195 protein-coding genes, 3 tRNA genes and 1 other RNA gene are annotated in these 230,686 nt (G+C 41.5%); 88 read left to right on the forward strand and 111 right to left on the reverse strand.

Annotated elements, in window-relative coordinates:
* The 4 genes from RIB15_RS10220 to rpsL all read right to left on the reverse strand — a co-directional run.
* A partial coding sequence (locus RIB15_RS10220; RefSeq protein ID WP_350201445.1) for a GTP-binding protein occupies window positions 1-136 on the reverse strand: 136 nt, incomplete at its 3' end.
* A gap of 34 nt (window positions 137-170) precedes the next feature.
* Window positions 171-2,312 carry an elongation factor G gene (gene fusA, locus RIB15_RS10225; protein WP_350202058.1) on the reverse strand — a complete coding sequence of 714 codons (2,142 nt, stop codon included), beginning with the start codon at window positions 2,310-2,312 and terminating at the stop codon, window positions 171-173.
* A gap of 25 nt (window positions 2,313-2,337) precedes the next feature.
* A complete protein-coding gene (gene rpsG / locus RIB15_RS10230) occupies window positions 2,338-2,805 on the reverse strand; it encodes a 30S ribosomal protein S7 (RefSeq protein ID WP_349353743.1) in 468 nt (155 codons plus the stop codon).
* 26 nt (window positions 2,806-2,831) lie between these two features.
* Window positions 2,832-3,206 carry a 30S ribosomal protein S12 gene (gene rpsL / locus RIB15_RS10235; RefSeq protein ID WP_020404630.1) on the reverse strand — a complete coding sequence of 125 codons (375 nt, stop codon included), beginning with the start codon at window positions 3,204-3,206 and terminating at the stop codon, window positions 2,832-2,834.
* A 191-nt stretch (window positions 3,207-3,397) separates the two neighbouring features.
* Here rpsL and recG point away from each other — a divergent pair, with 191 nt between their 5' ends.
* Window positions 3,398-5,467 (forward strand): ATP-dependent DNA helicase RecG, encoded by a 2,070-nt coding sequence (gene recG, locus RIB15_RS10240; RefSeq protein WP_350202059.1) that lies wholly within the window; start codon window positions 3,398-3,400, stop codon window positions 5,465-5,467.
* On the opposite strand, the gene typA is transcribed toward recG, so the two are convergent.
* Window positions 5,468-7,294, reverse strand: a complete 1,827-nt coding sequence (gene typA, locus RIB15_RS10245; RefSeq protein ID WP_350202060.1) for a translational GTPase TypA — start codon at window positions 7,292-7,294, stop codon at window positions 5,468-5,470.
* A gap of 164 nt (window positions 7,295-7,458) precedes the next feature.
* Between typA and RIB15_RS10250 the strand changes: the two genes are divergently transcribed.
* Window positions 7,459-8,415, forward strand: coding sequence for a calcium/sodium antiporter (locus RIB15_RS10250; protein ID WP_350202061.1), 957 nt, complete (start codon window positions 7,459-7,461; stop codon window positions 8,413-8,415).
* Between the two features lie 44 nt (window positions 8,416-8,459).
* Here RIB15_RS10250 and RIB15_RS10255 read toward each other — a convergent pair whose 3' ends face one another.
* Window positions 8,460-9,200: a carbonic anhydrase family protein gene (locus RIB15_RS10255; protein ID WP_350202062.1), complete on the reverse strand. Its 741-nt coding sequence runs from the start codon at window positions 9,198-9,200 to the stop codon at window positions 8,460-8,462.
* A 177-nt stretch (window positions 9,201-9,377) separates the two neighbouring features.
* The gene (locus RIB15_RS10260) at window positions 9,378-9,677 is read right to left on the reverse strand and encodes a hypothetical protein (protein WP_350202063.1); all 300 of its coding nucleotides are present in this window, start codon (window positions 9,675-9,677) and stop codon (window positions 9,378-9,380) included.
* A 191-nt stretch (window positions 9,678-9,868) separates the two neighbouring features.
* On the opposite strand from RIB15_RS10260, the gene RIB15_RS10265 reads away from it, so the two are divergent.
* The 3 genes from RIB15_RS10265 to RIB15_RS10275 all read left to right on the forward strand — a co-directional run bounded on the left by RIB15_RS10265 (window position 9,869) and on the right by RIB15_RS10275 (window position 14,172).
* Entirely contained in the window at window positions 9,869-12,235 is a 2,367-nt protein-coding gene (locus RIB15_RS10265) for a TonB-dependent receptor (RefSeq protein ID WP_350202064.1), read from the forward strand.
* A 96-nt stretch (window positions 12,236-12,331) separates the two neighbouring features.
* The gene (gene rsgA / locus RIB15_RS10270; RefSeq protein ID WP_350202065.1) at window positions 12,332-13,393 is read left to right on the forward strand and encodes a ribosome small subunit-dependent GTPase A; all 1,062 of its coding nucleotides are present in this window, start codon (window positions 12,332-12,334) and stop codon (window positions 13,391-13,393) included.
* A gap of 2 nt (window positions 13,394-13,395) precedes the next feature.
* Window positions 13,396-14,172, forward strand: a complete 777-nt coding sequence (locus RIB15_RS10275; RefSeq protein WP_350202066.1) for an SDR family oxidoreductase — start codon at window positions 13,396-13,398, stop codon at window positions 14,170-14,172.
* A 9-nt stretch (window positions 14,173-14,181) separates the two neighbouring features.
* Here RIB15_RS10275 and RIB15_RS10280 read toward each other — a convergent pair whose 3' ends face one another.
* The 5 genes from RIB15_RS10280 to eno form a co-directional block, all read right to left on the reverse strand.
* A complete protein-coding gene (locus RIB15_RS10280) occupies window positions 14,182-15,192 on the reverse strand; it encodes a CdaR family protein (protein ID WP_350202067.1) in 1,011 nt (336 codons plus the stop codon).
* A gap of 34 nt (window positions 15,193-15,226) precedes the next feature.
* Window positions 15,227-15,520: a DciA family protein gene (locus tag RIB15_RS10285; protein WP_350202068.1), complete on the reverse strand. Its 294-nt coding sequence runs from the start codon at window positions 15,518-15,520 to the stop codon at window positions 15,227-15,229.
* Window positions 15,521-16,654, reverse strand: a complete 1,134-nt coding sequence (gene recF, locus RIB15_RS10290; RefSeq protein ID WP_350202069.1) for a DNA replication/repair protein RecF — start codon at window positions 16,652-16,654, stop codon at window positions 15,521-15,523.
* Between the two features lie 136 nt (window positions 16,655-16,790).
* Window positions 16,791-17,786 carry a DUF3592 domain-containing protein gene (locus RIB15_RS10295; RefSeq protein WP_350202070.1) on the reverse strand — a complete coding sequence of 332 codons (996 nt, stop codon included), beginning with the start codon at window positions 17,784-17,786 and terminating at the stop codon, window positions 16,791-16,793.
* 77 nt (window positions 17,787-17,863) lie between these two features.
* Entirely contained in the window at window positions 17,864-19,150 is a 1,287-nt protein-coding gene (gene eno, locus RIB15_RS10300; protein ID WP_350202071.1) for a phosphopyruvate hydratase, read from the reverse strand.
* Window positions 19,151-19,285: 135 nt separating this feature from the next.
* On the opposite strand from eno, the gene RIB15_RS10305 reads away from it, so the two are divergent.
* Entirely contained in the window at window positions 19,286-19,978 is a 693-nt protein-coding gene (locus RIB15_RS10305; protein WP_350202072.1) for an HAD family hydrolase, read from the forward strand.
* A 1-nt stretch (window position 19,979) separates the two neighbouring features.
* Here RIB15_RS10305 and RIB15_RS10310 read toward each other — a convergent pair whose 3' ends face one another.
* On the reverse strand, window positions 19,980-20,840 hold the full coding sequence (locus RIB15_RS10310) for a hypothetical protein (protein ID WP_350202073.1): 861 nt from the start codon (window positions 20,838-20,840) through the stop codon (window positions 19,980-19,982).
* Window positions 20,841-20,998: 158 nt separating this feature from the next.
* On the opposite strand from RIB15_RS10310, the gene RIB15_RS10315 reads away from it, so the two are divergent.
* On the forward strand, window positions 20,999-21,385 hold the full coding sequence (locus RIB15_RS10315) for a hypothetical protein (RefSeq protein ID WP_255133443.1): 387 nt from the start codon (window positions 20,999-21,001) through the stop codon (window positions 21,383-21,385).
* 3 nt (window positions 21,386-21,388) lie between these two features.
* On the forward strand, window positions 21,389-22,249 hold the full coding sequence (prmC, locus tag RIB15_RS10320) for a peptide chain release factor N(5)-glutamine methyltransferase (RefSeq protein ID WP_350202074.1): 861 nt from the start codon (window positions 21,389-21,391) through the stop codon (window positions 22,247-22,249).
* Between the two features lie 131 nt (window positions 22,250-22,380).
* Here prmC and RIB15_RS10325 read toward each other — a convergent pair whose 3' ends face one another.
* Complete coding sequence (locus RIB15_RS10325) at window positions 22,381-22,599, reverse strand: hypothetical protein (protein WP_350202075.1); 219 nt, start codon at window positions 22,597-22,599, stop codon at window positions 22,381-22,383.
* A 31-nt stretch (window positions 22,600-22,630) separates the two neighbouring features.
* Here RIB15_RS10325 and dnaA point away from each other — a divergent pair, with 31 nt between their 5' ends.
* From dnaA to RIB15_RS10370, 9 genes are all read left to right on the forward strand, one after another.
* Window positions 22,631-24,076 carry a chromosomal replication initiator protein DnaA gene (gene dnaA / locus RIB15_RS10330; protein ID WP_350202076.1) on the forward strand — a complete coding sequence of 482 codons (1,446 nt, stop codon included), beginning with the start codon at window positions 22,631-22,633 and terminating at the stop codon, window positions 24,074-24,076.
* A gap of 3 nt (window positions 24,077-24,079) precedes the next feature.
* Window positions 24,080-24,439, forward strand: a complete 360-nt coding sequence (gene folB, locus RIB15_RS10335) for a dihydroneopterin aldolase (protein WP_350202077.1) — start codon at window positions 24,080-24,082, stop codon at window positions 24,437-24,439.
* Window positions 24,427-24,915, forward strand: coding sequence for a 2-amino-4-hydroxy-6-hydroxymethyldihydropteridine diphosphokinase (gene folK / locus RIB15_RS10340; protein ID WP_350202078.1), 489 nt, complete (start codon window positions 24,427-24,429; stop codon window positions 24,913-24,915). The genes folB and folK overlap by 13 nt, the downstream gene beginning before the upstream one ends.
* A 3-nt stretch (window positions 24,916-24,918) precedes the next feature.
* Window positions 24,919-25,560, forward strand: coding sequence for a deoxynucleoside kinase (locus RIB15_RS10345; RefSeq protein ID WP_350202079.1), 642 nt, complete (start codon window positions 24,919-24,921; stop codon window positions 25,558-25,560).
* A gap of 206 nt (window positions 25,561-25,766) precedes the next feature.
* Window positions 25,767-26,312, forward strand: a complete 546-nt coding sequence (locus tag RIB15_RS10350) for a tetratricopeptide repeat protein (RefSeq protein ID WP_350202080.1) — start codon at window positions 25,767-25,769, stop codon at window positions 26,310-26,312.
* Between the two features lie 253 nt (window positions 26,313-26,565).
* Window positions 26,566-26,652, forward strand: a tRNA-Leu gene (locus RIB15_RS10355).
* A 255-nt stretch (window positions 26,653-26,907) separates the two neighbouring features.
* On the forward strand, window positions 26,908-27,552 hold the full coding sequence (msrA, locus tag RIB15_RS10360) for a peptide-methionine (S)-S-oxide reductase MsrA (RefSeq protein WP_350202081.1): 645 nt from the start codon (window positions 26,908-26,910) through the stop codon (window positions 27,550-27,552).
* Window positions 27,553-27,664: 112 nt separating this feature from the next.
* A complete protein-coding gene (locus RIB15_RS10365; RefSeq protein WP_350202082.1) occupies window positions 27,665-28,765 on the forward strand; it encodes an amidohydrolase family protein in 1,101 nt (366 codons plus the stop codon).
* 23 nt (window positions 28,766-28,788) lie between these two features.
* Window positions 28,789-29,349: a DUF2911 domain-containing protein gene (locus RIB15_RS10370; RefSeq protein ID WP_350202083.1), complete on the forward strand. Its 561-nt coding sequence runs from the start codon at window positions 28,789-28,791 to the stop codon at window positions 29,347-29,349.
* Between the two features lie 80 nt (window positions 29,350-29,429).
* Here RIB15_RS10370 and ffs read toward each other — a convergent pair.
* Window positions 29,430-29,530: signal recognition particle sRNA small type (gene ffs, locus RIB15_RS10375), an RNA gene on the reverse strand.
* Between the two features lie 155 nt (window positions 29,531-29,685).
* Here ffs and RIB15_RS10380 point away from each other — a divergent pair.
* The gene (locus RIB15_RS10380) at window positions 29,686-30,378 is read left to right on the forward strand and encodes a mechanosensitive ion channel family protein (protein WP_350202084.1); all 693 of its coding nucleotides are present in this window, start codon (window positions 29,686-29,688) and stop codon (window positions 30,376-30,378) included.
* 71 nt (window positions 30,379-30,449) lie between these two features.
* A complete protein-coding gene (locus RIB15_RS10385; protein ID WP_350202085.1) occupies window positions 30,450-31,025 on the forward strand; it encodes a DUF2179 domain-containing protein in 576 nt (191 codons plus the stop codon).
* Window positions 31,026-31,098: 73 nt separating this feature from the next.
* Here RIB15_RS10385 and RIB15_RS10390 read toward each other — a convergent pair whose 3' ends face one another.
* From RIB15_RS10390 to RIB15_RS10435, 10 genes are all read right to left on the reverse strand, one after another.
* A complete protein-coding gene (locus RIB15_RS10390) occupies window positions 31,099-31,827 on the reverse strand; it encodes a hypothetical protein (RefSeq protein ID WP_350202086.1) in 729 nt (242 codons plus the stop codon).
* 157 nt (window positions 31,828-31,984) lie between these two features.
* The gene (locus RIB15_RS10395) at window positions 31,985-32,404 is read right to left on the reverse strand and encodes a secondary thiamine-phosphate synthase enzyme YjbQ (RefSeq protein WP_350202087.1); all 420 of its coding nucleotides are present in this window, start codon (window positions 32,402-32,404) and stop codon (window positions 31,985-31,987) included.
* Window positions 32,405-32,486: 82 nt separating this feature from the next.
* On the reverse strand, window positions 32,487-33,707 hold the full coding sequence (ispH, locus tag RIB15_RS10400; protein ID WP_350202274.1) for a 4-hydroxy-3-methylbut-2-enyl diphosphate reductase: 1,221 nt from the start codon (window positions 33,705-33,707) through the stop codon (window positions 32,487-32,489).
* Window positions 33,708-33,781: 74 nt separating this feature from the next.
* On the reverse strand, window positions 33,782-35,119 hold the full coding sequence (locus RIB15_RS10405) for an aminopeptidase P family protein (protein ID WP_350202088.1): 1,338 nt from the start codon (window positions 35,117-35,119) through the stop codon (window positions 33,782-33,784).
* A gap of 72 nt (window positions 35,120-35,191) precedes the next feature.
* On the reverse strand, window positions 35,192-36,106 hold the full coding sequence (locus RIB15_RS10410) for a type I restriction enzyme HsdR N-terminal domain-containing protein (RefSeq protein WP_350202089.1): 915 nt from the start codon (window positions 36,104-36,106) through the stop codon (window positions 35,192-35,194).
* Window positions 36,107-36,274: 168 nt separating this feature from the next.
* Window positions 36,275-38,077 carry a membrane protein insertase YidC gene (yidC, locus tag RIB15_RS10415; protein ID WP_350202090.1) on the reverse strand — a complete coding sequence of 601 codons (1,803 nt, stop codon included), beginning with the start codon at window positions 38,075-38,077 and terminating at the stop codon, window positions 36,275-36,277.
* 12 nt (window positions 38,078-38,089) lie between these two features.
* A complete protein-coding gene (locus RIB15_RS10420) occupies window positions 38,090-38,521 on the reverse strand; it encodes a ribonuclease P protein component (RefSeq protein ID WP_350202091.1) in 432 nt (143 codons plus the stop codon).
* Window positions 38,499-38,657 (reverse strand): 50S ribosomal protein L34, encoded by a 159-nt coding sequence (gene rpmH, locus RIB15_RS10425; RefSeq protein WP_255133485.1) that lies wholly within the window; start codon window positions 38,655-38,657, stop codon window positions 38,499-38,501. The genes RIB15_RS10420 and rpmH overlap by 23 nt, the downstream gene beginning before the upstream one ends.
* A gap of 168 nt (window positions 38,658-38,825) precedes the next feature.
* Window positions 38,826-41,054, reverse strand: a complete 2,229-nt coding sequence (locus RIB15_RS10430; RefSeq protein WP_350202092.1) for a TonB-dependent receptor — start codon at window positions 41,052-41,054, stop codon at window positions 38,826-38,828.
* A gap of 65 nt (window positions 41,055-41,119) precedes the next feature.
* On the reverse strand, window positions 41,120-41,929 hold the full coding sequence (locus tag RIB15_RS10435) for a hypothetical protein (RefSeq protein WP_350202093.1): 810 nt from the start codon (window positions 41,927-41,929) through the stop codon (window positions 41,120-41,122).
* Between the two features lie 176 nt (window positions 41,930-42,105).
* On the opposite strand from RIB15_RS10435, the gene RIB15_RS10440 reads away from it, so the two are divergent.
* Both RIB15_RS10440 and RIB15_RS10445 read left to right on the forward strand, forming a co-directional pair.
* Window positions 42,106-42,888 (forward strand): tetratricopeptide repeat protein, encoded by a 783-nt coding sequence (locus RIB15_RS10440; protein WP_350202094.1) that lies wholly within the window; start codon window positions 42,106-42,108, stop codon window positions 42,886-42,888.
* A gap of 123 nt (window positions 42,889-43,011) precedes the next feature.
* Entirely contained in the window at window positions 43,012-46,005 is a 2,994-nt protein-coding gene (locus tag RIB15_RS10445; protein ID WP_350202095.1) for a CotH family protein, read from the forward strand.
* 227 nt (window positions 46,006-46,232) lie between these two features.
* Here the strand turns inward: RIB15_RS10445 and RIB15_RS10450 are convergent, their stop codons facing one another.
* Window positions 46,233-47,924 (reverse strand): glycine--tRNA ligase, encoded by a 1,692-nt coding sequence (locus RIB15_RS10450; RefSeq protein ID WP_350202096.1) that lies wholly within the window; start codon window positions 47,922-47,924, stop codon window positions 46,233-46,235.
* A gap of 493 nt (window positions 47,925-48,417) precedes the next feature.
* Here RIB15_RS10450 and nth point away from each other — a divergent pair, with 493 nt between their 5' ends.
* Together nth and amrB are read left to right on the forward strand one after the other, a co-directional pair.
* Window positions 48,418-49,128, forward strand: a complete 711-nt coding sequence (nth, locus tag RIB15_RS10455) for an endonuclease III (protein WP_350202097.1) — start codon at window positions 48,418-48,420, stop codon at window positions 49,126-49,128.
* 42 nt (window positions 49,129-49,170) lie between these two features.
* Window positions 49,171-50,463 (forward strand): AmmeMemoRadiSam system protein B, encoded by a 1,293-nt coding sequence (amrB, locus tag RIB15_RS10460; RefSeq protein ID WP_350202098.1) that lies wholly within the window; start codon window positions 49,171-49,173, stop codon window positions 50,461-50,463.
* A gap of 56 nt (window positions 50,464-50,519) precedes the next feature.
* Here the strand turns inward: amrB and gldC are convergent, their stop codons facing one another.
* Window positions 50,520-50,849 carry a gliding motility protein GldC gene (gldC, locus tag RIB15_RS10465; protein WP_350202099.1) on the reverse strand — a complete coding sequence of 110 codons (330 nt, stop codon included), beginning with the start codon at window positions 50,847-50,849 and terminating at the stop codon, window positions 50,520-50,522.
* 384 nt (window positions 50,850-51,233) lie between these two features.
* Here gldC and RIB15_RS10470 point away from each other — a divergent pair, with 384 nt between their 5' ends.
* Together RIB15_RS10470 and RIB15_RS10475 are read left to right on the forward strand one after the other, a co-directional pair.
* Window positions 51,234-53,201: an ABC-F family ATP-binding cassette domain-containing protein gene (locus RIB15_RS10470; protein WP_350202100.1), complete on the forward strand. Its 1,968-nt coding sequence runs from the start codon at window positions 51,234-51,236 to the stop codon at window positions 53,199-53,201.
* A 4-nt stretch (window positions 53,202-53,205) separates the two neighbouring features.
* Window positions 53,206-53,733 carry a hypothetical protein gene (locus RIB15_RS10475; RefSeq protein WP_350202101.1) on the forward strand — a complete coding sequence of 176 codons (528 nt, stop codon included), beginning with the start codon at window positions 53,206-53,208 and terminating at the stop codon, window positions 53,731-53,733.
* 152 nt (window positions 53,734-53,885) lie between these two features.
* Here RIB15_RS10475 and RIB15_RS10480 read toward each other — a convergent pair whose 3' ends face one another.
* Window positions 53,886-54,311, reverse strand: coding sequence for a VOC family protein (locus tag RIB15_RS10480; RefSeq protein ID WP_350202102.1), 426 nt, complete (start codon window positions 54,309-54,311; stop codon window positions 53,886-53,888).
* A 44-nt stretch (window positions 54,312-54,355) separates the two neighbouring features.
* Between RIB15_RS10480 and RIB15_RS10485 the strand changes: the two genes are divergently transcribed.
* From RIB15_RS10485 to RIB15_RS10500, 4 genes are read left to right on the forward strand one after another with little or no spacing between them, the layout of a single operon-like run.
* The gene (locus tag RIB15_RS10485) at window positions 54,356-55,111 is read left to right on the forward strand and encodes an alpha/beta hydrolase family protein (protein ID WP_350202103.1); all 756 of its coding nucleotides are present in this window, start codon (window positions 54,356-54,358) and stop codon (window positions 55,109-55,111) included.
* Window positions 55,112-55,126: 15 nt separating this feature from the next.
* A complete protein-coding gene (locus RIB15_RS10490; protein WP_350202104.1) occupies window positions 55,127-56,053 on the forward strand; it encodes a bile acid:sodium symporter family protein in 927 nt (308 codons plus the stop codon).
* A complete protein-coding gene (locus RIB15_RS10495) occupies window positions 56,046-57,314 on the forward strand; it encodes a lysophospholipid acyltransferase family protein (RefSeq protein ID WP_350202105.1) in 1,269 nt (422 codons plus the stop codon). Before RIB15_RS10490 ends, RIB15_RS10495 begins: the two co-directional genes overlap by 8 nt.
* A 56-nt stretch (window positions 57,315-57,370) precedes the next feature.
* Window positions 57,371-57,910 carry a superoxide dismutase family protein gene (locus RIB15_RS10500; protein ID WP_350202106.1) on the forward strand — a complete coding sequence of 180 codons (540 nt, stop codon included), beginning with the start codon at window positions 57,371-57,373 and terminating at the stop codon, window positions 57,908-57,910.
* Between the two features lie 2 nt (window positions 57,911-57,912).
* On the opposite strand, the gene ptsP is transcribed toward RIB15_RS10500, so the two are convergent.
* Together ptsP and RIB15_RS10510 are read right to left on the reverse strand one after the other, a co-directional pair.
* Window positions 57,913-59,622 carry a phosphoenolpyruvate--protein phosphotransferase gene (ptsP, locus tag RIB15_RS10505; protein WP_350202107.1) on the reverse strand — a complete coding sequence of 570 codons (1,710 nt, stop codon included), beginning with the start codon at window positions 59,620-59,622 and terminating at the stop codon, window positions 57,913-57,915.
* Window positions 59,623-59,639: 17 nt separating this feature from the next.
* The gene (locus RIB15_RS10510; RefSeq protein ID WP_350202108.1) at window positions 59,640-59,912 is read right to left on the reverse strand and encodes an HPr family phosphocarrier protein; all 273 of its coding nucleotides are present in this window, start codon (window positions 59,910-59,912) and stop codon (window positions 59,640-59,642) included.
* A 173-nt stretch (window positions 59,913-60,085) separates the two neighbouring features.
* On the opposite strand from RIB15_RS10510, the gene gatC reads away from it, so the two are divergent.
* Genes gatC through wecB form a run of 4 tightly spaced genes read left to right on the forward strand, consistent with a single transcriptional unit; the run spans window position 60,086 to window position 65,213 of the window.
* Entirely contained in the window at window positions 60,086-60,373 is a 288-nt protein-coding gene (gene gatC, locus RIB15_RS10515; RefSeq protein WP_350202109.1) for an Asp-tRNA(Asn)/Glu-tRNA(Gln) amidotransferase subunit GatC, read from the forward strand.
* A 10-nt stretch (window positions 60,374-60,383) separates the two neighbouring features.
* Window positions 60,384-62,858 carry a YfhO family protein gene (locus RIB15_RS10520; RefSeq protein ID WP_350202110.1) on the forward strand — a complete coding sequence of 825 codons (2,475 nt, stop codon included), beginning with the start codon at window positions 60,384-60,386 and terminating at the stop codon, window positions 62,856-62,858.
* Window positions 62,845-64,152, forward strand: a complete 1,308-nt coding sequence (locus RIB15_RS10525; protein ID WP_350202111.1) for a glycosyltransferase family 4 protein — start codon at window positions 62,845-62,847, stop codon at window positions 64,150-64,152. Before RIB15_RS10520 ends, RIB15_RS10525 begins: the two co-directional genes overlap by 14 nt.
* Complete coding sequence (gene wecB, locus RIB15_RS10530; protein ID WP_350202112.1) at window positions 64,149-65,213, forward strand: non-hydrolyzing UDP-N-acetylglucosamine 2-epimerase; 1,065 nt, start codon at window positions 64,149-64,151, stop codon at window positions 65,211-65,213. The genes RIB15_RS10525 and wecB overlap by 4 nt, the downstream gene beginning before the upstream one ends.
* On the opposite strand, the gene RIB15_RS10535 is transcribed toward wecB, so the two are convergent.
* From RIB15_RS10535 to RIB15_RS10575, 9 genes are read right to left on the reverse strand one after another with little or no spacing between them, the layout of a single operon-like run.
* Window positions 65,210-65,983: a class I SAM-dependent methyltransferase gene (locus RIB15_RS10535; protein WP_350202113.1), complete on the reverse strand. Its 774-nt coding sequence runs from the start codon at window positions 65,981-65,983 to the stop codon at window positions 65,210-65,212. The two genes, wecB and RIB15_RS10535, sit on opposite strands and share 4 nt — an antisense overlap.
* Before the next feature lie 51 nt (window positions 65,984-66,034).
* A complete protein-coding gene (locus RIB15_RS10540; protein ID WP_350202114.1) occupies window positions 66,035-66,805 on the reverse strand; it encodes a hypothetical protein in 771 nt (256 codons plus the stop codon).
* Window positions 66,802-67,482: a class I SAM-dependent methyltransferase gene (locus RIB15_RS10545; RefSeq protein ID WP_350202115.1), complete on the reverse strand. Its 681-nt coding sequence runs from the start codon at window positions 67,480-67,482 to the stop codon at window positions 66,802-66,804. Before RIB15_RS10545 ends, RIB15_RS10540 begins: the two co-directional genes overlap by 4 nt.
* Before the next feature lie 14 nt (window positions 67,483-67,496).
* On the reverse strand, window positions 67,497-68,690 hold the full coding sequence (locus RIB15_RS10550) for a glycosyltransferase family 4 protein (protein ID WP_350202116.1): 1,194 nt from the start codon (window positions 68,688-68,690) through the stop codon (window positions 67,497-67,499).
* Window positions 68,691-68,696: 6 nt separating this feature from the next.
* Window positions 68,697-70,052 (reverse strand): polysaccharide deacetylase family protein, encoded by a 1,356-nt coding sequence (locus RIB15_RS10555; protein ID WP_350202117.1) that lies wholly within the window; start codon window positions 70,050-70,052, stop codon window positions 68,697-68,699.
* 23 nt (window positions 70,053-70,075) lie between these two features.
* Complete coding sequence (locus RIB15_RS10560; protein WP_350202118.1) at window positions 70,076-71,005, reverse strand: GNAT family N-acetyltransferase; 930 nt, start codon at window positions 71,003-71,005, stop codon at window positions 70,076-70,078.
* Between the two features lie 4 nt (window positions 71,006-71,009).
* A complete protein-coding gene (locus RIB15_RS10565) occupies window positions 71,010-71,915 on the reverse strand; it encodes a sulfotransferase (protein ID WP_350202119.1) in 906 nt (301 codons plus the stop codon).
* Window positions 71,902-72,522, reverse strand: coding sequence for a class I SAM-dependent methyltransferase (locus RIB15_RS10570; protein ID WP_350202120.1), 621 nt, complete (start codon window positions 72,520-72,522; stop codon window positions 71,902-71,904). Before RIB15_RS10570 ends, RIB15_RS10565 begins: the two co-directional genes overlap by 14 nt.
* Window positions 72,519-73,982, reverse strand: coding sequence for a lipopolysaccharide biosynthesis protein (locus RIB15_RS10575; RefSeq protein ID WP_350202121.1), 1,464 nt, complete (start codon window positions 73,980-73,982; stop codon window positions 72,519-72,521). Before RIB15_RS10575 ends, RIB15_RS10570 begins: the two co-directional genes overlap by 4 nt.
* 184 nt (window positions 73,983-74,166) lie before the next feature.
* On the opposite strand from RIB15_RS10575, the gene hisS reads away from it, so the two are divergent.
* On the forward strand, window positions 74,167-75,435 hold the full coding sequence (gene hisS / locus RIB15_RS10580) for a histidine--tRNA ligase (RefSeq protein WP_350202122.1): 1,269 nt from the start codon (window positions 74,167-74,169) through the stop codon (window positions 75,433-75,435).
* A gap of 8 nt (window positions 75,436-75,443) precedes the next feature.
* Here the strand turns inward: hisS and RIB15_RS10585 are convergent, their stop codons facing one another.
* Together RIB15_RS10585 and RIB15_RS10590 are read right to left on the reverse strand one after the other, a co-directional pair.
* A complete protein-coding gene (locus tag RIB15_RS10585) occupies window positions 75,444-77,546 on the reverse strand; it encodes an amino acid permease (protein ID WP_350202123.1) in 2,103 nt (700 codons plus the stop codon).
* Window positions 77,547-77,631: 85 nt separating this feature from the next.
* On the reverse strand, window positions 77,632-77,874 hold the full coding sequence (locus tag RIB15_RS10590) for a hypothetical protein (RefSeq protein WP_350202124.1): 243 nt from the start codon (window positions 77,872-77,874) through the stop codon (window positions 77,632-77,634).
* A gap of 216 nt (window positions 77,875-78,090) precedes the next feature.
* Here RIB15_RS10590 and RIB15_RS10595 point away from each other — a divergent pair, with 216 nt between their 5' ends.
* Window positions 78,091-79,941, forward strand: coding sequence for a cation:proton antiporter (locus RIB15_RS10595; RefSeq protein ID WP_350202125.1), 1,851 nt, complete (start codon window positions 78,091-78,093; stop codon window positions 79,939-79,941).
* 8 nt (window positions 79,942-79,949) lie between these two features.
* The gene (lysA, locus tag RIB15_RS10600; protein WP_350202126.1) at window positions 79,950-81,116 is read left to right on the forward strand and encodes a diaminopimelate decarboxylase; all 1,167 of its coding nucleotides are present in this window, start codon (window positions 79,950-79,952) and stop codon (window positions 81,114-81,116) included.
* 9 nt (window positions 81,117-81,125) lie between these two features.
* On the opposite strand, the gene RIB15_RS10605 is transcribed toward lysA, so the two are convergent.
* Window positions 81,126-82,349 (reverse strand): BaiN/RdsA family NAD(P)/FAD-dependent oxidoreductase, encoded by a 1,224-nt coding sequence (locus RIB15_RS10605; protein WP_350202127.1) that lies wholly within the window; start codon window positions 82,347-82,349, stop codon window positions 81,126-81,128.
* 100 nt (window positions 82,350-82,449) lie between these two features.
* Here RIB15_RS10605 and RIB15_RS10610 point away from each other — a divergent pair, with 100 nt between their 5' ends.
* A complete protein-coding gene (locus RIB15_RS10610) occupies window positions 82,450-83,811 on the forward strand; it encodes an aspartate kinase (protein WP_350202128.1) in 1,362 nt (453 codons plus the stop codon).
* Here RIB15_RS10610 and RIB15_RS10615 read toward each other — a convergent pair.
* Window positions 83,808-84,884, reverse strand: coding sequence for a CNNM domain-containing protein (locus tag RIB15_RS10615; RefSeq protein ID WP_350202129.1), 1,077 nt, complete (start codon window positions 84,882-84,884; stop codon window positions 83,808-83,810). The two genes, RIB15_RS10610 and RIB15_RS10615, sit on opposite strands and share 4 nt — an antisense overlap.
* Before the next feature lie 49 nt (window positions 84,885-84,933).
* Window positions 84,934-85,950 (reverse strand): RluA family pseudouridine synthase, encoded by a 1,017-nt coding sequence (locus tag RIB15_RS10620; RefSeq protein ID WP_350202130.1) that lies wholly within the window; start codon window positions 85,948-85,950, stop codon window positions 84,934-84,936.
* 117 nt (window positions 85,951-86,067) lie between these two features.
* On the opposite strand from RIB15_RS10620, the gene RIB15_RS10625 reads away from it, so the two are divergent.
* Both RIB15_RS10625 and recN read left to right on the forward strand, forming a co-directional pair.
* Entirely contained in the window at window positions 86,068-86,427 is a 360-nt protein-coding gene (locus RIB15_RS10625) for a four helix bundle protein (RefSeq protein ID WP_350202131.1), read from the forward strand.
* Window positions 86,428-86,461: 34 nt separating this feature from the next.
* Window positions 86,462-88,168 carry a DNA repair protein RecN gene (recN, locus tag RIB15_RS10630; RefSeq protein WP_350202132.1) on the forward strand — a complete coding sequence of 569 codons (1,707 nt, stop codon included), beginning with the start codon at window positions 86,462-86,464 and terminating at the stop codon, window positions 88,166-88,168.
* Window positions 88,169-88,223: 55 nt separating this feature from the next.
* Here recN and RIB15_RS10635 read toward each other — a convergent pair whose 3' ends face one another.
* The 8 genes from RIB15_RS10635 to RIB15_RS10670 form a co-directional block, all read right to left on the reverse strand.
* Window positions 88,224-88,886, reverse strand: coding sequence for a T9SS type A sorting domain-containing protein (locus RIB15_RS10635; RefSeq protein WP_350202133.1), 663 nt, complete (start codon window positions 88,884-88,886; stop codon window positions 88,224-88,226).
* A gap of 120 nt (window positions 88,887-89,006) precedes the next feature.
* On the reverse strand, window positions 89,007-91,853 hold the full coding sequence (locus tag RIB15_RS10640; RefSeq protein ID WP_350202134.1) for an FAD-binding and (Fe-S)-binding domain-containing protein: 2,847 nt from the start codon (window positions 91,851-91,853) through the stop codon (window positions 89,007-89,009).
* 77 nt (window positions 91,854-91,930) lie between these two features.
* A complete protein-coding gene (locus RIB15_RS10645; RefSeq protein ID WP_350202135.1) occupies window positions 91,931-93,328 on the reverse strand; it encodes an alpha/beta hydrolase family protein in 1,398 nt (465 codons plus the stop codon).
* Complete coding sequence (locus tag RIB15_RS10650; protein ID WP_350202136.1) at window positions 93,325-93,993, reverse strand: SdpI family protein; 669 nt, start codon at window positions 93,991-93,993, stop codon at window positions 93,325-93,327. Before RIB15_RS10650 ends, RIB15_RS10645 begins: the two co-directional genes overlap by 4 nt.
* 8 nt (window positions 93,994-94,001) lie before the next feature.
* Complete coding sequence (locus tag RIB15_RS10655; protein ID WP_350202137.1) at window positions 94,002-94,262, reverse strand: autorepressor SdpR family transcription factor; 261 nt, start codon at window positions 94,260-94,262, stop codon at window positions 94,002-94,004.
* Window positions 94,263-94,327: 65 nt separating this feature from the next.
* Window positions 94,328-95,539 carry an L-2-hydroxyglutarate dehydrogenase gene (lhgD, locus tag RIB15_RS10660; protein WP_350202275.1) on the reverse strand — a complete coding sequence of 404 codons (1,212 nt, stop codon included), beginning with the start codon at window positions 95,537-95,539 and terminating at the stop codon, window positions 94,328-94,330.
* Window positions 95,540-95,620: 81 nt separating this feature from the next.
* The gene (locus tag RIB15_RS10665) at window positions 95,621-97,033 is read right to left on the reverse strand and encodes a RagB/SusD family nutrient uptake outer membrane protein (RefSeq protein WP_350202138.1); all 1,413 of its coding nucleotides are present in this window, start codon (window positions 97,031-97,033) and stop codon (window positions 95,621-95,623) included.
* An 18-nt stretch (window positions 97,034-97,051) separates the two neighbouring features.
* Complete coding sequence (locus tag RIB15_RS10670; protein ID WP_350202139.1) at window positions 97,052-100,072, reverse strand: SusC/RagA family TonB-linked outer membrane protein; 3,021 nt, start codon at window positions 100,070-100,072, stop codon at window positions 97,052-97,054.
* A gap of 250 nt (window positions 100,073-100,322) precedes the next feature.
* Here RIB15_RS10670 and RIB15_RS10675 point away from each other — a divergent pair, with 250 nt between their 5' ends.
* Window positions 100,323-100,853 carry a TlpA family protein disulfide reductase gene (locus RIB15_RS10675; protein WP_350202140.1) on the forward strand — a complete coding sequence of 177 codons (531 nt, stop codon included), beginning with the start codon at window positions 100,323-100,325 and terminating at the stop codon, window positions 100,851-100,853.
* 5 nt (window positions 100,854-100,858) lie between these two features.
* Window positions 100,859-102,175 (forward strand): adenosylhomocysteinase, encoded by a 1,317-nt coding sequence (gene ahcY, locus RIB15_RS10680; RefSeq protein WP_350202141.1) that lies wholly within the window; start codon window positions 100,859-100,861, stop codon window positions 102,173-102,175.
* A 64-nt stretch (window positions 102,176-102,239) separates the two neighbouring features.
* On the opposite strand, the gene RIB15_RS10685 is transcribed toward ahcY, so the two are convergent.
* Entirely contained in the window at window positions 102,240-102,602 is a 363-nt protein-coding gene (locus RIB15_RS10685; protein ID WP_350202142.1) for an STAS domain-containing protein, read from the reverse strand.
* Window positions 102,603-102,819: 217 nt separating this feature from the next.
* On the opposite strand from RIB15_RS10685, the gene RIB15_RS10690 reads away from it, so the two are divergent.
* From RIB15_RS10690 to RIB15_RS10720, 7 genes are all read left to right on the forward strand, one after another.
* Window positions 102,820-102,893 (forward strand) — tRNA-Arg (locus RIB15_RS10690).
* Between the two features lie 391 nt (window positions 102,894-103,284).
* Window positions 103,285-106,041, forward strand: coding sequence for a PAS domain-containing sensor histidine kinase (locus RIB15_RS10695; RefSeq protein WP_350202143.1), 2,757 nt, complete (start codon window positions 103,285-103,287; stop codon window positions 106,039-106,041).
* Window positions 106,042-106,707, forward strand: a complete 666-nt coding sequence (locus RIB15_RS10700) for a response regulator transcription factor (protein WP_350202144.1) — start codon at window positions 106,042-106,044, stop codon at window positions 106,705-106,707.
* 170 nt (window positions 106,708-106,877) lie between these two features.
* Window positions 106,878-107,276: a response regulator gene (locus tag RIB15_RS10705; RefSeq protein ID WP_350202145.1), complete on the forward strand. Its 399-nt coding sequence runs from the start codon at window positions 106,878-106,880 to the stop codon at window positions 107,274-107,276.
* Between the two features lie 178 nt (window positions 107,277-107,454).
* Entirely contained in the window at window positions 107,455-111,225 is a 3,771-nt protein-coding gene (locus RIB15_RS10710; protein ID WP_350202146.1) for a PAS domain S-box protein, read from the forward strand.
* 15 nt (window positions 111,226-111,240) lie between these two features.
* Window positions 111,241-112,470, forward strand: a complete 1,230-nt coding sequence (locus RIB15_RS10715) for a GAF domain-containing sensor histidine kinase (protein WP_350202147.1) — start codon at window positions 111,241-111,243, stop codon at window positions 112,468-112,470.
* Between the two features lie 140 nt (window positions 112,471-112,610).
* Window positions 112,611-112,802, forward strand: coding sequence for a hypothetical protein (locus RIB15_RS10720; protein WP_350202148.1), 192 nt, complete (start codon window positions 112,611-112,613; stop codon window positions 112,800-112,802).
* A 63-nt stretch (window positions 112,803-112,865) separates the two neighbouring features.
* Here RIB15_RS10720 and RIB15_RS10725 read toward each other — a convergent pair whose 3' ends face one another.
* On the reverse strand, window positions 112,866-114,119 hold the full coding sequence (locus RIB15_RS10725) for an RNA polymerase sigma factor (RefSeq protein WP_350202149.1): 1,254 nt from the start codon (window positions 114,117-114,119) through the stop codon (window positions 112,866-112,868).
* Between the two features lie 34 nt (window positions 114,120-114,153).
* Window positions 114,154-114,489: a YciI family protein gene (locus RIB15_RS10730; RefSeq protein WP_350202150.1), complete on the reverse strand. Its 336-nt coding sequence runs from the start codon at window positions 114,487-114,489 to the stop codon at window positions 114,154-114,156.
* Between the two features lie 88 nt (window positions 114,490-114,577).
* Between RIB15_RS10730 and RIB15_RS10735 the strand changes: the two genes are divergently transcribed.
* Entirely contained in the window at window positions 114,578-115,189 is a 612-nt protein-coding gene (locus RIB15_RS10735; protein ID WP_350202151.1) for an FMN-binding negative transcriptional regulator, read from the forward strand.
* An 8-nt stretch (window positions 115,190-115,197) separates the two neighbouring features.
* Here RIB15_RS10735 and RIB15_RS10740 read toward each other — a convergent pair whose 3' ends face one another.
* The 3 genes from RIB15_RS10740 to RIB15_RS10750 all read right to left on the reverse strand — a co-directional run bounded on the left by RIB15_RS10740 (window position 115,198) and on the right by RIB15_RS10750 (window position 118,875).
* Window positions 115,198-117,030: an ATP-binding protein gene (locus tag RIB15_RS10740; RefSeq protein WP_350202152.1), complete on the reverse strand. Its 1,833-nt coding sequence runs from the start codon at window positions 117,028-117,030 to the stop codon at window positions 115,198-115,200.
* Between the two features lie 63 nt (window positions 117,031-117,093).
* The gene (locus RIB15_RS10745; RefSeq protein WP_350202276.1) at window positions 117,094-117,522 is read right to left on the reverse strand and encodes a SufE family protein; all 429 of its coding nucleotides are present in this window, start codon (window positions 117,520-117,522) and stop codon (window positions 117,094-117,096) included.
* An 87-nt stretch (window positions 117,523-117,609) separates the two neighbouring features.
* Window positions 117,610-118,875 carry a PAS domain-containing protein gene (locus RIB15_RS10750; protein WP_350202153.1) on the reverse strand — a complete coding sequence of 422 codons (1,266 nt, stop codon included), beginning with the start codon at window positions 118,873-118,875 and terminating at the stop codon, window positions 117,610-117,612.
* A gap of 125 nt (window positions 118,876-119,000) precedes the next feature.
* Between RIB15_RS10750 and RIB15_RS10755 the strand changes: the two genes are divergently transcribed.
* Complete coding sequence (locus RIB15_RS10755; protein ID WP_350202154.1) at window positions 119,001-119,810, forward strand: formylglycine-generating enzyme family protein; 810 nt, start codon at window positions 119,001-119,003, stop codon at window positions 119,808-119,810.
* A 37-nt stretch (window positions 119,811-119,847) separates the two neighbouring features.
* Here RIB15_RS10755 and RIB15_RS10760 read toward each other — a convergent pair whose 3' ends face one another.
* Complete coding sequence (locus tag RIB15_RS10760) at window positions 119,848-121,011, reverse strand: acyl-CoA dehydrogenase (RefSeq protein WP_350202155.1); 1,164 nt, start codon at window positions 121,009-121,011, stop codon at window positions 119,848-119,850.
* Window positions 121,012-121,177: 166 nt separating this feature from the next.
* On the opposite strand from RIB15_RS10760, the gene RIB15_RS10765 reads away from it, so the two are divergent.
* The 3 genes from RIB15_RS10765 to meaB are packed head-to-tail and all read left to right on the forward strand — an operon-like array spanning window position 121,178 to window position 125,717.
* Window positions 121,178-122,584 (forward strand): methylmalonyl-CoA mutase subunit beta, encoded by a 1,407-nt coding sequence (locus tag RIB15_RS10765; RefSeq protein WP_350202156.1) that lies wholly within the window; start codon window positions 121,178-121,180, stop codon window positions 122,582-122,584.
* Complete coding sequence (gene scpA, locus RIB15_RS10770) at window positions 122,584-124,728, forward strand: methylmalonyl-CoA mutase (protein WP_350202157.1); 2,145 nt, start codon at window positions 122,584-122,586, stop codon at window positions 124,726-124,728. Before RIB15_RS10765 ends, scpA begins: the two co-directional genes overlap by 1 nt.
* Window positions 124,725-125,717, forward strand: a complete 993-nt coding sequence (meaB, locus tag RIB15_RS10775) for a methylmalonyl Co-A mutase-associated GTPase MeaB (RefSeq protein ID WP_350202158.1) — start codon at window positions 124,725-124,727, stop codon at window positions 125,715-125,717. The genes scpA and meaB overlap by 4 nt, the downstream gene beginning before the upstream one ends.
* A gap of 55 nt (window positions 125,718-125,772) precedes the next feature.
* Here the strand turns inward: meaB and cdaA are convergent, their stop codons facing one another.
* From cdaA to RIB15_RS10845, 14 genes are all read right to left on the reverse strand, one after another.
* Window positions 125,773-126,588, reverse strand: a complete 816-nt coding sequence (gene cdaA / locus RIB15_RS10780; protein ID WP_350202159.1) for a diadenylate cyclase CdaA — start codon at window positions 126,586-126,588, stop codon at window positions 125,773-125,775.
* A gap of 15 nt (window positions 126,589-126,603) precedes the next feature.
* Window positions 126,604-127,434, reverse strand: coding sequence for a dihydropteroate synthase (gene folP, locus RIB15_RS10785; protein ID WP_350202160.1), 831 nt, complete (start codon window positions 127,432-127,434; stop codon window positions 126,604-126,606).
* 60 nt (window positions 127,435-127,494) lie between these two features.
* Window positions 127,495-127,830 carry a ferredoxin FdxA gene (gene fdxA / locus RIB15_RS10790; RefSeq protein ID WP_350202161.1) on the reverse strand — a complete coding sequence of 112 codons (336 nt, stop codon included), beginning with the start codon at window positions 127,828-127,830 and terminating at the stop codon, window positions 127,495-127,497.
* Between the two features lie 127 nt (window positions 127,831-127,957).
* A complete protein-coding gene (locus RIB15_RS10795; protein ID WP_350202162.1) occupies window positions 127,958-129,181 on the reverse strand; it encodes an alkaline phosphatase family protein in 1,224 nt (407 codons plus the stop codon).
* Window positions 129,182-129,194: 13 nt separating this feature from the next.
* Window positions 129,195-130,511, reverse strand: a complete 1,317-nt coding sequence (locus RIB15_RS10800; RefSeq protein WP_350202163.1) for an NHL repeat-containing protein — start codon at window positions 130,509-130,511, stop codon at window positions 129,195-129,197.
* Window positions 130,508-131,512, reverse strand: a complete 1,005-nt coding sequence (locus RIB15_RS10805) for a PorV/PorQ family protein (RefSeq protein WP_350202164.1) — start codon at window positions 131,510-131,512, stop codon at window positions 130,508-130,510. Before RIB15_RS10805 ends, RIB15_RS10800 begins: the two co-directional genes overlap by 4 nt.
* Window positions 131,513-131,514: 2 nt before the next feature.
* Entirely contained in the window at window positions 131,515-134,469 is a 2,955-nt protein-coding gene (locus RIB15_RS10810; protein WP_350202165.1) for a TonB-dependent receptor, read from the reverse strand.
* Between the two features lie 7 nt (window positions 134,470-134,476).
* The gene (locus tag RIB15_RS10815) at window positions 134,477-136,012 is read right to left on the reverse strand and encodes a hypothetical protein (RefSeq protein WP_350202166.1); all 1,536 of its coding nucleotides are present in this window, start codon (window positions 136,010-136,012) and stop codon (window positions 134,477-134,479) included.
* A gap of 69 nt (window positions 136,013-136,081) precedes the next feature.
* Window positions 136,082-139,303 (reverse strand): lamin tail domain-containing protein, encoded by a 3,222-nt coding sequence (locus tag RIB15_RS10820; RefSeq protein WP_350202167.1) that lies wholly within the window; start codon window positions 139,301-139,303, stop codon window positions 136,082-136,084.
* A gap of 21 nt (window positions 139,304-139,324) precedes the next feature.
* A complete protein-coding gene (locus RIB15_RS10825; protein WP_350202168.1) occupies window positions 139,325-141,460 on the reverse strand; it encodes a hypothetical protein in 2,136 nt (711 codons plus the stop codon).
* A 90-nt stretch (window positions 141,461-141,550) separates the two neighbouring features.
* On the reverse strand, window positions 141,551-142,246 hold the full coding sequence (locus RIB15_RS10830) for a TIGR04283 family arsenosugar biosynthesis glycosyltransferase (RefSeq protein WP_350202169.1): 696 nt from the start codon (window positions 142,244-142,246) through the stop codon (window positions 141,551-141,553).
* A 34-nt stretch (window positions 142,247-142,280) separates the two neighbouring features.
* Window positions 142,281-142,916 (reverse strand): TIGR04282 family arsenosugar biosynthesis glycosyltransferase, encoded by a 636-nt coding sequence (locus RIB15_RS10835; RefSeq protein WP_350202170.1) that lies wholly within the window; start codon window positions 142,914-142,916, stop codon window positions 142,281-142,283.
* Window positions 142,913-143,959, reverse strand: coding sequence for an arsenosugar biosynthesis radical SAM (seleno)protein ArsS (gene arsS, locus RIB15_RS10840; RefSeq protein WP_350202171.1), 1,047 nt, complete (start codon window positions 143,957-143,959; stop codon window positions 142,913-142,915). The genes RIB15_RS10835 and arsS overlap by 4 nt, the downstream gene beginning before the upstream one ends.
* An 81-nt stretch (window positions 143,960-144,040) precedes the next feature.
* Entirely contained in the window at window positions 144,041-144,376 is a 336-nt protein-coding gene (locus RIB15_RS10845; protein ID WP_350202172.1) for an arsenosugar biosynthesis-associated peroxidase-like protein, read from the reverse strand.
* 184 nt (window positions 144,377-144,560) lie between these two features.
* Here RIB15_RS10845 and RIB15_RS10850 point away from each other — a divergent pair, with 184 nt between their 5' ends.
* Window positions 144,561-145,037 (forward strand): hypothetical protein, encoded by a 477-nt coding sequence (locus RIB15_RS10850; protein WP_350202173.1) that lies wholly within the window; start codon window positions 144,561-144,563, stop codon window positions 145,035-145,037.
* 21 nt (window positions 145,038-145,058) lie between these two features.
* Here RIB15_RS10850 and RIB15_RS10855 read toward each other — a convergent pair whose 3' ends face one another.
* The 10 genes from RIB15_RS10855 to RIB15_RS10900 form a co-directional block, all read right to left on the reverse strand.
* Entirely contained in the window at window positions 145,059-145,856 is a 798-nt protein-coding gene (locus tag RIB15_RS10855) for an MBL fold metallo-hydrolase (protein ID WP_350202174.1), read from the reverse strand.
* A gap of 249 nt (window positions 145,857-146,105) precedes the next feature.
* The gene (locus tag RIB15_RS10860) at window positions 146,106-148,115 is read right to left on the reverse strand and encodes a DUF349 domain-containing protein (protein ID WP_350202175.1); all 2,010 of its coding nucleotides are present in this window, start codon (window positions 148,113-148,115) and stop codon (window positions 146,106-146,108) included.
* A 197-nt stretch (window positions 148,116-148,312) separates the two neighbouring features.
* A complete protein-coding gene (locus RIB15_RS10865; RefSeq protein WP_350202176.1) occupies window positions 148,313-149,134 on the reverse strand; it encodes a mechanosensitive ion channel family protein in 822 nt (273 codons plus the stop codon).
* Between the two features lie 128 nt (window positions 149,135-149,262).
* Window positions 149,263-149,448, reverse strand: coding sequence for a CsbD family protein (locus RIB15_RS10870; RefSeq protein ID WP_350202177.1), 186 nt, complete (start codon window positions 149,446-149,448; stop codon window positions 149,263-149,265).
* Between the two features lie 44 nt (window positions 149,449-149,492).
* Window positions 149,493-149,996 (reverse strand): Dps family protein, encoded by a 504-nt coding sequence (locus RIB15_RS10875; protein ID WP_350202178.1) that lies wholly within the window; start codon window positions 149,994-149,996, stop codon window positions 149,493-149,495.
* A 186-nt stretch (window positions 149,997-150,182) separates the two neighbouring features.
* Complete coding sequence (locus RIB15_RS10880; protein WP_350202179.1) at window positions 150,183-150,533, reverse strand: hypothetical protein; 351 nt, start codon at window positions 150,531-150,533, stop codon at window positions 150,183-150,185.
* A gap of 141 nt (window positions 150,534-150,674) precedes the next feature.
* On the reverse strand, window positions 150,675-151,190 hold the full coding sequence (locus RIB15_RS10885; RefSeq protein WP_350202180.1) for a SixA phosphatase family protein: 516 nt from the start codon (window positions 151,188-151,190) through the stop codon (window positions 150,675-150,677).
* Between the two features lie 28 nt (window positions 151,191-151,218).
* On the reverse strand, window positions 151,219-151,488 hold the full coding sequence (locus RIB15_RS10890) for a hypothetical protein (RefSeq protein ID WP_350202181.1): 270 nt from the start codon (window positions 151,486-151,488) through the stop codon (window positions 151,219-151,221).
* Between the two features lie 48 nt (window positions 151,489-151,536).
* Entirely contained in the window at window positions 151,537-152,424 is an 888-nt protein-coding gene (locus tag RIB15_RS10895; RefSeq protein ID WP_350202182.1) for a YihY/virulence factor BrkB family protein, read from the reverse strand.
* Window positions 152,425-152,444: 20 nt separating this feature from the next.
* Window positions 152,445-153,743, reverse strand: a complete 1,299-nt coding sequence (locus tag RIB15_RS10900; protein WP_350202183.1) for an MATE family efflux transporter — start codon at window positions 153,741-153,743, stop codon at window positions 152,445-152,447.
* A 175-nt stretch (window positions 153,744-153,918) separates the two neighbouring features.
* Here RIB15_RS10900 and RIB15_RS10905 point away from each other — a divergent pair, with 175 nt between their 5' ends.
* From RIB15_RS10905 to RIB15_RS10935, 7 genes are all read left to right on the forward strand, one after another.
* On the forward strand, window positions 153,919-154,392 hold the full coding sequence (locus RIB15_RS10905; protein WP_350202184.1) for a hypothetical protein: 474 nt from the start codon (window positions 153,919-153,921) through the stop codon (window positions 154,390-154,392).
* Window positions 154,392-155,252 (forward strand): hypothetical protein, encoded by an 861-nt coding sequence (locus RIB15_RS10910; protein ID WP_350202185.1) that lies wholly within the window; start codon window positions 154,392-154,394, stop codon window positions 155,250-155,252. The genes RIB15_RS10905 and RIB15_RS10910 overlap by 1 nt, the downstream gene beginning before the upstream one ends.
* A gap of 88 nt (window positions 155,253-155,340) precedes the next feature.
* Window positions 155,341-155,895 carry a 16S rRNA (guanine(966)-N(2))-methyltransferase RsmD gene (gene rsmD / locus RIB15_RS10915; protein WP_350202186.1) on the forward strand — a complete coding sequence of 185 codons (555 nt, stop codon included), beginning with the start codon at window positions 155,341-155,343 and terminating at the stop codon, window positions 155,893-155,895.
* A gap of 9 nt (window positions 155,896-155,904) precedes the next feature.
* Entirely contained in the window at window positions 155,905-156,402 is a 498-nt protein-coding gene (gene coaD, locus RIB15_RS10920; RefSeq protein ID WP_350202187.1) for a pantetheine-phosphate adenylyltransferase, read from the forward strand.
* Between the two features lie 81 nt (window positions 156,403-156,483).
* Window positions 156,484-157,677: a pyridoxal phosphate-dependent aminotransferase gene (locus RIB15_RS10925; protein ID WP_350202188.1), complete on the forward strand. Its 1,194-nt coding sequence runs from the start codon at window positions 156,484-156,486 to the stop codon at window positions 157,675-157,677.
* 70 nt (window positions 157,678-157,747) lie between these two features.
* Entirely contained in the window at window positions 157,748-157,981 is a 234-nt protein-coding gene (locus RIB15_RS10930; RefSeq protein WP_350202189.1) for a hypothetical protein, read from the forward strand.
* The gene (locus RIB15_RS10935; protein ID WP_350202190.1) at window positions 157,971-158,273 is read left to right on the forward strand and encodes a type II toxin-antitoxin system RelE/ParE family toxin; all 303 of its coding nucleotides are present in this window, start codon (window positions 157,971-157,973) and stop codon (window positions 158,271-158,273) included. Before RIB15_RS10930 ends, RIB15_RS10935 begins: the two co-directional genes overlap by 11 nt.
* A gap of 205 nt (window positions 158,274-158,478) precedes the next feature.
* Here RIB15_RS10935 and RIB15_RS10940 read toward each other — a convergent pair whose 3' ends face one another.
* A complete protein-coding gene (locus tag RIB15_RS10940; protein ID WP_350202191.1) occupies window positions 158,479-160,008 on the reverse strand; it encodes a SulP family inorganic anion transporter in 1,530 nt (509 codons plus the stop codon).
* A 451-nt stretch (window positions 160,009-160,459) separates the two neighbouring features.
* Here RIB15_RS10940 and RIB15_RS10945 point away from each other — a divergent pair, with 451 nt between their 5' ends.
* From RIB15_RS10945 to RIB15_RS10965, 5 genes are all read left to right on the forward strand, one after another.
* Window positions 160,460-160,750: an FmdB family zinc ribbon protein gene (locus RIB15_RS10945; protein WP_350202192.1), complete on the forward strand. Its 291-nt coding sequence runs from the start codon at window positions 160,460-160,462 to the stop codon at window positions 160,748-160,750.
* Between the two features lie 65 nt (window positions 160,751-160,815).
* Window positions 160,816-161,394, forward strand: coding sequence for a GbsR/MarR family transcriptional regulator (locus RIB15_RS10950; RefSeq protein WP_350202193.1), 579 nt, complete (start codon window positions 160,816-160,818; stop codon window positions 161,392-161,394).
* Entirely contained in the window at window positions 161,387-161,752 is a 366-nt protein-coding gene (locus RIB15_RS10955) for a YraN family protein (protein ID WP_350202194.1), read from the forward strand. The genes RIB15_RS10950 and RIB15_RS10955 overlap by 8 nt, the downstream gene beginning before the upstream one ends.
* Window positions 161,753-161,851: 99 nt before the next feature.
* The gene (polX, locus tag RIB15_RS10960) at window positions 161,852-163,612 is read left to right on the forward strand and encodes a DNA polymerase/3'-5' exonuclease PolX (protein ID WP_350202195.1); all 1,761 of its coding nucleotides are present in this window, start codon (window positions 161,852-161,854) and stop codon (window positions 163,610-163,612) included.
* Window positions 163,613-163,676: 64 nt separating this feature from the next.
* Complete coding sequence (locus RIB15_RS10965) at window positions 163,677-164,276, forward strand: flavin reductase family protein (protein ID WP_350202196.1); 600 nt, start codon at window positions 163,677-163,679, stop codon at window positions 164,274-164,276.
* On the opposite strand, the gene RIB15_RS10970 is transcribed toward RIB15_RS10965, so the two are convergent.
* Both RIB15_RS10970 and RIB15_RS10975 read right to left on the reverse strand, forming a co-directional pair.
* The gene (locus RIB15_RS10970) at window positions 164,273-165,040 is read right to left on the reverse strand and encodes a toxin-antitoxin system YwqK family antitoxin (RefSeq protein WP_350202197.1); all 768 of its coding nucleotides are present in this window, start codon (window positions 165,038-165,040) and stop codon (window positions 164,273-164,275) included. The two genes, RIB15_RS10965 and RIB15_RS10970, sit on opposite strands and share 4 nt — an antisense overlap.
* Before the next feature lie 3 nt (window positions 165,041-165,043).
* On the reverse strand, window positions 165,044-166,129 hold the full coding sequence (locus RIB15_RS10975; RefSeq protein WP_350202198.1) for an AI-2E family transporter: 1,086 nt from the start codon (window positions 166,127-166,129) through the stop codon (window positions 165,044-165,046).
* Window positions 166,130-166,321: 192 nt separating this feature from the next.
* Between RIB15_RS10975 and RIB15_RS10980 the strand changes: the two genes are divergently transcribed.
* The 7 genes from RIB15_RS10980 (at window position 166,322) to RIB15_RS11010 (ending at window position 173,281) form a co-directional block, all read left to right on the forward strand.
* Entirely contained in the window at window positions 166,322-168,493 is a 2,172-nt protein-coding gene (locus RIB15_RS10980) for a CHASE2 domain-containing protein (protein ID WP_350202199.1), read from the forward strand.
* Window positions 168,493-169,794, forward strand: coding sequence for a M48 family metalloprotease (locus tag RIB15_RS10985; RefSeq protein ID WP_350202200.1), 1,302 nt, complete (start codon window positions 168,493-168,495; stop codon window positions 169,792-169,794). Before RIB15_RS10980 ends, RIB15_RS10985 begins: the two co-directional genes overlap by 1 nt.
* A gap of 109 nt (window positions 169,795-169,903) precedes the next feature.
* The gene (mce, locus tag RIB15_RS10990; RefSeq protein ID WP_350202201.1) at window positions 169,904-170,302 is read left to right on the forward strand and encodes a methylmalonyl-CoA epimerase; all 399 of its coding nucleotides are present in this window, start codon (window positions 169,904-169,906) and stop codon (window positions 170,300-170,302) included.
* Between the two features lie 44 nt (window positions 170,303-170,346).
* Window positions 170,347-170,420 (forward strand) — tRNA-Pro (locus tag RIB15_RS10995).
* A gap of 283 nt (window positions 170,421-170,703) precedes the next feature.
* Window positions 170,704-171,981, forward strand: a complete 1,278-nt coding sequence (locus tag RIB15_RS11000; RefSeq protein WP_350202202.1) for a GAF domain-containing SpoIIE family protein phosphatase — start codon at window positions 170,704-170,706, stop codon at window positions 171,979-171,981.
* 150 nt (window positions 171,982-172,131) lie between these two features.
* Entirely contained in the window at window positions 172,132-172,629 is a 498-nt protein-coding gene (locus RIB15_RS11005; RefSeq protein WP_350202203.1) for a hypothetical protein, read from the forward strand.
* 232 nt (window positions 172,630-172,861) lie between these two features.
* Entirely contained in the window at window positions 172,862-173,281 is a 420-nt protein-coding gene (locus tag RIB15_RS11010; RefSeq protein WP_350202204.1) for a hypothetical protein, read from the forward strand.
* 216 nt (window positions 173,282-173,497) lie between these two features.
* Here RIB15_RS11010 and RIB15_RS11015 read toward each other — a convergent pair whose 3' ends face one another.
* A complete protein-coding gene (locus RIB15_RS11015) occupies window positions 173,498-174,124 on the reverse strand; it encodes a class I SAM-dependent methyltransferase (RefSeq protein ID WP_350202205.1) in 627 nt (208 codons plus the stop codon).
* A 212-nt stretch (window positions 174,125-174,336) separates the two neighbouring features.
* On the opposite strand from RIB15_RS11015, the gene RIB15_RS11020 reads away from it, so the two are divergent.
* On the forward strand, window positions 174,337-175,851 hold the full coding sequence (locus RIB15_RS11020; protein ID WP_350202206.1) for a DUF7282 domain-containing protein: 1,515 nt from the start codon (window positions 174,337-174,339) through the stop codon (window positions 175,849-175,851).
* Window positions 175,852-175,913: 62 nt separating this feature from the next.
* Here the strand turns inward: RIB15_RS11020 and RIB15_RS11025 are convergent, their stop codons facing one another.
* From RIB15_RS11025 to RIB15_RS11045, 5 genes are all read right to left on the reverse strand, one after another.
* The gene (locus RIB15_RS11025) at window positions 175,914-176,285 is read right to left on the reverse strand and encodes a copper chaperone PCu(A)C (RefSeq protein WP_350202207.1); all 372 of its coding nucleotides are present in this window, start codon (window positions 176,283-176,285) and stop codon (window positions 175,914-175,916) included.
* Window positions 176,286-176,362: 77 nt separating this feature from the next.
* The gene (locus RIB15_RS11030; RefSeq protein WP_350202208.1) at window positions 176,363-176,938 is read right to left on the reverse strand and encodes an SCO family protein; all 576 of its coding nucleotides are present in this window, start codon (window positions 176,936-176,938) and stop codon (window positions 176,363-176,365) included.
* 23 nt (window positions 176,939-176,961) lie between these two features.
* A complete protein-coding gene (locus RIB15_RS11035) occupies window positions 176,962-177,885 on the reverse strand; it encodes a cation diffusion facilitator family transporter (RefSeq protein WP_350202209.1) in 924 nt (307 codons plus the stop codon).
* 149 nt (window positions 177,886-178,034) lie between these two features.
* Window positions 178,035-178,496, reverse strand: coding sequence for a hypothetical protein (locus tag RIB15_RS11040; protein WP_350202210.1), 462 nt, complete (start codon window positions 178,494-178,496; stop codon window positions 178,035-178,037).
* Window positions 178,497-178,538: 42 nt separating this feature from the next.
* Window positions 178,539-179,816: a M14 family metallopeptidase gene (locus tag RIB15_RS11045; protein ID WP_350202211.1), complete on the reverse strand. Its 1,278-nt coding sequence runs from the start codon at window positions 179,814-179,816 to the stop codon at window positions 178,539-178,541.
* A 122-nt stretch (window positions 179,817-179,938) separates the two neighbouring features.
* Here RIB15_RS11045 and RIB15_RS11050 point away from each other — a divergent pair, with 122 nt between their 5' ends.
* Both RIB15_RS11050 and RIB15_RS11055 read left to right on the forward strand, forming a co-directional pair.
* On the forward strand, window positions 179,939-181,894 hold the full coding sequence (locus RIB15_RS11050; RefSeq protein WP_350202212.1) for a BamA/TamA family outer membrane protein: 1,956 nt from the start codon (window positions 179,939-179,941) through the stop codon (window positions 181,892-181,894).
* A 3-nt stretch (window positions 181,895-181,897) separates the two neighbouring features.
* Window positions 181,898-186,442, forward strand: a complete 4,545-nt coding sequence (locus RIB15_RS11055; protein WP_350202213.1) for a translocation/assembly module TamB domain-containing protein — start codon at window positions 181,898-181,900, stop codon at window positions 186,440-186,442.
* Between the two features lie 169 nt (window positions 186,443-186,611).
* Here the strand turns inward: RIB15_RS11055 and RIB15_RS11060 are convergent, their stop codons facing one another.
* The 3 genes from RIB15_RS11060 to RIB15_RS11070 all read right to left on the reverse strand — a co-directional run bounded on the left by RIB15_RS11060 (window position 186,612) and on the right by RIB15_RS11070 (window position 188,911).
* Entirely contained in the window at window positions 186,612-187,526 is a 915-nt protein-coding gene (locus RIB15_RS11060; RefSeq protein WP_350202214.1) for an MBL fold metallo-hydrolase, read from the reverse strand.
* A 350-nt stretch (window positions 187,527-187,876) separates the two neighbouring features.
* Window positions 187,877-188,539, reverse strand: a complete 663-nt coding sequence (locus tag RIB15_RS11065) for a YitT family protein (protein ID WP_350202215.1) — start codon at window positions 188,537-188,539, stop codon at window positions 187,877-187,879.
* Complete coding sequence (locus RIB15_RS11070; protein ID WP_350202216.1) at window positions 188,540-188,911, reverse strand: co-chaperone GroES; 372 nt, start codon at window positions 188,909-188,911, stop codon at window positions 188,540-188,542.
* A gap of 144 nt (window positions 188,912-189,055) precedes the next feature.
* Here RIB15_RS11070 and RIB15_RS11075 point away from each other — a divergent pair, with 144 nt between their 5' ends.
* Entirely contained in the window at window positions 189,056-189,892 is an 837-nt protein-coding gene (locus RIB15_RS11075) for an SDR family oxidoreductase (protein WP_350202217.1), read from the forward strand.
* 61 nt (window positions 189,893-189,953) lie between these two features.
* On the opposite strand, the gene RIB15_RS11080 is transcribed toward RIB15_RS11075, so the two are convergent.
* Entirely contained in the window at window positions 189,954-190,157 is a 204-nt protein-coding gene (locus RIB15_RS11080; RefSeq protein ID WP_350202218.1) for a hypothetical protein, read from the reverse strand.
* Window positions 190,158-190,333: 176 nt separating this feature from the next.
* Window positions 190,334-190,813: a DUF411 domain-containing protein gene (locus RIB15_RS11085; RefSeq protein WP_350202219.1), complete on the reverse strand. Its 480-nt coding sequence runs from the start codon at window positions 190,811-190,813 to the stop codon at window positions 190,334-190,336.
* 275 nt (window positions 190,814-191,088) lie between these two features.
* Here RIB15_RS11085 and RIB15_RS11090 point away from each other — a divergent pair, with 275 nt between their 5' ends.
* From RIB15_RS11090 to RIB15_RS11100, 3 genes are read left to right on the forward strand one after another with little or no spacing between them, the layout of a single operon-like run.
* Window positions 191,089-191,430, forward strand: coding sequence for a hypothetical protein (locus RIB15_RS11090; protein WP_350202220.1), 342 nt, complete (start codon window positions 191,089-191,091; stop codon window positions 191,428-191,430).
* A 9-nt stretch (window positions 191,431-191,439) separates the two neighbouring features.
* Window positions 191,440-192,519 (forward strand): hypothetical protein, encoded by a 1,080-nt coding sequence (locus tag RIB15_RS11095; RefSeq protein WP_350202221.1) that lies wholly within the window; start codon window positions 191,440-191,442, stop codon window positions 192,517-192,519.
* Window positions 192,520-192,521: 2 nt separating this feature from the next.
* Window positions 192,522-192,986 (forward strand): hypothetical protein, encoded by a 465-nt coding sequence (locus tag RIB15_RS11100; RefSeq protein WP_350202222.1) that lies wholly within the window; start codon window positions 192,522-192,524, stop codon window positions 192,984-192,986.
* Window positions 192,987-193,099: 113 nt separating this feature from the next.
* Here the strand turns inward: RIB15_RS11100 and RIB15_RS11105 are convergent, their stop codons facing one another.
* Window positions 193,100-195,361, reverse strand: a complete 2,262-nt coding sequence (locus RIB15_RS11105) for a heavy metal translocating P-type ATPase (RefSeq protein ID WP_350202223.1) — start codon at window positions 195,359-195,361, stop codon at window positions 193,100-193,102.
* 2 nt (window positions 195,362-195,363) lie between these two features.
* Window positions 195,364-195,582 (reverse strand): heavy-metal-associated domain-containing protein, encoded by a 219-nt coding sequence (locus tag RIB15_RS11110; protein WP_350202224.1) that lies wholly within the window; start codon window positions 195,580-195,582, stop codon window positions 195,364-195,366.
* Window positions 195,583-195,763: 181 nt separating this feature from the next.
* Between RIB15_RS11110 and RIB15_RS11115 the strand changes: the two genes are divergently transcribed.
* Together RIB15_RS11115 and RIB15_RS11120 are read left to right on the forward strand one after the other, a co-directional pair.
* Window positions 195,764-197,836 carry a S9 family peptidase gene (locus RIB15_RS11115; RefSeq protein WP_350202225.1) on the forward strand — a complete coding sequence of 691 codons (2,073 nt, stop codon included), beginning with the start codon at window positions 195,764-195,766 and terminating at the stop codon, window positions 197,834-197,836.
* A 57-nt stretch (window positions 197,837-197,893) separates the two neighbouring features.
* Entirely contained in the window at window positions 197,894-198,958 is a 1,065-nt protein-coding gene (locus RIB15_RS11120) for an MBL fold metallo-hydrolase (protein ID WP_350202226.1), read from the forward strand.
* A 17-nt stretch (window positions 198,959-198,975) separates the two neighbouring features.
* Here the strand turns inward: RIB15_RS11120 and RIB15_RS11125 are convergent, their stop codons facing one another.
* The 8 genes from RIB15_RS11125 to RIB15_RS11160 all read right to left on the reverse strand — a co-directional run bounded on the left by RIB15_RS11125 (window position 198,976) and on the right by RIB15_RS11160 (window position 217,973).
* Window positions 198,976-199,698: a YebC/PmpR family DNA-binding transcriptional regulator gene (locus tag RIB15_RS11125; protein WP_350202227.1), complete on the reverse strand. Its 723-nt coding sequence runs from the start codon at window positions 199,696-199,698 to the stop codon at window positions 198,976-198,978.
* Window positions 199,699-199,964: 266 nt separating this feature from the next.
* Window positions 199,965-200,162, reverse strand: a complete 198-nt coding sequence (locus RIB15_RS11130) for a PID-CTERM protein-sorting domain-containing protein (RefSeq protein WP_502881351.1) — start codon at window positions 200,160-200,162, stop codon at window positions 199,965-199,967.
* Window positions 200,163-200,253: 91 nt separating this feature from the next.
* Window positions 200,254-205,902 carry an FG-GAP-like repeat-containing protein gene (locus RIB15_RS11135; protein ID WP_350202228.1) on the reverse strand — a complete coding sequence of 1,883 codons (5,649 nt, stop codon included), beginning with the start codon at window positions 205,900-205,902 and terminating at the stop codon, window positions 200,254-200,256.
* Between the two features lie 12 nt (window positions 205,903-205,914).
* Window positions 205,915-206,271: a response regulator transcription factor gene (locus tag RIB15_RS11140; protein ID WP_350202229.1), complete on the reverse strand. Its 357-nt coding sequence runs from the start codon at window positions 206,269-206,271 to the stop codon at window positions 205,915-205,917.
* 331 nt (window positions 206,272-206,602) lie between these two features.
* Entirely contained in the window at window positions 206,603-213,787 is a 7,185-nt protein-coding gene (locus RIB15_RS11145) for a BspA family leucine-rich repeat surface protein (protein ID WP_350202230.1), read from the reverse strand.
* The gene (locus tag RIB15_RS11150) at window positions 213,784-214,176 is read right to left on the reverse strand and encodes a response regulator (protein WP_350202231.1); all 393 of its coding nucleotides are present in this window, start codon (window positions 214,174-214,176) and stop codon (window positions 213,784-213,786) included. The genes RIB15_RS11145 and RIB15_RS11150 overlap by 4 nt, the downstream gene beginning before the upstream one ends.
* A gap of 153 nt (window positions 214,177-214,329) precedes the next feature.
* Window positions 214,330-214,980 (reverse strand): response regulator, encoded by a 651-nt coding sequence (locus RIB15_RS11155; RefSeq protein ID WP_350202232.1) that lies wholly within the window; start codon window positions 214,978-214,980, stop codon window positions 214,330-214,332.
* Window positions 214,965-217,973, reverse strand: a complete 3,009-nt coding sequence (locus RIB15_RS11160) for a sensor histidine kinase (protein ID WP_350202233.1) — start codon at window positions 217,971-217,973, stop codon at window positions 214,965-214,967. The genes RIB15_RS11155 and RIB15_RS11160 overlap by 16 nt, the downstream gene beginning before the upstream one ends.
* Before the next feature lie 284 nt (window positions 217,974-218,257).
* On the opposite strand from RIB15_RS11160, the gene dnaX reads away from it, so the two are divergent.
* The 6 genes from dnaX to RIB15_RS11190 all read left to right on the forward strand — a co-directional run bounded on the left by dnaX (window position 218,258) and on the right by RIB15_RS11190 (window position 226,810).
* On the forward strand, window positions 218,258-220,114 hold the full coding sequence (dnaX, locus tag RIB15_RS11165; protein WP_350202234.1) for a DNA polymerase III subunit gamma/tau: 1,857 nt from the start codon (window positions 218,258-218,260) through the stop codon (window positions 220,112-220,114).
* A gap of 121 nt (window positions 220,115-220,235) precedes the next feature.
* Window positions 220,236-220,583 carry a YbaB/EbfC family nucleoid-associated protein gene (locus tag RIB15_RS11170; protein ID WP_349353896.1) on the forward strand — a complete coding sequence of 116 codons (348 nt, stop codon included), beginning with the start codon at window positions 220,236-220,238 and terminating at the stop codon, window positions 220,581-220,583.
* An 88-nt stretch (window positions 220,584-220,671) separates the two neighbouring features.
* Window positions 220,672-221,274, forward strand: coding sequence for a recombination mediator RecR (gene recR, locus RIB15_RS11175; RefSeq protein ID WP_350202235.1), 603 nt, complete (start codon window positions 220,672-220,674; stop codon window positions 221,272-221,274).
* A gap of 93 nt (window positions 221,275-221,367) precedes the next feature.
* On the forward strand, window positions 221,368-223,251 hold the full coding sequence (locus tag RIB15_RS11180) for a M1 family metallopeptidase (RefSeq protein WP_350202236.1): 1,884 nt from the start codon (window positions 221,368-221,370) through the stop codon (window positions 223,249-223,251).
* Between the two features lie 84 nt (window positions 223,252-223,335).
* Window positions 223,336-224,490, forward strand: coding sequence for an NAD(P)-dependent malic enzyme (locus RIB15_RS11185; RefSeq protein WP_350202237.1), 1,155 nt, complete (start codon window positions 223,336-223,338; stop codon window positions 224,488-224,490).
* A gap of 103 nt (window positions 224,491-224,593) precedes the next feature.
* A complete protein-coding gene (locus tag RIB15_RS11190) occupies window positions 224,594-226,810 on the forward strand; it encodes a carbohydrate binding family 9 domain-containing protein (RefSeq protein WP_350202238.1) in 2,217 nt (738 codons plus the stop codon).
* A gap of 145 nt (window positions 226,811-226,955) precedes the next feature.
* On the opposite strand, the gene RIB15_RS11195 is transcribed toward RIB15_RS11190, so the two are convergent.
* The 4 genes from RIB15_RS11195 to RIB15_RS11210 all read right to left on the reverse strand — a co-directional run bounded on the left by RIB15_RS11195 (window position 226,956) and on the right by RIB15_RS11210 (window position 230,651).
* A complete protein-coding gene (locus tag RIB15_RS11195) occupies window positions 226,956-227,750 on the reverse strand; it encodes an ice-binding family protein (RefSeq protein WP_350202239.1) in 795 nt (264 codons plus the stop codon).
* A gap of 199 nt (window positions 227,751-227,949) precedes the next feature.
* Window positions 227,950-229,341 carry an ice-binding family protein gene (locus tag RIB15_RS11200; protein WP_350202240.1) on the reverse strand — a complete coding sequence of 464 codons (1,392 nt, stop codon included), beginning with the start codon at window positions 229,339-229,341 and terminating at the stop codon, window positions 227,950-227,952.
* A gap of 59 nt (window positions 229,342-229,400) precedes the next feature.
* A complete protein-coding gene (locus RIB15_RS11205) occupies window positions 229,401-229,877 on the reverse strand; it encodes a hypothetical protein (protein ID WP_350202241.1) in 477 nt (158 codons plus the stop codon).
* A 141-nt stretch (window positions 229,878-230,018) separates the two neighbouring features.
* On the reverse strand, window positions 230,019-230,651 hold the full coding sequence (locus tag RIB15_RS11210) for a response regulator (RefSeq protein ID WP_350202242.1): 633 nt from the start codon (window positions 230,649-230,651) through the stop codon (window positions 230,019-230,021).
* Between the last annotated feature and the right edge of the window lie 35 nt (window positions 230,652-230,686).

The raw sequence follows: 230,686 nt of genomic DNA on the forward strand, positions 1-230,686 counted from the left end.
GTTTAGCTACCCCACCGTAGGTCTTCGCCATTACCGTGGTGATCGCCGCCGTCAAAGTCGTCTTGCCGTGGTCTACGTGTCCTATCGTTCCCACGTTCACATGGGGCTTGTTCCGTTGAAAGGTCTCTTTTGCCATGATTACTTAATTTTATCTTAGTGTTTAATTTCTTTTATGATTGACTTTCAATGATTTCCTGAGCAATTGCCTCAGGTACTTCAGTGTAGTCGAAGAATTCCATTGAGTATACCGCACGACCCTGTGTCGCAGATCTTAAGTCGGTTGAATAACCAAACATTTCAGAAAGCGGTACATGAGCTTTAACGACTGAACCTTCATTATTCGAGTCCATGCTCTGCATAATTCCACGACGACTATTCAAGTCACCGATTACATCACCCATGTATTCTTCAGGAGTAATGATTTCTACCTTCATTACCGGCTCCAGAATTTTTGGCTTAGCTTTACGAGCTGAGTTTCTGAATCCAAGTTTCGCACATAATTCGAAACTCAATTGATCAGAGTCAACATCGTGGTAAGAACCATCATACAGGCGTACTCCAATATTTTCTACAGAGTAGTTAGCCTGAATACCAGCGCTCAGCGCCTGCTGGAAACCTTTCATTACAGATGGAATAAATTCACGCGGAATATTACCACCTACAATTTCATTGATGAAAATAAATCCTTCTTCACGGGTAATTCGATCTTCATTGCCATCGTAATCTTCAAAGTCAGCCATTGGGCCAATTTCGAATGAGATATCAGCAAATTTACCACGACCACCAGTTTGCTTCTTGTAGATTTCGCGGTGATCCACTTTTTGAGAGATGGTTTCTCGGTAAGAAACCTGAGGAGCACCTACATTAGCTTCTACTTTAAATTCACGCTTCAGACGATCAACAATAATCTCGAGGTGAAGCTCACCCATCCCGGCAATCGTAGTCTGACCTGTTTCATGATCAGTCTTAACCTGGAATGTTGGATCCTCTTCAGCCAGCTTCTGCAATCCGGTAGAAAGCTTCTCACTATCTGCTTTCGTTTTTGGCTCAACTGCCAATTTGATTACCGGCTCAGGGAAGGTGATTTGCTCAAGAATAACCGGGTGATCTTCATCACAAAGAGTATCACCAGTATGCACATCTTTAATCCCAATAATAGCTGCAATGTCACCAGCCTGAATGTAATCTAAATCTTTTTTGTCATTCGCGTGCATCTCAAGCAAGCGACCAACACGCTCTCTGTTTCCGGTAGAAGAATTCAGGATATATGAACCTTTTTCTAAACGACCAGAATAAACTCGAGCAAAAGTCAACCTACCCACATAAGGGTCAGTCATAATTTTAAAAGCTAGTGCCGAGAAAGGCGCGTTAACATCCGGAGCCTTCTTCACTTCTTCTTCAGTTTCAGGGTCAATACCTTTTACCGGAGGAATGTCAAGCGGGTTAGGCATGAAATCCAATACGCGATCAAGCAGCACCTGAACACCTTTATTCTTCAGCGCTGTACCAAGCATTACCGGAGTAACCTTCTTGGCAATAGTTGCCTCTCGAAGGGCTTCAATAATTTCTTCTGCGCTAATCTCTTCTTCCATCAGGTATTTCTCCATCAAGGTATCACTCTGATCAGCAACCGCCTCGAGCATAATACCTCGATACTCTTCAGCCTTGGCTTTGAGATCTTCTGGAATCTCTACTACTTCATATTTTGCCCCAAGAGATTCATCATCCCAGATGATGGCATTCATATTAATTAGGTCAACTACACCCTGAAAATCTGCCTCAGATCCGATTGGAATCTGAATTGGGATAGGATTCGCATTCAGCTTCTCATCAAGCTCATCAATAACATTGTAGAAGTCAGCTCCTACTTTGTCCATCTTATTAACGAAGGCCATACAAGGAACTTCGTATTTATTAGCCTGACGCCAAACAGTCTCGGACTGTGGCTGAACAGCTCCAACAGAGTCAAGCACGAAAACTGCTCCATCCAATACACGCAATGAACGCTCTACCTCAACGGTAAAGTCAACGTGACCAGGAGTATCAATAATATTAATTCGGTGATCTTTCCAGATACAGTGGGTAGCAGCAGAAGTAATAGTAATACCTCGCTCCTGCTCTTGCTCCATCCAATCCATAGTAGCGGCGCCATCATGCACCTCACCCAAACGGTGGCTACGACCAGTATAAAATAGGATACGCTCGGTTACGGTTGTCTTACCAGCATCAATGTGAGCCATGATACCGATATTCCGCGTCCGGCGGATCTTATCTAAAATTTTTGGATCTGTTTTTTGCTTCGTTTCAGACATAATACTTATTAATCAATAATCTCTTTTAGAATCTAAAGTGAGCAAATGCTTTGTTAGCGTCTGCCATACGGTGCGTCTCATCTTTCTTACGAACAGCTCCGCCTTCATTATTTGATGCATCAATCAACTCTCTTGAAAGACGAATTGACATCGACTTATCATTTCTGGAACGCGCTGCCTTAATGAGCCACCTCATCCCAAGCGCAGTTCCTCTTTCCTGACGAACTTCTATAGGCACCTGGTAGGTAGCACCACCAACACGGCGTGACTTAACCTCAACTACAGGTGTTGAGTTCTGCAGAGCGTTGCGGAATACGTCGATTCCGGTTTCGCCTGTTTTCTCTTCAATAACTTCAAAAGCCTGATATACAATTTTGCGAGCAACATTCTTCTTACCGTCCCGCATCAGGTTGTTAACGAAACGAGTTACGAGCTTATCCTCAAAAATTGGATCCGCTTGCACATCTCGTTTTTCTGCTGTTTTTCTACGCATGCTCGATTAATCTTAATTTCTTAATGTTACCCTTTCGGCTTCTTGGTGCCATACAAACTACGGCTCTGAGTTCTACCCTCAACACCCGCAGTATCTAATGTTCCACGAATAATATGGTATCGAACACCCGGCAAATCTTTTACACGACCGCCGCGAATCAATACAATACTGTGTTCCTGTAAGTTGTGACCTTCACCAGGAATGTAAGCCGAAACTTCAATCCCGTTAGTCAAACGTACACGAGCTACTTTACGCAATGCCGAGTTCGGCTTTTTAGGCGTAGTTGTATAAACGCGAGTACAAACACCACGCTTCTGCGGACAATTCTGCAACGCAGGAGCAGTTGTTTTACTTACCTTGCTTTTTCTACCTTTTCGTATGAGTTGTTGTATTGTAGGCACTGTTCAATTATTTGGTTATTGCCATCGAATCGAGAGCTTGCAAATATAGGGAACGTTACCACATGAATGCAAAATATTTATCTGAATTATTTCCTCTTTTTTCTAAAATCGGGTATCACACCCGTTACCTGTGAAAATTAACCTTAATTTTTGATCTATAATATATAGGTCGATATATAACTTTATATCAGTTGAAGCTTTCCGCATTATCTAATTTAAGCACCAAAAGGCTCGACGCATTAAGCGCAGAAGGAATCCATTCTATCAAGGATTTACTCAACTTTTTTCCCCGTCGTTATCTGGATCGCAGTAATACCCAAAAAATTAAGCACCTTGCAGGGTCAGGAGAAGAGATTACCGTTGCCGGCAAGGTTACAGATATTAATATGGCTGGATATGGTAAGAAGAAAAGGTTAGAGGTTATTATAAACGATGGATCTGGAGACGTAAAGGGAGTTTGGTTCAGAGGTGTCGGCTATTTCAAAAAGTATTTCAACGAAGGTGATTTTGTTGCTTTCTATGGAGCTGCTAAACGCTATGGACGAACTATCTCCATTGCACATCCTGAAGTTGATAAGATCTCTTCCGACGATGACCTTGACTCTTTTTCCCGCATCTTTCCAATTTATCCCGGAAGCAAAGCTTTAAGTAAAGCTCGTATCACAAGCAAATTGGTTCAAGGCTGGATGGAGCAGATTCTCAATAATGTGACACCCAGTGAATTTTTACCGGAATCCCTTATCTCGGAAATGAAGTTCCCGCAACGGCCGGAAGCTTATCGTATGATTCATTTTCCGGAAACACATAATGAGCACAAAAAGGCGCTCAACCGTTTTAAGTTTGAAGAACTTTTTTTGTTTGAGCTGAGTATGGAAAAGATCAACTATACGATAAAGGAAAAAGCCAACGGGCATGTGTTTAGTGAAACGGGAAACTACACTTCTAGATATTTCAATGAATTGCTTCCATTTGAACTAACCGATGGACAAAAATCTTCTCTGGCTGAAATAAAAAATGATGTTCGCTCCGGTAAGCAAATGAACCGTCTCATTCAGGGTGATGTGGGCGCCGGGAAAACCATCGTTGCCATTGGCGCAATGCTGATGGCTTTAGATAATGGATTTCAGGCTGCTTTTTTGGCTCCTACTGAAATCCTTGCTGAACAACATTACCGAACACTGAGTGAACACCTTAAAGAACTAGACATTAACATCCGTTTGCTAATCGGTTCACAGAAAAAAGCTTTACGAACGGATATTCTTACCGACATTGAAGGTGGGAACTGTAATATTGTTGTGGGAACGCATGCCATCATCCAGGAAACAGTAAGATTTCACAATCTGGGATTAGCCGTAATTGACGAGCAGCACCGTTTTGGAGTAAAGCAAAGATCGGACCTCCTTAATAAGGGAAGTCATCCACACATGTTGGTGATGAGCGCTACCCCTATTCCCCGTTCACTCGCCATGACGGTTTATGCTGATCTGGATGTATCCGTTATTAAGGATTTACCCGCCGGACGAAAACCGATCAAAACTGCCATTCGCTCTAACAAAAAAAGAGATGATGTATATAATTTCGTCCAGCAGGAAGTTGCTGATGGCGGACAGGTGTATGTCGTTTACCCTCTGGTAGAAGAGTCCGAAGCACTTGATCTTAAAGACGCTACCGCAGGTTTTAAAAAACTCAAAAAACAATTTCCCGATTTTAATATTGGACTGATTCACGGGCGAATGAAAACCGAAGAGAAAGATGAAACCATGAAGGCTTTCATAAAAAACGAAATACAGATCTTGGTTTCTACAACGGTAATTGAAGTTGGTGTAGATGTCCCGAATGCTTCCATTATGATTATCGAACATGCAGAACGATTTGGGCTTTCTCAGCTTCACCAGTTGCGCGGACGTATTGGCCGGGGGGAACGACAAAGCTATTGCATCCTGATGCCGGATGTAAAAGTGAGCAAGTCCGGAGCTTTTCGCTTAAAAACTATGGAAGAAACCAATGATGGGTTCCGGATTGCTGAGGCTGACCTTAAGCTTCGTGGACCGGGTGATTTCCTGGGAACCAAGCAAAGCGGTCTTCCTGATTTCAAATTTGCTGATATTGTAGAAGACCAGTTCCTGCTTGCCCAGGCCAAGGAAAAAGCCAAAGAGTTACTTACCGAAGACCCTCAGCTTCAGTTTCCTGAAAACCAAACCCTTGAAAAAGTCTTCACCCCCTACTTTAAAGAGAAGGTGAAGTTTTACGGAATGGGGTAATTAATTCTGCGCGCCTGCCTTCTGCTTCTCAGCTCTCTTCCGATCGTTGTGATCGAGATAGGTTTTGCGAATGCGCAAGGCTTTTGGAGTCACTTCAAGTAATTCGTCATTATCAATGAATTCTATACATTGCTCCAGACTCAATTTCTTTGCTTGATTAAGCTTCACAGAATCGGCTGTTTGAGTGGCACGGTGGTTCGTCAGGTTTTTCTTCTTAACCACATTTACTACCATGTCGTCGCTTCGCTTATTCACGCCAACAACCTGTCCCATATAAACCGGATCTCCGGGTGCCACAAAAAACTCGCCCCGGTCCTGAACACCTTCCAGAGCATAACCTGTCACATCTCCTTGCTCAAGAGCAATGAGTGCACCACGATTTCGTCCAGGGATTTCACCGGCGTAAGGCTCATAGCCATCAAATTGCTGGTGCATGATTCCTGTTCCGCGGGTTTCGGTCAACATCTCTCCACGGAAGCCAATCAATCCACGGGAAGGTACACGGAATTGAATCCGGTTGTTTTCCCCTTCCTGACTCATCGAGGTCATAATACCTTTACGTTTTTGAAGGTTATCAATAACGCGGTTACTATAATCTGTTTGCACATCTACAACCACTTCCTCAACAGGTTCATGAGTAACGCCATCCACTTCTTTAAATAAAACTTCCGGACGGGATACTGAAAACTCAAATCCTTCACGGCGCATGGTTTCAATCAAAATAGCCATCTGTAATTCTCCCCGTCCAGATACCTTATAGATATCCGGACTGTCAGTCGGCTCAACCCGCATAGCTACATTGGTTCGGGTTTCCCGGTAAAGACGGTCCTTTAACTGATTTGAAGTCACATAGTCTCCCTCTTTTCCTGCAAACGGAGAGTTGTTTACCCTAAAATACATCGCGATAGTTGGCTGATCCAGATCTACGTATTCCAGTGGTTTCATATCAGAAGTGTCGGTCAGTGTATCTCCGATATTCACTTCTTCATAACCAGCCAGCGCAATGATGTCTCCAGCCTGGGCTTTTTCTACGGGTTCGCGTTGCAGTCCGTTAAAAGTAAATAGTTTTGTTGCACGGGCTTTCTCTTTTACATCGCCCTTGCCGTTCATTAAAGCCACTTCCTGGTTTATTTTGATGGTGCCTTGCTCAATACGTCCTACAGCAATTCGCCCCACATAGTCATTCCAGTCTATGCTGCTTACGAGCATCTTGAATTTTGATTCCGTGTCTTGTTCTGGTGCCGGAACATGCGCTACAATTTTATCCATCAACGGAGACAGATCTGTTCCTTCTTCTTCCAATTCTTCTTTGGCGATTCCTTCTTTGGCAATGGCGTAGAGAACCGGGAAATCAAGCTGTTCATTAGTAGCATCAAGCATCACAAACAGATCAAAAATCTCATCCAGAACCGCGTTAGGCCGGGCATCTTTCCGGTCAATTTTATTGATTACAACGATTGGTCGATATCCCAGACTCAGAGATTTTCTGAGAACAAACTTTGTTTGAGGAAGTGGACCTTCAGCAGCATCCACCAGTAGAATTACCCCATTTACCATCTTCAGGATACGCTCAACTTCACCGCCAAAATCAGCGTGACCCGGAGTATCCACAATATTAATTTTTGTGTCTTTCCACTTTACCGCCGTGTTTTTAGAGCTGATTGTAATTCCACGCTCTTTTTCTAAATCGCCGGAATCCATTACCCGGTCTTCAACCTGTTGGTTCTCTCTGAATGTTCCGCTTTGCTTTAAAATCTGATCGACTAGCGTAGTTTTGCCATGATCTACGTGAGCGATGATGGCGATATTTCTTAAATCTTGTGACATTGAAGTATTGTTTTTAATGAAATTCTCTTCTTGATTAACCCTGTTTATCTTCAGTGGCTTGTTACCAGAAAAGTTGCAAGCCTTAAAGATACGGGTATTTTGGTCAAATCCTTATTATTAAATTGAGAATTGTTTTCATAACGGACATCTAAACTTTAAACTTTATGTTTATCCCCCTCTTATGGCTTACTCTTGGTCTCGTGCTACTCATCAAAGGAGCCGACTGGCTGGTTGACGGAGCTTCTGCACTTGCCAAAAAATTCAACGTGTCTGACCTTGCCATTGGTTTAACCATTGTGGCTTTTGGCACTTCAGCTCCTGAATTGGTGGTTAATGTGATGGGCAGTATTGAAGGACATCATGAGATCGTATTCGCTAACATTATTGGCAGTAATAATTTTAATCTCCTCGTTATACTCGGCATTTCTGGCTTGATAACCCCTCTTTTGGTTCAGTCAAGTACGGTCTGGAAAGAAATCCCGCTTTCTTTGTTGGCCGCCGTGCTGCTGTTCTTTCTCGCTAATGACTTTTGGACGCCTGATTCTTACAGCGTTTCCCGTGTTGATGGATTCATCTTTCTGGCTTTGTTTGGAGCTTTTCTCTATTACGTTTACAAGCAGCTTTCTTCTGATTCTGCTGAAGTTCCTAGTGAAGAAAAAACTTATTCTCAACTTAAGATCTGGGGATTCATAGTTGTTGGGCTAGCTGGTTTAGTTCTTGGTGGGCGCCTGGTTGTAAATAATGCTATCGAAATTGCAACGGTTTTGGGAATTAGTGAGAAAATTATCGGCCTGACTATCATTGCTGCTGGGACTTCTCTCCCTGAACTCGCCACCTCAATAGTAGCCGCTATGCGAAAAAATGTCGACATAGCCGTAGGGAATATTATCGGCTCTAATATCTTCAATATCTTTTTAATTCTGGGCATAAGCTCCCTGGTCAATCCCATTCAATACAACCCTTCGTTTAATTCAGAACTATATCTATTGGCCGCCGGGACATTATTCCTATTTATAGGGATGTTTACCGGAGAAAAAAGGAAGCTAGACAGATGGGAGGCTGGAGTTTTACTTGCTTTATTTCTTGCCTACACTATTTTTCTTGTCTCTAAAGAACTATAAAAAAAGGGGCTCAACGTGCCCCTTTTTATGTTTATGATTCCTGATTAATTCAAGAATGTTACTTTCCCTGTATCCAGGTCATAGAAAGCGCCGGCAATTACCACCTCGCCATTTCTTTCAAGCTCAGCTATAATCGGGCTGTTTTTACGCATCTCTTCAATAGTATTCAGGACATTGTTATTCACAACTTCGGTAACATAGTCGTTATTACTGCTGTTGCGGTCACCTGAATAGTTTGCAGTCATTTCAACAGCCGGCTCAATTTTATCAAGCATAGCTGTGATGTTACCCATTTCCACTCCGTCAATAGCTGCTTTAACAGCTCCACAGCTTTCATGCCCCATCACAACTACCACTTTGGAGCCTGCTACTGCTGTAGCAAATTCTGCGCTTCCGAGAATATCTTCATTTACGAAGTTACCGGCTACGCGTGCTACAAAAATGTCACCTACACCTTTGTCGAAAACATTTTCAACGGGAACCCGGCTATCAACACAGGAAAGTATAATAGCCTCAGGGTATTGCCCGCCTGAGGTAGCTTTTACCTGTGCCTGGTAATTTCTTGGGGTCAGGTTATTGTTCACGTAACGCTCGTTTCCTTCCCTAAGATCGGCCAGGATTTGCTCCGGAGTCAGGTTCTCCTGAGCTTCGCTGGTCAATACTTCACTTTTAAGCTGACTATTTGTGTTTTCGCTTTGTGGGTTATTTTTTGTTGTACAAGCGGTAAATACAAATAAAGATGCGATTAAAATCGACAGGGTATTATTTAACATTGTTTTTTTCATGGTCTTATCGAATAATTTATTTCAGGTAGAATAACGCCATCAGAAGATCGTATACCCTTATCTTCAGTCTGTTCGATTTACGAAAGGCACTACATCTCACGCCAACCCAATAATGATGGACATAGTTATCCATTGGGAGGTTTTTTTAAAGAGATGGATGGCAAAATTTGCGGGTATTCAGACCATGTCAGGCGGAGGGAGAGGCACTGGCGGTATGTACAAGTTTTCTCTATTCAGAGAAGTTCTGAAATATTTATTGTCACCATCAGAAATGATAGTATATCCATCTTCATGTTCAATCTCATCTTCACTTCCCGGTTCCTCTATAATATCAGGCATGGGAATAGATGATGTTGCTACAGGAGAAGCAGCCGGACTGGCTGGAATCAGCCAGTCAAACTCATGCATCATCGAAAATGTAAAAAACAACATTGTCGACAGCACTACTTGTAAGATGTATGTTTTATTCTGCTTCATGATTTAGCAATTTGCCCTCAGAACTCAGACTTTAGATCCTCCGTTCCCAAAGTATGCCTTAATTTTTTCTGCTTACTGAAAAAAATAATATAAATCTGCTTTTTTTAAACCATTGCCCCGGAACGGATTCAAAAAACCATACTGTTCTACATCCTAAATCGATTAATCCAAACAATCCCACTATTCTATTGATGAGAGCTACCATTCTATTGATCATCATATTCTCAATTCCTGCAGAATCTCTTTTAGCACAATCTACCGGAACAATTACTGGAACTGTGACCGATGCCAAAACAGGTGAACCGCTGATTGGTGCAACTGTTATTCTTGAAGGTACCAGCCTCGGTGATGCTACAAATTCTGATGGTCGCTACATCATCAATAACATCCCTACTATGACCTACAATGTGAAAGCCTCATATGTTGGTTTTGTATCTCAAACCAAGTTTAATGTGGTTGTACGCTCAGAGGGTAATATCGATCTGAACTTTACCCTTCAGGAACAGGTAAGTGAGCTTGATGAAGTAACCGTAACTCCCAACCCTTTCGAAAAAGAGGATGTCACTCCCTTATCTATTCAGAAGTTAAGCCAGGAAGAAATTGCAGCCTACCCAGGCGGTAATAATGACATTGCCAAGGTAGTACAATCATTACCGGGCGTTTCCGGTTCGGTAGGCGGATTCCGTAATGATGTAATCATACGGGGAGGTGCACCCAATGAGAATGTATACTACCTTGACGGGGTACCTATTCCCAATATTAATCACTTCTCCACCCAGGGAAGCGCCGGAGGTCCGGTTGGGTTACTGAATGTCTCTTTTTTCGAAGGAGTAACTTTAACCGCCAGTTCGTTTGGCGCTGAATACGATAATGTGCTTTCGGGTATCCTTCAGTTCAACCAAAGAAATGGAAATGCAAGAGAGTTTACTGGAAACCTCAGGGTGAGTTCAAGCGAGGCTGCTCTGACTATGGAAGGCCCTCTCCTAAAAGGTAAAGATACTGAAGCCAGCACCACTTACATAGCATCCGTCAGGCGCTCTTACCTTCAACTTCTTTTTGATGTAATCGGACTGCCTTTTCTACCCGACTACTGGGATTATCAATATAAAGTGAACCACAAGTTTGACCGCTACAACACGCTCTATATTACCGGAGTTGGTTCTGTTGACGATCTTGCCATCAATGATCTGGAAAAGTTTGATCCTGAGCAGGAGGCTATTCAAAACCAGATTCCTGTAATCCGTCAAAACAGTAATACCGTCGGCATTGGCTGGAAAAGGCAATTCAGGGATAATTCAGGATTTATGGAAACCGTGATAAGCAATAACACCCTTGGTAATACTTTTTATCGGTACACCGACAACATAAACGAAACGGGTTTATATCTTAAAAATGAATCCAGAGAAACCGAAACTCATTTGCGATACAGGGCTACAAAGTTTCTGGGTAACTGGACCAGCTCAGCAGGGTTTCTAGTCATTAATGCTGATTACTCCAATAGCACCGAGGACCTCATCAACAATCGTCAATTTGAAACTGATTTAAACCTTTTCAGATATGGACTATTTGCTGAAACATCATCCTCTGCGTTTAATAACAGGCTTTCATTTTCATTTGGGATAAGAGCCGACGGCAATACCTTTTCAACGTCAGGCAATGAACTCTATAATACCTTAAGTCCCAGAGCGTCCCTGTCTTATTCACTCACCAAAAACCAAAACTGGACTTTGAATGCCTCCGCCGGCCGATATTATAAAATATTGCCATACACTACCATAGGTTTTCAAAATAATGCCGGATCTTTTATAAATAAGGATGCCTCCTATATCCAAAGCAATCATGCCGTATTAGGAATCGAGTATTTGGTGAATAAATCAGCCCGCATTTCGGTAGAAGGATTCTTTAAAAAATACGACGACTATCCAATCTCCACCACCGATAGTGTATCTCTTGCCAACAAAGGCGGTGGTTTTGAAGTACTGGGAAGTGAACCTATTCTCAGTGAAGGTAAAGGAAGAACATATGGAATAGAGCTTCTTTTCCAGCAAAAATTTACCGGAAGTTTTTACGCCGTCACAGCATTCACCTTCTATAAGAGTGAATTCACTAATCTTTTAAGTGATGAGTATGACCCTGCGGTGTGGGATAATGGAGTGCTTATCTCCTTGTTGGGTGGCTATAAGTTCGGCAACAACTGGGAAATTAGCGGACGTTATCGTTTCCTCGGCAAAGCACCTTATGCACCTGTTAATCAGGAAGCTACACTTAATAATTACCCAGCTGTGATCTTGGATTATAACCGTTTGGGTTCAGTTCGCCTGGACCCTTTAAGTCAGCTTGACCTTCGTATCGACAAAAAGTGGAATTTTGAAAATATCAGCCTTGATATATTTCTTGAGGTTCAAAATGTACTTGCTCAAGCAAGTCCTTCTGAGCCGCGCTATGGTTTAAATCGGGATGAAAGCGGTGAGATTACTATGCCCAGAGAACTTGTTAGGGTTGACCTGAATGAGGAAGCCAGCGTACTGCCGTCCCTGGGTTTGGTTTTGAATTTCTAATCAAGCACACCCTTTGCCCCATTGTTCCCGATCACGGACTTGGAAAACATTGGGCCTATCATTTATCATTACCTATATTTGAAAAAAACCTGTGTAATGACATTTGAAGAACTTGGATATAATAAAGCTGTAAACGCTTTAATCAACTTCAATGAGCCTGATTATGAGCTTGGCCGGGTGATTATTGAACACAGAGACCGATACAGTGTTCAAACCCCAAACAATACATTTCAAGCCGAAATTACGGGCGGCTTGCGTTATACGGCCGAATCAAAGTCTGATCTGCCTGCCGTTGGTGACTGGGTTAAACTTTCCGTATTTGATGACAAATCCGCAGTTATTCATGAAATATTTCCCCGTTTCTCAATTCTTGAGCGCCAGGCGGTGGGAAAGTTTGGCGAAAAACAGATTATCGCCACAAACGTAGATGTTGCTTTTATCATGCAGGCTGTTGGTCATGATTTTAACCTAAACCGGCTGGAAAGATATTTAACTGTTTGTACTGCTTCGTCCATCAAGCCCATCATTGTTTTAAGTAAAATTGATCTGATTGGCCGTGAAGAAATAAATCAACTTACCAAGTCTATAAAAGCAAGGATTAAAGACATCCTTGTTTATCCTATTAGTAATCAAACATTATCCGGGTACGAAAAACTAAAAAAGACCATTATTTCAGGGAACACCTATTGTATTCTTGGATCATCAGGTGTTGGGAAATCATCTTTGACCAACAATCTTCTTCAAAAACAAAAAATGGATGTAAATTCCGTTAGTGAAAGTACGAGTAAAGGAAAGCATACCACCAGCCACCGTGAATTGATTGTGCTTCCTGAGGGTGGTGTTCTTGTAGACACTCCAGGTATGCGCGAGCTTGGTATAACCGGAGGTTCAGAAGGGATTGAACATACTTTTGGTAAGATTTCAATTCTTGCAAAAAACTGCAGTTTTAATGACTGCAAGCATATGGAGGAACCGGGTTGTGCGGTGTTAGAAGCTCTGGAATCGGGTGAACTTGATCAGGCATCTTATGAAAACTATCATAAACTAAAACGTGAACAAGCCCATTTCTCAAGCACTATTGCTGAGCGCCGCGCAAAAGATAAAAAGCAGGGAAAACTGTACAAACGAATTCAGGAAGAAAAAAGAAAAAGAAGGTAATCATGGATTTAGAAATTAGTAATCAACGATTTCTTATTTGCGGAGCATCCAGTGGTTTCGGGCGGGCCGTAGCAGAACAATTATTAAATGAAGAGGCAAATATCATAGCCGTTGCCCGAGGGAAAGAAAAGCTTCAGGAATTGGAGGGCGAATTTCCAAGTCAGGTACAAACTGTTATCGGAGATCTTACCGATGAAAAAACACGGGATGAGATCGAATCGATTTTAACCGATCAACAACTTCATGGGGCATTAATTAATGCCGGAGGACCACCAGCCTTGTCAGCCATGGAAACTTCTCTTGAGCAATGGGATGATGCTTATCAAACTGTTCTTCGCTGGAAAGTAGACCTTACCAAGCGGTTGGTTCCACATTTTAAAAGATATGAGTATGGACGGATTTTGTTCGTTGAAAGCCAGTCTATCAAGCAACCTATTCCATCACTTGTTCTGAGCAATTCCTTTCGTGCTGCTGTAGCCGGTTTTGCCAAAACACTTTCCCTTGAAATTGCACAAGAAGGCATCACTGTAAATCTTCTTGCACCCGGATCGCATGAAACTCCGGCTATCGATCGGGTAATTCAAAAAAGAGCGGAAGAGTCAGGAAAATCATTTGATGAAGTAAAAGCGGACATGGAGAAAAGTATACCCGTAGGCAGAATGGGAACCGGAGAAGAATTTGCGACACTGGCAACCTGGCTTTTGTCACCTCATTCCGGATATGTAACCGGACAAACTATTAGTCATGATGGTGGGAACATTAAAGGCTTGTTTGGTTGAAAACCAGAATTAGTTCAACACTGTAAAGTAAGCCACGGCTTTAGGCTGAAAACTTCGGAGCCTGAGCTCAAACTGCTCGGCAGTCTGCTCAATATCCGGGGTAACGAAACCGGTTGAGTCTTCCAGAATTTTAGAATAAGGCACATACACTTCATAAGGCCTTATTTTTTCTACTTCAGCATACTGCTCTATAGGTACATCAAACCTAATGGTTACTGAAGAGGGGTTGTAGTTCACATTTTGTCCACGAGGCAAGCCTCTTGTACGAATATAAACCGTAGTCTCCCCTTCGGTAAATTCAGACACATCTGCATTAAAGGTAATCTCATTTTCAGAAAGCTCAACAATACCATTCGCGTCTTCCAGGGGTAGTGTTGCTGAAATATCATCACGAATGTCTCCCAGCCTCAATGTATCCTGAACTTCCCACTCAATAATATCAACAATGCGAGACTCTGCCCCTGTAACCGTTATGCTGTCGGGACTGTACGTAGGGCTGCCAACCAGTCCAAACCGGCTTTGAAAATTAAGATCAGTGTTAATCTTAACCGGCACTTTCTTAGATATTTTAGGTTCCATGTTTACCGATAGCAGCAAAGGCTGAACCTTGGCAACATCAATTTCCTGTAAATAACTGAGTCGCTGGCGAACCTGATCAAACAGATTAATCTCACTCTCTTCAATATTAATAACCACTGTTGGCGGATCGTTATAAAGATTTAGCAATTGCCAGCCATCTCCCGAAACGCTTACCTGCACAAACTCAGGAAGGTCTTCCGTCAAAGCCATATTCTCGGGTACATTTCCTGGTTCAACAGGAATATTTATTGTGATGTTAAAGCTTCCACTCAAATTCACAATAAACCACAGTGAAATGGCCATTATATATGCCCCTACAAAAACAATCACCTTTTCCCGCCTGATGAAACGCATTTCCGTTTCTTCTGTACCGGGCTTTGTGCCGGGCTTCAGAAAAGCCTTAAGCCTATTTATAAATTCATTATCCGTGATGTCAGCCATAGCCGAATATAGATGCAGGATTAAGGTTAATCAACTAACTACGCACGATGATGTCGCCAATGACATCTCCTTTTACTTTAGCATTTAATTTTTTGGCAATGCTAAACCGATTTCCATGAATTTCATGTCTCCACGAAGGATGCTTCACTCTCATTACCAGTTTATTTCCTTCAAAATGAAGGTCTTCTACTTCCGAAGCCATTCGTTTGCCGACCACTTCTTCAAAAGCTGAAAGAATCATCCCCTGCTTGAGTTTCTTTTTCTGAGGAAATTTTTCCAGAAACTCTTCAAGAACGGATGCTAACGATTTTGGCGTATCAAATCTCATTTATTTAACAACCTCACTTATCTTACCAGCTTCTACTTTATACAACCGGTTGTTTGTTCCATCAAAGGTAACATAATCCTGGAAAGGAACCGGATTAGCAGAAGTTATAAATATTTGACCTTTATGTTGTTGAAGCGCGTCTAATAAAATTTCTGTTTTCTTCGGATCTAAATCCCCAAACGCATCATCGAGCATCAATATGGGTAAATCATCAAGCTCATCAGAGTAATAATGAAGTTGAGCCAGCTTCAGTGACAGCGCAAAAAGCCGATGCTGTCCCTGTGATCCAAACCGGCGAAGCTCAAAATCATCCAGGTAAAAAACAATCTCATCTCTGTGTGGACCAATGGTCGTAATCTCGCGTTCTATTTCCTTGGGTTGAGCCGACTCCAACTGATCATAATATTCCTTCTCAATAGCTTCCACATCAGCTGAAGGAGTACAAAATGTTTGATACTCCAGATTGGTAGTTAAGTCCATACCTGAAATCATTGCATAATCTTTTTCAAGATATGCTTTCAGGTTCTCAAGCACTTCATGTCGTTTGGCTACAATCCTCGCTCCGGCCTCAACAAGCTGGACGTTCCAGGGTTCAAGGTATGCTTCCAGTACTGAAACGGGTCCACGATATTCCTGAAGCAAAGAATTCCGCTGTCTCCGCACTCTGCGATATTCAATTAAATCGCGAAGGTATGCTGGAGAAATCTGGCTTATAAATGCATCGATAAAACTACGCCGTTCGGTCGGACCTTCCAACGTTAGCTTTTTGTCATCAGGAGTTAATGTTACAACCGGAACCATGCCAATTAAATCAGATAGGCGTTCGAGTGGCGAATCGTTCACAAAGATTTTTTTCCCATCTCCGCGCGAGTAAGAACAAGACACATCAAATTCAGACCGTATCTGGCCTTCAAAATGACCTTTAATCATGAAATAGCTTTCATCCTGATTCACTACATACATATCGGTATTGGAAACGAAACTTCGTGACATGCAAAGATAATGAATCGCGTCAATCAGGCTGGTTTTGCCAGATCCATTCGGGCCGATAATGACATTCAGATGAGGTGCCCAATCAATCTTGGTTTCCAGATGATTCCGAAAATTAAGTAGTTCTGTGTGGGTATTTCGCATACATTACATGGTACGCATTCTAATGGTTTTAAGCAGATTCATTTCACACAAAAAGAGCCGCCTTTGGTGAAAAGGACGGCTCAGAAAAAGCTACTATGTATTCAGTAAGAGCGATCCCAGGACAACTCCTTACAAATTAATTTAATTTCTTTCTTCTGCGGAAAGCTGAAACCGATGCCGCCACCCCGGCAGATCCAAATAAAATTCCAAAAAGACCCACAAAAATTGAAATCGCCCAGTTAAAAATACCCTTATCAATAATGGCGTTATTTGGATTATCAGGAGCATGGAGCACCTCAACAGTCTCACCTTGGCTGTAAGAAGGCGGGTTACTCCCGGTATCATGCCGAAAAGTAATAGCTTCAAATGAACCACTCGGGGAATATTCTACAATGGGGTAATACGTATAACCATCGTCGCTTCTGCTTTCATGAAAATCAATGACGGTACCAGTAGCTGGAATGGCATCCTGCAAAAAATGATAGCGCTCTACTCCCAGATATATTCCCAAACCGATTATACCCAGTCCAACTATAGTGAATACCGGCCCTATAATCTTTGTCACATTAGATTGATCAGCAGAAACCTGCTGTATTTTAACCGGTTCTCTGATTACATTTTCAGAGGTATCCTGATTGTCTTTGTCAATACTTTTTACAACTTCCTTCAATTCATCCAGAGAATCAATTCCTTTAGACTTCAACACTTTGCGCATAGAAATAGCAATGAGAAAAAAGATGCCCAAAGAGTATATAACATTCCATTTGGAGAAGTTGAATACCGAAAAGAAGACGAGGCAGAAAACACCACCAAACACCATTAAGAAAAGCCCGGCAAAATACGGCATATTCGATTTCAAGCGGGGAGTTTTGCCTGCTATGTACAAAACATTTACCTCTTCCCCTATCTGGTAAGAAGGACTGCTGCTTCCATATCTGGAGGTGAAATCACCAAAGTAACTTTGCACTACCGGATTGTACATTGTATTCCCTTTAGAGCCAGTAGAAGTTTTGAAGCCGGTTATTTTACCTTTGGTTTCTGCCGCAAGCCTTACATAACTGATGTGGTCGTAAATCAGATAAACCCCAAGGCCAAATACAAAACTGCCGATTATAAAGAATAGTATTTCCATGCCCCACATTTAACAAAACTGCATAAAAAAAGCCATCACTAATGTGACGGCTTTTCAATGGTAAGTACTTGGGTTTCTTAGAGTCCAAAGGCATCATGACCCAGGAAAATAGCCGAATCGCCCAGTTGTTCTTCAATCCGAATCAGCTGATTATATTTTGCAATTCGGTCGGTACGGCTCATGGATCCGGTCTTAATCTGACCGGCATTCGTCGCAACCGCGAGATCAGCGATAGTCACATCTTCAGTTTCTCCTGAACGGTGAGAAATTACAGCTGTGTATCCGTTTTTATGAGCCATCTCAATGGCATCCAGCGTTTCTGTAATCGTACCAATCTGGTTTACCTTGATAAGGATAGAATTTGCAATTCCTCGTTCAATTCCGGTTGCCAGACGCTTGGTGTTGGTAACGAATAAATCATCCCCAACAAGCTGCACTTTATCCCCTATAGCATCTGTGAGCTTTTTCCAGGCATCCCAGTCATTTTCAGCAAGTCCATCTTCGATAGATATAATCGGATACTTCTCTACCCAATTACTCCAAAATTCTACCATTGCATCAGTATCTTTTTTGGAACCATCGCTCCACTTGAATTCATACAAACCTGACTCTGTATTATAGAACTCAGAAGCAGCCGGATCCAGTGCAATCAAAACATCTTCTTCGGGAGTATAGCCTGCTTTTTCGATGGCTTTCAAAATAACTTCCACCGCTTCTTCATTTGATTTCAGGTTCGGTGCAAATCCACCTTCGTCTCCCACAGCTGTACTGTAGCCTTTTTCGGAAAGCACTTTTTTCAGATTATGAAATACTTCAGCTCCAATTTGCAGAGCATTACTAAATGACTCGGCTCCAGCTGGCATAATCATAAACTCCTGAAGGTCTACGCTGTTATCCGCGTGGGAACCTCCATTTATGATATTCATCATTGGCAAAGGCATTACTTTGGCATTTACGCCTCCTACATATCTCCAAAGGGGCATTCCAAGCTCTTCTGCCGCTGCTTTAGCTATTGCCATAGAAACGCCTAAGATCGCATTCGCTCCAAGATTAGCTTTGTTGGGCGTGCCATCTAGTTCAAGTAATAAATCGTCCAGATCTACCTGACCAAATACGGATAGTCCGCGAAATTCTTCAGCAATGGTTGTGTTTACATTCTCAACAGCTTTCAAAACACTTTTTCCGAGATAATAATCTTTGTTGCCATCTCTCAGCTCAACAGCTTCATGTTCACCTGTTGATGCACCTGAAGGAACCGCCGCACGACCAATGGTGCCCGTATCTAAAGTTACATCCACTTCAACGGTTGGATTACCCCGCGAATCGATCACCTGTCTTGCATGAACGTCTTCAATAAAACTCATTTCAATTTCTCCGATTAGTAGTTAGTGAGATTAATAGCTCAAAGGTACCACGATTTAACATGTACTTAAAGCCATTTCGCACTAAGTTTTGTAACTTTGTTGAAGATTGTATTAACACTAAAACATTTTTTCATTTTGTCTCAACATCCCTGGATTATTCTTTTTGATATAGATGGTACCCTTCTCACAGTTGACAGTAAATTTAATCGCAGCCATCTGCGCAAAATTCTTGATGAACTAAATATCGACTACCCTGACATGGAAAGTGATTCATTTTCGGGAAGAACGGATCACGATATTTTCACTTCATTTTTAGTGAATCATGACTTCGATGAAAGCCTGTATCAGGAATACAAATCACTCTATCTCGATTATTTGCAAAATGTACTTCTCACACAGAAGAAAAGGGTGACAAGGCTCCCTCATATCGATGAAGCTCTTGAGTATTTTTTTGAAGGTGATTTCATTTGTGGTCTTTTGACTGGCAATTATCCTCAGGCTGCTCATATTAAACTAAAGGCAGCTGACGTAGACCGGGAATTCTCTTTTGGCGCGTTTGGTGAATTCGAAAAAGACCGAAATAAATTACCTCAACTGGCCATTGATGAAGTTCAAAAGATTTATGATTTCAATCCTGATCCATCCCGTTTTATTATTTTAGGTGATACCCCACGAGATGTTGAGTGTGCCAAGAATTCCGGCATGAAATGTGTAGCCGTTACAACCGGAAAATATGACCGGGAAGAACTATCAGAACATGCACCAGACCTGATCATAGAGAATTTGGCAAATCCCGAAAAATGGTTTACTGAGGTTATCAGAAGTTAGATTACCACATCCAGCCAAAAATAAGTGTGATTTGAGCCGTACCGAAATATTTACGGGGATCGTTGGCTTTTTCCAGTGGGGCCTGTCCTACACTACCATCTGATAGAAAAACAGGGACTGTATTGGACTCAGAAATCCCGCAAGGATTTAACGGCTGCTGATTGATCCGGTTCAGATCTGGCTGGCAGGGTTCCAATACCTGTATTCCGTCTGAGAAATAATTCATAGTATACCCGAATTGCACACTAGACAAATTCGAGAACTTCTCTCCAAAATCAATTCCCAAAACGAACTCCCCACCAAAACCCCAATGGCTTTTTGAGTCTCCCCATCCTGAAAAAATATCATTTAATCTTTCAGACCGTCCATAAATTCCGGAATCGTTTTCCCGGAACCCATTCTCAGTAGTGTCATTGAAATACGCATAGGATAAAGCATAGGTAGGTCCGGCACTTAAAGAGCTATATACTCGGAAGTTGTCTGAAATTTCTTCTGCAAAGAATCTTTTTTTCAAACCTATGTACAATGGAACAGCCAAAACCCGCCGGTATTTTTCGGGCACGGTCTTAAAACCAAAGGTATAGTCAATAAATGTTTGCTCTGTTGGGTCTTTTAACCCCATCATTTTCAACGTAACCAAGGCCTCTGTATAAGAGTTTAACCCAAACCGGAACTGCCCTCCAACGCCTACTCCAAAATCGTTTAATGAAATATTGAAGCCAAATCCTGTTCTGTACCCTTCGTCGTATAAATTTCTCGGAACTTCTTTTTTCTGAACATCTGGCTCACCAAACTGTGCAAAAGCATGATTCCCAACCCCAAAAAGAGAAAATAAAAACGTAAAAAAGATCAATTTTTTCATCAAAAAAGTGGGTTTATGAATGTTTTGAGTGCATTGTCAGTTTTGTAAACGAAAATTTGCCGTTTTTCTTATTGCCTTAAAGCAATAACCTGTTATTTTCAGCACAAATTTCGATACACACAACATTCCTTTAAAATAATTAATTCAAGCTACAAAGCATGAATTCACACACAACTTATTTTGTATTTGGGCCAACTGCAACGCTTCGCAGGATGTCTTCTAAATTATTCAAAGAACATCCGCCTAAATTTTTATACGAGTACTCTCCGGAAGAATCTTCAGAAACGATCTATGTAGCCGTATATGAAGAGTATGAAAAACAAATCAACTCCAGTGTTACACTTACTTGTATTGTTGAAAGTTTGGGTAAGCACAATAAAATTGTACTTAAAAAAACCGGTGGGCGCATGGGATTCCGTGGCAGTTCTCTGTCCGAAGAAAGAAATGTAGAGTCTAATGTAATTGACTTTATTCTTGATTTCTCCAAGCGTCACGGACTTACTCTACAGGAAGAACAGCCTCCAAAGCAAGCTGAGGAAGAATAATTCATGCCCAAAGCACCTTCCGTCTGGACGGTTCTTAGCATGTTGGAGTGGGCTACTGACTTTTTCGAAGACAAACACGTCAAGTCGCCACGAATGAGCATTGAGTGGCTGCTTGCCGATGTGCTTGATGTCAAAAGACTTGATTTATACCTGATTTATGATCGCCCTCTTTCTTCTGAGGAATTGGATATTTTGCGTCCACTTGTTAAACGACGAGCCGCCCATGAACCCCTTCAGTATATTACCGGGCATACCGACTTTCATAATGTCAAAATAATTGTTGAACCAGGCGTCCTTATACCAAGACAAGAAACCGAAGAGATGGTTGCCTGGATTTTGGAGCTTTATCCGGAAGATAGTGAACTCTCCGTTTTGGATATCGGAACAGGTTCCGGCTGCATCCCTGTAGCTTTAAAAAAATCACAGCCAAACTGGAAAGTTTTTGCGACTGATATCTCAGAAAATGCTTTATCAATAGCCAAAAAAAATGCAGCCCGGAATAAGGTCGATATCCATTTTGCAAAAGATGATCTTTTCAAACCAGCCGCTTTTCAGGATCAAAAGTTTGACCTGATTATATCCAATCCGCCATACATTTTACACAACGAGAAATCTTCCCTCGATAAAGAGGTTAAAAATTATGAACCAACAGAAGCATTATTCTGTGAATCTACTCAAAAAATGTACGGTGCACTTGAAAAGCTAAGCTCAAGTTTATTGCATTCAGAGGGAACCGTTTTTTTAGAGCTTCATGAGAAATATGCGGAAGAAGTTTTAAATTTGTTCGCTGAACGGAGCTGGACCGCAGAACTGAGAAAAGATTACGGTCAAAAACCCCGGTTTTTAAAAGCAAGAAAAGCTTGATTTAAAACTAATTTTTTTATTCTCACCCAGCGTTTTTCAATCGCACTTCAAAATGTGGAAAACTTGTGGAAAAAAAATTAACCTTAAATTTACCTCATACTGATAAAGGTTAATTCAGTGTTACGGCAATGTTAACCGCTGTCAAGAGAAACTTTAGAATTTTTCGCAAAAACCTTTAAAGTATTGAAGCCCAATACATTATAGATTATTTTTGAATGTGGATAACTTTTCTTCATTGACCAAACTGGCGTTTGACAAGTGCGGGATAAATTGGCATTTTCACGGCAGAACAAAATCAGCATACGCACTTCTTCTTGTGGATAACTGGTTTTGGTTTGATCTGATAACATTAAGTTTACACCTGAAGGGGGATTAGGGAAATTGCACGAGCTTTCGGTTGAATCGGCATGGGAAAAATGCCTGGATATTATTAAGGACAACATCAGCTATCAGAAGTATAAATCTTGGTTTGAGCCGATTAAACCAGTGTCTCTGAAAGACAATACGCTTACCGTTCAGGTGCCTAGTCAGTTTTGGTATGAATGGCTGGAAGAGCACTACTATAATATGCTTCGCTCAACTCTGGCAAAAGTACTCGGTCCTGAAGGTAAATTGGAGTACTCAATTGTGATGGAGAAGTCTGATCAGTTTGAGCACAACCGGTCGGTTAGAATGCCGCAACGCCCTATGGGACCTGTACAACCTCAGGAATCAAATGGCTATCCCGAATACCATCCCGACCGTATTGAAAATCCGTTTGTAATTCCCGGAATACGAAAGACAAAAATTGACTCAAATCTTAATAACAATTACGTATTTGAGCGCTTCATCGAAGGGGACTGTAATCGACTGGCCCGTTCCGCTGCCATGGCCATAGCTGACAATCCGGGAAGTAATTCTTTCAATCCATTTTTTGTATATGGTCCTACCGGTTTAGGTAAAACTCACCTTGTTCAAAGCATTGGCAATAAGATTAAGGAAAAGTTTGGAGACGAGAAATCTGTTCTTTATATATCTTCCGAAGCTTTCACCAACGAATTTGTTCACGCTATTCGAAATAACCGTGCCAGCGAGTTTTCCATGTTTTACCGGAACATCGATGTGCTGATGGTTGATGACATTCAGTTCTTTAGCGGAAAAGAAAAAACACAGGAAGAGTTCTTCCATATTTTTAATGCGCTTCATCAGGATGGCAAGCAAATTATTCTGAGTAGTGATCGTGCTCCAAAAGATGTACCAGATATTGAAGAGCGATTAATTTCCCGTTTTGGCTGGGGATTGAGTGCAGATTTGAAAATGCCAGAATATGAAACCCGTTACGCTATTTTAGAGCGGAAGGCGAACGATAACGGCATCGAAATTGACCCGCAAATCATTGAGTTCATCGCACACAATTTTAAATCAAATGTGCGTGACCTGGAAGGAGCTATTATTAAATTACTGGCTCATGCTTCCCTACAGAATATAGATGACATCGACCTGGCCATGGCCAAGCGTGTTCTTAAAGACATGGTCAAAGAATCCAACACCCAGATTTCCATCGAATCTATTCAAAATTATGTGTGTGATTATTTTGGCATCGACACCAACAAAGTACGCGAGAAAACAAGAAAGCAGGAAATTGTAGAAGCTCGTCAGATTGCAATGTATCTCTCCAAGAAATTCACTAAATCCAGCTTAAAAACGATTGGGTTACACTTCGGAGGCCGGGATCATTCTACCGTAATTCACGCTATCTCAACAGTAGAAGAGCGCATCTCTACCAGTGCCAAACATAAGCGCATGGTCGAAGAACTTCATCAGCGTATAGAAGTAGCCAGCCTTTAACTCATGGACACCCTCACTATCAAAGGGATGAAGTTCAGGGCATTTCACGGAGTGCATGAACATGAGAAAAAAGAGGGCAACAATTTTGAAGTAGATGTGATTTTTGCGTCTGATCTTGTACCGCCGGGCAAATCAGATCAGCTTTCAGATGCCATCGACTACACTAAAGTTCATGAAATCTGTACAGAAATTATGGAAGGCGAATCAGTAGATCTGATCGAACATCTATGCTATCGGATCGGCAATAAAATCTCGGAGACGTTTCCTGAGCACTCTTCATTTGACGTAAGCGTTCGCAAACTATCACCTCCCCTTTCTTCTGCTACTGAATTTACTGAAGCGAGGATGTCATGGCCCAGGTAGTCATAGCCCTTGGCTCTAATCTCAGCAATCCTCATCGACAACTTCAAACGGCAGCTTCATTTTTGGAAATCCTTGCTGACCGGGGAATCAAAACATCTGTAATCTATAAATCTGAACCCGTTGGCCCTTCAGAGAATGATTTTTTAAACGGAGTGATCGCATTAGAAACTTCATTATCTCCTGAACAACTATTTGAAGAGTTGAAAGCTCAGGAAAAAAAACAGGGGCGCCCATCCCGCTACCCCAAGTGGACAGCCCGGACTATAGATTTGGATATAATTGCCTATGATGACTTGGTCGTTGAAACAGATACCCTTATCATTCCCCATCAGGAATACACCCGGCGTTTATTTGTTCTATTGCCTTTAAGAGATGTTTTTCCAGACTGGAAAGATCCCGTTTCCGCTCAGCACGTGGATACTTTAATAGAACAAGCCCCGGATCTCGAAATTGTTAGAACAACCTTGAACTGGTAGCTGATGTCCAATTCTTATGATTTTATTGCCATTGAAGGCGTAATTGGAGCCGGAAAAACTTCACTCGCTTCCTTATTGGCTGAGCGGCAGAATGCCCGATTGGTATTGGAGGAATTTGAAGACAATCCTTTCCTCCCAAAATTTTATGAAGACCGTGAGCGATACGCTTTTCAGACTCAGCTGGCTTTTTTGGCAAGTCGCTTTAAGCAACAGCAAAACATGATGAGCCAGGATCTGTTTCATCAGTTTACAATCTCGGATTATATTTTTGATAAAGACCGGATTTTTGCCCGCTTGAATTTGGACCAGGATGAACTGGCTCTTTATGATAACATTTTCAACATCATGACGGGTATAGCAGCACAACCCGACCTCATTATATTTATTCAGTCTTCGGTAGACCGTCTGATGGAAAACATTGAGAAGCGCGGACGTGATTACGAACGAAATATCACACCCGAATATCTGAAAGAATTAAATGATGCTTACAATCATTTTTTCCACCATTATAATCGAGCTCCCCTTATTATTCTGAATGCTTCTGAGATAGATTTTGTCAATAATAAAGAGCACCTGAGTTACATTGAAGAACAGATTTTTGAAAAGCCGGTTCACACCAATACTCACATTCATATTGCACCCTGAGAACCATGCTTAAGTTTATATTTTTTAGCATTGTATTTTTCCTTTTGGTGAGATATATCAATCGATTGTTCTTACCTTCCAATAAGCGACAACAAAATTTCAATCCGTTTAGAGGCGGCGGATCACAAAATCGGCGAAATCGCTTTGATGAAATTGAAGAAGCCGAATACGAAGATCTTTCAAATAAAGACAATTAAACATATTCCATGAATTTCGAAGAGAAACTGAATAAAGGATTTGAATTATTAAGGGAAAAAGACATCGATTATGCCCTTGATGTAGCCAGAGAGTTACAAAAGGAACAACCTGACTCTCATGAAGCCTGGTACCTTGAAGCTCTGGTGATGCAGCAGCTCAACCAATGGAGCCACAGTATAGAAGCTATTGAGAAAGCATTGGAATTGGATGATGACAATGCCGCTTATTACAACCTTCGGGGGAATGTTCGCATGCAGCTTGAAAAACTGGATGGGGCTGAAGAAGATTTTGATAAAGCCATTGAACTTAATGACACCTCAGCGGCTCACCGCAACAAAGTGATGCTGATGCTGATGACCGACCGTGGACAGGAAGCCATCCCCTATTTGATTGAGCGGATCAAGAAAGATCCTAAAGATGCTGAAAACTGGATTCTGATGGGAGACATGATTAAGAAAGGCGGTCAGACTGATAAAGCCCGCACGTATTATGAGCAGGCTCTTAAAATCGATCCTGAAAACGATTACGCAAAGCGTCAGCTCGAAGAAGAGTAGAACACCAAACAAAGAACAATCACATTCAACATTGAATGATGAAGTGTTTGTTACGACACAGAGCTTAGAACTTTAGGCCGAAACGAATCGTCTTATGATTGCATAATAACAATTCGCCTAAGCCTGAAGTATATCTGAAAAGGTGTACACACAGCAAAACCCATTCATTAAATTGGATGGGTTTTTTTGTGTGAATCAATTGAATTTTGAAAGCTAAAAGTGCTATCTTTGTCGCCCTTCATTTACTACCAATGCTCACGTGGCGGAACTGGTAGACGCGTGCGCTTGAGGGGCGTATGGCCTAACGGCCGTGGAGGTTCGATTCCTCTCGTGAGCACCAGATTAGAAAGCCTGTTTCTTGAATAAAGAGACAGGCTTTTTTATTTCTTTATATTGTTATCCAAGTTCTTCTATTTCTTATTAATTGAACTATGACTTCAATCTGACTTCTCATTTACTGCGTATCATATACATGTGTGTACAAATCTATTCTACTCAAGGAAACGAAGTATTGCGAAGTATTTGTTCTGTCCACGTAATAGAATCGAAGTAAATGTTGTCTATTTTATGAATCTCAAATAAGATGAAGGTTGGTATGACAAAATCATTTTTTATAACCGGACTTATTTTAAGTCTTTCAACACTATCATTATCAGCTCAGGATATGGATATGGATATGAATAAAGAAAAGAATTTAGAGAAAGCTACTTTTGGCGCAGGTTGTTTTTGGTGCGTTGAAGCTATTTATGAATTGGTAGAAGGTATCGAACATGTAGAATCGGGCTATTCAGGCGGGCATGTTGAAAATCCTTCCTATAAAGAAGTTACAACTGGTACAACCGGACATGCCGAAGTTGCCAGAATTCACTTCGATCCCGACGTGATTTCATATGAAGAACTGCTTGAAGTGCTATGGCATACACATAACCCCACTACACTAAACCGACAGGGAAATGATGTTGGGCCACAATACCGCTCGGTGATTTTCTATCATAATGAAGAACAGAAGGAAATTGCAGAGAAATCGTTGAAGAAAACGGATGAATCTGATTTATGGGAAGATCCGATTGTAACTAAAATTCAGCCGCTCGAAAACTACTATGTAGCTGAGAACTATCACCAGAATTATTTTGAGAATAATCCCAATGCCGGATATTGCTCGTTCGTTATAGCTCCGAAAGTGAAGAAATTTAAAAAGGAATTCAGCTATTTGTTGAAGGATAAAGAGAAAGTGAACTAATATTCTACTCAGTTAATTACAAGTCCTGTACTTTAGAGGGGTGCGGGACTTTTTTTATATCCCTGCTACATGTATTATATGTTGTTAACATATTTGTTATAACAAACAAAAAATGAAATATACCTACACCTTTCTTCTTTCCATCTTATGTATTGGGGCAGCTTTTGCACAGGAACCTGATACCACAATGACATTCGAAGAATATGACCCGGAGTCTACGCTGGTAGTTCCTGGCGAGAAAGTTACTGAAGCAAAATATCCCTTTGTAGATATTCACAGCCACCTCTGGCGAATGGCTTCCATGGATCTGAAAAAAACCACCCGACAGATGGACAGCCTTAATATGAAAGTGCTGGTCAACCTGAGTGGCCGGTCTGGTGAAACATTAAAAGCCATGGTTGATGCTGCCAGAGAACAAGCTCCCGGTCGTTTCATCGTTTTTGCCAATATCGATTTTGATGGAATTGATAAGCCGGACTGGACAGAACGTACGGTAGCTCAACTTGAACAGGACTATGAGAATGGAGCGCGTGGGTTGAAGATTTTCAAAAACCTTGGACTTACCGTCTTGGATTCAAAAGGAAATCGCGTACATACCGATGATCCTAGAATTGATCCGGTTTGGGCTAAAGCTGGAGAGCTTGGCATGCCCGTACTCATTCATACCGGAGAACCCGCCGTATTCTGGGCCCCTATTGATGAGCACAACGAACGCTGGCTTGAAATGAAGCAGTTTCCAAGTCGCCATCGTGGGGATTCCACCCGATACCCAAGCTGGGAGGTGGTGATGCAGGAACAATGGAATGTATTCCGTAAGCACCCTGAAACTACCTTTATAAACGCCCATTTTGGCTGGATGGCAAACAATCTCACCCGCCTTGGTGAGCATCTGGATGAGTTCCCGAATGTATATACCGAAACTGCCGCTATTATTGCAGAACTTGGTCGTCAACCCCGCTTTGCCAAAGAATTTTTCATCAAGTATCAGGATCGTTTACTATTCGGAAAAGACACTTACCGGCCGCATGAGTATCACACCTATTTCAGAGTGCTGGAAAGTGATGACGAATATTTCGACTATTTCCGAAGACGACACGCTTTTTGGCAAATGTATGGATTGGATTTGCCAAATGAAGTGTTACGAAAAGTGTACTACAAAAATGCCTTAAAGATTTTACCAGATATCGACGAATCTTTATTTAAAACAAACTAACCAATAATTAAAATCAAGGAATCATGAAAAAGTTAATACAACTTTGTTTTTTAATGGTGCTATCTGCTTTATTTGTAGCTGAAACAGCTATGGCCCAGGAACGAGGTAGCTCTGAACCAAGGACGAGTCCAAATGCATCCGTTAGCCAGACCATTGGCACTACTGAAGTAACCATAACCTATGGTCGGCCAGCCATTAAAGGTCGTTCTTATTTTGGAGATGGTTCAGATTTAGCTCCATCAGGACAGGTTTGGAGAACCGGAGCCAACGAATCTGCAGCTATTACTTTTTCAGATGATGTAATGGTAGGTGGTAAGAAAGTTGAAGCCGGCACCTATTCTTTGTATTCAATGCCAAGCGGCAAAGAGTGGACTATTATCTTAAACAATAAGTTATCCTGGGGAACACAGTATGACATGGGAGAAGACTATGTTAGGGTTCCAGCAGCTGTTGTAAATAACGACGCTCCAATGATGGAATGGTTTGCCATTTATTTTGACAGCCTTTCATCTGATAAAGCTCATTTGAATTTACACTGGGGAACTACAAAAGTAGCTGTTCCCATTACTACTGGTAACATGTAATTTTATTTTTCTATAAATCAAAAAAAAGCCCGGCACATTAATTTGTACCGGGCTTTTCTATTTTATCTGGTAAAATAAAAAATGGGCAAGCGACCTATATCACGCCGCTACGACCAGATTACCGCTGCTGCGTTCCCGCCCTGACGGAGTTCAAAGGGAGCTGGCTGTATAGGACTTGCCCAAGACCTTTAAGATAAGGGTTATTCGGTTCCACTATCAAGATGAATTTACAGAAAAATTATCGGGATACAACATGCCATACATAAAAACTTGTTGTTAATGATATCAGCTTTCGGTAAATGAGAATACAATATTCACATTAAACGGAGGTGCATTATGTTAGAGGAAATCCAAAGTGTATTAGTAGAGTCGTATAATACTTTTTTCAATGAATTAGCTTCTTTTTTACCCAGCCTGATTGGGGCCATTTTAATCCTTATTGTAGGCTGGATAATTGCCAAATTAGTACAAACAGCCGCTGTAAAACTTTTGAAGTTAATACGTTTAGATGTCGTAACAGAGAAAGCAAAAATCGACAAGTTTCTAAAGGATGGTGGAAGCAAAAAATCTGCCATAGATATACTCGGCAGTATTATCTACTGGCTGATTATGTTGATAGTAATCCTGGCAGGGTTAAATACGCTGGGACTAAGTGTAGCGTCTGAATTATTCAACCAAATCATCCTTTACATTCCAAATGTAATAGTAGCTGTTTTAGCACTTATTTTTGGTGTATTCCTGGCAGGATTTATCGCTCAGGTTGTGAGCACTTACTTGAGCAACATTGGAGTCAGACAAGCAAATATGGTAGGAGCCATCGCAAAATATGCGATCATATTATTTGTCGTATCTCTTTCACTTACACAACTAAGTATCGGTGAGCAGTTAGTAACTAATGCTTTTCTGCTTTTATTTGGAGCTGCTTGCCTTGCTCTGGGACTTGCCTTTGGTTTAGGTGGTAAGGAATGGGCTGCCGGTGTAATAGAAAAATTAGCCAGTCAGGCTGAAAATTCACCACCGCATGAATAAGTAAATTCGTATCTTATTTGAGCCTCCCAATTTAACCTTGGGAGGCTTTTTTATTATGTTTGAAATCTATTATGACTGAATTACCCTTTTTCGTACTCCCCATACTCATCTTTTTTGCCCGCATTGCTGACGTTTCTCTTGGAACATTACGTATAACAATGGTCTCCCGGGGTTATAAATGGCAATCGGCTCTTCTCGGGTTTTTTGAAGTGCTCATCTGGGTCATTGTAGTTGCACAGCTTCTTAAAAACCTCAATCACTGGGTGAATTATATAGCCTATGCTGCCGGTTTTTCAGCCGGAACGTTCATCGGGCTTTATATAGAAGACAAAATGAAAGTAGGAACCGTATTGGTGCGTATTATTACCCTGAACAAGTCTGAAGAGCTTATTGAGGCTTTGAAAGAGGCAGGAATTGCCTTAACCAGTATCGATGCCAAAGGTGGATTCAATGATGTAAAAGTCATTTTTACGGTAATGAAGAGAAAAAAACTGAACAAAGTTTTTAACATTGTAAAAGATATCGACCCTGAAGCATTTTTCTCTACAGAAGATGTAAAATACTCCAATAAACACCATGATCACTTGGTGAATCCCAATGACCGGAGTCCAATCGATCGTCTCTTGAGAATTCGGAAAGGGTTATAACTAAAACCGATATCCAACTTTTCTCCCGGGCTCTCCAAGTACCTACATCCCAATGTAGAAATTGAATCTCTTTTTAAAAGGTGATGCCCAGACCCAACTGAAAAATTATCATATCGGTTTTAGACCGGAAGGTTTCATAAGTCACTCTACCGTTATTGACTTGAATGGAGCCTTCTTTGAGATATTCAGCTTCTTTTCCGGATAAATAACGAATCCCCAAATTGATGTATGTGGTCTTAGAGCTAATCATCTCGTTTCCATCTTCGCTGATTTTAGGCTCTTTATTCCGATTATCAGCAATTCTTATCATTACCCCCGCTCCTCCGCCCCAGGCAAGCGCTGCATCATCAAAATTTGTATCAGAGGCTATAGGGTCAGAAGAAGAATTATTTCGTTCACTGATGGTAGTTTCTGTAAAAAAATAATTAAACCCAAACAGGCCTTCAGCATATGGCCTTAAAAAACCTGACGGAGGTTGTATTTTGCCTTTAACAAAAAGCTGAAACAGGTTATAACTATTCTCAACTCTAACTCGAAGATCCGGGATATTTGAACTGATAGGTTCTTCCCTGCTATCCACACCAAAATTCATAAAGTTAAAATCAAGTCCTGTACTGAGGGGTGTGTTTTTAAACCGGTAGAATGCATTCAGGTTCACACCAAAGCCTACCCGATCGATGCTCTCCTTGTATTCGCCTTGTGGATTGGCGAGCTGTAAATTACCTTCAATTATAAATTCTTGTGCAACTATCACATTTGAGGCAACAAGAATGAGGATCAGGGTAAAAAATATCTCTCTCATAATTCTATTAAAATTATATTGTTATCTGATTTCCGAAATCAATCCCCTAACCAAAAGAAAAGCTCTGTTATAAAACTGGTTAGGTTATTGAAACCCAATGAATTATCAGATAATGTACGAGAACGGATCTAATAATTCATAATAAAAAATTTAAAGCTCACTCCCCATTCAAGGTAACCAGCAGTTTTCTGGAACCGCCATGATTTCGATGCTCGCATAGATACACTCCCTGCCATGTGCCCAGATTAAACCGGCCATTGGTAATAGGAATAGAAACAGATGAACCCAACAACGAACTTTTGATATGAGAGGTCATGTCGTCGGTACCTTCAAGTGTATGCTCATAGAGCGAAGTGTCTTCCGGTACTGCCCGGTTAAAGTGCGATTCAAAATCTCTGCGTACAGATGGATCGGCATTTTCATTGATCGTTAAACCCGCACTGGTATGTTTGATAAAGATGTGCGCCAGCCCGGTTTGGATATCTTTGATTTCCGGAATCTCTCTTAGAATTTCATCTGTAACAATATGATATCCACGTGATTTTGGAGAGAGCTTAACTTCTTTCTGAATCCACATTTTTCGTTCTTTCGTTTTTGGTGTATTCGCTAATCATTGCTCTGGATAGGATAAATCAATTAGGGAATACCGATTAAACAGCTCAGGCTTCTTCCGCCTCGAGTTTATCCTCGAAAGGGGCTATAACTTCATTAATTTCTCTGGTTCCTTCAAAGTAATCCAAAACCTGAAGCAATACCTCATCTACTAAAACATCAGGGCAGGAAGCACCCGAAGTCAAAGCAATTTTCAATGGTTTTTTATCAGAAGGAATCCAGTCTTTGGTTTCTTTCATTTCTTTATCCCACTGATTGAAATGCCTGACCGCATCAGGCGAAAGCTCTCCCTTATCCCGAACGTGATAGGTAGGAAACTGATGCTCTAAAATTTCAACCAGATGCATCGTATTGGATGAGTTGTACCCGCCAACCACAATAGCTAAGTCTGCATCTGTTTCAGCAAGAGCCAGAGTTGCCGACTGATTTTCATTGGTGGCATAGCATAGTGTGTCAGAGGTATCGGCAAAGTGATCAAGAATATCTGCTTCTCCATACCTCTTGATGGCTGCTTCTCTCAGAATCTCCATCACCCTTTGGGTCTCGGTTGCAAGCATCGTGGTTTGGTTGATCACCCCGAAGCGCACCATGTCTTCCAATGGGTTGAAACCGGGCGTTGATTTATGGCCAAAGTATTTTTCGAAATCTGAAAGCGGACGATCTTCAGTTAAAATATCTGCAAGAATATGAGCTTCCTCAGGATTTAAAACCACAACTACTTCTGAATGGTCAGCACTATGTGAAAACGTAGCCCGTGTTTCCTCATGCCTATGTTTACCATGAACCACCAAGCTGTAATCTTTCTTACCAAGCTGCTTCCCCCTTTTCCAGACTTTCTCTACAAAAGGACACGTGGTGTTATATTGATAGGGGTCAATTCCTACTTCTTTCAGCTGTTCTTGTATTTCGAGTGTGGTTCCAAAAGCTGGTACAATTACAATGTCGTCTGAATTCAGGGATGAAATCGGGATGCGTTCGGTTCCGTCCGTATCAAACAAAAACTTCACTCCTCTTTTTAGTAAATCCTCATTCACCGTTGGATTGTGAATCATCTCACTAAGCAGATAGATATTCTTATCTGGATTTTCAGCCACGGTTCGATAGGCAATATCAATAGCATTTTCCACACCGTAGCAGAACCCAAAAAATCGCGGAATATAAAATTGTACCGGCCCGAAATCGAGCATAGTCGGTTCGAGATCCTTTTTCATCGGATCGATGATTTTCGTCGCCTCTTTCACCTTTCGGATAATCGGCGACTGGTACATTTCCGGTATGTCAAATTTCTTTCTTGCCAATGTTCTTTGCTGAGTTTATTTCGTTATTCGGTTTCAGAACAAATTTAACCCGTTATCAATTTCTCCACTTCTGTTCTTTCCTTTGGTACATCCGTGAGGTTTTCGAATCCATCCTCTGTTACCACAATATTATCCTCAATCCGGATACCGCCAAACTCAAACATTTTGGTCAGTTTATCGACATTCAGGAATTTGGATTGATTATCATCTTCAATAGCAGGAATCAGTAGTGCGGGCACGAAATAGCAGCCCGGTTCAATAGTCACAACCATTCCTGGTTGCAGGTCTCTTCTGGCACGGAGAAATTTAATTCCCGGCCGATCGATGCGTTCCACTCCTTTTGGATAACCGCCTACATCATGGGTATCTAATCCAAGAAAGTGACCCAGACCGTGTGGGAAGAACAGAGCAAAAATGTTGTTTTCCATCATGTCATCTACCGAGCCTTTAACCAAGTCTGCTTCTTTCAGTCCCTCCATAATTGTTCGGGCTGCATGCATATGCAGATCTTCCATTTTTACCCCGGGCTCAATTTTCTCGATAGATGAATTTAAAGCAGCAAGAACAGCATCATATACACCGGCCTGCAGATCTGTAAATTTTCCATTTGCCGGGTAAGTCCTTGTGATATCAGAAGCATACCCCTGGTACTCATGTCCGGCATCAAGCAGAAATAAATCACCGTCTTTAATCTGGCTGGTGTTTTCTACATAATGAAGAATGGCACTGTTTTTTCCTCCCGCAAAAATACCGTTGTAAGCATCTTGCTGAAGCCCATTTTCATACTGAATTTTGGTAAACAGAGCCTTTAGTTCGTACTCATACATACCCGGCTTAATGGCTTTCATAACTTCCGTATGTGCCAGATTATTCACTTTTGCGGCCTTACGCATATACACCAGCTCTTCGTCTGTTTTTAGCACCCGGCAATACGTAAGGGCATCATGTAAAGCTTCTACATCTGCTTCGAAACCACGATTCAGATCTTCAATCAGTTCTGCATCCGCTTCATTTAAACAATACACCTTATCCGGCTTAATCCTGTTCATTACAGTCAGAATTTCATTCGCATAGTGCAGATGATCCGGCTGGTATTGCTCCTGATATGTTTCCAAAGATTTAACATAACCATGCCACACCGCATATTGTGCATCCCGCTTGGGTACAAAAAGGTGATACTCTTCCGTTTTCAGATCCAGGATCAGTGCACATTCTGGCTCATTCACTCCGGTGAGATACCAAAAATTGGATTCCTGGCGGAATGGGTATTCGTAATCCGTTTCATTTCGGTAGAGGATATCCGAACCCTGGATAAATACAACTCCATTCTGGCCTTCATCAAATAGTGAAAATAGTTTTTCGCGGTGCTTCTGATGCATCATTACTATATAAGATTGATTGTTTTTGAGGATACCAAGAATACCAAAATACCTAACTAATATCGACTCAGCGACTCAGGAATGTTGGCTTAACAGATCAGGAAACCTTTTGGCTAACCCGCTGATGTTTTTGTCAAAACCGAACTCTATTTCTTCGCTTAAGTCCAGTTTGTAAACACCCTTTGCTGAATGAACCTCTGCCGGTTCAGTTTCATTCTCTGCCATTGATTTCAAAGATATAGTACAAAAAGCTATGTTTGCTCCTTTATCATTCAGAACAACATTCAGTCGCGTATCTCCAGCTGGATTTACCGAAAAACTCAAGGCTACTCGCTGGGTTTCGTTCACTCCAAAAATGCGGTAGTAATGAGCCAGTGCAAATTCAGAAGGAGAATCATCAAAACTCAAATATTTGATGGGCTGATTCGGAGTTTTATATAGTTGAATACAGGATTCAACTGCAAATGATTTAGCCTTAGGATTTATCTTCTCTCCTATAAACCCCCGTTCTGTCCAATAATTTAAATCCGGAGTTACTTCTTTGGTTGCTTGAAATAGTTCAGGAGGCTCATCCAATAGTTCAACTTTTTCGCCTTCAACTTCAAACCAGAAATCAAGGGTTCCATTGCTTACCAGCAAAAATGGAGCTCCCACTTTTTGGTTATATCTGGCTATCTGAATAGCTGTTTTTTCATTCAGTTTAATGTCCGGGGCTTTGCACTCGACCAGCAGCAGCGGTTTAAAGTTGCTATCATAGCAAATAACATCGGTGCGTGAAGAGGATTTATCGCCGGGCAACTTTACGGGGCTCTCAAAAGAAATGCGGGAAGTTGACATACCGGCTTCCAGTATCAGGTAGTCTACCAATGCAAGACGAACCCGCTCTTCAGGGCGGATAGCAAACGTCGTTTTCAGAATCGGATTCCAGAGGCGTTTCTCTGCATCTCTGAACTTGAACTGAGGAAAATGTGAAAGAGCTTTGCTTAACAAAGATTTTGCGTTTAAGTAACATTTCAGCTTTCAAAAAAGATACTCACCAAGAGTATAAAAAAGGTAGTACCTAAATCACTCTGCCGTCATCCTGAATTTATTTCACGATCTGAAATGGAAAAGATGCTGAATCAAATTCAGCATCACAACATATTAACACAAACCAAGCTATGCCTTGGCCTCTTCTTTATCTCCATGCAGACTTCGCTTAATGAAGAACTGCTGAATAATGGAAAGCACGTTGAATACGAGATAGTATAAACTCAATCCAGCTGCAAAATTGTTGAATATAAACAATAACATAACCGGGAAGATATACTGAAGCATCTTCATTTGTCCAGCCATTGGGCTGCTTCCACCGCCACCGCTCATACCACCGGTCAATTTACTTTGAACCATCATAGCAGCTGTCATTAGCAGTACAAATCCGGCAATGCTTTCACCTAAAAATGGAATACTGAATGGCAGGCTTATTATGTAATCAGGAGCGGAAAGGTCATTTGCCCATAAAAATTGTTCCTGCCTAATCAGGATTGAATTCTGAAAATACCGCCAAAGGGTAATTAAAATCGGGAACTGCAAGAGGTTGGGTAAACAGCCGCCCAGCGGGTTTACCTTGTTCTTTCTGTACAGGTCCATCGTTGCTTTTTGCTGCTTCTGTGGATTGTCTTTGTACTTCTCCTGTATTTCCTTCATCTGGGGCTGCAGCTCACCCATGGCAGCCATACTTTTGTAACTTTTGTAGGTCAGTGGAGAAAGAACCAGCTTCACTAAGGCCGCAAATACAATAATAATAACCCCGAAGTTGGAAATAAATCCTGACAGAAATTCAAAAAATGGAATCACCAACCATTTAACAAATGGATCAGAAAACCAACGCAACCAGCTCCATCCAATATCCACCATATCATAAGCATGATCATCCACCTTTACGATTTCTCGGTATTTCATTGGCCCAACATACAGCTGGAATGCAGTCGATCCCTGGTCATCCAAATCAGTACGGATAGATGACTTGTATCGGTGCTCGGTATTTTGGTTGTCAATAGCGCCGGTTACTTCGCCGGTCAACATAGCGGCATCGGTAGGCGAAAGTGGCTTAATAAGCTGGGTAAAAAACTTGGTTTTGGTAGCAGCCCAGTCAATATTCCCATTAATGGTATTTTCTTCACGACCGGCTTCATCCAGCTTAAATTGCTCCAGTTCTCCTCCTGCATAAACATACGCTGAAGTTGCCAGTGCATCCTGTGTGTGATCCTTTTCTGTGAATCGGAGTGGAGAAGTCCAGCCAAAATCGATACTTCTTCCCACTACATAATCCTGCAGCCCAACAAACTGTACATCTACATCAATCTCATAATTATTGCCGTTGAGCAAATAAGTTAAAATGACTTCCCGACCATCCTGAAGCTCCAGTTCATACCGGATTTCACGTTGCTCACCGGAAGAAATATTCATGCTTGAACCGGGAGTAACTTGTTCAAATAAAATATTCTGGGTTTCCACATTGTAATTTTCTGTGGAGAGAAACCCGATGTTGTAAGCTGAATGTGCTGTATCAGCAATCAGCTGGACGGGGCGGCCATCCCAGGTATCATAGTTATTGAGAATAAATGAATTAGGACCTGCCCCACGGTTGGTAAATGTGACGGTGTAAAGCGGGGTAGTAACCTCGATTTCTGTTTCTTCGGTTACCGGACTGTTTGCAAATAATCCCCTAACCTCCGGAGCTTCATCCTGTTCTTCGCTTATCGTTTGCTCACGGGGTTGATCTTGCTGTTGTTCATCTTCAGCTACAGCTGTTCGATCTAAAGAATCTTGCCGGTTTTGTTCTATTAGGGCGAGGCTATCCTGCACCGCCTGTTCTTTGCGCTGATTTGCCAGTTCTTCTTCGGATGGCATCGTGAAATAAAACCATCCCAACATGAGTAGAAAAATTAAGACAAATCCGGTTGCGGTATTCTTATCCAAAAGTACAGATGTTTAAATAGGTGAAGGTTTGGAAGTCAGTTTGGAGCGTAGTTGTTTGAGTAAGTCAGTGACGTTACGCTCAACTATATCAAAAGTTAGATCAGCTTGTTTTGCCATAAAAACATAGTGGAGTCCCATTTCAGTTATTTCAGGCAATTCGGTAATGATATGTTGGTTAATTCGGTAAGCTTCGCGCAGAAGTCGCTTGGTGCGTATACGCTGAACAGCTTTACCAATTTTTTTTGGAGCGATGAAGCCAACAAGAATATTCCTATCGGCATCGGGATATGTGGTGTAGCGAAGGTTTACTTCTTTTGAAGTAAGAAGAGAGGAGCTTGAAAACAGCTCCTCAAAATTTCGCCTGCCACGTAAAATGTGAGATTTAGATAAAGTAAATCTGCGATCAGGAGAATCCGTAAGGTTACTTCGCTCCTTTTCTCTCATCGCTAACGGTTAGCTTATGACGGCCTTTCTTGCGACGGTTTTTCAATGTCTTACGTCCATTTTTGGTAGACATACGTTCGCGGAAACCGTGTTTGTTCTTTCGCTTCTTGTTACTTGGTTGGTACGTGCGTTTCATGAATTAGGATATTTTGCATTCAATTTCTTATCCGAAAAAGGCTTTAAATATAAAGAGAATCTCAGAAAAAACAGAACTATTATTTATATGTTTCATGTTCTCTTATGAGTACCATGAAAAATAGATTAAATGCCTTTCTTAATAATGGTACTATCAGCAATTCGGTTGTTAATCAATACCGGTTTTAATCGACAGATATGGCAATAGAGGTGTTTGATTTACCCGCTGAAGGGTGTTTAAATCGAAGCTGAAAATATTATCTCTGTCATAAGCATTTATTATTCCTATTTCACTTTCAATAAACCAATCATCAAATTCAAAACTCCGATTCACAGACACATCAAGCCTGTGGTAATAGGGAAGTCTGGCTCCAAATGGCCTTGTATAATAGACATTCCCAATTCCAGTATTTTCAGTAACATCTTGAAAAGGTACTCGCACGGCCAGATCATAGCCAAAAACACGCGTAAATGGTTGCCCACTCCCCAACTCCCAGCGTAAATTTGTAGTAAAACCGGCAATTTTGTAGCTAAAAATTGCATTCAGCTTATGTCTTTGGTCATGTGCCGGAGAATAACTGAATATAGTTTCATTCACCCAAGCTCCAAGATCTCCAGAGTCTGCTTCATATTTAATTTTAGACCATCCATACCCTAGTGAAGCATAAAATGCACTTTTAGCGTACTTAACTCGAACGTCAAACCCATAAGAAGAGCTATTTGCCAGAGCTGTCTGAAGAGCAATTCTAGCCACCGGAGTCCATGTAGAAACCGGGATATTCCGCCCCCCTTTAGTGTATGCCTCAATATTAGCCACAAAAGACTTCCCCCACCTCTGTTGATATCCAAATATAGCATGATCAGAAGTTTGTAATGGGTCTCCTCGCTCCGCCGGTCTGATGATAGTAAAAACCGAACCTACATCCCGTTGATCACTAACCCCTGTAGTAAGCTGAACATAACGGCCCAGCGCCAAACTTAGCTCCTGACTGTCTGTTCCATCGGGCCGGAACGAGGCCCGGAATCTTGGTTCAAAGCTGAATGGAGTATCCAAAGATGCCTGAGAGGCAATACCCGGCTTAATTGAGATATACTTGTTCGGGTCCCAATCTCCCGAAAAAAACAAATTAACTGTAGGAGACAAATAATCAATTTCAGCTATCGAAGTGAATTTCTCATCCAATTCAACTTCATACGACCTGAAATTAATACCAAACCCATAATTAAAGAGCACACCGAATAACTCTTGCTGGAAATCCGTATTCATATAAAACTGATTCACCTCAGAATAACGTTCTACATTCTCTTCCGTACCTTCCTGATTGGTATAACTGGTATAGCCTGCGGTAAACTCGATGGGATATTCAAAATTCGGATCAAAGCCGAAACAGCGCGTTCCAATCACTTTGTTAGACCACGAGTGCCGAACTTCATTATAGGGTACAATTTCACCTTCATCCTGAGTATAAACACCTGTCACGCTGCAGAGGGCATTTTGAAGCTGCAAGGTATATCGCCCTAAAACATCGCTAAATCTAAGTGGTACGCTTTCTCCAATAAGCTCTGGTGAAATACTCTCTATGGTTGACTTCCTCGCCATTACTAAAAGTGACTGCTGGTCTTTTACAAGTGGGCCTTCCACCAATATTGAGGTCAGATATGGACTTACTGACCCACTTGCTCCAAACCTCTTCATATTGCCCGGTCGCAGGTTGATATCAATAACAGCAGATGTAATTCCTGAATACTCTGCACCAAACCCACCAGCATACATATCCACGTTTTGGACAATCTCTTCTGAAAAAGCAGAATACAGATTTGAAATGTGAAAGGGTTTCACAATCAATAGATTATCCACTAGAATTTGATTCTGGACCGGAGTTCCTCCCCTCACAAACAGATCTCCTCCCCGGTCACCTGTTGTAATCACTCCTGGTTCAACTTGAAGATAAGAACCTAAATCGCCATCAACGCCGGGTGTTGGTACACGAGCAATATCGATATCTGAAACCCTGCGAATACCTGCCTGTCCAGATCTTGCCAGGCGTTGCCCTTCTACTGTTACCTCATCTAGTTCGCCTGCCTTCTGCTTTAACGAAACTCTGATGTTTTCCCGGAAACCTTGTACAACGTTAATTCTTTTTTGAAAGAGTTCATATCCTATATAGCTAATCTCTAATTGATAAGATCTTCCTGTTATCACTTTTCTGATCTCACAAAACCCATCTGTGTTAGTTACACAATTATATAATATTTCCTCTTTTTCGATGTCATAAATAATAACATTTGCCCCTATTAACGGACTCCCGTCTACTTCAGAGATTACAACTGCCTGCACGATTGTTGTATTTTGATTCTGTGCGGTAACCGTCAGGTTTAATGAAAAAAGAGCTAACATAAGTGCAAAACACCTGCTATTACAGAATGTGTTTAGCCTGTTAACTTTAAATAGGTCTGTTAAAATCATTCCGGAAAAGAAAGTTTGGTTGCTAAAGTATCCTGATAATAACTGCCAAAGCGCTTTGAAGTCTCCAGAATGTCAAAAGACTCAACAAAGAGTTTCTCATAAAAACCCGGGCCGTAATGAGAAATACTCACCAAATACTCCTCTCCATTTATGTCTTCACAGGTTACCTCGTCCTCAAAGTTCGCTGGGATACCTCCCAAAAGCCCCCCGGGGTTATAGGTGATCTCATATTCGTTATTCGCACCTTCATTAGTAACCCTGAACACATCTGGTTCCATCCAGTATCTACCCCTGAAAGGCACACCAATACTCACCGTTACTGTTCCTGTCTGAACGTTACTAAGGGTAATGGTTACCGGAGTAAAGCAACTATTTACTTCAGGTGTCACTTCAAAGACGGCTTTGTTTGGGGAAGTCATATCCAGCACGACCTGCCGCCCGTCAGAGCGGGTCACATAAATTCGGTAATCATTATCGGGAACTATAGATTGGGTAACCTCAAAATTATGCACATATACCCCATCAGCCTCTTTCCTGATACTCGTTAATGTTTCTGAAAATCCAGAATTTATGTTTTCAAGAACAACTTCAGCATCAAGTTCTTCGGTTGCTTCAAGGGTAAAAGGTGCATTTAAATCACGCACACGAATATAATTTACCTGAGCATCTATATCGATTGCACCATAAATCGAAAATATCCCCAGGTCTTTATCAACCGGATCAACGGAATTATCGCACGCTCCAAATGAGATCAACAGGAGTACAGAGAGTAAAAACTTTAGTCTGCAAAAATTTCTTTTCGTCATTGTTAAGGATTTGAAAACATTTTCCACAATTTATGTGTATAGGTTATAACCGATAATAAACAAGCATTTTAGTTTTGTATTTTAATCAGAAGCTACATCTTGAAATGCGTATTTATTAAGGTTAACACAAATTGACTCTTAGTTCTAGTTAAACTAAAAAATTACCGCGCCAACTTATGCGAATATCAATTTTATTTACTGGTGTATACCTTTTGGTTTTAACGCTTTTGTATTCAAATGCAGACGGACAAACATTAAGTAATGCCGATTCTATATCACAAAAAGCTGCTGAATATTTTTATGAATCGGAAGAAAAGAAATCACTTCAAAATTACCTAAAAGTCCTTGAGATTGAACCGGATAATTTTGAAGCTCTTTGGCATACCAGCCTTCTTTATGCGCGGGTTGGTTACAGGTATGAATCGGAAGCCGAAATGATAGAGAACTACCAGAAAGCTTTGAGCTACGCAGAGAAAACACTTAAACTTTACCCTGACGAAGGTTATTCTCATTTTGTATATGCTGTTTCTAATGGGCGGATATCCGACGTTTCGGACTCACAAACGCGGATTAAAAAATCTCATCTCGTTAAAAAACATGCCGAAAAAGCCGTTCAACTACTTCCCGAATATGCTCCTGCCTGGCATTTGCTTGGGCTTTGGCATAGTAAAATAGCCAATGTAGGATCTGCCAGGCAGTTTGCAGCAGGTTTATTTTCGGAAGGATTGCCGGAGGGTGCCTCCAATCAAAAAGCTGTTGAATACATGCAAAAAGCAATCCGGATTCAACCTGAGCAAACCCTCCGTTATAAATTAGATCTAGCACGCCATTACGAACGAGCCGGGCAAAACACTAAAGCCATTCAAACTCTTAAAGAAATTGTTCAAATCGCTCCAAACAATGATATTGACCGCTGGAACCTGGAACGAGCCAGAGATCTGTTACAGAAACTCCAATAAGTTCTTCTTTCTGCCCTCCGGAAGTTAAAATATTCCTAACGCATTCTGCCTGAGGTAATTTCTTATCTTTTTCTGTTCTTAAACGATAACCTTGCTGATATTCAAGGCTAATAATCTATCCCTATGAAAAGACCTCTTTCTATAGTACTTCTTCTTTTAATTACCTTTGTGCCTGCACATGCCCAAATTAAGATCAATGAAATCGTTGCATCCAATGGCTCCTCACATGCCGATGAAAATGAAGAAAACGATGACTGGGTAGAAATCTATAATGCGGGATCAGTATCCATTAATTTTGGTGGGATGTATGTCTCTGATGATCCTGAGGAAATTGACAAGTGGCAAATTCCGACTAACCAAGCTGCAAGCACAACTATTGCCCCCGGCGAATATCTTATTCTTTGGTTTGATGAGGATACCGACCAGGGTCCTTTGCACGTAGACACCAAACTAAGCGCGGGCGGAGAGTTTGTAATCCTAACTGATAAAGATGGTTCTACACGAATTGACTCAGTCTCTTTTGGAGAACAAACCGAAGATGTTTCCTGGGGAAGAACTCCGGATGGAACCGGAACCTTTAAATTCCTGAACCCAACTCCTGCTGCAAGCAACAACGGAAGCCAGATTGAGGAACAGGCAGATACACCAACTTTTTCTTTGGAATCCGGATTCTACGCAGGTTCACAGGTTATAGGTATTTCTGCCTCCTCAGAAAATGCCGAGATCAGATACACCACCGGAGGTGCTGTTCCGACCGAAAGCTCAACCCTTTATGAAGGCCCAATCACCATCGACACATCATCAGTGATTAGAGCAATTGCTATTGAATCTGGATTGGCAGCCAGCCCTGTTGCTACCAATAGCTACTTTTTTGAAGATCCACACACCATCCCCGTTGTCTCTTTTGTGATGGAACCGGACAGCCTGTTTGATTACGAAAAAGGAATGTATGCGATTGGCGATACCGCTGAAACCACCGGCAGCTTCCCTTATTTTGGGGCAAATTATTATCAGGAGTGGGAATACCCCGTACACCTGGAATACATTGCAGAAAGCGGAGCTATTGAATTCGAATTTGATGCGGGAGCAAGCATAGCTGGTAATTTCAGTCGCGGTTTTCACAAAAAGTCGTTCACCATTAACAATAATGCGGAATATGGCGTTGATGAATTAGAGTATGAACTTTTTCCTCAAAATGACTACGACAAATACGACGGATTTCAGTTACGCGCCGGAGCCGAAGAGCGCTCCCGACTGCTAAATGAATTGATGTACACCATCAACCTGCAATGGAATCATAAAAATGCCATGCAGGCCTATGAGCCTGTCATCCTGTATATTAACGGGAAGTACTGGGGAATTTATAATTTACAGGAGCGTAAAAGTGATGATTTTGTAGAATCGCGTTATGGCTATAATGACATAGACATGATCAAAGATTATGATGAAGTTAAAGATGGAAATTATGATGCTTACGAAGACTTACTGAATATTTTTCAGGATGAATCCCTTTCTGAGCCTGAGTTTTTCACTTTGGCCGATTCGCTGATTGATCTGGAAAGCTTCACCGATCATTGGATTTACCAGGTGTATACTTCGCATGGCGATCCCAATAATCTGCGATACTGGAGGCCTCAGGAAATGGGCGGGAAATGGCATTATGTTTCCCATGATTTCGACTGGTGGAGGAATCTCGACAATGAACCCGGAACTTACCTGCCGGTTTTTACTAATTATCTGAGCGAGGAACCGGCTGGTTTTTGGCTCATTGGGCGCATGATCCAAAACCCGACATACAGAGAAATTTTCCTGAACCGGTTGGCTGATATGCTGAATACCGCTTTTAAACCTGATTATGTGATCGGCTTAATCGACTCCATCGACACGGCCATCAACCCGGAAATGTCCCGCGATATTGAGCGATGGAATGATGGATGGGAAACCATCAGTGGTAAAAACCGGGAATACAGTATGGAGTATTTTTACTACGGTCTTGGCGAAGCAGATTATGGTCTGGCTGTGCCTTATGTACTGGATTATCCGGGGCATATTTATGCTGAAATTCAGGACACACTGAATACCGATACGGTTCGGGTTACATTGGTGCAATCTACAGAAGCTAATGTTCAGCTCAATTCCATCAGCCCGGACATTTCTGAAGAAAACTGGTCGGGTCTTTATTTTGAAAATACTTCTATAACCCTGCAAGCCAACCCTAATTTGGGGCTTGAGCTGGAAGCATGGCTTGTTGATGGAGAAGTAGCCGGAACGGGCAATCAGCTTTCTCTTGAACTTGGCACTGCTCCTGTTGAGATAGAAGCCAGTTTCCGAGAGATTCAAAATGATGAAATTGTGATTAACGAGATCAATTATAACTCCAGCGATGATGCAGAAGCAGGAGATTGGATTGAGCTCTATAATTATTCTTCAAATGCCATTGACGTTTCTGGCTGGATATATAAAGACGAAGATGATACCCACGAGTTTGTAATTCCGTCAGGCGTCACTATTGCCGCAAATGGATATTTAGTGCTTTCGAACGACACCACCGCTTTCAGGGAAATTCACTCCGAAGCTACTTTCGTTAAAGGTGAAGTTGATTTTGGATTGGCCGGGGGAAGCGACCAGGTTCGGATTTACAATTCCAGTGGTTCTCTCATTGATACGGTTGAATATGACGACGAGTCACCCTGGCCAACCGAACCTGATGGGAATGGATATACACTGTCACTTAAAAACTTTGATCTGGATAACACTCTCGCAGCAAGTTGGGAAGCCTCTTCAGAACCGGGTGGAACTCCGGGTGCTTCCAATGATGGTCTTATAAATAGCATAGAAGATGATGAACTTCCTAAAGCTTTCTCACTCAATCAGAATTACCCGAACCCATTCAACCCGACAACCAACATATCTTTTAATTTGACGAATGCCGGGAAGGTGACACTAAGCGTGTATAATATGCTTGGGCAGGAAGTCCAGAAATTGGTGAATGAGCCCATGAACAGCGGAGCACATACCATTACTTTTGATGCCAAGCAGTTACCAAGTGGGGTCTACATCTATCGCCTGACATCCGGCAAGATGTCTGAAACCAAAAAAATGATCCTGCTGAAATAATTTATGCCATGTATTTGGCATAAAAGAGATGTACGTAAAAGACAAGCAAGTAGCGATTGTGGTCATTCCCGCGAAGGCGGGAATCTACATATAATCATAGAATCAGCTTTTGATTATTAAAAGACAATTAGATTTCGGGCATTCGCCGCGAAATGACTACTAAACCAACCTTTAAAATAGCTACCTGATTGCCGTACATAAACCAATTAAGCTTATCCGGTTAGGGTTCATTCCGGCTTCCAGTCTTTCATGCCATCCCGAATCACTTCTGCCAACTTTGAAACCGGCACGCGCTCCTGACTCATATCATCACGATAACGAATAGTCACGGTATCTTCGCCTTCGGATTCTACTCCATCGAAATCTACTGTAACACAAAACGGTGTTCCGGCTTCATCCTGCCGACGATAGCGTTTCCCGATAGATCCTGAATCATCATAAAGTACGGAGAATTCTTCACGCAGATCTTTCTCAATTTTATGGGCCAGATCCTGCAACTTGTCTTTTTTGATGAGCGGGAAAATACCCACCTGAGTCGGTGCCAGCTTTGGATTCATTTTCAGCACCGTTCGGGTATCGCCATCCACTTCTTCTTCACGATAGGCATCACAAAGCACCATTAATGTGAGGCGATCCAGTCCAACCGATGTTTCAATCACATAAGGAACAAAACGCTCCTGGTTTTTCTGGTCGAAGTAGTCCAGTTTTTTGCCTGAAAATTCAGCGTGCTGAGTCAGGTCAAAATCAGTTCGATTGTGAATTCCCTCCACTTCCTGCCAGCCAATTGGATATTTATACTGAATGTCGGCCGCAGCACGGGCATAATGTGCAAGCTTATCTTCAGGATGTGGGGCAGTTCTCAGATTCTCTTCGCGGATACCCATAAACTTATGCCACTCAAGTCGCTTCTCCAGCCATTTTTCATATTCCTCTTCATCGGTTCCCGGCTTCACGAAATATTGCATTTCCATCTGTTCAAATTCCCGCATACGGAATACAAACTGTCGGGCCACAACTTCATTTCGAAATGCTTTTCCAGTTTGAGCGATACCAAAAGGGATGGTAGTTCGGGAGGTATCCATCACGTTTTTGTAGTTCACAAATATTCCCTGAGCAGTTTCAGGCCTTAGATAAACGCCATCTTCATCGGTTGAAGTGGAACCAAACTGGGTTTTAAACATCAGGTTGAACTGACGGACTTCGGTCCAATCGAACGCACCCGATTCTGGTGCCCGGATTTCGTTCTCCATGATGATCTCGTACAAGTCTTCTGTAAGGCTTTTTCGGGAACCGGCAGTGAGCAGATTATAGTAAAGCCCAATAATTTCATTAAGCTGATTCACAAATTTCTCTGGATGTGGAAATTCTGCATCAACTTCTTTTAACTGTTTATTAATTTGATTGAATGAAGATACCATCACTTCATTTTCAACACCCGATGAATCTTGATATGATTCTTGTACTTGACTTACTTTTTCTTCAATTGAAGAAACTACATCGGCAATAATTTTTCTGTATTTTTCTGTTTTTATTTTGTTTGAATCATTTACAAAATCAAAGAAATCATCAACAAACTTTTTTTCCAATTTATGGATATGCTGCTCGATAAGCATATCAGCCCGATAGCGTTTTTTGGATTGCTTGTCATCGATCATTGGATCGTTAAAGCCACCCACGTGACCACTGGCTTCCCACACTTTGGGGTGCATAAAAATAGCGGCGTCCACCCCAACAATATTATCATGCCGGCGGGTCATCTCTTTCCACCAGGCATCGCGGATATTTCTTTTGAGTTCTACACCAAGAGGACCATAGTCATATACAGCACTAAGTCCGCCGTAAATTTCTGAGGATTGGAAAATGAAACCACGGGCTTTCGCCAGTGATACAATTTTATCGAGACTGTCCAAATTCGACATGTGAGTGTTTTTTGCAATTCAAAAATCTTGTGAGCGCCAAAGATAAGCATATGAACATCGAATGTGGAATATTGAACAAGGAATTTTGAACAGTTACTCTTCTACTTCTTATTTACATCCAGATCCCTGCCTTCGCAGGTATGACAAAGTCTTCTTGGTTTTAGAAAATTTCTCCACTTCAACCCTCCCGTCATTCCCGCGTAGGCGGGAATCTCATTATTCCCAGAAACTCACAATTATAGATCAAGGTTACTTCTGTGGATTGGATTATTTATGTTTGGGATGATTATTCATATATCCTTTTGCGTTGTCATCCTGAGCGTTTAAATTTTCTTTAAGGTATTTAGGTTTAATGCGAAGGATCTCAAAATCTACATTATTGAATACTTCAAATTTTGAGATCCCTCGTGTTCATGTTTAGAATCCTTTATATGATATTTTGCACTCGGGATGACAACAGGAAGGAATTTTAACTTCATACTTGAACCCATTCATGTCCAAAAAAGAAGAGCCAAAACTTCCAAAGCTCCCCAAGAAGTCCAAAGAGCAGAAAGAGCGTGCGGAAGAAATTCTGAAAGAGTTATATATCCATTATCCGGATCCGCATTGCGAGTTGAATCATCGAAACCCATTTGAGCTACTGATTGCAACTATCCTGAGTGCGCAATGCACAGATGTGCGCGTGAACAAAACAACGCCTGCTCTTTTTGAGACCTACCCTACTCCAGAACTGATGAAAGATGCGCCGCTGGAGGAATTGGAAGAATTAGTCCGCTCCACCGGATTCTACCGGAATAAGGCAAAATCGCTTAAAGAGACTTCACAGATTTTAGTTGAAGAGTTTGATGGAGAAGTTCCGCAGAACATGAAAGATTTACTGAAACTTCGTGGAGCTGCAAGAAAAACAGCAAATGTAGTTTTGGGGAATGCTTTTAACATCAATGTCGGTGTTGTTGTTGATACCCATGTAAAGCGTATTTCGAATCGGTTTGGCCTCACCAAAGAAAAAAAGAATACCAATAAAATTGAGAAAGACCTGATGGCTTTATTTCCCCGCGAAAACTGGACCGATCTATCGCACCTGATGATTCATCATGGCCGAAATGCTTGTAAAGCGCGGATTTCTGAGGCACCGGATCATCCCTTGTGCAAGAAATATGGCAAGAATTGCGAATGCCGAAAAATGCGAACAGAAGAACATTGAACAAGGAACATCCAATAATGACCGCTGAAGTATTTTCTTTCTATGGCAGATAAAATTTTTAATTCCTTCACCGACCCTATTCCGCCGCTCAGGTATGAAATTCAGATCATCCCCGTAAAACAAAATGGCGAGACCTTCCTGTATTTTCAGGACCAGTTTGGGTATGCACAATCCGACTTTGCAGTTCCTTACTCGGCTCAATCTCTGTTTAACTTATTTGATGGCAGCCGAAGCGTAGAAGACATTCTGGAGTTCAGCGCTGAGAAAATTACCAAGGAGCAGGTGCTGGAATACGTGCAGTTTCTGGATGAAAAGGCTTTACTTCATTCTCCGTATTTCAAGGAACATGCCAGCAAGACCGAGAAAGAATATGAAGAATCTGATGTACACCCTTCCAATACCTATGGCATTTCCTACCCTGAGGATCCGGAAGAACTGAAGCACTTTCTGAATGAAGCCTTTGAGAAACTTCCAACAACCGAACCGGTTGAATCGGCCAGAGCCCTTTATGCTCCTCACATTGACTACCGCGTTGGGTTGAACAGTTATGTTAAAGCCTTCTCTTCCATCAAAAACCTAAAACCTAAAAGAGTCGTTATTCTGGCCACTTCCCATTACTCGGGTCTATATCCGGAAGTCTATGAAGAGCATCCTTTTGTTATTTCAAACAAGGATTTTGAGTTGGTGAATGGCACGGTAAAAGCAGACCGGGAGGTTATTCGGGAGATCGCGGATCAAATCCACGAAGACAAAACCAATAACGAAAGTCATTCCGCGGCGAAAGCCGGAATCTCCAATGCAGACTATGGCATCACCTTTCACGACCGGGCACATCGAATTGAACACAGTATTGAGCTTCACCTCCTCTTGCTGAACCATTTATGGGATCATGAATTCAAAATTATTCCAATCGTCGTGGGCAGCCTTGAAGAATTATTCTATAAAGCCGACGGCTTTCAGGGTCAACAAGTTGAACAGTTTTCAGGCCTCATGAATAAACTATTCGGTGATGATAAAGACACCTTTTTTTGCATCAGTGGTGACCTGGCCCATGTAGGAAAGAAATTCGGAGATGATCAACCCGCAAAAGAATTGTTCGAGGAAATCCGCTCTTTTGATGAAGATTTCCTCGATTTTGGGGCTGAAGGAAATCCTGATAAAATCCTTGAGTTGATGAGCCAGAAATATGATCCCTATCGAACCTGTGGCTACCCTCCTTTGTTTTCTTTTCTGAAAGCATTCCCAAACCTATCCGGAGAAATCCTCACTTATGATATCTGGGATGAGGAAGAACGGGAAAGCGGCGTAAGCTTTGGCTCTATTCTCTATCGTTAATTCAAAATGAAAAATTCAGAATTTAAAATTAGTCTCAGCCAATTTTGAATTTTTCATTATTCCTTGATTTCCATTTTCTCGGCAAAATAGTGACAAAAGTCGCGCATATCACCCGTAATGCGTTCATCTTTTGTAGCACGTTCTAAGGTATCTGCCATAGTAACCAAGGTTTGGTGGAAGAAAATTTTCATTTCGTCCACCGTCATTTCTTTGGTCCACAAATCCAGTTTCAGGGTGTCTTTGTTGTGGGCATCCCAGAGGGAAAGCAGCATGGCCCGGCAGTGCGCTTCGTCTTTGCCTTGCAAGTCGGAAGCATTCCATACAATATTGGTGGGTACATTATCTTTGTCCAGTTCAACGGTAATGTTAATCTCTTTCTTCTGCATGATTTCAGTCTTTTTAAATTCAGCTCAAAACTAAGGGTTTCTGGAATTATTAACTTATCTCAATTCATAAAACCAATATGCGAAGCCCTGAAGGACTTCGATTGCTTACCGGAATTCATTCGGGACATGTCATTGCGAGGAGTCTCAAAAAGCGAATCCAAGTTTAGAATGAATTCCGACGAGGCAATCTCCTGATCACAATAACCCTAACTCTTCTATGAGTTCGCTGCGTCGAAAAAGTCTGGGTTCTGGGTATGAGATATGATACTCCTCGCGATGACAGTCTTGAATAGATAATTGGACAAGGATTAATTTCATTCTGAACACAATTAATCCATATTTTCAGCCTCGCTGCATTTTTTAACTCATGACTTTCATCAAACTTTGTTAGCACTCGAAAACATCACCTTACATTTGGGCGACCGTGAGCTCCTCGACGGCGTAAGCACCTTCATCAATCCCGGTGAGCGCATTGGTCTTGTGGGCCCAAACGGCGCCGGGAAATCCACCCTGCTTAAAATTATTATGGGGATTCAGGAGTGCGATGAGGGCAGCGTGGCCTTATCTAATGAGGAAAGTCTGGGCTATCTCCCACAGGATGGCGTTGATCCGGATTTTACCCTGACTGTGATAGAAGAAGTGGAATCTGCCTTTGCTGAATTATTTGAGCTTGAGATGAAAGTAAAATCCGTTCAGGAAAAGCTGGCTGAAGTTGATCACGACAGTAAAGAATACGAGCGACTGATGGAACGCTACGGAAAACTTCAGACCGAACTTGAGTCATCAGGTTTGTATGGACTCCGGGCTGAAGTGGAAAAAGTGCTAATGGGACTGGGTTTCAACGAAGAAGATTTCCACCGCAGCACGTCTGAATTCAGCGGGGGCTGGCTGATGCGTATTGCCCTGGCTAAGTTGCTCCTTAAGAGACCAACCTATTTGTTATTGGATGAGCCGACCAATCACCTGGATATTGAATCGCTTCAATGGATGGAGAATTTTCTGAATTCGTATGAAGGCGCTGTAGTTGTGGTTTCTCACGACAAGGCTTTTCTGGACACCATAACTAACCGGACTCTGGCATTAAGAAGTGGTGAAATCAGCGATTATGCCGGCAACTATTCATTCTATGAGAAAAAGTGGGAAGAGGAAAAAGAGCTCCTGCTGAATGCCAAGAAGAATCAGGAAAAGAAAATCCAGCAAACGCAGGAATTTATCGACCGCTTCCGGTATAAAGCTTCGAAAGCCAGCCAGGTACAAAGCCGGGTGAAACAGCTCGAAAAAATGGATCGCATTGAACTGGAAGAAGAACAGAATAAAGTTTCCTTCCGGTTTCCGGAACCTCCCCGAAGCGGACAAGTGGTTATGAAGCTCGAAAATCTTCACAAAAGTTATGATGATACACAGGTCTTTGAAGGCATTGATTATGAAATTGAACGAGGCGATAAAATTGCGGTGGTTGGACCAAACGGTGCCGGGAAATCAACATTAATCCGGATTCTAGCTGGAATGGAACCCCACCAAAAAGGCGATCGTGTTGAAGGCCACAATGTAACGGTCAATTATTTTGCCCAACACCAGGCCGATGAACTCAACCCAAAAAAAGACGCTCTTGAAACCCTTCAGGAAGCTGGCGCCGATGTGAAAGAAAGCCGTCTTCGAACCATCCTTGGCTGTTTTCTTTTCCAGGGAGATGACGTATTTAAAAAAGTAAAGGTATTATCCGGTGGAGAAAAAAGCCGGCTGGCATTGGCCAAAATGCTACTCTCTCCGGCCAATCTGCTGATTTTTGATGAGCCGACGAATCACCTGGATATGAGTAGCAAGAACATCCTTCAACAGGCTATTCAGCAGTATGAAGGTACCGTCGTGATTGTATCACACGACAGGGACTTCCTCGACCCTATTGTGGACAAAGTTCTGGATGTTCAACCGGGTTATATCAAAACGTATTTGGGGAATGTGTCTTACTATCTAACCCGTAAACAAGAGGAAGCTGAGGCAAAATCAGAACAACCTGCGCCTCAAAAAGAGTCTAAAGAAGACAATCAGCTTTCCCGAAAAGAGCAGCGCCGCATTGAAGCTGAGCGACGTAATGAGCTGAGTCGGCGGACCAAACCCATCCGAAAAAAACTGGAATCTGTTGAACAGGCAATAGAACAAAAAGAATTAAGGAAAGCTGAAATCGAAGAAGAGATGACCAAGCCGGATTTCTACGACGATGCAGAGAATGTGAAAAAATTCTCATTAGAATATGATCAACTCAAAGCCGACCTTACAGACCATTATTCGAAGTGGGAAGAATATCAGAGCCGCATTGAAGTAATCGAAGAGGAAATGGCGGTTGATCATTGAGGTTATGGATTACAGAATTTATATAACAAGCTTATTACTGTTGATGGCTGCTTTTTTAGGCTGCTCATCTTCTGAGAAAACCGTATCTGAGACTGAAAATATGGTTCAGGAAGAAACTCAACCCGATGAGCGTATTTCCCTGAACATCAATGAGGCCGTGTATTTTGACTTTTTTAAGTACGACACCACCTGGACCGGTGAATTGACTGTTTATACACTGAATGCCGAGGGAGAGAAAGTAGTGCAATCGGAATATGTATCTGCACAGGATAGTTCCTGGAATGATTTCGATTTATTCGTGGATTTTCTAAAGCTCTACCAAATTCAGCCCCAAAATGAAATCGATGGCTGGGTGCCGGATTCCGGTCAGCTGCCCCGCCGGGTGTACAGCTTCGAAGTTTTTGATGGCGATACCACCCGCTCCTATTCTTATCAGGACCCGGAAAATGATCTCCGGGATTACTGGGAGGCACAGAACTTGCTTACCTTTGTGACGTTTGTGCAGAATGACTTGCGGTGGGTTGAGAAGTAGAACATTGAATAACGAACACTCAACATTTAATGTTGAAGTTTTTCTTGTCCATTGATCAGTCATTCCTGCGAAGGCAGGAATCTGGATGTTAGAAATACATCAATACTTATTTTAGCACCACGATCTCGGGCATTCGCCGCGAGATGACAAGTTTATTTAGCAAAAATCTGTTCTTTGTTTTGAAAGGCCTTGAACTCCAGTGCATTTCCACTTGGATCGAGAAAAAACATCGTGGCCTGCTCGCCGGGCTCTCCTTTAAAACGAATGTACGGCTCTATCACAAATTCGATATCTGCTGCTTTTAGCTTGTCGGCAAGCTCTTGCCATTCGTCCATTTCCAGGATCACACCAAAATGACGAACCGGCACACCATGACCATCCACCGCATTCATCGCAGATTCTCTGGCTTCGTCCGGGCTTAAATGCGCTACAACCTGATGTCCCCACATATTGAAGTCAATCCAGCTATCTGAACTCCGCCCGGTCTCACATCCCAGTAAATCATGGTAAAACTTATAGGATTCTTCAAGGTCTTTAACCGGAAATGCAAGGTGGAAGGGATTCGTTGTGTTACTCATAATGTTGATTATCTTAAAAATTACACGCCAATAATACTACACTCATGAAATCAAAGAAAATAGAATTTACCGGCAGCCTTGGAGATACACTTTCAGCCAAACTAGATCTTCCTGAAAAAGAACAAAAAGGGACTGTTCTTTTTGCTCACTGCTTTACCTGTTCCAAAAACCTGAAAGTAATGAGCAATATTACCTCTATTCTTGCTGAGATGGGTTTTGCTACCTTTCGGTTTGATTTTACGGGATTGGGTGAAAGTGATGGAGATTTCTCCAACACCAACTTTTCATCCAATGTGGATGATTTAGTCGCTGCCTATAAATATTTAGAGTCTGAAGGCCATGCACCTGCGATTTTAGCCGGACATTCACTGGGTGGCGCAGCCGTTTTACAAGCAGCTCACCAAATGGAATCCGTGAAAGCCGTAGCCACCATTGCAGCGCCTGCCCATCCTGCTCACGTTCGCGAAAATTTCAGTATGCACCTGGACGAAATTGAAGAAAAAGGAGAGGCTGAAGTCACCCTTGCTGGGCGAAAATTCGCCATTAAGAAACAATTTCTGGATGACCTTAAAGAAGCCCGGATGTCTGATTTCATAAAAAAGCTAGACCGCGCTTTGATGATCTTCCATTCTCCGCTCGACAACACCGTGGGTATCGATAATGCCTCTATGATTTTTAATGCAGCAAAACATCCCAAAAGTTTTGTATCCTTGGACGAGGCCGGCCACCTGCTTTCCGACGATAAAGACAGCAAATATGTGGGTAAAGTACTGGCTACGTGGGCGGAAAAATACATCTAATTTGGGAATTGAAACATGAATGAATCAATAGATGCGCTTCAGTTAAATCTGGGCACCGGCGGGTTGCATATAATGAATGTCTCGCTGGCTGTCATCATGTTTGGAGTAGCCCTGGAGCTTACCGTCGATGATTTCAAAAAAGTAGCCAAAAACCCTAAGGGCACTATTTTAGGTTTAATTTCCCAGTTTCTTTTACTTCCCGCTCTCACTTATGTGTTAGTCCTTGTCATGGAGCCACACCCAAGTTTTGCCTTGGGGATGATGATGGTTGCTGCTTGCCCCGGAGGAAATATATCCAACTTCTTCTCTCTTTTAGCGAAAGGAAATGCGGCCTTATCTGTAAGTATGACGGCCTTTGCCACCTTACTCTCCATTTTTATGACCCCTTTTAATTTTGCCTTTTGGGCTAGTTTACACGGCCCTACCAACGCCATTCTTACTGAAATTCATCTCGATCTCTTTGAAGTATTTCGCATTATCATTTTAATTCTTGGCATCCCGCTTATTCTTGGGATGACACTGCGTCACTTTAAAGGCGAGTTTTCACAAAAAATTTCTCCGTATATCAAGAATTTTGGGATTATCTTTTTTGCAGGATTTGTGATTGTCGCTTTCAGCATGAATTTCGACCACTTCATAAACTATGTGCATCTTGTTATAGCTGTAGTCTTTTTACATAACGCTATTGCACTTTCAAGCGGATATGGGCTTGGCTATCTTTTTAAACTCCCAAAACCTGACCGAAAATCTATCGCCATCGAAACAGGAATTCAAAATTCCGGTTTGGGATTATTGCTGATTTTCAATTTCTTTGACGGACTTGGCGGTATGGCTTTAGTTGCTGCCTGGTGGGGCATTTGGCACATCGTGGCGGGACTGAGCATCGGATGGTATTGGTCAATCGGAAAATCAACCTTACAACGCAAATTCAGTAATGCGTAGAAAAAATTATTTGTGGTATCAATTTTGGCGGCATGCAATAGTAGGTAACGGACTCAAAGTCTTTTATAAAAAGATGCAGCTTACAGGGCGTGAAGATCTCCCCAAGGATAAGCCTCTCCTTTTTGTTCCTAATCACCAGAACTCTTTTATGGATGCTTTTTTGGTGACAACAAACCTTAAGCAGGTTATGTACTTTTTGACGCGGGCTAAGGCTTTCAATCCACCGATTATGGGTTGGTTTTTAAGGTCGCTGAATATGCTTCCGGTTTATCGTGTTCGGGATGGATTTAGCTCTGTTCAAAAGAATAACGCCATTTTTGATCTGTGTTATGATTATTTGAATAATCAGGACTCCGTTTTGGTGTTTGCTGAAGCTAATCACAACTTGAAACGCCGGATTCGGCCTTTAAGTAAAGGGTTTACCCGAATTGCCTTTGGGGCAGAAGAAAAATATGGCTGGGATTTAGACATGCAGATTGTTCCTGTCGGTGTCAATTATTCAAGTCATCGTGAGGGGAGAAATCATGTTCATATTAAATTTGGAGAGTGTATTCCGGTAAGCAAGTTTAAAGAAGCTTTCGTTGAAGATGAAAATGAAGCCAGCATGCAGATGAAAGAAGAGGTTTCTGATGCAATGAAGAAGCTGGTCTTCCATGTTGAGGATCTTGAGGAATACTCGGTTCATAAAATTTTATGGGATGAGCTCGAACCTGATGATACCATTATCACCAATCCGGATATATCCAATGCCCGCATCCAAAAGACAAGTGCTCATCTTACTCCAGAACTGATTGAAGAAGCAAAAGAATTAGATAAACTTGCTGATACACACAACATTTCCCTCAAACATGTAGGCCTTGGCAAGCAAGTTGGAGCCAAAGACATTCTGCTGTCTCCATTCCACTTCTTTTCGTTTGTTAACAACCTTATTCCTTATCAACCTATCAAATACCTAATCTCAAAAGTTATCAAAGATCACGCTTTTGATGCATCTATTAAATATATCTCTGCCCTGTTTTTGCTCCCTATCTTTTACGCCATCGTGGCTTCTGTTTTAGCGATAGCCGGGGTAAATTCAATGTACATCTATGCATATTTAGCCCTTAGCGTACTTACGGCCCCTCTTTTTACCCGTGCGAAAGAGTTGTTTACCAAAAATTCAGCCCAGCAGATAGAGGAATCCAAACCGACTGTATTTCAGGAAATCAAGTCTCGGCTAGAGGCTTTTAAAGAGTTACGGAAGACTATTTTAAATGAATGAAGCCCACTCGCTTAGTGTTTATCTACCGAACTCAAATAAAAAAATAGATTCACGAAATGAAGCTCTTTACTTTTTTCGCTGCCATTTTATTTGCAGCATCAGCATGTACGCAACAGACTGAAACTGAAACGACCACTAAGAATTCGGATACTCAACATTCTGAATTAGTAGCTACAGTAATGCAAGTGGGTGACAGCAATGTTGACGGTTCTGTTACCTTTAGCAAAGCTGAAAATGGTGTCAGAATCAAAGGAAATTTTAAGGGGCTTGAGCCTGGTAATCATGGTTTCCACATCCACCAATATGGAGACTGCACAGCTGAGGACGGAACCAGTGCGGGCGGGCATTTCAATCCGACAAATAACAATCATGGTGCTCCCAGCGACATGGAACGTCACATGGGTGACTTAGGAAATATCGAAGCCAATGAAGATAGAATGGCTACCGTAGATTATGTAGATGAAACTGTAACCCTCAACCAAATTTTGGGACGGGGAATCATCATTCACGCAGGTGAAGATGATTTAACTTCTCAACCAACCGGAGCAGCAGGAAGCCGTGTGGCTTGCGGTGTAATTGGAGTAGCTCAGAAGTAGCCTTATTTTTTCCACTCTTCGTAGACGCTTTCCAGCTCTTCAGAAGAAGATAATTCAAGGGCGGATTTCGCTAGCTTTTCGAAGTCCGCTTTTGTCTTTGATTGAAGAAGCTCACCGATGCCGGATATAGATTTGGGCACCATACTAAGCTCTTTAATCCCCAGGCCAATAAGACAAGCCGCCCCAATCTCATCTCCCGCTAACTCTCCACAAACGCTTACATCAATGCCTGCTTTTTCAGCTCCTTTAACCGTCATCTTAATCAATTTTAGCACCGATGGGTGGTAATGCTGAAAAAGATTACAAATCCGCTCATTACCCCGATCGACAGCCAAAGTATATTGTGTCAGGTCATTAGTACCCACACTTAGAAAGTCTACTTCTTTAGCAAATTGATGAGCTGAAAGTGCCACACTTGGTACTTCGACCATTAGTCCGAGCGGCACATTTTCTTCAAATTCTATCCCCTCTGAGTTGAGCTTATGCTTTGCTTCTTCTAGCTCTTTTTTGATCTCGGCAACTTCATTTATCACTGAAACCATGGGAACTAAAATGCGAATCTGGCCGGGATATTTTGCCGCTGTTTTTAAAATTGCTTTAAGCTGATTCTGAAGTAATTCTTTCTCATCAAGCAGCAAGCGAATACCTCTCCACCCCAAAAATGGATTCCCTTCTTTAACAGTTCTTCCACTGGTCTTATCTCCACCTATATCAAACAAACGTATAGTTACTGCCCCGTTTGTCCCCTTCAGAATAGTACTATAAAAAGCCTCCTGCTCTTCCATGCTTTTTCGAAGGCGATGGCCAAACAAAAGACTCTCTGTTCTCAGCAAGCCAATTCCTTGAGCACCATGCTCTTTAATCTTAGGTACTTCTGCTTCAAATTCAATGTTGGCTGTGATTTTGACAGGAACACCATCTGATGTCTCAAAACTATCGGGTTTCTTCTTTTTCTTCTTAGCGGCTTTGGCTGCCTTTTTACGATAATTGGATATTGTTTTACGTGACGGATTTAATATCAGGATTCCTTCAGCTGCATCAAGCACCACTGTTTTATCATTCAACACTTCCTTAGTCGCTTTTTCAGCACTCACTATACAAGGAATTCCAAGTGACTTAGCAATAATTGCCGCATGAGAAGTTACCCCTCCTTTCTCCATTACCAGGCCAATAGCTCCGTCTTCATAATAAGAAACCAGGTCGGTAGGACTAATTTCCCGCGCTACAATAAGCGAACCTTTCTTTATCGATTTCTTGTTTTGCTGATTACAAACCAGACTTATAAAACGGTCACGAATATCTTCAAGATCAACAATCCGCTGCCGGAACAACTCAGAACCACTCTCTTTTAACCGTTCTATGAAAAGGCAGTAGGTTTGATAAATGGCAAAATCGACACTAAGCAACTTCCTCTCTATAATTTCAAATACACTTTTTTCAATCTCACCATCCTGAATAATTTGCTTTTGAGTGTCTATTATTTCAGCCGAGCCGGCATCATTTAATTCATCAGCCATAAGCTGCAACTCTTCAATAAGGCTTTCTTTTGCCTTTAAAAAACGCTCCTTATGCTTTTTTACAGCCGACTTTTTTATAGAGGTGGGTGTTACTGTCTTCGACTCCGAATTAAGTAATACAGCCTTACCAATAGCCACACCTGATCCGACACTACGCCCTTTTAAAGTAATTTCAGTGGTATTAGTGGCTTCCATGATAAGTATTGAGACTGTTATTCGTCTTCCATTCCAAATTTATTCTCTACAAGATCAACTATAGCATCCATTGCGTCCTGCTCATCAGGACCATCTACTTCTAACTCCAGTTCAGCACCACATTCAGCTGCCAGGGTCATAACCCCTAATATACTTTTCCCATTAACCCGATACCCATAGCTATGAATAAAAAAATCGGACTTAAACTTGCTTGCAAGTTTCACCAGCGACGCCGAAGGACGCGCATGCAAACCTGCTGAATTTATTATGGTTACTTTCTTTTTAATCATGTAGACAAAATAGTTTCTTAAAATGGAAATAAAATATGCAAGATGCCAAGTTTTTGAACCTAAAATATTGAACCTCCATTCTCAAAAGAGTCAATATTTCTAACTTATTTAAAAACCGATTAATCTTTCACCCAATGTTTCTTAAATTCAATCGAACCAAATAATATGTATATATGTCTGTAACTGAAAAAGATGTTCGCTATATGGCCGATTTGGCCCGGCTCCAGCTTGCCGAAGATGAAGTAAAATCCTTTGCCCAGGATATGAATAAAATTCTGGATTACATGGAGAGATTAGATGAGTTAGACACTTCTGATGTTGAACCGCTCGAACATGTGATTGATCTTGAAAGCCGTCTCAGAAAAGACGAAGCCAAAGAACCCCTTTCGCATGAAGATGCTCTTAAAAATGCCCCTGATGCCGACAGTGATTATTTCCGCGTTCCAAAAGTGATTGAATAAACCCACCCACATGTCAGACAAAAACAATTCCGCCCAACAGGATTTCTTTACCAAACTACCAGAAAGCCGTCAGCACATCATCGCGCTGGCTATACTTTTCCTGATTCCATTTTTTCTGTTTACCGCAGCTACAATAGGAGGAAAAGAGTTTCAGAGACATGATATAACTCAATGGAGAGCCGGGGCTGAATCAGCATATGAATATGAAGAACAAGTTGGAGAACAAACACTCTGGCTTCCTAATATGTTTATTGGAATGCCTGCATATGTGGTTTCCGTTAAAACACAGGTTCCTCACTTAGATAGATTAGCTGGATTGTTTAAAAATATATATCCTGCCTTTCAATACTGGATATTATTTTCGGGAATGTATCTGCTATTAATTTTGATGGGGTTAAAACCACTTTCTGCTTTGTTTGGAAGTATTTTATATGGTCTCACCTCATATTTCCCCATAATTATTGCGGCAGGTCATACCTCCAAGTTTGTTGCTCTTGCATTTGCTCCGTGGGTTATTTCAGGTTACTGGTATTTAACAAGGAGAGATAATAAAATTGCCGGATTATTACTTTTCTCTGCCGCACTTGCTCTTGAATTTAGAGCTGGTCACCCTCAAATAACATACTACTTCTTTTATTTATTAGGGCTTTTATGGGTCTTCGATACCTGGAAAGCATATCAACAAAATGAAATTAAAAAATGGGCTTTCACGACGGGGATTCTTGCTATCGGCGCCATTATAGGATTTTTAGGCAATGCTGAGCGACTCTTGCCTCTGCAAGAATATTCTGAATTTAGCACCCGTGGGGGCTCTGCTATTGAAAATACTGAAGGGCTTGATTCAGGTTATGCCTTTGCATGGTCGCAGGGTATTAAGGAAACATTTACAGTTTTAATACCCAACTTATTTGGAGGAGCCTCACCGGAATATTGGGGCCAAAAATCTTTTACTTCCGGGCCTCATTACTTTGGGATACTTTCACTGCCATTTATTTTGATAGCTCTTCTAAGACAGCGTAGCAAAATCATGTATGTCTTTTTTGCCGCTGGTACCTTGGGAATTTTGTTCTCATGGGGAGGAAACTTCAGGCTATTAAATGAGTTTGCCTTCGACTACATCCCTTTCTTTGACAAATTTAGAGCACCGGAAACCTGGCTGGCTTTTACAGCCTTTTGCTATGCTGCTGTTGCTGCATTCGGAGCTGATTGGTTTTTAGATTTTGTAAAGCAGAAGTCCGCAGATATTAAAAAACTCTATATGCCTTTCGGAGTGGCTGCGGCAATTTTTGTATTCCTGTTTGTACAGGTAAATTCTCTGGAGTATGCCAAGCCGGGAGAAGTACAAAATATTGCCAATCAGATTGCTCAACAAAATCAGGTAAGTCCTGAAAACCCTCAGGTAAAACAGCGAGCTGTTCAGTACGTGAATTCCACACTCGTACCGGAAAGGGAGGATAAAGCTAAAAGTGACCTTCTGAGATCGGTAATCTTTTTTGTGGTAGCCGGGGGAATTCTCTTTGTGGTATTCAGAGGAAAACTATCATCCGAAATAGGCATGTTAATCATTGTCTTTTTGGCAACAATAGACATGATCAATGTTGATAAAAGATACGTGCCGGAAGAAACTTTTGTAGCTGGCAATGTCGATCCTGTAAAAACAATACTTTCACAAAAACGTCCTTTGGATACATTTATTCAGGAGAACATTTCAGATAACACAAGCTATCCTTACCGGGTACTCCCATTGTTAGATAATGCCTTCAACAATGCCATACCTGCTTATTTCTACCCTTCAATAGGAGGTTATTCGGGTGCAAAACTCAGTATCACCCAGGATGTCATTGACCAGGGAGGCCCGTTGTTTAAAGGGCAATTTGGACTTAATACTAACCTGCTTAGCCTCTTAAATGTTAAATACCTTACGTATCGCAGAGGATTAAACATTCCCGGTTATATAGTGGCATTCGAGAGCCCTCAGGGTGTGGTTTATGAGAACACAGCTGTATTGCCTAAAGCCTTTTTTGTTGATTCGGTGATCACAGTACAAGAACCTGTTATGGCATATGAATATTTAAATCCTGGAAAAATCGATTTTGCAAAAACAGCTGTTGTTGAAACATCTGAGTCTATTTCAATTAAAAAGGACTCCTTATCCAGCGTCAATGTGGTAGAATATTCTGCACCTGAAATTAAGCTGGAAGTGAACCGAAGTGAACCAGGCTTTTTAGTATTAAGTGAAGTTTATTACCCCGCCGGATGGATTGCTGAACTGAATGGAGAAGAAGTCCCTATTTATAAAACCAACTATCTTCTTAGAGGATTGGCGGTGCCAGAAGGAAACCACACCATTACTCTAAGGTTTGAACCATCGATTTATAGCCTTGGACTTACTTTGTCATGGATATCACTTGGTATACAGCTACTCTTGGCAGGGTTTGTAGGTTTCACTTTTTTCAGAAACAGGTTTACAGGTGGCACAAACTAAAAAGGTCCTGATTATAACCTATTACTGGCCTCCCAGTGGAGGATCTGGTGTTCAGCGGTGGGTTAAATTTGCTAAATATCTCAGAGAATTTGGCTGGGAACCGATTATTTACACCCCTTCAAATCCCGAAAGACCTGCTATAGACCACTCTCTTTCTAAGGATGTTCCTAAAGACTTAACCGTTATTAAACAACCAATATGGGAACCTTACATATTCTACAAAAAACTGGTCGGCCTTAAAAAAGACGAAAAGCTTGGCTCAGGTTTGATGAAAACCGGGAAAGAATCATCTTTTTTTCATTCTTTATCTGTCTGGATAAGGGGAAATTTCTTTATTCCCGATGCCCGTAAATTTTGGATTCGCCCTTCCGTAAAGTTCTTAACTGATCACTTAAGAGATAACCCCGTTGACGCAATAATATCTACCGGACCTCCGCACTCGATGCATATGATTGCGATGAATGTTACTAAACAAATTTCCATCCCCTGGCTGGCAGACTTCCGCGACCCCTGGACCAATATTGATTTTTTTGAGGAACTAAGGCTATCTAAGTATGCTCGGAAAAAACATCATAAGCTGGAAAGTAAAGTTCTTAAAACCGCTGATGATTTGGTCGTAATCAGCCCTACCATGAAAAAGGAATTTCAGGAAATTACCAATACACCTGTTTCTGTTGTGCCTAATGGTTTTGATAAGGATGATTTTAGTGAAGAAAGTTATCACCCTGATTCTGTTTTTTCCCTTTCTCACGTTGGAATGATGACACCCACACGTAATCCGCAGGTTCTATGGGAGACACTCAGTGAACTAAGCAAAGAGAACCACCATTTCCGTAATAATTTCAAGCTTCGATTAATCGGTAAGATTGATGGAACCATAAAAGAAGATATTGACCGGTTTAACATTCAGCATTTGGTTCAATTTGAGAGTTATGTACCGCACAATGAAATCATCAGGATACAACAGCAATCTGATGCTCTTCTTCTAATTATAAATAATACACCAAATGCTCCTTTAATTTTAACCGGCAAATTGTTTGAATACCTCGCAGCTAAGCGACCTATCATTTGTCTGAGTCCTGTTGATGGAGACGCAAAGGAAGTAATTGACGAAACAAAAGCCGGTAGGTTTATTCTATATTCTGAGAGAGATCGTCTTAAAAGTGAAATAATGAGATTGTTCCAAAACTGGCAGGAAGGGATAAACTCATACGAGGGAATTGATGCAGAGAAATACTCGAGACGATCGCTGACCAAGAAAATCGCCACTCAACTAAATGAATTAGTTTCATGAAATCGATTTTGACCATTGTTGGAGCCAGACCACAATTTGTAAAAGCCGCAGTTGTGTCGAAAGCACTTGCTGAAGTGGGAATTGAAGAAGAAATCATCCACACCGGACAACATTACGATCATGAAATGAGTACTGTTTTTTGGGATGAATTAAACCTTCCTGCACCATCTGTAAATTTAGAGGTAGGTTCCGGTTCGCATGGAAAGCAAACCGGAATAATGCTCCAGAAAATAGAAGAATTCATTTTTGGTCTACCTCAGAATCCTGATGCTTTATTAGTCTACGGTGATACAAACTCCACTTTGGCCGGAGCCTTGGTGGCTTCAAAGTTGCATATTCCTATTGTTCATATTGAAGCAGGTTTACGGAGTTTTAACAAAGAAATGCCGGAAGAAATAAATCGAATTCTAACCGATCATGCATCAGAATTCCTGTTCTGTTCCTCAGAGCAAGGCGTAGACCAATTAGCTAAAGAAGGCATTACACACAATGTATTTAATGTTGGTGATGTGATGTATGATGCACTGCTCACTTTTTCAGAAATTGCTGATAAAAAAATAGACCTAAAACAGGTTCTTCCCTTTAACAAAGAGGAATATTATCTCGCAACTATTCACCGGCCATCCAATACTGATAGTGATACCAACTTAAATTCTGTTCTGCAGGCTTTTAGTAAACTTTCTAAGCCAGTTGTTTGGCCCGTTCACCCAAGAAATAAAAAGAAATTGAAAAGCTTGGCTATACCCAAAAATCTCCACCTGATCGAACCTGTTTCCTACTTCAAAATGATGGTCTTGCTTAAGAACTGCTCAAAAGTAATTACCGATTCCGGTGGACTTCAGAAGGAAGCCTACTGGATGAAGAAACCTTGCATTACTGTGCGGCAGGAAACTGAATGGGTTGAAACATTAAAGGGAGGATGGAATCAGCTTACAGGTGCAAATACAAAAGCTATCGTGAAGGCTGTTCAACAAAATCCAGATGGAGACTGGACATCTTTATATGGAGATGGTAAAGCCACAAAAAAAATCACTAAAGTCTTAAAGGAAAAATTTATTTAATCCTTCTTTTCCAAAACAAAGTCGTAAAGGTGATACACTCCTTTATTCTGAACTTCCACTTTTCCGGGCCTTTTGTTCATTTCTTTAACAGAAAACCCAAAAGCTTTTACTTCTTCAAAAAAGGCTTTCTTTGAGAGCACGGAGCTTGTATAAATGTTGTCTTTATCTGTAACAAGGATGTTATAGAATTTCTCTCCGGACGTAACCTCATCAGAAATAGCTGTGTGTATGAGCATTGTTTGCTTTGAAGGAACAGACAACACATTCTTCAAGCTTTTTATTGGGTCAAAAGTAGAAATTATAGTCCCTTTAGTTAGAACCACGTCAAATGACTCTTCGATAACATCTTCCTGGATGTCTGAGACGAAAAAAACACCCTCAGGCAATGCCTCTGCTGCTAATTCCACAAAAACAGGCAGTAAGTCTGTTCCCATATAGGAAATTCTATTCCATAAATTTTCAGCTTTTAAATAAAATGGAAGGTTACCGACATTACATCCTATATCAATCAAGCTTATCTCACCTTCAGGCAGGTACTTTTTAATAAATAGATATCCGGGATCATCCTTCCAGAAAGAGCTTGTACTTCTCTTCTCTATATATGCTTTAAGTCTTTTTTTATCTTCTTCAGAATTGTTGAAATTTTCTTTACCGGCTTTTTTAAGAGTATCCAACATATTTGACTCAGGCAGATATATAATCACTTTCTTATTCTCTTTCTCAGCAAATAATCCTGCTTTGAATGGACCTAAAGTAAAACTTAGCTTCATTATTTTTTCATCTGTTTTTAATTTGAAGACTGAGAACTTAGAACTTACTTATTATGATCTAAAAAAATGTTCATAAATATCTGTGACCACTTTTTTGATATTTCTTGATAAATGATAGTTCCAGTGCTGAGGATGAGTTAGCAAACAAATATTTTTCTTTTTTTGCTTTATTGCTTCCTCTGGTGATAAACCATATCTCCACCCGTGATTTGACTTAATACTAGAGTCCGAAATATAGGCATCAAATTTACTCTTTATAGGTTCATCATAAGTTTCAAAGAATAGACCCAACTCTTCTCGGTCTTTACCCTCTAAAATTCGATGATTTGGGATGCCAATCAACCTGTTACGCTGGTCCCCATGAGAGCAAATTGTTTTTATGTCCCAAAATTTTTCCTGGAAAACTCTTATTTCATCGAGAAGTTTTTCAAAGCATATATCAAAATCTTCAGTTGTTAATTCTTGCCCGGAGCAAATATTCTTTTCTCTGCAATAAGTTGCCAATGTTTCAAAATGCAGGGAAACCTCGAAACCATTTTCATTGATCTCTTCCATTGTAGAAACATGAATAGTAGACCACCGGTAGTAAAAAGTGGAATTAACACCAAGCCTCTTTTCTATTTCATACATTTTGTAGGCACCTTCATTATCATAATCCACATCATGACGTAAAACCAACACATTTTGATCGGGGTAAAAACCATGTTCGTACCAATCTTTTAGTGATGTTATCTTATACCCCTCCGCCAACGCTATTTCCAGAATAGCTTGATACTCACCCAGCCTGGAAGTTTGAACTATTTTTTTAATGACCGAGATCATAACTCTTTCACTAAAACAGTCATTACTCTTACCGGTTTACGAATTATTTTACCGATGAAGTTTTCAGAAATATAGCTTACTAAACTCATTATGGGTTTTTTTAATAATGGGGTTAATACCAAATATCTGAAAAGAGGATATGCAAAATATGTTTTCATTGAAAAGTCAGGATGAGCAAACATAGTCTTGATCTGATCGTGAGTATGATAAAACCAACCAGAAGAGGACTCCATCCCGCTAAAATCAGTTCTCCCAAGAATAAATATAACGCCTTCATCTTCTAAACAACTCGACCATCGGTTTATTATCTGCTGGGTAGCTTCAAAATTGGTAGTATTAAAGGGAGAGAAACCACTTACAAAAAGCATATCAAATTTATCCTGAATCTGGATATTTGTTGCATCATGTTGAAGGAAATCACAATCCGGAAATTGGGTTTTTGCTTTTTCAATAGCGGAGTTTGCAAAGTCGATTCCTCTGCAATCATATCCCAGATCATTGAAAATTTTGGTGTAAATACCCGTTCCGCAACCAATGTCTAATACTTTTTTGACTTGTACTGTAGACGTAAGATTAACAACATTCAAATAAGATTGAACCTGATATTTAACTTTTATGTACTGATTACTCCAATCTCTATCCTTATAGAATTCCTCGTAATAAGATTTGGAATGCATATCCTGTTTTTCCATCAATTCTCAGCAAGATTACTATACATTTTCAGCATATCCTGAATAGTTTTATCCCAGCTATATTTCTCAATCACTGCTTTTTTACCATTCTTTCCAAGTTCCTTTGCCCTGCTTCGATTCTCATATAAATTCATAACACTTTCTATAAACCTGATAGTATTTTCGCTTTCATAAATCAGGCCGCAGTTTTCTTTTTCTACCAATTTTTTTACTGAAGTACAATTTGTACCCAGGATTGGCAGTCCGAAATACATATATTGGAACAGTTTATTTGAACTTGAGTTATCTGTTTGCGGTGTTCGCTTGAATGGAACCAGTCCAACATCTGCAACTTCAAGATAGGATTTAATCTTTTCCTGGCTTTGCCATCCTTCAAAAAAAACCTGATCACTTAATTCATTTTCTTTAACAATAGCTTGTAACTGCGTCCTTGTGTCCCCATCTCCAACCAGAATAAGTCTGATATCGGGAGCTTTCTTACTTAATCCTTTCATCCCTTTTATCACGTGCTCCAATCCGCGATTACTCACAAAACCACCAACATATACAAGCGTAAAGTAATCCTTAAATTTATTTATGATCCGCTGGTCTGTTTCAAATTCATCAAAAAGTCTGGTGTGTATGGTATTGGGAACAAGAATCACATCTTCTTTTGAAACGCCCTTATTAATAATCCTATCTTCTATTCCTTTGCTAACCGTTATGACTTTATCCATATCAGCAAGCCATTCCTTTTCTTTCCGCTCCCATTTTTTTTGAGATACCAGCAAGCGATTTGGAAACTTTGTAGCCCATTTATAGTCCTTGAGAACTTCCACATAATTCTCGTGCATATCTCCAACAAAATAAACATCATGTTTTTTACGAATCAGCCTTGCAGCTCCAAAAAGATATAAATCATGAAAATGAACAGCATCGTATTGCTCTGAATCTAAAATGGCAGAAACCTTTTTTGCTACAAATTGATCTATCCATGGTACCATACCTGCCAGCCCGTGCATTTTATCGCGCTTGAACCGAGATACTTTCTCCCTATACACTTTGATGCCTTTAACCTGTACAATTTCTTGTTGGGGGTTGTCAGCAATGGAAAGCAACCCCACTTTGTGCCCGGCCCTTATCAGGGAGGTAGCCTCATTTTCTACCCGGATATCGGTAGGAAATTTTTTATCCAAAACCATTAAAATTTTCATACCACCCTACTTTAAACATTCCTGATAGAAAGATTTCATTTCATCGTCTACCAAATGATTGTTGTGCCAGAGAATAGTAAAGTTACCTGAATATTTTTTGCACTGATTTTTTAAACCCTCTACAATATTCCATGCTTCTTCAAGGTTTCTCCCCAGCCCTAAGTATCCTTTGTCAAATAAACTAACTTCCATAAGAATAAGGGGCTCAAAAAGCACCTCAGATTTTCTTTTTGTTCTATAATTAAAAGGATGGAATGGGATACAAGTACCACACCTAAAACCTGGTCTACCAGCAAATCCAAGGGTTTGATCAACATGAACACCTGCCTTTTCTAACTCTGAAAGACAATCAGTATTCCATTGCAAATAATGATTCCTGCTTTTCCAAACAGTTTGCTGAATCCCTAGCTTATTAACAGCGTTTTTTAACTTCTTATATTCTTTAGAAATTTGACTTCGAGTAATCGGTGAATTATAGGAGGGGTGTAACCCAATATTATGCCCTCGATAGTAAATTTTTTTTAGCAGTTTTTTTATTTCGGGGTTTTCTAATTCATACTCTTGGTCATACTTGCCATTTGTATTTTCTGCTATAAAATGAAACGTGCTTTTTCTCCCTGACTTTTCTGAGATGTCCATTATCCAGTCAAATGTATTATATGGGTCAAGCTGATGTTCACCATTTTTAATTTTTCTGACTTTCTTAATTCGGTTAATAGCTTTTATTACTGACTTTCGAATTAACAGATCACCAGAAACTCGCTTAATCAATTTTCCACTTGAATAGTAAAGGTATTCAAAAGGACGATCTACATCGTGGGAGGGTAAAATTGAAAATGAGCTATTTACCTGCAGAGAAACTCCAAATTTTTTGAAAATAATTTTAGAAAACAACTCCAGATACAAATCAGCCAAAGGAGTTTCAATAAAGTTATTTCTTAAAAGAAATGTATGGTCTGCAACATTTCTTCCATGATCATCTTGGTTTATCTCTTCTGTTTTTTCATGATACCTATTCAATAAAAAAAATAGTGTGCCAAAGAAATCAATGCCATAGTCATGTTCCTGACTTTGGGGCTTTCCATTAAATAAAACTGGAAGAGTATCAAATTTATCAAAAGCGAAACGTTTTAAACCCCAGTTACCTTGCGATCTCTTTTGTAACCACTGACTTTTTTCCTGAGAGACGAAAAGTGCAGGAAAGCTCAGGGTTTTACCTGTTTGCTGATCCGAAATTATATAGGTCTCTTTTTCATGCTTGTTAATAAGAACCTTTAATCCCCAAAATTCTTCAAATATTAGCTTTACGGTATATTCTGAAACTTGAGTTAGATCGTCAGGGATTATGACCTTTAGATTCATAAAATAAAACTTAGATTGGGCACTTATTGCTTCATCTTTTTGATAAACTGTTTGGCATAGTAGAAAGGGGCATATTTTTTACTTATTCCTTGTATGTGATGAAAGTGAACCGGTTTGCTGCCAAAAGAACTAAAATAACGTTCAATCGACTTAATACTTGAGCCCTCGAAGTCGAAGGTGTTACCTCTTTTCTGGGCCTCTTTTATTCCCTCCCACAATACCAGGCTTACTGCACCAGGAACTTCTGATTCTGAATCAAATCCACCTGCCAAATAATAGGTAGTCTTATCATCGTGAAGAAAAACTTCAGCTGCATGCAAAACCCCTTTATTATCTTTTGCACCAACTATCGTTGCCCTTTCTCTGGAAGATGCCTCATTATATAAATCATACAAAAGACCCCTTGAGTATGGAACTTTAAGTCCCTGTCTTTCAAAAGTTGCTGAAATCATATTATAAAGCTCATCTGAGCTCAGACCAATTATGACCTCTAAAGACTCCTCTGCCCTTCGAATATCCCGACGAACCGCACTATTTAAATTTTTCCAAGTTTGTTTAGTATCTATTGGGGCCTGTACTTGAAATGTAGTCAAAGAATTTTGAGAGAAACCTTCCCAGATAAATGGCAAATAATTGATGACATCAGCATCCAGGTTATAATTAAACTTATCAAAGCTGGGAATTTTCTTGATCAATTTTTTGAGCATAGAACGTTCTGTATTATGAATCGTTTCATGCTTTGAACTTGTTTGCTTAATCCAAGGACCTAATTTCTGAGTCAATACTGGCATTTCAATAAATCGAAATCCTTTTTCTTTCCGCAAAACAATGGGCCATCGAGCAAAAATATCTCCACCTTTTTCTATCCGAATATCTTCCCATTGTCCTGGAGCTACAATATCTAGCCACCAAGGTTGCATAAAAATATTTCCTGGCAATTCGTGGGGGATCATTCTATTAATTTTGAACTAAGATTCTTATTTCCTCTGCTAAACTATCTTTTGGAGAAGTTGAGTAATTAAACGAGTCAGGAATAAAATCATCATCCTTACTTATATAATCATTCAAGCCAAACTCTTTTGCAATTTCATTCATTACCTTATGTGGCTTCTCACAAACATCCTTATAACTGACTTTAAAAAAAGGCCTATTTGTTTTCATAAGATCTTTTTCAATTATAGTTTCGACTTCGCTAATCTGCCACAATACTCGCTTTTTTTCAGTGAGCCCTATTCTTTCTTGCCATCCTGGAGGCTTGACACCCCACCATTCTTTTGTATCTATTTTTTGACTTACACGAGCTTTTAAAATTGAATAAGCAGTATCTGCCTTATCTCTTGTAACCCAAATAAATTGAGATTCAGGAAATGCGTCAGCCAAAGCCTTAATTCTTAAAGAATGAACTGTATTTTTTGACACAAATAATTCAGAAGGATATGCAAGTCTTTGGATCAGCTTTCGAAACTTTTTTCTTTTATTTATACCCAAAGATTCGGCAGAAGGCTCTTCTACCGGAAAAAACTGATAAAAAAATGCTCCCCCTTCATGTGGATCGTTTGGAGAATGAGTTTTGCCAAATTTTGATTTAAATGATTTTGGGTTTAACGATTTTGAAAAAAATATACGTTCAAAAAACCGGGATATCAGAGCGATTCTATATCTTTCTGCTACTCGATTTGTTAAGTACGAAGTTTTAAAAAAAGAACAAAATAGTTGATATGTCAGTGTGGTACCAGACCTTGGCGCTCCTATAATCCAAACGGGCTTTATTGAACGCTGCTTCTCAGGCCATGACCTAAGTATTATTTCAAAAGGTCGTAATAACCAGCTTTGAATATTTATTTTAAGTTTACTTAAACTCATTGCTGAACAGAAAAAAATGATGATTTCTATATCGATACGAGATGCTGACGGAAAATCCTAAATTTTTCATCTCTCTGATAATCAATTCTGTATTGTAGCTCTCTATCCCTAATTCCCAGAAATGGTGTTCAGCGTTTATATGATTTCGTTTTCTGCCAATATGAATTGATTTTTTACCGAAAAATGGAGACCAAAATTCGAGCCATAAATATGTTCGGTAGGCATATGGTAAACTCATTGCAATTCTCGAAACCTTTTTTTGCGCCAATTGCTTCCAAACAGATTTAGCCTCTTTAAATGGTATGTGCTCGAATACTTCAAATCCAAGATACATATCTGCTTTAGGAAAATCGAAGTTAGTCATATCAGCAACAATATCCGGTTCTTTTTCAGGATCAATATCGATGGTTGTAACCCTATACCCTTTATTTTTTAAAAACCCAGAAGTGAGCCCGGTCCCAACACCTATTTCATTGATATCACTTCCTTTTTCTATTCCAGAATGGTTTAATACTAAGTCCAGCTGATGCCAATATAAATTCCAATTATATTGACCTTCTAATTTATGTATCCAATCGGATGAATATGTTTTATTTTCTTTACTCACAGTATTCTTCTCATCATTGTTCTGAGTTCTGGTTCTTTCAAAAATATGTAGGGATAAAAACTTATTACAGCTAAAATACCAATTGCCGATATCCACCAGGAATTTAAATCGTAAATCAGTCCTGCAGAAATAACTATAGAAAATAAAACACAAGCCGGCCAAATGGACAGTATCTCATGGATAATTAGTAGAGGTGATACCTTCGCTATATTGGAAATTTGTATCAACAAAATACCATACCCCACAATACCTGCTATTGCAAATAGCGATATAGCTAATACTGGAGACCCCATTAAACCACCTATGCCAAGTCCTATAAATCGCAGTACAAACAACAGCACCTGTATGTTAAACATCTTATCCTGGTTGTTTGTAATGCTATAAATTGTGGTATTTGGACTACTCAAAAACCAAACAAAAGTCCACATTGCAAGGATTTGAGAGTAAACCCCGGCCTGCGCCCATTCGATTCCAAAAAAGGCTATGAATAGATCTTCCCCAATAAAAGTGAGTACAAAAAACGGAAAAAACCCTACTTGCACCAACCTGCGCTGAACTAATTCGGTAATCTCATTTAATGTCCCCTGCTTATATGCTTTTGCTCCTCTTTCATAATATACTTCTCCAATAGCACCACCGATTAATGAAATAGGCAGCCTGAGCAAACGATGTCCTAAAACATAGTAGCCCAAAATTGTAGTGCTAAAGAAACCAGTCAGCATAAAACTTGGAAGCTCCCAGGCCAGTTTATTTATTACACCAGCTACCGTACTATATTGAAAAAACTTTTTGTGCTCAATTGCTTGTTGCTTAATTCGCTCCCAATCGAACATGCTTTTACTAAAGAAAATGCGCTTTTGAGGTAGTGTTTTTAAATAAATGGCCAGAGAAATAAATAGTCCCGATATATTTGAATACACTAAAAATATTCCTTCCACAAAGCCCGAAAATCCAAATCCCAGTTGCCCTCCTGAGGTTCCTAAAGATTGGCTTGCTTCGCTTGTAGCTGCAGTAGTATAAGATTGCATCCTGATATGCCATTGGCGCAAAATCAATAAACAAGCATCAATAAGAATAGCTGCCGGAATAATAGCTAGAACTATCGGATTTATAGAAATATCAAACCAGATTTCCAATTTACTCGAAAAAAGAAAAATTACTAACCCCGTTAGCAGGCTTACACATAGTGTACTCAAAAAAGATAGACCGCTCAGAGCAGAAGCATCCTTATCGTCATCCGGCAATAGAATAGCAAGATGATATCGAAATGTAGAATTGACGCTAACAATCCCCACGACACTCAAAAACAATCCTAAGACTCCGAATGCTTCCGGGCTATACAATCTTGTAATGATTGGTGATATAAGGACTGAAATACCTTGCGCTACCGCTGTTCCAGTAGCAACTTTAGCTACATCACCAATAAGAGTTCTTTTTGTAGATTGGTCTGAAGTGCTCAATTATTTTTTATTTAGGTCACTTTTATATCAAGGCAATGATAGTTGTTTTCTGATTAAATATACATGACTCAATCTGAGTTATTTAATTCATATAGCTTGGGGGTATTATTCAAAATCCTTTAAGAAACTCTCCCATTCCCCCCTTATCTTTACACCACTCAAATTAAAAGAGAAAAACAATTACATGGCTAAACCCAAATACACGACCCACCTCGGAATGGTGGATATTCTTCCAGATGAATCTCCAAAATGGAGGGCGCTCGAACAAATCATTCATGAAGAAGCTGCTAAATTTAATTTCGAAGAAATCCGAACTCCCATCATGGAGCAAACTGAACTTATCGTTCGGGGTGTGGGCCAGCTAACAGATATTGTTTCCAAAGAGATTTTTGCTTTTGAAAAGGGTGATAGTCATTACGTGTTACGACCTGAACTGACAGCACCGGTTGTTCGGGCTTTTGTAGAACACCACATGCAGCAGCGTGGCGGATCTCAGAAGCTTTACTATATCGGCCCTATGTTCCGTGCTGAAAAGCCTCAAAAAGGCCGGCAACGACAATTTCACCAGTTTGGGCTGGAAATATTGGGCAGTGATGACCCTATTGCTGATGTAGAGTGTATCGCTTTTATGATGCGTATTTATGAACGTATTGGAATCAAGAACTTTAATCTGAAATTAAATTCTGTAGGCGATCCTGAAAGTCGTGAAGCTTATAAAGAAGCTTTAAGGGAATTCCTTAAGCCGAATCTGGATAAGATGAGTGAGCTTTCTCAAATGCGGTTCGAGAAAAACCCCATGCGTATTCTGGATTCAAAAGAAGATGAGGATCAAGCGTTTATAAAAGAAGCACCGGTTATTCAGGATTATCTGAACGAAGAATCCAAAAAGCATTTTGACAAGGTTATTGGCTACCTCGATGAACTGGGTATTAATTATACTCTAGATCCTCACCTTGTTCGGGGAATGGATTATTATACCCGTACTGCCTTTGAACTGACAAGCCCTGATTTAGGATCACAGGATGCCTTAGCCGGTGGTGGTCGCTATGATTTGCTTGTCGAGGAAATTGGCGGACCGTCAACTCCTGCCGTTGGTTTTGCCGCGGGCATGGAGCGCCTCATGATTGCTTGTGAAGAGTTGGGGATAGAACTTGCTGAGGAAAAATCAGTGGATGTTTATTTCGTGACTTTAGGTGACGCTGCGCGGAACTGGGCACTTACCCACCTTCCCAAAGCCAGACAAGCCGGACTTTCAGCAACCATGGACTACATGAGTCGTTCTATGAAAGCACAAATGAAAGATGCTAACCGGGAAAATGCCCTTTACACCATCATTATTGGAGATAATGAGCTAAATGAAGGCAAGTTCACGCTTCGTAATATGAAAGAAAGTGAGGAAATGTCTCTCGGTTTTGATGAGATCATTGAGAAGCTTACAGAAAAGCTTCTCTGAGATATTTATTAAAGCAGTTTCTTCAGCTCCTTAATATCTTCAATCTCTCCGATGATGGAAAGTTCATCGCCTTCCTGAAGTACCGTAATACCGTGAGGAATCTTAATCTGATCCTTTCTTCGGATAATGGTAATAAGGCTTTGTCCCGGCAAGGATACATCTTTAATCATCTTACCAATAAATTCTTCGGTCTTGTTATCAGGATTTAGAATAAGCCGTATAAAACGTTCGTCTCGAAGCAGTATTTCTTTCAACTCTGCCTCATTTTCTGCATTAATCCAACGGTCCAGGAAGTTCTTTGTGCCTACCATTTCAGCTACGTGAGCTAATATTCTCAGATGCTGGCCTGAGTTTTCATCAGAACTGATAAAGAACAACAAGGTATTTAATTTTTCTGACCCTGCTTTCTTGGAATCAAGGTTTTTAAGCTTGTCGACTTTAAGCCCGCCTTTCACCCGTACAAGTACCATTTCTGGTTCTATTTTATCTGCAAGGCGCGCATGATTTAGAGCGACACCTTTAGCTATTGGAATGATTCTATCTTCTTCCAGCTGAGAAAGTACATCGTACATTTCTTCTGTACTTTTGCCTAATTGTTCAGCGAAGCTATTACTTACTGTTTTAAGAATCTCATCGTAACTGGTGGATGATGAAAACTCCAGTACTTCAGCCCTCGAAATCATTTCTTCGTAAGGATCTTCCTGTCTCAGCCCTTTTTCCCGCAGAATAGTTCTCATTTCATGCTCCAGGCCCTGATCTTTATTCTTTCCTAACCGGGCATGAACATGGAAAATAGCTCCCTGACGATCTACTTTATCGGCCGCGTAATACTTGAACCAAATTATTCCAAACACACTCACTACAATAGTAAACAGAATGGAAAGTCCACCCATTTCAAAAATCAGAATGATGGAAAATATGATCCCAATAATTTGAAGCCATGGATAGAACGGGGAATTAAAACCCGGATCGTATTCTTCTATCTGGCTTTCACGCATCACAATAACGGCAAGATTCAGCAGTCCAAATAGCAACAATTGAAAAGCACTAGCCAGTTTTGCCACTTCGGCTACATTGAAAGCAACCAGGAAGAAAATCATCATAAGTACGGTTGCTACAACCGACCACAACGGAGTTCCCAGCTTACTGAGTTTTGCAAAACGCTCATTAATCAGCTTATCCCGAGCCATAGCCATGGGATAACGTGAAGCAGACATGATTCCTGCATTACCTGTGGATGCAAAAGCAGCAACCGCAGCAATTACAACCAAAATCAAACCTGTGGGTTCAGGAAGCCAATCTAAGAATACTTCACCTGCGGTAGCTACCGGGGTGAGATCTTCCCGAAAGGCAGCTGGCTCCAGGAGAGCTACCATTATATATACCCCAATAACATATACCACCACTGCTGTCGCAATGGCTAAAAACATACCCAAAGGAATGTTTCTATCAGGATTTTTCACCTCTTCGGCAATACTGGCAACTTTCGTAAGCCCCGCATATGACACGAATACCATACCTACAGTAGCAAAAAACCCATAATAACCATCAATAAAGAATGGGGTAAATTGCTCCTTGGTAATCTTCACAATATCCATGCTAAATACTGCGAATACACCCTGAATAATATAAAATGCCATAATGGTAACAAGTGCAGCCACCAAGACTTTCTGCAAAAAGGTAGTTTCCTTTGCCCCAACTACATTCAAAATCCCAAAAACAATAGTCAAAATCACGGCTACAGGAATTATAGGTACTTCATAAAAGATGGAGATGTATGCACCCATCCCAATTAAGGCAAATGCACTTTTTAGCACTAAGGCCAACCAGGACCCATAGCCTCCAATTGTGCCAATCATTGGGCCCAAACTTCGGTCAATGATATAATAAGTTCCTCCTGCTCTTGGCATGGCTGTTGCCAATTCGGCTACACTAAACATAGTAGGCAACACAATCAGCCCGGAAACAAAGTAGGCGAGAAATACTGAAGGACCCGTTTCGGCAGCTGCAAGTCCTGGTAGAAGAAAGAATCCTGAACTAAACATTGCCCCCGTTGCAATAGCATAAACATCTGATAGTCCAAGTTCTTTTGCTAATTTTTCATGCTTCATATATTTCTGCTATTTCTGCCCTAAATGTAGTTTTATGGAAGGAGTTTTGTTTGTCGTGATTATTGAATTCCTGATTTTTTCAGGCTTATTCTAAAACCTCTTTCCCGTTTGAAGTTGGATCAGCTTGTTTATGATAAGATTTCCAGATTCGCGCAGCCATCCTTATACCATACCCGATCAACATCAAACCGATGAGTCCTTGAATTTTGATACTCAACACCGGATGAAGATCAAGGGTTTCAATGATTGCAAATTCTACAAGCGTAGCAATCCCTAGTATGGCGATCAACCAAATAAATTCTTTCAATATGTAAGATTTTTTACTCATAGGTCTTTAAATCTTATCACTGTTTGTATAATAACACAACAATACTAAAAATCCATGTCGTTCCTCAAGTTTTGCCGATCTTTTCGTGAAGGGTTTCAGCCACTTTTAGATTTCTCCAACTTTGCCTGACTTTCTTTATCTTTGAGGCTCTGAATCTTTATGTCTTGAAATCTATTCAAACTAACCGTACTCACAAGTTGATACGGTTTTTTTATTATGGCAGAACACATTCTTATTGGAATTGCAAGCATTTTTGTTTTTGGTGTTGGAGCCCAGTGGTTGGGCTGGCGTCTTAAACTACCTGCTATTTTATTATTATTGATATCTGGCATTCTTGCCGGCCCTGTTTTTGGTTTGGTAAATCCTGACCAGTTAATGGGAGATTTGCTCACCCCTTTTATATCCGTTTCTGTAGCTATTATACTTTTTGAAGGTGGATTGAGCCTTCGTTTCTCAGAACTAAAGAATGTGGGAGGTGTGATTGGCAACCTGGTTAGTATAGGCGCTTTACTTACATGGGTGTTGACTTCTGTTTTCGGGTATTATTTATTTGGTTTTGGATGGGAGCTGGCTGTTTTGCTCGGAGCAATTCTGGTGGTCACCGGTCCTACCGTAATCATCCCTCTTTTAAGACAGGTACGACCAGCCGGACAGGTTGGTTCTATACTCAAATGGGAAGGCATTGTCATAGATCCTATTGGCGCCATGCTGGCTGTTTTGGTGTTTGAGGTCATTCTGGCCAGTGGTTTCTCTGAAGCTACCTCACTAGCAGTCATGAGTATCTTTAAAACCATTTTCTTTGGTTCGTTGCTCGGGCTGGGAGGTGCCGCCTTAATCTACTTCCCCCTAAAAAAACATCTCCTCCCCGACTACCTTCAGAACCCAATCAGTTTAATGGTCGTTGTTTTGGTTTTTACCATTTCGAACTTTGTACAGCATGAATCGGGCTTGTGGGCAACCACGTTAATGGGGGTTGTTTTAGCCAACCAGAAAGCTGCACGGATTCATCATATTATTGAGTTTAAGGAAAACATCCGGCTGCTTTTGCTATCGGCTTTATTTATCCTTCTTGCAGCCAGGGTTGAGCTTTCCAGCCTGCTGGATAGTCTTAGCCTGAATATGCTCGCCTTTCTAGGCGCTTTGATATTTATTATTCGTCCGGCTGCAGTGTACATGTCTACCATGTTTTCATCACTGAATTGGAAAGAAAAGCTTTTTCTTTGCTGGATGGCTCCGCGGGGTGTGGTAGCAGCCTCTATTTCTTCCATATTTGCCATTTCATTGATGCAAAATGGTTATCCCGAAGCCAATCAACTTGTTTCCATTGTCTTTATCATTATTATCAGTACAGTAGCCATTTACGGACTTTCAGCTTCATGTGTGGCTCGCAAATTAGGAGTGGCAAAACCAGTCCCCAGAGGCTTTCTCATTGTTGGTGCTCACGATTGGTCGGTCGACATCGCTGAAGCCATACAACAAAAAGGTATCAAAGTAATGGTAGCAGATTCGAACTGGAAAAATATAAGTAATGCCAAGTCTCGTGATTTGAATACCTATTATGGCAATGTGCTGTCTGAGTTTGCCCTCGACTATATCAACCTTGATGGATTAGGAAAGCTACTGTCTATGACCCCTAATGATGAAGTAAATGCATTAACGGCTCTCCGTTTTGCCGACGTTTTTGGTCGTTCTCATGTTTACCAGCTTTCACCAAATTCAAAGAAGGGGAATCAGCAAAATGATGTTACTACCCACCTGACCGGACGAACCCTTTTTAAAAAAGAAATGAACTTCGATCATATTTCGGAGCTTTACGAGAACGGGAAAGTCATTAAGTCAACTCTTTTGACAGAGACTTTTACCTTCCAAAACTTCAAAGAAACTTATGGAAACGAAGCAATTCCACTATTTCTGGCTACAAAAGACGGTACCGTTCAGCCATTTGTAATTGATAATCCGCCCGTGCCTCAGGATGGCGACACGCTGATTTCCTTAACAAACCCTGAAGCAGACAAAGACAGAAAACCCGCCAAAACAACCGAAGAAGAACAAGCTGAATCAAATTAAACTCACTCATGTATCCAAATAACATAATTTCTGCCCTTCAGAAATTTAAAACCCCTTACTTTTTTTACGACCTTGATGTACTTCGAAATACACTTGAAGAGGTTAAGAAACACGCTATTTCCCGGGGTTATCATGTTCACTTTGCCCTTAAAGCTAATAACCAAAGCCGCATATTAAAGGTGATTAAAGAATCTGGATTAGGTGCAGATTGCGTTAGCGGCGGAGAAATTCAGCGTGCTTTAGACTCTGGTTTTTCTGCGGATGAAATTGCCTTTGCCGGTGTCGGGAAAAGTGATGAAGAAATAGAACTTGGATTAAAGCACGATATATTTTGCTTCAATTGCGAGTCTCCCCAGGAGCTGGATGTTCTGAATGAGTTAGCCGGCAAAGAAAACAAAAAAGCTCGGGTGGCTCTCCGGCTCAACCCAAATGTGGAAGCTGAGACCCACAAATATATTACTACCGGACTAAATGAGAATAAATTTGGGATTAATGAATCGGACCTTGATACCGTATTGGAAAAATTCCCTAACCTAAAGAACCTGGAGTTAATTGGTATACACTTCCACATCGGTTCACAAATAGAGAAATTCACCCCGTTTGAGGAACTGTGTTCCAAAGCCAATGCACTGAATAATTACATCGAAGATAAGGGCTTTAAGCTGACTGTGATAAATGTGGGCGGCGGATTTGGAATCAACTATGATCACCCCAATAATAATGCAGTACCTGATTTCGAGCGCTTCTTTGGGCTTTTTGAAGAGAACATCAAGCTTAAAGATCATCAGAGTCTTCACTTTGAGCTTGGGCGATCAATTGTAGGGCAAAGTGGCAGCTTAATCACCCGTGTTCTTTACACCAAAGAAGGCAAGGCCAAGAATTTTGCTATTGTTGATGCGGGAATGACTGAACTTATTCGCCCGGCTCTGTATCAAGCGAAGCATCGTATTGATGTACTTACCAGTGAGAAACCAGAGAAAAACTATGACGTAGTCGGTCCAATTTGCGAAAGCTCAGATACCTTCCGTAAAGATATTTCTATACCGGAAGTACAGCGTGGTGATTTAATTGCCATTCGCAGTGCGGGAGCTTATGGGGAAGTGATGCGAAGTGCTTATAATTTACGAGAGGCAAATCCTTCTGTTTTTTCTGATGACATCGATGATATAGAATAGGTGATATTTTCAATCCAGCTTTCCGGCTATAAAACCGGTAGTCCACGCAGCCTGAAAGTTAAAACCACCCGTCACGCCGTCGATGTCCAGCACTTCACCTGCAAAATACAGACCCGGTGATTTCCGGCTCTCCATGGTTTTTATGTCTACATCCAGCAAACTGATTCCACCACAGGTGACAAACTCTTCCTTAAACGTAGTTTTTCCCTGAACCTGATATACATCGTTGGAGAGCAGGTGAACCAGCCGGTTAATATTCTTCTTGCCCATGTTTTGCCAGATCATATCATCACCTAGATTCAGTTTATTCAACAGAAATTCCCAAAGCCTGCCCGGCAACTCAAATGGGTTTACGTTAGAGATTTTCTTTTTTGGGTGATCATTTTCCACTTCCTTCAAAATGCTTCGCACTTCTTGCTCCCCTCTATCTCCGGCCCAGTTTACCAGAATCTTAAACTCATAATCCATCTTATGAAAATCCCGTGCCCCAAAAGCCGATAATTTCAAAACAGCCGGTCCGCTCATTCCCCAATGAGTGACTAGTAGTGGTCCGCTACTACTGAGATTTGAGCCCATGATTTTTATAGCAACCGGTTCAGCAACTACACCCATCAGCTCTTTGATAGGCTCATCAGGCATGTTAAAGGTGAACAAAGAGGGAACCGGTTCTTCAATTTCATGGCCAAGCTCACGGAGCCAGTCAAACCCTTTTGCGCGGGGACTGCCACCTGTAGCCACAATTACTTTCTCGGCTGATTTACGCCCCCCTCTATGAAACCCTAACTCATACCCATCTTCAGTTTTACTAATGCTTTTTATATTGGCTTTGGTTTTTATTCCTATTCCCAGTTTTCTTGTTTCTTCCAGCAGGCAGTTAATGATGGTTTCAGAATCATCGGTAATAGGAAACATGCGTCCGTCAGATTCGGTCTTGAGCTTTACACCCCTGCTTTCAAACCATTCTACCGTATCTGTTGTGGACCAAATCCCGAATGCCTTTTTCAGTGGCCGCTCTCCCCGTGGGTAGAACTTCACCAATTCACGGATATCGAAACAATAGTGGGTTACATTACATCGCCCCCCTCCTGAAATCCGAACTTTTGAAAGCAGCCTATCTGTTTTTTCGTAGATGGTTACCTTTGCATCCGGGTTATGCTTTTTTGCAGAAATAGCACTAAAAAAACCGGCTGCACCACCGCCTATAACTGCTACTTGTAGATCTTTTGTACTCATATGATAAAGATACCGTTTCTGTGGAACTTAATTCAGGATTCAGCATGGAATAGGCTAAGAATCCTCTTATTTTCCACACTCATTTTTAAGAAGCCTTTTTATGGAGATTAACGTACTTAAGTTTGGCGGCACCTCAATGGCCGATCATCAAACCTGGAAACAGGTATTAGAGATCATCAAAAATTATGAATACCCGGTAGTGATTGTCTCTGCTACAGCTAGAACTACCCGCCAGTTAGTAGAAGCCGGACAGCTCGCCGCACAGGGTAAATTGAAACAGGCCCATGAAATATCCGAAAGCATTAAAGACCGGCACAACAAAATTGTAGCCGATTTTCTCGAAGAAAATCCGCATAAAAAAAATAAATTAATCAAAGACAGCTGTGCCCGGAATACGGAAGCTAAAATCAGCAAGCTGAATAAACTACTGACTTACACGGAGCGCCAGGGAACTCTTTCTCCCCAAATGAAAGACGCCATTGCCAGTATTGGTGAACAAATTTCTTCCTACTTATTAGCCCAGTGCGGGCTGGCCCTTGACATGATGACTCAACACATCGAGGCTCGTAAGATCATTAAAACAGATGCAGAATATGGGAAAGCAAACCCAAATATCCTGCAAATTAATCAGCGCTGCGGTTCGCTGGAGACGGTTCTCGAAAGCGGATTCACACCCATAATCGGTGGTTTTTACGGGGAATCTCCACAAAAGACCATCACAACCCTTGGCTTTGAAGGATCTGATTATACAGCCAGCTTGATAGGCGGAGCTGTAAATGCAAAAACCATTGAAATATGGACGGATGTAAGCGGTGTTTACACCAGCGATCCACGGTTTATACCAGAGGCAAAGCCATTGAAGGAAATGAGTTATTTTGATGCTACTGAAATGGCTTATTTCGGAGCTAAAGTCCTTCACCCTTCCACCCTTAAACCTGCACAAGAGCGAAATATCCCCGTTTTTGTGAAGAATATGTTTAAGCCCGAAGAACCCGGAACCAAAATCATCCGGGAATCAACTCATGATCTGGATGTACTGGCTATGTCGTTTAAACAAAACATGGCTACACTTACCATCAGTGCATACGAAACGGTAATGGGATACTCATTTTTAACTAAAGTATTTACGGTTCTGGAAAGACACCGGCTTGCTGTTGACGCAGTGAATACAACCGAAGCTTCCGTAACAATAGCGCTCTCTGATTCCGAACTGCTGGATCAGCTCTCCAAGGAGTTCATTGAAGTCGGAAGTGTAACCCTTGAAAGAGATAAAGGCTTACTTACTTTGATTGGATGTTCGGTGAATTCGGCTAAAAAACTTACTAATCAGATATTTGAAACTCTGGACAATATCCCTCTTGACCTCATTTCGTTTAGTAAGGAAAAACGTATTCTAAACCTCGTGATTAAAAATGAACAGCTCATCGAAACGGCTCAGCGAATTCATAAAAAACTATTTTAGGCTTGTTCGTTTTCTTTTTTAAGCTTTTCAGGCAGAACAATACCAAGGCGTTTGGCACGCTCTCTCCACTTCTGGCGTGCCAGTTTTTGCATGTCTTCGATGGCGTCAATTTCGTCAACGATTTCCATACCAAGCAGTGTTTCAACCACATCTTCCATAGTTACAACACCTGAGAGCCCCCCATATTCATCAACCACTACCGCAATATGTTCCTGCTTTTCAAGAAGCCGTTCGAATAGAGTTTTAAGAGAAATGGTTTCAGGAACAATTAATACCTCCCGCTTTATTTCCTTCAGCTTTTTATCGCCATTGTCTTCTGAAAGGTTATAGTACAAGTCATTTTTGAGTACATATCCTGTTATATCTTCATCTCCTTCTCCAAAAACCGGCATCCGGGAAACACGTAACTCATCTTTATTCTCTAATATTTCATTGATGGTTTGGTCTTCCTGAAACTTCACAACTACAATTCTTGGTGTCATTATATCTTTGACCCGAAGCGAACGAAATCGTATCAGGTTCTTAAAGATGTTTGACTCTCCTTCTTCAAACACACCTTCCTCAAACCCAAGTTCGGCCATCGCACTAAACTCTTCCCGGCTTACCGTTGGTTGTTTTTCTTCACTTGAAAGTATTTTAGTGATCACCTGAGACAGCAAAACCAACGGATAGGTCAGGTAGATAAGAATATTAGTGGTCCGGGCGGCAAAACCTGATAATGACTTCCAATAGGTTGCACCCAGTGTTTTTGGGATAATTTCAGAAAAAACTAAAATGAGCAACGTGAGAACGGCTGACGTTATACTCACATATGTATTACCAAATACTACCTGAGCCTGCGCACCCACTCCTGCTGCTCCAACGGTATGTGCGATGGTATTCAGGCTTAGAATTGCTGAAAGCGGGCGGTCAATATCTTGCTTTAAATCCCGAAGTATCTTTCCGCTTTTAGATCCCTGCCTCTCTAGTACCGCAACAAATGAAGGGGTAATAGAAAGGAGTACGGCTTCCAAAATAGAGCACAGAAAAGATACGCCTATAGCGAGTAATAAATAAAAAACTAGTAATCCCATATCTCAAGATATAATAAAAATCGGGCTTTGTTTCAGAAGTGATACAGGTTTAGTATTCCTGCTTGCAATTTTCTCTTAACATGGTGAGTACATGCTGAAAGTCTTTAGGTAACTCCGAATCAAACCGAACCATTTCACCAGTTACAGGATGTTCAAAACCTAACGTTTTTGCGTGAAGTGCCTGCCGGTCCAATCCAGTTATTAAATTATGAAACATGGATTTTCTTGAGCCGGTGTTGGGGCCATAACGAACCGAAGTTCCGCCATAGGTCGGGTCTCCAAATACATGATGACCTTTATGTGCAAAATGAACCCTGATTTGGTGGGTGCGCCCTGTTTCGAGCTTTACTTCAACAAGGCTCAGATAGTCAAAATATTCGAGTACTTTATAGTGGGTTACTGCTGATTTACCTTGTCCATCAGGTTTAACCGTCATTAGTTTTCGGTCTCTTTTGGAACGCCCTATGTCTCCTTCTATCGTACCCTCCTCTTCCGGTGTTCCCCAGACAATGGCCCAATAGGTTCGTTCCACATCCTTCTCCTGAAATAAGCCGCTGAGTTTGGCTAGTGTTTCGTCGTTCTTTGCAACAACTAGTAATCCGCTGGTATCTTTATCCAATCGGTGAACGATACCCGGACGAAGGTTTTCGTCTTCTTCATCACCGGCCAGTTCATCCACGTGATACATCAATCCATTAACCATGGTACCCGACCAATTTCCATAGGCTGGATGCACAACCATTCCTGCTTCTTTGTTGACGATAATGATGTCATCATCTTCATAAATGATATTAAGATCCAGCTTCTCAGGCTTTGCTTCCGGTGGTGGTGGTTTAGGCAACTCAATAAAAATCTCATCACCAGGCTGCATAATATAGGAGGGTTTTTCCTTGCTTCCGTTCACTTCCACATATCCATCCTTGATGGCTTCCTGCACTTTCGTGCGGGATGCATTTTCCACAAAAGATGTGATGTATTTGTCCAACCGGATATCGGTATGTTGCCCATCCGGAACGGTGTGTTCATATATTGTACTCTGTCGGTCTTTGCCTGCTTTCTTTTCCATAACTTAAAGGTACGGAGAATCAGCCTTTGTTTTAACCCCCGTCAGCTTTTTTGTAAGGAATTGGTTTTTACCTGCTCTTACTTAGTAATTCAAAATGAAAAATTTAAAATTAAGAATATGAGTACCGTAAAAGAGAATGTAATTCAGACTAAGAGCTTTCAGTTCTCATTAAAAATTATCGAGTTATTCCGGAAATTACAGGCTGAACGAGAGTATATTATATCTAAACAATTAATCAGATCCGGAACCAGTATTGGAGCTAATGTAGAAGAAGCTATTGCCGGGCAGTCAAAAAAGGATTTTTTATCAAAATTATCTATTTCTTTAAAAGAAGCTCGCGAAACTCATTATTGGCTAAGGTTATTAAGAGAAAGTGAACTAACTAATCTTAATGTCGATGCTTATCTTGATGCCTCTTTTGAATTAATCAGTATCTTGTCCGCAATCGTCAAAACGATGAGACAAAAGCTTCAATAATTTTTCATTTTGAATTTTAAATTTTGAATTCCATATGATTAAATCACTATACATAAAAGATTTTGCTCTTATCGATGAACTAGAAGTCGATTTCGAGGAGGGGCTTAATATTTTGACCGGACAAACAGGTGCCGGGAAGTCGATTATCATTGGGGCGCTGAATATGATTTTGGGTGAACGCGCTGACACTGATGTTATTCGGCAGGGTAAAGACAAAGCCATTTCTGAGGCCACCATTCGTGTTGGAGCTGATACGGACTTAAAGCAATTGCTTGAAGAAAATGAAGTAGAGTTCAGTGAATACTTAATCCTCAGGCGAGAAATTCGTGACACCGGAAGCCGTGCTTTTATCAATGATACTCCCGTCAATATCAGCGTTTTAAAAGCAGCCGGAGATTTGCTGGTCGATTTGCACGGACAGCATGATCATCAGCTCCTGCTGAAAGAAGAAAATCATCTGGGCGTAATTGATGGGTTTGGGGAAGTAGAACCTATTTTGGTGGAATATAAAACTGAACATCGCAAGATGACTGAGCTTCAGAAAGAGTTACGCGCACTACAAAAGAGAGAGAACGAACTTCAGGAAAAGACAGAACTCTACCGCTTTCAGATACAGGAACTGGAAGAAGCCCGGCTTGGTGAAATTGATCTGGAACAGCTGGAATCGGAGATGAATCTCCTTGACAATGCGGAAGTGCTTGATCAAAAAGCTGCCGCTATTTCCGAGATGGCTGATTCGGATGATGGTAATATAATTCAGCTTTTGAACTTTTTGAAGCTAAACCTGGAAGACCTTGCACGTATTGAACCAGAATTCGAAAATTATCTTAAGGAAATTAACGCCGCAAGGGTAAGCGTGAATGAAGCCATTGCTTTCGCTGAGCGATATCGCAACAGCATTGAATTCAACCCAAAACGGCTGGAAGAACTTCGCCAGCGGCAATCGGAACTCAACCGGCTTCAGAAAAAATACCAGCGGGATTTACCTGAACTCATTAGCTACCTGCATGAAATTCAGCGTGAGCTTTCCATAGCTGATAACTTTGATCTGGAAATTGAAAAACTTGAAAATCAAATTCAGATGCAGGCTAAAAACCTTAAGGAAAAAGCCATTTTGCTTCATGAAACCAGACTCAAAATTGGAGAGCAACTTGCTGTTCAAATTCAGCAGGAACTTGCTAAAGTGGGAATACCCCATTCAAAATTAGATGTTCGCGTTGACTGGCTGTTATCTGACAAGGGATGGATTGAGGTAGAAGGTAAACAAATCGATTGTACCGAAACCGGTTGTGATGATGTTCGGATGTTTATCTCTACCAATAAAGGGGAGGAACCAAAGCCATTAGCCAAGATTGCTTCAGGTGGAGAAATCAGTCGGGTTATGCTGGCTTTGAAATCCATTCTGGCTAAAGAACAAAGCCTGCCGGTTATGATTTTTGACGAAATTGACACGGGAATTAGTGGAGAGATATCAGAAAAAGTAGGAACATCAATGCGCAAGCTTTCTGAACATTGCCAGATCATTGCCATTACCCATCAGCCACAGATAGCAAGTCAGGCTCACAAACACTACAAAGTTGCAAAAGCGGAAGACGGGGAGCGGACGGTAACGAAAATCATTCCGCTTACCGACGAAGAGCATATCCACGAAATAGCCAGCCTGATGAGCGGCTCACAGATTTCAGAATCGGCCCTTAACAGCGCGAGAGAGCTCATCGAAAAGAATACGTTCAGAAATTAGGTGTTAGTCCATACCATATTCTAACACCTCAAACCTGACACTTTTCGACTAAAACCTATTTTACCAGCGTCATTTTCTTAGAACCTAACAAGTATCTTTGCTCTCCGGTTATTGCTACCAGTTGATAAAAGTAGATTCCTGATGGTTGATTATTGAAACTAACCTGAACAGAAGTCTCACCGGGTGCTGCATTTCCAGCTACTTCCTCAACCAAAGCGCCATGTGCAGTATAAATCTTTAACTGATAGGAGACGGCCTGAGGAACTTCAAACGCGATATTTGTACTTGGATTAAACGGATTCGGATAGTTTCCTTTTAATTTAAATCCCTCTGGTAATTCAGTAACTATCTCATTCGAAGTTGGCACCTCATTCGCTCCTTCAGAAATCCATTGCCTTATTAAATCAATTTCATTCGTTGAAAGAAATGGCCCGCCTTGAGGCATTCTGGTACCAAATGATGGATTGGGTTCAACTTTGTCCACCAATGGACTATTATTTGGTTCTCCCGGAACAACAATTTCTGTCCCATATAGATCACCCACACTGTTCATAGTAGTTGAATAGCTAGTTAAAGTAACCCCACTCTGTCCACCATGGCAGCTGGTGCAATTGGCGTTAAAAATGGGCTGAATCTGTCCTGCATAATCTACCTGAGCAAGAATGACCGTTCCTGAAGTACAAAAGACTAGCATGAAGAATAGTATAAATCGATTCATAAGCACCTTTTTTGTTTTAAATGAAGAGTAAAGTGTTAAAAATTCGTTTAATATCAAACAATTAGTTTGCCTAAGCTAAATTATTAATTAGCCTACAGAACAAACACTTTACTTCTTCTTTTAAGAAAGGCTACGATAGATAAGTTCCGCCGGATGGAAAGATTTAATATTTACCCCATCCTTAATTTGGTGACGGCATGAAAATCCCGGCGCACAAACCAACGGGTTTTCTCTTTCTTTTAATGCAGGAAAAAGTACTAATTGCCCAATGTCCTGAGAAACTTCATAATGCTCTTTCTCATAACCAAAACTTCCGGCCATACCACAACATCCTGTTTCCAGAACTTCAACTTTATAGCCTGCCGCAGTTAAAGCTTCGACAGTAGGATCATTACCAACTAATGCTTTGGCATGGCAATGACCGTGCAGGGTCACCGTTTTATCTTGATCTTTAGAAGATAGCCTGGACTTATTATTAGCTACAAACTCTTCAAACAGAAACGATTGTTCGGCTAGTTTTTCGGCAATGGGTAATTGTTCGTCAGTGCAAAGCTCCAGAAACTCATCCCTTACCGTCAAAATTTCTGATGGCTCTAGCCCCACTACCGGAACCCCTGCTTCCACATACTCTTTAAACTCTTTCAGGACTTTCCAACATATTGCCTGAGCTTCATCAAGAAAACCCTTAGAAAGTTGTGGTCGCCCTGTCTCCATCGTATTTGGAACAAGCACTTCATATCCCATACTTTCTAAAACCGCTACTGCTGCTTTTCCGATATCGGGATCGTTGTAGTTTGTAAATACATCTGCAAATAACACTACTTTCTCTTCACTCTTAACAGCACCATTCCGGCTATGCTTTTTAAACCAGCTCCTGAATGTTTGGTCTGCAAATTTGGGAAGGTCCCGACGTGAGTCAATCCCAAATATATTTTCCAGTACTTTTTTACCTACTGCAGAATCAGCAACTTTATTTGAAATTTTTGGAGTAAGAGAAGCCAATGGGAAGACCTTAGCCGCGTCTGAAAAAAATCGCTCTTTAAGGGTTGAGCCGTTTTTTTGATGCCATCCATTCATGAACTCGGTCTTCATTTTAGCCATATCCACATTTGCCGGGCATTCACTTTTGCAGGCTTTACAACTAAGGCATAAATCGAGGGCTTCCTTTAGCTCTTCCGATTCGTATCCTTTAGGATTCTCACCCGCAAACACCTGTCTGAATACATTTGCTCTCCCACGAGTGGAATCTTTTTCGTTTTTGGTAGCCATGTATGACGGGCACATGGTGCCACCACTTTCCGCAAGCTTTCTGCACACTCCTGCTCCATTGCACAACTCCATAGAACTGCCAAAATCACCTTCTTTTCGCCATGCTAAAACAGTATCAGGCTTTGGTTTTTTATAAGAGGGTGAAAATCTAAGATCCTGATCAATGGGTTTTGGCTTTACAATTTTACCAGGATTAAAAATATATCCCGGATCCCAAATCTCTTTAACCTGCTGAAGTACAGGAAGCATTTCTTTTCCTAAGATCTTCTCAATATACGGAGCACGTACACGTCCATCACCGTGCTCTCCCGACAAAGATCCGTTGTACTTCTTGACCAAATCTGCAATCTCACCGGCCATAGTCTTCATGGTATTCAGACCGGTATCGGTAGTAATATCAATTTGCGGGCGAAGATGTAATTCCCCTACTGAGGCATGGGCATAAAACACACACTTGGTGTTATGCTTGTTTAAAATAGCCCGGAACTCATTTACATATTCCGGTAAATCCTGAACCCGAACGGCAGTATCTTCACAAAAAGATGGGGAACGACCGTCCGAACCTAATCCCATCAGCAGACCAAGTCCGGCTTTTCTGAGATCCCAAACTCTTTTCATCTTATCCGCTTCTTTTATAATCGGGTAAGCATATCCCAAAGACTTCTCCTTCAGCTTAGCTGACAAATTCTCTGCTCTTTTTTGAAGTTCTTCCAGGTCATTCCCTTCAAATTGTGTAATCAGGATATACTTCGGTTCACCATCAAGAAAAAAGCGATTCTTTCTCTGCTCTATATTTCCTTTGGTCGCATTTAGAATAATGTAGTCAACCAGCTCAACAGCTGCAGGATCGAAGCTAACAATCTCGACAGCAGCCCGCATGGCTTCTTCAATGGTTTCAAACTGAGGAACGACAACAAGCTTATGCTTATCTAAAGAACTCAGGTTCAGCTTTGCCGAAACCGTCATTGCTAAAGTTCCCTCGCTACCACAAAGCAGTTCGCAGAGATTGAATTTTCTGCCTTCAGGATTAAAGGGCTGCATTTCGCACAGTTTATCCAGTGCGTAACCTGTATTTCTCCGGATTATATCAGGATGGGGGTAGCTATTTTGAATCAGCTCTCGATTTTGCTCAATAAGCTTAAGCATGGAACGATAAATATACCCTTCCAGGCTATCCTGCTTCTTTCTCTTTTCCAGTTCTTGAGCAGATAGAGGTTTAAACACTGCCTTAGATCCATCACTCAAAACAGCCTCAATCTCAAGGGTGTGTTCACGTGTGGTTTTATATTTAATTGAAAACGAACCTGATGAATTGTTGCCAATCATACCGCCAGTCATACAGCGATTTGTAGTTGCTGTATCGGGACCAAAGAGTAATTGATGTTTCGCCGCTTCCCGATTCAGCGTATCTCTTATTACTCCTGGCTGGACATGAGCTTTTTTATTTTCTGCATCAAGGTGAAGGATTTGATCCATATAACGGGAGACATCCATTATCACCCCGCCACCGGTTGTTTGCCCTGCAAGACTCGTTCCTGCGCTTCGGGCCGTGATGGTAAATTTATGCTCATTCGCTTTTTTCACCAACTGCTGGATGTCATCTCCAGATTTTGGAAAAGAAACACCTTCAGGAAATTCCTCATACATGGAGGCATCCTGGGCATATAATTGGCGGGTAAGTAAATCTCGTTGTATCAAAAAAACTCCTATTCTGTTGAGGCAGAAGTTTGAGGTTAATTTCAATGAATTTCAATACAAAACTAGATAAAATCCGCCTACTTTTTTTTAACCCAACTAGAGATCGTTTCCAGGAAACTATTCACAAAATTTTTGTCCAACATGGGATATTCTGAAGCCTGTCCTGTATTTGCTTTTTGAAATAAGTGATTGGCATCAGGAAGTACTTTTACTTCATATTCGACCCCTGCTTTATCCAGAGCATTGGTAATTGGAGACCGATTGATTTCTTCCGTTACCTGAGTATCCTTTTCCCCAAAAAGCACCAAAACCGGAACCTTCAACTCTGCTAAATCTTCAGCCGGATCATAAAATAACAGCGACTGCAACTGTGGAGTCCTGTAATACTCAACAAGTTGCTGCACCTGTTTTTCGACAAAGGATTCAATATCGGGTATACCTTTTTTCTGCTCTTCAGGCAGATTCTTCAGCATAAACGTGTACTGCTTTCGATAGGCCTTCTTTGCTTCCTCTAATCCTTTACCATCCCTTATTGCCGCCATCATGTCTTCCCGCAGCGCTATTTCTTTTTCGACATCTTTATCGTCATGTATACCCACTCCAAAACCCTTCTTCACCTGAAAACGAAGAATATCTTTCAGCGGAACTCCAGTTGAAGCCATTAAAATAACCTGATCAACACGGTTATTTTCAGAAGCGGCTTTTCCGGCAACCACACCACCCTGACTATGCCCCAGCAGGATAACCTCGCTAAAACCCCGGTTTTCCATTTTTGTCAGGTGATCGATAATTGCTTCTACATCCCCGGCCAGCATATCAAGGGTAGTATTCATAAAATTACCTGTTGATTCGCCTACCTGCCTATCGTCATAACGAAAGCTTGCGATTTCCTGCTTTTCGAGGTGCTCAGCTATCTCAGCAAAAATTTTAAACTCAAAAATATTTGAATCCCGATTCTGTGCACTGCTTCCTGAAATCAAAATAACCAAAGGTACTTCTGTTGCTCCATCGGGATAAACCAGTGTACCCCCAATCTCTACTCCATTGCCCTGAATGATTAAATCTTCTCCCTGTCCGGGTTCTGGTTCACCGGAAGAATACTGCTTCTCGATTTCAAACGGGAAAGAAGCAGGTCCCTGAGAATAGTTTCCGGTAATCAGACTATTGGAGCTAAAAGTGCCAACAAACTTTCCCTCTCCCTGACCGGTAAAAAAAGTTAGAAAAACAGAGTCTGCCTTCTGCTCTGCCCGCGTTAATGGCAGGTCTATAGCTCCCTGCATTGGAATATCCAGCGTCCCTGAAAATTGACCAGGCTCTCCATCAATATTGAAGATCACACCCAATTTCTGCCCCTGAATATTGATCGCACCTTTCCATGCACCGGCAATATTCTGTTGGGCTTGGGCTTGGGCTTGGGCTTGGGCTTCGTAAATACCAAATACTACACCTACTATGAATATGACTAATTTATTCATGCATTCTCTCCGGTTGATTCTATTTTTTTAAACTCGAAATAGGAATAAAGCAGTGGTACAATCACCATAAAACCAACCGTTACTCCAAATACGACGGCATTTAGCGACTCGGAAAAAATCAGGTCTGAAATAATAATGAGAACTCCTCCTACCATCCAGATTTTACTACCCAAACGATGAGTCTTTTTCCAAACCGTTGGATTTTCAAGCGTCCAGGGTGTACGGATACCAATAAAATAATTAGGCTTCACTGTATTCATGTAATTCCCCAATCCAACAAAGAAAAGGCCCACTGCTATGAATACATAGGAATTGATACTGACATCCGAACCGGTTACCACCAGTATCATCATTGCGTATAAACCCACCATAAAAAGTGAGGTGATCAGACGAATAGCAGCGATCGGCTTTTGCGCCTCTTCAATTCTTTTCTTTGGGTCTATCCGGGGTAGAAGCAGGAGCGCAGCATAAAGCAGAATACCAATAGCAGGCAGCATATAAAGAATTACCCATTTCGGTCCGTAATCATCTGCTTCGCCCTGAAGATTAAAGTGCGTTGGGACCGTGTCGGGAACCTGATCTGAAAGTAAAAGAGACACTGCGAATGGCGCCAATAGTAATAAGATAACAGGCCATTCTTTCTTTAATATGTTAGTGATATTCATGGCGTTGATTATTTGTTATTCATGAGTTTGAACAGCCACTGTGTGGCATCTTCAAGTCCGGTGGTGTTAAGTGAATAATAAATGAATTGTCCCCTGCGCTCGGTATCTACCAATCCGGCTTGCTTAAGCAATTCAAGGTGATGAGAAATACTGGGTCTTGAAATGTCAAAAGCCTCCGCAATCTCTCCAGCCGAAAGGTCTTTTTCTTTCAGCATATCCAGAATTTCTCTCCGGGTAGCATCATTAAGCGCTTTGAATAATGTATTCATTTAGATATTTAGATAACTATCGAAATATTAATCATAATTAGTATGATATCAAACTAAAGCAATTGTCAGGCTAATTCCCTTACTGCGAAATTATCTTCTACCCGCTTTACGATTTCATCACCGATGGCCAACCCGGCCGTTGCGGCCGGACTTGGAGCGTTTAGCACATGGATCTGACGGTCTGCAACTTCGAAATAGAAGTCATCCAGTATTTCTCCATTAGGCTGAAGTGCCATAGCCCTGATTCCTGCTGGGGATACTTCTAAATATTCTTCACGCACTTCGGGTATTAGTTTTTGCAACCCTTTAACAAAAGCTTTCTTGGAAAAAGAACGTTTATATTCATCAAGCCCCATCCGCCAGTGCTCTTTTGCCATTTTCCAAAACCCCGGAAAGTTGAAGGTTTCGGTGGTTTCCTTCAGGTTGAATGAAAGTTTTTTATACCCCTCCCTCTTGAAAGCAAACACGGCATTTGGGCCACATTCAATTCCTCCCAGAGCCATGCGGGTAAAGTGAACCCCAAGAAATGGAAACTCAGGATTTGGAAGCGGATAAATCAGATTATTAACCAAATACTCAGCCTCTGGTTTAAGCTCATAGTATTCGCCTTTAAAAGGAACAATCTTAACCGGAGAATGAACTCCAGCAAACTTTGCCACATGATCAGAATAAAGGCCTGCGCAATTGATCAGAAAACGGGTACTTACTTTTTCCCCACCGGCTTCCACTTCCACTTTGTCACCTTTGTTGGAAATATTGGAAACAGCGCTATTAAACCGGACTTTTCCATTTCGCTCCTCAAGTAGCACCATAAGCTTGCGACACATTCCGGCATAATCCACAATACCAGCACAGGGTACATGGATGGCTGCCACTCCATTCACATGAGGCTCGAGTTCTTTCAGCCGCGCAGCATCTATGAGTTCAATCCCCTCGATTTCATTTTGAAGACCGCGTTCATATATCTCTTTGAGCTTTGGGACTTCACTTTCTTGTGTGGCTACGATCACCTTTCCGCAGACATCTATAGCTACATCATATTTTTTACAAAAATCTACCAGTTGATGGCGACCATCCACACAGTTTTTGGCTTTATAACTTCCAGGTTTGTAATAAATCCCCGAATGAATAACTCCAGAATTTTTACCTGTTTGGTGTGCTGCTACTCTATTCTCTTTTTCCAATACAAGAATATGTGCTTCAGGATATTTAAGGGATAATTTATAAGCCGTGGAGAGCCCTACAATTCCGGCTCCAACAATAGTAAAATCGTACATCATGTTGGCTAAGATAAAGTTTATACATAAAAAAAGAGCCCCCAAATTTTTGAGGGCTCTTACGATCGATAAATGATCTATTTAGCTATTTTCGCTTGAGAAATCATCCCAGTCTATTTCAGCTTGAGGACGGCCGATTTCGGTTGGAACACGCCCACCTCCAATAGAGGTGTCTATTTGATCTAAACGATCATAGCGGCGCATATCTACCCATCGGTGACCTTCACCCCACAGAGAGTATCTTCTCTGCTTGAGCACTTCATCAATAAGTGAAGCTTGGTCTACTGTACCTGTATAAGGACCAACACCCCAGATACCACGGATGGTATTGATGGCCGTAACCGCATTAGCCAAATTAGTTGCTCCACCAAGCTGTACATTTGCCTCCGCATAAATCAGAATAAGCTCTTCATTACGTATAAAAGGTATATCGGCTGTCGAAGATGCATATTTACCTATTTGATAAGCAGAAGATAACCCACTTATTCCCGGGGCTGTAACTGCTGCACTGTCTCTAAGTTCGAACATTCGGTCGATTCTTAGATCTCCAGCGTCAGCCTCATTGATGTGTATGGGATTGGGCACCACCAACTCTTCTTCACTCGCATTAGGTATATAATAATAGGGGTTAAATATATCATTACCACCTCCAAAGACATGAGCAGGACCCACCATTAAGTCGGCCTCAGATGCCGCATTCAGATCCATAAATGAATCATCAAGGGCATCAAGAGCTCCCTGCCAATCGTCTGCATATAAAGCAAATCGCGCAGCAATCGCACGATTGACCTCAAGCATAGCCGCCGGTGTATCGAAACCATCAAATCCATCACTTAATACAAAAGTGAAACTATTGCCCGCATTACCAAGCTGAGTAGCTCCTTCGCCTAGTATGGTCCGGATTTCAGCAAGAGCCTGATCGTACCCCAAGAATCCTCCCGGATTCAGTGGTTCTGAGAATGAAACATCAACTCTGATTCCTTTTTGATACTGGTGCATCAAGGGAAACTGAAATTGATACGCTTTGATTGTATTGGCAAAGCCTAAGTATCCGTTTTTCTGAGCTTCAGTAACCGTATTGGTGTTTTCGATAGATTCTATCAACAGGTTAGCCTGCCGGATAGCTCCGTAAGGCGCTTCATATCCGCTTGCGTCTACAAAAAAAGCTGGATTTTCTTCTGCATCAAGACTTCTTGCTGGTAATTGCAACCAATCAATAGCAAATGTTGGATCTGAAGTATTTATATAAAAAAGCTCTCTGCTTAATGTACCCGTTAAGGCCCACCAATCAGAATTAGCGTTATTATAGTTTCGGTGTACTGACTCAAGACCTGAAACCAGATCCTGAAGTTCACCCGGACTGGCGTTATCGAGCACGCCCGTGGTACTTGGACTGTTTGGGTCGAGTACTTTATCCACTTCTAACAAATCACAGGAAATTGACATAAAAATCAATCCCGTCAGTATAAATGTAGTTCTTATTAGTTGTTTCATAATAATTTCTTTAAAGGATTATAGGTCAACTTTTATGCTGAATAATATTTTTCTTGACGTCGGATAGGGCGTAATATCCACTCGTTGGGATAATGCACTTCGGCCGGTAGCATTTACTTCCGGGTCATATCCATTATAGTCCGTAAACATCAGCAGGTTAGTGCCAGAAACACCTACTCTGATATTACTCAACGAATTGCCAACCGTCCTTTCTAAAAATTCACTAGGAACGGTATAATAAATGGAAGCTTCTCTTAATTTCACATAAGAGGCATCTTTAGTATAGGAAAGTGTACCTCCTTCACGCTGTACAATGTTATTTTCGCTGTCAAAATAATCAGCGGTATTTCCTGCACCATCGGTTAACAACTGAGAAAGGTTAATTCCTTCTGCACCTTTACTCCAGTGCAGCAAGAAGCTGGCCCTGAAGTTCTTAAAGAATGAGAAATCATTCGAGAACGACATCTGGAAGTCTGGTTGAAGATCACCCACGATCTCACGCTCTGCCTGTCCGGGAACAAAACCATAAATACCGGTTGGGGAAACCCCTTCTTCCAATCTGGTTGCTCCAAAAGCAGGAGAAGCATAAAAAGTATTAGCTTGAGCTGGAATAATAAGGTCGGTTAATTCTGTCTCATTCGTCCACCACAATATTCCAGAATTCCAGGTGAAATTCTGATTTTGAACCGGAATCAGCGATAACCCGATTTCAGTACCAATATTTTCCATCTCTGCGGCATTCGTTGCAATCTGATTCACTCCTGTTGAAGGTGAGGGCACCAAAGGTAAAATCAAATCTTCGATGGTTTTATTATAATGGGTGAATTCAAGGGAAACACGACCATCAAACAATCCGAGATCAAAACCATATTCGAGCTCTTTTGCTCGTTCTGGCTGCAGATCGGGATCAACATCGGTACCGGGTGCTACTGCTCCACCGAACTCACCAATATTTGTTCCTCCTAAACTTGAGAATATAGCTCCGAAGTTCGGCAATCCACCGGTCTCTCCATAAGCTACTCGCAATTTCAGCTGATTAACCTGATCTACAGTCCAGAAATCAAAGTTGGACAGGTTGGCTGCCAGTGATGCTTTTGGATAAAAGTAAAACTCACTTTCATCAAGATTCAGTGTCGATTGATCCCATCGGCCACCAACAGTAGCAATCAAGCGGTCAGCATAGTTGATTTCTTCCTGAAGGAAAACACCAAAATCTGTTACTTCTGTAAAGTTTTGGGTAGCTGTTACCTGGGCTGCATTTCCAACATTGGTTTGACCCGGGAGTAGGCCTTGTCCTCGGATACGGTCCAGAGAAATATTCTGGTCATATCTGGAAACACCGGCTTGAGAAGTCAGGTCAAAGTTCCCAAAGTCCGTTCCAAGTGTTTTATTATAGAGCAATACAGCCTGCAGGTTGGTATTGACTACCTCCTGGGTAGTATGAATTACATCTCCTGGAAAATCAGTTCCAGTACGTTGATACTGCATAAACTCGGGGAAGTAAATGATTGAATTGGCATTTGTATAATCCAAACCACCATCAATCTTCAGGCTGGCTAAAGACGTTTCGTTCTGAAATAAATCAGCTTCTAACACCACCGACTGCAGGAATCGATTGATTTCCTGATTGTTGGTCGCAACATCAATGAGTCGCAGCGGATTCTCACCGAAATAAGGAGTATCAGGATAGGTCCCATCCGGATTTTGCTTAATTAAGTTATAAGCATAGTTAGGATGTGCTGACAAAGAATACCCAATAGATCCACCGGTATCATTCTGGTTTCCTGTAAACCCGCGATCACTATCGGTATTGATGTAGTTTGAATTACTTGACACTCTGATTCTTTGAGTAATAGAATGATCAATATTCGCGCGTATAGAGTTACGTTCGAATCCGGTATTTTTAATAATACCATCTTCCACATCTAAACCACCGGATACATAGAAACGGGTCTTCTCATTTCCGCCAGATACGCTGATCTGAGTGTTGTTAATCAATCCGGTATTTCCGTACACCTCTTTCTCAAGATCTTTTATATTGCCAGCGGCTTGGGCATCATTAAATCTTTGAATTTCAAGCTGCCTTTTTTCAAGTCCGTCATCAATGCCATTATTATTAGCATCTTGACCATTTGGTTGATAAAATAAAGTCAAACGCTCTTCATCCCAGTCTGTACGTCCAAGAAGATTTAGGGCGTTATTGAACCCTAACTCTTGCTTGAAAGATACCTGGGTATCTCCCGCTTTACCCTGCTTGGTATTGATGATGATCACACCTGCGTTAGCTCGTGCACCGTAAATGGCAGCAGCAGAAGCTCCTTTCAGTACTTCTATGCTTTCAATTTCGTCAGGGTTAATATCAGCAAGACGATTAGCGGTATCATCCTGAGAATTTCCACCAGCACCACTTACTGCTGATCGTCCGGTCGTCAGTAATTCATTATTGACATACACACCATCAATGATATACAGGGGTTGAGAACCTCCAGCACCTAAAGTAGTTACACCCCGAAGCTGGACATTAAATCCTCCACCCGGAGCACCACTGTAAGAGGTAATTTGCACACCCGGTATCTTACCTTGTAATGCATTATCAATTGATTCCGGTTGCGCCCGGCCTGCAATATCGTCAGCACTTACAGAAGCCACTGAGTTTGCTAAGTTTGCCCGCTTCACAGAAGAAGCAAGTCCGGTTACAACCAATTCTTCAAGGTTCGCAACATCGGATCTCAACTCAACATCCAGGGTTACTTCTTCTCCATCAGAACCAGATACATCAATGTTCCGTGTTACATATCCAATGGATGAAAAGCGTAAACTTGCATCGCCGGCTGGCAATTCAAGGGAAAACTCACCATCTATATTGGTGGACGTTCCTGTATTGGTAGCAGCATTAAAAATGGTTACTCCGACCAATGTTTCCCCGGTAGCAGCATCTGTTACTGTACCGGACACAATATACTGGGCTATCGCGATCTGTGAACTTATAAACATCACAGAAAGAACAGCCAGGAATTTTATATAGTAGCTATTTCGCATAGTGTTCTCTTTTAGTTATTGGTTTTACTTTACTCCGCCTCATTTAGGACGACTCAAATACATTTGATCATTATTATTAATTTATTTTAAAGAAACAAGACAAAACCCGTCTCTTTTTTTCTCCTAAAAAAACACATAACTCATATTAAACGAGGTATTCTTGATCTAAAAATCACCAGCACCACAAATTTCATCTTTGTGAAAACTAAATCGTATCTTTAGCTGTTATCAAAAAAAATAATTAATACGAATGAAAATTAACTTTCTACCTTTCTTGCTCATTGTACTTTTGACGATTATTTCCTGCACTGATTCTACTCGTCAGAATCCTCGTGATTTATCTGAAGCAAATCAAAAAATTGATCAAGCCATTTGGAACGCCAGTTTTCAGGACCTTGAAGGCAATAAGTTAACTGTCGAAGACTTGAAGGGAAAAGTAGTACTGGTTGATTTTTGGGAAACATGGTGCGGTCCCTGCCTTCAGGTTTTCCCTGCTATGGACTCCCTTCAGAATGAATATCCTGATGACTTTGTTGTAGTAGCTGTAAATTTGAATGATTCCGATACCCGTGAAGATGTCCAAAATTTTAGAGATAATAATGAATACGATTTCAGGTATGTACTCGATATTAATAACGTCGGGGACGAGGTCATAACCCTTGGAATTCCATTTAAAGTATTTTTAGACCCTCAGGGATATTTAATTAAAGCAGAGCTTGGATTAACAGGCAATGACTATCAGGACACAAAAGAAATTATAGAACAGAATAAAACATCATAAATAACATGCCACAAGTTAAAGAAGAAGAAAAACTAGCCTATAAAGTAAAAGATATTTCTCAGGCCCATTATGGCCGTCAGGAGATTAAACTTGCTGAAGCTGAAATGCCGGGACTGATGGCACTTCGGGAGCAGTACAAAGATGAACAACCTTTGAAAGGTGCCCGTATTGCCGGATGTCTTCATATGACTATCCAAACTGCAGTGCTCATCGAAACACTGGTTGAGCTTGGTGCAGATGTAACCTGGTCTTCCTGTAATATTTATTCAACACAAGACCATGCCGCAGCTGCTATTGCAGAAGCAGGTATCCCGGTTTATGCCTGGAAAGGAATGACCGAAGAAGAATTTGACTGGTGCATCGAACAAACTTTGTTTTTCCCGGACGGTCAGCCATTAAATATGATCTTAGATGATGGTGGCGACCTCACTAACATGGTTCTGGATAAATATCCGGAACTGGTGGACGGAATCAACGGAATTTCTGAAGAAACTACGACCGGTGTGCTTCGCCTGATTGAGCGTGAGCGCAAAGGCACCCTTTCTCTTCCCGCGATTAACGTTAACGACTCGGTAACCAAGTCTAAATTTGATAATAAATATGGATGCCGTGAATCAGCCGCTGACGCCATTCGCCGTGCCACCGATGTAATGATGGCCGGAAAAGTAGCTGTTGTTGCTGGTTATGGAGATGTTGGAAAGGGAACGGCTGCATCTCTTCAAGGCGCCGGAGCCCGGGTAATTGTAACCGAGATCGATCCTATTTGTGCCCTGCAGGCTGCAATGGATGGCTTTGAAGTGAAGAAGATGGATAATGCCGTAGAAGAAGGTGATATTTTTGTTACCGCCACCGGCAATAAAGACATCATTAAAGACCGCCACTTCCTGAAGATGAAAGACAAAGCCATTGTAGGAAACATCGGCCACTTTGATAATGAGATTGATGTTGCCTGGCTGAAAAAGAACGCTGAGGAAGAAAACATCAAACCTCAGGTAGATGTGTTTACCCTAAAAGAAACCGGCCGACAGGTTATTCTCTTGTCGCAAGGTCGCTTGATGAACCTTGGGAATGCAACCGGTCACCCATCATTTGTGATGAGTAACAGCTTCACCAACCAAACACTGGCGCAGATTGCCCTCTGGAATCGTCCGGAAGAATTTGAAGTGGGTGTACACGTACTTCCAAAATCACTGGATGAGAAAGTTGCCCGATTACACTTATCTAAAATTGGAGTGGAACTTGAAACACTGACGGAAGAGCAAGCCGAATACATCGGTGTTCCTATCAAAGGACCTTATAAGTCCGATCAGTATCGTTATTAAAAAGAGCTGTATAAAAACTAAAATCCCGCATTATTCAATTAGTGCGGGATTTTTTTATTGAGCTCTATTCTTCTTCGCCTTTTCCTTTTTCATGGAAGTACTCGGCTGCCTCATCAAGTGTACGGAAGTGATTAAACACTTTAATCAGCTGGGTTACCATCAACAAACTCTCGATTTTCTTATCTGCCTGACAAATAACCAACTCACCACCCGCATTCTTCATGGTCGTAAGACCGGCAATAAGAATCCCAAGACCGGATGAGTTAATAAATTTCACTTTCCCCAAATCTACAATAATCTCCTTCTTGTCCTGCTCAATAAACTCGTGAAGTTTTTCCCTGAATTCTTCGGCATCGGGGCCGCCCATTAAATTTCCTTTAAAAGTAATCACTACACAATTGTACCGTTCCGAAACGTCGTATTTCATAATCTTGATGCTTGGTTTGAAATGATTCTTAACAAAGGAAAAAGTGACATAAAAATCCACTTTAATCACTTTGTATAAGTTAATTTATACAGCTCTTCCAATACCAGAAAGCTTAAAACGGATATCACTTTAAAATTATCATGATATCCCGATTTGTGTTTAAAAATAATTGCCCTGCAGTTGTGATCTTCTTATCTTTGATGCTCTCGAATTTTTTGCGCACGTAGCTCAGCTGGATAGAGCGTCTGGCTACGGACCAGAAGGTCAGGGGTTCGAATCCTCTCGTGCGTACAAAAATCTCTAAGCCATCTTTGAATAAAAGGTGGCTTTTTTTATTTCTGCTTTCTCGCACAAGAACGACTCCTTCTCCCCTTCTGCATTTTGTTTACTCTTCACCCTATTCCTGAAAAATCACTTTTAAAGCTGTTCAAAAGCGTTTTTTAGGTTAAAAAATAATTTCCAATAAAACTGTAAGGAATTGCTTTAGAATCGCTCTTACTTAGTGGTCAAGAGGGCCATTTTGGGTTAAGTCGTGGGTACAAATACAACCACCCTCATCTATTTTAGGAGAGGGTGGTTTTTTATTTTTACGCGAAGACACTGATTTTTCTTGTGGTTTAACACAGAAAATAGTTAGTTCAAATTTAGACATCTTCACAAGAGAAGCAGACTACCCTTAACCATGAAGAGGCTCCAAAAACTATTTCAGCTTAATGCTGTAACTATTACTGTCATATACATGGTAATAGGTACATTATGGATTCTCTTTTCTGACCAGCTGTTAAGGGCGACTATAAAAGATCTTGAAACTTTCTCCCGCATCGAAACTTTCAAAGGTCTTTTTTATATCGTGGTAACCGGCTCTCTCCTTTACTTTCTTGTTGACTTCAGCAATAAACGCATTAAAGCCACCCGTGAAACCGTCGACAAAGCCCTGGACTCTGTAAAAATTGCTACCTGGAGCATTGACCTCAGAAACGACCGAAACATCACCTCTAAGTACCACTATAAACTTTTTGGTTTAAAAAAAAGCCCCAAAACCTGGAATGTTCAGGACTTTTACAATCGCATTCATCCTGAAGACAGAGATCTTGTTGAACGAGCTTTTATTGAGGCCATTGAAACAAAAAAACCTTATGCAGCTGAGTACCGCATTATTTGGCCCGATGAAACCATCCGCTGGATGAAAAGCCTGGGCAATGTTCAGCTAAACGAAGAAGGTGAGACAATAGGCATTTCAGGAATTATTCAGGATATCACAGAACAGATGCATCTTGAAGTACAACATAACCGGAAACAAGAGCTTTTCGAGCGTATTTTCGAGCAAATCCCCGTTATGGTTGATATTTATGATCCTCAAATTAACGAGATCAGGGTTAATAAAGCTTTTGAAGATATTTTAGGATGGAGTAACGATGAAATACAGGAAATAGATTTAATGACTGCCTGCTATCCTGATCCTGAAATTAGAGAAAAAGCCGCCAAAGTAATGAACGAAGCTGATGGGGGGTGGCACACCTTCCACGTAAAGGATAAGAAAGGAAATACACACATTCAGGAGTGGTCAAATATAAAGCTCTCTGACAGCAGTATTATTGGTATTGGGCTGGATGTAACTGAATTGAAAGCTTCACAGGAAGAGATTATAGAATCCCGGCAATTACTTGAAAAAATGTTCGAGAGTTTAAAGGAATCCGTTTTGATCCTTGAACCGGGAACCCGCGTCATTACAGACTGTAACCAAAGTGCTACCAAATTGTTTGGCTATTCAAAAGAAGAATTAATTGGCAGCAGTACAAAAAAGCTACATGTAAGCGAAGAATGGTACTACAAGTTTGACGAAATGGGGACCGAGAACCTTAAAGAAAAAGGGATTTTCGAAACAGAATATGTACTTAAGAAAAAAGACGGTACAAAATTTCACACCCAACATACCGTAACTTTAATTGAAAGAGAAGATGGTGAGGTTGAAAAAATCGTAAGCGTTGTTCAGGATATCACTGATCAGGTAAACCATGAAAAGGAACTAAAAGAGCATAATGAATTCATCGAAACCACTTTAGAAAACCTTCCCATTGGGGTGGCGGTTAATCTGGTTGATTCTGGTAAAGTGACATTAATGAATAAACAGTTTGCCGAAATTTACGGCTGGCCTAGAGATGTAATTAATGATGTGGAGACCTTTTTTGAAAAAGTATATCCCGATGAACAGTACCGAAAACATATGGTAGAAATGGTTATGGCCGATATGGAGTCAAAAAAGCCAGAGCGAATGAATTGGAAGGGCATCAGGATAACAACTCAGACTGGAGAACAACGCATTATAAATGCCAAAAATATTCCCGTTTATGACCAAAATCTCATGATTTCTACAGTGGTGGATGTGACGGCTCAGGTTGAAGCAGAGAAAAAACTGGCTGAATCAGAACATAATTACCGACTTCTTTTTCAGAAAAGCCCACAACCGATGTTCATATATAACCCTGATGATTTATCCATTGTTGAAGTAAATGAATCAGCAGTCCGGCATTATGGATATACAAGGCAAGAATTTTATTCCAAAACGTTACTGGACATCCGACCTGAAGAGGAAAAAGAAAAAGCCAGAAAAATTATCAAAAACGATCGTGAAACTAATCTCTCAGAACCTGAGGAATCACGACACCTTAAAAAATCCGGTGAAGTAATTAATGTCCGCGTCACCGGTTCAGCCATAAACTACTTTGGCAAAGATTACCGGCTGGTGTTGGTGAATGATATCACCAAACAAAAGAAAGCGGAGGAAATGGTTTTGGCTTCTTTGGTGGAAGGAGAAAATAAAGAACGGGCGCGAATTGCCCAGGAGTTGCACGATGGATTGGGGCAATACCTTGCAGCTGCCAACATGAACCTGGATGCTGTAAAAACCCAAATCTCCAACCTGAATGAACGCAAGCAAGAGCAGTTCAATAAAGGTTTGAATTTATTAAAACACGCAGTTACCGAAACAGCACAAATTTCACGAAACCTGATGCCACGCGTGGTTGATGATTATGGACTGGCTTTAGCTATTGAGGCCCTCGTTGATAATTACAGCACCAATAATGAAATGGATATCAGCTATTATCAAAATATTCAGAATGTAGAACTTCCCCGGGAAGTACAATTTAATCTCTATCGTATTGCTCAGGAAGGACTTTCGAATGCCGTAAAATATTCGGAAGCTACACAAATAAATGTACAGCTAATTAAAGATGAGCTTGATTTGATCCTGACGATTGATGATAATGGAGTCGGCTTTAACACTTCAGATTCGGACTTTGTGCCAGGACTGGGTTTACAAACCATTAAAACAAGAACGGGGGCACTTGGTGGTGATTTTGAATTCGACTCTAAACCAGGAAAAGGGACTTTTATTAGTGCAATCGTTCCCATTCATAAAAATTCTAGCGGCACTTAAATGGCCAATATTAAGATTGCAATAGTTGATGACCATCAGATAGTAAGGGATGGGATTAAAATACTTATAGAAGACGAGCCTGGCTTTGAAGTTTTATTTGAAGCTGAGAATGGGAAACAAGCGACCGATCTTTCAAAAAAGCATAGCCCTGATCTTATTATCATGGATATTACAATGCCAAAAATGAATGGCATTGAAGCAACTGAGATTATCAAAAATGAACAGCCTGATGTCAAAATCCTGGCTTTGACCATGCTGAGTGAAGATCAGCACATAAAAAAAATGATAAAGGCAGGTGCTTCAGGATATATTCTTAAAAGCTCTGGCCGGGAAGAACTTATAAAAGCTATCAACACCATCATTGGTGGCAAGCATTATTTTAGTGATGATGCTACTCAGGCTATTCTTCAGGAGCTGGTTCAGCCCTCAGTGTCTAAAGCCAAAGAACCCGATGATGTAAACATCACTGACCGGGAGCTTGAGGTGTTAAAACTGATTGTTAATGAGTTTACCAACCAGGAAATTGCCGATCAGCTATATGTCAGCGTCCGAACCGTTGATGCTCACCGCAGAAATCTTCTGCAAAAAACCGGGGCTAAAAACACAGCCGGACTTGTCAAGTTTGCTATCAAAAATAACCTTTTTGAAAATAACGACAATGGGTAATTTACCCCCTTACCTACTCACCCATATCCTTCTTTTGAATGAGTTTTGCAAAACCTTCCTGTTTTACGTAGGTGAAAATACCTAGAACAAAATAGGCATTAATGCCGATTGTTAAGAGGTTTCAATAAAGTACTTTTACTTTTAGCAAGAACTCTAAATCATCTGCCCATATGCTTCGGGTATTATTCATAGGAAAGACTAATCAAACCAACGAAATCATATCTGAAATTCTCAGATCTGCTTTCGATGCTGATATAGAATTTGAAGATCCCACCAAAGCTTTTGGAGAAAAAGGCATAACTATAGCCCCGCCCACAAACCTTGCTATCATTGATCTTAACACTTCTCACGGTTTTGGAAACGCTCCGGATAATATAAAGATCATAAAAAAGAACTCACCTAATATTCCTGTTTTAGTATTAGATCATCACGACGATAAGAAGTTTATACATCCTTTGGTTGAAGCAGGTGCTTCAGGGGTTATTTCTCATACCCCAACCGAACTGATACTTACCGAAGCTGTTACAGAGCTTTTAGGTGGGAATACATTCTATGACTATCCCGATTAGATAGTCTACTGCTTTATACTTACGTGAAAAAAGGTATCCTAGGTTTTTTAGCCTAATTTCAAAATTAGGCTTTTCACGTCATTCATTAGGATGAGAAGTTGGGTATCATCATATCAGTACAAAATGTATGAACCTAAACGGTTCAGGGAGAGGTAAAAGTAAAGTTCCTTAACAATCTATGAGTGATAATATATATACTACTATAGAATTGAATGCCTTAAGTTCGGCAATTCTCAATTCACTGAATGCTCACATTGCCATTCTTGATTACGATGGCACCATCACTGCCTTCAACAAGCAATGGAAAATACAGCGTGAGGAGTTTGGGGAAAAATGCAGTCATCCCAACCTCAATGAAAATATATTATCCACTCTTCAGCAACCACTCGCAGATGGCAATGATTTTGCCCTCAGGCTTTTGCTTGGCATTAAGGATGTTCTTCATCAGGAAAGAGATAGTTTTGAAACAAAGTATCAGATTCAACAAAATGGAAGCAGAAAGACATTTAATGTTACTGTAAAATCTCTAGGACCTGAAGATGGAGCCATTCTTATTTATGAAGATATCAGTGCTCAAATTCAAAGCCTGACCTACCTTAAAGAAACACAAGAGAAATTTGAGAAACATTTCCATAACAGCCTGTATGGAATTTTAGTAGCGGATGAATCAAATATTGTCATAGAAGCAAATAATGTAGCCTGTAAAATGCTGGAGACTACTTCTGATGCCATTGTTTTCTCCAATATCACTAATTACTTAGATGTTGATATGGATGCTTCCGAAATCCAGAAAAGGATTAATCGTGAAGGCAATTTTATGGGTGAATATGAAATCACGACAGCAAACGGAAGCATCGTCCCTGTTGAATTGAGTGTCACCTTATTCCGAAGTGAAAATGGAAAACCAGTTACCAGCTGGGCGTTTAAAGACATCTCTCAGAAAAGGCTTACACAGCAAGCCTTAAAAGCTTCAGAACAGCAATATAAGCTGCAGTTTAATAATACCCTGGAAGGAACCATCATAGGCAGGCCGAACGGCCGTATTCTTACGGTTAACCCGGCTGCCTGTGATTTGCTGGGGTATAAGGCTGAAGAACTGGAAGGCCAATACCGGGACATTGTCTTTGATATGGGAAACCCCATAAATGTACAGGCAGTCGCTAACCGACGAGAAAATGGTAGCTTTACAGGCGAGGTTGAATTTACTCACAAAGACGGACATAAAATTCCTGTAGAAGTGAGCTCCGTTATATTTGAAGCTGAAGACGGAACTGAAAAAACCATTATTAATATTAAGGACATATCCTCCAGAAAAGCCGTGCAGCAACAACTGCTGGATGAAAAGGAATTTACCGAATCTGCTATTTCCAGCCTGCCAACCGCGTTCTTCGTATTTAGTTTGGATGGCACGATGGTCCGGTGGAATAGCATGCTGGAGCAAGACCTGGGCTATACACATGACGAAATTGCCCATAGCAATGTGATTCAACTGGTACATCCTGACGATCAGCCTTTACTGAAAGAAATCATGAAAGGTGAATTGGTTGGAAGAAAAATAAGTGTTGAAGCCCGCTGTATAACCAAAGAAGGAAAAGCTGTTCATTATTTATTGAGAGGAACCAGTTTTGAGCAAAACGGTGAGCGCTTTATTGTCGGGGGTGGATTGAACCGTAATAACTTAATTGAAATTGAAAATGAACGGCAACTGGTCAAAGAAGAACTGCAGCGAACCAAGCATTTTAATGAACTTGCTGTAAATGGAGCTAATCTTGGTTTATGGGAAGTAGATCTTGATAGCGGCCATGCTTACTATAATGAGCGCTGGCATACTATGCTGGGCTATCGTAAAGAAGACATTGAATTCACAAGAGAGTTCTTTTATACCTTAATTCATCCTGAAGACGAGAGTATTCCTGAAAATGAGCTTGCCAGATACAAAGAAGCCAACGATAAATATGAATCTGAATTCCGTTTAAAAGCTGCGGACGGATCTTACAAATGGATCCTGGCTATTGCAAAATTTGTAGACTGGGATGAAAATGGTAAACCAACCAAGCTTGCCGGTTCTCACATGGATATCACTGACCGAAAGGTTGTAGAAGTACAAAATAAAAGACACCAACAACTGCTGAATCAACTTTTCTTCAATTCTCCAATTGGGATTGTTTTAGTTGATGCTGAAGGACGTGTCCAGAATATCAATCAGAGTTTTAGCAAAATTTTCGGCTATTCTGAAAAGGAAATAGCAGGAAAAGACCTCGATCAGACTATTGTACCCTCCGCTATGGATGACCAAGGAGAAATTCTTTCTCAGCTAAGCTTTACCGGTGATAGTTTTCAAACCGAAACCATTCGTATCACCAAAGACGGCAAGGAAGTTCCTGTACTGGTAGGCGGTGTGCCCGTTGAATTAGATGGAGAAGTAATTGCAATTTATGGAATGTATGTTGATATCTCTGAGCGAAAGAGTAAAGAAGAAGAGCTCAAAAAAGTTAACGAGCAGCTAGAACAAGCTCAAAAGGTAAGTAAGCTTGGATACTGGGCACATAAGATTGCTGAAAACACCACTAAATGGTCAAAGGAGATGTATAACATTTGGGAATTAGACCCAAAAACTTTTAACCCCAACTTTGAACGGTTTAAGGAAACCATCCATCCAGAAGACAAACACCTTGTTTCTGTATTAACTGATAATTCGTTTCAGGATCAGAAATACCATGATATAGAGTACAGAATTGTAACCTCAAGTGGCAAAATAAAATGGATTTTTGAACGAATTACCGTCATTAAGAATGATCAGGGAGAACCTGTTATCTGGGAAGGAATTTCGCAGGACATCACTGAACGTAAAGCCCTCGAGAACCGGATTGTAGATCTCCTGAAAACGGAGCAAAAGGCCCGCGCCCAGATGCAGGATATGTTTGAGGAATCCCCATCAGCTATTGCTATGCTGGAAGGAGACCAACATACTTACACCTTTGTAAATGATAAATATAAAGAGCTGGTTGGAAGAAATCATTTAGTAGGATTACCGGTAAAAGAAGCATTACCTGAAATGGCAGAACAAGGTTTCACGGATCTGCTGAATACGTGTTTTAGTGAAGACAGAACCCTCTACTTTAATGAAAAAGAAATCTATTTTAACAGAGGTGAAAATCAACCGTCAGAAAGCTATTTCCTGAATTTTGTATATAAACCTATACATGACGAAAATGGAAAAGTTTATGGCATTTTTGTTGAAGCCATCGATGTGACCGAGCAAGTTCAGGCTCGAAACATCATTGAGAAGTCACTTGCTGAAAAAGAAACGCTGCTCAATGAAGTTCACCACCGTGTAAAAAATAACCTGGCTATTATTTCAGGTTTATTGGAGTTAGAGATTTTGGACAACCATGATCAAAAGATTTCTAAACACCTGTATTCAACACAGTCTCGTATCACAACCATAGCTAAAATTCATGAGTTACTTTATCAAAACGAAAGCTTGACACATGTAAGCTTCAAAAAATTTATAGAGAGTGTTATGGGTGAAGGAGCAAAACTGACTGATAAAAACTCCTACAAACTTATATCCGGCTTTGAACTGGATGAAGTTGAGTTGAATGTTAATCAGGCAATTCCCGCAGGTATGCTGCTTAATGAAGTGCTCGACTACCTGGATCAGGTTAAAAGTTCTGATTTGAATGCTGATGCAAGTCCACTCACTCTTAAAATGGTCAACAATAATGACGAGTGTGTTAAAATTGAATTAATCGACCAATCTAACCAACTGCTTCCAGCGTATAACACAGATGACAACTCAAACACTCGTTTACGAAAAGAACTTATTGAGGTATTGTCGACCCAAATTCATGGGAATATTGAGTTAAATCAGGACAAAGAGAGCATTCTCTCAATTCATTTTGCCAAAAGAGAAGCAAAAGGACCACATAGTGCTTTAAGAAATTAAAAAAGATTATTTACCATGCAGCAATTAATCGAACAAAATAAAACAACGGGTTTCCCGCTTCCCGATAATGAGTCAGAGAGACAGATGGCCGTCGAGAAATATAATATACTCGACACCCTGCCTGAAGAAGAATTTGATTCCCTGGTAGAGCTTGCAGCTATTATCACCGAGAGTCCGATGTCTCAGATGAATCTTCTGGACCATCACAGACAATGGACAAAATCGGCTTATGGACTTGAGAGTGGAGAAGAAAGGTCTCGGTCAGAAGCCATTTGCACCTACACTATAATGGGTAACGAAAACCTGGAAATTCAGGATCTTACCCAGGACGATCGGTTCAAAAATGCTTCTTATGTAGAAGGTGATCCCTTTCTAAAGTATTACGGAGGCTATCCTCTTAGAACCGAAAAGGGATTAAATCTGGGAGCCCTATGTGTACTCGACACTAAGCCAAAAGAACTTAGCAAAACTCAAAAAAAAGCTCTTAAGACGATTGCTAATGAAATTGTCTCCCGGCTTGAAATTCGCCGGACTCAGCAAAAACTCGAAAAACTAAACCGTGAGAAAGACCAGTTTTTACGGGCAGTCAACCACGATATTAAGAGTCCACTCAATGGCATTATCAGCTCTACCCATTATTTACAAAACTTTTGGGAAGGAGATCGGGATGAATTGAATAGTATTCTTTCGATGATTGAAGTAAGTGGCAGAAAGCTGGTAAACTACACCAGCGAATTGGTGTCCAATTCACTGGAAAATGGAGAATCCAGCCTTATACTTGATGAGGTTCAGGTAGATGAACTCATTATAGATCTTATTCATATTTATACTCCTCTTGCAAAGGCCAAGCAGATAGATATTATTACTGAATTTGATACTCCCGGACTTTTTAAACTTGATGATGAAAAGTTCAAACTGATTATGAGTAATCTGATTTCCAACGCACTTAAGTTTAGTTCATCAGGTGATGTCATTACTGTTAAAGCTGAAATACTTGAAACTGATAATCGAATGCTTTACTGCTCGGTATCTGATACCGGCCTGGGTATTCCACAAGAGTTTATTCCAACCTTGTTTACCAAAAACAAAAAACACCAACGTAAAGGCACTCAAGGCGAGATCAGCACGGGATTAGGGCTGCCTATTGTCAAACAATTTGTGGAATTACACAATGGTGGTGTAAAAGTTGAGACCAAGGATAATCAAGGCACTACGTTCTATATAGCCATTCCTGAACAGCACTAAGTACAGCCAGATTTTATTTGTACCCCGAAAAACCAGGAACTGTCTTCCGGAGGGAAGGCAGTTCTTTTTTTTGAAAAATATTTCTTCAACACCTTGCTTACCTATTGATTAATGATAAAAAAGGTGCGAATATTCATTCAATGTCTCAGAGTGCTCATCTGTCTGAACATGGGTTAGGAATTTGCCAAAACGGGCGAAAGAACATAACCAAAACCTTTTGTTTGGAGGCCGAAACCATGGCTAACAAAGAACAAAAACCTGCTTCAAAATCTGCCCCTAAAGCAGCTGCAAAAAAGCAGGCTCCTCAAGCTAAAAAAGCTACCAAGAAGTAATTCTGCTGTAGCTTTTAAAAACATTATTAAATAAAAAAGCCGCTTCTAACAACAGAGGCGGCTTTAGTTTTTTGATAAGTTCTTCAAGTCATTTTCTTTCATTTTTCGAAGTAAATACTCCTCATCTATTTTAGATGGCGCCAAATCACAGGCAACCTGATAGTAAGACCTGGCGACTCCATAGTTTTCAAGCCGGACATTCATTTCTGCTTTAGCAGCCCACAGCAAATACTGCCGATCTTTTATTCCTGGAATATCAATTTCTTCCAGTTTACGAAGCCCGGCCTTTGCTCCTTTTGCATAACTCAAGGCGATGGCATAATTCAACTCAATAATTTCGGAGGGCCTCATTTTGAGTAGCTTCTCATAGTATTTCAAAATCAAATCCCAGTTTGTATCCTCAAAAGTGGCGGCCATAGCATGTACAGATGCAATGGAAGACTCGAGATGATAAGCACTCAATACACGGCTTTCCCGTGATTTCGACAGCTGTTCAAATCCTTTATATATTAGACCTTTATCCCACAGCTTTCGGTCTTGGTCTCTTAGATCTATCATGGCAGATTGCTCATCTGTCCGTGCCGGAAAACGAGCTGTATTAAAGTACATTAACGACAATAATGCATGAACAGCTCCCCGATCTATATTCTCTAAATCTGCTAAAAGATGAGCAAGTCGAAGAGCCGTATAACATAAGTCTATGTTTATGAGATGTTCACCAAAACTGGTTTTATAGCCTTCGTTAAATAATAAATAAACGGCTTTTAGAACGGTTTCAACCCTTTCCTTAATAGCCGGGGTTTTAAATTCGGGCAGTTGCTTATAATAACTCCTTACTTCAGTCTTGGCCCGGTAAATCGCTTTTTTCACAGCGGCCGGATTCATGAGTAACGCACTGGCTATTTCAGCATCACTAAAACCTCCAAGTATCTTTAAGATCAGCATAAGCTGCTCGCGTTCTTTAATCTCTTTATAGCAACACGTAAACAGCATACTTAGCTGGCTGTCTTTTATTTCCTGCTCTTGAAATAATTGCTCAATATAAACTTCATCATTTTGAAACTCATGATTGATAATCGATTCTTTTTCCTGAATCAGCTTCTCTCTTTTGACTACGTTAATAGCTTTATTTTTAGCAACCTGCATCAGCCATGCTGAAGGATTATCCGGCTCACCTTTTATTGGCCAATTCTTCATCGCTGATATAAATGTCTCCTGAACAATATCTTCAGCAAGCTCCGCTTTACGGAATCCAAAAAGACGAATCAAGATGGCCGTCATCTTTCCCGATTCTTCCCGAAAAAGATGATCGACCAAATTATGAGTTTTATGTTGACCTGCATGCTGCAAATTACATGGCCATTATTTCCCGTACCTCAATACTTCCTCCCATACGAAAAACCGGGCAACCTTTTGAGAGTTCGGCCGCATGCTCCATGCTTTCAGCATTTATAATGTAAAAACCGCCCACTAGTTCTTTGGCTTCTAAAAAAGGGCCATCGGTTACAACTTTCTCTTCCCCCCGAACGTTTTTTGCCGGAAGCTCTAATGCCTCACCTGAATCAAAGTGTTCTCCCAACTCTTCAATCCACCTGCCATGGGCTTCAATTTCTCTCTGATAGTCCTCAGGGGACATTTCTTTGTAAGCATCTTCTTTGTCAAAAAGTAAAAGCATATATTTTTTCATAATTCTACTATAAATGAGTTAATGTTCAACCCTATGACAAATAGTATTCCTGAAAGGGGACATCTTTTTTAAAGAACAATTTCTGCCAATGTACAATCCAAATTCATTTAAAGAAACTGACCCTAATATTCTATATCCTTTTATAGAAGAGCATAACTTTGGGCTGATTTTTTCACAGACAGAAAGTACTCCCGAAGCAACACACCTTCCTTTTATGGTGAACAGGAATGATGACATACTGATTGGTCATTTCGCACGGGCAAATAAACATTGGCAGCACATAAACGAAAAGGCGGAGGTTTTGATCGTTTTTCAGGGTACCCATGGATATATCTCCCCCAGCTGGTACAAAAACCAAAACACCGTGCCTACCTGGAACTATGCTGCTGTTCATGTGTATGGAACTCCAACGATCGTACACAATATTGATGAATTGCGAGAAATGGTTGACTCGCTTACTTACCATCATGAGGAAGGTGTTAATTCCGACTGGGATTACGAAGCTGCTCACTCCAAGAGAGAACGTTTATTGAGAGGAATTGTAGGGATCAGAATAAATATTACAAAGCTGGAAGGGAAATTTAAGTTCAATCAAAACCGAAGTATTGAAGACCAGAAAAAAGTTATAAAAACCCTCGAAAATTCTGCTTCTGAAAGCAATCGGAAGATGGCCAGTATTATGAAAAGAAACCTGAAATAATCTTCAGGCTACTTCTCGATATACTGCACCAATTTCTGTTCTAGGTCAGCTGGGTTAAACGGTTTGGTCACAAAATCATTCATGCCAGAAGCATACACTTTTTCCCTTACCTCTTTCAATGCAGCCGCTGTAAGAGCGATAATCGGGATATTACGCTTGTAGGGATCATCCAATTTTCTAATATGCTCTGAAGCTTCATACCCATCCATCGTTGGCATCTGAAGATCCATCAGTACAACATCAAAATTACTTTCTCTGATCGCTTCTACAGCTTCTTCCCCATTATCGACCACTTTCATCTCAACATTCCAGCGCTCCAGAAAACGTAACATCACCTTTTGATTCACCAGGTTATCTTCGGCTAGCAGTACACGAAGGCCGCTTAAACTCTTCGAACTATCTTCATCTTGTGTGATAGCCTTGGCCTCATCATCGGACGATCCTTTATCAAAAGTTAATTCAACGAAGAAAGTGCTGCCCTCACCTTCCTCACTCTCAACAGAAATAGAGCCCCCTTGCAGCTCTGCAAGCTGTTTACTGATCGTAAGTCCTAAACCGGTTCCGCCAAATAGTCGCTTTGTATTTTGGCTGGCCTGGGTAAAACTTTCGAATATGGTATTTACACGTGCTTCCTCAATTCCAATACCAGTATCTGAAATCGCAAATTGTAAGCGGATCGATTGGTCAAGGTCTTCTACTGCATTGACAGATAAACGGACTTCACCTTCTTCGGTAAATTTCAGGGCATTGCTGACAAGGTTATTTAAAATTTGTGTTAGCCTCGCAGGATCACCAATCAGGATATTCGGTATACCCTCTCCAATTTCGGTATTAATGTCGATTCCCTTGTTCTTTGCAGTAATTTTAAAGCTTTCTATAATGACATTGACAAGCTTATTGAGCTCAAACTCAATACTTTCAAATTCAATTTTTCCAGCCTCAATTTTTGAAAAATCCAGTACATCATCAATAAGTGAAAGCAAGGTCTTTCCTGAAAAGTCCAGGATATTAATTGGTTCAATCTGATCTTGACGCGGGCTGTCTTGTTTTAGCAGATGTGTCATCCCCAAAATGGCATTCATCGGTGTCCTGATTTCATGACTCATAGTAGCCAGAAACTCGGATTTAGCTTTTGTACTTTTTGCAAGCTCTTCCGTTGCCACTTCAAGCTGCTCGATATAGGTCTCAAGTTTTTCCTGTTTAAGGCTCAGCTCTTGATTCAATTCCTGCTCTTTTTGCAGAAGCTCCAGTGTTTGATGCTCTGCATCTTCCTTAAATTGGGAAAACGTGTTAAAGATTAACCAGGTAGTTACGAAAGAACCCGTCAAAACACTCCAACGTACCAGGGAGAAGCTGCTTTCAGAAATACTAATCCGCTCAAAAATTATGTAATCCAGAATGAAATAAGAAAGTATGGATAGCAGAATACCCATATTTCGAAGATGAACCTGGGTATTGTCAAATAGCAGAATAGAAAGTCCCATTGCAGGAATAAAGAAAGCCTGAATCATAGCATCACCACCAAAAACAGAGCTGAGAATGATAATACCGATGTCAGCGTAAGCAATAAGCAAGATTTTTGAAGCCTTCACAAAGCCCTGACGAGCTAATAGTGGGATAAGCAGGAAGGCAATGGCTTCCGATAGAAAAAACCATGTAAGTGAAACAGATTCATTAATCTGAAAAGCGATCAGAAAAAGAATTGATACCCCGGCTAAAAAGAATGAAACCGAATTTAGTACGGTCATTCCTGCTTTTTTACCTACAACTTCATCCTTCGATCTCAGGTCCTTACCTAAAGCGATATCAGAAATACCGGTAAGAGAAAATTTTGAACTCATATCCATTGCTTATCCCCGTTAGATAGGGAAATTAAACGATTTATTATGAGCCTTACAATTAGATTACGATAACGTTTTCTGTGCTTTAAAAGCCATGGCATAAATTTTCATTTGTTTTACCATGGATGCAAGGCCATTTGCCCGGGTTGGTGAAAGGTGCTGAGCCATTCCTATTTTATCAATAAACTCAGGTTTTTTGTTAATAATAACATCCGGTTCCTGGCCCGAATAAAACCGAACCATCAGTGAAACCAACCCTTTGGTGATGGCAGCATCGCTATCCGCCTTGAAAACTACCTTATCATCTTTCATTTCGGCGGTAAGCCAAACCTGGCTCTGACATCCTTTTACCAAATTCTCTTCGATACGATCATCCTCGGGTAGTGGGTCTAGTTTATCTCCGAGCTTAATGATGTACTTGTATCGTTCGGGCCAGTCCTGCAGTAATTCGAACTCTTTGATAATGCGTTCTTCTGTTGCCTGAATATCCATTTTTATTTTCAATATACGGGTTAACCGGTTCTACATAAAGAAAAAGCCCGCACTTTGGCGGGCTTTAAATATCAATTTAATTACTCACTATTTTTCGACCTCAAGTTCGATCATTGCTACGCTTTTTACACTTTCAACGCGATCCCCATCTTTGGCGTAATCTGGCTTGAATGACTGTATCACCGACACATAATTATTATCGGCCGTTTTATATTTGCAACTGATACTGGAGGAAGTACCGTTGAAAGCCTTTTCGAGTGCTTTTTCCGCATCTCCAAGATCATCAGCATGAATTACATTTTTGATGCCATTATCAAGAATAAGTTCCGGATTTAAGCCCGTTATACTCGAAAAGTTATCCGAAACAAACTTACATCCGGTCTTCCCGTCACTTCCAACTGCAAACCTAAGGGTAAATTCATCTTTTTTGCCGACAATATTTTCCAAGCTGTTTTTCTTCTTTTTCAGAGTTTCAATAATACGATTTCGAAGTGAAATATTATCGAAATGCACTCTTATTATTGTCTCATCATTGCTGACAAAATAGTTGATGGTTCCCTCCAGCTTAACTGTTTCACCATCTTTCTGAGTAAATTCCCATGGATATTGCTTGTCTTCAATCTTTTTGGAGTCAAAGTCACTGAATAATGATTTCATCTCTTTCTTATCATTTTCAACTACAAGATCCCAGATTTTAACCGTTTTGAGTTCATCTGCATCATAACCCAATAGGTTTTTGAAAGAGTTATTGGATGAAATAATGTTACCCTGAATATCCAAATCAATAAATGTTTTCTTTGACTCTTCTACCAGATTGTCAAAATCAAGATTGGCATCAAATACCAGTTTACTCGATTCTTTGCGGTCCGTAATATCTCGTTGATAAGAAACCCAATGGGTAATCTCACCTTTATTGTTAGTGAGGGGATGGATATCCCATTGATTAATAAATTCGGACCCGTCTTTCCTGTAATTTACCGTATGCCCGAAAAAAGCCTGGCCTTCAATAAGTCTTTCCTTGAGTCTGTCGAGCACGTGGCGATCGGTTTTCTCACCTTGCAATATTCTTGGGGTTTTACCGAGAACTTCTTCTTTTGTGTAGCCTGTCATTCGGGTAAAACCTTCATTGACATATACAATTTTAGGACCGGGTTTTTCCAGATTTAACTCTGTAATAAGAATGGAGTCATAATCATGTTTTATAGCTTGTTCAACTAGTGAGAGCTGTTTTTTTGTGTTTTGATAATGCTGAAAAAGCTCTCCAAACAATTCTTCCAGCTTTGAGAATGATGCCTCATCCTTACTACACTTTTTGATTTGTTCCAATACTTCCGGGTCTAGCTTTTGATCCATCTTACTACTTTGGTTTTACAATTTTGACATACTGACGCCTAATTTTACCCCAATAAAACTCTTACTAAATCAACATCATTCCAATTATCCCAGAAATTTTTCCCTATTAATACTATCTTTTTAGTATGCATAATTTCAAGCTATCGCTATACCTGTTATTAATAACAATCTTAACCTGTAGCTGTTCTTTATTGAAAGAAACTCCCAACATTCCCAAACCTGAAATGGTTAAAGTTGAAGGTGGGACTTTTTTTATGGGAGATATCATTGACAGCCTGAATACGGACGCTTTACCCATCCATGAAGTTACATTAAATGACTATTATATAGGGAAATATGAAATTACTTTCGAACAATACGATGCTTTTGCACAGCAAACCAAGAGACCCCTACCCTCCGATCGCGATTATGGCCGCGGGACTCGGGCAGTTGTTTATGTGAACTGGCACGACGCTTTGGCTTATTGCAATTCCTTGGGCTGGCGTTTGCCTACCGAAGCAGAGTGGGAGTTCGCTGCCCGGGAAAGGGGGCAGAATATGAGGTATTCTGGTACAAATAATCCTGATTCTCTGGAAAAATATGCTATTACAAAACTCTCTAATATTGAGTTCTCCTATTTTGTGGGCTCCAGGAAACCAAATGCATTAGGGCTATTTGATATGAGCGGAAACGTAATGGAATACGTTGGTTCATTTTATCAGGAATATGATAAACCACATGATATTTATCCGATTGAAAAACGCGGTGTCCGGATTTTACGAGGAGGTAGTTTTCAGGAACCCATTATTGAATCTGCCCAAACATTCTGGCGGGTTGGCAGTTACGATTTAATGACTCATAGCGATGTAGGGTTTCGATGTGCTGTTTCACAGGAAGAGCTCAATAAACAACGGTTTCTGAATGGTTTTTTCCACTTTAAACCAGCAAAGCTTTAAAAATAAAAGGGGGCCGAAGCCCCCTTTTCTCACTCACTCATCGAAGTAGCAACTTAGCTATTGTGCTGAGTTGCATGTTCGTTGTACCCTCGTAGATTTTACCGATCTTAGAATCACGGTAATATTTCTCTACGGGATATTCTTTCACATATCCATATCCCCCAAACAAGTCAACTGCTTGCGAACTTACACTTTCAGCTACTTCAGAGGAATAAAATTTAGCCATTGCGGCTTCTTTCAAAAAGTTTTGGCCATTCATTTTCATTCGGGCTGCATTGTAAACCAGTAAACGAGCGGTTTCTATATCTGTTGCCATGCGTGCCAGCTGAAACTGAACACCCTGAAATTCAGAAATTGCCTTCCCGAACTGCTTACGTTCCTGCACATAGGCAAGAGCCGCATCAAAAGCACCCTGGGCAATACCAATCATCTGGGCACCAATCCCAATCCGTCCCTCATTCAAGGTTTCGATGGCTACTTTATATCCTTTACCAACTTCACCCAGTACATTTTCTTTAGGTACACGGCAGTCTTCCAGTAAGATTTCACAGGTTGAACTCGCACGAATTCCCAGTTTATTCTCCTTCTTGGAAATTGAGAACCCTTCCATTCCGCGCTCAACCACAAATGCCGTAATTCCCTTGTATCCAGCTTCAGGATTTATATTAGCCATTACCAAAAAGATGTCTGCCTCGTTGGCATTGGTAATCCAGAGCTTCGACCCGTTCAATACAAAATGATCCCCATCTTCTTTGGCGGTAGTCTTGAGCGCGAAAGCATCACTTCCCGAACCTGCTTCAGACAAACAATAGGCGCCGACTTTTTCTGTGGCTAACTGTGGTAAATACTTTTCTTTCAGGTAATCGGACGCAAAATTCACGAAAGCATTATTCACCAGTGTATTTTGCACATCCATAAATACACCTGCTGATGCATCTACCCTTGATATCTGTTCTATTGCTACAACAGACATCATAAAGGTTCCACCACCTCCGGCATATCGCTCGGGAATATCAATTCCCATCAGCCCCATCTCAAAAAATTGTTTTACTAAATCCGGATCCAGCTTAGCATTCTCATCCATTTCCTCAACCAAGGGTTTAATGGATGCTTCAGCAAAGTCTGCCGCAGCTTCTTTAAGCATTTGCTCGTCTTCGGTGAGCTGTGTTAGAGGTGGAATTAGTTGCTCGGTCTGTTCCATCTATAAAACTAAATCTATTAATTATGAGTGAATGTGAGATTGAATATACAAATTGTAAGCGCTTTTTTACTAATTAAAACCGTATTTTTTGAATACGGTTAGTAAAGAACTTCTGACCTGTTTATTTTTGTTGATAATACAAAACTTAAAAATCCGTAAGCAACTTTTGGAAAATTCAGACTTCGAAAAAGCCCTTCATTTTGATGAGTTTCCGCCCATATCTACTGAGGAATGGGAAGCCGTAATCGAGAAAGACCTTAAAGGAAAAGATTATAAAGATGTGCTTCGGTGGAAATCCGGAGAAGGGGTCAATCCTCTTCCATTTTACCGGGAAGAAAACTTACGCGATCTTTCTCTTTCACCTGAACCCATTGCAGCCCAAGCCTCCTGGAATGTTCTGGAACCTGTGGAAAGTTCGGTGGTATCGGAAGCAAATAAAGAAGCCCTGCATGCACTCGAGAATGGAGCTTCCGGATTATATTTCTGTCCAGCCAAAAACTACCTGCAATCCCGTGGCGATCTGGAGAACTTGTTAAAAGACATTCAAATTGAACTTATCACACTGAGATTTGGCAGTACAATTTCTTCACCTGAAGCAGCTAAATGGCTCAAAGAAGTCTGTCGTGAAAAAGGTTTAAATGAAGATGAGATTACGGTTAGTTTTAATTTTGATCCTTTTTCACAAGCATTGCTAAATGGAAAGCTGCCTTCAAAGCCAGAACTTGAGAAAATGATTCATTCATTTGAAGGCCCTTTTCTATTCTGTGCCGTTGAGTCTTCGGTGTTTGCCAATGCCGGCGCCACCATTATTCAGCAGTTAGCTTTTTCTCTGGCTGCCGGAAACGAATACCTTGGCTTAGACTCGAAACTTTCCCAAAACCTTCATTTCAATTTAGCTTCAGGACCGAATTACTTTCTTGAGATTGCAAAATTCAGGGCCTTCAAACTTGTCTGGGCTCAGGTTCTGGATGGATATGAATTAAAAGACATACCGACTTATTTATACGCAGAAACCAGCTTCTGGAATAAATCTCAAACTGATGCTCATAACAACCTGCTCCGCACTACAACCGAGGCGATGTCTGCTGCGATTGGTGGATGTGATGCTGTTACTGTCCATCGATACGACGAGCACTTTTCTGAAGACTCAAGTTTTGCCTCACGTGTTGCGCGGAATATCCAGATCATTCTTCAGGAGGAGGCCTATCTTGACAAAGTCGCTGACCCCGGAGCGGGCTCATATTACATTGAGGTACTAACAGATAGTATTGCCCAAAAAAGCTGGACACTATTCCAGGAAATTGAGGCTAGAGGTGGTTTTTATGAGAGCCTGAAATCAGGATATATCCAAAGACTGATTTCTTCATCAAGACAAGAAAAAATTGATGCTTATAAAAAGAAGAACAACGTGTTGGTTGGGGTGAATAAATATCGGCCGGACAAAAATATTCAAAATTTAGAATTCAAAATTCAAAATTTTGCCAGCTTTGACCAGGATATGAATGAATGTATTACGATCGACAAAATATCGCTTTTGAATATTGAAGCTGAACTTCAGAATGGAGAAGGGTAATGAAAAAAGATTTCTCCAAAATAGACTTTAAACCAAATGGTAAGACTGATCAGAAAACTAACCATCAGGATACATGGGAGACCCCTGAGCAGATTTCTGTAAAGTCCCGTTTCTCAAAAGAGGACATCAAAAAGCTGGAACATCTGGATTATGCAGCCGGCATTCCTCCCTATCTTCGCGGACCTTATTCCACGATGTATGCCGTTCGTCCCTGGACTATCCGTCAGTACGCTGGATTTTCTACTGCAGAAGAATCCAATGCTTTTTACCGCCGAAATCTTGAAGCCGGTCAAAAAGGGCTCTCTGTAGCGTTTGATCTGGCTACACATCGTGGTTATGATTCCGACCATCCCAGAGTTTCCGGAGATGTAGGCAAAGCCGGAGTGGCTATTGATTCGGTGGAGGATATGAAAATTCTCTTTGATCAAATTCCGCTGGATAAAATGTCTGTTTCCATGACCATGAACGGAGCCGTAATCCCGGTGATGGCTTTCTATATTGTCGCTGCGGAGGAACAAGGCGTGAAACCAGAACAGCTTTCAGGGACCATTCAGAATGACATCCTGAAAGAATTTATGGTTCGGAATACCTATATCTATCCGCCAGAACCGTCTATGAAAATCATTGGTGACATTTTTGAGTACACCTCTCAAAATATGCCCCGATTTAATTCCATTTCTATTAGTGGATATCATATGCAGGAAGCCGGTGCAACCTGTGACATCGAACTTGCCTATACACTGGCAGATGGTTTGGAATATCTTCGAACAGGAATTGAAGCTGGTATGGATATCGATGATTTTGCCCCTCGAATATCTTTTTTCTGGGCCATTGGAATGAATCATTTTATGGAAATTGCCAAGATGCGGGCTGCTCGGTTACTATGGGCTAAAATTGTGAAGTCTTTTAACCCCAAGAATCCAAAATCGCTTTCACTAAGAACGCATTGCCAAACTTCTGGCTGGAGCCTCACAGAACAAGATCCATTTAATAATGTAGCACGAACAACAGTAGAGGCAATGGCAGCTGCACTGGGCCACACTCAATCTCTGCACACTAATGCTTTGGATGAAGCTATTGCACTGCCTACTGATTTCTCTGCCCGAATTGCCCGAAATACGCAACTGTTTTTACAGGAAGAAACAGGAATCACTAAAGCGGTGGACCCATGGGCTGGTTCTTACTATGTAGAATACCTTACGGATCAAATTGCGAGACGAGCCTGGTCGCTTATTGGTGAAGTGGAAGAATTGGGCGGAATGGCGAAAGCTATCGAAACGGGTATCCCGAAAATGCGCATTGAAGAAGCGGCTGCAAGAAAACAGGCCCGCATCGACTCTGGCAAAGACACGATAGTAGGCGTAAATAAATTTCAGACTGAGGAGAAATCCGAGATCGAAGTATTGGAAGTTGACAACGTGAAAGTTCGAAAATCTCAGATTGAGCGCATCAATAAAATGAAGGAGGAACGGAATGATGAAGCCGTTCAAGCTTCACTCGATAAGCTTACAAAATGCGCGGAATCAGGAGAAGGAAATTTATTAGCTTTAGCAGTTGATGCTGCCCGGGAGCGGGCTACCCTTGGCGAAATTTCTGATGCCATGGAAAAGGCCTTTGGGCGGTATAAAGCAACCATTAAATCTATTTCCGGCGTGTATTCTTCTGAATTAAAAAACAACGATCAGTTTAAAGAAGCCCTTAATTTAGCTGATAAATTTGCTGAACTAGATGGGCGTCGCCCGCGCATTATGGTCGCTAAAATGGGACAGGATGGTCACGATCGGGGCGCAAAAGTAATTTCTACCAGCTTTGCCGATTTGGGTTTTGATGTGGATATCGGCCCTCTTTTCCAAACACCGCAGGAGGCTGCCCGTCAAGCTGTAGAAAATGACGTCCACATTCTCGGGGTTTCAAGTCTTGCGGGTGGACATAAAACACTGGTTCCCGAGGTTATTGAAGAGCTTAGAAAACAAGGCCGCGGAGATATCATCGTTATTGCTGGTGGTGTCATCCCTCAACAAGACTACGATTTTCTTTATAATGCCGGAGTAACTGCCGTTTTCGGCCCGGGAACTGTTATACCTAAAGCAGCTAAACAAATTCTGGAAGTACTTATTGAGAATTATTCAGATAACGGTCAATGAGTAAAAAAGACATCCCAGCTAAAGATTATATAGATGGTATTTTATCGGGAAACCGAATGCTTTTAAGCCGTGCCATTACCCTTATCGAAAGCACGAAACAAGAGCATCAGAATTTAGCCCAGGAAATTATTGAAGGATGCCTGCCTCATTCCGGCAATTCCATTCGCATCGGTATCACCGGTGTACCCGGTGTGGGTAAGAGCACCTTTATTGAAGCCTTTGGAAATTATGTGATTGAGGAGAAAAATCGGTCTTTAGCTGTTCTTGCGGTTGATCCTTCCAGTTCTAAAACACGCGGAAGTATCTTAGGCGATAAAACCCGCATGGAGACGCTATCTAATCATCCCAATGCCTACATCCGCCCCACCCCAACCTCGGGCTCTCTCGGTGGAGTGGCAAGGAGTACACGGGAAACCATCACCCTCTGTGAAGCAACAGGCTTTGATACCATCCTCATAGAAACCGTTGGAGTAGGTCAATCGGAAACGGCCGTTCACTCTATGGTTGATTTCTTTTTATTATTGATGCTGGCTGGAGCAGGAGATGAACTCCAGGGTATTAAACGCGGCATTATGGAAATGGCCGATTCCATTGTCATCAATAAAGCAGACTCTGGTAATGAGGATGCTGCCAAGCGGGCTATGGCCGAGTACAAAAATGCATTGCACCTTTTCCCGCCCACCGAATCCGGCTGGATTCCCAAAGTAACAACCTGTTCAGCTTTTCATTACAAGGGTATCCCGGAGGTTTGGAATATCGTTGACGAGTTTATCCGGCACACAAAAGCCAAAAGTTATTTCGAACTACAGCGGAAAGAACAGGCCAACTACTGGCTGAATGAAAGCATCAACCAGGAATTACATCAGGCATTTTATGGGGATGCAGACCTGAAATCGAAATTAGAAACCTACCGAAAGCAGGTTCAGGAAGGAAAAATATCTTCCTACAAAGCCGCCAAAGATTTAATGAAAGAGTTTTTGGATAGGTAGTTCGTTATTCGGGGTCCCACGACCAACGGTTAACCATTTCCCGATTAACGAAACCCTAATTAAGCTTCATATCGGCCTGGGCAGAACTGAAGGCCACGTCTTCATCAAACTTCTGGCTGCCGAAAGTTTCTTCCATTTCAGCTCGCAGTTTCTGGATGGTAAGCCCACTGGTAAGCGCTCCGTTTCTGGCTATAGAAATACGACCGGTTTCTTCCGATACTGCGATCACAAATACATTATTTGATTCACTGATTCCTACAGCTGCACGGTGCCGGGTTCCAAATGAAGAAGAGATATTTGGGTTTTGAGAAATGGGCAGATAACAACTTGCTGCTACAATCCGGTTTCCTCGAATCACAACAGCACCGTCATGGAGCGGAGTATCTTTCTGAAAAATCGTGGTGATCAGTTCGCTTCGTATTTCCGCATCAATATTAACGCCGGCATCAACCAAATCCTGTAATGAAGAAGTCCGGGCAAATACAATGAGTGCTCCGGTTTTATTTTTCGACATTTCCTTAACGGCTTCTATGATTTCATCAATAGTCCGGTCTGAATTGGAGGTGGAGAAAAACCGATCCAGACTGGTGTTGGTTCCCAAGCGATAAAGCAACTTCCTAATTTCCGGTTGAAAAAGGATAATCAGAGCAATGATACCAACATCCAGTATCTGACTTAAAATGGAGTTTATGGTGGTAAAACCCAGCAGACCAATTATCACATTAATGATCACCACAAATAAAATACCCAGTGCCGCCTGAATGGCAAACGTACCCTTCACCCACCGGTACAGATAGACCAGTACGAGCGCAATAATGAGCGTCTCGGCAAAATCTTTTAAGCCGAATTCAAGGAAACCAATGGGAAACAAGGCCGCCGGATTATGTTATTGTTGGGATTGAACTGCGTTGAATATACGAATTGAATCGGAAGCTTCCTTCACATCATGTACACGGAGGATATTTGCTCCTTTCATCAGTGCATGATAGTGTAGTGCAACAGTCCCGGTTATGCGATCGTCTGTAGGCCGGTCGTCTAATATTTTACCGATCATGGACTTGCGTGAAGCTCCTACTAATATAGAGAAACCAAATTTTTTGAATTTGTCAAGGTGGGCAATCAATTTAAGATTATGCTGTAGCGTTTTACCAAACCCAATTCCCGGGTCTAAAATGAGATGATGAACTCCCCTTTTTTTTGCTTCAGCGGACTGTCGCTCAAAAAATGTTATTACGTCCTCCACTACATCATCATATTCCGGGTTTTTCTGCATAGTCTTGGAATCGCCCTGAGAATGCATAAGAATGTAAGTGGCATCATACTCAGCGCAAAGGTCTGCAAGGCGTGGTTCTTTTTGGAGTCCGCTTACATCATTGACAATTTTTGCCCCGGCTTGCAATGCCTTTTTGGCAACTTCATACTTGGTTGTGTCGATGGAAAAAACAGCATCACTAAATACAGTCACTGCTTGTTCGAGCAGTGGAATCACTCTCTCTAACTCTTCTTCTACCGAAACAGGGTCAGCGCCCGGCCGGGTTGATTCCCCTCCCACATCTATAATCTCCGCACCGTTTTTGAGCATCAGGTGAATGCGATCCATTGCCCGGCTATGATCCAAATATTTTCCACCATCACTAAATGAGTCAGGCGTAGCATTTATAATCCCCATTATTTTTGGGGAGGACGATGCGCTTAAAATGGAGGTATTTTCAGGCAATAAAAATGATTCTTAGGAATCGTTAGAGTCAGTCAGGCTCGTATAAAATGCCAGATAAATTTACCAGGCTTCTACCAGCTGATCTCGTTTATCTTCTTTAGTAGCCCAGTCATCTGCGTCGGGTAAGGCATCCTGAGTTTCATTAATGATGCGGTCTTCCCAAGCTTCAGATAGTCTTTCATTCAAGTCGATATAATCTTCCCATTTTTCAGGAACTTCGTCATCTGGGTAAATCGCTTCAACAGGACATTCGGATACGCATGCATCACAGTCTATACACTCCATTGGATCTATAACCAAGAAGTTTGGACCTTCGCGAAAGGCATCGACCGGACAAACGGCTGCGCAGTTAGTGTATTTACATTGAATGCAAGGTTCAGTAACAATGTATGGCATATTTTTAAAACTCTGTTAGGTTGTGAAAGACTGAGTATTTCAGCAAGGGAATATCCCCTCACTTTTAGACAGATGCAATCTTAATAAAGCGTTTGGAAGCGATTTTTTGGTAAAAAAGTTTCCATAATCACTTTAAAAACACTGATAAACTGTCCAGACTCCCATCGTTTTCAGCAGGCGGAACCTTCATCAGGTGGGCCATCAAAGTATAAAGGTGAACATTTTGAAATGCTTTTCCCCGATATCCTTTCCTGAAATCAGGGCCATTAGCCACAAATATCGCATGCATCTCTTTCTCCTGATTATCAAAGCCGTGCGCACCACCCGAGGGATAATTTTCGCGGGACTCAAAATAGTCTCGGGTATTGATGGTATATCCAGGATCAGCAACCAGCAATAACTCAGGAACTCTGGAATGGTTTTTCAGATTATAGCGCTCCGGAATATCTTCTTTCTTATAGACTTTAAAATTTTCTTCATTGGCTTTTAGGGCTGAATATACTTCCTCGAGTTTCCCCTCTTCTATGTTGGCCATTATGGAAGGACTGTATTCTATAAAATTCAGGTAGTCAGGATTGATCATCTCATCCAATACCACGATTCGTTCTCTGGAAACCGCAGACATTCCATGATCAGATACAATCATGAGATTTGTATTTTCATCCAGACCAGCAGCTTCCATCTTTTCAATCAAATAGCCAACCAAATCATCTGCTCTTTCTATAGCCTCAACTACTTCAGGTGTGTCTGGCCCGAAACGATGTCCAATACCATCCACAAAACTAAAGTAAAGGGTCGCAAAGTCAACTTCCTGTTCATCTCCATAAGAAAGCCACTTTATGACCGTATCGATTCGGGCTGAGTCAGGCATTCCCTGGTTATAAGTTTTCCAATATGTTGGCCTCATACCCTGAATGGGGGTTTCTGAACCAATCCAAAACATAGTACCTGCCTTTTTGCCCGCTTTTTCTACCGTATTCCAAATGGGTTCTCCTTCATACCAATCTGGGTTTTCTACCGCATCACGGTTTCTCATCGAGAATCGGGCATCCATTTCAGGGTCGTACATACTGTTCCCTACAAACCCGTTATTTTCAGGATATAACCCTGTTGCTATTGCATAATAATTAGGAAAGGTTTTTGAAGGAAAGATGGGAATCAGGCCATCACTTATCACTCCTGTATTCACCAGCACGTCAAAATTCGGAGTATTGGCCTTCGTCAGGTAATCAGAACGAAAACCATCAAAGGAAACGAGAAGAACCTTTTCACCAGCAGGAGCCTGCCTTTTCTGGCAACTTACGTTGAGGCATGAAATAGTAATCAGGAATAGAAGGACATGCCTCTTCATTTAATGATTCTTTTTATTCGAAGTCAGTAGTAAGTTTATATCGGGCAATTCGATTGTTTCCTTTATCGGCTACATAAACAACCTGATTGAAATACGCTACACCACTTGGAGATTTGAACTGTTTAGGGCCCGAACCGAACTCACCGAATGAAACTAATACTTGTTTAGTTTGATTTTCAGCTCCGGGCGGGGGTGGCACTCCTTCCTGACCATTAGACTGAAACTGATAAAGCTTGTGTTGTGCTGCATCTACTACAAAGATATAACTATCATCATCCCCACCATACGCAATATCTGTTGGCTGCTGAAACTTATCCGGTTCATATAGAAATCCATCTGCCTGAGTAGTGTCCTGAGCTAAAAGCTGTGAGTTTTGCTGGAAGACCAATCCATCTGGCGTTTCAACTGCATTGATCCATAAAACCCTGAAAGATATATCTCTTGTTTGGTCAGCCTGAGCTATCAGAAAACTTCGATCTTCCGTAAAAGTATCACGTTGGGGAGGCGCTACAAAAGTTGCTACCGAGCTAAGCCCTATTGCACTTCTCAGAGAAGGCGTGATTGGATTTAGCGTTCGTATTTGACGAACGTTCTGCATCTTCCCGGTAAACTCTCCATTCACAGATACTCTTCTGAATTCCAGTACTGTGTTGTCTGGAGCGGCAACTTGATTGGTTTCGGTAAATGGTCCCCTTCTTGTTATATATATTGAATTATCAGCTAATGCTGAAACACCTGTAATTTCAACCTGCTCATAATTAACATTAGAACTGCGATTTAAACGTGCATTCTGAGCAGCTGATGTACTTAAACTTGCATCATCAAAAGGAAAAATAAGAGTATCGACACGGATTAATGGACCAGCTCCATTGATATTTTTGAATTTGAAAACCGCAGGTAAATTCCAGGTTATATTAGGATTAACTGACTCAATCACTGTGTCAATTCGGGCTGAAACATATACGTTTAGTAACCGGTCTTGAGTCACGGCATTTGCTCCGTCCAATTCGATGGTAACTCTTGGGTTCAAATCAGCCCGGTCGAGTAAATGTACCCCCACACTATCAGTTACATATACAAACCGGTCAAAACCAACATGTACATCAGTAGGGGAGTAAAACCTTCCTTCTGGATCGTCCGGACCTCCCCAGAAAGGGAGTACAGGAGCATACCCTTCAACGGTTTCCAAGGAAGGGTCAATACTTCCCTCTTCAAATATCTCATCTGTTGTATCATTGTCTTTAGCTCCAAAAATATTATCACATCCATACAGCAAACCTGCGGTAAGAATTAAGGAACCAATAAAAATTCTGTTTACTACTTGTTTCATAGAGCTACACTTAAACCAATTCTGTGAATTCCACCTAAACGCTCAAAAACGGTATATCCGTAATCTGCCTTTAATCTTTTGTCCATAAAAGGGACTTCTACGCCGGCCCCAAGACTAGGCCAAATTCTTTCTTCAATACCAAACTCATACCCACTTCTGATAAAAAACTGACCGATGAAACCATATTCAATTCCAACATTCAACTGTTCGGAATTATCACTTGGGTTTGTGATTTGTGCTGTCATCAACAGCTCATGGTTTTCATTTTCAATCACATTATAAGCCGCGGCAATATTAAACCTGGTTGGCAACGATAAGTCGCTTGTAGGTTCTTCCCGAACTATTCCATCCAATGTTTCATATTCTGCTTTACCAGAAGATGGGGCTTCAAAGCCAAAGTTATTCAGGCTTACTCCAAACCGAAGGCCGGTTTCTCCTACGTAGTAAAGAAAACCAAAGTCGATAGCTCCGGTTTGATAGGTTATATCAACATAATTCTCAGATAAATATCGGAGAGTAATTCCGTAACTAAACAAATCTGTAATTTGATGCGACCCGGTTACACCAGCTGATATATGGTGGGTGTTAAATGTTCTTCCCGTTCCGAGCGGTTCAAATTCTGTAGTCTCATTGATTTCACCGGAGTTTAAGTACTGTATACTTCCTCCTACAGCAAATCTTCCGATTTTGTGGATATAGCTCAAGTACTCAAGGTTGATGTCTGCCACATACTGGGTATGATTCAACATTACATTTGAACTACTCAAAACAGAAGCGTTAGCCGGATTCCAGTATAAACTTGAGCCATCAATAGCATCAGCCATATTAGAATTACCCATAGCAGCACTACGTGCGTCAATCGAAATTTTCGCAAACTGAAAGCCTTCAGTACCTGCCCGGTCATCACCATAGCTGGTTTGGGCTAAGGCACTTTGACTGTAAAGCAACCCTCCGATAAGAAACAACAAACAACTTTTTATCAATGCTTTAATAAATTTCATAATTAAAAGTTTATAGATACTCCAAATACGATGTGTCTCTGCTCAAGATAATTTGCAGGGTTTTCATACGCCGGCAGATTATTATCGGTAGGATCCAGATAACGAGGGTCTCTTACATTATTTGGCACATCATAACTTCTGTTATCCCTTAAGTCGATCAACGAAGACTGGCCAGCAGGATAACTCTTATATCCTTTCCCTGTAACCGGGTTAATAATTACAGAACTCTGATTATTTAAAATATTTGTGATTTCAAGGAAAGCAGCGATTCGGGTTCCATTCACATCAAACCACTTTCTTATGTTGAAATCCATATAGAACCAAGCCGGACCGACTTCGCTGTATCTTTGAGCCGGATCGTCTAGCTGTTCATAAATTGGGCGCCAATCGCGAACTCCGGTTACCGGGTTTCTTTCAAACCCTACAAATTCGTAAGGAGTGTAGCGCTGACCGCTTCTCCAGACAGCTGATAAAAACATCTGGAACTGGTTCAGGGGAGCAAGATCAAACAAGGGTTCATCCCTGTCGTAGGTAAACCTGATATTTCCTTTAATATCAAATGGGCGATCCCAGGCCAATGGGGTCTCAATGTTATTGCCCACATTCTGACTTGCGTTGATCGCATTCAGGTTATCGTCATTTGTTGAACTCAAACCTTCTGCGCGGGAATAAGTAAATGAAACCTGTCCTTGTAGCAGATCTTTATATCGCTTGATATAACTGACTTCCACTCCCCTGGAACGTGCATAGTCTCCATTAATCCGGAAAGCCTTTGTGGTCGGTCTTCCATTAACATCAGCAACTGTGATTAGCTCAGAAGTCACAAAATCATATTTGTCTCTCCAGAAAGCCGATACATTCAGTGCATCATTTGCAGTAATTTGGTTTCGAAGGCCAATTTCATAGGATATATCGATTTCCCGGTTCAGGTTTGGATTCCCCAGGTTTGGGAGATCAGATTGATCCTGGTAAAAGGGATCGAGCCCGGCATACACAAATCGGGGGTGAGGAATACGAGCCGAGTGACCATAGTTAAAGAACAACACCTGATTTTCTCTTACCGGAAAAGAAACATTAACCTTTGGAAGGAAAATGAACTTAAACCTGTTGCCAAAAATCTCTGTGGTTTCGTCGAGGTAATCCTGTGCAATAAACTCAGGAATGGTTGAATAGGTATTTGGATCCAGCGCTTCCTGAACCCGATCATCCACATATGTTCCCGGAGACCAGTACTCAAATCTACCTCCGATATTAGCAATAAGTCCATTGTAGCGAATCTTGTCGGTCAGGAATATGGCACCACGCATTGGCTTCACTCTCCAGGCGTCAAAGCTTTCTCCAACCCGAAACGTCTCAGAAACGGTGTTTTCATCAATCCGGATAGGAGCACCGATCCATGGGCGGGTGATGTCAATCCACTGGTAATCATTGAATTTCATCTCAAAACCAAAAACCAGCTGATTATTTCGCTCGTTAAAATATTTAGTAATACTGGATTTCAGCGTCAGCTCTTCAGCAAAATGGTCGTGCCATAGTGTTGCAATTCCACCATTATTAATATATCCCGGACCAGCTAATACATAGGTAAAGTCATCCGTTCCCTGAAATTCCTCTCCCGGATATGTGTTGATACTTCCCGGGTCGAATTCACCATCTACGTTTTCCGGTCTCCAGTCACGGCCGTTGGCATCTGCTCTGAGGCGGGTGAATAAACGGCTTGCCTGAACTTCATAAAATGCCGTTTGAGAAATGGTATGAGTCCACTTTAAATAAGAAAGGTTGCTATCGTGAGTATAGGTATTCGCGTTATCGAGGAACCCATTTGAAAAAGCAAACTGGAAGCCGGGCTGAATTTGTGTATCGGCTCCGGTAATCTGAAGCATCCGGGTGTTTTGATTAATAGTCAACGATCTCTGATAAGCTCCCTGAAGCCGCATTCCGGGCTTGATGTTGTACGTCAGCTTCATCATTCCATTCCAGCGATTCCCCTGTCTGGGAGACCAAAATGCATTGTCTACAATCGATGACCTGATCTGATCAGCGGATAGTTTAGTGTGCCCGTCGGCCATGGCGATTTGGCCCGTAGCAAAGAAGTAAATATCCCCGGGTAAGTTAAGTCCGGCTAGTGGCAATAGTTTTTGAGTTATTGGCTCAGGTCCGCCGATGCTTAACTCATAAACATCCTCAAAAAAGTTTGCCTCATTAGACATTACGTTCGAACCGAAATTATCCCGCTTATGAGAAAAACTACCTTCGTATTGATCTCCACCATCCCGTGTTTGAACCGATACAACTCCTGAAGTCACATCGCCATACTCGGCACCAACTCCGCCAGTGATAACTTCAACATTACTAAATGAATTTGAACCAAGATCCAGGCCAAAACCGGTTCCTGCCAATGGATCCTGTGCAGACACACCGTCTACCACATAACCGGTTTCGTAAGCCCGTCCGCCTTTTATGTATAATCCGGTTGGATCTTTTACCACACCTGACTGAAGCGCCACAGCATCTTCTACTTTTTGAATAGGCGCGGCTTCAATATCGGAACGGGAAATGGTTGAGGAAGTGCTTGATTTCTCTACATCAAAAATAGGGGCTTCGCCAACTACCACAACTTCTTCTTCAGCACTCAGAACCTGCTCCCGGAGTGCGTAATTAAGTTCTGTGGTTTCACCAGCTTCTACCTGAATACCGGTAAGAAGAACTGTTTCAAAACCTACATAGGTGATTTCGATGTTATACTGTCCCGGGCGGATGTTTCGGATGGTATATTCGCCATCAATATTTGTAGCTGAACCAAAGGAAGTTCCAACAATTCGTACGTTTACACCTATCAATCGCTCTTCGGTTTCATCAGCGGTAATAGTCCCGGAAATAGACCCTGTATTTTGAGCCCATGCCGAGGACGTTCCCAAAAGAATAAACAGTAATAAAATCAGATTAAATCTTTTCATAATAACCTCAATTGCTAAAACCTAATCGTTGAACGCAAACATATTCGATGAATTCAGCCAAATTATCATTCCCGTTCAACGTAGTAATGTCGATACCAAAGTAGACTAAATTGCCCTCTGGGTTTTCAATGCCTACACCCTCGAATCTTGTGAAATCTTCTATCTGACCCTGAATGGTGGTCGCTCTGAAATCTGTTTCATACAACAGGGAGGCTCCGGCTATTGGTTTTAAAGGGGCAATACCTGTCTGTCTTGACTCTGTCAGTAAAGTTGGTGCCCCCTGTAAATCAACCGGTGTCACATCCTCATTTGCATTAAACACAAATCCTGTTTCCTGTCCACCAGGCAAGAAATAGCCTACTGAGTCTACCGGAAGAAAATTAAATATTTCCGCTTCAGGGCTTAATCCGGAAGGTGGAACCATGGGGATGTTAACAAACACGGTTCCATTATTTTCAAAAAATTCGGTTGTGATATCCAGCGCATGAATAATGTTTCTTTGAATGCTATTGGACACCCAATAAATATGATCCCACTTAGCCAATGTTTTAACGAGTGTTGGATTGACAACGCTTGGAAACTGATCAGATAATTCGATGGTACCCAAAGCAGGTTGCCCTGTATTTATAATCCATTGATCCGGGGTTATGCCATTTGCTCCAAGATAGGAGAAATGCTCGGCTTGTTTCTCAAGGTAATCACTCGTTGAAATATCATTGATAAACAGAACCTTTGACGTTTGAGGTTTTATATACCAGCTAAGCGTGTCTACATTACTTACCGCACCCGCAGCATCTGTTGATCTAACATAGGCCGTATTTGTAGCTCCCACTTCAAGGCCTGGTATTTGAAGACGATTACCATCTTCATCTACACCTGTACTATATGCTCGTCCAATAAAAACGTCGGCTGTTTTTGTGCCTAATGTAGTATTATCTATTTCAAGAGAGATGAATATTCTGCCATCGTTATCTTCATCAAATGGTATCTCAGTCCATCCATCTATAGTATCATTAATGGCAATTTCTGTTGATCTGATATTCAGCAACCCATCCGGATCATTTACAGTCCATCCAAAACTATGAATAGAAAACAAAGAATCGGGCGGCGTTTCATTTTGGTTGAACGAAACGGTAGGAAGTGAATTAACGATCGGATAAACTAATCGGGCGCCAACCGGGTCCCGGGCATCTTCGTTGTCAACTGCTCGAACTTTGAAGAGAACATCGTCCACATTTTGACCTTCTGTGATAGGCAAAATAAATGTACTGTCAGATCGTGTAGTAAATGTCCAGGCTCCTTCACTGGTATCATTTATAGCATATTCATACCCCACAATATACCCATCCGGGTCGTTGCCCCACCAGGATATATTAATCTGGCTGGACAACCGAAAATCTTCTCCCCTGTTAATCTTTTCTACTGTAAGATTAGTTGATGGAGGCTTGTTTTCTGAAGACGTACCAGATAAACCGGCATCACATCCTGAAATAATTATGCCAGCCGATAATAAAGCTAAAATTAAAATGAAGGACTTGTACATCTGAACTATTTAGTTATAAAAAATAGGAATGAGGAGTTTTCCATCCTCATTCCAGGATTATCTAATTTTTTACTTGATTAACATCATTTTCTTGATGCTTTCGAATGAACCAGCTTCAATGCGGTAAATATACATACCACTTGCCAGTCTGGATGCGTCAAACGCTGCTGTATGGCTACCCGCTGTCATTCTTTCGTTCACCAAAGTGGCTACTTTTCTACCCAGCATATCATATACCGTTAGCTGTACATTAGCAGCCTGTGGCAGATCAAACGCGATGTTTGTTGTTGGGTTGAATGGGTTCGGATAGTTTTGCTTCAGGTCAAAGCTCTTAGGCAAGCCTGTTTCAACTTCTCCTGAAGTTTCCATTGCCCGCTCAAGATTCAGACGGTAATACAGTGGAGTGAACTCATCCGTAGCAGGACTATAACCCTCAGCCACAGCTACAGTATCGGTGCCGTCGCTTACACGTACATTCCATACGAAGTCTGCACTTTCGCCTACATTCAAACCAGCTGACGCTAGTAAGCCATCCACAGTAGCAAAGTCCAGTGTTACCGCTGATTCACTTGCATCATCGTTTGATGGTACCGTTACAATAACTTCTGTGGTATCAGCTGAGTAGAGTACCCACTCATAAGTAACATCATTACCGTCAAAATCAGTAGTAGCTGACCATTCAACAGTAATATCTCCTGTAACCTGAACAGATGCTTCATCTGCCGGAGTTTCCAGATCAAAACCAGTGTCTGGCAATGTCCAGTCATCAGCTACAACATCATCCAGTGTTCTCATAATCATCTTAGCATTACCAAATGAGAAGTGAAGAACACCTGTGAATGATTCAATAATAGCACCTGTCTTAACATGCTCGTTTAAGTTAGCACCATAAGTGGTAGACCCAAAGTTCACGTTGTCATCAACACGAAGGCCATCACCAGCTTCAAGAGTATCGACACCAGCATCTCCGCCTTGTCGTGAACCGATTTCCCACTCACCGAAGTCACTGGAACCATCAGCCTGGTTTGTAGTTACTTTCACATCGTTGAAAGTAAGCAACACACCTTCATATTTCTCATATGCTCCCGGTGAACCGGTTACGTCCTGAGTAATTAAAGAAACTGCCATGGTATCAACTTCAGCATTAGGTGTAGACAGCACTTCAAATTCAGTAAGCTCTACAGAGGTAACATCAAATGTTTCACCAACAACCAGTTCGGTAATATTAATCTGATCTCCGATCTGTAAGGCTTCTGTTTCACTGTTCGCTTCTACATAAACACCAGACCATGCTGCAGCACGATCCTGAATAGTAATAAAGCCACTTTCCGATGCACTTGAAACAACAGTTGCTGTAATATCAACTGGTAAAGCACCGGTTCCTAACAGCGGGCTGTCTCCCGGAAGTCCATCAGCTGTTTCCTGTACAAAGGAGATTGCTGAAATTGGCTCATCAGTTACAAAGAAGTTAAAAGCACCTGACAGAGGAGCCCGACCTGTAAGGCCATTGTCATCTGTGGCTTCAACATAAAATGAAACTGGTGTAAAGTTATCAAAAGTTGGCAGTGTAGCCGAATAACTTCCTGTACCTGTCATCGCAAGGGTGTCGGTAGATTCTGGAGTAGAGTAAATCAGATTCACTCCTGTTACTGTAGCTCCTTCAACACCCTGAGCGTCAGCCGTTACTGTTACTGCATCAGAAGAGGTAACCGAAGAATCAGACAGCTCTACATTTGAGATTACAGGTGGCAACCCATTTACAATCAGGTCATTTGGCCATTCAAAACCGTTAACACCATCCACAAAACGTGTTTGATTCAACCATACAACGCCATCTTCCATCGGGTTGATACTAAATGCACCATTACCATCAGGAACGAGACCATCGGGATCATCACCTACGTAGTTAATGAAACCGCTGATATCAACGTTAGCACCTGCAGCAGGAGCCTGGAATGGACCGTCTTCCCCTTGTTGTCTTCTATAATTGTATGTAGGAAGGTAAGTCGCGCGATCGTTTCTGTAGCGCAATGAAGTATCATAAATATAGATTCGTGAACCATCTTTATTCACGGCCCAGTCAATACGATCTTCTCCACCAATATTACTCACGGTAGCTGACGTAATTTTCACATAAGCACCGTTGTACTTGGTGTAATTGCTGAAGTTCATGGCAAGCTCGCCATCTTCAAACGTGTTAATTTCAGACATTTCCACTTCCCAAGGCTGGAGTAACTCTGCATACTTTTCAAAGCCACCACCTTCTGTGTTTACATTACCTAAAAGCTCTGTGGCCTCAACTGCTACCTGAGCAGTTCCACCGAAAAATCCAAGTATTGCATCAAAGGTCACAACATCACCACGAGTGAACGAATCGATTAACTCATAGTCAGATTCTACAATCTGAATTGACATCCCTGCACGACCTAAATCTACGGCATGTGTATCTGTTACGAATATGTGAATTCGACCAATCTCGTCTATTTCACCATCGTTGTTTGTATCGTTAGGAGTAGCAAGACCTGAGTTCTTCGGGTAAGAAGTAACTACAGCAGTAAACGTAACTTCTTCACCAACAAGTGGGTGAGCTTCTAACGCTGCTTCAGAAAATTCTGTAAGCCCATCATAGGTATTAAGATCTCTGATAGTAAAAGGAGCATTATCAAAATCATGGATACCTAAATTGCTAAAATCATTTTGAGGTCGAACAACCCACTCAGATGAAGCATCATCGGTACCAAAAGAACCTAGTACAGTAGTATTTCCTGAAGTAACACTTGATTTACGAACTAATGTATGTTCTCCAGTAGCATTTGCAGTATCACCAACGGCCCAAGCAGATCCAGGGTCTGAATCAGGATCTCCAAATACATCAATGAATGTCGTGTCTGTTCCGGAAATATGAATGATTGCACGGGCATCATCGCCATTATGATGAACTACACTCGGGAAGCCCAATACTTCATCAGCATTTGCGCTGTTATACAAAGCCGAGCTGACCTGATCGGTAACAATAACATATGTTCCATAAGGTTTGATTGAAGCACCAGATGGAAATTCGTGATAAAACGCCCATCCTCCTCCATTACTTGATTGGGCAATCTGGTAACTATCCAAGCTAACTGCAGAACTATTCGGATTGTACAACTCGATTGCTTTGTTATTGCTCGATCCTTCGATATACTCAGAAATCAGCAACGCGTCTTGTGCATTTACAGCACTCATACTAAAGAGGAAAGTACAGACGAAAAGCATCGCCGCCTTCACTCCTTTTTTTGTAGCATTAATCATAATTGATCCTCTGTCTTTTGATTATTTGATAATAAGTAGTTTACCTGTTTGTACTTCTCCTGAATCCAAATCTTTAACGGAAAACAGATATAAACCCGTTGATAAGATCTGATTTGCATTAGACTGTAAATCCCATGCATGCTCTCCACCTGCCAATACCCTGGGATCATCACTAAAACTATCGAACCAGGAAATATCACCATTGTAGGTAGCCGAATTATGATCCAATTCAGCAACAATATCTCCAGCTACGGTATAAACCCGAACTTCTGCTCTGGCAGGCAAATTATAGAAATAAAGCTTTCTGGTATCTTCATTAGCGCCATCCCATGCAGCATTTATACGGTATGGATTCGGGTACACGCCTACTTTATACTGTTTTTCGTTGCTTCCAAAATTTTCATTTACTGGTGTTCCGGGGAAAATTCTTACAGAGTTTGCACTGGTAGAACTTTCGAGGCTTCCGATTTCAAAGGTATCACTCCCTCCATCAAAGGCCGTTACCGACACTTCATATTGCCATCCACTCAACAACCCATCTAAATCATAACGATACCAATATTCTGTCGTATCGCCTTCAAAGATTTCAGGCTCACTCAATTCCACTTCCTCAAAACCGGTATCAAAAGCAATTTGATTATCTTCGATATCAAATTCCCGAATCAATCGGGGATTAGCGCTCTGGCCATCTCCTAACTGAGAACTATAAATACGATATCCTTCAAAGTCCATTTCTCCCGACACCCGGTCTACTGAACGTTCCGCTGTTCGATCCCAATATATTGACGCTTTACCCTCTTCCAGCTGAATACGCACTTTAGGATTATCAGGCGGGGTAGGAAATAAGTATCGGGTTAACTGCCCGTCACCATCCGTATCTTCACCCGGATCTAAAATACCATTGTCATTTACATCCTCGCCCTGAAACACTCGATTAGCTGAACTAATGGTCTGCTTCAAAAGCGCCCGGGATTCTTCAGTATCAATCTCTTTAATATTTTGGGTGGTTCCCTGGAACTCTTCAGGCTTTTGTGCAGCTGAATAAAGAAAATAAACGGTAATGGTTTCACCAGCCTCGACACGCGGAAACGGCCCCATAGAAATAAAAGAAATATAGTTACCAGCTCCGTCCTGACCATCCTCACGAAGGGCATCCCTGTATGGCTCTCCCTGGGCATTTGTCGAGTCAATAGGGAAGCGTTCTGCCATTCGGGTAAACCGGTCAATATCATTAGAAGGCGCATTAAACACTCCGGTTCCTGAACTAAACAACCAGTAACTCGGGCCTACCATCGGTACATTTATACCTTGCTGTTGCAGGTAGTCTTCATTTTTAGGGTGAAAGAAATCCCCCCGATACTCAGCTCCAATAAGTGAAATAGCACCATAAGTATTAATGGCAGGCTCGCCATTTGGAGACCCTGCATCAAAAGCGTAGGTGGTATATAGAGAATCGAGATAGCCAATTCCATTTTTGTTAAAGAATTCACCGCCGGTCTCATTGGTCGCCAAGTCCCGAACTACTAAATCAGCATACATCCCTACAAAAACGCTGTCCCATGTTGCCGCGCCTGCATAAAGCTGACTATTGTTGGTAATCTCATATTTAATAATGGAAAAATTCTCCGTAAACGGGAATCCCCAGTTATAACTCTCAAGGCGTACATCAGCATAGAGTGGTGTATCATGCCCACTGATTGGCGTTCCATTTATATCACGACGACGATCTGAAAACTCTGCAATAATATCCTGCTCACCAACAGATTGAGCAGAAAAGAATTCATCATTAGGATTGCTGCTTCTTCTTAAAATGATATTGTCTGCAGTAAATTCGAACCCGGACCCTCCTCTTGTGTATCCCCCTGAGGTAGTCACTGAAGATGTGGAAACTCTCAGCTGAGAATTATTATAAAGAGCGCCAATCCAAATTCCAGCCTCAAATAAATGCTCAATCTGTGAGTCGCTGGGGTAACGCATACTGAAACCTCCTTCCGGATTGTTCCGAACGTCTGGCTTTCCAATTGTTCCATAATTCGTGATGGACAGGCCGATAGTACCAACATTGGTTTCGGCTCTTTCAAATGATGCCTGCGCGTAAAGATTTGCAGCAAATAGAGTTAAGAAAAAAACGGTTAATCCTGCTCGGACAATTCTCATATAGATTACTAACGGGGTTTTCTTTAAGGCTGACAAATATAGTAATAAAGGAAGCCAACCTCTTCGGTCACCCTACCTTTTAACACTATCTTAATATGACGAGCCTGACATAAACGTTTTATAAAAGTGTGCTATTACCTCTTGGCTGATATTTAAATAAAAGAGGACTACAATTATAGTAAAAATGAACTGCAATCTGAAAACCCCAAATCGTTGATATTTCCTAGCCGAAGTAATAACCTGTTTTTCTATTATGCCAAATTGTGCGTGATTTTTAAGTCTGCTTACGATCTCCTGGTCTTCCATTACAAGCATCTGTTCATCAAATCCATTTATTTTATAAAAAAGCGCTTTTCTGACAAATAGACTTTGGTCGCCAAACCTGAAAAAGTCAATATTGAACCTGGTGAACCAGCCATAAAATCGAAGCGCCGGATGAGCATTGTCAAACTTTAGCCGGAAACAACCACACTCAAAACCATCCTTTATTTTCTGTTTTATATCTGCAATAAAAGTAGGTGGCGGAGTAGTGTCAGCATGAAGAAAATACAACCATTCACCATTGGCTTTTTCGGCCCCAAAATTCATTTGATTGGCGCGCCCTTTTAACGGGCTTACCAGTACTTTGGCTTCGAGTGACTTAGCCACCTCAACAGTCTGGTCAGAGCTGCCGCCATCAACTACAATAATTTCGAGTTGCTCTCCACCAGTATGTGCCTTTAAAAATGAAAGTAAGTCTCTAATTTTGGCTTCTTCATTATAAACCGGAATAATGATGCTGATCATAAACTAAAGTAATAAATCTACTACTGGCAGAACACTACAAACCAGACTTAACTCTATTCCAGTCTTCAATAGTATCTACATCATTCAATTCTTTCAATGTGGTAAAGCTGCAACCAAGTTCCTGAATTTTTTCTATTGTTTCTTGAAAAACCGAACCGGTACTCCATTCAATATCTTCAAAAACTTCCGGGTAGAAATTTCGCATTCCTAAAAGGTAGTACCCTCCGTCTTCAGCCGGACCGATTACAAATTCATGCTCTTCCAGCTCCTGAAAAGCCTGCTGAATGATACCGGAGCTAAGCTCCGCACAATCACTGCCAATAATCACCACTTTTTGGAAAGATTCTTCCATGAAAGACTCCTGAAAAGCATTAGACATCCTCTTTCCCAAGTTTTCCCCTGACTGAAGCTGCTTTTTAAAATCACCGCCTTCCCAAATGTCATTCTCTGCGATGAACCGGGAATACCATACTTCTTTAGCCACTTCTAAATTGCGGGTTTGCTCAAAGGTCCAGCCCAGTAATTTCTGATATACCTCAAGTGACTGCTCATCTCCGATTGTAGCTGCCAGCCGGGTTTTTGTTTTCCCGGCCTCCTCGTTCTTCACGAAGATGATGAGCTTTTCCCTCGTTCTTCCTTCCTTGTTCAATGTTCCTTGTTGGATGTTCAAGTAGTCGCGCCCCCACAGCTGCTTCCAGCTCCCGCAGTACATCCGAAACAATGCTGATCAATCCTAATCTCCCGGTTATTCAGTGACTCAAGATCAAAGCCTTTGATGTGTTGAACGCTGTCTTCATGGGTCTCCATATCCAGCATTTGATTGAAATCACAATCAAATAAGCGCCCATCCCAACCAATTGAAATGGTATTTCGGCACATCACACCTGCCGCTGCAGAAGGGTTAAATGACTCAATCAGCTTTTCCATGTACTCTTCCAAATTACCGGACATCAGCAAAAAGTTTAGAAACCGACTGATGGGCAGATTGGTAATGGTGAACAGATCGTTAAAAACGATTTCATGTTTTCTTTTAAGCTCTTTCTTGAATTCCTGCTTAATCTCTTCCTGATCGCCCGGCAAAAAAGCTCCTACAGGATTATAAACCAGATTCAATAATAAGCCGGTATCCTCTTTTCCATATCCAATTTCGTTTAGGCGTTTCAAGGCTGTTATGGATTTATCATAGGTACCCTCACCACGCTGTCTGTCGGTACGTGATTTGCTATAAAATGGAAGAGAACAGGTGACTTCCACTCCATACTTTTTAAAAAATTCGGGTAAATCACTAAACTTATTGGTCGTTAATATGGTAAGGTTTGATCGAACAATTACATGTTTACCTAACTTCGAAACTTCTTCCACGAACCATCGGAAATGCGGATTCATTTCAGGAGCTCCACCCGTCAGATCTACCGTTTCAATGTCTGTTCCTTTCAATGCTTCAAGACAATACCCGAATGTCTCTTTGCTCATAATTTCCTGGCGATCGGGACCGGCATCCACATGGCAATGTTTGCAGGTCATATTACACATATAGCCTACATTCATCTGGAAAATCTCAATTCCTGTTGGCTTCAGAGGATATAAGCCAATGGGATCAATCTTATCTTTGAAGCTCGGGAGTGATTTAATTTTTTCGCTGTGGTTATTGATGATATCGAGCTGAACGCTGGGTTTTGCCAACTCATTTGATTCTGCCAATAAGCTTTTCATAAAAAACCTTTCTTTTTGAAATAATATTGATTAGCCCATATATGAAAACGGGCCAAGTCATTTTAATTCTGCAATAAATAATTACATGGAAAGGTCTTTCACCTTATTCATCATTTGTACTCCATGAACCAATGAAGAGCCTCCACGAATAGCTGCAGCTACATGAACGGCTTCCATCATCTGCTCTTCACTTGCTCCTTTTTCCAGGCTGTCAGTGGTGTATGCGTCTATACAATATGGACATTGAACTGTATGAGCTACAGCAAGAGCTATCAATGCTTTTTCTCTTTTAGATAATGCGCCCTCTTCAAAAACCTCCCCATAGTACTCAAAAAACTTATTCCCCAGATTTTCCTGGAACTCAGTGATATCGCCAAACTTCTTCAGATCTTCTGCTTTGTAATAAGGATTATCCATAATTGTATTTGTTAGTTAATAGTATTGAATTGAGTGATCTACTTTTATAATTCTTACGAAATGAATAAATATTCAGATTGATTTAATGGTATCAACTCAAGAAATCACTAAATAATTTAAAATTGAAACAATTCTGGCCTTTTTTCTCTTTAATGTATTAGTAAATCTAATTAATCAACCAAAAATGAACATAAAGAAACTACTTTCAATTCTAACTATAATTTTTGGAGTAGCAATTACTATTCCTGAAACTGCAAATGCACAGGCTAATGGAAAAGGGGGAAATCTCGGCCTTGGAGCTATGCTGGGTGAGCCAACTGGTATCTCAATAAAAGCCTGGAACAATCAAAAATCTGCTTTTGGCTTTGGAGCTGCCTGGTCATTTGGTCGCTACGATGCCATCCACTTGCACGGCGACTATCTTCTGCATTCTTGGTTTAATGATGTAGATAAGGGAAACCTTGCCTTTTATTATGGTATTGGTGCACGACTGGTTTTAGCTGACGACCCTGCCGTTGGTATTCGCATTCCTTTAGGTCTAAACTATGTGGTAGAAGATGCTCCTATTGACCTGTTTGTTGAAGCTGTTCCAATATTGGACTTAGCTCCCAGCACAGATTTTGATGGTAATGGAGCGTTGGGTATCCGTTATTATTTCTAAATAACAAATCAATTTACTGGCTTAACCAGAGGGCAGGGAAATTTCCTGCCCTTCTTTTGCCAGGCAAACCCTTTCGAAAGAAGAACCATATCTATCCTGAATTTCTTCCTCTCTCTTTGCAAGAACATCATCGCTATTGTCTGGATCATGATGCGTTAAGAAAAGCTTTTTAACACTCACCTCTTTTGCCAGCTCCGCTACCGACTCCCAAGCCGAATGCCCCCATCCAACACGCTGTTTATATAATTTTTTAGAGAATTGGGCATCATGGATTAACACATCTGCTCCACGAATAAATTCTTTAAACTCTTTTCTGAATTGGCGGCACTCTTCCGTCTCTTCATCCATCAGTTCATTGTCAGGAGCAAAAACAATAATCTTGTCATCAATACAAAGCTTATACATAGCTGTTGGCACTGTATGTGTAGCCCACATGTATTCAACTGAATAGCCTTCAAAATCTCGTTTACCCGGCTGAAAAGTTTCACATTGCAAATCAGCCTCCAGCATATCAATAGAAACAGGGAAAAAAGTGCTGGACATATGCCCTTGTAAGATTTCTTTGCAACCTATTTCTCCTTGAGGCGGAAGGTAAATCCGAAACCAGTTTTCACCATTATAGAAGGGTTTAAAAAAAGGAAAACCTTGCAAATGATCCCAATGGGGATGGGTTATAAACACACGCCCGCGATGCGATGCACCATTATTTTCAAGTTCATTCCCCAGATTTCTGAAGCCCGTTCCGGAATCCAGAATCAATAGTTCATCTTTACCTTTGATCTGGATCTGAACACACGTTGTATTTCCCCCGTAACGCATGTTCTCACTATTGGCACAAGGCGTAGAGCCTCTGACACCCCAAAATTTTATGTTTATTGAGCCTTTCAACTTACTTCTAAAATCCTCTGCTTACATAATATATTTTTTCAATCGTGCACCCCTTAGTATATGTATATCGAATGGTATTTGCTGTCTGTTATTTTTTTACAACTGAACCATAACTGTTCAGTTACTTTGAACCAACCACGCTTTATTGTAAAAAAATATTAAGCAAACAGAAAGCGCCGGTTATTCTTCTTCGTCACTATCTCCAGTTCGCTTGAGCTGGTCGATTTTTTTATTGATTTCTTTAAGCCTTTCCTCTTTTTCATCAATCGATTTTTCCGCCTTGTCAATTTTTTCCTGAAGTTCGTCTTTAAGTGCATTACCTCTGTTGGTAGGCTTAAAGTACGTCTTGGCCTCCTGGTACTGAATCATTTCACTTTCCAGCTTAGACACATCTTTTTTAAGCTTATCCCGCTCTTTCTGCAACTTGATGATATCCTTACGGGTATCCGGGTCAATTCCCTGATTAGCCAGTTTTTTTTCCATTCCGAGATCAGACCCCAGCGCCCGATACCGGTCATAAATAACGTCGCAAGCCTCGCGATACTGCTTCCAGATCTTATTCTTCATTTTGATCGGAACATATCCGATATCTTTAAAGGCTTGTTGTAGTTCTTTAGCCTCCTGCACGGCAAGCGCCGGATCTTCATGCTTACCTAATTCTTCAAGCTTATCAAGAATTTCCTGTTTCTTCTCCAGGTTTTCTTTCTGATCTTTTCGCTCCCCTTTAAAGGCTTCACGACGACGATCATAAAACACATCCATCGCACCTTTGAACTTCTTCCAGATCTTGGAAGACTGTTTTCTTGGAACCGGACCGATCTTCTTCCACTTGCTCATCAGGCTCTGCATCTTCTGATGGCCAGCATCAAAATCATCCGTGTCTTTGGCTTCTTCGGCTTCCTTAATCAGATCATATTTCTTTTCAAGATTAGCTTCTTCCTGTTCTCGCAGCTTATCAATATTGTCCGACTTCATTTCATTGAATTTATCGGTAGCCGCCTTGAACAGATCCCACATCTCATTCTCATCTTTCTGCGGGAGATTACCTGCACTTTTCCAGGCTTTGTGAAGCTTATTCACCTTACGAGCCGCTTTTGCAATATTTTCCTGATCAACGAGAGCTTCAGCTTCTTTAACCAATTTCTTTTTCTTGGAAAGCGCCTTCTCAATTTGTTCCCGATACTCTTTATCAACCTTGAAGCGAACTTCATTGAACTTATCCTGAACGGCGTTGAACCGATCCCAAAGAGGCTGATTTTTTTCGGAAGGTACACGCCCTACTTTTCTCCACTGAGATATAAGCTTGTTAAACTGATCTTCTAATTCCTCAAAATCAGGTGTGTTTTCGTCAAGCTTGTTGGTGAGGGAATCCATCTTATCCAGAAGAAGCAACTTCAGTTCTAGATTCTCTTCTTCTTTTTGAAGCTTCTTCACAAGCCGGTCTACCTTATGGTCCTCAAACTCATCCATCAGTTCTTTGTACCGCTTGTCTAATGCTTCGGCCTCACCCTGGGGCAACAATTTAATGTTTTCCCATTGCCCCTTAATTTTACCTACTTCTTTGGTAGCCGTCCAGTTTTCTTCATTTACAATATCAGACAGAGATTTGAGCAGTTCTTTCTTTTTGGCAAGATTCTGTTCTTTCTTGCGATTCAGTTCTTCGTAATGCTCTTTCTTTTTTTGCTCAAAATTATCTCTTAGCTCCTGAAACTCTTCAATGAGCTGTTTGGATTTTTCACTTGCAGATTCAGGACCTTCCGTAATATTTTGAGCAAGATTAGCCAATTCAGTGGTTACAAAAGCCCAGTCGGTCTGTATCACCAGTTCTTTAGCGCGATTTACAATATCAGAATAGAATGAATCGGCATCTTCTGAGGATTGTGCTTCATCTCCTTCTACTTCATCAGATGACTCATCAGTGACGTCTTCGGCTGCATCTTCAACTTCTGCAACCTTCGTCTCCTCTTCAGTAGACTCCTCCACTTCCTTATCTGAAGTATCCTCTTCTTTAGCTTCCTCTGATTCTTCTACTTCAGTAGCTTCAACTGCTTCTTCGTCTTCTGTAACCGGTTCTTTCTTTTCAGAAGCAGTCTCCTCTTCAGATGCTACTTCATCATCAGCAGTTTTTTCAAGTTCGTCGTTGTTGATCTCTTTTTCAGAGTTCGTGTTTTTTTGCTCCAGGTTCTCCACAGTAACCTTCCTTTCCTCGTAGGTCTTTAGATTAACGGCTCGAAGCCTTCTTCATTAGATCAGTTAAGATAATATATCTGTCCAATCTTTGGCAATCTTAAGCAAAAGTTTAGCAAAGTGTTTTAGATCAAACAGATAAGCAAGAAAAGGTTGTTCTTAAAAATACTAAAGGCACCTTTCAGGGTGCCTGTTTATGGTTACTCTTTTTCCTGGAAAACATGAATATCCCGCTGAGGAAATGGAATCTCGATACCTTCTTTATCCAGTTCTTCTTTAATCTTCTCAAGATTATCCCAAAAGAATCCCCAGTAATTTTCTGTTTTAGTCCATGCACGTGCTGATAGATCCAAAGAGCTGTCACCTAAATTAGTCAAAACAACAATAGGTGCGGGCTCTTCAAGAATGCGTTCATCCTCATTCAGTACTCTTAAAATGACTTCCCGAGCTTTTTTCATATCAGAACCATAACTGACTCCAACCGGGAATACCGCACGGCGTGTTTCTTTAGCTGAATAATTGACGACCGGTGAATTTGCCAGCTGCCCATTTGGAATGATAACAAGCTGATTATTTGGGGTTTGAAGATGTGTATGCAGAATATCGATTTTTTCAACGGTTCCCGACTCATTTCCCCTTTCTATAAAATCACCGACTTTAAACGGCTTGAAAAACAAAATCAGAACTCCTCCTGCAAAATTTGAAAGACTTCCCTGCAGAGCTAACCCGATGGCTAAACCTGCCGCACCCAATACAGCAATAAAAGAAGTCATTTCTATACCCAGCATGCCAAGAGCTGATATGTACACCATGACTTTCAGCAACATGGAAATGAGGCTGCGCATGAAAGAAACAAGAGCCTCATCTACACTGCTGCGATTAAGGACTTTTGTTGCTCCTTTTACAATAAACTTCACTATCCAAAGCCCAATTACCAGTGTAGCTATTGCAGCCAGTAACTTGGGACCAAATGTGGTCACAAAGTTCATGATGTCTTCTGTGGTAATGTTAAAATTTTCCATGTGTTCAGATTATGATCTTTTCGATTACAGTGAGCAAATATCTCTAAAAATTCATTCACTATCAGTAATAATATCCATAAAAAAAGGGAAGGCGCTGGCCTTCCCTTTAAGCTACTATGTGTTTCTTCTCAAAGATTTGCTATTTCTTTCTTGATCTCGTCTTTTGTTTTACCCAGTTTTTTCTGAATTCGGCCTAATAATTCATCTTCTTTTCCTTCTGTGAAAGCAAGATCATCGTCAGTGAGCTCAGAATACTTCTGCTTTAATTTACCTTTTGTTTCGTTCCAGTTTCCTTTCAAGGTTAAATCATTCATAATGTTCTCTCCTGTTTATTAGTAATTAAAAATATTCTGGGTGTTTATTCTTCCAGATGACTTCTAAGCATCCATGCGGTTTTGGAATGAACCGTGAGGCGCTCAGTTAATAGGTCAATGGTAGATTCGTCATCAGCAGCATTTGCTGGCTCTAAAGCTTCACGAGCCGTTCTTATAACTTGTTCATTGGCTTCTGTCAACCTTTTGACCATTTCCAGGGCTTTAGGGCTATCAGTATCTTCTTTTATAGAAGTTATTTCATTAAACTCCTTAAATGTTCCCGGCGCTCTAAAACCTAACGCTCTGATGCGCTCTGCAATCTCATCAATGGCTTCTGCCAATTCAGAATATTGCTCTTCAAATTGTTCATGAAGCTGATGAAACAATTCACCTGTCACATTCCAGTGATAATTGTGTGTTTTCAAATACAGCAGGTATGAGTCTGCCAGCACTTTTGATAATCCAGCTGCAATTTTCTCTCTATGTTCTTCAGAAATTCCAATGTTTACTTTCATTGTCTCTACTCCGTTTAATGTTTCGATATCCATATCCATCTGAATGTCGTTTTTCTTTGTGAATATTCAATTAAGTAAACAATACTGAGCCGTTGCGGTTCCATATTATAAGTGAATATTAAAAAGGATTTACAATCAGCGTAATCGAGAGTATTTATCACAAAAAAATCCCGCACACATTTAAGCATGCGGGATTCATTCTTTCGAAAAAGAAATGCCTTATTCTTCTATCCCATAAACTTCTTTTAAAATACCTTTGGCATTGGCATCACCATCCTGCATCACACGGTGCTGAAGGTTGGTAATTATTTCCTGCTCGGCCTTTTCGTATGCTAACTCTTTAGCTTCTTTTTCGGTACCGGTTCGTACTAATTCATAGATATCGTCGGCACGAACCACGCTATAAATATCATCATCATTAAAAGCATGAGAGCGTAATTCTTCATATTCTTTGAACACCCGTGGAAAATCTTCACTGTCTTCTGCGCGGGTTACGATCTCAACATGTTCAGGACCTTCAGCGCTTAAAGGGGTTTTGCAAAGGTAAAAGTAATTTTGTTTGTATTGCATCTGCTGTAGATGTGAGGGTTGAATTTATTGCTTGGCCAATATAACAAATCGTCAGAAAATTGTGGACCCGGTTTTAGTTTTGGTGCTGATTTTTAAACGAAGAAGTTTTGATGTTATCTAATACAAAACCCCAGTCAAAATCTAACCCGTAATTTTCTTTAGCACTTTGGGAATCATCATCCATTTTATTTGGCAGGTTCCCGGAGCTATCGTTTCCCAGGTTTCTGCAAAACTTTCTAAACAAACGATCGCTGCTGTTGGCATACGCACCGCTGTTTTTCGTTCAGCCCCGGTTAAAATTCCTGTAGTATTTTCCATCAAAGGGTTATGCCCTACCAGCATAATTCGTTCATATTCATCTGAAGCGGATTGAATTGAAGCTACATAGTCTCTTACAGAACCAAAATAAAGATCTTCGTTCCACACAATTTGTTCTTTATCCAGCTTAGCGGCTTCCATACTTAGCTGGGTGGTTTCTTTTGCGCGCTGCGCCGGTGATGAGATAACCAAAGCGGGTTTGTACTTAATTTTCCTCAGGTATTTACCCATTTCAGGAGCATCTTTTAAGCCCCGTTTAGCCAGGGGCCGGTCAAAGTCTTTTAAATCCGGGTTTTCCCAGCTCGACTTGGCGTGTCTCATTAATAAAATTTCTTTCATGTTTATTCCTGCCGGGATTGATACTATTCTATTTAATCTCGTAAAAAACGTCGTTTGTTTCTTTTAAACAAAGAACTCCTTCATGTTCATAGTAAGTAGCTCTTTTGTCGGATGACTCAAATCGTACTAAAAATGAATTTCCGGACCTGACATCAAGAAATATTGAGACGTATGGCTCTTCCTCAGATTCTGTATAGGTGATAAATCTGGATTCAATTCTAAGATCACAATTAGTGGAAGTAGAGCAGCCTGCCACAAAAAGTAACAAAGCGGCTATCAGCATATAACATTTATTCATAGATAAGGGTGTTATTCGGTGTCTTCAAAATTATCATTTCAATACAAGCTATTTATTTTTGTTTGCTTCTACCATTTTAATTCTTTGGGCGAACCGGCCGGCTTTTATTTCTCCTTCACCAACTTCTGCAAGGGCTTTAACCAACTCAATTCCGAAAAATATAATAATGCTGGAATAGTACACCCACAACATCAAAATAATTATTGAAGAAGAGGCACCGGAAAGCTGATTCAGAGAACTGTTTCCAATAATCATGCCTACAACGAACTTACCTACTAACAAAAGCAGTGTTGTAATCAGGCTCCCATAAGTCAACGGCCCCCATCTTACTTTTACATCGGGTAGTATATAGAACATAATCAGTACCGCAAAAAAGATCAGCAGCAGTGTAAGTAAATTACTACCGAAGCCTATCAGAAAAAGCTGGGCTGTTTCAAAACTGGAGAGTAAAAATTCAAATAGCCATACCAGCGCAGAATCAAGAATTAATGAGAAGATCATTGCTATCCCTAATAACAAAATCATTCCGAATGCCATAAAGCGATCAATAAATACTTTTGAAAAGCCTATTTCTGGTTTTGTTACCACTTTAAAAATTCGGTTAAAAGAGTCTTTGAACTGAATGAAAACCGTGGTTGCCGAAACAATTAAAAAAGCGATGCTGATCAGCAGGTACAGCACGTTCCGGCTATCTGTTTGTATGGTTTCAACAAGCAGGATTACTGCATCTGAACTTTTTTGCCCAATAGTTTCTTCCAGGAATTTCGTCAATTCTCGCATAACACTGGCATCTCCGATAAAAAATCCCGCGATATAAACCGCTATCATTACTATTGGGGCCAGTGAAAATAATGTATAAAACGAGACTGCAGCACTATATTGAAAGCAATTATCCTCAATAAACGAGTTAACGGCATTCAACACTGTTTGTGCCATTTTCTTAAATAGATTCATTACTATTCATTTCCAAAAATTCTTGATGGTGCATAGATTGACAATATAACTCCCCTTGCTATCATAAAGGCCGTCATCGCCATCCATAACGCATGAATCCCTGCAAACGGTTCACTTATAAAATATACCGGAATGAATACAAGAGTGGTGGCTACAAGCATGGAGTTTCGCATAGCTCCTGTAGCTGTTGCTCCAATGTAAACCCCATCCCAAATAAAACAAACGCTATTTACTACAGGGGCTACGATTAACCAGATAACTACCGTCATCGCCACCGCAATTACATTTTCTTTGTTTGTAAACAAAGCTATGATTTCTGCATCAAAGAATGCATAAGTGATAGTACCAAGCAGACCCAGGCCCAATCCCCAAAGCATGTTGGCTGTTACCGCTTTCTTTAGATTCTCGTCATCTTTTGCTCCCTTAAACCGACCAACCAAACTCTCAGCAGCATAGGCAAAGCCATCGGTTCCATAAGAACTGATGTACCACATTTGAAGCAGAATGGTATTTGCAGCCAGTACCACATCTCCCATAGCCGCCGATTTTGCAGTAAAGAAAGCGTAGGAAAAAATGAGGCACAGCGTCCGGATTACGATATCGCGATTCACCGAAAAGAATTTTTTTAACTCTTCAGCCTCTATAAGCTCATCCCTTTTAATATGTAGCTTAACGCCCCCATATTTTTTCTTATATAGAAAAAATGCCAGCCCCAACGCCAGAAAACTGGCAACCAAACTTCCTGTTGCTACTCCATCTACCGTCATGTTGAATCGGAACACAAAAATCAGGTTCAACACAATATTTACAAGGTTTAAGAAAATAGTGACGATCATGGGATAGGTTGAATTCTGCATTCCAAGGAACCAGCCATTCAACCCAAATAGGGCAAGTGTTGCAGGAGCTGCAAAAATACGGATGTGATAGTACAGGCGGGTGTATTCTTCCACTTCAGGGGAGGCGTTTACCAGGTATAGTGAAACCTCTATCAGCGGGTATTGAATGAGCAGTATGAACAAGCTGCTTGCTGCAGCTACCAAAAGAACGCGAAAAAGTATAACTCGTGTTTTTCGCTCTTGCTGTGCACCATAGGCTTGCGCAACCATGCCCGTTGTTCCCATCCGCAGAAACCCGAACCCCCAAAAAATAAAGTCGAAAATGATACTACCCACAGCAATGGCCCCGAGGTAATAAACATGCTCTAATCGCCCCACAACAGCCGTGTCAATGGCTCCAAGTAGTGGCACAGACAGGTTACTTATGATGTTAGGAATGGCGAGACGAAGTATTTGCCGGTTCAAATGAACATAGCTTTATAGGTTAATAATAGCAGCCTGAAAATAAGGGCTGAAAAAGAATTATGGATTCATATTTTTCGATAGGCTATAAAGTTGCATATCTATGGGTGTGCGTGTATTTTCTTTTTCCGAAATTTATTGGGATAAAACTTAATTAATCAACTCATTTGCTTTTCACATGGACATTGAATCGCGTAACAAAATTTTGACAATTGTATTCGGAGTAATCATCCTTGGTCTTACGTACTATCTTTATGATTCTCTGGTAACTCCTTATCAAGAGGTAAAAGAGCGGGAGGCTATGGAAGAGAAAGTCCGGCAGCGCTTGCTTGACACCAAAGATGCTCTTATCCAATATCAGACACGAAATGAGACCTTTCCTCCTACCGAAGGTGGTCTCGACAGCCTTGTGAAATTCCTCAAAACCGATTCTTTGATGATCGTAATGGGCGATTCTCTGTTTGGAACTACTTTTGATGTATTTAACCCTGATTCATTGGTTTATTCTCCACGTTCTCCATTTCCAAAATGGGAATATACGCTCAATGATACGCTCAGACCACAGATTTATCTGCTTGAAGATCCGGGTTCTGACAATGCAATAGGTAGCCTTGAGCGTACTACGATGCGAAATGCTCCAAACTGGAATTAATGGATGACGCTTCTGCAAATTTAGGTGTTTGTTTTTTTTCTGATCGCCTTTTCTATTCGATCAATGATCCGGAAAATGACAAACACCTTTTTCGTATTGGCTCTTTCGATTTCAATTTCAACGTGATTGACGCTATTACCCGTCAGCACGAAGATCACTTCCCTCATATTCTTTCCACCTTCGAGCGATTTCGAACCCTTCATAATATTAAGTCGGTTCGGGCGCTAACTCATCCCGCTCACGAATGCTGGACAGTATTCCCCAAAGTTGTATACGACAACGCTGACGAGCGGGAAGATCATCTTGCCATACTAATGAAAGGCGTCGAACGCGAACACATTGAACCTACCTGGCACGCCCTTCATAATAATGAGTATAAATTCTTGTCGATACGGCGGCGTAATTTGATGGCCGGCTTTGATGAACTCACCACCCAGGTTGCCACCACTGATTTCAGCAGTGATTTTGAAATGGCTCAGAAATGGTCAGCTTTTGCCAAACCCGGGGGGTCTTTTTTAATGATTGGCTGCCACGAAAATATCATCTCTATCACTTCTTTTTTGCTGGGGAAGTTCAGAGCTGCCACATACATCTCTTTTGATCAGGCTGAAGATTTGCCTTATCACTGGCTGCAGCACGCCAAGAACTCCAGCTGGATGCGTGGCATTCATGAGACCATATACCTTTTTGGGCATAACTGCCATGAAATTGAACAAGCGCTTCAGGGTTTCTGGGATGATTCAGCTGAAATTGCCAAGCTAAATTCACTGAAAGCTATGGGTGTAAAAGCTGAAGAAAAAACGTACGGTTTTGACCTCGCTGCTGCTTTCCCTGCTATTCTTTTAAGTCTCGATTTTTAATCCTTACGGAATTCTAAATGCTCAATTTTTAATGTTAAATTTAGGGGTGACTAATTCACCATTTAACATTTAAAATTTATACTCCGCCATGCGGATAATAACCGGAAAATTAAAAGGCAGACATTTTAACATTCTAAAAGGACTGGATGTACGCCCTACCACAGACCGAACCAAGGAAAGCATCTTTAACCTGATTGAAGCCAGGGTTTTCATGGAAGGAACCCAGATTCTGGATCTTTTTGCCGGCTCCGGAAACCTGGGTTTTGAAGCCATTTCGAGAGGGGCCCGCCATGTGACTTCCGTTGAACTGGACGCACAAAATGTAAAGCAAATTGAAAAGACTGCTGAAGAGTTTGGTATAGAAGACCAAATGAGAATTGTCTGCTCTGATGTTCAGCGTTTTTTGAGTGGCATGGCTATTCCCTATCACTTTATCTTTTGCGACCCGCCTTATGATTATCCATTCATGGATGAAATCATTGAGCAGGTTTTTGAAGATAACTGGCTTACTGACGAAGGCTGGCTGATACTGGAGCACGATAAGTACAAGGATTTCACTGATCATCCCAAATGCTCTTTTTCGAAAGCGTATGGCAGAACCATCGTTAGCATCTTTCAAAAGCATCCGGTAGATTCGGAATAAATTCAGCCTATGAAAACAATTGCCTTATACCCCGGATCTTTTGATCCAATCACCAATGGCCACCTCGATATTCTTGAGCGAGCTACCAATCTATTTGATCACGTGATTGTAACCGTAGCCGTAAATAAAGAAAAGAAAGCTGTTTTTTCTGGCGATGAGAGGGTAAAACTCATTGAAGCATGTATAGCCAATAAGGCCTGGGGCAAAGATGTTGAAGTAAATCAGTTTACAGGATTACTTGTGGATCACGCCCAGAAAATGAATGCCGATACGCTGGTTCGGGGCGTTCGCCAAATTTCAGATTTCGAATACGAATTCCGGATGGCACTCACCAACAAGCGCCTTGCCCCCAATGTAGATACTGTTTTCCTGATGCCGGATGAAGAGTTTACCTTTATCTCTGCTTCTATTGTAAAAGAAGTGGCATACTGGGGCGGAGATCTAAGCTCTTTTGTTCCCGAAAATGTAGCTATGGCTCTCAAAGAAAAGTTTAAAGACAGGAAATAGAATCTGGCTACTTTTCTTTGCAGAAGCATTTTATATTCCCATCGTTTTGACACTCACTCTCATATCTATCTTTAAAAACCCATGATTTCAACACGCGCACAAAATTTACAGCCATCTGCAACGCTTAAAGTAACCGGACGAGCTAAAGAGCTAAAGCGACAGGGAAAGTCTATTGTTTCTCTGAGTGCTGGTGAGCCAGATTTCAAAACACCCAAGCATATTTGTGATGCGGCTATCAAAGCGATTGAAGACGGATTCCATGGTTATACTATGAATCCCGGAACACCGGAATTGCGGGAAGCTATTTGTGAAAAACTTAAACGTGATAACAACCTCGATTACGATCCTTCCCAAATTATTAGCTCAAATGGAGCCAAACAATCGGTAGGGTTCAGCCTGCTTGCGCTGGTTAACCCCGGAGACGAAGTGATTATTCCAGCACCCTACTGGGTTTCTTATCCGGAAATGACCCGTCTTGCTGAAGGAGAATCAGTGACTGTTCGGACTTCCTTTGAAAATAATTTCAAACTAACTCCCGAACAGCTGGAAGAGGCGATCACCGAAAAAACAAAAGCGCTGATTCTTTGCTCTCCATCTAACCCAACCGGAGCAAAATACACCGCTGATGAACTCAAAGGCCTAGCTGAAGTTCTTAGAAAACATCCGCAGGTTTATGTGATTTCAGATGAAATTTACGAATACATCGTATTTGATGGCGATCATGTTGGAATTCTCAATGTAGCTCCTGATTTAAAAGACCGTGTTTTACTGATCAACGGTTTTTCTAAAGGATTTGCGATGACCGGCTGGCGATTAGGATACCTTGCTGCCTCCAACGAAATTGTTAGTGCCGTTTCCAAAATTCAGAGTCAGGAGACCTCCGCTCCTTCTTCGATTTCCCAAAAAGCAGGTGAAGCCGCCTATAAAGGCAGTCTTGATGAGGTAGAAACCATGCGTGCACAGTTTAAAAAGAGGCGCGATTACCTGGTTGAAACACTCAACTCTTTTGAAGGAGTAAGCTGCTTTACTCCCGGCGGAGCTTTCTACGTATTTCCGGATATCTCCCACTACATTGGGGCCAAAAAACCAGACGGCTCAAAAATTGAGTCCTCTACAGATTTATGTCTGTACCTGCTGGATGAATTTGGGCTGGCCCTTGTTCCCGGCGATGCGTTTGGTGAACCCAATGGAGTTCGGCTAAGTTACGCCGCTTCTATGGATGACCTGGAAGAAGCCATGAAGCGTTTTAGAAAAGGATTGGAAAGCTTGAATTAAACTAAACCAAGAGTTTCGTTTTGATATAAATCTTGGTTTGGTCATATTTCAGATATAAAATCACATCATTATGGCAACACAAGAGAAAGAGAAAAAACTTGAAATTATAAACTTCGTTTCTAAAACGAACGATTCTGGTTTGATCAATGCTATCCATGATTTTTTGCAGGATTTTTCGGAAGGTGGAGATTTCTGGGATGAACTATCAGATAAGGAAAAAATAAGAATTGAAGAGGGTTTAGAAGACATCAGAGAAGGTCGCGTCACTCCTCATGAGGAAGTGAAAGACAAATATGGATTATGACTACAAAATTCTATGGTCCGATAAAGCTTTAAGCGACCTTGATGGAACTTTAGAATATCTGGAGAGAGAATGGACGATAAGAGAAGTCCAAAATTTCAAATCAACCCTCTTCCAAAGAATTGATTTGATTGGTAAATATCCTAAGCTCTTTCGCCCTTCGACTGCAAAACCTAATCTCAGAAGATCTGTTCTCTCCAAACAAACTTCCATTTATTATCAAGTTGATAAGGATAATTCACAAATTACAATTATCCGACTCTTTGATAATCGGATGGATATACAAAAACTATAACATGAGTTCTCCAAAGAAACTTTCAGACAACAATTTTTTTATCTGCTCAACCTACCTTGATTTAAAAATAATCGACAAGAAATGATAAAAAGACATTGGAGAAATAATCAAAGGTAACATTTTAAACGACATCGAATACATATCTCGTGAGTCGATTTGAGCAAGGATTGGAAAGCTTGAGTTAATCAAGCTTCTCACTAACCCTTTAAATCTGATCAATAGCCAGTTTGTAGGTTGGATCTTCCATCACATTCACGTCAATAATGGCATCAGCATCCTGAAGTAACTTCCGGCAGTCTTTGCTCAGGTGTTTAAGGTGAACGGTCTTCCCAACTTTGTTATATCGTTCGGTGATTTTATTCAATGCCTCAATGGCTGACATATCCACTACCCGGCTTTCCTCAAAATCGATGATTACTTCATCTGGATCGTTCAGCACATCAAACTTTGAATTGAAGACGGTAACCGAGCCAAAGAAAAGCGGGCCGTAAATTTCATAATGTTTGATTCCATCCTCATCAATATGCTTGCGGGCACGAATTCGCTTAGCATTATCCCAGGCAAAAACGAGAGCGGCAATAATCACTCCAACAATAACAGCCAGCGCCAGATTATGTAATACGGCCGTAACCAGGGTCACCGTAACCATCACAAAAATATCGGACGCGGGCATTCGGTTGAATGTTCTCAGGCTTGCCCACTCAAAGGTTCCGATTGCTACCATAATCATTAGCCCGGTAAGTGCTGCCATCGGCATTAATTCGATAATAGGAGCCCCAAACATGATGAATACCAGAAGCATAACCGAAGCTACAATACCGGAAATCCGGGTTCGGGCTCCGGAAGAAACGTTAATCAAACTCTGCCCGATCATTGCACAACCTCCCATACCAGAAAATAACCCGGACAGAATGTTAGCAGATCCCTGTGCAATGGCTTCCTGATTTCCATTTCCACGGGTTTCCGTGATTTCGTCAATGATGTTCAGGGTTAGCAGACTTTCAATTAAACCAACTCCCGCTATAATTGCTGAATAAGGGAGAATCACCATAAAAGCTTCCCATGTTATCGGGATTTCCGGGATATGGAAGGGTGGAAACCCGCCTGAAATAGACGCGATGTCCCCCACGGTCCGGGTTTCAATTCCCAATACAACCACCACTCCAAAAACAGTTAGTATAGCTACAAGTGAAGCAGGCACGGCTTTTGTCAATTTCGGCAACCCCCAAATGATGAGCATCGTCAGAGCTACGAGGCCTAATAAAACGTACATCGCCTGCCCGGTCATCCACTCACCCGAAGGCGTCTTAAACTGGGCCAGCTGAGACATGAAAATGATCACCGCCAATCCATTGACGAAACCAAAAATTACCGGGTGCGGAACCAAGCGCATCAGTTTTCCCAACTTCAGTGCACCAGCTGCCACCTGAATAATTCCGGCAAGAATTACAGCTCCAAATATATATTCTACACCATGAGATTGGGCTAAAGCCACCAAAACAACAGCAATGGCTCCGGTAGCTCCCGAAATCATTCCAGGACGCCCACCTATGATAGAAGTAACTAACCCCATCATAAAAGCAGCATACAAACCGGTTAATGGAGAAAGCCCGGCGATCATGGCAAATGCTACGGCTTCCGGGATCAGTGCCATCGACACCGTGATTCCCGCTAAAATTTCAGTCTTATAATCTATCTTGTCGTTGAGACCAAAGAGGTCTAAATACTTCTTCATCTATTTATTGAAATACTAAATGGGTTAACTAAATCGGATTTTATTGCAGAAGCTCTGGCTAAAAGAAAGGCATTTGAGAAAGGATAACGCCGAGCTTATTCTTTGTTTGAAGCAAGTAAAACTACGGACTTTCCATCTTCGAGAGTACCGTTTATAAAACTTTTCGTGTTATGAAATCATGAACTTGGTTGCATCTTTCAGTATAAAATCTGGAAGCGGTTTTCTGAAGAAATAACAGTGCAAATTGGTTTAGCTGAGTATGTTCAGGTACTATTTTCAGCCCTAAATAATGGTTTACAAGTCCAAATTTCACACCCGGAATACGACTTTTTTTCTGGCTTTTGTGCGAGCCTTTTAAAACTTCCTATCAAATTAACCGACTTACATCCATTGGCACAGAATTTGATAGAAATTGGTTCGTATATTCGACCCGAATTTAAAACTCAGAACAATGCCTACTTACGAATACAAAAGAGAAGACGGATCAACTTTCGAGATCATTCAGAAAATGAGCGAACCTGCTCTGGAAACCTGTCCAACAACCGGACAAAAAGTAAAGCGCATTATTTCCGGAGGAGGTGGCGTGGTTTATAAAGGTGATGGCTGGTATGTAACCGATTATAAAGACAATGGTAAGAAATCATCCGCTACCCCGCCCGCTGAAGCTGAATCCACTTCTTCTGCTGAAAGCAAAGCGGATACTCCTAAAAAGGAAACCGCTAAAACAGATTCTGCTTCCTGATTAGTTACTCTCAATAAAAATTTCTAAAGTCTCTATATTCAGGTAACTAATTTCAGGTGAGTAAAATGGCAGAAAAACGGCCGCAAGCATACGAAGAAGCGCTCGATCAATTTGTGATGTTATGGGGAGATATGGCCTCTGCATGGGGTATCAATAAAACCATGTCTCAGATTCATGCGCTGCTCTATGCAGAATCCCACCCGCTGGATACCGACACCATCATGGATACTTTGGACATCAGTCGTGGAAATGCCAACATGAATCTGCGCCGGCTGCTCGACTGGGAACTCATTCACAAAGAAACCTTTCCCGGCGACCGTAAAGATTATTATTCAGCCGAAACTGATGTCTGGAAAATTGTTTCTACCATTATCCGGGAACGCCAGCAACGGGAAATAGCACCTATCCGCAAGAATCTTGAAAAGTGTATTAAAACGTTGGAATCCGGCGGATTAAATGACGAGGAAAGCAAGGAGTTCAAAGTACGGATTGAGAACTATATGGAATTCCTTGAGATGTTTGAACGCTTTACCGGAGCTCTTCTCCCCTACATCAACAAGAAAAATTTAAAATTCCTGAAGCAGCTCGTTAAGCTCGTGGAAGTAAAAGAATCACTGACGGGAAAAAAGGAAGCCAATGACTAAGAAGTCACGCCGTGAAATTGGAAATGAAGGGGAAGACCTGGCCTGTGCTTACCTGGAATCAAAGGGCTGGAGAATACTGGAGCGTAACTACTTCTTTGAACATGCCGAAGTGGATATCGTTGCTTATGATGACACCGCTATCGTTTTCGTGGAAGTTAAATTCCGTACTAACACCAAGTTTGGTCAACCCTTTGAACACGTAACGGAAGATAAAGTCCAGAATATTTTTAAAGCGGCCGAGGCCTGGATGTATGAACGCAAAATGGATGGATCTCCTGTACGATTTGATATCGTTGGCATTGTACAGAAAAAGAATGAAGCACCTGAGTTCAACCATATTCAGGACGCGTTCAGGTAGGTATAGGTTTTTTTATAGCACTTACCACTCCGAACCTTTTTGAATGCAATTCCATTAGTTACTATCATTCGATAAACTAAATCTTAGCAAGCACCTTTCATGCCCTATACCAATCAGGATATTGCCGAAAAACTCCGCGAAGTTTCACAGCTCATGCAACTCGCCGGTGAAAACCGATTTAAAGTCATTGCCTTTGATAAAGCCGCCCAAACTATTGAAGGACTTGGGGATGACATCAACGACTATATCAAAGAAAAAAACCTGACCGACATTAAAGGGATTGGAAAGTCGATTGCAGAAGATATCTATGCGCTCGATGAAACCGGCAAAATGCCCATTCTGGAAGCCTTTAAGGAAAAAGTACCTGAAGGGTTAATCGACTGGCTGGGTATTTCGGGACTGGGCCCCAAAAACGCTTATAAAATTCACAAGGAACTGGGTATCAGCACCATTGATGAATTAAAAGAAAAGATTGAAGACGGATCTGTGGCCTCTTTATCGGGATTAGGACAGAAATCAGCGGAGAAGATCATGAAATCCATCGAGTGGATGGAGAAGTTTGATGAACGCTGCCGGCTGGATCAGGCTGAAGAAATCGCAAATACTATTTTTGACAGCCTTAAAAATCAGGATGGAGTTCAACAAATCGAAGTGGCGGGCTCCTACCGGCGTGGACTCGAAACCATTGGAGACATAGATATTCTCATTGCGGCTGACGAGAAACATATTGACTCATTGTTTGATGTATTCACCAATCACGAACGGGTGACCGAAGTTTTAGGTAAGGGTGATACCAAGAGCTCTGTTCGAACCAAAGAAGGCCGGCAGGTAGACCTTCGCATTGTTTCTCCAAAAGAGTTCCCGGCTGCTTTGATGTACTTCACAGGCAGCAAAGAGCACAATGTAGTTTTACGACAACGAGCCAGGGATCGCGGGATGAGCCTCAATGAATACGGACTTTTCAAATTAGACGATAAAGGCGACACCGACTTTGACTCACCGGTTAAGTTTTCAAGTGAATCCGATATTTACAAAAAGCTGGATATGCATTTTGTGCCACCGGAGCTTCGTGAGGACCGCGGCGAGTTCGCCATTTATGAAGAGCAAGAAGAATTTGACCTGGTAACTAACGATGATATCCGTGGTGTTATTCATGCACACAGTACCTGGAGTGATGGCAAATATTCCATTAAAGAAATGGCCGAAGCCTGCATGGAGCGGGGTTATGAATATCTTGGATTGACCGACCACTCCAAAACCGCTGCATATGCCGGAGGGCTTTCCGTCGATGAAATTAAACAGCAGTGGGAAGAAGTGGATAAGCTGAATGAGGAATTCAAAGAATCCGGAAAGAACTTTATAATCTTCAAAGGCATTGAATCGGACATTCTGGCTGATGGATCGCTGGACTACGAAGATGACATCCTCGAGGGATTTGATTTTGTGATTGCCAGCGTGCATCAATCTCTGGAAATGCCCCGTGAAAAAATGATGGAGCGCATGAGAAACGCCATCAAAAACCCATATACAAGAATTTTAGGACACCCCACTGGGCGGTTACTCCTAAAAAGAAACGGGAGTGATTTAGATCTGAATGAACTGGTAGCCTTAGCTGCAGAATACAATACTGCTATCGAAATAAATGCGAACCCCCACCGCCTGGATCTGGACTGGAGGTTTGGCAACAAAGCCCGTGAAGTTGGTCTCATGACTTCCATTAACCCCGATGCTCATACAACCGATGGCATTGATGACATTCCCTATGGTGTACGCATTGCCCGGAAAGGGAAATATGATAAAGACCGGGTGTTGAATGCCAAAAGCGCCAAAGAGGTAAAGGCTTTTTTTGAAGCCCGCTGATTATGGCAACTTCTTAAAATTGGCTACCTTCGTTCACTGATTTTCTTAATTAAAATCTACTCTCGTGATCATAGAAAAATCTCAGTTTTCTGACCATCAAATTGCCAAGCTTGTCAAAGCATCTGTGGTGCCACGGCCTATTGCGTGGATTTCTTCGGTTGGTAAAAGCGGAATCCCAAACCTGGCTCCCTACAGTTATTTCAATGTGATTTCCCACAAACCAATTATGTTCATTACCTCTATAGGGCAAGGAGCAAATGTCGGGAAAGATGGAGACAAGGATACACTGGCAAACATCAAGGAAAGTGGAGACTATGTAATCAATTTAGTCTCAGCCAAGCTTGCGAATCACATGCATAAGAGCAGTACAATTTATCCTAAAGAAATAAGTGAGTTTGAAAAAACAGGGCTCACTCCTGTCAAAAGTAATTTAGTGACTGCTCCAAGAGTGGAGGAAGCCGTTATCAGTATGGAGTGTAAATTAGATCGGGTGATGGAACTGGGAGATTTTAATCAGGTAATCGGAGAGTTGGTTTGCTACCACATCAAAGATGATGTTTACCTCGAAAATGATAAGGTAGATTACGCAAAGTACGACCCCATTGGAAGAATGGCTGCTAATTACACCTACGTACGCGACCTGTTTTTCCCAGAAGATATTTAGGGGTTATACGTCTCGCGATTAATCTCACTACCCAGGCTGTCATATTCAATCCAAACACCGGATTGTTTCCCGTCTTTATATTGACCTGTAACCTGTACTTGTCCATTGGGATACCACCTTTTTACCTTTCCGCTTCTGGGGCCTACTTCAGAATATGGGAACTTAAACCGTGGCTGGCCGTCAGCATAATACTGAACAAATGATGTATCCGTTCGAACGGTATAACTGGTTAGCGCTCCTTTTTTGTCATAGTAGCTGGTTAAGGTGTCCGTTCTTATCTGGGTAATTTTCTGTGTAACCGGATCAATAAGGTAAAGTTCATCGGCATTCCAGCTTACAGACAACCGACCTAACTTATCCCAAATACTGCCCGTTTCTTTAATATAATCTACGTCCATCCCAAGCCTTCGGCTTGCATACCAATAACGAAGCCTGAACATTTCTCCATTTTTAAATTCACCCTGGAGGTTATAATCCCTGCTGTCAAAGGTTCGGATGTAGCCTTCATAAGGCTCCTCTGCTCTCGTGTTGTAGAGAATGAGTGTGGTGTCCTTTATAGCATACATTCGTACACCATTCACTTGAGTTGAACCAATATATTGATTGGGAGGAACTGCTATACCTGTAGTGTCCCGGAATTCAAGATGATCATATCCATCTAAGAAATAATGCTCCTTCTTTTTTTCTTGCGTGGAACAAGCATTCCCAATAAGCAAACAGATAAGTATGTATAAGAATGTACTTCCCGGGTTTTGTGCCTTCACGCTTTATTCTTCATATTTGACGGAGTTGCCCAGTAAATACCCATAAGGCTTCATTTCTGGAATTTGATCAAAAATCACTTTTAAGATACCAATCAACGGTACGAATAAAATCATTCCTGAGATACCCCATAATTCTCCGCCTATAATTAAAGCTATCATGGCCACAAATGGATTAATGGATACTTTGGAACCGACAATACGTGGGGTAATAAAATTTCCTTCCAGAAACTGAACCGTTCCAAAAACGGCAATCACAAGAACCGGGGTTATAAATGAGTCGGTAAGAAGCAGAGCAAATAATAAAGGGGGCAACGCTCCTATTATAATTCCGATGTAAGGAATGATTGCCAGCAGCGAGGCAAAAACCCCAAAGAAAAAAGCGTGCTCTAAACCAATAATAAAAAGACCTGTGGTATTTAAAACCGCCAAAATTCCGATCACCGACAACATTCCAACTAAATAATTCTGGGTTACATCCTGTACACGGCTCAATAGCTTATCTACACTGGAGTAATCTCCCTTTCTGGAGGCAAAAAGCTTTTGAAAAAAAGTCTGGTACATTTCCTGATAATACAGCATAAAGAAAATAAAGATGGGCATTAGCGTCATCACCGTAAAAATATTGGTGGTGGCGCTTACGACAGAGCTCACATAATTACCACTTTGATCAATCAGATTATTGATGCCCTGTTGCACATATTCGCTCTGTTCTTCCTGAGAAATCCCTACTGTTTCTTCCAGGTACTGAATAGTATTGGTCGTGACGGCTTTTAGTTTTTCTGTCACTTCCGGTATTCGTTCGGCAAACTGTACAAACTGAGCTGAAATAAGAGAAAGGATTCCACCTAGCACCACTAAAACAACCAACAGAGTAAGAATTATGCTGAAAGCTCTTCCCATCTTCCATCGTTCAAAGAGTTTTACTACCGGACTCAGAAGCATGGCAAAGAACGCCGAAAAAGCCAGGGGCATTAGAATAAACTTCCCATAACTCATCACCAAAAACAGCAGATAAAGTCCAATTAACGTAACGGTAGATTTAAACCAGAAAGGATATTTTTCAACAGACTTTATTCGATGGTGTGGCATAAAAAACTATATTGTTAGGGTTTCCTTCAATACGACAAGGCAATGATAATTAAAGCATTTCAAAGATATCATCTAAATAATCAGAGAATATCATACAGCCGATTATATTAAAGGTTACGCTATAAAGTGCACTAAAACGCTTAAATTCTTATACTAAAAAAGTATTATTCCGCTTCGAAATTCGGGGACAAAATGAAAAAAAGAAGAAAACTCAATAAAGTCGTACTTGTGAGCATGGTTTATACGGCTGTCGCCTGCTCACTTTTTGTTCTGCAATACACAGGCTTTTTCAGTCCCATAGAAGATTCCCTGCTCGATCAAAAGTTTCGATCTTTTGAGCGAAATGTGCCCAAAGACCGTGTGTCGCTGGCTATGATTGACCAAAAAAGTCTGGATGCTTTTGCAGAAGAACACGGCATTTATTGGCCCTGGCCTCGTGAGGTTTATGGCACTGTTCATAATTACCTGATGGCAAAGCAAGCCCGGCTGGTAGTGTATGATGTGCTTTTTGACCAGCCTGATTTCGACCGCAATGGCCTATCGGGAGCACGCAGTGATCTTTATCTGGAGCAGATGTTTGGTACCTACCAAAACTCCGTACTCTCAGCACAAACCGTAGAAAGTGAAGATGGTTACAAAAAACCTGATCTGTCCCGATTTACTTATTCTTTTGCTTTAGAAGATAGTTCTGAACTTTACTCTGTTCATAATGTGCCCATACCCCGATTTCTGCAAACTGCTCATAAAATTGGTTCCGTTGCCATCCCTACTGAAAATGAGTCTATTATCCGAAGGGTGCCTATGTTTTTTAATCTCTCTGAAGATGAAGCCCTCCCTTCTCTTGGAGTGGCCGCTTACCTCGGGTATCAAAGAAAACAGGTTTCGATAGAAAAAAACGACCGTTCACTTTTGCTGGATTCTTTGAAGGTGCCTATTCAACCTGATGGCAAATATCTGATTAACTGGTATAAAAAAGGCGGCAGTGAAGACGGTACTTTCAAAAACTATTCATTTTATGGATTATTTAAAGCCGGGCTCGAATTTCGTCAGACCGGTGATCCCAAAGCAGACTCTTTAATTGAACTGAAAGATAAAATTGTATTTGTAGGGGCAAATGCCGCCGGTTTATCTGATATCAAATCAACACCAATGAGCCCGATTGAGCCTTTTCCGGGAGTTGAGATTCATGCCACTGTTACTAACAACCTTTTGGAAAGTGATTTCATTACCACTATTTCTCCCCTTACCAAGAACATCCTCATTCTTATCTTTACAGCTGTTCTTCTTGTCCTGATTTTCTGGACGCCTTCTAAAGTTAATATTTCCTTTTCTGCAGTACTCATGGGTTCAATTATAGTGGCTGGGTTACTCTTTTTTAGTGTTTATAGGATTTGGTTTCCCACCGCTGAGATTTTTCTGTCATCTTTGCTGATGATTATTGTGGGATATACAACTAAATATGTAAGTGAGGATGCACAGAAGAGAGCCATTCGAAGCGCGTTTGATTTATACCTCCAAAAAGAGTTGGTTGAACAAATTATCGAGCAACCTGAACTGCTTAAATTGGGTGGAGACAAAAAAGAACTTACAGTATTGTTTAGCGATTTAGCCGGCTTCACCTCTATTTCTGAAGACACCCCACCCGAAGACCTGGTCACATTTCTGAATGAATATCTGAGTGAAATGACTGACATTGTTTTCAAGAACAAGGGCACGCTGGACAAATATATCGGAGATGCCATCATGGCCTTTTGGGGTGCTCCGGTTCCCGAGGAAGACCACGCTTATTATGCCTGTAAATGTGTGCTGGAAATGGAGCAAAAACTGGCTGAATTACAGGCAAAATGGAGTAGTGAAGGCCTCCCTGCCCCGCATGTTCGCTATGGATTGAACTCAGGACCCATGGTTGTAGGAAATATGGGTTCAAAAGATCGATTCAGTTATACAGTTTTAGGTGATAATGTAAACCTTGGGGCCAGGCTTGAACCAGCCAATAAAGATTTTGGCACCCGGATATTAATTTCCCAATCAACAAGAGAGCAGGTTAAAGACCGCCTGTTAACCCGCGAAGTAGCACTCATGAAAGCGAAGGGAAAAACCAAACCTATTCGGATTTTTGAACTTATCTGTGAAAAAGGTACTGATGAGTATAAGAAATGGGAATCATTTGTAGAACTTTTCCATGGTGCGTTAAATCATTATTATAACCGTGAATGGGATCAGGCAGAGGCTCAGTTTCAAAAAGCTCTGGAACTGAAAGACGGGGACATGCTTTGCCGAATTTATTTAAAGAATACTGAGGTATTTAAAAAGAATCCACCCGGCGACACCTGGGAGGGTAGTTATCAACAAACAAATAAATGATGAAAAAATTACTTTCTTCTTTTGGGGTACTTTTATTTTGCGGAGTTATTTTCAGCCAGTCTGCTTTGGCTCAGGTGAAATACACTAACCAAACAGCCGACATGCGGGAAGGGCCAGCAGCCTATCATGAGTTTTTATTACGGCTGTATATCAACAACAAGGTAGAACTTGATTCTTCGCAGGGCTATTGGGACCGGATTTGGTTTAAAAGCACCAGAGGCTGGGTTCCAAGCTATACACTTTCGGACACAAAAATTAGTGACGACAAACTACAGTCTGATTCTCTTCAAAGTCGGATGAACCTGATGTTCTCCCAAATTAACAATGAGGAAACTGATGCTGAAGAAGAACTTGTAGCCTCACCTACACAAGTATCTGCTGCAGTAAAAGGTTTTGCAGAAAAATGGCGCCGGGCACGCGACATTGAATACACCGTAGACTTCGAAAAATTCCAGATTGAGCCTGCTTCTCCCACTGAATTCCAAAACTTTATTGGTGTGAGAGAACGAAAAATGAATCCATCTCAAAAGAGAAGGCTATTGTATCCGGGTGCGGTTTTTGTACCCTACACCGACCCTGCCATAGATCAGGTTGGTTATGCCGTTGCTAGTGCTGTTGCACAAAAAGGGTTGATCAGAAACTATCAGCTACAGCGCTATCTGGATCTTCTTTCCGGGTTGATTGTAGAGAATAGCCATAAACCCGAACTCGATTTCAAAGTTTTCATCCTGGATTCAGAAGCCGTCCAGGGATATTCTCTGCCCGGAAATTATATCTTTGTTTCAAAGGGGGCTCTAAAACAAATGCGTTCTGAAGCTGAACTGGTTCATTTTCTGGCTCATGAAATCGCTCACCTTGTATTCAGTCATGGAATGGTCGAATATAAAGAACAGGAACCCAGAGTTAAGCGGGAGAGCTTACTGGATGAAATGCGCAGAAAGTTGGCTGAAGATGGAGCAGAAGATCAGGCTACAGAAGAGGAAAGAGAAAATGAACAACGGATCACAGACTGGACGGATGGTTTTTATGATGCAGCCAATTCTGAGCGGTTGGAGTCATATGAGTTTGATGCAGATTATTGGGGCATCATTTACACATACCTCTCCGGATATAATCCTAACGAGGCTATCAAATACCTGAACAGAATCCAGATATCTGAAACTGAAGCAATTACGGAATGGACAGGTCTTTCTCTGGAACGAAGGATTGAAGCCATCAACGACCAGATAGACGACCTTAATCTTGGAAATGGTAATACCAGCAGCGAGTTGTTTCAACGGTTGATGAATTCACTGGAATAACTTTTACACCTTTTCTACTAATTTCGAGATGATTAAAAAGTGATTTTCTTACGCTCTTTAATCATCTTTTTATTTAGATTTTAATCTGTTTTCATTAAAAATAATCGTCATGCATATTGATCACATTGGCATTGCTGTTAAAGACCTAAAAGCAGCAACTGAAACCTATTCCAAGATTTTAAACGCTTCCCCCACTAAAACTGAAGTTGTTGAAAGTGAAAAGGTAGAAACTGTTTTCTTTCAAACCGGAGAATCTAAAGTTGAACTGCTCGGCCCTACAGCCAATGATTCTGTAATTGCAAAGTATGTAGAGAAAAAAGGGGAAGGACTCCATCACGTGGCTTTTGAAGTTGATGATATCCATGCTGAGCTTGACCGTCTGCGAAAGGAAGGATTTACTGTACTAAACGAAAAGCCTAAAGATGGAGCAGATAATAAACTGGTCGCCTTTGTCCATCCGAAAGATAATCATGGGGTTTTGGTCGAATTATGCCAAAGTAAGAAGTAATTGAGTTTTGCCTGATTTGATGTGTATCTTTAGCGCTCATTGTTCGGGACGTGGCTCAGTCCGGTAGAGCACTCGGCTGGGGGTCGAGGGGTCGCAGGTTCAAATCCTGTCGTCCCGACATTTACTATTAAGGGACGTTAGCATTGCTAACGTCCCTTTTTTATAATTTTTCATTTCTAAATAAACCTTAATCACTTCATAACTGGATTACACTGCCGACGCTCTTTTTTGCTTATCTGGACAAGCATTGTATTCCTACGAAACCTTGTAGTATATTTGTTCTTCTTATTTATATTATAGGGCTTCACTTATGGGTTTGGTACAATTTGATCAAGATGAAAGCAACTCTGAAAACTACTTCAAGAGTTTAACAGTGTAATTATTAGGTACGGGTATCGGGTATGAAATCTACATCACAATCTATCAATATTGATCAGCTTAACCTGCTCATGGAGCTGGTTGGAAAGATCAACTCTAACCTGGAGCTTGATAAATTACTTCGGGAGATTATGGATTCTGCTAAAATCATAATGGATACCGAAGCAAGTTCACTTTTCCTTCTTTCCGATGACAATTCTAAGCTCACCTTAACGATTCCAACTGGCCCAGCTACAGCGGAGCTCTCAGGAAAGAGCATCCCCGCAAATCAGGGATTGAGTGGCTGGGTGGTTCAGAATGTTGAACCTGTGATTGTCAAAGATGTGCAAAAAGACTCCAGATTTGCCGGAGAGCTCAGCGTAAGCTCCTCTTTCACCACCAAAGATCTCATTTGTGTGCCCCTCGTTAACCATAATGGAAAAGTAATTGGAGCGCTTCAGGCAATCAACAAGAAAAACCCTGAGGAACTGACTGAAGAATTAATTCCAGTGTTTCAGACTCTTGCCAATCAGGCCGCTATTGCCATTGAAAATGCCAAACTACAGCAACAGCGAATTGAGAAGGAACTCATGGATAAAGAGCTTGAAGTTGCCCGAACCATCCAATCAGGATTCTGGCCAAAGGAAGTTCCAAATATTCCTAATTACCGGATAGCCGGCTGCAGTAAACCAGCCAAAAGTGTTGGCGGAGATTATTACGATTATATTCCCATACCAGGCACCAACCGGTGGGGATTTACAGTAGCTGATGTAACCGGAAAAGGAGTGCCTGCCTCACTGTTAATGGCTACCATGCGTGCATCCCTTCGTTCTCATGTTGAAAACAATAACAACGTAGGGGATTCAATTAATCGGGTTAACAAACTTATCTATGAAGATTCTCCTATCGACAAGTTTATTACTGCTGTTTATGGAGAGCTTGATACAGAAACCCACACCTTCAATTATGTGAATGCAGGGCACAACAATCCTTATTTACTTGATGTACACAATCATAAACTTACTCAGCTCGAAGTTGGCGGAGTAATGCTTGGCATCATGGACCCTGTAGACTTTAAAGGAGACTCGATAAAATTATATTCCGGAAATAAGCTGATTCTTTTTTCCGATGGAATTCCCGAGGCCAGAAATAAGGAAGGGAATTTTTTCTCTGATGAAGCATTTGAAGACTGGCTTATGGAGCATAAATCCCTTTCCCCTTCCCAGATGATGATGAACCTGCTAAAAACAATTGATAATTTTAGTAAAGGTCAGCCCCAAAGTGACGATATAACACTCATCATTATTGAACGTGTTCAATAAATAGGCTGCTTAGTCAAAAAACCTAAGATTGACTAGGGTCTGTTTTTCTTAAAAAACATAACTTTTCTGTGGCAAAATAATTTGTAACAAATCATCTGCACGGAACTTTTATAATAGGCAAAAGTATACATCTACAAGGAAAGTTTGATTATGTATATCATTAACAACAAGAGACAAATCGAGAGGATAAAAGACATGGTGACTGTTCGTAAGAACATGGATACCTATGAAGTTTTTTATCATGACCCTTCTACCGGGGAACTCTGGAAAAGCTTTTTCCCCAGAGGATATAAAAAACATCAAGGCCCTAAATTACTACGGCCCGAACCTTTGCCCGACAACCTGGAGCTGCAGTTGGAAATTTGCCTCAACAGCCCCGATGATTCAGACGCCATTGGTTTAGGAATAGAGTGCTCGGTTAAACCTGAAAAATGGGAAGAGATCATTGAGATACTTGATAAAAACCGAAAGAAATATCTCCGTAGCCACCTGAACACCTTTATAAAACATCTGGGAATTTTAAGCCCAATCGAATCTCTTAAAGAGATCGAGTTGCATCCTGAAGATCTTAAGATTGATGAGGAAAAATTTACCGCACTCAAAAAGAGGGCTAAAAGAATTAAACTGAAAAGATTCTTTAGAATTTAGTTCACACTCCCGCAAGAAAAACTCTCTGATAAGGCCGAAAAACACTCCTTTCCGGTTCACTCCCCTCTTAACATTAGAGAGTTTTAATATCTAATATTTGTAAAAACAAGCTCTCAGGATATCCAGAGCCTTTTTTTCATCTCCACAGGGAAAATATTTCCGCTTCATTAAAATTAAAATTTTTTAATGTTAGAGGAATTTAATATTATTTAGGCGAGATAAATAAAACTCAATGAGAGTAGCAATCATCCACATATTAATTCTTCTGGCTTCAGGCTTTTGGGCTTCTCTTCAGGCACAAGCAACAGCCGTCATGCAGGTCAGGGTAGAGGTCGTAAGCGGGGCGGGTTTAACTTCTATTGAAGAACCGACCATCGACCTAAGCTCCGTCGATTTAGTCGACAATGATGTCAAGGCTGGCGGATTTTCTTTAAGAACCGCACCCGGTACTGATGTTAGTGTTTATATCTCCGAAAACTCCTTAATCAGGAATTACAATGGAGATACTATTGAGTTCGAATCCCTCACAGTAGACAAACGCTCTTCCGAAACTGGTGAACACCATATCTCACTGAATGGTAAAATCAAAGACCAAGCCACACTTTCCGGTCATTATCAGGGAGATGTTACTGCCGTTATAGAATACTTGTAACTACCATTCTATTTACTCCGGCAAACACCTCTTTTATCCCTTTCAGGGATACCAACCCGCTTATCGTACGCCATTTCCCAATCTTAAATAAACTTCTCCAATCCGATAGCTTTTGGGCTTCGTAGTATTAAAGTGCTGAGATTAAGTGATTAGCAAACATATACTCCGAATAACTCAAATAAAGCCTCGGTTTTGATCGATCGGGGCTTTTTATTTTTAGATGGGCTGCTTTACTCCCTTGATCAGAAATAAATTCCAGTATCTATAGCTCCATTTTTCTTTGTGGTGAACATCGAAATGATGAGATGTGAGCATTTCGATAGCTTCACCCATAGTAACAGTTTGAATGGTTTCATTGGTTAGTTTATCGATCCAGTAGTTAATGACCTTGAATAGCCCTTCTCTATTCCAATCCAGTAAATAAAAGTTACCTCCGGGTTTAAGTACCCGATGCACTTCCCTAAACACAGCAACCTGATCAGGATAATTATGAAAAGCATTCATCGAAATTACCTGATCAAAAGAATTTGATTGAAAACCAAGTTTATCAGCAGAATGCCCGGTGAAACTAATATTATTCACATGCCTTAACTTCTTTTGGGCTATTTCCAGCATTTTTGAGGAGAGGTCATTTAAAATAAACTCCCTGAATTCATCTTCCCTTTGTTGAAGAAGCTCAGCTAAGAAACCTGTGCCTGCACTAAGATCCAAAAGGCGGTCTAATGGATCCGTATCGAATTCTCGCAATAATCTTTGATGGGTATTCACTAAGTAGCCTTTCCACCGCTCATCGTATTGAGCTGCCTGAGCATTGTAACTTTCTGCTGTATAATTTTTATTCATGTCAGTCCTGATACCACTTCTCTTGTACAAAAAATTTATTGGATGCCCGCCTTTTTAGAGACATTCACTAAGATATACACTAGTTCACGCCCTTTCATTTGCCCCTTATAACCGAGCCTTTCAGATCATTTTATTTTTTCTGCAATCTGGTTGAAAGATCAGTTCGTACTCACAACTGAACAAGAAATAAAATTCATCAAGAAAAAACTATTATGAAATCACTAAACAAGTTAATCATTATACTGGCTGCTGTGGGATTGTCCTTCACAGCTTGCGACAATAATAACTCTTCCGGGGAAGATGACTCTGATATCCCGTCTGTAGAAGTCAATACGCAAGGAACCAGCAATGGAAACCAGGTAGTCATCTCAAATGTTGTATCTCCTGAGAACGGCTGGATTGTTGTTCATCGTTCTAACGCAGCTGGCAACGGCCCGCAAGTCCCTGAAATTATCGGTAAAGCTATGGTTGATGCCGGTGCAAATTCTGATGTCACCATTCAGCTCGAAGAAGGTGTTTCTAATGACGAAACCCTTTGGGCTATGCTTCACGAAGATACCGGAACGATGGGTGAGTATGAGTTTGACGGGCAAAATGGACTAGACCTTCCTGTTACTTTGAATGATGAAATCGTTATGACATCCTTCATGATTTCTCAAACTGATCCGGCTATTTCAGTGATGGACCAGGTTAACAGAGGTAATATTTTCAATATTGGATCTGTATCCGCTGCAGAAGACGGCTGGATTGTAATTCATGGCCCAAATGCTACTAACGATGGACCTCAAATTCCTGAAATTATTGGTAAAGCCCCGGTTTCAGCAGGAGTTAACGAGAATGTTGAAATCGTATTGAATGATGGTGAAGAAGTGTCGGTTGGCGACAATCTTTTCCCAATGCTTCATTATGATACCGGAACCGATGGTGAGTATGAATTTGACGGACAAAGTGGTTTAGACCAGCCTGTAATTACAGCTGAAGGTGATATCGTTCTTACTTCTTTTGAAGTAATTGAAAATACGTCTTCCCTGATGGCCGAAGATCAAACCATTATAAACAACTCTATTACCGTTGATGTAGAGTCTGACACCGATGGCTGGATTGTTGTGCATGCCTCAAATGCAACTAACGATGGACCTCAAATTCCTGAGATTATTGGTAAAGCTCCCATTCAAGAAGGAATGAATACCGATGTTCAAATCACCTTTGATGAAGGTGTTGTTGTGGAAGATGGTGACGTGTTATACCCGATGGCGCATTATGATACCGGAACTATCGGAGAGTATGAATTTGACGGGCAAGGTCCACACGATCAACCCGTAATAACTGCTGATGGTATTCTATTGACCAGTATTACTGTTAGCGGGTCTCCATCACCTGCGGTAACTGTCGAGGATCAGGCTGTGGAAAATGGAAGTATTACCATTTCTGAAACCATGGCTAGCCAAATAGGATTTGTAGTACTGCACAGAGACACCGGTAATGATGCCCCTGTTGTTCCTGCAAGCATTGGTCATGGTCAGGTTTATACCGGTCAGAATACAGACCTGGTAATTGAGCTTAACGATGGAGAAACTCTGGAGTCAGGAGAGAAAGTATGGGCGATGTTACACATCGACAACGGAACTATCGGATCATATGATTTTGATGGTTCTCAGGGATCAGACGATCCACCGGTATTTGACTCAATGGAAAACATAGTAATGGTTCAGTTTACGATACAGTAAACTGAGACGTTAAGTGGTTGAGGCTGCCGGAGAACCCGGCAGCCTTTTTTTATTCAATATGTTTATGGCTTTACCGGAAGCCTTTTGGTGAACTCCCCTGCCTCCGCAAAATTCAACCTGACAGTTACTGAGTCTTCGCTATTCAAGTCTTTCTCAATCCCCATTAGCATGATATGCAATCCTCCCTGTTTGAATTGAATTTCTTCTCCAGGCTGCAGTACTATATCTTTTTTTTCACGCATGCCCATCATACCATCTTCTGTTTTATAAGATTCATGGACCTGTGTCATTTTAGCAACATCAGAATTCAAAGATCTTAACGTGTCAGTTGTACTCAGCAAATTAGTATAAGCAAAATAAGCCGCACTGGTTCCGCCGGAAGCTGCCGGGCGAACTCTTTCATCAACCCGCACCTGATTCCCATTCTGATTCATTTCAGCATCTGTTTTTTTTGTAGTGCAGGCCGACAATAACATCATGCAAAAAATAAAGGATATAGATATAGTAGCTTTCATCGAACTTTGTTTAAATCTTCAATTACAAGAGAAGGTATCATTGGCTGACTTCCTCCATACTCAAAAATGACACGGGCTTGTTTGTCCAACACCATAATTTTATCTGAGTGATTAATAAAATACAGTTCAGCTCCGCTTTCCGTTTCCTGGGTAAATGAAACCTGGCTTCTGACGCGAGCACTGTCCATAAGTGCAAACACTTGAGTGGAATCGCCGGTTAAAAATGTGAAATTCTCATCTACTCCAAATGCATTCCCATACTTTTTAAGATTTGAGGGGGTGTCTCTAACCGGATCAAAGCTAGCTGCGACGAATTGTACATCCCCCGGATAATCCATTTGTTTCTGAATCTTTACAAGATTCTGTGTAATCAGTGAACAGATGTCGGGACAATTGGTATAAATAAACCCCATTACAATATACTTGCCTTCAAAATCATCGGGAAAGGTAATCTGAGTACTATCCTGATTTACTAATTGAAAAGAAGCATCACCCATATCTTCAATTACTTCCGGATTGTTGCCACAGGCCACTATTAACAAAGGCAGAAATAGAACAAATATTTTCTTCATAACGAGACTAACTCTCTAATAAATTAATGTTGATGAACCACTTTGTGTTTATGATCACCACAGGGTTCAAATTCAAACTCAAGTGTGCTATGATGAATATCAAACTCATCATGCAGTAATTTTTTAATGGAAGATTTAATCATCTCCATTTCATCAAGGTTTTCTTTTTCGATTACCACATGGCTCTCCAATAAAATGCTCTGTTCATCGAGCCTCCATACATGCACATGGTGTACGTCGCATACTTTTTCAATTTTTGTCATCATTTCTGTAAGCTCAGAAATATTAATATTCTCCGGCTTGGACTCCATCAGTATATTGATAGTTTCCCTAAGCATATAATATGAATGCCAGAGAATATAGATACCGATAATCACTGTAAGTATGGTATCTACGATATACCATTCATATTCTAAGATCAGCCACCCGCCAATAATCACGCCTACAGAAGAAAGTCCATCCGAAAGAATATGAATGAAGGCACTCCTCATATTAATATTATCCCTGGAATCTTTCCAAAGCAGCCCCGCCGTAACAAAATTGCCTATCAACCCTACTATAGCCACCCAGAACATGGTGTAGCCATCAATAGCCTGAGGCTCAAAAAAGCGTTCTACCCCTTCTTTTATAAGAAACAGAGCTACGATAACCAGCGTAATCAGGTTGATGAAGGCGCCAATAATTTCCGCTCTCTTATAGCCAAAAGTCTTGGACGGGCTTGCACCTTTTTTAGAGATCTTTTTTGCCACCAGGGTTATCCCAAGCGACACCGTATCGTTGAGATTATGAATAGCATCCGAGAGTAAGGCAAGGCTATTCGAGATCAGTCCACCTATCAATTCAGCAATGGTAATTGCAAGATTCAAAAAAATGGAAACCCATAATTTCCAGATGGAAGAATCATCAACATCAGGATGATGGTGGTGGTGATGATGGTTATGACTCATAGCTATTCTCTTTTCTCATGAACGAAACTAATTGCATTTTAAGATAAACACATTGTATAGGTGAACAATGTTAATATGAGCCTTTATCGAAAAAGTGAAATGCCTGATTCTAATTTTTTCTTATCTAATTTTGAGAAGTCAAAGCCTGATCAAAATCCTGAATACCAAATCGTAAAGCTGGCAATAAGAGAAACCAAAAACAGAAAATATGCCTGCTTAACCGGTCGGTCTGGCAGAAAATTATATAGTGGGTTTTCACGGAAAAATTCTTCAAGCTGCTCTCTCCGGGTTTTCTCATCGGGATTCAGCTCATCTTCTTTTTTTACCAGAACTTCAGCGTCGCCATCTACTTCTTTAAGGCTTTCATTCAGAAACCCGGCAATGGTATACTGATCAACTTTACCCAGTTTACTGGCAATAAGATAGGCTGGTGTGCCTACCATAAAAATAGCGATTCCTACAATGGACTTATCAAGTACGGTGAGTTCAAGAAATATTCCCAGCGACATGCTAATCAATATTCCAAGACCGATTATACATAACAGCGCGCTTAATACAAGCCGTAGCTTCCAGTTGTAAATCCCTTCTAATAATACTTGCGAACCCTTCATGCTTTTCTATTTAACTTTTAATTGAATATGTGTATCCCTGAATTAGTTTTCAAGACTTGTTTTTTCCCATTTCTCAAGCAAAAGCTTCATTAGTGATTTTGCTGCAGAACGCGAAACTTGCTCCAAATGCTCCTCACTTATTTGATCATCTACCTCATAGGTTACTGCATCAATGCCAAAGGTATGGTAGAACCAGTTTTTTGCTATGGGTGAGGATGTATCAAACTCTTCGACATTAAATTCAACTTCAGGATTGTCTGCCAGAACACGTTCTACCCAGAGCTGGGTAAGGTTATCCGGACTTGTTTTCACCTCTTCATTTATGGGATAGAAGATGTTTTCGTTGGTTGAATGAAAATCGATGGCATAAAATAATGGCTGCGAAGCTGAACCCTTGAGTGGCTCCAGAGCCTCACGAACCGCTTTTGTTTCAGGTTGATTGAAGTTTTCCCAATCACGGTTTAAATCAACACCACCCGCGTTATGCCGCCAATGCCCATTATCCACCCCATCGGGGTTTAACATCGGAAATGCTTTAACGATAAAAGTCTCCCGAAACTCTCTGGCCAGCTCATTATCCGCGATAAGTTCTTCGAGGAAAAGCAATGAGGCCAGGTATCCTGTTACTTCAGGGGGATGCTGACGGCTTACAATAGCTAAAACAGGGGTCTTTTCATTTTGCTTTGCTTCCGTGATTTTCAATTCCCAAATCGGCTTGCCCAATTTCGATTGACCCACCTCATTTATTTCAACAAAAGGCTCGCCTAAAATTTCACGTTTATTCAGGTTTGATAGTAAGTCGGACGAAGTGCGGAGTGACTGTCCGCTTATTATGATCGGATCGGGTGCAAGGAGTACTTCAAACGTGGCAGTACCCGTTGCAGAGTCATATTGAACCGGGAGTTCCATTTGTTGCTTCCACGCACTATCTGGCTGAACCCAGCTTTGTAGTTTGGGAATATATCTGTGTGTTGCATCCAGGTAATTTAGCCTTATCTTTGCCATACGCACGGTATCGCTCCAGATTTTAAAAGCATACCATGGACTGTTATTGATTGGGGCATTTTCCGGAGCGATGAAAACCTCGTACGTTGAGTCATTATACATATAAACATCATTCATCCGGGCCCCTTCAAACTCATTGCTAATCCATACTTTTGGAGAGTCAACACCGATAGTTCGACGAGCCTGATTTTGAATAACCTTATCTTTGGTGTTTGTTACATCAGGCGGATCGTAAGAAAAGCCTGTGAATTCTTCAGTACTTTTACACGAAACAATTAACAAAGAAACAATAACGACCTGAAAATACTTATACATATATAAGTGCTATTAACGTTTTTGAGTACATTTAAAACCTTGACTAAATAACTAAGATTTCAAAGATAGCAAACATTCAATTATATCAGTTATACTTATCTTTATTAATATAAATCACTCACTTGGTTACTACTAATTTAAAACTTCTAATGCATCTGGCCTCTTTATTGGGAGTTTTCCTTCTTGTTTCTATACAAGCTGTAGCTCAGGAAGAACCTGACCCGCCAAAAGTTTGGAGTGTCAAAATTGAAGGCAACCACACTTTTGAAGCCTTAGTGATCAAGGATGTGATTTCTAATGAGCCTCCCTCACCATTTAAAAAACTACTGTTTTGGCGCCACCCAGGCATGCTGTTGAATGAAAATGAAGTAAGAAGAGATGCAATTCGCATTGAACGCTTTTACCAGCGCCGGGGCTTCGACGATGTTATTGTAAACTACAGAATTGAAACTCTGAGTAAAGAATGGCGGAAATCAGTGATTTTCGAAATTACTGAGAATGCACCCATCAGGATTAAAAATGTTAACTTCGAAATTTCTACATCCAGTGAAGATCGTGCCTTGATTACCAGCGACGAAGACTTCACTGAAATACGAGAAAAACTCCCTTACCGGGCTGGTCAGCGTTATGAGACTATAAACAAATCTGAGATAGAAGGTAAACTGGTGGGGCGACTGCGAAATCTTGGCTATCCATATGCTACCAGCCAGGTAAAAGCAGAAATAGACAGTACTTCTAAATCCGCAAATGTAACCCTGATTACAAATCCCGGACCAAGAGCACGGTTTGATTCCGTCCTCGTAGAAGGAGAAGAAAATCTGGCTGAAAAATACATCATTCGGGAAACGGGCATTCAACTAAACGAGGTATTCAGCGAAAATAAGTTGAGAGAAGCACAACGCGAAGTTTTCAGCCACCATATGTTGCGCTTTGCGTTGATCAATATTCCTGAGCAACCCAGAGACTCAACCATAAATGTCAAAGTCAGAGTTAAAGAGACTCCACTCCGAACCATCCAGCTGCAATTTGGAGTCGGCAATCTAACCCGAATTGACGATGGCTGGGCAGATTTCTATAAGCTATTTCGAGGACAGGTTTCCTGGACTCACCGAAATGTTCGCGAACGGGGAGAACGTTTTACAGTAACAGCAAATGCCTCAGCCATTGAACAACGGCTTGGTGCCAACTATTTATTTCCCTATGTCTATAACACCAAAACGTCCGTAATTTTATCTCCATTTTTTGAACATAAACTGGAACCTGCCTATGAAATTGTTCGGGGAGGGATGACTAATAGTTTTGTATATCAGTACAGCTCAAACTTGACAGGAACCATTTCATATGAATTCAGCCTGAATAATGAGGTTACACGAAATTCTCAAGAAAGTCTTCCTGATAGCATACAAGCTTATAATGTATCTTCTTTTAATCTAAATGCTTTTTATGCCCGCAGCTTTCAACGAGGTAAAAGAGGCTGGTCTTTCCAGCCGTTCTGGGAGCTATCTGGCTTGTTTGGAGAATCCACCTTTAGTTTTCAGGAGTTGGGAATGGACACTCGAAAATTTACTTCACTTACAGATAATATAGTTTTTGCTAAGAGAATTGATTTTGCCGGCATCTACTATGCAAAACAAGACTCCCTCCCCTCAGACGTTCGAATTTATAGCGGAGGAACCAACTCCGTACGTGGCTGGAATCGTCAGGAACTGGGCCCGAAACGACCAATCATTAGCCAACAGGGCGAGTTCCAGCAGTTTGTGCCTGTTGGAGGCAGAGGTATGTTTAGCTTTAATACGGAATTCAGGTTTCAGCTTGACCAGTTGATCAGAGGGTTTGGTGTAGCTACGTTTCTGGATGGTGGACAGGTTTGGAGAAACTTTAGTGATATAGGCACCACTCCCTTGCAGTTTGGTGTTGGCGGCGGACTCCGTTATCAATCACCCATTGGCCCAATAAGAATTGATCTGGCCTATAAAATCAACCCAACTAATGAAGATCTTCAAATTTATCAGGGCCAAAATTATGGAAGTGCCTGGGATCGGTGGGGACTTCACTTTAGCATCGGACAGGCATTTTAATTTATGAGTGATAAGCAAACACATATCATCATTCGTATTTTGAAAGTTCTGGGCTGGACTTTGCTCACTCTGTTCATACTGATTGCAGGTATCCGGCTTTCATTGAAAACCTCTGCGGTTCACAACTTTGCCAAAAACAAAATTATCTCTTTGGCCAACAAGCAGCTTAACGGCACGCTTTCAATAGGTAATATTGACGGGGATTTATGGAATGATTTTACGATTACATCCATCGTCGTACAACAGACAGACACCGTTGCATCCATCGATTCTCTCGGCATCAAATATGATATATGGGCACTATTGGCAAGGTCTTTTAATGCACAGCAAATTAAAGTAAGCGGCCTGAATGCTTCCATTATTGAGGAAGCAGACACGACTTTCAACGTGCAGAAATTGGTAAAAGAAACTGAGCCTGCACAAACTGAAAAAACTTCTGCTGGTACAGGCTTTACGGTCAATTTGGAAAACATCCTGATTGAGAAAAGTTCTGTTTTTATTCGCTCGGGCTCTTACTTGCCTGACTCTTCCCTCACAATAAAAGAACTCAATGCTGCTGCTGGCTTTTCTTTATCTGAAGAACTTTCCGGATCGCTCTCTTCTTTGTCGTTTAAAGTGAAAGAAGGAAGGCTTCCAACAGCGATTTCTATTGAGACGGCTGGTTCATATCAGGATCAGGAAATCACCTTAAACCAATTGATTGTTGAGACTGGTCGTTCGATGCTCAGGGCTAATGCTTTTGCAAACCTTCAGGATTCCACATTCAATGGCCAGGCGAAAACTTCTCCTCTCTCTTTACAGGACCTGCAACCTTATCTTGACCGGGAAATCCCCATGCAGGAACTGCAACTTGGGATAAAAGCCGGGGGCTCTGCAGACTCACTTCATATTGAACTGACGGCCGAAGGTGAAGGCTTTGATAATTTTGTGGCTATTTCTGATCTCTCTTTTTCCGGGACGCCTGCCCTTAAAAAACTGGGTTTAAGTGCTCAAAACATTGATATTGGTTATTTTACCAATGATTCTGTAAAAGCCAGCATTGCTGGGTTCCAGGCTACTGCTGAAGGAAAGATCACACAAGATTACCCAACAATGAACACTACCTGGGGGTTTACTTTTCATGATATTGAATACCAGGATTACAAGTTTGAAACTTTCTTTGGCAGTGGCACCATCCAAAATGGAGAGCTCCGCTCTAACTTTCAGTTAAGCGATGGGGAAGATAAAATCGTAGCAAATCCTCAGGTCAAAAAACTGTTTGATGCATTGCCCTCATGGACTATTCCTGTTACCGTTTCAAATCTGGACATTGGCTGGTGGCTGCAAAATCCTGAATTGAATGGAGAACTAAGCTTCAGAAGCCAGATAGAAGGCCGGGGTTTTCAGCTTTCAGAAAAACCGTGGACGTTTCGCTTATACCCAAGTACATCTCCCAAGCGCCAACCTACTCTTGTAAAAAAAGCCGGTAAAACAACAAAAATAATCCCGCATACCGGTATTGACACACTTACGATCAATGATCAGGTGTTTTCAGATTTCAATATTAAAGGAAGTATTAATAAAGACTCTTTAAAAGCGGATGGCTTTGTGCAGCTCATTAAGAATAAAGTGTCGTTTAATACTGCCGTTGCAAATTATCAGGGTGAGATTCCTTCGTATTCATACCGGCTGAAAGCTACATCATTTAATGTTGCTGAAATTGTGAGTTTGGAAGACTTCCCGACCAGTATTAATCTGCAAGCCAGCGGTACGGGGCGATATTTTGATCCTGAAAAACTCGAACTCGAATCCAACCTCCGTATCGATTCCAGCTATGTAAATGGAGCTTCTTTCGATCGACTTAATATCATAGCTAACCTGAAGAATAATATTCTGACTATTTCAAAAGGTGATTTAAACAGTGAAGTAATTGAAGGAACCTTCTCCGGTCGAAAAAATCTCAGGGATCAATCTGACCCGCTAAATAAGCTAGCAGTAGACATGAATGTGAAAAACCTTCAGCCGCTGGCTTCTTTACTGGGCGTGCAGTTGTTAAATGCCGAAGGATCTATTACCGGAAACATCACTGAACAAGACAGTACCCTGCAGTTTGATGGAAATGTAGACCTGAAAGATGTTAAGTATGACACGCTTTTATCAGCAAATACCATTAAAGGCAGTACGAAAATAACCATTGGCGAAAATTACAATTACGACCTTACCCTTAATATCGCCCAACCTGCTTATACTAATTTTACCCTTCAGGATGTACAGTTTGAATCCATTGGGAATGCATCTCCCGACTCCGTTATGGGAACTTTTAGGCTGAATATAGAAAGTGACGATGCCGGAGAAATCACACAGTCCGGAAATTATAACATCAATCTGCAGACGTTACGCACTCATCTGATGTGGCAAAAATTTGATTTTAAAACTCCAGCGCGCGTATTGTCCCTACAGTCTCCTTTTCAGTTAACCTATCAGGATGCTGCTATTCAAACCGATACGTTATATCTGCAGTCGGATGGTGGAACTTACCTTACCCTGGCAGTGCCCTATGCTGATTCTCTCAATCAGGAAGGCTGGGTGCAAGGTCAGGACTTTGACTTTGGTGTAATTCAAGAAATACTTTTTGACGAGCGGTTTGTGGACGGGATTCTTTCCGGGAATATGAGCTTTTCAAATAGCCCTTCCGAACTTTCCGGAGAAGGGCTTCTAACTATCTCAAACCTGGCTTATCTGGGAACAGAAGTGGATGCTATGGACCTGAATTTCAGCCTTATTTCGGAGCGTCTTGAGGCAGAACTTGGGTTGATGATGAATGGAGAAAGAAAAGTATATGGAAAGCTGGACGTTCCTTTTGTTGCTGCCGACCCTGCCACACTTGACGATTCCTTTTTTGAGGAGCCTGTTAGCGGGCAGTTTGTAATTAACCCTATCCATCTCAGTGAATTCCAAAACCTCCTGGATGCTTTTGGAATTATAGGAACTCAGGGAATACTCACCTTTAACGGAGAGCTTTCCGGAACCGCCGGCGAACCCGATATGGAAGGTGTCTTTCAGCTTGGCGACCCCACCCTTTCCGGAATCAAAATTGATACTGCTTTTGCTGAATTCAGATATCACCATCAGCTAAAAAATGTTACCGCGAACGCAGAGATATTAGCCCGGGGACAGCAAGCTGCCTCCATAAGGTCAGAACTGCCTATTTCGATGGATTTCAGAACATTGGAAATGAATATGCCGGATGAAGAAGATTCTCTTTATATCAGCATGGTAACTGATAATTTTAACCTGTCTGTATTCAATGATTTCCTGGACAAACAGTATGTTAACAAACTTCGCGGGATGTTAAATGCGGATATCAATATTGCAGGTACTAAAAGCACCCTTACCCCAAAAGGCTACCTCCGGCTGGATAAAGGAGAGCTTTCGGTTCCTATAGCAGGAATCAAACTTACGAAAATACGATCTGAGCTGGATTTTGATGAATCAGGGCTGCGGCTAAACCAGCTTTCAGCCAAAAGCGGCAGCGGGACTTTTAATGCCAATGGTAATATCGATATGGAGGGCATCACCCCAACCAACCTGAATATCGAAGCCAAAGCAAGACGATTCCGCCTGGCCAACACGTCTGATTATAACCTAACTATAGATCTCGACAGCAGGCTAACCGGAAAGCCCACCCAACCTACCGCTTCAGGTGAGTTAAGAATTAAAAATGGATTTGTTTACCTGCAGGATTTTGGGGAAAAGTCGGTAGAATCCGTAGAACTTGAAGGGGAAGAAACCTCTTCTTTCAGCGCCTATGATTCCCTTTCCATAGACATGCGGTTTGTAATTGAGCGGAATTTCCTGATTCGCAACCGCCGTTACCTGGATATGGAAATAGCAATGACCGGGGAACTGGATGCTCAGAAACAGAGAGAACGGGAGCTGGAGCTGTTCGGAACGCTTAATGCCCAGCGCGGATATGTTCGCCCATTAGGTAAACAGTTTACGCTTGATGAAGGTACTTTTACTTTTAGTGGTCCGATGACAAACCCCGACTTGTTCATTAAAACAAGTTATGTTCCACAAACCAGCCAGAAACAAGGCGACCCCATTATATTATATTACATCATTGAAGGCGAAGCAGAAGATCCAAGCTTCAGGTTTGAAAGCTCCCCACAGATGGAACAGCAGGACATTATATGCTATACCCTTTTCAATAAACCTTGTTATGCGTTAGAATCGTGGCAACAGGTGGTAAGCGGAAGCAGTGGATCTTCCCCAACCGATTTACTGGTAGATGTATTGCTGGATGAATTTGAGACACTGGCTACGCAGCAATTGGGGATTGATGTGGTTCAAATAGACAACTCCGGGGCCAATGGAAACCCATCTATCAAAACCGGATGGTATCTCAATCGCCGGACTTTCTTCGCTATCATTAATGAGATTAGCGGCACAACGCCGGAAACGTTATTCATCCTTGAATACCTGTTAACCAAAAACCTTGACCTCATTCTCACCCAGGGTGATGACAGCCGGCAAGGTATTGACATCCGCTGGCAATACGATTATTAAAGACCTGAGCTAGCCGCAGGTCTCGCCCCGGCAGCATTCTTCAGCATTGATTCCGCAGGCAGCACACTGTCCATGCCCATGCACCCAGACCAATTCAGCAAGTTGTCCACAAAAAAGGCACCTTCGCTTTGTCTCTTTGCTTTCCTGCTTTTTAACTGATGAATTATTCTTATCCATTGTCTTCGGTAAGTTCTGCATAGGCCACTTCAATATTTGCGCTTAAAGGGAGTCGCCAGCCGGGCGCTTTAAATTCCTCAAAACCATCCAGCGTTTCTATTTTCATGATTTCTTCTTTTGACTTCCCGGCTGCAATACCCTTTTGAGTATAATCCAGCAAAGCAGTAAAAAAATCTCTCATCAACTCAAGATCTACATTACTTCCGGTGATTCCATAGTCAGAATTTCCATGTCCAAAAATATACATAGCATCTGAAGGCAGATCTTTTGCCGTACTGTTTAGGGTGGTTATCCAGTTTGAAATAGAAGCTCCGGATCCGCGATCAATAAAAGGATGCGCCCGGTTAAACATCAAATCGCCCATATGGGCCACATTTGCCTTCTCAAAATAAATGACAGAATCGCCGCCGGTGTGTGCCGGCCCATAATGCGTTACATGAACCGTTTCATCCCCAACATCTTCTTTCCATGTTTTTTCATAGGTCGTATCAGCATAAACTTGTGCATCCAAAGCTTCCTGCCCGCGTGACTCGGCTGACGCTTTCTGCAAATCAGGTACATTCTGATGAGCCAAAATTCTCTTTACTTTTCCTTTAAACGCAGGATTACCCTCCGTATGGTCTCCGTGATGATGCGTATTAATCAACAGGTCGAAAGCAAGATCAGTCATTTCTTCCAGACCAGAGATACAGGCTTGTGCCGATTCAGTAAACTGAGAGTCAATAACTACTACCGCATTCTCATTCACCAGCCAGCCAATGGTTCCTCCTCTTCCCACAAAAGTACCTACATTCCTCCGTAGTGTGGTAAATGGACTTTCCTGCCCGGCAGCAAAAAGTTTGTGAACTGGGAGTGTAGCAGCTGCTCCCATCAATGCGGATTTTAATAAGAATTCTCTGCGTTTCATATATCTTTAGTTTGGTTGATACGAATATGGACATTCAACGCAATATAAAAGACAAAACATTCCAGGCAAGTTTGGTCTCATTGATTCCGCACTTAGCACCCTAATTCGTGCCGACGCAGAGCATCAGCACGAGAAGATTAGAGTCTTTTAGAAGATAACGGAGGAAAGTTAAACACCAAGATCTCGGGCATACGCCGCGAGATGACGGCCAGCTTCTTTGTCAAGAGTAATGCCAACTTTGAACTGCGATAAACCGAGCGACTGATTTTAGATGGACGATTAATTACTTCAACCCGCAAAAATCCACTCTATCCGTGTCATCCGTGTTCCATCATTTGTTGAATGAGTATCTAACTCATTCCACGGTATCGGCCGGGTTTATGATTGATAGCAAGAATAATGTTAAGTGCTATAGATGCCAATACTGAAAAGGCAACGGCTTTCCAATCCACAATAAAAAATGCAGTCATAATGATGATCGCGTCTACTACCATCTGGAATTTCCCGGCACTAATATTGTAGTTTTCCTGCAGAAAAATAGAAACAATATTGAGCCCGCCCAGGCTTGCCTTGTGGCGAAACAGAGCCAGCAATCCGCTTCCGATTAAGAATCCGCCAAATATGGCTCCAAACCAGGGATTGATTTCACCAAACTCAAAAATCATGGGAATAACTTCGGTGAGGAAAGAAACCGTGAAAACCGCCAAAAAGGTTTTGATGGTAAACTCCCAGCCCAGCTTTTTAATCGCCAGAAAATAAAATGGGATATTGATTACAAAAAACGTTGGCCCAAACGTAAATGGTGTTGCATACTGTGTTAAAAATGCGATTCCTGCCGTTCCTCCGATTAAAAAATTCATGTGGGAGAAGATAGCGATGCCAAAGGCTGCCATCATTGAGCCAATTACAATGCCCTGTACATCATCAAATATGGAATGCTTTTGGGGTTTAGGTTGGTCTTCTTCTTGTTTACTCTCTTTCTCAGATAGGGGTTGTTCTTGTTCTTGGTTCATTTAGGTTGTTTGTTCATCCCTGATCAGCAACAGGATAGCTGCATGTGGGACGATTAGATATTTTTCGTTTTCGAATTCAATTTCATAAGCCTGCTTTTTCAGGAAGATGGCCAGGTCTCCCTCTATGGCTTGCATACCGATGTACTTGGTGTCGGTACTGCCCTTCCAGGTTTCTTCAATATCTGTATTTGGAATGGGATAACCCGGACCGGTTTTAACGATATACCCGCTTTGAATTTCTTCTTTTTCCTTTACCGAAGCAGGCAAAACCAGTCCGCTGCGAATGTGCGTTTCCATATCGCGGGATTTGATGAGCACACGATCACCCACCACTACGAATTTCTCAATGGAGTTCAGATATTCTTGTATCATAGCATGCTTAGAAATTTTCTGTAAAGATACGGAATTTGCTGCTTTGGTAAACCGTTAGCTTCAATCAATCATGCCTGGAAATTCAGGTGATTGAAACTTTTTGTAGCTACCTTTCGATAGACTTTTAAAACGAAGGACTCTTTCATGAACAATAAATTATGTGTGATTACCGGAGCCAATTCCGGCATTGGGTTTGAAACCACCAAGGCACTCGCCAAAAAAGGTTCTTACATTGTGATGGTTTGCCGGAACGAAGACAGAGCTGAAGCAGCCCGGCAGCAAATTATTGATGAGACATCAAACCCGGGAATTGATATTGTGCTATGTGATTTTGCCATTCAATCTGAAATCCGGTCGGCTGCTGAAAAGATAAAAGCCGATTACGATAAAGTAGATGTGCTGATTAATAATCATGGATTCCTGGCAGCGGAAAGAGAAGAAACGGTCGATGGTTTGGAGAAGACCTTTGCTGTAAATCATATCGGGTACTTTCTTTTTACCAATTTACTACTCGATCATATCAAAGCATCTGACTACGGACGCATAATTAATGTAGCTTCAGAAGCACATCGGGCGGGAGAGTTTGATCCTGAAAACATTCAGCTTGCCGAAGGTTATAAACCCATTAAGGCCTATGGGAACTCAAAGCTATTCAATATTCTTTTCACCAAGGAACTGGCCCAGCGACTGGTTGATACGAACGTGACAGTGAACTGCCTTCATCCCGGAGTGGTGGCATCCAACTTCGGACAAAGCGGCAGCTGGCTGATGAGTATGCTTTATACCATTGGCAAACCTTTTATGCGCTCCAACAAAAAAGGAGCTGAAACCCAGATCTATCTAGCCACATCGGATGATGTTAAAGATACCAATGGTGCTTATTTCAAAGACAAAAAAGCTACCACACCCAGCAAAACGGCCCGGGACGCTGAAGCCGCTCGTCTGCTTTGGGAAATGAGTGAAAAACTCTGTGGGTTATAGAAGCAAATAAAAAAGCCCGAATAAAAATTATCCGGGCCTTAAATCCTGATCGATTCCAGAATCACTTTACATTAAGTTTAGATATCACGATTCCGGCAATCATCACAACTGCAGAAATTATGATGGGCGTATAATCGCCAGTGCTAATGGCCACGTCTGCCCCAAAAGCTTCAAATGAATCGGAATCCTGAAAATACTGGTATCCAAAATATATAATACCGATCAATCCACCTGCAGTTAAAATACTACCTACTGTCTTTTTCATTGGTCAATGTTTTGTTTGCATTCACCTTATTAAAGACTTTCAGCGGGATTTTGTTTCATTATTCTGTTAAAATTCCCGTTAAATAACTTTAAAATAATCTTTTCGGGATACCGGTATAACAAAAAAGGCTTACCAGGTACTGGCAAGCCTTGTTATAATAACAGAGTGAAACTGCTTTAGTAAGAAGAATATACGCTGGTGGTTCCATCTTTTTTCAATAGCAGAACATCATAATTGTCTGTCGGCCGGCCCGGAACTTCCATTCCCGGAGAACCTGTTGGCATTCCCGGAACTGCCAAACCAATCACATCTTCTGGCTTTTCTTGCAGTAATCGCTCTACATCAGCCCGGGGAACATGGCCCTCCACTACATAATCACCGATCATAGCTGTGTGGCAGGAAGCCAGTTCACGAGTAATCCCATTTTGCTGTTTTACCTGCATCAGAACCGGAGTAGGAACTTCTTCAACAGTAAATCCTCCTTCCATCATATGGTCACCCCATTTAGTGCAGCACTGGCAACCTTCATTTTTGTACATCACTACCTGGGTTTTATCGGAAAGGATATTTTGGGGAGAGTTGCCTGGCCAAAACAAAAAAGCAGCCACTCCAACCGTTACTAATAATCCAACAATTAATATCTTCGAGTTATTCATATTCTTTGCTTATTTAAAAAATGATTTGCGCCAAGATAACTGTCTTCCGGCAATTTTGTTTTACGATATTTAGTTCAGTCATTTATTTCTGATTTTCTAACTCTCTGGTTTAACTTTTGTTTGAGGCAAAAGATTCAGTTTTATGCTTTCGAGTAGCGTACTTTAACCAAAATAGAATTAATTGACAGGCTTGATTAACATTTTACCATTATCTAATTGTTTTTTGTAACAAAACCCACCCTCTTCTATCTGTAAACGTCAAAACAATAGGGTATATGATGCAAAAGAAATGGGCTTATCTGGTAGTATGTATTGGAATCATGCTACTTTACTCAGGGTGTACAACCAATCATTCTCCTAATGACACAACAGGTAAAATACCTGAAAAAGGGGAACAAGCATTACCGATTTTAGCTCCTTCAGATTATTCAGGAATGTTTATTAAAAGCACCGATGATCGTCGACTCAAAAGAAATCATATGGTTAACCTTAATAATTTAGAACCTCTTCTTGAAGCCGCGCGCGAACAAACGAATAGTAATTATGTAGCAGTTTACAGCTTGAAAGATAGTACTGGTTCTTGGTACACCTATCATGTGCAAGAATTATTCTTCTAAGATTCATCTTTGGTTGGCACTGATGGAGAGACTGTGCCTTATCTTTACTATCAAGAGTCGAGCGAGGGAAACCCGCCACGTATTGCCGTTGCTAGTATGCCGGCAAGCCAGTCAGCATATTATGAACTCGATAACTGGATTCAACCCATTGTCGATGATACTACTAATTTTAAGAGAAAGGGTTGCAGTTGGGAAGTAATCGTACCAGGAGGATATACGTGCTGGGAAGATGATACAGGAGAGTATGGATGTACTTATCATCATCCCGTTGAGCAATGGACTTGTGATAATGGTGGAGGAAATACTGATCCCGGTTATAACTGGCCCACAGATCCCGGAGGTGGTGGTCCGGGAGGAAACGAAGAGGATACGTGTGATCCTAATGCTATTTTACAAACTCCGGAGTGTGAGGAGCCGATAGAAATTATTTTAGACCCTTTATTTGAAGCAAACCCCTGTTTGATGTCCGTTTATAACCAAGCCGGAGAAGCCCCTGCTTACCAGAGTATTTTGCAAAATTTTGATGGGAGCTTTTCGGTTGCAAATCTACTATTAAGTGTAGACAACAGTTTACCAAATTATACTAACGCTAGAACATATCCTCCTCAAAACTACAATATAAGAATAGCATTTAACTCAAATAACTTAGATAGACCCTCGTTATCTAATGCAAGAACTATGATGCATGAAATGATACATGCAGAAATGTTTAGAAAATTACTGTCGGTAGCGCAGGCACCTGACCTCAACTATCCTGGGTATACTCTTCAACATTGGAGAGACTTTGTAACAAGTCTAAGAAATGATTTCCCTGGACTTTATGATTATTATATGAGGTATACATGGAATGTACCTGAAGGCCAAGAACCATCAAGTTCTCAACATGAACAGATGGCTCAACATTATCGAGCTAAAATAGAAGATGCTCTTAGAGAATTTGAAAGCAACCATTCTGAAGATATTTATAATGCTTTGTCTTGGACAGGTTTGAAAAATACAGTAGCATGGAATAATCTATCCTATCAGGAACGCACTCAAATTGGCAACACTCAAAATAACTTCCTTTTAAGTAATACAAATTGTCAATAATAATGAAAAAGCTGTTATTCGTTTATACAATTTATTGCTTATTTTTTTACTCAATTTCTTACGGTCAGGTTCAAGTAGAAAAGGAAAGTTTACATATCTCATATGATGAATGTGAAGAACGTGATAAAATCAAAGACAAAGGCAGCATAAGATTCATTCTGTGCTCTGAAAGTTTTCTTTATAAAGCAGAAAACCACAGTAAAGCAATACTCCCTTACAATCAGATCAAGGATAGCCTCATCACAGTTCATGAAGCGAAAAAAAAGGTCAAAGAGTATCTGGAAAAAGTAGCTAAAGAATTTGAAAAACAAGCAAAAAACGATTTTGACAAAGAAATTACCTCATATATAAAAAATCCTGGCACCCATTACTATAACAGTTACTTCAATAAGGTATATGTTTATGTTAGGGAAAATCAGGAAGTAGGTACGTTATACGAAGTAAGCTGGGAATTTTATATCGAATGAAACTTACATTCTTCTATTTGTACTGGGTTCTGTTGTTCTGCTGCAGACCACATGCAAAACAGAATTTCTTATGGCTAAGCAGAGTACCGTAACAAGATTTAAGTTCGCAATAACTAATCCAGCTTTGCCTTTCCGAGTCTTCGTGAATTGAAAACCACGTTTATAGAACTGAACGCCATCGCAGCTTCAGCCAGCAATGGGTGTAACCAGCCAACAAAAGCCAGCGGAATCATGATCAGGTTATAGAAGAAAGCCCAGAACAGATTCTGTTTAATCTTTTTGAACGTTTTTTTACTGAGATTAATCGCCCTGATCACAGCAGACAAGTCTCCTTTCACTAACACAATATCACCAGACTCAATCGCTACATCTGTTCCTGTTCCAATGGCAATTCCGACATCAGCGAGAGTCAGCGCCGGAGCATCATTGATACCATCACCAACCATGGCTACCACTTCCCCGGCCTCCTGAAGTTTTTTAACCTCATTTGATTTCTGATCGGGCAACACTTCGGCGATCACTTCATCTATGCCCACCTGATCGGCAATGGCACGGGCTGTTTTTTGATTGTCGCCAGTCAGCATAATGGTTTTAAGCCCCATCTTTTTAAACTCTTCGATAGCCTGCTTACTGTCCTCTTTAATTTCATCGGCTATTCCTAACAAGCCTGCTAAACTGCCATCATAACTTACAAATACGGCCGTTTTTGCCTTTTCTTCCATCTGCTGTTTTTGAGATGAAGCTTCCGGGGTAATTTCCACGCCCATTTTTTCCATTAGCGAAGGAGTTCCCACGCCTACTTTCTTTTCACCTACCCCGGCCTGTACACCTTTACCCGTGAACGATTCAAAATTGGCAACATCAGCCAGCTCTATATTTTTGTCCTGCGCATAATTTACGACAGCCCGGGCCAGTGGATGTTCAGAATTGTTTTCAACGGAAGCGGCCCATTTAAGTAAATCTGTATTGCTGGTATCACCAAAAGTAACTACATCCGTAACCGTTGGCTTCCCTTTAGTAATAGTTCCTGTCTTGTCAAGCACAATGGCATTCACATCTTTCATTCGCTGAATGGCTTCTCCTTTTCGGATGAGGATTCCGTTTTCAGCCCCTAAACCAGAACCGACCATAAGCGCCGTGGGTGTAGCAAGGCCCAGCGCACATGGACATGCTATAACCAGAACGGCAATCATCGCATAAAAAGCCAATGCCGTGGGCCCTAAATCAGGGTTTACCCATGGAATAAAGGTTGAAGCCCATTCTACGATTCCACCAAAAAAGCCCGGAAAAACCAACCACAATGCAAGAGTTATCATAGCCAGTAAAAGAACAACCGGAACAAATACCTTCGTTACCTGATCGGCAAAATCCTGAATTGGGATTTTACTCCCCTGTGCTTCCTCCACTAATTTGATTACCTGATTCAGAAAGGTCTCATTCCCTACTTTTGTGGCCTTTATTTTTAGTACACTATTGGTATTGAGGGTAGCACCAATAACTTCATCTCCTTCAGTTTTTTCCACTGGCATTGACTCGCCTGTAGCGATAGACTCATCCACGCTGCTGCTTCCTTCGATCACTTCTCCATCGGTCGGGATCTTCTCTCCCGGCCGAACAAGCATGATATCACCAACCTGTAGTTCTTTGATTGGAATTTTGACTTCCTCCCCGTCTCTCAGCACCGAGGCTTCTTTGGCTCCCAGCGTCAATAACTTTCGAATGGCTTGTGAAGCACTTCCCTTTGCTTTGGTTTCGATAAAACGGCCGGTCAGGTGAAAGGCCATGATCATACCCCCAATCATAGCAAAACTGTGGAAATCAGGGCCATAGCCGAGCTCATGAATCAGCTTTACAAAACCTGTTGAAAGGGAAGCAAGTGCCCCCATGGCAATCAATACATCCATATTGGGGCTTAGGTTTACTGATGACTTCCAGGCACTTTTAATGGTCTCCCATCCCGGAATAAAGATGGCAAAACCAGAAAGCAGGATCATTCCTAACTCCATTCCCACCGGACCTAAAAACATATAGTTTGCAATCCACATAGGGAGCATCCACAGCAACATTAAGACCGTAGGCACCCACGATCCGATCATATTATTCCTGGCTGTCTCATATTTATTTTGCTCTCGCTCCTCAACCTGTTCTGCCTTCGGTTTCGCATCTGATTCATCCCGGATAAGAGTATATCCGGCTTTTGATACAGCCTCAGCAAAATCATCCATGCTGATTTCGCCCTCATATTCTACAATAGCAGATTCGGTTGCCAGGTTAACGGTTGCAGATTTGACTCCCCCGAGGTTTTCGAGTTGTTTATCTACGGCATTGGCGCAACCAGCACAATGCATACCATCAATTTGAAGTGTGGCTTTCATAGTTATGCCTTTATCCCCGTCATTTTATAACCCGCTTCATCAATAGCTTTCTCAAGGTCAGCTGGCTGAACGCGGGAATCATCAAAAGATACTTCAGCTGTTTCCTGATCAAGTTGTACAGATACAAACTCTACGCCTTCTAAAGAATTCAATGCAGACTCTACACTGTTGGCACAGCCGCTGCATCCCATTCCTGATATGTTTAATGTCGCTTTTTTCATCATTCTGATACTTACTTATTCTTAACGTAACGATTCAATGATACAAACCTCCTGACTTCTTTAAATGCCTGATTCTGACCAATACTTATATAATTTTGTTTAACACAGGCTAACCAATTTTTGCAATTTTTCTCCCCCAAAGTTTTTATCCTCATGCTTCATTCTTAAGATCGAATTTTCTATGAAAAAACTGATACTTTTTACGCTCACTCTGTCATTATTTGGCGCCGACCTGAACGCTCAGCAGTTTCCTGAGAAACTACAATTCAAAGACATTTTTCACGAACCGTTTATTCCCGGTGCCCGCCCGTCTTTTTCCCACTTCTCCCCTGATGGTAAAACCATTTATTTTAACTGGAGTGATTCTGCTACTTCTGATGCGGAAATGTTCAGTGTAGGACTAAGTGGTAAAAATTTACAAAAAGCCGCAGACGATGTCGTTCGGAACTATGAGCTTTCCCCCAATGGGAATCACGTGCTCTTTACCAGGAATGGAGACCTTGTATTAGCCGATCAGAACTTTGAAAACCAGCGGGTGATCGTAGCTTCCAAAGGCTTTGATTATGATCCGGTTTGGAGTGCCGACGGTTCACGCTTCGCCTTCATTCAGAATGGTGATGTATGGGTATCAGGCGTGGAACAGGCTTTCATGAAACAAATTACCAACCGAAAAGAAGGCCGTCCAGGTTACAATATAGAGCACTGGGCCGGCAACAAATTGGTTGTCAGTCAAACTGATCGATCAGATTACAGAGAAGTCTTTTTTCCCGAATATGCTGATACTTTTGTTGAACCCGGAGGAGATGAACGTGGTATTCCAACCCGGATTATCTCCATTGCCGGCGTTGACTCTGGTGATGTTGAAATCATCTTTACCCATAAAGGCTATTTAGATACGGATGTAAGTTCTTCCGGGCATTATCTCGCTATTGATTACCTCGATCCTCCCATGAAGAAGCGAACCATCACGGTTTACCATGTGAACACCCTTGAAGCCCGAACTCTTTTTGAAGACCAAACCGAAGGCTGGATGTATAATACCAATATGGAGTTCGCTCCGGCTACCGACCAGCTAATGTTTCAGAGCGAGCAGGATGGATGGAATCATATTTATACCATCAATCCGGATGGAACAGGCTTTCAGCAACACACCTTTGGTGAATATGATATTCCCTGGACGACCTGGATCAATGAACGAACCATTGTGATGGCTACTTCGGAAATGGACCCGGGCGAGCGACAGCTTTACAAACTCGATATCATCACCAACCTGCCCACAAAATTGACTGCCGAAGAAGGATATCGGCGCGATTTTGAGCTCAGTCCCGACCGAAGATACGTTGTGTATGAAAAAACATTCTTCAATGAGCCTTTTGAGTTATACGCTGTGGATACTATGATTCCCAAAAGAGAAACACAGCTCACAAATACAGTTCCTGATTCGTTCTATGAGTATAACTGGCAAAAAGAAGATTACGTACGTTTTACCGGACGCGATGGTGAAACACGCCTATCGATGTCAGTACTTCGTCCGGCTAAACGAAATCCGGACGGAAATCCCGTTGTCGTTTTTGTGCATGGCGCAGGCTCTCTTCAGAATGTTTATAAAGGCTGGTCTAATAATTATTGGCGGGAATACATGTTTCACCAGTACTTAACACTTCAGGGTTACTATGTGATTGAAGTTGATTACCGGCACAGTACCGGCTATGGACGCAAGTTCAGGGAAGACGTCACCAACTGGATGGGCAAATATGAAACCGAGGATATCGAAGACGGATTGGCTTTCCTCGCCGATAATTATGACAAAGCCGATACCTCACGTGTAGGTATTTATGGCGGTAGCTATGGAGGCTTCATGGCACTTTATGCTGTAGGTGTTTCACCCGAGCATTTTGATGCAGCAGCCGGGCTTCGTTCGGTCACCAACTGGGAAAATTATTATTATGCTAATCCCTGGTACACGCTCCCCCGTCTGGGTACACCCGAGGACAATCCCGAGAATTACGCCCGAAGTTCCCCCGTTACTTATGCCGACTCTCTCAGGCAGCCGGTTATTCTATTGCACGGCTTGATTGACGACAATGTTGGTTTTCAGGATGCGGTTCACTACATAGAGCGCCTTGTTCAATCGGGAAATGAAGAATTTGAAATGATGATGTACCCCACTGAACGACACAGCTTTCAGGATGAAGATGCATGGTATGATGAATACCGCCGTATTTATGAGTTTTTTGAGAAGCATTTAAAGTAATACTGAAATTTATTTCAGGTAAAAAGAGTTATCATCTCAGATTAACTTATTTCTACCATGAATTTATTTAAGAAATTAATGCTCTTGATTACCGGGCTCATTATCACTGTTTCTTTATTTATCGCTATCGCTGGCTGGGCCGTATCGAAGCCGGGCTATAAGGGACCAACATCGAGGCACTTCAATGGAACTACTTTTGAGAACCTCGGCGACGTTCCCTCAAAGGGTTTTTTTGATGTCATGAAATGGTATTTCCAGCGAGACCAAGGAGAGTGGACTGAGATTCCGGAAGATCAAATCACCTTTGCTGAACGTCCGGATGACAATGTCACCTCCGGGATGAAAATCACCTATGTCAATCACTCCACCTTTCTCATTCAAACAGCCGGAGTAAATATTTTAACCGACCCGGTCTGGAGTGATCGTGTAAGTCCGATCTCGTTTACCGGACCTAAAAGATTTCGTCCACCCGGAGTGCGTTTTGAAGATCTGCCACCCATCGATCTGATTATCATAAGCCATAACCATTATGATCATCTGGATATTGAAACCCTTAAAAAACTAAATGAGAAGTTTGAACCCAGAGTTGTTGTACCACTCGGGGTAGATATTTACCTGAACCAGGAAGGCATTGAAAATACCATTGCATTAGACTGGGAAGAAGATCAGCCCATTGATAGTGATATCACTATATACTCGGTTCAGGCTCAACATTTTTCAGCCCGAGGACTTTTTGACCGCGATAAAACACTGTGGTCGGGTTATGTGATTGATACGCCAACCGGCAGCATATATTTTGCAGGGGATACGGGCTATGGCGACTTTTTTACCAACATCGGAGAACGGCACCCGGACATTAAAGTTGGGTTGATTCCAATTGGTGCCTATAAGCCCCGCTGGTTTATGAAGCCGATGCATGTGAATCCCGAAGAAGCCATCCAAATTCACAAAGACGTTGGCGCCGAGATTTCCTTCGGCATGCATTTCGGAACTTTCCCGCTAGCTGATGACGGTATGAAAGATCCTGAAAATGACTTCGCCAAGGCGATTCAGCAATCAGAAAATGCCGGGGTGAATTTCAAATTACTAACCGAAGGCGATACGTTTCAAATTCAGGAATAGCAAATTTGACTCCCGGACTAAGCCAGGTTGTGGAATACTCTTTGTACGTCTTCGTCCTGCTCCAGCTTATCAATCAGTTTCAAAACTTCGTCCGCCTCTTCTTCATCTAAAGAAACAGTAGTAAGTGGAATCCAGTCAGTTTCTGCACTCAGGGGTTCAATGTTCATTTCTTCCAGGGCATGCTGCATATTTCCGAACTCAACAAACTCACAGCGGATAACCAGTATTCGTTCGCCTTCGTCATCTTCAGATTCTCCCATTTCTGTCAGGCCAAAGTCAATTAACTGAAGCTCCAGTTCCTCCTCATCAAAGTCACCAGGTTTTACTTTAAACGAACCTACTTTGTTAAACTGAAATGCAACGCTTCCCGCGTTCCCAAGGTTACCGCCTGATTTTGTAAAGATAGGGCGTACATTTCCAACCGTACGGGTTGTGTTATCTGTGGCAGATTCAACCAAAACCGCGACACCATGGGGTGCATATCCCTCATATAAAACTTCGTCGTAGTGAGTTGCATCCTTACCCATTGCCCGCTTGATTGCACGGTCAATGTTATCTTTGGGCATATTGATGCCCCGCCCATTTTGAATGGCACGGCGTAAGGCAGGGTTTGTCTCAGGATCAGGTCCGCCAGATTTTACCGCAATTACGATTTCTTTGCCAACACGCGAAAATTGCTTCGCCATGCGATCCCATCGCGCAAATTTTGCGGCTTTCCGGACTTCAAAAATTCTACCCATTTCTTACTGACTTTTAGTGAAGATAAATTCAGCGAATAAAATACGATGATCTAAAGTCTGTTGGGAGTATTCTGAAATTTATTTTTCAGCAATAATTCTATGTGCAATTCTTTTTTTGAGGCGGGAAAGAGCTCTGTTTAAATGCAGAATATAAATAGTATTAAGGCGAGCTTATTTTCACCATAACCATACAGCAGCCTGAAAAACCAAAATGGATTTCATGCTGCTGATGGAAGGTGTCTCTTTTCAGATTCAGTAAGATGAGTTTACATCTCAGGGTTTTCAGTTGCCTTTTTCTTGTCCCGAAGTTTCTTGAGTGCATAGGAACCTCCGGCTGCTGCCAGCAAGCCAAGGCCCCCATCAATAGGAGCTGCACTTGGAGAACTTGGGAATGGAGGCGGCCCGGGAATACCCTGGGCATAACTTAATGTTACACAAACCGCCATTATTGCCATCACACCCATAACCCTTATCGCGATGTCCCAAATCTTCTTTTTAGTTGAAGCTTTCATAATTACCTGTTTTTATTTTTTTGTTGAATTTGCTGAAATAGAGTTACTTGATAAGAGTCATCTTCTTGACAAGTACTTTATCGCCAACTTGTAAGCGATAGATATACATGCCAGATGACAGTGCCCGTGCATTGAACTGAACATTGTAGCGTCCTGAACTCTTGGTTTCGTTATTCAGAAGAGTAGCTACTTTTCGGCCAAGCACATCAAATACTTCCAGTTTAACTTTACTCGCCTCTGGTACTCCAAACCTGATTACCGAAGTTGGGTTAAATGGATTCGGATAGTTTTGGTAGAGTTCCACTTCTGTAGGAATTCCAAGATCACTTTCGTTAGAAGTTCCCAGCCTTGAACTCATACTAAGTACAAAAAGTGGCTCAGCTTTCTCTTTTTTAGCCATTTGTACAACTTCACTTGAAGGAACCGGCTGCATTTCTTTAGCTACTTTTGATAAGCTGCTGTTATCAATACTGAACTCAAATGAACCCCCTTCATTCAGGTTGAATGACTTGCCAGTTTCTACAAGGGTCAATGTTGCAGATATACCTTCCGGCATGCGGCCATCCTTCCAGTTAAGGCTGAAGTTTCCTGAAACCGTAGCATCCATGAAAATTGGAAACTCCTTATCAAAGTCAGCTTCAAGAGGAACATTGTTGATCGTCAATGGCTGATCACCAATCAATGTATACAGATTCGCGAATGAGCTGGCAAAGGAGCCCAAATAGTACCCATCATAAGGATCTATGTTTGTTTTGGCCTTCTCACCGAATCGAAGGAATGAAGTAGACTCAATACCTGAGTTCTTATGTACAAGGTCGAACTCAAACATATCGGAATTCTGAATTTTCTCAGAGGGACTACTTTCCGAAACAATCACATCATGGTAATCAAAGCTTAGTGAACCTGAAGTTCCAGAATTGACAACCCTCACGAAGAATGACTCAAAAGCATCAATTTCTCCGGATGTTGAAAGTATGTAGGTTTTATTTACCGGATCCCAGGTATACACATAGCTGTTGGCTAATTCATCGGTACGCTTCAGCGTAGCTATAACTGAGTCTGCAGAAATAGGCCATCCAAATGGATTACCTAGCAGGACAAATCCTTCACTGCCGGTTGTTCCACTTATACCATCTGCATCTACATTTTTGACCGGAACACTAGCGTTAAGACCAAAAAGATCTCCGGTAATAGTTAATGTTTTTGGCCAACCGCCATCTACATCATCCTGACCATCAAGAATGTCATCGTCTTCAAACACGTAGACTAATAATCCTTCTCCGGCAGCAAGTGTAGTTGTGTCCAGGTCAGTAGTGACAGCTTGATATGCTGCGTTATCCGGATTGAAGGTGTAGATAGTTGCATCACTGCCTGGTGCGTCCGAATTCACAGCGCCTTGCGTCCAAACAGGACTTATAAAGCTGCCAATAGATGAATTCTGAGGTATTGACAGTAAATACCAGCCATTCTCAGACTCATTATTTTCCAGAGTTGCTTCATCGCTATCGCTTACTCCAAATACAGCAAACACGGTGTCCAATTCTGTGACATCTGCTTCAGAATCATAATAGGAGAAGTAAAAGGTAGTGGTATCAATGGTTCCCCCTCCACTAATGTACATCAATTTAGATGTGGAAGGAGTAAATGACACTGGGTTCTCAGCATCATTAGCAGTAACAAATGGATCTGTACCAGGCTCAGCAATTCCGTTTTCATTATCATCTGATACAATACCCACTTCAGCACCTCCGAAACCTGATATATGAAATTCGATAGTTGAATCTGCATAAACAGGGTCGAAACCAAATACATCATTATCTAAGAGAATACTTCCAAACGAAGGACCTGAAACAACAGCAGCACTTATAGGCTCGCCATCATTTGCTTGAAAGCTGTATTCACCTCCGGTAGCCATGAACTGACTGAATGAAGTGATACCTGTCCAGGTGACTTCCCCTGTCGCGGCGTTTGCTGAGGTTGCTCCGCCAACGGTTGTCCACGCTCCGGTTGAAGAAGAACCGCGCTTGTACAATGTCAGTAACTCAGGAAAGGTCTCCTGCTCAGCTGTAATTGCACCAGAACCAAAGTTTAGGGTAAGATCTGCTGAGAACGTACCCGGATCACCAAACAAATTGATTACAAAATATTTGCCCCCTATGCCGGCTGTAACACCCGCTGGGAACTGATTGGGACTTCCTGTCACTTCTGTTACTTGAACATCCACCGGGTTATCAAAGCCATCTGCCATACTTAAAGCGGCATTTCCAACGCTGACTGTTCCTGTCTGGAAGTCAGTGGTTTCTTCAACGGCTCCCTCTCCAATTGGAGCATCTGAAGTTACCCAGGTTTCCTCTATACCATCATAGAATTCTCCTTCATGGTTGTTGAGGCCATCGTATGTATAGCCACCTGAACCTTCATTAAACTGCCAGTATCCAGTTAAACGTCCCACAGGACCTGAATAAGTTCGGTGCATAAACGAGCGGATTTCGGACTCGGTTCGAACGGACTTCCAAATACGAAGCTCATCAATCGTTCCAAAGAAGTTTTTACTTCCATCTTCATCAGAACCAACAACCCAGTAGGACTCATCCACAGATACATCTTCTACTGATACTGTATCCTGCTCTACTCCATTTACATACAGGGTTAGATAATCCCCTGAACGACCGGTTAGGGCCACATGGTACCATTCACCAACTGAGGCTGTAATTGATCCGCCTAAGCCGTCAATTTCAGCTGAGGAGTATGAAGCTCCTGAACTTGTGGAGGTTGCAGATATTCCTTTTAAGAGACAGCATTCTCCTTCTCCTCCGCCTCCGCCTGCATTTGGTTCGGTATGGGTAGCATAAAATTGATTGGAACTGTTGATCCCAATAAACAAGTCATCATAACCAAGGGCTATAAATACCTGATCTTGATTTATAACGTCCGGTTTTACCCACATTTCTACACTGAATTCACTGATGATTTCATAATCCTCAATGTAGATCTCAATAAATTCTTCCTGCGTATTTCCACCATCAAACTGCACGGCATAACCGGCAGAATCCTGGAATGATTGAGTGATAGGTGTCGGTGCCGGACCTTTGGCGCGGGTGTAGGAGAAGCCTCCGCCATTTCCATTTGAGGTCCAGGAATCAAATGTTAAATCCAAATAAAGATTATCTGATTCAATATAAACAACCATCTCAAGGCCAACCATTGAAGGTAAATCATATCCAAGACTATCCAGAATCGTATATTGCCAAGTATCAAATGTTAAAGTCCCGAGGTTATCCGTGTTACCAAATGCCCATTGTGTACCTGAAGGCGAAATATCTCCTCCATTCCATCCTGTTTCATCAGCATAATTGAATAACCCTTGCTCATCCTGTCTTGTGAGCCACACATTATCTGTAATTCGATCCTGATTAGCCGCCTGAGTCCAATCCGCAAAATTAGCTTTTGTGAAAGTTAGAGTACTATCGTTTTTACTCCAAATTGTAGGAATTGGAGTTGTAGTTGCGTTGATTGTTGCACTTTCTGCTGTATAGAAGCGTTGACTTCCATTTGATCCATCATACTCAAATATGGCAAAATGATAGGTTGTTTCAGCGGTCAGACCGGTAATAGTTACAGACGCATCAGAACCGTCATATACAATGTAATTCCCTGAGCCAAGTTCAGTTCCACTTTGGAACGCTGCATCAGCAGTATAAGAAGTACTATTGGTTGGAGTAGCATCCACAGCGGCGCCTTCTTTTGCTAACACTATTCTTGAAGTACCAATACTTGTTCCACTGTTCGACCAATTTAATGTTATTGATGTACTTAACTGACTGGAAGACAAGTCTGAAACGATACCGGTTGGTGCCGTTCTGGTTGTAGCATTTGTAATTGTTATATCACCTGTTTGATATTTAACAGATGGACCAGCTGCATTAAATTGAAATACTTCAACATGATAGGTTGTACCCGGGTCTAAGCCATCAACAGTAAACGAAGTACTTATTCCGTCATAAACAACAAAGTTTCCAGTTCCTATCTCTGATCCACTTCCAAATGTACTGCTGGCTGTGTAGCTCACATCATCTGTAGGAGTTACATCTACTGCTCCTGCTTCTTTCATGAGAACCAATGCTTTAGTACCAAAACCTCCATTCATATTGAAACCAAGAGATGTACCCTGATTTGTATTTAAAGAGATAGAGGTAGGATTACTAGATGGCGCAGTAACTACCCCATTTTTGTAGACAGTAAGGGTTCCATTCACTGAGAATAAAATATCGAGGTCGCCGTCTCCGTCAGCGTCTGCTAAGTCGGTAACAAAACCAGTCCCATAACTTCTACTGAATGTACTGTAAGAATTAAAGTTCCCACTTCCATCATTAAATTGAATAACACTAGTGGGACCAAGCATTGCAATATCCAAATGACCATCATTATTTACATCTCCCACTTTAAGGTTATCTAAACCTTGTACAACGTCGAGGGCTCTTCGGGTAAAGGTACCATCTTGGTTGTTATCCATGATATATAAGCTGTCAGCTTTGAGTACCAAGTCGATATAGCCATCTCCATCAAAATCTCCTTGAGCCAGTCCCCTTAGAAAAGGATTTGAACTTATGCCTAAGGTATAGGTCTGATTTGTGAAACCACCGGATCCATCAGATAAAATTACACCTAGACTGTCATTGGTAGGACTGTCATCAAAACCAACCTGTTTGATAACAGCAAAATCCGGGTAATCGTCATTATTAAAATCCCCTGAGATAGCAAACCTACCGGCTATACCTGAAAATATTCCTGCACCACTGGCTTCATTGAAAGTTCCTGCTGGATCATTAGTAAAAGGCCACAACCCCTGAATATTATCGCCGGCGATGAACAGATCATCGTCTCCATCCACATCGAAATCAGAAAAAACGGCTCCCCCAATATCTGTAGGGTTCAAATTAGCATGAAATGAACTCGAGGAGCTTGAAAATGTACCGAAACCATCGTTGGTATAAACGTAAAATGATCTCGTACTAGACCCAGGACTTACAACTACAACAATATCCAAATCCCCATCATTATCTATATCATTAAGAAGAATTCCTTTTGGATTTGTCCCATCAGCAATATCATATGCATCTGCGGAAAAGTATGATTCAACACCATCTTGTTTTCTTAGAACATAGAACTTTGTATCATCAGATCTTCTTAATATTACAGCATCCAGGTCTCCATCCCCATCTACATCACCAGCGTAGGTAAGAGTCGCAGAGTTATCACCGATCGTTCCTGTAAATGTACTCGATGAAGTAAAATAGCCTTCTCCAGTACCGTTTGTTTCTACCGTAAAATTGTAAAGGTGTGACCTTTGCAACCCATTAGTCTGTGCTTCATTAAGAATCTGGCTAACCCTAACTGTTATAATCTCTCCCGGAATAAAATCACTATCTGGGTCAAGGGTTAATGTAGTACCAAAAGCGTCCAGACTTTTAGTGGTTGTATAAATACCACCCAGAGAGCCTTTCACTACAACGCTATTGGGTTGCTCCGCATTTAATTCGTTCATTGCCTCACTAAAAGATATAGTGATGTTTGAACTAACAGAAACATCAATAGCATTTCTCGAAGGAGAGAAACTCGTTATTGCAGGCTGAGCAAATAATGCCCCCGCCAGTGATGCCAAAAATGTTGTTATAAGTATCAATTGTTTCATATTTATACCCTATTAGTGTATGGTGTTGAATATTATTTGATTTAATTCCTTTAGGTTGTCTTTACAGACAAAGCTTTTCACATTTAATTTTTTTGCTTTTCTTCTGAATGTGGGTGTATCGTAACTGGTCACAATGATTATTTTTGCATTGGAATCCTGCTTGTAAATTTCTTCAGTAACTGTAAAACCACTCATACTTTTTAGCTCAATATCCATTAGCATCAAGTCCGGCTTAAGGTCCATGTAGTTTTCAATTGCTTTTTCTCCACTTTCACACTCAATAAAATTGAGTTCAGTATCAGAAAGAGAAATAAAATTCTTTAGCATCCGACGCATATCGGCATGATCATCCACGATCATTATTTTCATTCACTAGAATTCTTTATTTAGAAGGGGTTATGCCCGAAAAAGCCAACGATTCGGTGTATACCCATTTGAGCCTAAAATCTTATTCAGGCTTCCCGAATACAATAGGCAGGAGTACTCATTTGTATAGGCAGAAGTACCTACAAAAAGCCTTTTTATACCTTTGAAGCGTGTTCGACGGCAAATTTTAGAAGAGCGCGGTCCCCGCTAAGCTCAAGTTTAAACGCATTGTCTTTAAAGTAGCTTAAACCCAAAAAAGCACCCTCCTGAAATCAAGAGGGTGCTTTGAAGTTGTAGCCCAAAATTCATCCAGAATCTCAGGTTTAATTTCTCATTACTTAATCAGCATCATCTTACGGGTCTTCACATGCTTACCGGCTACAATTCGGTAGAGATACATGCCCGAAGCCAGGCGTGAGGCATCGAAGTTGACCTGGTGCCAGCCGGCTCGTTGCCGTTCTCCGTTCACCAGGGTGGCTACTTTTCGGCCCAGCATGTCGAATACTTCAAGGCGTACTTCACTGCTCTGCGGTACGCCGTAGCGAATTATGGTGGAAGGGTTAAATGGGTTCGGGTAGTTTTGATGCAATTTGAAGTCCTCCGGAATCTGAGCCATAAGTTCAGCTGAAGTTATAAAGCTCGGATCGATACGTACTTCCAGGGTATCCAGCGAAACGATGTTCTCGTTGTTGGCCACCTGAATGGCTACAAAGAAGGTATCGGCATCGGCTCTTGTAGTAATCGAAAGCTCGCCACTGGTATTATCAAAACCAACCGTTTCGGCAGTATCTGATACGATACCAAAGCTGAATTGCAGTTGCTCATCCGGTGTTGTAGCATCACTCACATACTCCCAGAGATTCATAATACGGGTATCTTCGGTAGCTATCTCAAACGGATTAGGCAAGTCGGAGAACACCGGCTTGTCATTCACACCCTGCTGCCCACCCCAGGCAACGGTAATGTTATTGGCCTCACGCAGTGCCTTCATGGCGTTTGCCCCGGCTTCAGTGAGTTCTATATCACCAATATCGATACTCACACTGTCCTGCAAGTCAAGCTTGGCCCACTCCACGAACATATTACTGGCATTTTCAGAACTCATTCCGGATCCTACCAGGAACCCACCCATAGCATCTTCAATTGTAGAAGTAACAGATTTTTTTCTACTGTCAACACCCCTACATGTGTTTTGCTCATAAAATGGTGGACTCGATGGTGAATTATAAAGTTCGCTATTACCCCAACATTCTACATTTGCTGGATTCCAACCGCTTATATCTTGGTTGAAAGAAGAAGCTCCATAAAACATGTTTGTCATTTCCTGAGTTTCAACAACCTCCCATGCTTCACCTGTTTTATTATTGAGTTTACTATTAAAGGATTTAGCCCCCCTAAACATGCCTTTCATAGCTTTAACCTCTCTTACATCCCACATCAGAATGTTATCAAACATTTTTTGGCTACTACCACTAGCTACTTTTTGCGAACTACTTCCCGGAGCAAATCCATTATTAAAGTAATATGCATTAACAAACATGGCATTCATGTTGGTAACCGAGGCGGTATTCCATGAACTCAGATCCTGATTAAACTTGGATGATGCGAACATAAATCCCATATCCGTTACATTAGATACATCCCATTTATCCAATGGTTGATTAAAGTTCGTAGGTGTAAATCTTATGTTAACTCGCCTTGTAGCAGCAAACATACTGTACATATTGTTAACTGAGGAAACATCCCATTCGTTTAAGGGCTTATTGAACGATGTAGCACCAAAAAACATGTTCATCATGTTTGTAACCCTCGACACATCCCAGTTACCAATATCCTGGTTGAAGACCTGATTACCATAAAACATGTTACTCATTGTTGTTACATTAGATACGTCCCAGTTTCCTATAGGCTGATTAAAATCCGTAACGTTGAGGAACATATCATCCATGTTCGTTATTAAACTCGTACAAACATTGGTTACATCTTGACCAGCATCAACCCTTGTTTTTAAGCTATCTCTACTGAGTGCTTTATAAGTAACAGTACCTAAAATACCTGTATCATTTGGATTGGCTTCTTTGCAAGTGACAGTAATTCCATTATCAGCGATAAAGAATTTAATTTCTTCTACATCCGTTACTGTGATCGTTAATGTGGTACTGGCGGAGTTATTGCCCGTCGCCCCGTCATCGGCCTGAATAGTCACCTCATATACGTTGTTTGTATCTGCATCGGAAGGGTTTTCAAAATCGGGCGAACTGTTAAAGCTCAATATCCCTGTTGCTGCTTCAATGGCAAAAGCTCCCGCGTCAGCCCCACCGGTAATGGAGTAGCTCAATCCTACATCAACAGCCCCTCCGTCTCCATCCGTTGCATTTATATCGATCACCGTGCCTGTGCCGTTTTCGGCAAAATTGACTGTCATCGGAGCGCCCACGCTATACAAGCTATACTCAACAACAGCAGCATCACTGCCTCCAGTCACATACATCTTCGTGCCGTTCCCGTTAAAAGTAAAGCCATATGGTTCTAATTCTTGCCCCCCTACATAGAATTCCTGTTCTGCGCCTGCGTACACTGCTGTAGATATATCATAGGCTGTACTCAGATTGAACTCAACCACCGTATCAGAAAAATCAGGATACCCATCAAGCACAAACATCTTCGTGCCGTCCCCGTTAAAGGCTAAATCCATTACTCCTCGGGCTTGATTACTCACAAATTCCTCATTAGCCCCCGCATACGCCGCCGTGGATACATCATAGGCTGTACTCAGATTGTACTCAGTCACCTCCGCCTCCTCAACTGAAACCACAAACATCTTTGTGCCGTCCCCATTGAAGGTTAAGTCAATTGGAGTTGGGGATTGAGCCCCAACATAGAATTCCTCTTCAGCCCCCGCATACGCTGCTGTGGATACATCATAAGCCACCCCAAGGGTGTACTCCACCACCGCATCATCAGTCCCAACCACAAACATTTTAGTGCCGTCCCCGTTGAAGGTAAGGCCAGCCGCTGCTGGCTCCTGATCACCTACATAGAATTCCTCTTCAGCCCCCGCATACACCGCTGTGGACACATCATAGGCCACGCCTAAGGTATACTCCACCACTGCATCACTATCGTCGATTCCGATCACATACATCTTCGTGCCGTTCCCGTTAAAAGTAAGGCCATATGGTAGTAATTCTTGCCCCCCTACATAGAATTCCTCTTCAGCTCCTGCATACACCGCCGCTGATACATCGTATGGAGCGCTGAAAATTGGGGCATTGTTGCCTTCATTGACAGTGACCACAAAGGTGTCATCTACAAATAACTCACCATCACTGGCCCGTACGGTAATGTTGGCTGTACCAAATTGATCGGTTTGATAATCCAGGGTAAGCGTCGAACCGCTTATGGTTGCGGTAACCAACGCTGGGTTACCGTTCGACTCGATGGTATAGGTCAGAGATCCAGATGCTGTTTCGGCATCGCTGAAGCTGGTGCTTAGGTCAACTACTGTGTTCGCCGCATTCTCATCTACCGTTACATCCGCTATGGGTGTAGTTACTGTGGGGGTTTCATTCACATCGGTAACCGTGATCGTTAATGTGGTACTGGCGGTATTGTTTTCAGCCTCCCCATCATCAGCCTGGATGGTGACCACATATTCATTATTTTCATCCGCGTCGCCAGGATTCTCAAAGTCAGGTGCTGTCACAAAGGTCAGTATCCCGGTAGCCGCCTCAAAAGCAAACGCTGCGGCATCGGCCCCACCGGTAATGGAGTAGCTAAGGCCTACATCAGCGGCCCCTCCTTCTCCATCGGTGGCATTAATATCGATCACCGTGCCGGTACCGTTTTCGGCAAACTCGGTTGTCGTCGGAGCGATGCCTAAGGTGTATTCTACCACCGCTCCATCAGCTCTTCCAACCATAAACATCTTCGTGCCGTCCCCATTAAAGAGAACACCCTCTGGCGCTATATCCTGAGCCGCTACAGAGAATTCCTCTTCAGCGCCCGCATACACCGCCGTGGACACATCATAGGCCGTACCCAAATGGTACTCCACCACCGCACCATCACCATCTCCGAGCACAAACATCTTCGACCCATCCCTGTTGAAGGTTAAGTCATTAGCATTTGGCTCCTGAGCCCCTACATAGAATTTCTCTTCAGCGCCCGCATACAACGCCGTGGATACATCATAGGCCGTATCCAAATGGTACTCCTCCACCTCAGCACCTATTCCGATCACAAACATCTTCGTGCCATCCCCGTTGAAGGCAAGGCCAGTTAATGCTAACTCCGGTTCCGCTAGATAGAATGCCTCTTCGGCGCCCGCATACACCGCCGTGGATACATCATAGATCGTCCCTAGGGTGTACTCCACCACCGTATGATTACTAGTTCCAAGCACAAACATCTTCGTGCCGTTCCCGTTGAAGGTCAAATCAAAAGGTTGTGGCTCCTGAGCCCCTACATAGAATTCTTCCTCAGCGCCCGCATACACTGCTGTGGATATATCATAAGCCGTCCCCAGGGTGTACTCCGCAACCGAAGAATTAATTCCTACCGCAAACATCTTCGTGCCGTCCCCATTAAATCTGAAGCCTAGTGGAAATGCCACCTGATCCCTTACAGAGAATTCAACGCCCGCATACACCGCGGTGGACACATCGTAGGGCGCGGCAAAAACAGGGGCATTGTTAACTTCATTGACGGTCACCAAAAAGGTCTCATCTACAAACAACTCACCATCACTGGCCCGTACGGTAATGTTGGCTGTACCAAATTGATCGGTTTGATAATCCAGGGTTAAGATTGAACCATCGATAGATGCCGTAACCAGTGTGGGATTGTCGTTGGACTCAACGGTATAAGCCAACGAACCTGAAGCCGTCTCTGCATCACTAAAAGTGGTACTCAGGTCAAACAACGCATTTGTTACGTTTTCATTCACCGTTATATCTGCAATCGGAGAACTTACCACCGGGGCCGTATTGTTTAAAATTACAGGATCTGTTCCTGCACTTGTCACGCTTTCTGAAGTCCCCTCCCCATCGGTATAACTTGCAATAACCGTTATTACTGATCCCACATCGGCCAGAGTTAAAGTGTAGGTACTATTGGTCGCTCCGGAAATATCTATTCCATCACGCTGCCATTGATAACTGATGGTTCCTAATCCATCTGCATCTGCTAAAGTATTGCTTGCTGTCAAGGTTTCATCTTCTTGAGCTATTCCTGAAATCGTTACTGATCCTGTGGGAGCATCATTTACATTAGCAACCGAAGACGTTTCTGCACTTGTCACGCTTTCTGCAGTCCCTTCGCCATCGGTGTAGCTCGCAGCTACCGTGATCACTGATCCCACATCACTCTGAGTTAAGGTATAGGTAGAAGCTGTAGCACCCGCAATATCCACACCACCTCGCTGCCATTGGTAAGTGATAGCACCTAAACCATCTTCATCTGCCAGAGTATTGCTGGCCGTCAAAGTTTCGTCTTCTTGCGCTGTTCCTGAGATGGTTATTGATCCTGTAGGGACATCATTTACATTAACAACCGAAGCCGTTCCTGCACTTGTTACGCTTTCAGCAGTCCCTTCGCCATCGGTGTAGCTCGCAGCTACCGTGATCACTGATCCTACATCATTCTGAGTTAAGGTATAGGTAGAAGCTGTAGCACCCGCAATATCAATACCACCTCGCTGCCATTGGTAGGAAATCGCTCCCAAACCATCTGCATCTGCCAAATTATTACTCGCCGTCAAAGTTTCATCTTCTTGGGCTGTTCCTGAAATTATTACCGATCCGGTGGGATCGCTATTCACAAATACAGCTCCGAAAATAGCTTGCAGATTCGGATAGCCATTATTTTTTGAAACATCTAAACCCCAAACATTAGTAAAGTCCCATCCGGCATCTGTAAATATGGATTGAGTTTTCATCTCCGTAGTGGTTTTCCCGGTTATTCCGGTTGTACTTCCTATACCCGTTGCATTAGCTTTTCCACTGGTCTGATTATCCCAAAAGGTATTAGTAGCAGCAGCAAAACCATTTTTTTGACCAATAAAACCACCTACATTCGTAGAACCCGTTACTGATCCGGCAGAGTAACTGTTCGAAACAATTCCACTGTTATAGTTCCCGGCAAAACCTCCTACATTGGTATCTCCACTGACAGAACCGGTGGCAAAACTGTTGTCTACATTATCGTAACTAAAACCAATTAGTCCACCCACATTATTCGCGCTTCCTGTCACATCACTTGCTGAATAACTTTCCGAGACGGTTCCCAAACTATGCAACCCAATCAACCCGCCAATATCCTGCGTTCCAGCTACCGTACCTGCTGAATAGCTTTCACTAATCGTTGAATTGTTTAGCCCAACAAGTCCTCCTACCACCGCTGATCCATCAACACCTCCATTGGCATAGCTACCCGAAACTGTTCCATTATTTTCACCAGCCAGACCACCGGTATTGCCACCACCTGATATTGATAGTTGCTCTAATCCAATGTTTGAAACCGAACCACCGTCCCCAATCACAGCAAACAACCCTACATAATCTTCTGTAGCTCGGTCTATAGTCAGCCCTGTAATTACAAATCCCTGCCCATCAAGGCTTCCCGTAAATGCTGTACTACCTCCTATGGGTACAAACCCTGCTCCTGAATTCCATGTTGATGTCGCTGATGCATCTAAATCATTATTCAGCACAAAATGTAAAGACGGACTGTCTTTCAGTGCCTGTAATTGTTCAAGGGTCTCTACTTGATAAGGGTCTGCTTCAATTCCCGTTCCTCCAGCAAAACTTACAGATACTGATTCACCCTGTACAGGTCCTACCAATGAACTTTCTCCTGAAGTTCCGGCATCAACCCCATCACTTGGAATGACAGAGAAACTCATGTGTTTACCTTCATCAGCAGAAACTAATGTGTAGGTAGTTGCGTCTGCTCCACCAATAGCTGTTTTATTCGTTCCTCCGCTGTCATCGCTTCTATACCATGTGAATACAGAGCCACTTTCAGGGTCGCTATCTAGATCATCATAATCATAGGAACCGGTTAGAGTTTCCCCTACTTCCAATGTTCCACTTATTGATACATTGGAAACCGTTGGAGGATTATTTCCTCCACCTCCACCACTACCACCAATAGGACCAACAGGATTACTTGGAGTAGGCATTCCTGTTTCTGTACCATTAGAAGGGGTCACTTCAAACACAATTACCTGGCCTGCATCTTCTGCAACCAGTGTATAAGTTACTGCGGTAGCACCATCGATAAGCACGGGTGGATCGAATTCACTGGCTAACCGATACCACTGATAGGTTGAACCCTCTTCCGGAAAGCCATTAGGGTCGTTATAATCATAGCTACCGGTAAGGGTTTCACCTACTTCCAGCAATCCTGTGATCTCCACGAAGTCTGCAATAGGGCCTGAGGGTGGTGGAGGAAACTGAGCCCATAATGTAGTTATATTAAATAAAACTATGGGGAGTAGAAGAATCAGTTTTTTCATAACGTATTGGTTTTATGATTTTGAGAAGACAGCATGGGTATGATGCCTGAAAGATCTTTTTTTGAAATGAATCCTAAAGTGGATAAGTGTTTTATTTTTTTTCGCAATGATGGGCTATCGTAACTGCTAACAAATAGGATTTTTGCACTCGAATCTTTTTCAAGTATCCACTCGGTCGCTTGAATGCCATTCATGTTTGTCAATTGATAATCCATGAGTACAAAGTCTGGTTTGGTTTTCGTGTATTGCTTAACAGCATCTTCACCGCTTTCGCATTCAACCAACTCCAGTGCATCTTTGTCAGCCAACAAGTCTTTATACCCTATTGTTAAGATATTCCCAAGAAGACGCCGCATACCTGCGTGATCATCCACGATCATTATTTTCATTCGTCGGAATTATTTATTTAGAAGGGATTATGCCTGAAAAAGCCAACGATTCGGTTTTCACCCATTTGAGCATAAATATCCTCTTCAGACTTCCCGAATACAATAGGCAGGAGTACTCATTCGTATAGGTAGAAGTACCTATAAATGAGCGTATCATACATTTGAAGCGTGTTCGACCGCGAATTTTAGAAGGGCGTGAGCTCCGCTAAGTCCAAGTTTATTGCAAATATTATTTCGGTGATTTTGCACCGTTTTTATACTCACATTGAATTCATCAGCAATTTCCTGGCTGGTTTTCATATCGGCAACCTGCTTGATGACTTTTTTCTCTGTTTTAGTAAGTAAGTTCAAACCATCCTTGTCACTGGCTGGGGTGAGAATTTTTCCATTCCGCTTGATTAGAAAATCGGATAAAGCCGGACTCAAATAGTGTTTACCACTCAATACCGTTTTAACACATTTGAAAATTTCAGAAGCTGTGTTTTCTTTCAGCACATATCCTTTCACCCCGATATCCATGGCTTTATTAAACATGGATTCATCTTTGTGCATAGTCAGAAAGATAATGTCTATCTGAATTCCCTCTTGGTGAACCTGTTTTGCTACCTCAAAACCGGTTAGCTCCGGCATTTCAATATCGAGTATGGCAATTTGAGGACGTTGCTTGCGGATATAGTCCAAAGCTTCTTTTCCATTCTCCGCAGTTATGATTTCAAAACCATCATGGCTTTTCAAAACCTGTTGAAGTCCTTTCATCATCAAGGGGTGGTCATCAGCTATCAACGTTTTTACGATACTACCCATTCTTTAACCGATATAACTATTGTAATTGTAGTTCCTTCCATTTCACCTGAGTTAACCATTAAGGTACCCCCAAGAGTTTCAACCCGTTCATTCATACCTGACAACCCAAGTCCACCCGCGTTTAATTTATCATGAGGATCAAAGCCGATACCATTATCCCATATCATAGCTTTCAATCCTGGATCTGCCCGCCTGATAATGACTGACGCTTCAGTAGCTTGGGCATGTTTGAAAATATTGTTGACCCCTTCCTGAATAACTCTGTAGAAGTTAATTTCTTTCTCTTTGGGAATCACCTCATCAATATCGTCCACATGATAACTCCACTCGATGGAGGAGGAATCCTGAACCTGACTGCATAGATTATGAAGCGCTTCAGTCAATCCAAATTTTTCAAGATGAACCGGCCGCAAGCCGTGTGAAATAGATCGCACATCAGCTATTGAGATGAGAGCACTTTGCATAATTTCATTAAGCTGTTCGTCCAGTTCCGCAGGTTGTTCAACAAATTTTCGAGCTAGCTCTGCCCTGTTTTTAATAACCAGGATCTGTTGCCCCAGGCTATCATGCAGTTCCGATGCGATCCGCTTTCTTTCCTGCTCCTCTGATTCAATAAGCTGTTCGGTGAAACGCTTTTGTCGTGCATTCTGTCTTTTAAGCTGCTCTATTCTCAAATAATAGACAAGGCCACCAGCACCAGCAACCAATAGCCCCATTAAGGTATAGAACCATGTAGTTTGCCAAAAGGGTGGTGTAACTACAATATTCAATGAAGCTCCTTCCATATTCCAAACTCCATCGCTATTCCCGGCAATCACTCTAAACGTATAATCGCCGGGAGGGATCTTTGAATAGAGTGCTTCTCTTCGATTTCCCACTTCGATCCAATCATCATTCAAACCTTCCATTTTATACCGGAACTCTACCTTTTCAGGTTCTGAAAAACTTATAGCTGTATACAGAATTTCCAGATATGGAGTGTTGTAGGATAGTGATATACCAGAAGAAAGCTCAACAGGCCCCTCATCTGTATTCAGCTTTTCGATATAAATCCGAGGCGATACCTCATTCTTCCTGACTAACCCGGGGTTTACCACGGCAACGCCGGCTACGGTAGGAAAATAAATGCGGCCTAAAGAATCGGTAAAAGAACTAGGCTGAAACCCCCCATTTGTTTCAGCAGAATTCATGCCATCAGCAGCTCCGTAAGAATTGGATTGTATGTGATCAATTTCACCATCCAGAAAGTCATTCAAATCACTTCTCTTGACATTTGATATGCCACGATTGCTGCCCATCCAAAAATAGCCACCTTCATCTTCTACGATATGCGAGATGATATCATCAAACAGGCCATCCTCTTTAGTAATATTTAGAACCTCACTTCCATCCAGCCTGAAAAGTCCATTACCATATGTTCCAATCCAGATATAGCCATCGCCATCTTCATAAATTGCTCTTACCGGAGGTTGTTTACTATCCGTTTCTTTAGCATTCAGTTCAACCTTCTCGATCTTTCCAGCTTTTATTCTGTTTAGCCCTGCCCTGGTACCCACCCAAAAAGTCCCTTCTCTATCTTCAACCAACGCCCTGGTATCATTGGCATACAGCCCTTCCTCTGTTGTATAATGGTTAAAGTGAGACCCATCATATTCATAAAGGCCATCTTCAGTAAGTATCCATATTGTACCGTTGGAATGTTCTGCTATTCCAAATACAGGAACAACCCCGCCCAAGGCAAGTTCATTTTCAAAGGTATACATGGGTTCATTCAGTGCGCTTCCATAAACAACTCCCAAAGAGCCAATCCATATGCGGCCTCTTGAATCCTGAAAAACCGACCAGTTACAATCGCTATCCATAAAGTTATGCACCGTGGAGCGCCGGGCAGATGTTCCATCCCACTCAAAAATCCCTCCGCAATTAGTCGAAAAAAGAGCTCGGCCATCTTTTAATTTGGTAATGGAGAGCATCTTGTCATTCTTCAAGCCCTGTTCCCCGTCTATCATAGTTATGGGAGTGGGGCTTAGTTTAAATAGGCCATCACCATCGGTCCCGAACCAATAATTGCCCTCATTATCTTCTAAAATACTTCGATACCTGATATCGGGCTGATCGGGGATTGGATTTAAAACATCAAAGTCTTTTCCATTCCAGACAGAAATGTTTCCGGGCAGATTTATAATGAGGCGCTCATCGTCAAACTTTTTAAATCGGATGAATTGATCGTCAATTAATCCATTCGCTGCATTGAGGACTTTCCGCTTGCCGTTGGTTAGATGAATCAACCCCGCCTTAACCGTACCGATAAAAAGATTGCCAGAGTTCTCGGGGAATTCCTGAACCTCAATATATCTCTCGTTATGAACTCCCGAACTTTCCTGAATCTTTACTACCGAATCTCCCAGGGTTTTCAGAAGTTTAAAGTCATAGGCGAACCAGACTCCGCTGGTGTCTTTAAGGGCTTTATCCGCAAGATTGGTATTATTAATTTCTTTACTTTCAATAAAAGAATCACCCACCAATCTGAATATTTTTTCGCGAGCAGACACCCATAGAACACCCCGCTTGTCTTCATTAATTTCAACCCGTGTTTCTCCTGTACCAGGGAATCTAAAGGTTTCTGCTTCACCTTCTTTGAACCGCTGAATAATGCCTTCATCACCTTCGGGAAAAAGCCAAATGTATCCCCGCTGATCTTCATAAAGCTCAAGAATCCGCTCAGAGTATAACTGCCTGGTGTTGGACTTATTGAAAATGGTAAATGAGTTCCCATCGAACCGAACAATTCCTCCAAATGTAGCAAGCCAGAGGTAGCCGTCTTTAGTTTGGATAATATCATTTACTGAACTTTGGGGAAGACCCTCTTCTAATCCAAACTGAGTCACTACATAATTTTCAAAGTTTACAGTTTGTGCCTCTGAAAAAAATGGAATAGCCAACAAAAAATACAGATAGAGCAAGCCTGATAAGATTGTCCTTTTCTTTGCCAATTTGATACTTCCTCCCAGTTTGAATAGATACTAACAGCCCTAGAGCCAACGCGGTTCAAATGTAGTTTCCCAAACTGAAAAAAAAAACTTTAAATAGGTCTGTAACGTTATATTTTCTTAAAGCTTCTACTCATTTGCCGACGATTTATTGAATAGCTTGAAAAAAGAGTTCCGAATTTCTCCTCTCAAAGTTTAGTCCTAGACATTGCATTCTTTCTCAATTCCACTCTCCAATTCTTCTCTTCTTTTTGTACATTGTAGCAGAGCTAAAGCGACCTTTGAGAATGTCAGAAACATACCGCGCACTTACCCGGAAATATCGACCACACACCTTTGAGGATATTGTCTCACAAGAGCATGTGAGCAACACCATCAAAAATGCGATTAAGCAAAACAGGCTGTCTCATGCCTATATGTTTTGCGGTCCGCGTGGTGTTGGAAAGACGACCATGGCCCGGGTTTTGGCCCGAACCATCAATCAGGTGGATATGAGTGTGGATGGGGAGTCTCTTAACCAGACGCTCAACATTGTTGAAATGGATGCCGCCTCCAACAACAAGGTGGATGACGTTCATCACCTGCGTGAAAGTGTTCGCATTCCTCCTCAGAATGGCCGCTACAAAGTATTTATCGTGGATGAGGTTCATATGCTCAGTAAAGCAGCTTTTAATGCGCTGCTGAAGACGCTGGAAGAACCGCCCGAGCACGCCATATTTATCTTTGCGACTACCGAACCACACAAGGTACTTCCTACCATTCTATCACGGGTACAGCGTTTCGATTTCAAGCGCATTTCCGTGGATGAAATCGTTCAACGACTACGGAAGATTTCTCTTGATGAAGATATTTCCATTGATGAGGAATCCCTTCACGTTATCGCTAAAAAAGCGGATGGCGCTTTACGTGATGCCCTTGGCTTGATGGATCAGGCCATTGCTTTTTGTGGGGATACCATCACCCACGATGAACTGTTGCAAGCACTGAATGTAGTCGGAACCGATCGCCTGTTTCAGTTCATGGAATGTGTCAAAGAGCATGACGCCGACAAGGGACTTGAGCTCATCAACACCCTGCTGCAGGAAGGCTACGACATACAGGAGTATTTGATTGGGCTGACTGAACACTTACGGAACTTATATATCGCTCTTCATAGTGATAAGTTGTATCTGGTGGAAGCTTCCGAAGATACTAAGAAACGCTATCAGCAGACCGCAAAGGATTTCTCCCGCGATGATTTAATGCGGATGCTGCATATCATCAGCGAAGCGCAGATCAAACTTAAAGATGCAAGTCAGCCACGTATACAGTTTGAAATTACCTTGCTGAAACTGATTCACATGGAGCGATCTGAACAGCTATCCGAGTTACTGGCTGGATTGGAGGAGTTAAAAAAAAACTCCGGTAACTTCATAATCTCCTCTCAAAATGGTTCAGCCCAAGAAGAAAAAGAACCGGATGTAAAAGAAAGTCCGGAATCTTCTTCAAATGGACAGCCAGCACCGAAAACTGAATCTCAGGAAAGCGAAGACTCAGAAAACGAAATTGATACTGCGAAAGAAGAGCCTCAGGAAATTGTTGAAGAAGAGTTTGAGGCAGAAGAAGCAGATTATGAAGAACCCGAATTAGATGAGGAAGACGACGATTTTGATATCGGCACCCCGGCCCTTATGACCAGTCTTTCTCAGAAAACGACCGCTTCGAAGAAAGCCTCAAAGCCAGCAGCAAACTCAGTTTCCACCTCCCCTTCAACACCAGAAGTAGCAAAGAAAGCACCCGAAAAGCTTACCCTCGAATATATAAATCAGGAATGGCCGGAATACCTGGATTCGCTTAAAGGCGATTTCCCTATGCTGCTTCACCTTCAAATGGAGCGGGTTAAAGTGGTAAAATTAAAAGGCTCAGAACTGTTTTTAGAATGTGACAACCCATTCGCTCAGAAGATGCTGGAAGAACAAAGATCGGAACTTCAGAAAAAATTGAAGGAATGCGTGGGTTCATTGCTGCGTTTTAATGTGTCGGTTGGTGAGCAGGAAGAGCGCGAAAAACCTATGAGTGTGTATGAGCGTTTCAAACAAATACAACAAAAAGACCCCATTATTCGTGATATTGTTGAGATATTTGGGGCTGAACTCGAGTATTAGTTTTCGCCACTAAATCTTAAAAACACTAAACTAAATAGTTAGAATCAGAGCAATACTAGTTTTGTGCTTTCGTGTTTTAGTGGCCTGATAAAAATGAAAATTTTAAACTTAATTTAGAATCATGAGTAATTTCAATATGGCCGACATGTTTGGCAAAATTCAGGAAATGCAATCCAAAATGCAGGAGGCGCAGGAAGGTTTAAAGGACGTAATTGTAGAAGCTGAAGCCGGCGGCGGAATGGTTAAAGTGAAAGCCAATGGCAATAAGCAGATTGTTTCCATTGAGATGGATAACGATGTTGTTGATCCCCAGGATAAAGAGATGCTGGAAGACCTGATTGTAGCCGGTGTTAATAAAGCCCTCGAAAAAGCGGAAGAAGCCTCCAAAGAAAAAATGCAGGAAATGTATAAAGGCATGATCCCGGGCGGCGGAATCCCCGGAATGGATATGTCAAAATTCGGACTCTAAGGGAAATTCAAAATGAAAAATGAAAGATTAAAAATGGGTTCTGCGAGCCCTGATTTTTCATTTTTAATCTTTAATTTTTAATTGCTTAATGCAGATAACCTCAGAATATTTAGAGCGGGCTATTGAGCAGCTCGCCAAGCTCCCGGGAACGGGGCGTAAATCAGCCCAGCGTATTGCCATTCATTTACTGAAACAGAATGATGAATATGCCCAGAAATTAGCCCAGGCTATTGTAGATCTGAAAGAAAAAGTTACCCGGTGTTCCATTTGTGGAAATGTAAGTGACTCTGATCCCTGCAAAATCTGTGATAATCCCAAAAGAGATCCTTCCGCCATTTGTGTGGTTGAGGAATTCAACGATGTATATATCATCGAAAAGTCGAATGAATTTCGGGGACGATATCATGTTTTGGGAGGGGTGATTTCCCCCATGGATAACATCGGACCGGATAAACTTCGTATACAGGAATTGCTGAAGCGCGTAGGTGAAGATGATCAAATCAACGAAGTGATTTTGGCTCTTAACCCTGATGCCGAAGGGGAAGCTACTTCTTACTATATTAACAAGTTACTAAAGAACTATGAGGTTGATGTTACCCGAATCGCCTATGGTATCCCAATGGGAACCGAGCTGGAGTTTATTGACGAAGCCACTTTGAGCCGGGCCTTCGCCAGCCGTAACAGTTTTTAAAAGAATTTAAGAATGAAAAATTTAAAATTTAAACTTAGCCCAACCGCTACCTTAATTTTAAATTTTTCATTTTGAATTAACCCAACACCAAGCATGAAACAGCTACTATCTTTTTTATTGGTCACCTTGCTGACCTTTTCAACATTAAACGCACAAAACCGAACTTACTGGCAGCAACATGTTGATTACACCATGGAAATTGACGTCGATGCTGAAAACCATCAGTATTCAGGGAAACAGACATTGGTTTATACCAACAACTCGCCTGATGTTTTGAATCGGGTCTATTATCACCTGTACTTTAATGCGTTTCAGCCAGGCAGCATGATGGATGTACGTTCACGCACCATCGCCGACCCAGATCAAAGAGTAGGTAGTCGCATACTAGGATTATCTGAGGATGAAATAGGATATCAGCGGGTTAATTCATTAACACAGGATGGCAAGCCGGTTGAATACACCACAGACGGCACCATTTTAGTGGTTGAATTAAACAAGCCCATTCAACCCGGAGCTACAACCACTTTCAGAATGGAGTGGGATGCTCAGGTTCCTCTTCAAATCCGCCGATCTGGCTGGAATAATGCGGAAGGTGTGGAATTCTCCATGAGTCAGTGGTACCCGAAACTTTCTGAGTATGATTTCCAGGGATGGCATCCAAATCCCTATGTTGGGCGTGAGTTTCACGGTGTATTTGGCAATTTTGATGTCAAGATTTCTATCGACAAAGACTATGTGTTAGGCGGAACCGGTGTCCTGCAAAACCCAAATGAAATCGGGTATGGATACGAGGAAGAAGGCGCTGAAGTCAACCGCCCCCGCGGCGACAAGATGACCTGGCACTTTAAAGCTGAAAATGTAATCGATTTTTTCTGGGGAGCCGATCCTGACTTCAAACATGTGACTGCCCAGGTTCCTGACGGACCTAAACTTCACTTTTTATATCAGCAGCCAGCTGTTGTTGAGGGTGCTACTGACGAGGAGAATGCTCGGTATACTCAGAACTGGGAGCAACTGGTTGATTATACCATACGAGCCTTTGAATATGCCAACGAAAACTTCGGTGAATATCCCTATCCTCAGTACACCAACCTGCAGGGTGGTGATGGCGGCATGGAATATCCTATGGGAACATTGATTACCGGCAGCAGAAGTCTTGGCAGCCTGGTTGGTGTGATGGTGCACGAAATGTATCACAGCTGGTACCAAAATGTACTGGCTACCAACGAAAGTTTACTCGAGTGGATGGATGAAGGTTTTACCGTTTTTGCCTCTTCCGAAACCATGGCTCATCTGTTTAACCGAGAGGGAGGAAATGTTCACGCAGGTTCATACCGAAGCTATAATTACATTGTAGAAAGCGGAAACGAAGAACCATTAACCACTCATGCCGACCATTACAATCTTAATTCTGCCTATGGAGTTGCGGCCTATTCCAAAGGAGCCGTTTTCCTGAATCAGCTGGAATACATCATTGGAAAAGAAGACTTCCGAAACGGAATGTTGAATTATCATAAAGAGTGGAAAATGAAGCACCCGACTGCGCTCGACTTCCTCAGCATTATGGAGAAAGAATCGGGTATGATTCTGGATTGGTACTACGAATATTTCGTTCAAACCACCAAAACCATCGACTACGGAATTACTTCTGTAATTGGAGATGAAAACAGAACAGCTGTTAAAATTGATCGCATCGACTTAATGCCCATGCCACTCGATGTTGTGGTTGAGTATGAGGATGGAAGCAGTGAATTGTTCTATATCCCCATGCGCATAATGCGGGGTGAAAAGCCTAATGAAACCGATATGAAGCGAACGGTATTAAGAGATTGGCCATGGGTTGAACCAAGTTATACCATGACCATCAATAAGCCCGCTTCAACTATTAAATCGGTTACCATAGATCCTTCTCAGCGACTGGCAGACATTAATCAGGAAAACAATTCTTTTAATGTCTCAGAAATGCTGAACGATTAAATCAGTCTAAAACTTAAAGGTGTCGTGCCAATGCGCGACACCTTTTTTATTTGATAAAACTTATATCAGAATTAAAAAAATTACATGTCTAAAAAAGACTACGCCAAGCTAGCTATTGAAGCCCATCAGAAGCATAAGGGAAAAATTTCCATCGAGCCCAAGATGCCTCTTGAAACTAAAGATGATCTTAGCATTGCCTATACCCCTGGAGTAGCCAGGCCTTGTGAAGAAATCGCAGCAGATAAGGAAAAAGCTTACAATTACACCGCCAAAGGAAACATGGTAGCTGTAGTAAGCGATGGATCAGCCGTTCTTGGTTTGGGGAATATCGGCCCCGAAGCTTCACTTCCGGTTATGGAAGGAAAATCCGTGCTGTTTAAAAAGTTTGCCAATGTAGATGCATTTCCCATCGTACTTGATACACAAGATACCGATGAGATCATCCAAACGGTGAAAATGATCGCCCCGGGGTTTGGGGGAATCAATCTGGAGGATATTTCGGCTCCCCGTTGTTTTGAGATTGAACGACGGCTAAAAGAAGAATTGAACATTCCCGTTTTTCATGATGACCAGCATGGAACCGCCATCGTTACCCTGGCAGGAATGTATAATGCTATGAGGTTGACCGGCAAAAAGCTTGAAGATCTTTATGTTGTAGTGAATGGCTCTGGTGCAGCAGGTGTAGCTATTGTGAACCTGCTATTCGAAGCGGGCGTTAAAGACGTTGTAATGTGTGACAGCCGGGGAATTATCCAGAAAGACCGAACCGATTTGAATGATACCAAAAAACGCATGGCTGAAATAACCAACAAAGGCCAGCGAAGTGGCCAGCTTGAAGACGCAATGTCTGGCAGTGATGTTTTTATAGGAGTTTCGGTGCCCGGTGTATTGACTCAGGAAATGGTGAAATCCATGAATAAAGACCCGATGATTTTTGCCATGTCAAACCCTGTTCCTGAGATCATGCCAGAAGAAGCCAAAGCTGCCGGAGCTGCAATCATAGCCACGGGTCGGTCCGACTTCCCTAACCAAATCAATAACGTATTGGCTTTCCCCGGGATATTTCGCGGAGCACTGGATGCCCGTATTACCAACCTGACTACCAAGATGTTCATCACCGCCGCTAAAGCTATTGCTGATTGCGTAGAAGATCTTTCCGCTGATAAAATCATCCCAAGTCCATTTGATGTACGGGTTCCTCAACAAGTAGCAAAAGCCATTAAAGAGAGCGCTGGATAACAATTCCGGAAACCCTTTATACTTTTTAACACGCTGCCTGTTGGTTAAATCTGTAATTTCCTATCCGGATTTCAGGAGTCACATAAAAATGATATCAGCGGGAATGAGAGTAATCTTTATTAGCCTATTTTTTATTTGCAGTACATTATCTGTATTGGGACAGGATCAAATATCAGTCCCTCCACCAAGCAGTTTTGAAGTAACTGCAACTTATGTAGAAACGGCTCCTTACATAGATGGAAACCTGGATGACGTAACCTGGGAAAACATTCCACCCATAACTCAATTCACTCAAGTTTGGCCGGAAGACGGTGCACCGGCTACAGAAGATACAGAAGTACGCATCGCCTACGATCGTGAAAACCTCTACTTTGCTTTTCGTTTTTATGATGAAAACCCCGAAGGTATTAAAGCCAGAAATCTGGAGAGGGGCGGTCGCAACAGCCGTGACGATCATGCTTATATCGGACTAGATACATATATGGATGGACGTAACGCTTATCTATTTGAGGCCAATGCGTTAGGAACTCAGGATGATGCGCTGATTACGGATGAAAGGCTGGATTATGGTGGTTTTTCATGGGATGCTGTATTTATCACCGAAACCAAAATTGATGATAAAGGCTGGACCCTGGAAGTGGCTATTCCATTCCGACAGCTTCGCTTTCCTGATGAAGAAGAGCTGGAGTTTGGCCTTATGCTTTCCCGCACCATTATACGCAAGAATGAACGTGTGCTTTGGCCGGCCATTGGACAAGAGTATGGAGGATATAATGGTGTGCGATCCGCAGTTTCTCAGTATGGAGTTTTAAAAGGAATAAAGAATGTGCGACAGGGAAATAACATCGAGCTAAAGCCCTATGTGATTTCAGGGGCACAAGAAATTCGTCCCGATCTGCAAAATGAACAAACCAATACTGACTATACCTACGACATCGGAGGGGATTTGAAGTGGGGTATTTCTTCTAATCTCACACTCGACATGACTGTAAACACTGACTTTGCGCAGGTTGAATCAGACAATGTGCAACTCAACCTTTCGCGATTTAGCCTCTTCTTCCCTGAAAAAAGGGAATTCTTTCTGGAAAGAGCTGGCCTTTTTGAGCATGGAAACACGCGTTCAACCCAAACCTTCTTCTCTCGCAGAATCGGACTTACTGACCAAATCTTAACTGGTGCGAGAGTTACCGGACAAGCTGGCCGCCTTTCTTATGGGCTCATGAATATTGAAACCGGCTCAGAAATGAGTAATTTATTTGGAAGTCAGTCTGCAAATAATACCGTAGCCCGGCTTCAGGCAACCGTTTTACCACGCGCAACAGTCGGTACTATTTTTACTAATGTTGAAGAAATTAACGGGGGGTATAACCGGGCATTAGGTTTTGATGGTAACTATCGTTTTTGGAGCGCAAGCGAGGTTCGGACCTGGTATACTCAGGTTTGGGATGATGTTTCAGGATTAAACGATAACGCCGGCCATGCCAGCCTTCAGTTAGACAACGATACTTATTCAGGTGGTTTTGCTTATACGCATGTTGGTCGCAACTATAACCCGGCTTTGGGCTTTGTACGCCGAAGAGATATTAGGCAATATTCAGGAAGCCTTGGGTATAATCCCACTGTCCAGTCCGACGTACTTAAGCAATTGGCACGGTTCAATTTTAGCTCCAGTTATTCTTACATAGAAGGACAGGATGGCATTAAACAATCTTCTGAACTTGGAGGATCGGCAGCACTCGAATTTGTTAACAATCAAAATATTCGGCTGCAAGCCAGTCAACAATTTGAGCGACTATTTGAGTTTTTTGATATTCGCCCTGATGCAATTATCCCAGCTGGTAATTACACTTTTAATCGATTTTCTCTGAGCGGAGAGTCCGACGAAAGTAATCGCTTATACAGTTCGGCTGGCATTGCTACCGGTGGGTTCTACGACGGTACCAGAACAGATTTTGAGTTCGAGATTGGCTTCCGCTTTTCTCGTCATTTCACTATGGATGCCGGTATCGATCATTCCATCATTGATCTTCCTATTCCTAACGGTGAGTTTGAAGCAACCACAGTATCAACCGATTTTTCCACGGCTGTAAGCCGAAAGCTTTTTGCAAAAGCCCTGATCCAATACGATAACTTTTCCAGAGATATTCAGGCAAATATCAGAATTAACTGGATTCATACACCAGGCAGCGATCTCTTTCTTGTGTTCAACACCTCTTACCACTTAACGGGAGATAATGAGATGCTCTTTGACCCAAAAAAGAATGTGATCATGAATAGTCAGGCCGCCGTGGTTAAGCTGACGTATTTGATTATGCTTTGATTTGAGAAGTAGGAATTTGATCAGACCATCACCGTTCTGATCGATGGCTTGGTTTTTGAGTGTTTTTAACCGGACAATCAAACAAAAAGCCCCGACTGAAGTGAATCAGCCAGGGCTTATTGAGGGCAATGATTAAATTGTTGTATTAAGAAGCAGGGGTTACAATGGTATTGCCTTCGATAGTTACGGCAGCAATACGCGCTAAAAGTCGGCCCTCAATACTTGCGCCGGTACCCAGCGAAATGGATTGGTCAGCCATAATGGTTCCTTTAAAAACGGAAGTGGTTCCAAGCGTGGCAGAGGTTCCAACTTGCCAGAAAATATTAGCTGCTTTTGCGCCACCGGCTAAAATCACTTTTCGGCCTGAGGTTGTATTTAAAGTAGAAGCTATTTGAATGATAAAAACTGCATTGGCATTTCCTTTAGCATCAAAAGTAACATCACCGGAAGAAATTTCCAGCGAACCGCTTGATTTGTAAAGTCCCGGAGTAAGGGTCAGTCCACCAATATTGCCTGAAATGAGGACGATATCGGTTGACGTTCTGCCGGCAGCATTGTTGTAGGCTGTGGTCAGATCACCCTGGGCGGTAGTTAATATAGCCGGAGTTGGAGCTGCATAATCTGATGCATATAAATTCCCGGTTACTTGTGCGGAAGTTGACTGAGCATCGCCGGCGGTATAAACCATTGAGAATCCGGTGATGAACGAAGCGGAGGCAGGGCTAATCCCGATATTTCCGGTAATGGCGGAGGTAGGAATGTTGGAAATTTCCGAACCAGCAAGGATTACATAGTTCCCAGCGGAATTAAGATTCACCATCGCTTGTGAAGTTGTTTGGATGGGTATGTCGATATCGCCATTTCCACCTGTTGGGTTGTTGTCGTTCGAGCAGCTTGTTACAAGCATTCCGGCTATTACCACGGTGGTAAAAGCTATCATTAATTTTGATTGCTTGAATATTTTTATTGAGGCATTTAAAGACTTTTTCATGATTTGTTTATTATAATTTGAATAGGTTATTCTATTGTAAAAATGTTTGTATCGGATGGTTTGTAAGAAATAGAGAGAAGACTCAAAAATGCCCCGATCTATTTAGTATAAATCAGGGCCGTAAGGGGTTGCTTAAATACTCGTCGGTTTATTTGATCAGCAACATTTTTCTGGTTTGATTGAAGCCGGTAGAATAAATGCGATAGATATAGATTCCACTTGAAAATGCAGAAGCATCAAAAGTGACGGTATATGAACCGGCCGTCTTTTGCTCATTCACCAATAATGCCACGCTTTGTCCCAGCATGTTGAATACTTCAAGGCGAACATCTGTATTTACCGGAACCTGGTAACCGATCACTGTTGAAGGGTTGAATGGATTCGGGTAATTCTGTGAAAGAGTGAACTCTGCTGGTAATGAATTTTCTGTTCCGCCAATACTGGTTACCACTGTAAAGTTAGGCTGAGTAATCGTGTTTTGGTCTAAGGTAATGGCACTTTGTGCTAATGCACGTCCGTTTAAGCTTGCACCTGTGTTCAGGTTAATAGCCGTCATAGACAGGATGATACCTTCAAAATGTGCATTTGTACCAATATTTACTTCACCGGATACCTGCCAGAATATATTTTTGGCCTGCGCTCCACCGGCTAAGATTACATTAATGTCTGAACTTACAGTAAGGTCTCCGGCAATCTGAAAGATCCAGATTGAATTCTCATCACCATTAATTTCAAAACTTGTTGGGACTATTACCGTGTTACCCCATTTGTATAAACCAGGGATAAGGGTTTTTCCGCCTAAATCGCCAACATGTAACTCAACAAAATCAGGAGTGACACGACCGGCGGCATCAGTGAACGCTGTTTCCATGTCACTTACAGCTGTAGTAAGGTTAGATGGCGTTGGACTTGCCATATCAGAGGCGTACACTTTTCCGGTTATTTGTGGTGAAGTTGCATAGCCGGTAGCGTCAGTCAGATTAAAACCTGTTATATACGTTTCTGCTGCCGGGCTAATCCCAACATCGCCTGTAATGACAGACGCAGGTACAGTTGAAATGGCTGTCTTTGCCAGCAATACATAATTACCGGCTGTTCCAAGATTTACAGAATCAGGGCTTGTTGGGACGGATTCCCATGTTGTAAAAATCCGTTGGCTTGAAAAAGCACTGGTACCGTCAACATTAGTTGCACTTACACGCCAGTAATAGGCAGTGTTAAGATCCAAGCCTGAGACTAACTTCACAGTATCTAAAAGGTCAGATTCATTAAAAACCGTGCCGCTAAAATTTTCATTTTCTGATACTTGTAAGGTATAAGAATCTGCTTCGGCTGAGGCATTCCAGCTCAGGGTTAGGTTTTGAGGCTGACTAATTGCAGAATCTGCCGGGGCTGATAATTCAGGAACCGCCGGTTGTGTCAGTGCAGTTGAGAACAGCATTAGGGCCATCACAAAGCTCAGGCCCAGAAGGCGTGAAGTTTGAGGTATTAGTTTAGAGATAGTAAAAGTGTTTTTTAAGGTTTCGTTTTTGGTTTTCATTTTGGTTTGATTAGATAGTTAGACAACATAGGTTTTCGTGTAACAGGATTGAGCTGGCGTCAAAAGTAGAATCTTGCACCGAGAGCGCCATCAAGAGCAAAGCCTGTAGAAGGGGTTAATTCAAGAGAAGGAGCTAATTCAAAAAATACATCGAGAGGGGAGTTTCTTGGCAGCCAGTTTACACCGACTACGCCACGTACTGCTAATGAGCCGTTATCAGCGCCATAGTCTTTAAAACGTCCGCCTATTCCGTAATGGACTGCGAATTGTTCTTCCGATCTGATAGAATCAAATGAATGCCACAGGTAATCCATATGGAAATGAATTCGGCTTCCGTTGTCCTCAAATCTCGGATGATAGGTTGACCAGCCAAGCCCAAATGCGAGGGCATTGTTGTTGGAGGTCCATAGTTTAGCACTTAATCCCGTGGGCTCTCCAAGCATGACGCCAAGACCGAAATTTTTTGTCTGTGCAGTGGCTTGCTGAGCCGAAAGTAACAGGACAAATGTGATAAGTATTAGGTAAAACTGTTTCATTGGTAATCCTTTTAAATTGTTACTTAAGCTTACCTTTAGTTTGGGCCAGTTGTAATCGCCTGTAGTAATGAAAAGCGGACTAGTCCTTTAGGTGTAGAGAAGGGGGTAAGTTTTTGTTTGTGAAATTTCTGTGAGAGAATTTCAATCAGGACGAGAATCCAAAAGAGAAAAGAGGTAGAGGTTTTGTTTAATGTTATGAATGTGGAATTTTACACTTTCAGGAGTGACAGACAGCTTTTCCCCAAGTTCTTCATCGCTTAACCCTTCACTTAATAGTTTGAGCAGTTGTAATTCAAATTGAGTGATTTGAACCGATTCCCCGGGTGTAATTTTTTCCTTTACTATCGTATTGCTCACTATATGAGACAGTAGTAAATCGGTATAATGCAAGGGAAGCACAATTTCACCTTTGGCTACGGCCGTTATTGTTTTGATGAATTTCTGCGGTGTCGCATCTTTTAGGATAAATCCGGTAGCTCCGGCATCCATAAATTCATTGATTTCATCCATTGATAGAGCGAGGCCCATCACCACTGTTTTTGTAACGGGAGATCTTTCAGTTACCCGTTGCACAACCTCCAAACTATACTGCCTTTGTAACGCTGAATTCAAAAGAATTACGTGTGGCTTAAACCGATCTATCTCTTGATCTAATTTTTCTTGATCTCCGGAACCGGCTTCCACTTCCAGTTTTTCCTGATTCTTAAACATTTCAGCCAAGCCTTCACGAATCAGCCTATTATCCTCAATGATAAGCAGCCTGGTCTTGTCCATTCTTAACCTTTCTTTAATAAAATTAGCCACACCCT

Origin of the sequence: Gracilimonas sp., assembly GCF_040218225.1 — a bacterium.
Classification (GTDB): domain Bacteria; phylum Bacteroidota; class Rhodothermia; order Balneolales; family Balneolaceae; genus Gracilimonas.

What these genes read in the sequence shown, in the direction of transcription:
- fusA (WP_350202058.1), bottom strand. Translation starts at nt 2,312, where the DNA reads ATGTCTGAAACGAAGCAAAAAACAGATCCAAAAATTTTAGATAAGATC.
- rpsG (WP_349353743.1), bottom strand. Translation starts at nt 2,805, where the DNA reads ATGCGTAGAAAAACAGCAGAAAAACGAGATGTGCAAGCGGATCCAATT.
- typA (WP_350202060.1), bottom strand. Translation starts at nt 7,294, where the DNA reads ATGTCACAAGATTTAAGAAATATCGCCATCATCGCTCACGTAGATCAT.
- RIB15_RS10250 (WP_350202061.1), top strand. Translation starts at nt 7,459, where the DNA reads ATGTTTATCCCCCTCTTATGGCTTACTCTTGGTCTCGTGCTACTCATC.
- RIB15_RS10255 (WP_350202062.1), bottom strand. Translation starts at nt 9,200, where the DNA reads ATGAAAAAAACAATGTTAAATAATACCCTGTCGATTTTAATCGCATCT.
- RIB15_RS10260 (WP_350202063.1), bottom strand. Translation starts at nt 9,677, where the DNA reads ATGAAGCAGAATAAAACATACATCTTACAAGTAGTGCTGTCGACAATG.
- RIB15_RS10265 (WP_350202064.1), top strand. Translation starts at nt 9,869, where the DNA reads ATGAGAGCTACCATTCTATTGATCATCATATTCTCAATTCCTGCAGAA.
- rsgA (WP_350202065.1), top strand. Translation starts at nt 12,332, where the DNA reads ATGACATTTGAAGAACTTGGATATAATAAAGCTGTAAACGCTTTAATC.
- RIB15_RS10275 (WP_350202066.1), top strand. Translation starts at nt 13,396, where the DNA reads ATGGATTTAGAAATTAGTAATCAACGATTTCTTATTTGCGGAGCATCC.
- RIB15_RS10280 (WP_350202067.1), bottom strand. Translation starts at nt 15,192, where the DNA reads ATGGCTGACATCACGGATAATGAATTTATAAATAGGCTTAAGGCTTTT.
- RIB15_RS10285 (WP_350202068.1), bottom strand. Translation starts at nt 15,520, where the DNA reads ATGAGATTTGATACGCCAAAATCGTTAGCATCCGTTCTTGAAGAGTTT.
- recF (WP_350202069.1), bottom strand. Translation starts at nt 16,654, where the DNA reads ATGCGAAATACCCACACAGAACTACTTAATTTTCGGAATCATCTGGAA.
- RIB15_RS10295 (WP_350202070.1), bottom strand. Translation starts at nt 17,786, where the DNA reads ATGGAAATACTATTCTTTATAATCGGCAGTTTTGTATTTGGCCTTGGG.
- eno (WP_350202071.1), bottom strand. Translation starts at nt 19,150, where the DNA reads ATGAGTTTTATTGAAGACGTTCATGCAAGACAGGTGATCGATTCGCGG.
- RIB15_RS10310 (WP_350202073.1), bottom strand. Translation starts at nt 20,840, where the DNA reads ATGAAAAAATTGATCTTTTTTACGTTTTTATTTTCTCTTTTTGGGGTT.
- RIB15_RS10315 (WP_255133443.1), top strand. Translation starts at nt 20,999, where the DNA reads ATGAATTCACACACAACTTATTTTGTATTTGGGCCAACTGCAACGCTT.
- prmC (WP_350202074.1), top strand. Translation starts at nt 21,389, where the DNA reads ATGCCCAAAGCACCTTCCGTCTGGACGGTTCTTAGCATGTTGGAGTGG.
- RIB15_RS10325 (WP_350202075.1), bottom strand. Translation starts at nt 22,599, where the DNA reads ATGTTATCAGATCAAACCAAAACCAGTTATCCACAAGAAGAAGTGCGT.
- folB (WP_350202077.1), top strand. Translation starts at nt 24,080, where the DNA reads ATGGACACCCTCACTATCAAAGGGATGAAGTTCAGGGCATTTCACGGA.
- folK (WP_350202078.1), top strand. Translation starts at nt 24,427, where the DNA reads ATGGCCCAGGTAGTCATAGCCCTTGGCTCTAATCTCAGCAATCCTCAT.
- RIB15_RS10345 (WP_350202079.1), top strand. Translation starts at nt 24,919, where the DNA reads ATGTCCAATTCTTATGATTTTATTGCCATTGAAGGCGTAATTGGAGCC.
- RIB15_RS10350 (WP_350202080.1), top strand. Translation starts at nt 25,767, where the DNA reads ATGAATTTCGAAGAGAAACTGAATAAAGGATTTGAATTATTAAGGGAA.
- msrA (WP_350202081.1), top strand. Translation starts at nt 26,908, where the DNA reads ATGACAAAATCATTTTTTATAACCGGACTTATTTTAAGTCTTTCAACA.
- RIB15_RS10365 (WP_350202082.1), top strand. Translation starts at nt 27,665, where the DNA reads ATGAAATATACCTACACCTTTCTTCTTTCCATCTTATGTATTGGGGCA.
- RIB15_RS10370 (WP_350202083.1), top strand. Translation starts at nt 28,789, where the DNA reads ATGAAAAAGTTAATACAACTTTGTTTTTTAATGGTGCTATCTGCTTTA.
- RIB15_RS10380 (WP_350202084.1), top strand. Translation starts at nt 29,686, where the DNA reads ATGTTAGAGGAAATCCAAAGTGTATTAGTAGAGTCGTATAATACTTTT.
- RIB15_RS10385 (WP_350202085.1), top strand. Translation starts at nt 30,450, where the DNA reads ATGACTGAATTACCCTTTTTCGTACTCCCCATACTCATCTTTTTTGCC.
- RIB15_RS10390 (WP_350202086.1), bottom strand. Translation starts at nt 31,827, where the DNA reads ATGAGAGAGATATTTTTTACCCTGATCCTCATTCTTGTTGCCTCAAAT.
- RIB15_RS10395 (WP_350202087.1), bottom strand. Translation starts at nt 32,404, where the DNA reads ATGTGGATTCAGAAAGAAGTTAAGCTCTCTCCAAAATCACGTGGATAT.
- ispH (WP_350202274.1), bottom strand. Translation starts at nt 33,707, where the DNA reads ATGTACCAGTCGCCGATTATCCGAAAGGTGAAAGAGGCGACGAAAATC.
- RIB15_RS10405 (WP_350202088.1), bottom strand. Translation starts at nt 35,119, where the DNA reads ATGATGCATCAGAAGCACCGCGAAAAACTATTTTCACTATTTGATGAA.
- RIB15_RS10420 (WP_350202091.1), bottom strand. Translation starts at nt 38,521, where the DNA reads ATGAGAGAAAAGGAGCGAAGTAACCTTACGGATTCTCCTGATCGCAGA.
- rpmH (WP_255133485.1), bottom strand. Translation starts at nt 38,657, where the DNA reads ATGAAACGCACGTACCAACCAAGTAACAAGAAGCGAAAGAACAAACAC.
- RIB15_RS10430 (WP_350202092.1), bottom strand. Translation starts at nt 41,054, where the DNA reads ATGTTAGCTCTTTTTTCATTAAACCTGACGGTTACCGCACAGAATCAA.
- RIB15_RS10435 (WP_350202093.1), bottom strand. Translation starts at nt 41,929, where the DNA reads ATGACGAAAAGAAATTTTTGCAGACTAAAGTTTTTACTCTCTGTACTC.
- RIB15_RS10440 (WP_350202094.1), top strand. Translation starts at nt 42,106, where the DNA reads ATGCGAATATCAATTTTATTTACTGGTGTATACCTTTTGGTTTTAACG.
- RIB15_RS10445 (WP_350202095.1), top strand. Translation starts at nt 43,012, where the DNA reads ATGAAAAGACCTCTTTCTATAGTACTTCTTCTTTTAATTACCTTTGTG.
- RIB15_RS10450 (WP_350202096.1), bottom strand. Translation starts at nt 47,924, where the DNA reads ATGTCGAATTTGGACAGTCTCGATAAAATTGTATCACTGGCGAAAGCC.
- nth (WP_350202097.1), top strand. Translation starts at nt 48,418, where the DNA reads ATGTCCAAAAAAGAAGAGCCAAAACTTCCAAAGCTCCCCAAGAAGTCC.
- amrB (WP_350202098.1), top strand. Translation starts at nt 49,171, where the DNA reads ATGGCAGATAAAATTTTTAATTCCTTCACCGACCCTATTCCGCCGCTC.
- gldC (WP_350202099.1), bottom strand. Translation starts at nt 50,849, where the DNA reads ATGCAGAAGAAAGAGATTAACATTACCGTTGAACTGGACAAAGATAAT.
- RIB15_RS10475 (WP_350202101.1), top strand. Translation starts at nt 53,206, where the DNA reads ATGGATTACAGAATTTATATAACAAGCTTATTACTGTTGATGGCTGCT.
- RIB15_RS10480 (WP_350202102.1), bottom strand. Translation starts at nt 54,311, where the DNA reads ATGAGTAACACAACGAATCCCTTCCACCTTGCATTTCCGGTTAAAGAC.
- RIB15_RS10485 (WP_350202103.1), top strand. Translation starts at nt 54,356, where the DNA reads ATGAAATCAAAGAAAATAGAATTTACCGGCAGCCTTGGAGATACACTT.
- RIB15_RS10490 (WP_350202104.1), top strand. Translation starts at nt 55,127, where the DNA reads ATGAATGAATCAATAGATGCGCTTCAGTTAAATCTGGGCACCGGCGGG.
- RIB15_RS10495 (WP_350202105.1), top strand. Translation starts at nt 56,046, where the DNA reads ATGCGTAGAAAAAATTATTTGTGGTATCAATTTTGGCGGCATGCAATA.
- RIB15_RS10500 (WP_350202106.1), top strand. Translation starts at nt 57,371, where the DNA reads ATGAAGCTCTTTACTTTTTTCGCTGCCATTTTATTTGCAGCATCAGCA.
- ptsP (WP_350202107.1), bottom strand. Translation starts at nt 59,622, where the DNA reads ATGGAAGCCACTAATACCACTGAAATTACTTTAAAAGGGCGTAGTGTC.
- RIB15_RS10510 (WP_350202108.1), bottom strand. Translation starts at nt 59,912, where the DNA reads ATGATTAAAAAGAAAGTAACCATAATAAATTCAGCAGGTTTGCATGCG.
- gatC (WP_350202109.1), top strand. Translation starts at nt 60,086, where the DNA reads ATGTCTGTAACTGAAAAAGATGTTCGCTATATGGCCGATTTGGCCCGG.
- RIB15_RS10520 (WP_350202110.1), top strand. Translation starts at nt 60,384, where the DNA reads ATGTCAGACAAAAACAATTCCGCCCAACAGGATTTCTTTACCAAACTA.
- wecB (WP_350202112.1), top strand. Translation starts at nt 64,149, where the DNA reads ATGAAATCGATTTTGACCATTGTTGGAGCCAGACCACAATTTGTAAAA.
- RIB15_RS10535 (WP_350202113.1), bottom strand. Translation starts at nt 65,983, where the DNA reads ATGAAGCTAAGTTTTACTTTAGGTCCATTCAAAGCAGGATTATTTGCT.
- RIB15_RS10540 (WP_350202114.1), bottom strand. Translation starts at nt 66,805, where the DNA reads ATGATCTCGGTCATTAAAAAAATAGTTCAAACTTCCAGGCTGGGTGAG.
- RIB15_RS10545 (WP_350202115.1), bottom strand. Translation starts at nt 67,482, where the DNA reads ATGCATTCCAAATCTTATTACGAGGAATTCTATAAGGATAGAGATTGG.
- RIB15_RS10550 (WP_350202116.1), bottom strand. Translation starts at nt 68,690, where the DNA reads ATGAAAATTTTAATGGTTTTGGATAAAAAATTTCCTACCGATATCCGG.
- RIB15_RS10555 (WP_350202117.1), bottom strand. Translation starts at nt 70,052, where the DNA reads ATGAATCTAAAGGTCATAATCCCTGACGATCTAACTCAAGTTTCAGAA.
- RIB15_RS10560 (WP_350202118.1), bottom strand. Translation starts at nt 71,005, where the DNA reads ATGATCCCCCACGAATTGCCAGGAAATATTTTTATGCAACCTTGGTGG.
- RIB15_RS10565 (WP_350202119.1), bottom strand. Translation starts at nt 71,915, where the DNA reads ATGAGTTTAAGTAAACTTAAAATAAATATTCAAAGCTGGTTATTACGA.
- hisS (WP_350202122.1), top strand. Translation starts at nt 74,167, where the DNA reads ATGGCTAAACCCAAATACACGACCCACCTCGGAATGGTGGATATTCTT.
- RIB15_RS10585 (WP_350202123.1), bottom strand. Translation starts at nt 77,546, where the DNA reads ATGAAGCATGAAAAATTAGCAAAAGAACTTGGACTATCAGATGTTTAT.
- RIB15_RS10590 (WP_350202124.1), bottom strand. Translation starts at nt 77,874, where the DNA reads ATGAGTAAAAAATCTTACATATTGAAAGAATTTATTTGGTTGATCGCC.
- RIB15_RS10595 (WP_350202125.1), top strand. Translation starts at nt 78,091, where the DNA reads ATGGCAGAACACATTCTTATTGGAATTGCAAGCATTTTTGTTTTTGGT.
- lysA (WP_350202126.1), top strand. Translation starts at nt 79,950, where the DNA reads ATGTATCCAAATAACATAATTTCTGCCCTTCAGAAATTTAAAACCCCT.
- RIB15_RS10605 (WP_350202127.1), bottom strand. Translation starts at nt 82,349, where the DNA reads ATGAGTACAAAAGATCTACAAGTAGCAGTTATAGGCGGTGGTGCAGCC.
- RIB15_RS10610 (WP_350202128.1), top strand. Translation starts at nt 82,450, where the DNA reads ATGGAGATTAACGTACTTAAGTTTGGCGGCACCTCAATGGCCGATCAT.
- RIB15_RS10615 (WP_350202129.1), bottom strand. Translation starts at nt 84,884, where the DNA reads ATGGGATTACTAGTTTTTTATTTATTACTCGCTATAGGCGTATCTTTT.
- RIB15_RS10620 (WP_350202130.1), bottom strand. Translation starts at nt 85,950, where the DNA reads ATGGAAAAGAAAGCAGGCAAAGACCGACAGAGTACAATATATGAACAC.
- RIB15_RS10625 (WP_350202131.1), top strand. Translation starts at nt 86,068, where the DNA reads ATGAGTACCGTAAAAGAGAATGTAATTCAGACTAAGAGCTTTCAGTTC.
- recN (WP_350202132.1), top strand. Translation starts at nt 86,462, where the DNA reads ATGATTAAATCACTATACATAAAAGATTTTGCTCTTATCGATGAACTA.
- RIB15_RS10635 (WP_350202133.1), bottom strand. Translation starts at nt 88,886, where the DNA reads ATGAATCGATTTATACTATTCTTCATGCTAGTCTTTTGTACTTCAGGA.
- RIB15_RS10645 (WP_350202135.1), bottom strand. Translation starts at nt 93,328, where the DNA reads ATGAATAAATTAGTCATATTCATAGTAGGTGTAGTATTTGGTATTTAC.
- RIB15_RS10650 (WP_350202136.1), bottom strand. Translation starts at nt 93,993, where the DNA reads ATGAATATCACTAACATATTAAAGAAAGAATGGCCTGTTATCTTATTA.
- RIB15_RS10655 (WP_350202137.1), bottom strand. Translation starts at nt 94,262, where the DNA reads ATGAATACATTATTCAAAGCGCTTAATGATGCTACCCGGAGAGAAATT.
- lhgD (WP_350202275.1), bottom strand. Translation starts at nt 95,539, where the DNA reads ATGTACGATTTTACTATTGTTGGAGCCGGAATTGTAGGGCTCTCCACG.
- RIB15_RS10665 (WP_350202138.1), bottom strand. Translation starts at nt 97,033, where the DNA reads ATGAAACAACTAATAAGAACTACATTTATACTGACGGGATTGATTTTT.
- RIB15_RS10670 (WP_350202139.1), bottom strand. Translation starts at nt 100,072, where the DNA reads ATGCGAAATAGCTACTATATAAAATTCCTGGCTGTTCTTTCTGTGATG.
- RIB15_RS10675 (WP_350202140.1), top strand. Translation starts at nt 100,323, where the DNA reads ATGAAAATTAACTTTCTACCTTTCTTGCTCATTGTACTTTTGACGATT.
- ahcY (WP_350202141.1), top strand. Translation starts at nt 100,859, where the DNA reads ATGCCACAAGTTAAAGAAGAAGAAAAACTAGCCTATAAAGTAAAAGAT.
- RIB15_RS10685 (WP_350202142.1), bottom strand. Translation starts at nt 102,602, where the DNA reads ATGAAATACGACGTTTCGGAACGGTACAATTGTGTAGTGATTACTTTT.
- RIB15_RS10695 (WP_350202143.1), top strand. Translation starts at nt 103,285, where the DNA reads ATGAAGAGGCTCCAAAAACTATTTCAGCTTAATGCTGTAACTATTACT.
- RIB15_RS10700 (WP_350202144.1), top strand. Translation starts at nt 106,042, where the DNA reads ATGGCCAATATTAAGATTGCAATAGTTGATGACCATCAGATAGTAAGG.
- RIB15_RS10705 (WP_350202145.1), top strand. Translation starts at nt 106,878, where the DNA reads ATGCTTCGGGTATTATTCATAGGAAAGACTAATCAAACCAACGAAATC.
- RIB15_RS10710 (WP_350202146.1), top strand. Translation starts at nt 107,455, where the DNA reads ATGAGTGATAATATATATACTACTATAGAATTGAATGCCTTAAGTTCG.
- RIB15_RS10715 (WP_350202147.1), top strand. Translation starts at nt 111,241, where the DNA reads ATGCAGCAATTAATCGAACAAAATAAAACAACGGGTTTCCCGCTTCCC.
- RIB15_RS10720 (WP_350202148.1), top strand. Translation starts at nt 112,611, where the DNA reads ATGTCTCAGAGTGCTCATCTGTCTGAACATGGGTTAGGAATTTGCCAA.
- RIB15_RS10730 (WP_350202150.1), bottom strand. Translation starts at nt 114,489, where the DNA reads ATGAAAAAATATATGCTTTTACTTTTTGACAAAGAAGATGCTTACAAA.
- RIB15_RS10735 (WP_350202151.1), top strand. Translation starts at nt 114,578, where the DNA reads ATGTACAATCCAAATTCATTTAAAGAAACTGACCCTAATATTCTATAT.
- RIB15_RS10740 (WP_350202152.1), bottom strand. Translation starts at nt 117,030, where the DNA reads ATGAGTTCAAAATTTTCTCTTACCGGTATTTCTGATATCGCTTTAGGT.
- RIB15_RS10745 (WP_350202276.1), bottom strand. Translation starts at nt 117,522, where the DNA reads ATGGATATTCAGGCAACAGAAGAACGCATTATCAAAGAGTTCGAATTA.
- RIB15_RS10750 (WP_350202153.1), bottom strand. Translation starts at nt 118,875, where the DNA reads ATGGATCAAAAGCTAGACCCGGAAGTATTGGAACAAATCAAAAAGTGT.
- RIB15_RS10755 (WP_350202154.1), top strand. Translation starts at nt 119,001, where the DNA reads ATGCATAATTTCAAGCTATCGCTATACCTGTTATTAATAACAATCTTA.
- RIB15_RS10760 (WP_350202155.1), bottom strand. Translation starts at nt 121,011, where the DNA reads ATGGAACAGACCGAGCAACTAATTCCACCTCTAACACAGCTCACCGAA.
- scpA (WP_350202157.1), top strand. Translation starts at nt 122,584, where the DNA reads ATGAAAAAAGATTTCTCCAAAATAGACTTTAAACCAAATGGTAAGACT.
- meaB (WP_350202158.1), top strand. Translation starts at nt 124,725, where the DNA reads ATGAGTAAAAAAGACATCCCAGCTAAAGATTATATAGATGGTATTTTA.
- fdxA (WP_350202161.1), bottom strand. Translation starts at nt 127,830, where the DNA reads ATGCCATACATTGTTACTGAACCTTGCATTCAATGTAAATACACTAAC.
- RIB15_RS10795 (WP_350202162.1), bottom strand. Translation starts at nt 129,181, where the DNA reads ATGAAGAGGCATGTCCTTCTATTCCTGATTACTATTTCATGCCTCAAC.
- RIB15_RS10800 (WP_350202163.1), bottom strand. Translation starts at nt 130,511, where the DNA reads ATGAAACAAGTAGTAAACAGAATTTTTATTGGTTCCTTAATTCTTACC.
- RIB15_RS10805 (WP_350202164.1), bottom strand. Translation starts at nt 131,512, where the DNA reads ATGAAATTTATTAAAGCATTGATAAAAAGTTGTTTGTTGTTTCTTATC.
- RIB15_RS10810 (WP_350202165.1), bottom strand. Translation starts at nt 134,469, where the DNA reads ATGAAAAGATTTAATCTGATTTTATTACTGTTTATTCTTTTGGGAACG.
- RIB15_RS10815 (WP_350202166.1), bottom strand. Translation starts at nt 136,012, where the DNA reads ATGTACAAGTCCTTCATTTTAATTTTAGCTTTATTATCGGCTGGCATA.
- RIB15_RS10820 (WP_350202167.1), bottom strand. Translation starts at nt 139,303, where the DNA reads ATGATTAATGCTACAAAAAAAGGAGTGAAGGCGGCGATGCTTTTCGTC.
- RIB15_RS10825 (WP_350202168.1), bottom strand. Translation starts at nt 141,460, where the DNA reads ATGAGAATTGTCCGAGCAGGATTAACCGTTTTTTTCTTAACTCTATTT.
- RIB15_RS10830 (WP_350202169.1), bottom strand. Translation starts at nt 142,246, where the DNA reads ATGATCAGCATCATTATTCCGGTTTATAATGAAGAAGCCAAAATTAGA.
- arsS (WP_350202171.1), bottom strand. Translation starts at nt 143,959, where the DNA reads ATGAAAAGCTTATTGGCAGAATCAAATGAGTTGGCAAAACCCAGCGTT.
- RIB15_RS10845 (WP_350202172.1), bottom strand. Translation starts at nt 144,376, where the DNA reads ATGGATAATCCTTATTACAAAGCAGAAGATCTGAAGAAGTTTGGCGAT.
- RIB15_RS10850 (WP_350202173.1), top strand. Translation starts at nt 144,561, where the DNA reads ATGAACATAAAGAAACTACTTTCAATTCTAACTATAATTTTTGGAGTA.
- RIB15_RS10855 (WP_350202174.1), bottom strand. Translation starts at nt 145,856, where the DNA reads ATGCGTTACGGGGGAAATACAACGTGTGTTCAGATCCAGATCAAAGGT.
- RIB15_RS10865 (WP_350202176.1), bottom strand. Translation starts at nt 149,134, where the DNA reads ATGGAAAATTTTAACATTACCACAGAAGACATCATGAACTTTGTGACC.
- RIB15_RS10870 (WP_350202177.1), bottom strand. Translation starts at nt 149,448, where the DNA reads ATGAATGATTTAACCTTGAAAGGAAACTGGAACGAAACAAAAGGTAAA.
- RIB15_RS10875 (WP_350202178.1), bottom strand. Translation starts at nt 149,996, where the DNA reads ATGGATATCGAAACATTAAACGGAGTAGAGACAATGAAAGTAAACATT.
- RIB15_RS10880 (WP_350202179.1), bottom strand. Translation starts at nt 150,533, where the DNA reads ATGCAATACAAACAAAATTACTTTTACCTTTGCAAAACCCCTTTAAGC.
- RIB15_RS10885 (WP_350202180.1), bottom strand. Translation starts at nt 151,190, where the DNA reads ATGAAAGAAATTTTATTAATGAGACACGCCAAGTCGAGCTGGGAAAAC.
- RIB15_RS10890 (WP_350202181.1), bottom strand. Translation starts at nt 151,488, where the DNA reads ATGAATAAATGTTATATGCTGATAGCCGCTTTGTTACTTTTTGTGGCA.
- RIB15_RS10895 (WP_350202182.1), bottom strand. Translation starts at nt 152,424, where the DNA reads ATGGCACAAACAGTGTTGAATGCCGTTAACTCGTTTATTGAGGATAAT.
- RIB15_RS10905 (WP_350202184.1), top strand. Translation starts at nt 153,919, where the DNA reads ATGGACATTGAATCGCGTAACAAAATTTTGACAATTGTATTCGGAGTA.
- RIB15_RS10910 (WP_350202185.1), top strand. Translation starts at nt 154,392, where the DNA reads ATGGATGACGCTTCTGCAAATTTAGGTGTTTGTTTTTTTTCTGATCGC.
- rsmD (WP_350202186.1), top strand. Translation starts at nt 155,341, where the DNA reads ATGCGGATAATAACCGGAAAATTAAAAGGCAGACATTTTAACATTCTA.
- coaD (WP_350202187.1), top strand. Translation starts at nt 155,905, where the DNA reads ATGAAAACAATTGCCTTATACCCCGGATCTTTTGATCCAATCACCAAT.
- RIB15_RS10925 (WP_350202188.1), top strand. Translation starts at nt 156,484, where the DNA reads ATGATTTCAACACGCGCACAAAATTTACAGCCATCTGCAACGCTTAAA.
- RIB15_RS10930 (WP_350202189.1), top strand. Translation starts at nt 157,748, where the DNA reads ATGGCAACACAAGAGAAAGAGAAAAAACTTGAAATTATAAACTTCGTT.
- RIB15_RS10935 (WP_350202190.1), top strand. Translation starts at nt 157,971, where the DNA reads ATGGATTATGACTACAAAATTCTATGGTCCGATAAAGCTTTAAGCGAC.
- RIB15_RS10940 (WP_350202191.1), bottom strand. Translation starts at nt 160,008, where the DNA reads ATGAAGAAGTATTTAGACCTCTTTGGTCTCAACGACAAGATAGATTAT.
- RIB15_RS10945 (WP_350202192.1), top strand. Translation starts at nt 160,460, where the DNA reads ATGCCTACTTACGAATACAAAAGAGAAGACGGATCAACTTTCGAGATC.
- RIB15_RS10950 (WP_350202193.1), top strand. Translation starts at nt 160,816, where the DNA reads ATGGCAGAAAAACGGCCGCAAGCATACGAAGAAGCGCTCGATCAATTT.
- RIB15_RS10955 (WP_350202194.1), top strand. Translation starts at nt 161,387, where the DNA reads ATGACTAAGAAGTCACGCCGTGAAATTGGAAATGAAGGGGAAGACCTG.
- polX (WP_350202195.1), top strand. Translation starts at nt 161,852, where the DNA reads ATGCCCTATACCAATCAGGATATTGCCGAAAAACTCCGCGAAGTTTCA.
- RIB15_RS10975 (WP_350202198.1), bottom strand. Translation starts at nt 166,129, where the DNA reads ATGCCACACCATCGAATAAAGTCTGTTGAAAAATATCCTTTCTGGTTT.
- RIB15_RS10980 (WP_350202199.1), top strand. Translation starts at nt 166,322, where the DNA reads ATGAAAAAAAGAAGAAAACTCAATAAAGTCGTACTTGTGAGCATGGTT.
- RIB15_RS10985 (WP_350202200.1), top strand. Translation starts at nt 168,493, where the DNA reads ATGAAAAAATTACTTTCTTCTTTTGGGGTACTTTTATTTTGCGGAGTT.
- mce (WP_350202201.1), top strand. Translation starts at nt 169,904, where the DNA reads ATGCATATTGATCACATTGGCATTGCTGTTAAAGACCTAAAAGCAGCA.
- RIB15_RS11000 (WP_350202202.1), top strand. Translation starts at nt 170,704, where the DNA reads ATGAAATCTACATCACAATCTATCAATATTGATCAGCTTAACCTGCTC.
- RIB15_RS11005 (WP_350202203.1), top strand. Translation starts at nt 172,132, where the DNA reads ATGTATATCATTAACAACAAGAGACAAATCGAGAGGATAAAAGACATG.
- RIB15_RS11010 (WP_350202204.1), top strand. Translation starts at nt 172,862, where the DNA reads ATGAGAGTAGCAATCATCCACATATTAATTCTTCTGGCTTCAGGCTTT.
- RIB15_RS11015 (WP_350202205.1), bottom strand. Translation starts at nt 174,124, where the DNA reads ATGAATAAAAATTATACAGCAGAAAGTTACAATGCTCAGGCAGCTCAA.
- RIB15_RS11020 (WP_350202206.1), top strand. Translation starts at nt 174,337, where the DNA reads ATGAAATCACTAAACAAGTTAATCATTATACTGGCTGCTGTGGGATTG.
- RIB15_RS11025 (WP_350202207.1), bottom strand. Translation starts at nt 176,285, where the DNA reads ATGAATCAGAATGGGAATCAGGTGCGGGTTGATGAAAGAGTTCGCCCG.
- RIB15_RS11030 (WP_350202208.1), bottom strand. Translation starts at nt 176,938, where the DNA reads ATGAAGAAAATATTTGTTCTATTTCTGCCTTTGTTAATAGTGGCCTGT.
- RIB15_RS11035 (WP_350202209.1), bottom strand. Translation starts at nt 177,885, where the DNA reads ATGAGTCATAACCATCATCACCACCACCATCATCCTGATGTTGATGAT.
- RIB15_RS11040 (WP_350202210.1), bottom strand. Translation starts at nt 178,496, where the DNA reads ATGAAGGGTTCGCAAGTATTATTAGAAGGGATTTACAACTGGAAGCTA.
- RIB15_RS11045 (WP_350202211.1), bottom strand. Translation starts at nt 179,816, where the DNA reads ATGTATAAGTATTTTCAGGTCGTTATTGTTTCTTTGTTAATTGTTTCG.
- RIB15_RS11055 (WP_350202213.1), top strand. Translation starts at nt 181,898, where the DNA reads ATGAGTGATAAGCAAACACATATCATCATTCGTATTTTGAAAGTTCTG.
- RIB15_RS11060 (WP_350202214.1), bottom strand. Translation starts at nt 187,526, where the DNA reads ATGAAACGCAGAGAATTCTTATTAAAATCCGCATTGATGGGAGCAGCT.
- RIB15_RS11065 (WP_350202215.1), bottom strand. Translation starts at nt 188,539, where the DNA reads ATGAACCAAGAACAAGAACAACCCCTATCTGAGAAAGAGAGTAAACAA.
- RIB15_RS11070 (WP_350202216.1), bottom strand. Translation starts at nt 188,911, where the DNA reads ATGATACAAGAATATCTGAACTCCATTGAGAAATTCGTAGTGGTGGGT.
- RIB15_RS11075 (WP_350202217.1), top strand. Translation starts at nt 189,056, where the DNA reads ATGAACAATAAATTATGTGTGATTACCGGAGCCAATTCCGGCATTGGG.
- RIB15_RS11080 (WP_350202218.1), bottom strand. Translation starts at nt 190,157, where the DNA reads ATGAAAAAGACAGTAGGTAGTATTTTAACTGCAGGTGGATTGATCGGT.
- RIB15_RS11085 (WP_350202219.1), bottom strand. Translation starts at nt 190,813, where the DNA reads ATGAATAACTCGAAGATATTAATTGTTGGATTATTAGTAACGGTTGGA.
- RIB15_RS11090 (WP_350202220.1), top strand. Translation starts at nt 191,089, where the DNA reads ATGATGCAAAAGAAATGGGCTTATCTGGTAGTATGTATTGGAATCATG.
- RIB15_RS11100 (WP_350202222.1), top strand. Translation starts at nt 192,522, where the DNA reads ATGAAAAAGCTGTTATTCGTTTATACAATTTATTGCTTATTTTTTTAC.
- RIB15_RS11105 (WP_350202223.1), bottom strand. Translation starts at nt 195,361, where the DNA reads ATGAAAGCCACACTTCAAATTGATGGTATGCATTGTGCTGGTTGCGCC.
- RIB15_RS11110 (WP_350202224.1), bottom strand. Translation starts at nt 195,582, where the DNA reads ATGAAAAAAGCGACATTAAACATATCAGGAATGGGATGCAGCGGCTGT.
- RIB15_RS11115 (WP_350202225.1), top strand. Translation starts at nt 195,764, where the DNA reads ATGAAAAAACTGATACTTTTTACGCTCACTCTGTCATTATTTGGCGCC.
- RIB15_RS11120 (WP_350202226.1), top strand. Translation starts at nt 197,894, where the DNA reads ATGAATTTATTTAAGAAATTAATGCTCTTGATTACCGGGCTCATTATC.
- RIB15_RS11125 (WP_350202227.1), bottom strand. Translation starts at nt 199,698, where the DNA reads ATGGGTAGAATTTTTGAAGTCCGGAAAGCCGCAAAATTTGCGCGATGG.
- RIB15_RS11130 (WP_502881351.1), bottom strand. Translation starts at nt 200,162, where the DNA reads ATGGGTGTGATGGCAATAATGGCGGTTTGTGTAACATTAAGTTATGCC.
- RIB15_RS11135 (WP_350202228.1), bottom strand. Translation starts at nt 205,902, where the DNA reads ATGAAACAATTGATACTTATAACAACATTTTTGGCATCACTGGCGGGG.
- RIB15_RS11140 (WP_350202229.1), bottom strand. Translation starts at nt 206,271, where the DNA reads ATGAAAATAATGATCGTGGATGATCATGCCGATATGCGTCGGATGCTA.
- RIB15_RS11145 (WP_350202230.1), bottom strand. Translation starts at nt 213,787, where the DNA reads ATGAAAAAACTGATTCTTCTACTCCCCATAGTTTTATTTAATATAACT.
- RIB15_RS11150 (WP_350202231.1), bottom strand. Translation starts at nt 214,176, where the DNA reads ATGAAAATAATGATCGTGGATGATCACGCAGGTATGCGGCGTCTTCTT.
- RIB15_RS11155 (WP_350202232.1), bottom strand. Translation starts at nt 214,980, where the DNA reads ATGGGTAGTATCGTAAAAACGTTGATAGCTGATGACCACCCCTTGATG.
- dnaX (WP_350202234.1), top strand. Translation starts at nt 218,258, where the DNA reads ATGTCAGAAACATACCGCGCACTTACCCGGAAATATCGACCACACACC.
- RIB15_RS11170 (WP_349353896.1), top strand. Translation starts at nt 220,236, where the DNA reads ATGAGTAATTTCAATATGGCCGACATGTTTGGCAAAATTCAGGAAATG.
- recR (WP_350202235.1), top strand. Translation starts at nt 220,672, where the DNA reads ATGCAGATAACCTCAGAATATTTAGAGCGGGCTATTGAGCAGCTCGCC.
- RIB15_RS11180 (WP_350202236.1), top strand. Translation starts at nt 221,368, where the DNA reads ATGAAACAGCTACTATCTTTTTTATTGGTCACCTTGCTGACCTTTTCA.
- RIB15_RS11185 (WP_350202237.1), top strand. Translation starts at nt 223,336, where the DNA reads ATGTCTAAAAAAGACTACGCCAAGCTAGCTATTGAAGCCCATCAGAAG.
- RIB15_RS11190 (WP_350202238.1), top strand. Translation starts at nt 224,594, where the DNA reads ATGAGAGTAATCTTTATTAGCCTATTTTTTATTTGCAGTACATTATCT.
- RIB15_RS11195 (WP_350202239.1), bottom strand. Translation starts at nt 227,750, where the DNA reads ATGATAGCTTTTACCACCGTGGTAATAGCCGGAATGCTTGTAACAAGC.
- RIB15_RS11200 (WP_350202240.1), bottom strand. Translation starts at nt 229,341, where the DNA reads ATGAAAACCAAAAACGAAACCTTAAAAAACACTTTTACTATCTCTAAA.
- RIB15_RS11205 (WP_350202241.1), bottom strand. Translation starts at nt 229,877, where the DNA reads ATGAAACAGTTTTACCTAATACTTATCACATTTGTCCTGTTACTTTCG.
- RIB15_RS11210 (WP_350202242.1), bottom strand. Translation starts at nt 230,651, where the DNA reads ATGGACAAGACCAGGCTGCTTATCATTGAGGATAATAGGCTGATTCGT.